The sequence below is a fragment of the Pseudomonas sp. LBUM1644 genome (assembly GCF_059716195.1).
Genome location: NZ_CP166812.1, coordinates 804,277 through 1,034,962, shown reverse-complemented (window position 1 = coordinate 1,034,962; position 230,686 = coordinate 804,277). Strand labels below are relative to the sequence as shown.

202 protein-coding genes, 3 tRNA genes and 2 pseudogenes (1 of these 207 cut by a window edge) are annotated in these 230,686 nt (G+C 59.2%); 89 read left to right on the top strand and 118 right to left on the bottom strand.

Annotated elements, in window-relative coordinates; translation table 11 throughout:
* The first annotated feature begins 90 nt into the window (after positions 1-90).
* The 16 genes from yaaA to ACA052_RS04605 all read left to right on the top strand — a co-directional run bounded on the left by yaaA (position 91) and on the right by ACA052_RS04605 (position 20,642).
* Positions 91-870, top strand: coding sequence for a peroxide stress protein YaaA (gene yaaA, locus ACA052_RS04680; RefSeq protein ID WP_497648610.1), 780 nt, complete (start codon positions 91-93; stop codon positions 868-870).
* 811 nt (positions 871-1,681) lie between these two features.
* Positions 1,682-2,998 (top strand): nucleotide sugar dehydrogenase, encoded by a 1,317-nt coding sequence (locus tag ACA052_RS04675; RefSeq protein WP_497648609.1) that lies wholly within the window; start codon positions 1,682-1,684, stop codon positions 2,996-2,998.
* 200 nt (positions 2,999-3,198) lie between these two features.
* Complete coding sequence (gene alg8, locus ACA052_RS04670) at positions 3,199-4,680, top strand: mannuronan synthase (RefSeq protein ID WP_497648608.1); 1,482 nt, start codon at positions 3,199-3,201, stop codon at positions 4,678-4,680.
* Positions 4,681-4,716: 36 nt separating this feature from the next.
* A complete protein-coding gene (locus ACA052_RS04665; protein ID WP_497648607.1) occupies positions 4,717-5,886 on the top strand; it encodes a PilZ domain-containing protein in 1,170 nt (389 codons plus the stop codon).
* A 15-nt stretch (positions 5,887-5,901) separates the two neighbouring features.
* Positions 5,902-7,407: an alginate biosynthesis TPR repeat lipoprotein AlgK gene (algK, locus tag ACA052_RS04660; RefSeq protein WP_497650267.1), complete on the top strand. Its 1,506-nt coding sequence runs from the start codon at positions 5,902-5,904 to the stop codon at positions 7,405-7,407.
* Positions 7,404-9,044 (top strand): alginate export family protein, encoded by a 1,641-nt coding sequence (locus ACA052_RS04655; protein WP_497648606.1) that lies wholly within the window; start codon positions 7,404-7,406, stop codon positions 9,042-9,044. Before algK ends, ACA052_RS04655 begins: the two co-directional genes overlap by 4 nt.
* A 26-nt stretch (positions 9,045-9,070) precedes the next feature.
* The gene (algG, locus tag ACA052_RS04650) at positions 9,071-10,645 is read left to right on the top strand and encodes a mannuronan 5-epimerase AlgG (RefSeq protein WP_497648605.1); all 1,575 of its coding nucleotides are present in this window, start codon (positions 9,071-9,073) and stop codon (positions 10,643-10,645) included.
* A gap of 10 nt (positions 10,646-10,655) precedes the next feature.
* A complete protein-coding gene (locus tag ACA052_RS04645) occupies positions 10,656-12,104 on the top strand; it encodes an alginate O-acetyltransferase (protein ID WP_497648604.1) in 1,449 nt (482 codons plus the stop codon).
* 7 nt (positions 12,105-12,111) lie between these two features.
* Positions 12,112-13,239 carry a mannuronate-specific alginate lyase gene (locus ACA052_RS04640; RefSeq protein ID WP_497648603.1) on the top strand — a complete coding sequence of 376 codons (1,128 nt, stop codon included), beginning with the start codon at positions 12,112-12,114 and terminating at the stop codon, positions 13,237-13,239.
* 209 nt (positions 13,240-13,448) lie between these two features.
* On the top strand, positions 13,449-15,014 hold the full coding sequence (locus tag ACA052_RS04635) for an MBOAT family O-acyltransferase (RefSeq protein ID WP_497648602.1): 1,566 nt from the start codon (positions 13,449-13,451) through the stop codon (positions 15,012-15,014).
* Positions 15,015-15,025: 11 nt separating this feature from the next.
* A complete protein-coding gene (locus ACA052_RS04630) occupies positions 15,026-16,201 on the top strand; it encodes an alginate O-acetyltransferase (protein ID WP_497648601.1) in 1,176 nt (391 codons plus the stop codon).
* Between the two features lie 17 nt (positions 16,202-16,218).
* Complete coding sequence (locus tag ACA052_RS04625; RefSeq protein ID WP_497648600.1) at positions 16,219-16,875, top strand: alginate O-acetyltransferase AlgF; 657 nt, start codon at positions 16,219-16,221, stop codon at positions 16,873-16,875.
* Between the two features lie 259 nt (positions 16,876-17,134).
* Positions 17,135-18,586 carry a mannose-1-phosphate guanylyltransferase/mannose-6-phosphate isomerase gene (locus tag ACA052_RS04620; protein WP_497648599.1) on the top strand — a complete coding sequence of 484 codons (1,452 nt, stop codon included), beginning with the start codon at positions 17,135-17,137 and terminating at the stop codon, positions 18,584-18,586.
* Positions 18,587-18,803: 217 nt separating this feature from the next.
* Complete coding sequence (locus ACA052_RS04615; RefSeq protein ID WP_497648598.1) at positions 18,804-19,268, top strand: multidrug transporter; 465 nt, start codon at positions 18,804-18,806, stop codon at positions 19,266-19,268.
* A 32-nt stretch (positions 19,269-19,300) separates the two neighbouring features.
* On the top strand, positions 19,301-20,125 hold the full coding sequence (locus tag ACA052_RS04610) for an SDR family oxidoreductase (RefSeq protein WP_497648597.1): 825 nt from the start codon (positions 19,301-19,303) through the stop codon (positions 20,123-20,125).
* A 121-nt stretch (positions 20,126-20,246) separates the two neighbouring features.
* On the top strand, positions 20,247-20,642 hold the full coding sequence (locus tag ACA052_RS04605) for a DUF4440 domain-containing protein (protein ID WP_497648596.1): 396 nt from the start codon (positions 20,247-20,249) through the stop codon (positions 20,640-20,642).
* A gap of 84 nt (positions 20,643-20,726) precedes the next feature.
* Here ACA052_RS04605 and ACA052_RS04600 read toward each other — a convergent pair whose 3' ends face one another.
* From ACA052_RS04600 to ACA052_RS04585, 4 genes are read right to left on the bottom strand one after another with little or no spacing between them, the layout of a single operon-like run.
* Complete coding sequence (locus ACA052_RS04600; protein WP_497648595.1) at positions 20,727-21,578, bottom strand: efflux RND transporter periplasmic adaptor subunit; 852 nt, start codon at positions 21,576-21,578, stop codon at positions 20,727-20,729.
* A 25-nt stretch (positions 21,579-21,603) separates the two neighbouring features.
* The gene (locus tag ACA052_RS04595; RefSeq protein ID WP_007896379.1) at positions 21,604-21,804 is read right to left on the bottom strand and encodes a DUF1656 domain-containing protein; all 201 of its coding nucleotides are present in this window, start codon (positions 21,802-21,804) and stop codon (positions 21,604-21,606) included.
* Positions 21,794-23,998 (bottom strand): FUSC family protein, encoded by a 2,205-nt coding sequence (locus ACA052_RS04590; protein WP_497648594.1) that lies wholly within the window; start codon positions 23,996-23,998, stop codon positions 21,794-21,796. Before ACA052_RS04590 ends, ACA052_RS04595 begins: the two co-directional genes overlap by 11 nt.
* 46 nt (positions 23,999-24,044) lie before the next feature.
* Positions 24,045-25,556: an efflux transporter outer membrane subunit gene (locus ACA052_RS04585; protein WP_497648593.1), complete on the bottom strand. Its 1,512-nt coding sequence runs from the start codon at positions 25,554-25,556 to the stop codon at positions 24,045-24,047.
* A 295-nt stretch (positions 25,557-25,851) separates the two neighbouring features.
* Here ACA052_RS04585 and ACA052_RS04580 point away from each other — a divergent pair, with 295 nt between their 5' ends.
* A complete protein-coding gene (locus ACA052_RS04580; RefSeq protein WP_497648592.1) occupies positions 25,852-26,820 on the top strand; it encodes a LysR family transcriptional regulator in 969 nt (322 codons plus the stop codon).
* A gap of 772 nt (positions 26,821-27,592) precedes the next feature.
* Here ACA052_RS04580 and ACA052_RS04575 read toward each other — a convergent pair.
* The 4 genes from ACA052_RS04575 to ACA052_RS04560 form a co-directional block, all read right to left on the bottom strand.
* Complete coding sequence (locus ACA052_RS04575) at positions 27,593-28,357, bottom strand: amino acid ABC transporter ATP-binding protein (protein ID WP_149628833.1); 765 nt, start codon at positions 28,355-28,357, stop codon at positions 27,593-27,595.
* Between the two features lie 10 nt (positions 28,358-28,367).
* Positions 28,368-29,465, bottom strand: coding sequence for an amino acid ABC transporter permease (locus ACA052_RS04570; RefSeq protein WP_497648591.1), 1,098 nt, complete (start codon positions 29,463-29,465; stop codon positions 28,368-28,370).
* A 10-nt stretch (positions 29,466-29,475) separates the two neighbouring features.
* Positions 29,476-30,657, bottom strand: a complete 1,182-nt coding sequence (locus tag ACA052_RS04565; protein ID WP_497648590.1) for an amino acid ABC transporter permease — start codon at positions 30,655-30,657, stop codon at positions 29,476-29,478.
* Positions 30,658-30,722: 65 nt separating this feature from the next.
* Positions 30,723-31,754, bottom strand: a complete 1,032-nt coding sequence (locus ACA052_RS04560; RefSeq protein ID WP_497648589.1) for an amino acid ABC transporter substrate-binding protein — start codon at positions 31,752-31,754, stop codon at positions 30,723-30,725.
* A gap of 469 nt (positions 31,755-32,223) precedes the next feature.
* Here ACA052_RS04560 and ACA052_RS04555 point away from each other — a divergent pair, with 469 nt between their 5' ends.
* The 5 genes from ACA052_RS04555 to ACA052_RS04535 all read left to right on the top strand — a co-directional run bounded on the left by ACA052_RS04555 (position 32,224) and on the right by ACA052_RS04535 (position 37,614).
* Positions 32,224-32,880 carry an alpha/beta hydrolase gene (locus tag ACA052_RS04555; RefSeq protein ID WP_497648588.1) on the top strand — a complete coding sequence of 219 codons (657 nt, stop codon included), beginning with the start codon at positions 32,224-32,226 and terminating at the stop codon, positions 32,878-32,880.
* Between the two features lie 90 nt (positions 32,881-32,970).
* The gene (gene rhlB, locus ACA052_RS04550) at positions 32,971-34,458 is read left to right on the top strand and encodes an ATP-dependent RNA helicase RhlB (protein WP_497648587.1); all 1,488 of its coding nucleotides are present in this window, start codon (positions 32,971-32,973) and stop codon (positions 34,456-34,458) included.
* A 126-nt stretch (positions 34,459-34,584) separates the two neighbouring features.
* A complete protein-coding gene (locus tag ACA052_RS04545; RefSeq protein ID WP_497648586.1) occupies positions 34,585-35,532 on the top strand; it encodes an ornithine cyclodeaminase family protein in 948 nt (315 codons plus the stop codon).
* Between the two features lie 222 nt (positions 35,533-35,754).
* Positions 35,755-36,882 carry an NAD(P)/FAD-dependent oxidoreductase gene (locus tag ACA052_RS04540; protein WP_497648585.1) on the top strand — a complete coding sequence of 376 codons (1,128 nt, stop codon included), beginning with the start codon at positions 35,755-35,757 and terminating at the stop codon, positions 36,880-36,882.
* 90 nt (positions 36,883-36,972) lie between these two features.
* Positions 36,973-37,614: a helix-turn-helix transcriptional regulator gene (locus ACA052_RS04535; RefSeq protein ID WP_497648584.1), complete on the top strand. Its 642-nt coding sequence runs from the start codon at positions 36,973-36,975 to the stop codon at positions 37,612-37,614.
* A gap of 264 nt (positions 37,615-37,878) precedes the next feature.
* Here ACA052_RS04535 and hmpA read toward each other — a convergent pair whose 3' ends face one another.
* Positions 37,879-39,060, bottom strand: coding sequence for an NO-inducible flavohemoprotein (gene hmpA / locus ACA052_RS04530; RefSeq protein WP_497648583.1), 1,182 nt, complete (start codon positions 39,058-39,060; stop codon positions 37,879-37,881).
* A 156-nt stretch (positions 39,061-39,216) separates the two neighbouring features.
* Between hmpA and norR the strand changes: the two genes are divergently transcribed.
* Positions 39,217-40,767, top strand: a complete 1,551-nt coding sequence (norR, locus tag ACA052_RS04525; RefSeq protein WP_497648582.1) for a nitric oxide reductase transcriptional regulator NorR — start codon at positions 39,217-39,219, stop codon at positions 40,765-40,767.
* 88 nt (positions 40,768-40,855) lie between these two features.
* Complete coding sequence (locus ACA052_RS04520; RefSeq protein ID WP_497648581.1) at positions 40,856-41,830, top strand: 2-hydroxyacid dehydrogenase; 975 nt, start codon at positions 40,856-40,858, stop codon at positions 41,828-41,830.
* Positions 41,831-41,924: 94 nt separating this feature from the next.
* Here ACA052_RS04520 and ACA052_RS04515 read toward each other — a convergent pair whose 3' ends face one another.
* Positions 41,925-42,827 (bottom strand): DMT family transporter, encoded by a 903-nt coding sequence (locus tag ACA052_RS04515; RefSeq protein ID WP_497648580.1) that lies wholly within the window; start codon positions 42,825-42,827, stop codon positions 41,925-41,927.
* A 138-nt stretch (positions 42,828-42,965) separates the two neighbouring features.
* Between ACA052_RS04515 and ACA052_RS04510 the strand changes: the two genes are divergently transcribed.
* Positions 42,966-43,841, top strand: a complete 876-nt coding sequence (locus ACA052_RS04510; protein ID WP_497648579.1) for a helix-turn-helix domain-containing protein — start codon at positions 42,966-42,968, stop codon at positions 43,839-43,841.
* Between the two features lie 84 nt (positions 43,842-43,925).
* Here the strand turns inward: ACA052_RS04510 and ACA052_RS04505 are convergent, their stop codons facing one another.
* The 8 genes from ACA052_RS04505 to ACA052_RS04470 all read right to left on the bottom strand — a co-directional run bounded on the left by ACA052_RS04505 (position 43,926) and on the right by ACA052_RS04470 (position 52,198).
* Positions 43,926-46,355, bottom strand: coding sequence for a TonB-dependent siderophore receptor (locus ACA052_RS04505; protein WP_497648578.1), 2,430 nt, complete (start codon positions 46,353-46,355; stop codon positions 43,926-43,928).
* 170 nt (positions 46,356-46,525) lie between these two features.
* Positions 46,526-47,515: a FecR family protein gene (locus tag ACA052_RS04500; RefSeq protein ID WP_497648577.1), complete on the bottom strand. Its 990-nt coding sequence runs from the start codon at positions 47,513-47,515 to the stop codon at positions 46,526-46,528.
* The gene (locus ACA052_RS04495) at positions 47,512-48,075 is read right to left on the bottom strand and encodes an RNA polymerase sigma factor (protein WP_497648576.1); all 564 of its coding nucleotides are present in this window, start codon (positions 48,073-48,075) and stop codon (positions 47,512-47,514) included. The genes ACA052_RS04500 and ACA052_RS04495 overlap by 4 nt, the downstream gene beginning before the upstream one ends.
* Positions 48,076-48,082: 7 nt before the next feature.
* Positions 48,083-48,406, bottom strand: coding sequence for a DUF3325 domain-containing protein (locus ACA052_RS04490; protein WP_497648575.1), 324 nt, complete (start codon positions 48,404-48,406; stop codon positions 48,083-48,085).
* Positions 48,407-49,987: a PepSY-associated TM helix domain-containing protein gene (locus ACA052_RS04485; protein ID WP_497648574.1), complete on the bottom strand. Its 1,581-nt coding sequence runs from the start codon at positions 49,985-49,987 to the stop codon at positions 48,407-48,409.
* A complete protein-coding gene (locus ACA052_RS04480) occupies positions 49,984-50,289 on the bottom strand; it encodes a DUF3649 domain-containing protein (RefSeq protein WP_497648573.1) in 306 nt (101 codons plus the stop codon). Before ACA052_RS04480 ends, ACA052_RS04485 begins: the two co-directional genes overlap by 4 nt.
* A gap of 340 nt (positions 50,290-50,629) precedes the next feature.
* Positions 50,630-51,037 carry an HPF/RaiA family ribosome-associated protein gene (locus ACA052_RS04475; protein WP_149657528.1) on the bottom strand — a complete coding sequence of 136 codons (408 nt, stop codon included), beginning with the start codon at positions 51,035-51,037 and terminating at the stop codon, positions 50,630-50,632.
* Positions 51,038-51,250: 213 nt separating this feature from the next.
* Entirely contained in the window at positions 51,251-52,198 is a 948-nt protein-coding gene (locus ACA052_RS04470) for a LysR substrate-binding domain-containing protein (RefSeq protein WP_497648572.1), read from the bottom strand.
* Between the two features lie 135 nt (positions 52,199-52,333).
* Here ACA052_RS04470 and ACA052_RS04465 point away from each other — a divergent pair, with 135 nt between their 5' ends.
* Positions 52,334-53,710: an L-serine ammonia-lyase gene (locus tag ACA052_RS04465; RefSeq protein ID WP_497648571.1), complete on the top strand. Its 1,377-nt coding sequence runs from the start codon at positions 52,334-52,336 to the stop codon at positions 53,708-53,710.
* An 89-nt stretch (positions 53,711-53,799) separates the two neighbouring features.
* On the opposite strand, the gene ACA052_RS04460 is transcribed toward ACA052_RS04465, so the two are convergent.
* A complete protein-coding gene (locus ACA052_RS04460; RefSeq protein ID WP_497648570.1) occupies positions 53,800-54,039 on the bottom strand; it encodes a hypothetical protein in 240 nt (79 codons plus the stop codon).
* Positions 54,040-54,062: 23 nt separating this feature from the next.
* Here ACA052_RS04460 and ACA052_RS04455 point away from each other — a divergent pair, with 23 nt between their 5' ends.
* Positions 54,063-54,380, top strand: coding sequence for a DUF3509 domain-containing protein (locus ACA052_RS04455; protein WP_497648569.1), 318 nt, complete (start codon positions 54,063-54,065; stop codon positions 54,378-54,380).
* Here the strand turns inward: ACA052_RS04455 and ACA052_RS04450 are convergent.
* Positions 54,377-54,877, bottom strand: coding sequence for a phosphate-starvation-inducible protein PsiE (locus ACA052_RS04450; protein WP_178129616.1), 501 nt, complete (start codon positions 54,875-54,877; stop codon positions 54,377-54,379). The two genes, ACA052_RS04455 and ACA052_RS04450, sit on opposite strands and share 4 nt — an antisense overlap.
* Positions 54,878-55,172: 295 nt before the next feature.
* On the opposite strand from ACA052_RS04450, the pseudogene ACA052_RS04445 reads away from it, so the two are divergent.
* Positions 55,173-55,412: pseudogene (locus ACA052_RS04445) on the top strand (YebG family protein); the annotation flags it as partial.
* Between the two features lie 253 nt (positions 55,413-55,665).
* Here ACA052_RS04445 and ACA052_RS04440 read toward each other — a convergent pair.
* Positions 55,666-56,685 (bottom strand): Glu/Leu/Phe/Val dehydrogenase family protein, encoded by a 1,020-nt coding sequence (locus tag ACA052_RS04440; RefSeq protein WP_497648568.1) that lies wholly within the window; start codon positions 56,683-56,685, stop codon positions 55,666-55,668.
* Positions 56,686-56,868: 183 nt separating this feature from the next.
* Between ACA052_RS04440 and ACA052_RS04435 the strand changes: the two genes are divergently transcribed.
* Positions 56,869-57,672 (top strand): SirB1 family protein, encoded by an 804-nt coding sequence (locus ACA052_RS04435; RefSeq protein ID WP_497648567.1) that lies wholly within the window; start codon positions 56,869-56,871, stop codon positions 57,670-57,672.
* A gap of 79 nt (positions 57,673-57,751) precedes the next feature.
* Here the strand turns inward: ACA052_RS04435 and maiA are convergent, their stop codons facing one another.
* The 3 genes from maiA to hmgA are packed head-to-tail and all read right to left on the bottom strand — an operon-like array spanning position 57,752 to position 61,012.
* Complete coding sequence (gene maiA / locus ACA052_RS04430; RefSeq protein ID WP_497648566.1) at positions 57,752-58,387, bottom strand: maleylacetoacetate isomerase; 636 nt, start codon at positions 58,385-58,387, stop codon at positions 57,752-57,754.
* A 12-nt stretch (positions 58,388-58,399) separates the two neighbouring features.
* Complete coding sequence (gene fahA / locus ACA052_RS04425) at positions 58,400-59,704, bottom strand: fumarylacetoacetase (protein WP_497648565.1); 1,305 nt, start codon at positions 59,702-59,704, stop codon at positions 58,400-58,402.
* Positions 59,705-59,707: 3 nt separating this feature from the next.
* Entirely contained in the window at positions 59,708-61,012 is a 1,305-nt protein-coding gene (gene hmgA, locus ACA052_RS04420) for a homogentisate 1,2-dioxygenase (protein ID WP_497648564.1), read from the bottom strand.
* Positions 61,013-61,177: 165 nt separating this feature from the next.
* Here hmgA and ACA052_RS04415 point away from each other — a divergent pair, with 165 nt between their 5' ends.
* On the top strand, positions 61,178-61,972 hold the full coding sequence (locus tag ACA052_RS04415; protein ID WP_497648563.1) for an IclR family transcriptional regulator: 795 nt from the start codon (positions 61,178-61,180) through the stop codon (positions 61,970-61,972).
* 7 nt (positions 61,973-61,979) lie between these two features.
* Here the strand turns inward: ACA052_RS04415 and ACA052_RS04410 are convergent, their stop codons facing one another.
* The 5 genes from ACA052_RS04410 to ACA052_RS04390 form a co-directional block, all read right to left on the bottom strand.
* Positions 61,980-64,343, bottom strand: a complete 2,364-nt coding sequence (locus ACA052_RS04410; RefSeq protein WP_497648562.1) for a dermonecrotic toxin domain-containing protein — start codon at positions 64,341-64,343, stop codon at positions 61,980-61,982.
* Between the two features lie 225 nt (positions 64,344-64,568).
* Positions 64,569-64,931 carry a hypothetical protein gene (locus ACA052_RS04405; RefSeq protein WP_497648561.1) on the bottom strand — a complete coding sequence of 121 codons (363 nt, stop codon included), beginning with the start codon at positions 64,929-64,931 and terminating at the stop codon, positions 64,569-64,571.
* A 163-nt stretch (positions 64,932-65,094) separates the two neighbouring features.
* Positions 65,095-67,650, bottom strand: a complete 2,556-nt coding sequence (locus tag ACA052_RS04400; protein WP_497648560.1) for a LuxR C-terminal-related transcriptional regulator — start codon at positions 67,648-67,650, stop codon at positions 65,095-65,097.
* Between the two features lie 140 nt (positions 67,651-67,790).
* Positions 67,791-69,158 (bottom strand): DUF1329 domain-containing protein, encoded by a 1,368-nt coding sequence (locus ACA052_RS04395; protein WP_497648559.1) that lies wholly within the window; start codon positions 69,156-69,158, stop codon positions 67,791-67,793.
* 23 nt (positions 69,159-69,181) lie between these two features.
* On the bottom strand, positions 69,182-70,975 hold the full coding sequence (locus tag ACA052_RS04390) for a DUF1302 domain-containing protein (RefSeq protein WP_497648558.1): 1,794 nt from the start codon (positions 70,973-70,975) through the stop codon (positions 69,182-69,184).
* Between the two features lie 837 nt (positions 70,976-71,812).
* Here ACA052_RS04390 and ACA052_RS04385 point away from each other — a divergent pair.
* Positions 71,813-73,870, top strand: coding sequence for an S-type pyocin domain-containing protein (locus ACA052_RS04385; protein ID WP_497648557.1), 2,058 nt, complete (start codon positions 71,813-71,815; stop codon positions 73,868-73,870).
* Positions 73,867-74,121 (top strand): immunity protein, encoded by a 255-nt coding sequence (locus ACA052_RS04380; protein WP_497648556.1) that lies wholly within the window; start codon positions 73,867-73,869, stop codon positions 74,119-74,121. The genes ACA052_RS04385 and ACA052_RS04380 overlap by 4 nt, the downstream gene beginning before the upstream one ends.
* Before the next feature lie 55 nt (positions 74,122-74,176).
* On the opposite strand, the gene ACA052_RS04375 is transcribed toward ACA052_RS04380, so the two are convergent.
* The 4 genes from ACA052_RS04375 to ACA052_RS04360 all read right to left on the bottom strand — a co-directional run bounded on the left by ACA052_RS04375 (position 74,177) and on the right by ACA052_RS04360 (position 77,547).
* Positions 74,177-75,088, bottom strand: a complete 912-nt coding sequence (locus ACA052_RS04375; RefSeq protein ID WP_497648555.1) for an SDR family oxidoreductase — start codon at positions 75,086-75,088, stop codon at positions 74,177-74,179.
* Between the two features lie 215 nt (positions 75,089-75,303).
* Complete coding sequence (locus ACA052_RS04370) at positions 75,304-76,206, bottom strand: alpha/beta fold hydrolase (RefSeq protein WP_497648554.1); 903 nt, start codon at positions 76,204-76,206, stop codon at positions 75,304-75,306.
* Positions 76,206-76,988, bottom strand: coding sequence for a class II aldolase/adducin family protein (locus tag ACA052_RS04365; protein WP_497648553.1), 783 nt, complete (start codon positions 76,986-76,988; stop codon positions 76,206-76,208). The genes ACA052_RS04370 and ACA052_RS04365 overlap by 1 nt, the downstream gene beginning before the upstream one ends.
* A 103-nt stretch (positions 76,989-77,091) precedes the next feature.
* A complete protein-coding gene (locus ACA052_RS04360) occupies positions 77,092-77,547 on the bottom strand; it encodes a flavodoxin (RefSeq protein WP_497648552.1) in 456 nt (151 codons plus the stop codon).
* A gap of 152 nt (positions 77,548-77,699) precedes the next feature.
* On the opposite strand from ACA052_RS04360, the gene ACA052_RS04355 reads away from it, so the two are divergent.
* A complete protein-coding gene (locus tag ACA052_RS04355; RefSeq protein WP_497648551.1) occupies positions 77,700-78,176 on the top strand; it encodes a PAS domain-containing protein in 477 nt (158 codons plus the stop codon).
* 54 nt (positions 78,177-78,230) lie between these two features.
* Positions 78,231-78,836 carry a hypothetical protein gene (locus tag ACA052_RS04350; protein WP_497648550.1) on the top strand — a complete coding sequence of 202 codons (606 nt, stop codon included), beginning with the start codon at positions 78,231-78,233 and terminating at the stop codon, positions 78,834-78,836.
* Between the two features lie 3 nt (positions 78,837-78,839).
* On the opposite strand, the gene ACA052_RS04345 is transcribed toward ACA052_RS04350, so the two are convergent.
* Positions 78,840-79,796: a MerR family transcriptional regulator gene (locus tag ACA052_RS04345; protein WP_497648549.1), complete on the bottom strand. Its 957-nt coding sequence runs from the start codon at positions 79,794-79,796 to the stop codon at positions 78,840-78,842.
* Positions 79,797-80,001: 205 nt separating this feature from the next.
* Between ACA052_RS04345 and ACA052_RS04340 the strand changes: the two genes are divergently transcribed.
* The 6 genes from ACA052_RS04340 to ACA052_RS04315 all read left to right on the top strand — a co-directional run bounded on the left by ACA052_RS04340 (position 80,002) and on the right by ACA052_RS04315 (position 84,285).
* Positions 80,002-80,571 carry an antibiotic biosynthesis monooxygenase gene (locus ACA052_RS04340; RefSeq protein WP_497648548.1) on the top strand — a complete coding sequence of 190 codons (570 nt, stop codon included), beginning with the start codon at positions 80,002-80,004 and terminating at the stop codon, positions 80,569-80,571.
* A 151-nt stretch (positions 80,572-80,722) separates the two neighbouring features.
* Complete coding sequence (gene folM / locus ACA052_RS04335; protein ID WP_497648547.1) at positions 80,723-81,421, top strand: dihydromonapterin reductase; 699 nt, start codon at positions 80,723-80,725, stop codon at positions 81,419-81,421.
* A complete protein-coding gene (locus ACA052_RS04330) occupies positions 81,414-82,160 on the top strand; it encodes a hypothetical protein (protein ID WP_497648546.1) in 747 nt (248 codons plus the stop codon). The genes folM and ACA052_RS04330 overlap by 8 nt, the downstream gene beginning before the upstream one ends.
* Before the next feature lie 25 nt (positions 82,161-82,185).
* Entirely contained in the window at positions 82,186-82,482 is a 297-nt protein-coding gene (locus ACA052_RS04325; protein ID WP_497648545.1) for a DUF1244 domain-containing protein, read from the top strand.
* Positions 82,475-82,813 (top strand): HopJ type III effector protein, encoded by a 339-nt coding sequence (locus tag ACA052_RS04320; protein WP_497648544.1) that lies wholly within the window; start codon positions 82,475-82,477, stop codon positions 82,811-82,813. Before ACA052_RS04325 ends, ACA052_RS04320 begins: the two co-directional genes overlap by 8 nt.
* Before the next feature lie 221 nt (positions 82,814-83,034).
* Complete coding sequence (locus ACA052_RS04315) at positions 83,035-84,285, top strand: 2-aminoadipate transaminase (RefSeq protein WP_497648543.1); 1,251 nt, start codon at positions 83,035-83,037, stop codon at positions 84,283-84,285.
* Between the two features lie 162 nt (positions 84,286-84,447).
* Here the strand turns inward: ACA052_RS04315 and trxB are convergent, their stop codons facing one another.
* Positions 84,448-85,410, bottom strand: coding sequence for a thioredoxin-disulfide reductase (trxB, locus tag ACA052_RS04310; protein ID WP_123405339.1), 963 nt, complete (start codon positions 85,408-85,410; stop codon positions 84,448-84,450).
* A gap of 314 nt (positions 85,411-85,724) precedes the next feature.
* On the opposite strand from trxB, the gene cysZ reads away from it, so the two are divergent.
* Both cysZ and ACA052_RS04300 read left to right on the top strand, forming a co-directional pair.
* Entirely contained in the window at positions 85,725-86,477 is a 753-nt protein-coding gene (gene cysZ / locus ACA052_RS04305) for a sulfate transporter CysZ (RefSeq protein ID WP_497648542.1), read from the top strand.
* 40 nt (positions 86,478-86,517) lie between these two features.
* Positions 86,518-87,717, top strand: a complete 1,200-nt coding sequence (locus ACA052_RS04300; RefSeq protein ID WP_497648541.1) for a glycosyltransferase family 4 protein — start codon at positions 86,518-86,520, stop codon at positions 87,715-87,717.
* A 112-nt stretch (positions 87,718-87,829) separates the two neighbouring features.
* Here ACA052_RS04300 and ACA052_RS04295 read toward each other — a convergent pair whose 3' ends face one another.
* The 3 genes from ACA052_RS04295 to ACA052_RS04285 form a co-directional block, all read right to left on the bottom strand.
* The gene (locus ACA052_RS04295) at positions 87,830-88,933 is read right to left on the bottom strand and encodes an NADH:flavin oxidoreductase (RefSeq protein WP_497648540.1); all 1,104 of its coding nucleotides are present in this window, start codon (positions 88,931-88,933) and stop codon (positions 87,830-87,832) included.
* Between the two features lie 187 nt (positions 88,934-89,120).
* Positions 89,121-89,603, bottom strand: a complete 483-nt coding sequence (locus ACA052_RS04290) for a glutathione peroxidase (protein ID WP_497648539.1) — start codon at positions 89,601-89,603, stop codon at positions 89,121-89,123.
* A gap of 123 nt (positions 89,604-89,726) precedes the next feature.
* Positions 89,727-90,212, bottom strand: a complete 486-nt coding sequence (locus ACA052_RS04285; protein WP_008150718.1) for an FKBP-type peptidyl-prolyl cis-trans isomerase — start codon at positions 90,210-90,212, stop codon at positions 89,727-89,729.
* On the opposite strand from ACA052_RS04285, the gene ACA052_RS04280 reads away from it, so the two are divergent.
* The 3 genes from ACA052_RS04280 to yihG are packed head-to-tail and all read left to right on the top strand — an operon-like array spanning position 90,181 to position 93,569.
* On the top strand, positions 90,181-90,507 hold the full coding sequence (locus tag ACA052_RS04280; protein ID WP_497648538.1) for a DUF3565 domain-containing protein: 327 nt from the start codon (positions 90,181-90,183) through the stop codon (positions 90,505-90,507). The genes ACA052_RS04285 and ACA052_RS04280 overlap by 32 nt on opposite strands.
* A gap of 59 nt (positions 90,508-90,566) precedes the next feature.
* On the top strand, positions 90,567-92,666 hold the full coding sequence (pta, locus tag ACA052_RS04275; protein ID WP_497648537.1) for a phosphate acetyltransferase: 2,100 nt from the start codon (positions 90,567-90,569) through the stop codon (positions 92,664-92,666).
* On the top strand, positions 92,667-93,569 hold the full coding sequence (gene yihG / locus ACA052_RS04270) for a 1-acylglycerol-3-phosphate O-acyltransferase, YihG family (protein WP_497648536.1): 903 nt from the start codon (positions 92,667-92,669) through the stop codon (positions 93,567-93,569).
* A 150-nt stretch (positions 93,570-93,719) separates the two neighbouring features.
* On the opposite strand, the gene cysN is transcribed toward yihG, so the two are convergent.
* The 4 genes from cysN to ACA052_RS04250 all read right to left on the bottom strand — a co-directional run bounded on the left by cysN (position 93,720) and on the right by ACA052_RS04250 (position 98,074).
* Complete coding sequence (cysN, locus tag ACA052_RS04265) at positions 93,720-95,618, bottom strand: sulfate adenylyltransferase subunit CysN (protein WP_497648535.1); 1,899 nt, start codon at positions 95,616-95,618, stop codon at positions 93,720-93,722.
* Positions 95,619-95,671: 53 nt separating this feature from the next.
* On the bottom strand, positions 95,672-96,013 hold the full coding sequence (locus ACA052_RS04260; RefSeq protein ID WP_497648534.1) for a four helix bundle protein: 342 nt from the start codon (positions 96,011-96,013) through the stop codon (positions 95,672-95,674).
* 104 nt (positions 96,014-96,117) lie between these two features.
* Positions 96,118-97,035: a sulfate adenylyltransferase subunit CysD gene (gene cysD, locus ACA052_RS04255; protein ID WP_010463281.1), complete on the bottom strand. Its 918-nt coding sequence runs from the start codon at positions 97,033-97,035 to the stop codon at positions 96,118-96,120.
* Positions 97,036-97,315: 280 nt separating this feature from the next.
* Positions 97,316-98,074: a Nif3-like dinuclear metal center hexameric protein gene (locus tag ACA052_RS04250; RefSeq protein ID WP_497648533.1), complete on the bottom strand. Its 759-nt coding sequence runs from the start codon at positions 98,072-98,074 to the stop codon at positions 97,316-97,318.
* A gap of 102 nt (positions 98,075-98,176) precedes the next feature.
* Between ACA052_RS04250 and algW the strand changes: the two genes are divergently transcribed.
* Positions 98,177-99,337: a Do family serine endopeptidase AlgW gene (gene algW, locus ACA052_RS04245; protein ID WP_497648532.1), complete on the top strand. Its 1,161-nt coding sequence runs from the start codon at positions 98,177-98,179 to the stop codon at positions 99,335-99,337.
* A 111-nt stretch (positions 99,338-99,448) separates the two neighbouring features.
* Here algW and hisC read toward each other — a convergent pair whose 3' ends face one another.
* The 10 genes from hisC to ACA052_RS04195 form a co-directional block, all read right to left on the bottom strand.
* A complete protein-coding gene (hisC, locus tag ACA052_RS04240; protein ID WP_497648531.1) occupies positions 99,449-100,501 on the bottom strand; it encodes a histidinol-phosphate transaminase in 1,053 nt (350 codons plus the stop codon).
* A gap of 2 nt (positions 100,502-100,503) precedes the next feature.
* Entirely contained in the window at positions 100,504-101,829 is a 1,326-nt protein-coding gene (hisD, locus tag ACA052_RS04235; protein ID WP_497648530.1) for a histidinol dehydrogenase, read from the bottom strand.
* 125 nt (positions 101,830-101,954) lie between these two features.
* Positions 101,955-102,590 (bottom strand): ATP phosphoribosyltransferase, encoded by a 636-nt coding sequence (gene hisG / locus ACA052_RS04230; protein ID WP_007901570.1) that lies wholly within the window; start codon positions 102,588-102,590, stop codon positions 101,955-101,957.
* Between the two features lie 142 nt (positions 102,591-102,732).
* Positions 102,733-103,998 carry a UDP-N-acetylglucosamine 1-carboxyvinyltransferase gene (gene murA, locus ACA052_RS04225; RefSeq protein WP_157710387.1) on the bottom strand — a complete coding sequence of 422 codons (1,266 nt, stop codon included), beginning with the start codon at positions 103,996-103,998 and terminating at the stop codon, positions 102,733-102,735.
* A 22-nt stretch (positions 103,999-104,020) separates the two neighbouring features.
* On the bottom strand, positions 104,021-104,260 hold the full coding sequence (locus ACA052_RS04220; protein WP_015093504.1) for a BolA family protein: 240 nt from the start codon (positions 104,258-104,260) through the stop codon (positions 104,021-104,023).
* 113 nt (positions 104,261-104,373) lie between these two features.
* Positions 104,374-104,679: an STAS domain-containing protein gene (locus ACA052_RS04215; RefSeq protein WP_497648529.1), complete on the bottom strand. Its 306-nt coding sequence runs from the start codon at positions 104,677-104,679 to the stop codon at positions 104,374-104,376.
* Positions 104,676-105,317, bottom strand: coding sequence for an MlaC/ttg2D family ABC transporter substrate-binding protein (locus tag ACA052_RS04210; protein WP_497648528.1), 642 nt, complete (start codon positions 105,315-105,317; stop codon positions 104,676-104,678). Before ACA052_RS04210 ends, ACA052_RS04215 begins: the two co-directional genes overlap by 4 nt.
* An 11-nt stretch (positions 105,318-105,328) precedes the next feature.
* Positions 105,329-105,796, bottom strand: a complete 468-nt coding sequence (gene mlaD / locus ACA052_RS04205) for an outer membrane lipid asymmetry maintenance protein MlaD (protein WP_109627992.1) — start codon at positions 105,794-105,796, stop codon at positions 105,329-105,331.
* On the bottom strand, positions 105,796-106,593 hold the full coding sequence (gene mlaE, locus ACA052_RS04200; RefSeq protein ID WP_157710391.1) for a lipid asymmetry maintenance ABC transporter permease subunit MlaE: 798 nt from the start codon (positions 106,591-106,593) through the stop codon (positions 105,796-105,798). The genes mlaD and mlaE overlap by 1 nt, the downstream gene beginning before the upstream one ends.
* A complete protein-coding gene (locus ACA052_RS04195; RefSeq protein WP_497648527.1) occupies positions 106,593-107,402 on the bottom strand; it encodes an ATP-binding cassette domain-containing protein in 810 nt (269 codons plus the stop codon). Before ACA052_RS04195 ends, mlaE begins: the two co-directional genes overlap by 1 nt.
* A gap of 277 nt (positions 107,403-107,679) precedes the next feature.
* Between ACA052_RS04195 and ACA052_RS04190 the strand changes: the two genes are divergently transcribed.
* The 10 genes from ACA052_RS04190 to ACA052_RS04145 all read left to right on the top strand — a co-directional run bounded on the left by ACA052_RS04190 (position 107,680) and on the right by ACA052_RS04145 (position 114,707).
* Positions 107,680-108,654: a KpsF/GutQ family sugar-phosphate isomerase gene (locus ACA052_RS04190; protein WP_497648526.1), complete on the top strand. Its 975-nt coding sequence runs from the start codon at positions 107,680-107,682 to the stop codon at positions 108,652-108,654.
* Positions 108,654-109,178 (top strand): KdsC family phosphatase, encoded by a 525-nt coding sequence (locus ACA052_RS04185; protein WP_497648525.1) that lies wholly within the window; start codon positions 108,654-108,656, stop codon positions 109,176-109,178. Before ACA052_RS04190 ends, ACA052_RS04185 begins: the two co-directional genes overlap by 1 nt.
* Positions 109,179-109,185: 7 nt before the next feature.
* Positions 109,186-109,758, top strand: coding sequence for an LPS export ABC transporter periplasmic protein LptC (gene lptC / locus ACA052_RS04180; protein ID WP_497648524.1), 573 nt, complete (start codon positions 109,186-109,188; stop codon positions 109,756-109,758).
* Positions 109,745-110,293 (top strand): lipopolysaccharide transport periplasmic protein LptA, encoded by a 549-nt coding sequence (lptA, locus tag ACA052_RS04175; protein ID WP_497648523.1) that lies wholly within the window; start codon positions 109,745-109,747, stop codon positions 110,291-110,293. The genes lptC and lptA overlap by 14 nt, the downstream gene beginning before the upstream one ends.
* A complete protein-coding gene (lptB, locus tag ACA052_RS04170) occupies positions 110,293-111,018 on the top strand; it encodes an LPS export ABC transporter ATP-binding protein (protein WP_027924532.1) in 726 nt (241 codons plus the stop codon). Before lptA ends, lptB begins: the two co-directional genes overlap by 1 nt.
* 184 nt (positions 111,019-111,202) lie before the next feature.
* On the top strand, positions 111,203-112,696 hold the full coding sequence (locus tag ACA052_RS04165; RefSeq protein ID WP_497648522.1) for an RNA polymerase factor sigma-54: 1,494 nt from the start codon (positions 111,203-111,205) through the stop codon (positions 112,694-112,696).
* Positions 112,697-112,770: 74 nt separating this feature from the next.
* Complete coding sequence (gene hpf, locus ACA052_RS04160) at positions 112,771-113,079, top strand: ribosome hibernation-promoting factor, HPF/YfiA family (protein ID WP_149657581.1); 309 nt, start codon at positions 112,771-112,773, stop codon at positions 113,077-113,079.
* Positions 113,080-113,091: 12 nt separating this feature from the next.
* On the top strand, positions 113,092-113,556 hold the full coding sequence (ptsN, locus tag ACA052_RS04155; RefSeq protein WP_497648521.1) for a PTS IIA-like nitrogen regulatory protein PtsN: 465 nt from the start codon (positions 113,092-113,094) through the stop codon (positions 113,554-113,556).
* A gap of 2 nt (positions 113,557-113,558) precedes the next feature.
* The gene (rapZ, locus tag ACA052_RS04150; RefSeq protein ID WP_497648520.1) at positions 113,559-114,416 is read left to right on the top strand and encodes an RNase adapter RapZ; all 858 of its coding nucleotides are present in this window, start codon (positions 113,559-113,561) and stop codon (positions 114,414-114,416) included.
* Positions 114,417-114,431: 15 nt separating this feature from the next.
* Positions 114,432-114,707, top strand: a complete 276-nt coding sequence (locus ACA052_RS04145; RefSeq protein WP_497648519.1) for an HPr family phosphocarrier protein — start codon at positions 114,432-114,434, stop codon at positions 114,705-114,707.
* A gap of 152 nt (positions 114,708-114,859) precedes the next feature.
* Here the strand turns inward: ACA052_RS04145 and ACA052_RS04140 are convergent, their stop codons facing one another.
* From ACA052_RS04140 to pmbA, 6 genes and pseudogenes are all read right to left on the bottom strand, one after another.
* Positions 114,860-115,753 carry a ZIP family metal transporter gene (locus ACA052_RS04140; RefSeq protein WP_497648518.1) on the bottom strand — a complete coding sequence of 298 codons (894 nt, stop codon included), beginning with the start codon at positions 115,751-115,753 and terminating at the stop codon, positions 114,860-114,862.
* 30 nt (positions 115,754-115,783) lie between these two features.
* Positions 115,784-116,395: a superoxide dismutase gene (locus ACA052_RS04135; RefSeq protein ID WP_497648517.1), complete on the bottom strand. Its 612-nt coding sequence runs from the start codon at positions 116,393-116,395 to the stop codon at positions 115,784-115,786.
* Position 116,396: 1 nt separating this feature from the next.
* Positions 116,397-116,837, bottom strand: a complete 441-nt coding sequence (locus ACA052_RS04130; protein WP_497648516.1) for a DUF2753 family protein — start codon at positions 116,835-116,837, stop codon at positions 116,397-116,399.
* A gap of 27 nt (positions 116,838-116,864) precedes the next feature.
* Positions 116,865-117,169: pseudogene (locus ACA052_RS04125) on the bottom strand (lyase family protein); the annotation flags it as partial.
* Positions 117,170-117,254: 85 nt separating this feature from the next.
* The gene (locus tag ACA052_RS04120; RefSeq protein ID WP_497648515.1) at positions 117,255-117,662 is read right to left on the bottom strand and encodes a FagA protein; all 408 of its coding nucleotides are present in this window, start codon (positions 117,660-117,662) and stop codon (positions 117,255-117,257) included.
* Between the two features lie 192 nt (positions 117,663-117,854).
* Entirely contained in the window at positions 117,855-119,201 is a 1,347-nt protein-coding gene (gene pmbA, locus ACA052_RS04115) for a metalloprotease PmbA (protein WP_497648514.1), read from the bottom strand.
* Between the two features lie 108 nt (positions 119,202-119,309).
* On the opposite strand from pmbA, the gene yjgA reads away from it, so the two are divergent.
* Complete coding sequence (gene yjgA / locus ACA052_RS04110; RefSeq protein ID WP_033058015.1) at positions 119,310-119,834, top strand: ribosome biogenesis factor YjgA; 525 nt, start codon at positions 119,310-119,312, stop codon at positions 119,832-119,834.
* A 108-nt stretch (positions 119,835-119,942) separates the two neighbouring features.
* On the opposite strand, the gene tldD is transcribed toward yjgA, so the two are convergent.
* The 8 genes from tldD to mreB all read right to left on the bottom strand — a co-directional run bounded on the left by tldD (position 119,943) and on the right by mreB (position 131,303).
* Positions 119,943-121,385, bottom strand: a complete 1,443-nt coding sequence (tldD, locus tag ACA052_RS04105) for a metalloprotease TldD (protein WP_008037402.1) — start codon at positions 121,383-121,385, stop codon at positions 119,943-119,945.
* Positions 121,386-121,403: 18 nt separating this feature from the next.
* The gene (locus ACA052_RS04100; protein ID WP_497648513.1) at positions 121,404-122,252 is read right to left on the bottom strand and encodes a carbon-nitrogen hydrolase family protein; all 849 of its coding nucleotides are present in this window, start codon (positions 122,250-122,252) and stop codon (positions 121,404-121,406) included.
* A 170-nt stretch (positions 122,253-122,422) separates the two neighbouring features.
* Entirely contained in the window at positions 122,423-126,226 is a 3,804-nt protein-coding gene (locus ACA052_RS04095; protein WP_497648512.1) for a YhdP family protein, read from the bottom strand.
* A gap of 75 nt (positions 126,227-126,301) precedes the next feature.
* The gene (rng, locus tag ACA052_RS04090) at positions 126,302-127,759 is read right to left on the bottom strand and encodes a ribonuclease G (protein WP_157715231.1); all 1,458 of its coding nucleotides are present in this window, start codon (positions 127,757-127,759) and stop codon (positions 126,302-126,304) included.
* 57 nt (positions 127,760-127,816) lie between these two features.
* On the bottom strand, positions 127,817-128,413 hold the full coding sequence (locus ACA052_RS04085; RefSeq protein ID WP_497648511.1) for a Maf family protein: 597 nt from the start codon (positions 128,411-128,413) through the stop codon (positions 127,817-127,819).
* A gap of 63 nt (positions 128,414-128,476) precedes the next feature.
* Positions 128,477-128,968, bottom strand: a complete 492-nt coding sequence (gene mreD / locus ACA052_RS04080; protein WP_497648510.1) for a rod shape-determining protein MreD — start codon at positions 128,966-128,968, stop codon at positions 128,477-128,479.
* The gene (gene mreC, locus ACA052_RS04075) at positions 128,968-130,125 is read right to left on the bottom strand and encodes a rod shape-determining protein MreC (protein ID WP_497650266.1); all 1,158 of its coding nucleotides are present in this window, start codon (positions 130,123-130,125) and stop codon (positions 128,968-128,970) included. Before mreC ends, mreD begins: the two co-directional genes overlap by 1 nt.
* Positions 130,126-130,265: 140 nt before the next feature.
* The gene (gene mreB, locus ACA052_RS04070; RefSeq protein ID WP_002555108.1) at positions 130,266-131,303 is read right to left on the bottom strand and encodes a rod shape-determining protein MreB; all 1,038 of its coding nucleotides are present in this window, start codon (positions 131,301-131,303) and stop codon (positions 130,266-130,268) included.
* A gap of 211 nt (positions 131,304-131,514) precedes the next feature.
* Between mreB and gatC the strand changes: the two genes are divergently transcribed.
* The 6 genes from gatC to ACA052_RS04040 all read left to right on the top strand — a co-directional run bounded on the left by gatC (position 131,515) and on the right by ACA052_RS04040 (position 136,812).
* Entirely contained in the window at positions 131,515-131,802 is a 288-nt protein-coding gene (gene gatC, locus ACA052_RS04065) for an Asp-tRNA(Asn)/Glu-tRNA(Gln) amidotransferase subunit GatC (protein WP_497648509.1), read from the top strand.
* A 16-nt stretch (positions 131,803-131,818) separates the two neighbouring features.
* On the top strand, positions 131,819-133,270 hold the full coding sequence (gene gatA / locus ACA052_RS04060; protein WP_497648508.1) for an Asp-tRNA(Asn)/Glu-tRNA(Gln) amidotransferase subunit GatA: 1,452 nt from the start codon (positions 131,819-131,821) through the stop codon (positions 133,268-133,270).
* A 10-nt stretch (positions 133,271-133,280) separates the two neighbouring features.
* Positions 133,281-134,726, top strand: a complete 1,446-nt coding sequence (gene gatB / locus ACA052_RS04055; protein ID WP_497648507.1) for an Asp-tRNA(Asn)/Glu-tRNA(Gln) amidotransferase subunit GatB — start codon at positions 133,281-133,283, stop codon at positions 134,724-134,726.
* 222 nt (positions 134,727-134,948) lie between these two features.
* Positions 134,949-135,323, top strand: a complete 375-nt coding sequence (locus ACA052_RS04050) for a septal ring lytic transglycosylase RlpA family protein (RefSeq protein ID WP_497648506.1) — start codon at positions 134,949-134,951, stop codon at positions 135,321-135,323.
* 50 nt (positions 135,324-135,373) lie between these two features.
* Positions 135,374-136,435: a calcium/sodium antiporter gene (locus ACA052_RS04045; RefSeq protein WP_497648505.1), complete on the top strand. Its 1,062-nt coding sequence runs from the start codon at positions 135,374-135,376 to the stop codon at positions 136,433-136,435.
* A complete protein-coding gene (locus ACA052_RS04040) occupies positions 136,432-136,812 on the top strand; it encodes a carboxymuconolactone decarboxylase family protein (RefSeq protein ID WP_497648504.1) in 381 nt (126 codons plus the stop codon). Before ACA052_RS04045 ends, ACA052_RS04040 begins: the two co-directional genes overlap by 4 nt.
* Before the next feature lie 122 nt (positions 136,813-136,934).
* Here ACA052_RS04040 and ACA052_RS04035 read toward each other — a convergent pair whose 3' ends face one another.
* From ACA052_RS04035 to ACA052_RS03995, 9 genes are all read right to left on the bottom strand, one after another.
* The gene (locus tag ACA052_RS04035; RefSeq protein WP_497648503.1) at positions 136,935-137,876 is read right to left on the bottom strand and encodes an AEC family transporter; all 942 of its coding nucleotides are present in this window, start codon (positions 137,874-137,876) and stop codon (positions 136,935-136,937) included.
* 183 nt (positions 137,877-138,059) lie between these two features.
* Positions 138,060-139,613 carry a galactarate dehydratase gene (gene garD, locus ACA052_RS04030; protein ID WP_497648502.1) on the bottom strand — a complete coding sequence of 518 codons (1,554 nt, stop codon included), beginning with the start codon at positions 139,611-139,613 and terminating at the stop codon, positions 138,060-138,062.
* 11 nt (positions 139,614-139,624) lie between these two features.
* Positions 139,625-140,998 (bottom strand): MFS transporter, encoded by a 1,374-nt coding sequence (locus ACA052_RS04025; protein WP_497648501.1) that lies wholly within the window; start codon positions 140,996-140,998, stop codon positions 139,625-139,627.
* 204 nt (positions 140,999-141,202) lie between these two features.
* Positions 141,203-142,648 carry an aldehyde dehydrogenase family protein gene (locus tag ACA052_RS04020; RefSeq protein WP_497648500.1) on the bottom strand — a complete coding sequence of 482 codons (1,446 nt, stop codon included), beginning with the start codon at positions 142,646-142,648 and terminating at the stop codon, positions 141,203-141,205.
* A gap of 60 nt (positions 142,649-142,708) precedes the next feature.
* Positions 142,709-143,620: a 5-dehydro-4-deoxyglucarate dehydratase gene (kdgD, locus tag ACA052_RS04015; RefSeq protein WP_427636279.1), complete on the bottom strand. Its 912-nt coding sequence runs from the start codon at positions 143,618-143,620 to the stop codon at positions 142,709-142,711.
* Positions 143,621-144,007: 387 nt separating this feature from the next.
* Positions 144,008-144,757: a FadR/GntR family transcriptional regulator gene (locus ACA052_RS04010; RefSeq protein WP_178129625.1), complete on the bottom strand. Its 750-nt coding sequence runs from the start codon at positions 144,755-144,757 to the stop codon at positions 144,008-144,010.
* Positions 144,758-144,945: 188 nt separating this feature from the next.
* On the bottom strand, positions 144,946-146,673 hold the full coding sequence (locus ACA052_RS04005; protein ID WP_497648499.1) for an ABC transporter ATP-binding protein/permease: 1,728 nt from the start codon (positions 146,671-146,673) through the stop codon (positions 144,946-144,948).
* A 97-nt stretch (positions 146,674-146,770) separates the two neighbouring features.
* The gene (locus ACA052_RS04000; RefSeq protein WP_497648498.1) at positions 146,771-147,337 is read right to left on the bottom strand and encodes a response regulator transcription factor; all 567 of its coding nucleotides are present in this window, start codon (positions 147,335-147,337) and stop codon (positions 146,771-146,773) included.
* The gene (locus ACA052_RS03995) at positions 147,330-148,592 is read right to left on the bottom strand and encodes an ATP-binding protein (RefSeq protein ID WP_497648497.1); all 1,263 of its coding nucleotides are present in this window, start codon (positions 148,590-148,592) and stop codon (positions 147,330-147,332) included. Before ACA052_RS03995 ends, ACA052_RS04000 begins: the two co-directional genes overlap by 8 nt.
* A gap of 359 nt (positions 148,593-148,951) precedes the next feature.
* Here ACA052_RS03995 and ACA052_RS03990 point away from each other — a divergent pair, with 359 nt between their 5' ends.
* The 10 genes from ACA052_RS03990 (at position 148,952) to ACA052_RS03945 (ending at position 162,897) form a co-directional block, all read left to right on the top strand.
* Positions 148,952-149,668, top strand: a complete 717-nt coding sequence (locus ACA052_RS03990) for an SIMPL domain-containing protein (protein WP_497648496.1) — start codon at positions 148,952-148,954, stop codon at positions 149,666-149,668.
* Positions 149,669-150,310: 642 nt separating this feature from the next.
* Complete coding sequence (locus tag ACA052_RS03985) at positions 150,311-151,912, top strand: ABC transporter substrate-binding protein (RefSeq protein WP_497648495.1); 1,602 nt, start codon at positions 150,311-150,313, stop codon at positions 151,910-151,912.
* A 258-nt stretch (positions 151,913-152,170) separates the two neighbouring features.
* Complete coding sequence (locus ACA052_RS03980) at positions 152,171-153,802, top strand: ABC transporter substrate-binding protein (RefSeq protein WP_497648494.1); 1,632 nt, start codon at positions 152,171-152,173, stop codon at positions 153,800-153,802.
* 307 nt (positions 153,803-154,109) lie between these two features.
* Positions 154,110-155,711 carry an ABC transporter substrate-binding protein gene (locus tag ACA052_RS03975; protein WP_497648493.1) on the top strand — a complete coding sequence of 534 codons (1,602 nt, stop codon included), beginning with the start codon at positions 154,110-154,112 and terminating at the stop codon, positions 155,709-155,711.
* A gap of 170 nt (positions 155,712-155,881) precedes the next feature.
* Positions 155,882-157,258 (top strand): OprD family porin, encoded by a 1,377-nt coding sequence (locus ACA052_RS03970; RefSeq protein WP_497648492.1) that lies wholly within the window; start codon positions 155,882-155,884, stop codon positions 157,256-157,258.
* Positions 157,259-157,334: 76 nt separating this feature from the next.
* Complete coding sequence (locus ACA052_RS03965) at positions 157,335-158,930, top strand: ABC transporter substrate-binding protein (RefSeq protein ID WP_497648491.1); 1,596 nt, start codon at positions 157,335-157,337, stop codon at positions 158,928-158,930.
* A gap of 74 nt (positions 158,931-159,004) precedes the next feature.
* The gene (locus tag ACA052_RS03960) at positions 159,005-160,015 is read left to right on the top strand and encodes an ABC transporter permease subunit (RefSeq protein ID WP_258697577.1); all 1,011 of its coding nucleotides are present in this window, start codon (positions 159,005-159,007) and stop codon (positions 160,013-160,015) included.
* An 11-nt stretch (positions 160,016-160,026) separates the two neighbouring features.
* Positions 160,027-160,938: an ABC transporter permease subunit gene (locus ACA052_RS03955; protein ID WP_497648490.1), complete on the top strand. Its 912-nt coding sequence runs from the start codon at positions 160,027-160,029 to the stop codon at positions 160,936-160,938.
* Between the two features lie 10 nt (positions 160,939-160,948).
* Positions 160,949-161,917 (top strand): ABC transporter ATP-binding protein, encoded by a 969-nt coding sequence (locus tag ACA052_RS03950; protein ID WP_497648489.1) that lies wholly within the window; start codon positions 160,949-160,951, stop codon positions 161,915-161,917.
* The gene (locus ACA052_RS03945; RefSeq protein ID WP_497648488.1) at positions 161,917-162,897 is read left to right on the top strand and encodes a peptide ABC transporter ATP-binding protein; all 981 of its coding nucleotides are present in this window, start codon (positions 161,917-161,919) and stop codon (positions 162,895-162,897) included. The genes ACA052_RS03950 and ACA052_RS03945 overlap by 1 nt, the downstream gene beginning before the upstream one ends.
* A gap of 156 nt (positions 162,898-163,053) precedes the next feature.
* On the opposite strand, the gene ACA052_RS03940 is transcribed toward ACA052_RS03945, so the two are convergent.
* Entirely contained in the window at positions 163,054-163,299 is a 246-nt protein-coding gene (locus tag ACA052_RS03940; protein ID WP_497648487.1) for a hypothetical protein, read from the bottom strand.
* Between the two features lie 245 nt (positions 163,300-163,544).
* Between ACA052_RS03940 and ACA052_RS03935 the strand changes: the two genes are divergently transcribed.
* The gene (locus ACA052_RS03935) at positions 163,545-163,910 is read left to right on the top strand and encodes a nuclear transport factor 2 family protein (RefSeq protein WP_497648486.1); all 366 of its coding nucleotides are present in this window, start codon (positions 163,545-163,547) and stop codon (positions 163,908-163,910) included.
* Between the two features lie 908 nt (positions 163,911-164,818).
* Here the strand turns inward: ACA052_RS03935 and ACA052_RS03930 are convergent.
* Positions 164,819-166,402, bottom strand: a complete 1,584-nt coding sequence (locus ACA052_RS03930) for a peptide chain release factor 3 (RefSeq protein ID WP_497648485.1) — start codon at positions 166,400-166,402, stop codon at positions 164,819-164,821.
* A gap of 431 nt (positions 166,403-166,833) precedes the next feature.
* On the opposite strand from ACA052_RS03930, the gene ACA052_RS03925 reads away from it, so the two are divergent.
* From ACA052_RS03925 to ACA052_RS03905, 5 genes are all read left to right on the top strand, one after another.
* The gene (locus ACA052_RS03925) at positions 166,834-167,550 is read left to right on the top strand and encodes an ABC transporter permease (RefSeq protein WP_497648484.1); all 717 of its coding nucleotides are present in this window, start codon (positions 166,834-166,836) and stop codon (positions 167,548-167,550) included.
* Between the two features lie 20 nt (positions 167,551-167,570).
* Positions 167,571-168,464, top strand: coding sequence for a glycine betaine ABC transporter substrate-binding protein (locus ACA052_RS03920; protein WP_497648483.1), 894 nt, complete (start codon positions 167,571-167,573; stop codon positions 168,462-168,464).
* Between the two features lie 12 nt (positions 168,465-168,476).
* A complete protein-coding gene (locus ACA052_RS03915) occupies positions 168,477-169,130 on the top strand; it encodes an ABC transporter permease (RefSeq protein WP_007942812.1) in 654 nt (217 codons plus the stop codon).
* Positions 169,127-170,284, top strand: a complete 1,158-nt coding sequence (locus ACA052_RS03910; protein ID WP_497648482.1) for an osmoprotectant ABC transporter ATP-binding protein OsmV — start codon at positions 169,127-169,129, stop codon at positions 170,282-170,284. The genes ACA052_RS03915 and ACA052_RS03910 overlap by 4 nt, the downstream gene beginning before the upstream one ends.
* A gap of 493 nt (positions 170,285-170,777) precedes the next feature.
* Complete coding sequence (locus tag ACA052_RS03905; protein ID WP_027924486.1) at positions 170,778-171,941, top strand: type III PLP-dependent enzyme; 1,164 nt, start codon at positions 170,778-170,780, stop codon at positions 171,939-171,941.
* 236 nt (positions 171,942-172,177) lie between these two features.
* On the opposite strand, the gene ACA052_RS03900 is transcribed toward ACA052_RS03905, so the two are convergent.
* Together ACA052_RS03900 and ACA052_RS03895 are read right to left on the bottom strand one after the other, a co-directional pair.
* Positions 172,178-172,945 carry a tetratricopeptide repeat protein gene (locus tag ACA052_RS03900; protein ID WP_497648481.1) on the bottom strand — a complete coding sequence of 256 codons (768 nt, stop codon included), beginning with the start codon at positions 172,943-172,945 and terminating at the stop codon, positions 172,178-172,180.
* Positions 172,942-173,622: a Fe2+-dependent dioxygenase gene (locus ACA052_RS03895; protein WP_497648480.1), complete on the bottom strand. Its 681-nt coding sequence runs from the start codon at positions 173,620-173,622 to the stop codon at positions 172,942-172,944. Before ACA052_RS03895 ends, ACA052_RS03900 begins: the two co-directional genes overlap by 4 nt.
* Before the next feature lie 208 nt (positions 173,623-173,830).
* On the opposite strand from ACA052_RS03895, the gene ACA052_RS03890 reads away from it, so the two are divergent.
* Both ACA052_RS03890 and ACA052_RS03885 read left to right on the top strand, forming a co-directional pair.
* Positions 173,831-176,161, top strand: a complete 2,331-nt coding sequence (locus ACA052_RS03890; RefSeq protein WP_497648479.1) for a TonB-dependent receptor — start codon at positions 173,831-173,833, stop codon at positions 176,159-176,161.
* A 266-nt stretch (positions 176,162-176,427) separates the two neighbouring features.
* Complete coding sequence (locus ACA052_RS03885; RefSeq protein WP_497648478.1) at positions 176,428-178,956, top strand: PepSY domain-containing protein; 2,529 nt, start codon at positions 176,428-176,430, stop codon at positions 178,954-178,956.
* Positions 178,957-179,076: 120 nt separating this feature from the next.
* Here the strand turns inward: ACA052_RS03885 and ACA052_RS03880 are convergent, their stop codons facing one another.
* Complete coding sequence (locus ACA052_RS03880; RefSeq protein WP_497648477.1) at positions 179,077-180,618, bottom strand: alkaline phosphatase D family protein; 1,542 nt, start codon at positions 180,616-180,618, stop codon at positions 179,077-179,079.
* Positions 180,619-180,790: 172 nt separating this feature from the next.
* Between ACA052_RS03880 and ACA052_RS03875 the strand changes: the two genes are divergently transcribed.
* Positions 180,791-181,033, top strand: coding sequence for a pyocin S6 family toxin immunity protein (locus tag ACA052_RS03875; protein ID WP_497648476.1), 243 nt, complete (start codon positions 180,791-180,793; stop codon positions 181,031-181,033).
* A 218-nt stretch (positions 181,034-181,251) separates the two neighbouring features.
* Here the strand turns inward: ACA052_RS03875 and ACA052_RS03870 are convergent, their stop codons facing one another.
* From ACA052_RS03870 to ptsP, 3 genes are read right to left on the bottom strand one after another with little or no spacing between them, the layout of a single operon-like run.
* Entirely contained in the window at positions 181,252-182,979 is a 1,728-nt protein-coding gene (locus ACA052_RS03870) for a PTS fructose-like transporter subunit IIB (protein WP_497648475.1), read from the bottom strand.
* An 11-nt stretch (positions 182,980-182,990) separates the two neighbouring features.
* Positions 182,991-183,932 (bottom strand): 1-phosphofructokinase, encoded by a 942-nt coding sequence (gene pfkB / locus ACA052_RS03865; protein ID WP_497648474.1) that lies wholly within the window; start codon positions 183,930-183,932, stop codon positions 182,991-182,993.
* Positions 183,932-186,793 carry a phosphoenolpyruvate--protein phosphotransferase gene (gene ptsP, locus ACA052_RS03860; protein WP_497648473.1) on the bottom strand — a complete coding sequence of 954 codons (2,862 nt, stop codon included), beginning with the start codon at positions 186,791-186,793 and terminating at the stop codon, positions 183,932-183,934. The genes pfkB and ptsP overlap by 1 nt, the downstream gene beginning before the upstream one ends.
* A 282-nt stretch (positions 186,794-187,075) precedes the next feature.
* On the opposite strand from ptsP, the gene cra reads away from it, so the two are divergent.
* Together cra and ACA052_RS03850 are read left to right on the top strand one after the other, a co-directional pair.
* Positions 187,076-188,071: a catabolite repressor/activator gene (gene cra / locus ACA052_RS03855; RefSeq protein ID WP_497650265.1), complete on the top strand. Its 996-nt coding sequence runs from the start codon at positions 187,076-187,078 to the stop codon at positions 188,069-188,071.
* Positions 188,072-188,074: 3 nt separating this feature from the next.
* Complete coding sequence (locus ACA052_RS03850) at positions 188,075-188,851, top strand: TatD family hydrolase (RefSeq protein WP_497648472.1); 777 nt, start codon at positions 188,075-188,077, stop codon at positions 188,849-188,851.
* Here the strand turns inward: ACA052_RS03850 and ACA052_RS03845 are convergent, their stop codons facing one another.
* The 6 genes from ACA052_RS03845 to ACA052_RS03820 all read right to left on the bottom strand — a co-directional run bounded on the left by ACA052_RS03845 (position 188,852) and on the right by ACA052_RS03820 (position 196,874).
* Complete coding sequence (locus ACA052_RS03845; RefSeq protein ID WP_497648471.1) at positions 188,852-189,241, bottom strand: hypothetical protein; 390 nt, start codon at positions 189,239-189,241, stop codon at positions 188,852-188,854.
* Positions 189,242-189,463: 222 nt separating this feature from the next.
* Positions 189,464-190,168 carry a methyl-accepting chemotaxis protein gene (locus ACA052_RS03840; protein WP_497650264.1) on the bottom strand — a complete coding sequence of 235 codons (705 nt, stop codon included), beginning with the start codon at positions 190,166-190,168 and terminating at the stop codon, positions 189,464-189,466.
* A 1,849-nt stretch (positions 190,169-192,017) separates the two neighbouring features.
* Positions 192,018-193,076 (bottom strand): IS110 family RNA-guided transposase, encoded by a 1,059-nt coding sequence (locus tag ACA052_RS03835; RefSeq protein ID WP_497650263.1) that lies wholly within the window; start codon positions 193,074-193,076, stop codon positions 192,018-192,020.
* A gap of 141 nt (positions 193,077-193,217) precedes the next feature.
* The gene (gene ampE / locus ACA052_RS03830) at positions 193,218-194,054 is read right to left on the bottom strand and encodes a regulatory signaling modulator protein AmpE (RefSeq protein ID WP_497648470.1); all 837 of its coding nucleotides are present in this window, start codon (positions 194,052-194,054) and stop codon (positions 193,218-193,220) included.
* Positions 194,051-194,611, bottom strand: coding sequence for a 1,6-anhydro-N-acetylmuramyl-L-alanine amidase AmpD (ampD, locus tag ACA052_RS03825; protein WP_497648469.1), 561 nt, complete (start codon positions 194,609-194,611; stop codon positions 194,051-194,053). The genes ampE and ampD overlap by 4 nt, the downstream gene beginning before the upstream one ends.
* A gap of 64 nt (positions 194,612-194,675) precedes the next feature.
* Entirely contained in the window at positions 194,676-196,874 is a 2,199-nt protein-coding gene (locus ACA052_RS03820; RefSeq protein ID WP_497648468.1) for a DUF1631 domain-containing protein, read from the bottom strand.
* 279 nt (positions 196,875-197,153) lie between these two features.
* Between ACA052_RS03820 and nadC the strand changes: the two genes are divergently transcribed.
* On the top strand, positions 197,154-198,002 hold the full coding sequence (gene nadC, locus ACA052_RS03815; RefSeq protein WP_497648467.1) for a carboxylating nicotinate-nucleotide diphosphorylase: 849 nt from the start codon (positions 197,154-197,156) through the stop codon (positions 198,000-198,002).
* A gap of 127 nt (positions 198,003-198,129) precedes the next feature.
* Here the strand turns inward: nadC and ACA052_RS03810 are convergent, their stop codons facing one another.
* The 17 genes from ACA052_RS03810 to rlmE all read right to left on the bottom strand — a co-directional run bounded on the left by ACA052_RS03810 (position 198,130) and on the right by rlmE (position 214,151).
* Positions 198,130-198,435 carry a DUF6388 family protein gene (locus ACA052_RS03810; RefSeq protein WP_059403417.1) on the bottom strand — a complete coding sequence of 102 codons (306 nt, stop codon included), beginning with the start codon at positions 198,433-198,435 and terminating at the stop codon, positions 198,130-198,132.
* Positions 198,436-198,569: 134 nt separating this feature from the next.
* Positions 198,570-198,645, bottom strand: a tRNA-Thr gene (locus tag ACA052_RS03805).
* A gap of 203 nt (positions 198,646-198,848) precedes the next feature.
* The gene (gene pnp / locus ACA052_RS03800) at positions 198,849-200,954 is read right to left on the bottom strand and encodes a polyribonucleotide nucleotidyltransferase (protein WP_461957186.1); all 2,106 of its coding nucleotides are present in this window, start codon (positions 200,952-200,954) and stop codon (positions 198,849-198,851) included.
* A 195-nt stretch (positions 200,955-201,149) separates the two neighbouring features.
* Positions 201,150-201,419 carry a 30S ribosomal protein S15 gene (rpsO, locus tag ACA052_RS03795; protein WP_003176135.1) on the bottom strand — a complete coding sequence of 90 codons (270 nt, stop codon included), beginning with the start codon at positions 201,417-201,419 and terminating at the stop codon, positions 201,150-201,152.
* Between the two features lie 117 nt (positions 201,420-201,536).
* Complete coding sequence (gene truB, locus ACA052_RS03790; protein ID WP_123405159.1) at positions 201,537-202,454, bottom strand: tRNA pseudouridine(55) synthase TruB; 918 nt, start codon at positions 202,452-202,454, stop codon at positions 201,537-201,539.
* Positions 202,455-202,457: 3 nt separating this feature from the next.
* Positions 202,458-202,859: a 30S ribosome-binding factor RbfA gene (rbfA, locus tag ACA052_RS03785; protein WP_034148332.1), complete on the bottom strand. Its 402-nt coding sequence runs from the start codon at positions 202,857-202,859 to the stop codon at positions 202,458-202,460.
* A 159-nt stretch (positions 202,860-203,018) separates the two neighbouring features.
* A complete protein-coding gene (infB, locus tag ACA052_RS03780) occupies positions 203,019-205,550 on the bottom strand; it encodes a translation initiation factor IF-2 (protein ID WP_497648466.1) in 2,532 nt (843 codons plus the stop codon).
* Positions 205,551-205,577: 27 nt separating this feature from the next.
* On the bottom strand, positions 205,578-207,059 hold the full coding sequence (nusA, locus tag ACA052_RS03775; protein WP_008024459.1) for a transcription termination factor NusA: 1,482 nt from the start codon (positions 207,057-207,059) through the stop codon (positions 205,578-205,580).
* Between the two features lie 47 nt (positions 207,060-207,106).
* On the bottom strand, positions 207,107-207,565 hold the full coding sequence (gene rimP / locus ACA052_RS03770; RefSeq protein WP_010463487.1) for a ribosome maturation factor RimP: 459 nt from the start codon (positions 207,563-207,565) through the stop codon (positions 207,107-207,109).
* Positions 207,566-207,703: 138 nt separating this feature from the next.
* Positions 207,704-207,780, bottom strand: a tRNA-Met gene (locus tag ACA052_RS03765).
* A 96-nt stretch (positions 207,781-207,876) separates the two neighbouring features.
* A tRNA-Leu gene (locus tag ACA052_RS03760) sits at positions 207,877-207,962 on the bottom strand.
* Positions 207,963-207,984: 22 nt separating this feature from the next.
* Positions 207,985-208,368: a preprotein translocase subunit SecG gene (gene secG, locus ACA052_RS03755; RefSeq protein WP_017336473.1), complete on the bottom strand. Its 384-nt coding sequence runs from the start codon at positions 208,366-208,368 to the stop codon at positions 207,985-207,987.
* A gap of 4 nt (positions 208,369-208,372) precedes the next feature.
* Positions 208,373-209,128 carry a triose-phosphate isomerase gene (tpiA, locus tag ACA052_RS03750; RefSeq protein WP_497648465.1) on the bottom strand — a complete coding sequence of 252 codons (756 nt, stop codon included), beginning with the start codon at positions 209,126-209,128 and terminating at the stop codon, positions 208,373-208,375.
* A gap of 66 nt (positions 209,129-209,194) precedes the next feature.
* The gene (glmM, locus tag ACA052_RS03745; protein ID WP_497648464.1) at positions 209,195-210,532 is read right to left on the bottom strand and encodes a phosphoglucosamine mutase; all 1,338 of its coding nucleotides are present in this window, start codon (positions 210,530-210,532) and stop codon (positions 209,195-209,197) included.
* Between the two features lie 16 nt (positions 210,533-210,548).
* On the bottom strand, positions 210,549-211,400 hold the full coding sequence (gene folP, locus ACA052_RS03740) for a dihydropteroate synthase (protein WP_497648463.1): 852 nt from the start codon (positions 211,398-211,400) through the stop codon (positions 210,549-210,551).
* Positions 211,401-211,408: 8 nt separating this feature from the next.
* The gene (gene ftsH / locus ACA052_RS03735; protein ID WP_497650262.1) at positions 211,409-213,319 is read right to left on the bottom strand and encodes an ATP-dependent zinc metalloprotease FtsH; all 1,911 of its coding nucleotides are present in this window, start codon (positions 213,317-213,319) and stop codon (positions 211,409-211,411) included.
* A 202-nt stretch (positions 213,320-213,521) separates the two neighbouring features.
* Complete coding sequence (gene rlmE, locus ACA052_RS03730; protein WP_007900501.1) at positions 213,522-214,151, bottom strand: 23S rRNA (uridine(2552)-2'-O)-methyltransferase RlmE; 630 nt, start codon at positions 214,149-214,151, stop codon at positions 213,522-213,524.
* A gap of 101 nt (positions 214,152-214,252) precedes the next feature.
* On the opposite strand from rlmE, the gene ACA052_RS03725 reads away from it, so the two are divergent.
* Entirely contained in the window at positions 214,253-214,561 is a 309-nt protein-coding gene (locus ACA052_RS03725; protein ID WP_045060047.1) for a YhbY family RNA-binding protein, read from the top strand.
* Between the two features lie 9 nt (positions 214,562-214,570).
* Here the strand turns inward: ACA052_RS03725 and ACA052_RS03720 are convergent, their stop codons facing one another.
* The 8 genes from ACA052_RS03720 to grpE all read right to left on the bottom strand — a co-directional run bounded on the left by ACA052_RS03720 (position 214,571) and on the right by grpE (position 225,036).
* Positions 214,571-214,975 carry an MFS transporter gene (locus ACA052_RS03720; RefSeq protein ID WP_497648462.1) on the bottom strand — a complete coding sequence of 135 codons (405 nt, stop codon included), beginning with the start codon at positions 214,973-214,975 and terminating at the stop codon, positions 214,571-214,573.
* A gap of 28 nt (positions 214,976-215,003) precedes the next feature.
* The gene (greA, locus tag ACA052_RS03715) at positions 215,004-215,480 is read right to left on the bottom strand and encodes a transcription elongation factor GreA (protein ID WP_027924456.1); all 477 of its coding nucleotides are present in this window, start codon (positions 215,478-215,480) and stop codon (positions 215,004-215,006) included.
* Complete coding sequence (gene carB, locus ACA052_RS03710; RefSeq protein ID WP_497648461.1) at positions 215,477-218,698, bottom strand: carbamoyl-phosphate synthase large subunit; 3,222 nt, start codon at positions 218,696-218,698, stop codon at positions 215,477-215,479. Before carB ends, greA begins: the two co-directional genes overlap by 4 nt.
* A gap of 118 nt (positions 218,699-218,816) precedes the next feature.
* The gene (gene carA / locus ACA052_RS03705; protein WP_497648460.1) at positions 218,817-219,953 is read right to left on the bottom strand and encodes a glutamine-hydrolyzing carbamoyl-phosphate synthase small subunit; all 1,137 of its coding nucleotides are present in this window, start codon (positions 219,951-219,953) and stop codon (positions 218,817-218,819) included.
* A gap of 259 nt (positions 219,954-220,212) precedes the next feature.
* Positions 220,213-221,019, bottom strand: coding sequence for a 4-hydroxy-tetrahydrodipicolinate reductase (dapB, locus tag ACA052_RS03700; RefSeq protein WP_497648459.1), 807 nt, complete (start codon positions 221,017-221,019; stop codon positions 220,213-220,215).
* A 9-nt stretch (positions 221,020-221,028) separates the two neighbouring features.
* The gene (gene dnaJ / locus ACA052_RS03695; protein ID WP_201114945.1) at positions 221,029-222,153 is read right to left on the bottom strand and encodes a molecular chaperone DnaJ; all 1,125 of its coding nucleotides are present in this window, start codon (positions 222,151-222,153) and stop codon (positions 221,029-221,031) included.
* A 297-nt stretch (positions 222,154-222,450) separates the two neighbouring features.
* Positions 222,451-224,367, bottom strand: a complete 1,917-nt coding sequence (gene dnaK, locus ACA052_RS03690; RefSeq protein ID WP_497648458.1) for a molecular chaperone DnaK — start codon at positions 224,365-224,367, stop codon at positions 222,451-222,453.
* Positions 224,368-224,469: 102 nt separating this feature from the next.
* A complete protein-coding gene (gene grpE / locus ACA052_RS03685) occupies positions 224,470-225,036 on the bottom strand; it encodes a nucleotide exchange factor GrpE (protein WP_497648457.1) in 567 nt (188 codons plus the stop codon).
* Positions 225,037-225,276: 240 nt separating this feature from the next.
* Between grpE and recN the strand changes: the two genes are divergently transcribed.
* The gene (gene recN / locus ACA052_RS03680; RefSeq protein ID WP_497648456.1) at positions 225,277-226,950 is read left to right on the top strand and encodes a DNA repair protein RecN; all 1,674 of its coding nucleotides are present in this window, start codon (positions 225,277-225,279) and stop codon (positions 226,948-226,950) included.
* A gap of 86 nt (positions 226,951-227,036) precedes the next feature.
* Here the strand turns inward: recN and fur are convergent, their stop codons facing one another.
* Complete coding sequence (fur, locus tag ACA052_RS03675; RefSeq protein WP_003197684.1) at positions 227,037-227,441, bottom strand: ferric iron uptake transcriptional regulator; 405 nt, start codon at positions 227,439-227,441, stop codon at positions 227,037-227,039.
* 97 nt (positions 227,442-227,538) lie between these two features.
* On the opposite strand from fur, the gene ACA052_RS03670 reads away from it, so the two are divergent.
* Positions 227,539-228,066, top strand: coding sequence for an outer membrane protein assembly factor BamE (locus tag ACA052_RS03670; protein WP_497648455.1), 528 nt, complete (start codon positions 227,539-227,541; stop codon positions 228,064-228,066).
* Between the two features lie 61 nt (positions 228,067-228,127).
* On the opposite strand, the gene ACA052_RS03665 is transcribed toward ACA052_RS03670, so the two are convergent.
* The 3 genes from ACA052_RS03665 to ACA052_RS03655 are packed head-to-tail and all read right to left on the bottom strand — an operon-like array spanning position 228,128 to position 230,280.
* Entirely contained in the window at positions 228,128-228,442 is a 315-nt protein-coding gene (locus ACA052_RS03665) for an RnfH family protein (RefSeq protein ID WP_497648454.1), read from the bottom strand.
* Positions 228,435-228,869, bottom strand: coding sequence for a type II toxin-antitoxin system RatA family toxin (locus tag ACA052_RS03660; RefSeq protein WP_497648453.1), 435 nt, complete (start codon positions 228,867-228,869; stop codon positions 228,435-228,437). Before ACA052_RS03660 ends, ACA052_RS03665 begins: the two co-directional genes overlap by 8 nt.
* Positions 228,870-228,876: 7 nt before the next feature.
* Positions 228,877-230,280 (bottom strand): sodium-dependent transporter, encoded by a 1,404-nt coding sequence (locus ACA052_RS03655; RefSeq protein ID WP_497648452.1) that lies wholly within the window; start codon positions 230,278-230,280, stop codon positions 228,877-228,879.
* 118 nt (positions 230,281-230,398) lie between these two features.
* On the opposite strand from ACA052_RS03655, the gene smpB reads away from it, so the two are divergent.
* Positions 230,399-230,686, top strand: the 5' portion of a protein-coding gene (gene smpB / locus ACA052_RS03650; RefSeq protein ID WP_497648451.1) for an SsrA-binding protein SmpB. It continues 195 nt past the right edge of the window; 288 of the gene's 483 nt are visible here — the first part of the coding sequence; it begins with the start codon at positions 230,399-230,401; the stop codon falls past the right edge of the window.

Genomic DNA, 230,686 nt, shown 5'->3' with positions numbered 1-230,686 from the left:
ATGACGCCGCCGATCACCTATGACACCCATAGCTGGAGTCAACCAGAACAACCCCCTAGAATCGCCCCCACGATTAAAGGAGACGACTTCATGCTGATGGTGATTTCCCCCGCCAAGACCCTCGATTACGAAACACCGCCGGCGACCCAACGCTTCACCCAACCGCAGTACCTCGATCATTCCCAGGAATTGATCATGCAGTTGCGTGACCTGACCCCTGCACAAATCAGTGAACTGATGCATGTTTCCGACAAGATCGGCGGGCTCAACGCCGCGCGTTTCGGCAGTTGGACGCCAGCGTTCACCCCGGAAAACGCCAAGCAGGCATTGCTCGCGTTCAAGGGCGACGTTTATACCGGTCTCAACGCACAAACCTTCAGCGAAGCCGATTTCGATTACGCCCAGCAGCACCTGCGCATGCTGTCCGGCCTCTACGGCCTGCTGCGACCACTTGACCTGATGCAGCCCTATCGGCTGGAAATGGGCACCAAACTGGCGAATGCCCGGGGCAAGGACCTTTATGCCTTCTGGGGGACGCGGATCAGTGAGTGGTTGAATGAAGCGCTGGCCGATCAAGGCGATGACGTGCTGCTGAACCTGGCGTCCAACGAGTATTTTTCGGCCGTCAAACGCAGCGCGTTGAACGCCCGCATCATCAATACCGACTTCAAGGACCTGAAGAACGGCCAGTACAAAATCATCAGTTTCTACGCGAAGAAAGCGCGCGGCATGATGAGTCGCTTCGTTATCGAAGAGCGCATCAACGACCCGCAAGCCCTCAAGCAATTCGACGTTCAGGGTTACCAATACAGTGCCGAGCAGTCTAAACCGGACAATCTGGTGTTCCTGCGCGATCACGCTCCCGAATAACGCACCTCAGCGGCGCACGACATTAATCCCCTCGTCGTGCGCCAGCCTCTGATCGTCCAACAATTCCCCGCCTGATTCGACATTTTGTTGGCGTCAAAAATATAACAGTCAGTTTTCTAACTTTAGTTTCACTCGACTTCCATGATTTTTTTCAGTAGTGGCACTGAAAATTTTTATCGATAGTGGCATATGACTATCTAATCAAACGACAACCCTATGTATCAAGGGTGAAACAGCTGTTGCCATCAAAATGAAAGTAGTGCCATCTTTTTCAATATTTCAAGAAATTTCAGAATTCGCGATGGGCGGACCGGAACTATGTCCAAATGAGTCGCTCATACCACCGGTAACGATTCTCACAGTGCTTGTACGAGATAACTTACGCAGAGAAGAGATTCACGTAGCAAAGTTGTCACATGAACTTCTGCTTAATAATCCCTGATTTGCGCACTACATGAAGGACAGGAGATAAGCATCATATGTATCCCCTACAAGGCCAAGGCTGCGCCCCTATAAACGTGCTCATCTGAGCACCCAACCGCTTGATTTACGGGCCTTAGGCCCGGCATTGAGCGCGCAAGACCTTTGCACGAATGTCCTCTGGCTAGAGGATCAGCTGCATAACGGGGCAACTCACAATAATAAAGCCTAGTTGCGCACATCTTGAGTGCACTTATTTAGACACTCGGAACTTTTTATGCCTGCACGCGGCATTGTGGCGCCTGTATGCCGCACTTCCGAGTGCACTATGACCGCTGAACACTATTAACTCCGGCCATGTAATGGCTTGATAATCACAGAGGTAAATGCGATGCGCATCAGCATATTTGGTTTGGGTTACGTCGGTGCAGTATGTGCCGGTTGCCTGTCTGCACGGGGCCACGACGTCGTTGGCGTCGATATCTCCAAAGACAAGATCGATATGATCAACGCAGGCCGTTCGCCGATTGTTGAACCGGGTCTGGGCGAGCTTCTGGCCAAGGGTATCGAGACGGGCAAATTGCGCGGCACGACCAACTTCGCCGAGGCGATTCGCGACACCGACGTGTCGATGATCTGCGTCGGTACGCCGAGCAAGAAGAACGGCGACCTGGAACTGAACTACATCGAAGCCGTGTGCCGCGAGATCGGTTTTGTCCTGCGTGACAAGACCTCCCGACACACCATCGTGGTTCGCAGCACCGTGCTGCCGGGCACCGTCGCCAACGTGGTGATCCCGATCCTCGAAGACTGCTCCGGCAAGAAAGCCGGTGTTGATTTCGGTGTTGCGGTGAACCCTGAGTTCCTGCGTGAAAGCACCGCGATCGCCGACTACGATCTGCCGCCAATGACCGTCATCGGCGAATTCGACAAGGCCAGCGGCGACGTTCTGCAAGCGCTGTACGAAGAGCTCGACGCACCGATCATCCGCAAGGACATCGCTGTCGCCGAGATGATCAAGTACACCTGCAACGTGTGGCACGCCACCAAGGTGACCTTCGCCAACGAGATCGGCAACATCGCCAAGGCGGTCGGCGTCGATGGTCGTGAAGTGATGGAAGTGGTCTGCCAGGACAAGACACTGAACCTGTCCCAGTACTACATGCGTCCAGGCTTCGCGTTTGGCGGCTCCTGCCTGCCGAAAGACGTGCGCGCCCTAACCTTCCGCGCCGGTTCGCTGGACGTCGAAGCGCCACTGCTGAACTCGCTGATGCGCAGTAACGAATCGCAGGTGCAAAACGCCTTCGACATCGTCTCCAGCCATGACAAACGCAAAGTCGCCCTGCTGGGCCTGAGCTTCAAGGCCGGTACCGATGACCTGCGCGAAAGTCCGCTGGTTGATCTGGCGGAAATGCTGATCGGCAAGGGTTATGACCTGAGCATCTACGACAGCAACGTCGAATACGCCCGTGTCCACGGCGCCAACCGGGATTACATCGAGTCGAAGATTCCTCACGTCTCGTCCTTGCTCAATTCCGACTTCGACGACGTGATCAGCAACTCCGACGTGATCATCCTCGGCAACCGTGACGAGAAATTCCGCGCCCTGGCGGAAAAAGCTCCACACGGCAAGCAAGTGATCGACCTGGTCGGCTTCATGTCCCAAGCCACCAGCGTCAGCGGTCGCACCGAAGGCATCTGCTGGTAACGCGATATCTGTAGGAGCTGCCGCAGGCTGCGATCTTTTGGCGCCGGTGAGATCGCCGAAGATCAAAAGATCGCAGGCTCCGCCAGCTCCTACAGGATTTCTGGCGTCATCCGAATCGGGTGTCGTCAGTTTTCACAAGCCTGCCTTAACCCCATCGGGCCACCCCACAGGCTCGCCCGAGATCGAGACGGATGCAGATTATGCACAGGCTAAAGCACGGCCTACTTCAGGCCGCCGGTTGGCTGTTTTACCTAAGTTTATTGATGGGCATCGCCATGGCGTTGCCTGCGTCCACGTTCGACTCCGAGTCGAAGGACTTCATCTTCCTGATTGGCTTCATCGGGATCTGGCGTTACTCGATGGGTGCCACGCACTTTCTGCGCGGCATGCTGTTTTTGTACGTGGTCTACCCGCATCTGCGGCGCAAAGTGCGCAAGCTGGGCAAGTCGGCAGACCCGTCCCACGTCTATCTGATGGTCACGAGTTTTCGTATCGACGCGCTGACCACCGCGCAGGTGTACAGCTCGGTGATCCGCGAAGCGATCGACTGCGGTTTGCCGGCCACCATGGTCTGCTCGATCGTGGAAATGTCCGATGAGCTCCTGGTGAAAAGCCTTTGGGCCCGGATGAATCCACCAGATCGCGTCAAGCTCGACTTCGTGCGCATTCCCGGCACCGGCAAGCGCGATGGCCTGGCCTACGGTTTCCGCGCCATCTCCCGCCACTTGCCGGACGACCGCGCCGTGGTTGCAGTGATTGATGGCGACACCGTGCTCGCCCCAGGTGTCGTGCTCAAGACGGTGCCGTGGTTTCAGCTGTTCGGCAATGTCGGCGGCCTGACCACCAACGAGTTCTGCGAAGTGCGCGGCGGCTACATCATGAGCGAATGGCACAAACTGCGATTCGCCCAGCGCCACATCAACATGTGCTCGATGGCCCTGTCCAAACGCGTGCTGACCATGACCGGCCGGATGTCGGTGTTTCGCGCCACCGTGGTCACCGACCCGGACTTCATCGCCGACGTGGAAAGCGACTCGCTGCAACACTGGCGCCTGGGCCGCTTCAAGTTCCTCACCGGTGATGACAAGTCGAGCTGGTTCAGCCTGATGCGCCTTGGCTACGACACGTTCTACGTGCCGGACGCGGCGATCCACACCGTGGAGCACCCGCCGGAAAAAAGCTTCATCAAGGCCAGTCGCAAATTGATGTTCCGCTGGTACGGCAACAACCTGCGCCAGAACTCCCGCGCCCTGGGCCTGGGGATGAAACGCCTCGGTCTGTTCACGTCGGTGGTGCTGTTCGACCAGCGTGTGTCGATGTGGACCTCGTTGCTCGGCTTGACCGTGGCGATCATCGCCAGCTTCAAGTACGGCACCGCGTTCATCCTGGTTTACCTGCTGTGGATCGGCATCACCCGCCTGATCCTGACCCTGCTGCTGTCCTGCTCCGGTCACCGGATCGGCCCGGCTTACCCGGCGATCCTCTATTACAACCAGATCGTCGGCGCGCTGGTGAAAATCTACGTGTTCTTCCGCCTCGACCAACAATCCTGGACTCGCCAGGACACCAAATTGACCCGTGATCTCGCCAGCTTTCAACGTTGGTTCAACACCTGGTCGTCTCGGACCATGACCTTCTCTGCCGGCAGCATTTTTGTCGCCGTGCTGCTGATGATGGTCTGACCGCCCCCTTATTGAATTAGCCAGGAAATAGCCCCTATGAATACCGCCGTCAACGCCAACGTAGTGCATGAATCAGAAGCCCAGCGCCAACACGCCCGAGTGAAAATCCCGGCCAAGCTGCGTTTCTTCGGTCCCGACCGGACCCCGATGGAAGCGCGAGTGATCGATCTCTCCGCTGGCGGCCTGGCGTTCAACGCCGGTCAGCTACCGCTGAAAACCGGTGATGTGTACAAGGCTCGCCTGCAATTCGTCATCGATAACCTCGGCCTGGCCATGGACGTGGAGTTGCAAGTGCGCTCCTTCGATCGCCCGACCGGACGCGTCGGTTGCCAGTTCCAGAACCTCGAACCACAAGACATCTCGACCTTGCGTCACCTGATCACCTCTCACCTGGCCGGCGACATCGTCAGCATGGGTGAAGTGCTGGCGACGCTGCAGCGCGATAACTTCACCAAGGCGCGCAAGGTCAAGGACGGCGGCCATGGCATGACCCCGTTCGGGCGTCTGCGTGCCGTGACGTTCAGCCTGGCAATTTTCCTCGTCGGCCTGGCGGCGTTCGGTTTCATTTTCAAATCGGTGTACGGCATGTACTTCGTCAGCCATGCGCAGGCCGGCCTGGTCAGTGTGCCGGGCATGAACATCACCATGCCGCGTGACGGCACCGTGCAGAGCCTGATCAAAGCCGACGGCGTTGCCGCCAAAGGCGCCCCGCTGGCGACCTTCAGCACCAGCATGCTCGATGTGCTCAAAGGGCATCTGGACGAAGACCAGTTGCAACCGGCCAAGGTTGAAGAACTGTTCGGCAAGCAAATGACCGGCACCCTGACCTCGCCATGCGATTGCACCGTGGCCCAGCAAATGGTCGCCGACGGTCAGTACGCCAGCAAGGGCGACGTGATCTTCCAACTGGTGCCGCGTAACAGCGAAGCCAACGTCGAAGCGCGCTTCTCCTATCGCCAGTTCGGCGACGTGCTGCCAGGCAGTCCGGTGCGCTTCCAGATTGCCGGCGAAGACAAATCCCGCACCGGCAAGATCGTCAGCAGCACCAGCCTGAAAAGCGCCGACCTGTCCTCCGACATCCGCGTGCTGATCCAGCCGGACGAGCCACTGGACAGCAAGTTCGCCGGTCGCCCGGTTGAAGTGAACAGCGACCGTGGTCCGAACCTGAACTGGCTGATCGACAAAGCCATGGCTTCCGGTCTTTAAGCAGAGGGCATGCCTGTGACCATTATCAGTCTCTTGAAAACACCGCAAACCCTGTGGGAGCGGGCTTGCTCGCGAAGGGAACAACGCGGTCTGCCTGATGCACCGCAGCGCCTGCTTCGCGAGCAAGCCCGCTCCCACATGGGTTACGCGTTCTGCTCGTTGGCCTTGGCAGTGAGCCTGGCCGGTTGCGCCGGCCTGCCCGACCAGCGCCTGGCCAACGAAGCCCTCAAGCGCGGCGACACCGCGCTGGCTCAGCAGAACTACAAGCAACTGGCCGACCTGGGTTACAGCGAAGCCCAAGTGGGCCTGGCCGATATCCAGGTCGACAGCCGTGACCCAGCGCAGATCAAGCAGGCCGAGGCGACTTACCGCGCCGCGGCCGATGTCTCGCCGCGGGCTCAGGCTCGCCTGGGCCGTCTGCTGGTCGCCAAGCCCGGCTCCACCGAAGCCGAACAGCACGAAGCCGAAGGCCTGTTGAAAAAAGCCTCGGCCAATGGCGAAGGCAACACCCTGATTCCGCTCGCGATGCTGTACCTGCAATACCCTCACAGTTTCCCGAACGTCAACGCACAGCAGCAGATCAGCCAATGGCGCGCCGAAGGCAAACCGGAAGCGGGCTTGGCCCAAGTGTTGCTCTATCGCACCCAGGGCACTTATGACCAGCACCTGGATGAAGTCGAAACCATCTGCAAAGCCGCGTTGAACACCACCGACATCTGCTATGTCGAGCTGGCCACGGTCTATCAGAAAAAAGCCCAGCCAGAGAAACAGGCCGAGCTGATCAAGCAGATGCAGGCCGCTCACGCCCGCGGCACCGTTTCCGCTCAACGCGTGGACAGCGTCGCTCGCGTACTCGGGGATGCAACCCTGGGCAAGACCGACGAAAAAACCGCTCAGTCGTTGCTCGAAGACATCGCCCCCGCCTACCCCGCGTCGTGGGTCAGCCTGGCGCAATTGCTCTACGACTTCCCGGAACTCGGTGACGTCGACACGATGATGAAGTACCTGGACAACGGCCGCGCCGCGGACCAGCCACGGGCCGAACTGTTGCTCGGCAAGCTCTACTACGAAGGCAAATGGGTGCCGGCCGACGCGAAAGTCGCCGAAGAGCACTTCCAGAAAGCCGTCGACAAGGAAGTGGCCGCCGATTACTACCTCGGGCAGATCTATCGTCGCGGTTACCTGGGCAAGGTCTACTCGCAGAAAGCCCTGGATCACCTGCTCAAGGCAGCGCGTAACGGCCAGAACAGCGCCGACTTCGCCATCGCCCAACTGTTTTCCCAAGGCAAGGGCACCAAGCCCGACCCGCTCAACGCTTACGTCTTCAGCCAGTTGGCCAAGGCTCAGGACACCCCGCAAGCCACCGAGCTTGCGCAAACACTCGAAGCCCAACTGCCGCCTGCCCAGCTCGCCGAGGCCCAACGCCTGTTGAAACAAGAACAGGCCGTTCGTGGCGCCTTGAGCCAGAACACGCTGGAACTGCACGCCCTGCAAGAAGAAGACGGCGAGGAACCCCTATGAAGTTGATACCCATGAACCCTGTAGCAGCTGCCGAAGGCTGCGTTCGACCGCGCAGCGGTCGCCACACGGTCGCCCCGAATCTGCCTGAAAGTACGTTGACGCTGATTTTACGATTGCTTCGCAACCGGACGCAGGCTTCGCCAGCTGCTACAAAACTCTTCACGCTTTCAAAACTGGGTATCGGCTTGAGTTTCGCGCTGGTCTGGTCTTCTCCGACCTATGCAGCACTGACCGAAACCAAGAACTATGGCCTGGACGTAAAAGTGACGGCCCAGTCCGAAGACGACACTGACCTGGGTACGCAAAGTGGCGGCGACGTCAACGGTGTCGGCCTCGACCTGCGTCCATGGATCTACGGCGAAAGCGGCGCGTGGAGCGCCTACGCCATGGGCCAGGCCGTGACGGCCACTGACATCATCGAAACCGACACGCTGCAAGGGACCAACGGCGACGGCACCCAGACCACCGACAACGGCGATCGCCAGACCAAGAAAAACTACTTGGCCATGCGTGAGTTTTGGGTCGGCTACAGCGGTCTCACGCCGTACCCCGGCGAGATGCTCAAGCTCGGTCGCCAACGCCTGCGCAATGACGACGGCCAATGGCGCGACACCAACATCGAAGCCCTGAACTGGACCTTCGACACCACCCTGTTGCGCGCCAACGCCGGTGTTGCCGAACGCTTCAGCGAATACCGCACCGACCTGACCGAACTGTCCCCCAAGGATAAAGATCGCCTGCACGCCTACGCCGATGCTGCGTATCAGTGGACGCCGGGCAACTGGGTCGGCATTCGCGGTCATCACACCCACGATGACGGCAAGCTGGACTACGCGGAACCGGGCGTGGCACCCGATACCCTGGACAAGACACAGAATGGTGACATCAGCTGGATCGGCCTCACCGCCGACAGCGATGCCTACAACTGGCGCAACACCAACACCGTCAACTACTGGGGCAGCGTCACCGGCATGAGCGGCGACCGCGACAAGGTCAACCCGTTGAACGCCGACGGCACCGCACCGGCCCAAGCCAAATCCAGCGGCAACATTGACGGCTGGGCCACCGACCTGGGCGTGCGCCTGCGCCTCGATCCGCAATGGCAAGTCGGTGCAGCGTATGCCCGCGCCAGCGCCGATTACGAACAGAACGGCCTGGAAAGTAACCGCTCGACCTACACCGGCACTCGCTCGCGGGCGCACCGTTTCGGCGAGGCCTTCCGAGGCGAAATGCAAAACATGCAGAGCGCCACCCTGTTCGGTTCGTGGATGCTCAACGACGAGTACGACGCCAGCCTGATCTACCACAAGTTCTGGCGCGTCGACGGCAACAAGCCGGTCGGCAGCAATGGCATCGACGCCGTCGAGAACAACACCGACGACGCAACGGGCGCGATTCTTTCCAGCACGTCCCTGCCGCTGGAAGACGGCAGCAAGGACCTCGGCCAGGAAATGGACGTGGTCGTGACCAAGTACTTCAAGCAAGGCCTGCTGCCCGCGTCGCTGAGTCAGTCGATCGATGAGCCTTCGGCCCTGGTGCGGTTGCGTGGCGGTGTGTTCAAGCCAGGCGATGCCTACGGCAAGGGCGTCGACTCGTACATGCACCGCGCGTTTATCGACGTGATCTGGCGCTTCTGATGCGAACCGCGAAGGGAGTGCCCGACATGAACAGCCCGAAGAGAGGCTCGTTGACCTTGCTGGCCGGCGCGATGCTGCTGGCAAGCTCGGCTGCCTTCGCCACAGTGGAGCCGGCCGCCAAGCCGGCAACCATGGCCAAGGAACTGCAACAGGCCAAGACCTACACCGTGAGCAGCGCGCCGACCGGGCCGCTGGAACTTGCAAAGCCAAAATTGCCCGACACTTCCGGCTACACCGCCGAAGCCATCGCCGCGAAAATCGTGCGCACCAAGGCTGGCAAAATCAGCGTGCGCCGGATGATGCAGGAAGACGCGCTGAAGGACTTCATCGGCGGCGACAACAAGATGGCTGAGTGGGTGGTGCGTCAGCACGGTATCCCGCAGGCGATCTTCGTCGACGACGGCTACATGAACCTCAAGGACTTGGCGAAGAAGCTGCCCAAGCAGTACTTCAGCGAAACGTCGCCGGGCGTGTTCCTGGCGAAGTTGCCGATCGTGGTCGGTCGTCACGGCATCCTCGAAATCGACAAGCAGACCCAGGAGTTGCGTCTGTCGCAAGAGGCCGGCTCGTTCATGGTCAACGACGGCCAGCTGTTCGTGCGTGATACCAAAATCACCGGCTGGAGCGAGAAAAACAATGGTCCGGCGGCCTTCCGCGAGCCCAAGGAATTCCGTCCGTTCCTGTTGTCCTGGGGCGGTACCGAAACCTATATCGCCAACAGCAAGATCGCCAGTTTCGGCTATGCCAACAGTAAGTCCTACGGCGTGAGTATTTCCCAGTACACGCCGAACATGGCCAAGGTGCTCAAGCGTCCCGAGCCGAGTGGCTGGATCGTCGGTTCCGAGTTCTCGGACATGTGGTACGGCTTCTACTGCTATGAGACCCGCGACTTCGTGGTCAAGGGCAACACCTACAAAGACAACATCGTCTACGGCATCGACCCGCATGACCGTTCCCACGGCCTGATCATTGCCGACAACACGGTGTACGGCACGAAGAAGAAGCACGGGATCATTATTTCCCGTGAGGTCAATGACAGCTTCATCTTCAACAACCGCAGCTACGACAACAAGCTCTCGGGCCTGGTGATCGACCGTAACAGCGTGAACAACCTGATCGCTTACAACGAGATCTACAAGAACCACACCGACGGCATCACCCTCTACGAGAGTGCCGACAACTTGTTGTACGCCAACAAGGTGATCAGCAACCGTCGCCACGGCATCCGGATTCGTAACAGCGTGAACATCCGCCTCTACGAAAACCTGTCCATGGCCAACGGCCTGACCGGCGTCTACGGGCACATCAAGGACCTGGCCGACACCGACCGCGACATCAAGCTCGATCCGTTCGACGCCCAAGTGTCGCTGATCGTGGTCGGCGGCGAACTGGCCGGCAACGGCAGCGGGCCGCTGTCCATCGACTCGCCGCTGAGCGTCGAGTTGTATCGCGTGTCCATGCTCGCCCCGACCAAATCCAGCGGCATCAGCTTCAACGGGATTCTTGGCGAGCGTCAGGATGAAATTCTCGACCTGCTGGTACGCCAGCAGAAAGCCGTGCTGATCGACCCTGTCGAACGCCAGACCGAAATGCGGGACTGAGGATAATTTTATGCACCCACACTTGATCAAATTACTCAGCCTGTCGGCCCTGACCGCCGGCATTCTCGCGGCCAGCAGCGGCGTTCGCGCCGAGGATGTCCAGGCGCCGAAATTCAGTGCCGAACCGTGCTGCAACTTGTGCCCCGAAGCGCACGACGCGAAGAATTACACCACGCGCTACCAGCAGAACTTCACCACGCTGGTGCAGGCTCAAGGCGACTGGTTGTTCCGTACGCAAGAAGACTTGCGCACCGAATTCGACACCACGCCGGCCGGCTACAAACGCATGAAAGAACTGCACGATGCGTTCAAGAGCAAAGGGGTGGAGCTCGTTGTTGTTTATCAACCCACCCGTGGCCTGGTGAATCGCAACAAGCTCAATCCGGAAGACAAGGCCAAGTTCGATTTCGACAAGGCGCTGAAAAACTACAAGACCATGCTCGGTCGTTTCGCCGCCATGGGTTACACCGTGCCGGACTTGTCGCCGCTGACCAATGAGTCGCTGCCCGACACCCTGCCCGCCCACGATTTCTACTTCCGCGGTGACCAACACTGGACGCCGTATGGCGCCCAGCGCACGGCGAAAATCGTCGGTGAGCAAATCAAGAAAATGCCGGCCTTTGCCGACGTACCGAAGCGCGAATTCGAGAGCCATAAGTCGGGTCGCATGGGCAAGACCGGAACATTACACAACATGGCCGGTCAACTCTGTGGCACCAGCTACGCGATCCAGTACATGGATCAATTCACCACCGAGCCAAAAGGCGAAGCAGCGGATGGCGATCTGTTCAGTGACTCCGGCAATCCGGAGATCACCCTGGTCGGCACCAGCCACAGTGGCAAGAACTACAACTTCGCCGGTTTCCTCGAAGAGGCCATCGGCGCCGACATCCTCAACGTGGCGTTCCCCGGCGGTGGCCTGGAAGGTTCGATGCTGCAGTACCTGGGCAGCGAAGAATTCCAGACCAAGCCGCCGAAGATTCTGATCTGGGAATTCTCGCCGCTCTACCGCCTCGACCAGGAAACCATCTACCGCCAGATGATGGCGCTGCTGGACAACGGTTGCGAAGGTAAGGATGCACAGATGACCGGCAGCACCACGTTGAAACCGGGCAAGAACGAATTGATGGTCAACAGCAAGAACCTGAACCTGCAAAACAGCAGCCACCAGGTTGACATCCGCTTCGCCGATCCGTCGGTGAAAACTCTGCAAGCCACCCTCTGGTACATGAACGGTCGCCACGAGGACATCAAGATCGATAAGCCGGAAACCTCCGACACCGACGGGCGTTTCGCCTTTGAGTTGCGCACGGACGAAGACTGGGCCTCGCAGAATCTGCTGGCCGTCGAAGTCCAGGGCCCTGAAGCAGGTGCCGCGCCACAGAAAGTCGAAGCGAAAATCTGCAAACGCAACGTGTTCCCAGGCGCTGAGCAACGTACCGCTCAGGCTGGACAATGAGGCCCATATGCAAACCACCCGAACTTTGAAAAAGTTACTCGCGCCTTCCCTGCTGACGCTGGCGATGTTCGCCGGTGCCACCCAGGCCGCCGCGCCCCTGCGTCCACCCCAGGGTTACTTCGCGCCGATTGAAAAAGTCAAAACCGGCGACAAGAGCGAAGGCTGTGACGCGATGCCGACGCCGTACACCGGCTCGCTGCAATTTCGCAGCAAGTACGAAGGCTCCGACAAGGCTCGTTCGACCCTCAACGAAGTATCGGAAAAAGCCTTCCGCGACACCACCGCCGACATCACCAAGATGGAGCGCGGCACCAGCAAGCGTGTGATGCAGTTCATGCGTGACGGTCGTCCGGAACAGCTGGAATGCACCCTGAATTGGTTGACCGCCTGGGCCAAGTCCGACGCGTTGATGTCCAAGGACTTCAACCATACCGGCAAGTCCATGCGCAAATGGGCGCTGGGCAGCATGGCGTCGTCCTATATCCGCCTGAAATTCTCGGACTCGCATCCGTTGGCGAACCATCAGCAAGAGTCGCAGTTGATCGAAGCCTGGTTCAGCAAAATGGCTGATCAAGTGGTCAGCGATTGGGACAACCTGCCGCTCGACAAGACCAACAACCACTCGTACTGGGCCGCCTGGTCGGTAATGGCCACTTCGGTTGCCACCAATCGCCGCGATCTGTTCGATTGGGCCGTGAAGGAATACAAGGTTGGCGCCAATCAGATTGACGCCCAGGGTTTCCTGCCGAACGAACTCAAGCGCCAGCAACGCGCCCTCTCCTATCACAACTATGCCCTGCCGCCGCTGGCGATGATCGCCAGTTTCGCGCAGGTCAACGGTGTGGATTTGCGCCAGGAAAACAACGGCGCGCTGAAACGCCTGGGTGATCGAGTGCTCGCCGGGGTTAAAGACCCGGACGAATTCGAGAAGAAGAACGGTAAGGAACAGGACATGACCGACCTCAAGGTCGACTCGAAATTCGCCTGGCTCGAACCGTTCTGCACGCTCTACACCTGCCCGGTCGATGTGCTGGAGCTGAAGCACAAGATGCAACCGTTCAAGACCTTCCGCCTCGGGGGTGACCTGACCAAGGTCTACGACCCGGCCAACGAAAAAGGCAACAAAGGTTCATAGGCCAGACGCAATCCTTTTGTAGGAGCTGCCGAAGGCTGCGATCTTTTGATCTTGCTTTCAAAGATCAAGATCAAGATCAAAAGATCGCAGCCTTCGGCAGCTCCTACAGGGTCAGATATGAATTGTGTGTTACGCCCCCCTGGTTTTTCGGTGGGGGGTTTGGGGGGGCCGTTGGCCCTTGACTGTTGGTTAAACATGGAGAGACCGGGATGGTATTTTCATCCAACGTGTTCCTGTTTTTGTTCTTGCCGATCTTTCTCGGCTTGTACTACTTAAGCGGAATACGCTATCGCAACCTGCTGCTGCTGATCGCCAGCTACGTGTTCTATGCCTGGTGGCGCGTGGACTTCCTTGCGCTGTTCGCAGCGGTCACGCTGTGGAACTACTGGATCGGCCTCAAAGTCGGCGCCGCCGGCGTGCGGACCAAACCGGCCCAGCGCTGGCTGCTGCTCGGCGTGGCCGTCGACCTGTGCATTCTCGGCTACTTCAAGTACGCCAACTTCGGCGTCGACAGCATCAACGCGATGATGACGTCGGTCGGTCTGTCGCCGTTCATCCTGACCCACGTGCTGTTGCCGATCGGGATCTCGTTCTACATCTTCGAGTCCATCAGCTACATCATCGACGTCTACCGTGGTGACACCCCGGCCACCCGCAACCTGATCGACTTCGCAGCGTTCGTGGCAATCTTCCCGCACCTGATCGCGGGGCCGGTGTTGCGTTTCCGCGACCTCGCCGATCAGTTCAACAACCGCACCCACACCCTCGACAAGTTCTCCGAAGGGTGCACGCGGTTCATGCAGGGTTTCATCAAGAAGGTCTTCATCGCCGACACCCTCGCGGTGGTGGCCGACCATTGCTTCGCCTTGCAGCACCCGACCACGGGCGATGCCTGGCTCGGCGCCCTCGCCTACACCGCGCAGTTGTATTTCGACTTCTCCGGTTACAGCGACATGGCCATCGGCCTGGGCTTGATGATGGGTTTCCGCTTCATGGAAAACTTCAAGCAGCCGTACATCAGCCAGTCGATCACCGAGTTCTGGCGTCGTTGGCACATCAGCCTGTCCACCTGGCTGCGTGACTACCTGTACATCACGCTCGGCGGTAACCGCAAAGGCACGCTGATGACCTATCGCAACCTGTTCCTGACCATGCTGCTCGGTGGTCTGTGGCACGGCGCGAACATCACCTACATCGTCTGGGGTGCGTGGCACGGCATGTGGCTGGCGATTGAAAAAGCGCTGGGCCTGAACACTTCGCCGCGCAGCATCAACCCGATCCGCTGGGCGCTGACGTTCCTGCTGGTGGTAATGGGCTGGGTGATCTTCCGCTCGGAAAACCTGCACGTCGCCGGCCGTATGTACGGTGCGATGTTCAGCTTCGGCGAATGGTCGCTGTCGGAACTCAATCAGGCCAGCCTCACCGGCCTGCAGATCGCCACCCTGGTGGTGGCTTACATGACCCTGGCGTTCTTCGGCATCCGTGATTTCTACACCAACCTGCCGCCTGAGAAAACCAAGCCTGTCGTGAACGTCGAGGCTGATGGCCCGGCTGCCGCTACGCCTGGAATGATCAAGGCCGTACCGGGAGACAACCCGGCCAGCATCCACGAACCGGGCTACACCGTTGGCGTTGAAGCCACCGTGCAACCGGCTTACTGGAGCGCTGACTGGTCGCGATATGTGATGCGTGCCTTGGTGCTGCTGCTGTTCATCGCTTCGATTTTCAAACTCTCGGCGCAAAGCTTCTCGCCGTTCCTTTACTTCCAGTTCTGAGGGATCTGAACATGACCCGCTCATTACGCATCTTCTACATCGCTCTGTTTCTGCTGACCCTGCTGGTGCTGGGCCTGTGGTCCTCGCGCAGTTTCTTCGGCTTCAATACGTCAGCCGAAACGACGGTGCTCAACGGCCGCTGGACCAAAGCCGTAGAGACACACTACGACGCCGAGTTCCCGATCAAGCGCCTGGGCACCAACCTTTGGGCTGCACTGGATTTCAAACTGTTCAACGAAGGTCGTCCGGGCGTTGTGCTCGGTCGCGACCAGTGGTTGTACAGCGATGAGGAATTCAATCCGATCGTCAACGAAGAGCTGAACCTGCAAGGCAACTACGCGCTGGTCGAAGGCGTACGCCAGACCCTGAAAGAGAAAGGCGTGAAACTGGTGATGGCGATCGTGCCGGCCAAGGCGCGCCTGTACCCGGAGCACTTGGGTGAAGTGAAACCGTCGAGTATCCACGGCAACCTTTACCAGGACTTCCACGCTCGGGTAGCGGCTGACAAGATCCTCGCCCCCGACCTGCTCGGCCCGTTCAACCAGGCCAAGCTCAAAGGTCAGCAAGTGTTCCTGCGCACCGACACCCACTGGACCCCGGAAGGCGCGCAAATCGCCGCCGAAACCCTGGCCAAGACCATTGCCGACAAGACCCCGCTCAGTGGCGAGCCGCAGCGCTTCGTCACCGAACCCGCGGAGAAAGTCAGCCACAAGGGCGACCTGCGTCTGTTTCTGCCACTGGACCCGCTGTTCGAAAACCTGATGCCGGCACAAGAGCCGCTGCAGAAGCGCAACACCGTGGCAGCTGAAGGCCAGCCTGCCGGTGATGATGCGCTGTTCGCCAACACCGAAGTGCCGGTGGCCCTGATCGGCACCAGCTACAGCGCCAACCCGAACTGGAACTTCGTCGGCGCGCTGAAACAGGCGCTGCAAAGCGACGTGGTCAATTACGCCGAAGACGGCCACGGTCCGATCCTGCCGATGCTCAGCTACCTCAAAAGCGATGCTTTCAAGAACAGCCCGCCACAAGTGCTGATCTGGGAGTTTCCTGAACGTTATCTGCCTGTGAACAACGAAATCGGTGACGCCGACCCGCAGTGGGTCGCAGAGCTTAAACAAGCCGGCGTTCGCCAACAAAACGTAGCCGCAAACACTAAATCCGAGACGCCCGACCGGGCGCAAAACTGAAAGAGAGAGGTACTACCATGACTTTCACTACTACTCCTCGCCGTCTCGCCAAGACCTTTGCTTTGGCCGCGACCTTCAGCGTGTTGTCCATGAACGCTTTCGCCGGTGGTGATTCCGCGCTCTACGGCCCGACTGCACCAAAAGGTTCGAGCTTCGTACGGATCTACAACGCTGGCAATGCTGAAGTCAGCGCCACCGTCGGCACCACCGCCCTGAGCGATGTCGCACCGCTGTCCAGCAGTGACTTCAGCTTTATGCCGGGCGGCGACTACAGCGCCAAGGTCGGCAGCCAGAGCCTGCCGGTGAAACTGGCCGGTGATCACTATTACACGCTGGTCAACAACGCCAGCGGCGCGCCACAATTGATCGAAGAGCCGCCGTTCAAGAACAAGCAGAAATCCCTGGTTCGCGTACAGAACCTCAGCGACAAGCCGCTGACCCTGAAAACCGCCGACGGCAAGACCGAAGTGGTCCCGACCGTAGCCGCCAAAGGCCGTGGCGAGCGTGAAATCAACCCGGTGAAAGTCAGCCTGGCACTGTACGACGGCGCCACCAAAGTCGGCGACGTGAAACCGGTTGCCCTGGAACGCGGTGAAGCAGCGGTGCTGTACGTCACCGGCACCGGCAGCAGCCTGTCGCCAGTCTGGGTAAAACGCCCGGTTTCGACGCGCTAATGAATTCGTCAGGACGGCGATCCCTGTAGCAGCTGGCGAAGCCTGCGTCCGGCGACGCAGCAGTCGCAATCCAGGCAACTCGGTCTTTCTGAACGACCGCATTGTCTGGAATGACGACGGCTCCGCCGCCGAACGCAGCCTCGCAGGCTCGGCAGCTGCTACAGAGACCGAATGATCCGGCCTGACTTCGGAATAAGAACAAGAGTGAAACGACAGAACGCAGTAGCTCTGACCCATTCGATTTTAAAGGAGTAACAACATGATTCCGGTGATCTTGTCAGGTGGTAGCGGCTCACGTCTTTGGCCGCTTTCGCGTAAGCAATTCCCGAAACAATTCCTCGCCCTGACCGGCGAACACACGCTGTTCCAGCAAACCCTGGAACGCCTGGTGTTCGAAGGCATGGACACCCCGATCGTGGTCTGCAACAAAGAACACCGCTTCATCGTCAACGAGCAGCTGAGCGCCCGCAACCTGGACACCCAGCGCATCCTGATGGAACCGTTCGGCCGCAACACCGCGCCAGCGGTAGCCCTGACCGCGATGATGCTGGTCAATGAAGGTCGCGACGAGTTGATGCTGGTGCTGCCGGCCGACCACGTACTGGAAGACCAGAAAGCCTTGCAACGCGCCCTGGCCCTGGCCACTGTTGCCGCAGAAAACGGCGAAATGGTGTTGTTCGGCGTGCCGGCCACCAAACCGGAAACCGGCTACGGCTACATCAAGTCGGCCAATGATTCGCTGCTGCCGGAAGGCGTCAGCCGTGTTTCGCACTTCGTTGAAAAACCCGACGTGAAACGCGCCACCGAGTACGTGCAGTCCGGTGGTTACTTCTGGAACAGCGGCATGTTCCTGTTCCGCGCCAGTCGCTTCCTCGAAGAACTGAAAAAACACGATCCGGACATCTACGACACCTGCGTATTGACCCTCGAGCGCAGTGTGCAGGATGCCGACACCGTCGACTTCGACGCGGCGACATTCGCCTGCTGCCCGGACAACTCCATCGACTACGCCGTGATGGAAAAAACCCAACGCGCCTGCGTCGTACCGCTGACGGCAGGCTGGAGCGATGTCGGTTGCTGGGCGTCGTTGTGGGAAGTGAATGAAAAAGACGCCAACGGCAACGTCACCAAAGGCGATGTGGTCATCCAGGACAGCAAAAACTGCATGATCCACGGCAACGGCAAACTGGTGTCGGTGATCGGCCTGGAAAACATCGTGGTCGTCGAAACCAAGGACGCCATGATGATCGCGCACAAGGACAAGGTCCAAGGCGTGAAACAGATGGTCAACACCCTCAATGAGCAGGGTCGCAGCGAAACCCAGAACCACTGTGAAGTCTATCGTCCGTGGGGTTCCTACGATTCGGTGGACATGGGCGGCCGCTTCCAGGTCAAACGCATCTCGGTCAAGCCGGGCGCGTGCCTGTCGCTGCAAATGCACCACCACCGCGCTGAACACTGGATCGTCGTCAGCGGCACCGCCGAAGTGACCTGCGACGAGAACGTGTTCTTGCTGACTGAAAATCAGTCGACCTACATCCCGATTGCCTCGGTCCACCGTTTGCGCAACCCGGGCAAGATCGCACTCGAGATCATCGAAGTGCAATCGGGCAGCTATTTGGGTGAAGACGATATCGAGCGGTTTGAAGATATCTATGGTCGGTCGACCCCGATCGAGCGTGGCGTGTCGGTGAAAACCATCGCGCAGTAAGCATCAAGTAAAACAAGAAGCCCCTGCCCAGCCCGCTGCGTTCCCTATCCGCAGCGGGTTGGGTGGGGGCTTTTTTTTGGATCAAAAGATCGCAGCCTGCGGCAGCTCCTACATGGGTGAACCTGTAGGAACTGCCGAAGGCTGCGATCTTTTGATCTATCGCCACCTCACCTACGCTTAGGTACGATGGACTTCTCCATCCCCGAGGTTTCGCGTCATGTTCATCGGCGTCCTGCTGGTCATCACCTGGCTCATCCTGTTGCTGCGCTATCCCGCCAAAGCCCTGCCGGTTTCAGTGGCGGCCGCCATCGGGTTGGGTCTGGTAGCCACCTGGGTGATCTGGCTGGACAACCGCGAGGTCAAGCAACTGGCACGTCTGGAGTTGCGCATCACCTACGCGCCGGAACACTGCCCGGCGGATCGGCCACTACAGCTGAAAATGAACAACGGCAACGACGTACCGCTGACCGAACTGCGCTGGCGCATCGCCGCTTATGCTCCCGGTGACACGGTCAATCTGGCCGACAATCAATATGCAGCCCCCCGTTACCGTGGCCCCGGCGAACTGCAGGCCGGGGCGAATTGGGAAGACTGTTTACCGCTACCGCCGCTGCGCCCAGGCTATCGCCCGCAAACCCTGGAGTTTCGCGCCGAGCGTTTGCAGGGTAGTTTCTCCGACTGATCCCCTTCTTACTTTTGCACAAGGACCGCGCCATGCCCGTTGCGTTGATTACTGGTTGTTCAAGCGGCATTGGCCGCGCCTTGGCCGATGTGTTCAAACAAGCCGGATATGAAGTCTGGGCCAGCGCCCGCAAAGCCGAAGACGTGGCGCTGTTGACCGCCGCCGGTTTCACCGCCGTGCAACTGGACGTCAACGACGGCGCGGCGCTTGAACAATTGAGCGAGCGAATCAACCAGCAGCGTGGCGGCCTCGACGTATTGATCAACAACGCGGGTTACGGCGCCATGGGCCCGCTGCTCGATGGCGGTGTGCCGGCGATGCAGCGTCAGTTCGAAACCAATGTGTTCGCGGTGGTGGGCGTTACTCGGGCACTGTTCCCGGTACTGCGCCGCGCCAAGGGACTGGTGGTGAACATCGGTAGCGTTTCCGGGATTCTGGTCACGCCGTTTGCCGGCGCCTATTGCGCCTCCAAGGCAGCGGTGCATGCCTTGAGCGATGCGTTGCGCATGGAACTGGCGCCGTTTGGTGTTCGCGTGATGGAGGTGCAGCCAGGTGCGATCGAATCCAGCTTCGCCAAGAATGCCGGCCATGAGGCGGAACAATTGATCACCGAACAGTCACCTTGGTTTCCGTTGCGTGAAGGCATTCGCGCTCGGGCCAAGGCGTCTCAAGACAAACCGACGCCGGCCAGGGAATTTGCCGAGGGGTTGCTCAAAGCTGTGCAGCAGAACAAACCACCGCGTCTGGTGCGGTTGGGCAATGGCAGCCGCGCGTTGCCGTTGTTGGCGCAGTTGTTGCCCAAGGGGTTGCTGGAGTCGACATTAATGAAGCGGTTTGGGTTGCGCGGGCAACTCTGAGACCACGTTATCGTTCTTCGCGGGCACGCCTCGCGCCTACAGAGAGCGCCGCGGGCCCTGTAGGAGCGAGGCTTGCCCGCGAAGGCGCCAGATCAGACTCCCCAGCATTTCAGGAAACACCATGACCGACTACACCGAGTATTTTGACGAAGTGATCACGGCCCACGTGGCCATCGAGCATTGGCTGGCCGAAGAACAAGACGAGTCCGAACTTGAACACTTGCTGACGCGCTTTTCCCCCCAGTTTTCCATGGTCTCGCCGTTAGGCCGGGTACTGGATTTCGAAGCGCTGAGCGAGTTGTTCCAGATGGCAGGCGGGAAGAAACTCGGGTTCCGGATCGAGCTTGGCGAGTTGCGCGGCATCGCCTTGTATGACGGCGGCGCCGTGGTGAGTTATCGCGAGCAGCAGACTGATGCGACGGGGCTGCACTCGGATCGGCGCTCGACGGTGGTGTTTGAGAAGCACGCCGATGGCCGGGTAATTTGGCGGCATTTGCATGAGACGTTTTGCAATTGAAAAGATCGCAGCCTTCGGCAGCTCCTACACGGGATCGCGGTCATTGTAGGAGCTGCCGCAGGCTGCGATCTTTTGATCTTTAAATCACTGTTTCACCACCACCGTACACGTAATCCCCGCCGCCAACAGCACCCCCTCCGGCACTTCATCAATGTGAATCCGCACCGGCACCCGCTGCGCCAACCGCACCCAGTTAAACGTCGGGTTCACATCGGCAATCAGCTCACGGCTCTCGGGGTTATCACGGTCATAGATACCGCGAGAAATACTCTCCACATGCCCCTTGAGCACTTCGCCGCTCATCAGTTGCATGTCGGCCTTATCACCCACTCGCACATGAGGCAATTTGGTTTCTTCGAAGAAGCCGTAGACCCAGAACGAGTTCATGTCGACCACGGCCATTTTCGCTTCGCCGATGCGCGCGTAGTCACCGCGATGGACGTTGAGGTTGGTCACGTAACCGTCCACCGCCGCGCGGACTTCAGTGCGTTTCAGGTTGAGCTCGGCGGCTTCGAGTTGCGCTTGGGCGTGCTGATAGTCGGCCAGGGCCGAGTCGGCGATGTTGCTGGCGTCGTCGCGGTTTTCCTTGGAGATCACCAACGCGTCCATGTCCGCGCGGCGATGGGCGTTGACCTTGCGCATTTCCCAGGTCGACTTGCGTGACGCCACCAGTGACTGCGCCTGTTTGACCGCGATGCGGTAGTGCTCAGGGTCGATTTGCATCAGCAGATCACCCTTCTTCACCAGCTGGTTGTCGCGCACTGGCACGTCCACCACTTCCCCGGTGACGTCGGCGGCAACGTTGATGATGTCGGCGCGCACCCGGCCGTCGCGGGTCCACGGCGTATTCATGTAATGCTCCCACAGGGTGCGGCCGATCCATAGTGCGAGGGCCAGTACCAACAGGGTGGCGAGCAGGCTGAAAAGCTTTTTCATCAAGGCCTTCTTCAGAGATAGAGAGTCAACGGTAAACAGTCAGCGCCAGGGCGCCGAACAGACAGGTAAACAAACTCAGGCGCAGCAGCGCCGGGTGCCAGAAGAAGCGGTACAGGTCGAACCCGGACAGGAATCGGTCAAGTGCCCAAGCCAGCGCCGCCGCAATGAAAAACATCAGGGTCATGGTCGGCATGTACACGCCGTGGAAGGCGATTTCACGAGGCATGTTCAAGTCCTTGGGGCTTGGTAATGGCGATGGCGTTTGTGAAGCGCGCGAGCGGTGATTGCGGGTCGAGCAACGAGGTACGGATGAAGTGCAGATAGCTCTTCACCCGACGCAACGCCGAGGTATCGAAATGCGGGGCGAACGGCTCGTCGGTGGCTTGCACGCGGCTGATCGCATGGTCGACGGCGATCAAACCACGCTCCAGATTGCTCTGGCTCGGTTGCAGGAACAGCCGCACCAGCGAGCGGCCCATCACGCGGATTGCCTGGCGCCATGGCTGGGATTCGGCGTAGGCCGGATGCACCGGCAGAATCGCCTGTTCCTTGCGCAACTCGATGATCGCGTGACCGACTTCCAGTACCACGAACATCCAGCGCAGCAAGTCCCGCTGCACCTGCGGTTGCCCTGCCGCGAGGCCGTAGGCCTGGTGCAGCAGGTCACGCGTGCGACTTTCAAAACTCGACGCCAGGCCCTTGAGTCTGCCACTGATGGCGTACACCACTTGCCCGCGCAAATCCTGCTCCAGGCGGCGCCACAACCAGCGGCTGTTGGGCGGCAGGATGATCGCGCCGGCCGCCGCGCACACCAGCATGCCGAGCACCATGGCAATGTAGTCATTGATAAAGGCGTAAGGGTTGTAGACGGTGAGGTTGTCCGGCACCGAACCGGTGCTGAAGAAAATCAGCAAACCGAGACCGACGCCGGCGTATTGCGGGCGAGACGTGAGGAAAGAACCGAGCACGATCACCGGCGCGAGCACCACGCACAGCAACGGAAAACCGTCGATCGACGGGAACACGAAAAACATTTCGAAGAAGCCGATCAACGCACCGAGAAAGGTGCCGCAGGCCATCTGGAAAGCCATGCGTTTGGGGTTCGGCGTGGCAGCGGAAAGGCCGACGGTGGCGGCGGCGATCAGGGTCATGGTCGCCCCGCTCGGCCAGGCCGTCGCGACCCAATAACTGCCCAGGACCACCAGGATGAATGCCGCGCGAATCCCCGAGGCGGCCGACGCCATCCAGTTGGTTTGCGGGGTGAACGGTTCGTCCCACTGCTCCCGCGCATGGCTGTGATCGGCCAGCGACGCGTGAGTCTGTGCATAACTGTGCAGGTCATCGACAAAGCGGTAGAGCAGTTCATAAGCGGTGTGAAAATCAAGCAGCTCGGCATCGTTCGGATGGCTCTGCTCAAACGTCGCCCGAAGGCTGCGCACGCGGGCGGGCAAGTTTTCCTTGTAGGTCGCCAGTGCCACCGCCAGGCGTGCGGCGTCGGGACTGGTCAGGGCGCGGCCACTGAAACCGTCGAGCACTTCAGCCAGGTCCTGCAGCCCCGGCTTGATCGCCGCGACTACGTGATCGGCGCCGCTGCAGCGCAAGCGTTCGAGCAACTGGTGCAAGGCGTTGAACCGGGTGGTGACGCCCATGAACTCGCTGTTCAAACGACTGAGTCGACCGTTGCGTCGACGCATGTGCGGATCTTCGAAAACGGTAACGCTGCGCAGGCCTTCCAGCCCGACCGCTTCGGCGATGAAACGCACGTTGCTGGCTTCAAAGGCATCCCGTTGGCTGCGACCGCGCAAGCCATCGGTGACGAACGACGCGAACACGCCGAAGCGCTGATACAAGGCGTTGCGCATGGCGGCACTGGCGGTTTGCGGCAGGATTGCGGCGCTGATCAGCGTCGAACAGAGAATCCCCAGCGAGATTTCCAGCACACGCCAGACCGCCGCCATGAACGCGCCATCCGGGTGCGCCAACGCGGGTAAACCGACCATCGCTGCGGTATAACCGGCCAGCACAAAACCGTAGGCGCGGAAGTTGCGATAACGCGCCGCGCCGGCCGAGCAAATGCCCACCCAGATCGCCAGCGAGCCAAGGAACAGTTCGGTGTTCTGCGCGAACAAGGCAATCAGCGCGACCATCACCGCCGACCCGGTCAACGTGCCAAGAAAGCGATAGAAGCTCTTGGCGAATACCTGACCGCTTTGCGGCTGCATCACGATGAACACGGTGATCATCGCCGTGCGCGGCTGCGGCAGTTCCAGGCGCATGGCCAGCCACAGGGTCAGGAATGCCGCGAACAACACCTTGAAAATATAGACCCAGGTCACGCCGTCGCTGCGTGCCCAGTCGAAGAAGCCCCGGCGCCATTCAAGGGAATACAACCAGCGCAGAGGTGCGGGCAAGGGAGTCATTAGATTCTGCTTAGTGATATTCAGTTAAGACACAGGGGGTTTGTGTTCAATTCAGGATGCTCGTCAACGTAGCCGGGGTTTTCGGTACGGCGGTCTGGCTGTCTTTCGGCACGTCGTTGCCCGCACCGAGACCACCGCCGAGCGCCGTCACCAGTTCGGCATGAGCACTGAGGCGTGCGGCCTGAACTTGCTGCTCGACCTGCTGCTGTTTGAACAACAAGGTCTGTGCGTTGAGCACGTTGAGGTAGTCGGTCAGCCCACGCTGGTAAGCGATCATCGCGATGTCGTAGGTTTTCTGCGCCGTGGCCACCGACTCGGCGGCAAAGGTCTGCTGCTTGTCCATGGACTCGCGACGAATCAATTGGTCGGAAATGTTTTTCAGCGCGTTGACCAGCGTCTGGTTGTACTTCGCCACGGCGATGTCGTAGCCGGCCGAGGCTTCACCCAACTCAGAACGCAATCGACCGCCGTCGAAGATCGGCAACGAGATTGCCGGGCCGACGCCGTAGTTGAGCTTCTTGCCAGTCAAAAACTCCAGCGCCCCACCGCCCGTGGCCATGTAGCCGAGGCTGCCCACCAGATCGACGTTAGGGTAGAAACCCGCATGCGCCACATCGATGCCCCGCGCCTGCGCCGCCACTTGCCAGCGGCTGGCGACCACGTCCGGACGTTGACCGAGTAATTGCGCCGGCAATGACGACGGCAATTTCAGCGCCGCGCCCAACGCCAGTGTCGGCCGTTGCAACTGCGCGCCGTCACCCGGGCCTTTGCCTGCGAGGGCCGCGAGTTGATTGCGGCTGAGGGCGATTTCTTCATCCAGCGCGTCGATCTGGCGATGGGTTTCCGGCAGCGGCGTTTCGGCCTGACTGACTTCGAAATGAGTGCCGATGCCGCCATTCAGGCGTTTTTGCGCGAGGTCGAGAATCTGCTGTTGCTGCTTCAGCGTCGCCTCGATGATGTCTCGTTGTGCGTAGTGCAACGACAGTTCGATGTAGGCACGCACGATATTGTTCTGCAATTCGAGTTGCGCCAGTCGCGCTTCGGCCGCGCTCATGTGCGCCATGTCCACGGCCCGCTCGGTAGCATTGCTTTCGCGGCCCCACAGGTCGAGGGCATAGCTGAAACCCAGCGCGGCGTTGTTGTCCCAGGTCGTGGTGTTGGCCAGCTCGCCCGGCCCGTAGAACTGATCGGTGGGCCAATTGTGGCGTTTGAGGGTGGATTCGCCGTTGATCTGCAGCGACTCCGCAGACTCGGCAATGCCGGCCATGGACCGGGCCTGACGCACTCGCGCCGCCGCCATCGCCATGGTCGGGCTGCCCTGCACGGCGAGATCGATCCAGCGGTCAAGTTGCGGGTCGCCATACGCCTGCCACCATTGTGCGGTGGGCCAGTGCGCGTCCTGAGCGGCGCTCTGGATAGCTTCGTCGGTGGCCAGTGAATTAGCCTCCAGTGCCTTGCCCTGCGGGGCAATACCTCCGGTGCCGATGCAGCCGCTGATTGCCAGGGTTAAAGCTAAAACACTGAGCGTCTGAAGCGCTCTGCTGATGCGACGCGGCACTGCTGCAAATTCCTGAAATATGGGAGGTCCCCTGTTTGGACCGCGTTTCAATACGGTCCTGTAGGAGCTGCCGCAGGCTGCGATCTTTTGATCTGGCTTGTAAAAAACAAAGATCAAAAGATCGCAGCCTGCGGCAGCTCCTACTGAGGTGGACGCAATTCTAGGGGGCGGGTCGGATGGCGATAAGCCGGGATTCTTGTGAATCTTTGTTACCGTTCACGCGATAATCCCTTGGTCGGGGTCTCAGACCCTGAAACCTTGTGTCACAATTTGCCATCGCATCCGAGAGCACCCCATGGACACTTTGCAAAACATGCGCGCCTTCAGTTACGTGGCCGAGGCCGGCAGCTTCACCGCCGCCGCCATGCAACTCGACACCACCACGGCCAACGTCTCGCGCGCGGTCTCCAACCTGGAAGCCCACCTGCAAACCCGCCTGCTCAACCGAACGACCCGACGCATAGCCCTGACCGAGGCCGGCAAACGCTATCTGCTGCGCTGCGAGCAGATTCTGGCTTACGTCGAAGAAGCCGAAGCCGAGGCCAGCGAAGCCCACGCGCGCCCGGCCGGGCAACTCAAGGTGCACACCATGACCGGCATCGGTCAGCACTTCGTGATCGACGCCATCGCCCGTTATCGCAAGACCCACCCCGATGTCACCTTCGACCTGACCATGGCCAACCGCGTGCCGGACTTGCTGGACGAGGGCTACGACGTGTCTATCGTGCTCGCGAGCGAACTGCCGGACTCAGGTTTCGTCTCCCAGCGCTTGGGCATCACCTACAGCATCGTTTGTGCATCCCCGGCCTATGTGAAAGCCAACGGCTGCGCGCAGAAACCCAGCGATTTGCTGAATCACGCCTGCCTGCGCCTGGTGAGCCCGGTGATCCCACTGGAGAAATGGACTTTCGACGGCCCGGAAGGCCAGGAAATGGTCACCATTAATAGCTCGCCATTTTTGGTGAACTCCGCCGACGCGATGAAAACCGCGATCACCAGCGGCATGGGCGTGGGTGTGCTGCCGGTGTATGCCGCGATTGAAGGTTTGCGCAATGGCTCGTTGGTACGGGTGATGCCTAACTATCGGTCGCAGGAATTGAATCTGTATGCGATCTATCCATCGCGGCAGTACCTGGATGCGAAGATCAAGACGTGGGTCGAGTACTTGCGTGGGTCGTTGCCGGAGATCCTTGCGGCGCATCAGGCGGAATTGGCGGCTTATGAGTTGAGCGGGAGCATGGCTGGGGCTCGGGTGGCGAATTGATTTGCGCCTGAGCAACAGCAGAGCCGGGACAATGTTCGTTTATGAAGTGGGGTACATATCTGTTGCTGCGGTAACGGCTTCTATTGGTTTCGCTCTTACAGCGAGTCACTTGGAAGAGCCCCAAGTAACCAAGGGCTCTTGCCCCTGGCGTACGGCCCTTCGCCTAGGCTCAGGGTTCCCTCGCTCCGGTCCTGCTCCGTGGGCCCGCCGCGATCGGCCATCCATGGCCGTGCGCGGCTAACCCGGCATCCTTGCCGGGTTGCCCACTGCGCAGAACCTGCGCTCGGCCTTCCGATGGGGCAAGAAGTGCAAAAGCAACAGCAAAAGCAAAAGCAAAAGCAAGATCAAAAGATCGCAGCCTTCGGCAGCTCCTACAGGGCGTACGCGCTTGATCGTTCCTACGCGTGGGAAGGATCATCGGCAAGGCTTTTGATCTTCACCACTCAAGGCCGAGCGTTAGCTCGCCTGCTCTTGATCTGGACGCACCGCCCCCTCGAGAGGCCGAGTGGAGGTTCTGCGCAGTGGGCAACCCGGCATGGATGCCGGGTTAGCCGCCCCCGGCCATGGATGGCCGATGGCGGCGGGCCCACGGAGCAGGACCGGAGCGAGGGCATGCCGAGCCTAGGCGAGGCACCGAACGAAAGGGGCAAAAGCGCTTTGGTTACTTTCGCGCTTTTCGAAAGTGACCCGCTGTAAGAGCGGAACCAATAGCAGCCGTTACCGAAAAAATGGATATACACCCAATCCCTCGGTCAGCCTCCGCCAAGCACCATCAATGCAGGATTTGACTCAAGAACAACTTCGTCCGCTCATTCTGCGGATTATCGAAGAAGTCATTCGGCGCCGCCTGCTCAACGATCTCACCCTTGTCCATGAAGATCACGCGGTTCGCCACCGTCCGCGCAAAGCCCATTTCGTGAGTCACGCAGAGCATGGTCATGCCGTCCTCGGCCAAGCCGATCATGGTATCCAACACCTCTTTCACCATCTCCGGATCGAGTGCCGAAGTCGGTTCGTCGAACAACATGATTTTCGGTTTCATGCACAACGCACGGGCAATCGCCACACGCTGTTGCTGACCACCCGACAACTGCCCCGGAAACTTGTGCGCCTGCTCGGGAATGCGTACGCGCTCCAGATAATGCATGGCGATTTCTTCGGCCTGACGCTTGGGCATCTTGCGCACCCACATCGGCGCCAGCGTGCAGTTCTGCAGAATGGTCAGGTGCGGGAACAGGTTGAAGTGCTGGAACACCATGCCGACCTCACGGCGGACCGATTCGATCTGCTTGAGGTCGTTGGTCAGCTCGACGCCATCGACCACGATGCGGCCCTGCTGGTGTTCCTCCAGACGGTTAAGGCAACGAATGGTGGTGGATTTGCCGGAACCCGACGGGCCGCACAGGACGATACGCTCGCCCTGCTTGACGTTCAGGTTGATGTCTTTCAACACGTGGAACTGGCCGTACCATTTGTTCACGCCCTGCATCTGAATAATGCCTTCAGGGCTCACAGGCTTTTTGATCGCTTCGCTCATTACAGAACTCCTAACGCTTGTGGCCAGTGTCGAGCTTGCGTTCCAGATGCATGGAATAGCGCGACATACCAAAACAGAAAATCCAGAACACCAGGGCTGCGAACACGTAGCCTTCGGTCGCCATGCCCAACCATTTCGGGTCGGCGGCAGCTTGTTTGACACTGTTGAGCAAGTCGAACAGGCCGATGATGATCACCAGGCTTGTGTCCTTGAACAGCGCAATGAAGGTGTTGACGATGCCAGGAATCACCAGCTTCAGGGCTTGCGGCAGAATCACCAGGCCCATGCTGCGCCAGTAACCGAGGCCCATCGCGGCCGCTGCTTCGTACTGACCTTTGGGAATCGCTTGCAGACCGCCACGCACCACTTCGGCGACGTAGGCCGACTGGAACAGGATCACGCCGATCAGTGCCCGCAGCAGTTTGTCGAAGTTCATGCCTTCAGGCAGGAACAACGGCAACATCACCGAGGACATGAACAGCACCGTGATCAATGGCACGCCGCGCCAGAATTCGATGAAGGTCACGCAGACCACACGAATCGCCGGCATGTTCGAACGTCGACCCAGTGCCAGAACGATACCCAGCGGCAACGCGCCGGCAATACCGACGGTGGCGATCACCAGGGTCAGCATCAAGCCGCCCCATTGGCTGGTCGCTACCTGGGTCAGGCCAAAAATTCCACCGTGCAGCAGGAAGTAGGCAATGATCGGGTACAGCACCAGGAAGCTCAGGCCATACACCGCTTTACGGTGGAAGCGCGAGATGAACAACGGTGCCACGCCGATCACCGCCAGCCACACGGTCAGGTCCACGCGCCAGCGCAGTTCCGGCGGATAGTAGCCGTACATGAACTGGCCGAAACGCTGCTGGATGAACACCCAGCAGGCGCCCTCCTTCGTGCAGTCGGCACGGGTGGTGCCGACCCAGTTGGCGTCCAGGATCGCCCAATGCAGGATCGGCGGCACCACCAGGTAAATCAGATAGAACGCGAACAGGGTCAGCACGGTGTTGAGCCAGCTGGAGAACATGTTCGCGCGCATCCATGCGATCACACCGATACTGCTACTCGGTGGAGGCATGTCAGGTTTGAAAGTATGAGTACTCATGCGCTTTTCCTTACCGCTCGATCAGCGCAATGCGCTTGTTGTACCAGTTCATCAGCAGGGAAATGCTGATACTGATCGCCAGGTACACGCTCATGGTGATCGCAATCACCTCGATGGCCTGCCCAGTCTGGTTCAGCACCGTGCCGGCGAACAACGAGACCATTTCCGGATAACCGATACCGGCCGCCAGCGAGGAGTTTTTCGCCAGGTTCAGGTATTGGCTGGTCAGTGGTGGAATGATCACCCGCAGGGCTTGCGGGATGATGACCTTGCGCAGGGTCGGACCGTTGCGCAAACCCAGCGAGTGCGCCGCTTCGGTCTGGCCATGACTGACCGACTTGATGCCCGAACGCACGATCTCGGCGATGAACGCCGCGGTGTACACGGTCAGGGCCAGGGTCAGTGCCAGCAGTTCCGGGATCAGCACCCAGCCACCGACGAAGTTGAAGCCTTGCAGCTTGGGCATTTCCCAGTGCAGCGGCGCGCCGAAGATCAGCGCGCACAGTGCCGGGATTACCAGCAACAGCGCCAGGCCAGTCCAGAACTTGTGGAAGGGAACACCGGTGGCTTCGAAACGCTTGTTGGCCCAGCGGCACATCAGCACGATGGCGACGATGGCCACCACGACACTGACCACAAACGCCCAGAAACCGTCTGCCATCAAAGCGGCCGGCATATTGAGGCCGCGACTGCTGACGAAGAAGGTGTCGCCGAAGTTATGGCTGTTGCGTGGCCCTGGCATGGTCAGGAAGACCGCGAAGTACCAGAACAGAATTTGCAGCAGCGGCGGAATGTTGCGGAAAACTTCCACATAGACAGTCGCCAGTTTGCTGATGATCCAGTTCTTAGACAGCCGTGACACGCCAACGATGAACCCGAGGATCGTCGCCAGGATCACGCCGATGACGGTCACCAGCAGCGTGTTGAGCAGGCCGATGACAAACACCCGGGCATACGTGTCCGATTCGGTGTAGTCGATCAGGTGTTGAGCGATGCCGAAACCGGCACTGCGCTCCAGAAAGCTGAAGCCGGAGGTGATGCCCCGGTGTTGAAGGTTGGTCTGCGTATTGTCGAACAGATACCAGCCCATCGAGACCACCGCCACAATGGTGATGATCTGAAATAGCCACGCACGCACTTTGGGATCGCTGAGGCTGAGCCTCTGCTTTGGTGCGCCGATTGAATTTTGCATGAAGTGCCCCGGAAATAATGGAACAGAACATCACCCGGCGGTTGGCCCACCGGGTGACAGAACCATCAGCGCACTGGTGGTGCGTATTGGATGCCGCCAGCGTTCCACAAGGCGTTCAGCCCGCGGTCGATTTCCAGCGGAGTGCCCTTGCCGAGGTTTTTCTCGAACACTTCGCCATAGTTGCCGACTTGCTTGACGATCTGCACGACCCAGTCTTTCTTCACTTTCAGGTCTTTGCCGTATTCGCCATCAGTGCCCAGCAGACGAGCAACGTCCGGGTTCTTGGTGCCTTTGGCTTCAGCTTCAACGTTCTTCGAAGTGACACCGGCTTCTTCAGCGTTGAGCATGGCGTAGCCAACCCAGCGCACAATGGCCAGCCACTCGTCGTCGCCGTTACGCACGACAGGGCCCAGTGGTTCCTTGGAAATGGTTTCCGGCAGAACCACGTAGTCCTTCGGCGACGCCAGCTTGCTGCGCTGGGCGAACAGTTGGGACTTGTCGGAGGTCAGTACGTCGCAACGACCGGATTCCAGCGACTTGGCGCTTTCATCGGAGGTGTCGAAGGTGATCGGGGTGTATTTCAGACCGTTGCCACGGAAGTAGTCGGAAACGTTCAGCTCGGTGGTGGTGCCGGCCTGGATGCAGATGGTTGCGCCATCCAGTTCCTTGGCACTTTTCACGCCCAGCTTGTTATTTACCAGGAAGCCGATGCCGTCGTAGTAAGTGATGAAGCCAGGGAATTTCAGACCCATGCCCGAGTCACGGGAGCTGGTCATCGTGGTGTTACGCGACAGGATGTCGATTTCGCCCGACTGCAACGCGGTGAAGCGTTCTTTGGCGTTCAACTGGCTGAACTTGACCTTGGTCGCGTCGCCGAATACGGCAGCAGCAACAGCGCGGCAGTAGTCAGCATCGATACCCACGATCTTGCCGGTGGAGTCCGGAACCGAGAAACCCGGCAGGCCATCGCTGACGCCGCACTGTACGAAACCTTTCTTCTGCACTCCATCCAGGGTTGCACCCGCCTGAGCGAACCCACTGACTCCCAGTACTGCGGCTGCAGTCACGATTGCCAGGGTGGATTTCAACATCTTCATTCAAACCTCCAGTTTTTGCTCTTGTTGTGTCGGAGCGTGAGTCCAGTCGCACCCTTATGAGGCGTTGTCGACCCGTGTTGGCTTTTTTTGGGGTCAACCGACGTAGGACCGTTGCTATGAGTCTAGTAGGAGAAAATCCACATCATGGACAGCTCACTTCTCACCAATCAGCCGAACGGGCTGTAGCCCTTTCACGTTCGCGAAGCCCGTAGCGGCCATTGGCGAACATCCATCACCGGATTTTTTTGCTATCCCGCTCTCAGCAGTACACTCATAGTGTTACCGCAAGGCGCGAGATGGGTTGCACCGCTTCCCCATAGCAAACCCCGTACCAGACCGCTCGCAGAAGCGATTCAGCGGTAGGTCAATAGCAAAACTTGTAGCCTTGCGACATCTTCTTAACGGATCAACCAGACACGCACTCAGACCTCGCACTTAATGAGAGCGCACGCACAAAATTGGAGCAGCCATGACCGAGCCCCTGATTCTTCAACCCGTCAAAGACGCAGACGCCTGCGTTATCTGGCTGCACGGCCTCGGCGCCGACCGCTACGACTTCCTGCCAGTGGCCGAAGCCTTGCAGGAAAGCCTGTTGACCACCCGCTTCATTCTTCCTCAGGCACCGACGTGCACCGTCACCATTAATGGTGGCTACGCGATGCCGAGCTGGTACGACATATTGGCCATGAGCCCGGCGCGCGCGATCAACCGCGAGCAACTGGAAGAGTCGGCGCAGCGGGTCATTAATTTGATCGAAACGCAGCGAGCCATCGGAATAGACGCCTCGCGGATCTTTCTGGCCGGTTTTTCCCAGGGCGGGGCCGTGGTGCTGCACACCGCGTTCCTGAAATGGCAGGGGACGCTGGGTGGCGTACTTGCCCTCTCGACTTATGCACCGACCTTCAGCGATGAACTTGAGCTTTCAGCGAGCCAACAGCGCATTCCGGTCCTGTCTTTGCACGGCCAGTACGATGACGTGGTGCAAAACTCGATGGGCCGGACTGCCTACGAGCATTTGAAGCAGCGTGGTGTCACCGTGACATGGCAGGAATACCCAATGGGTCACGAAGTGTTACCCGAGGAAATTCATGACATCGGCGTCTGGCTCGCCGAGCGTTTGCGTTGACGGTTGAGTGAAAAACAGCCCATTGATCCCTCCCACTACGCCGCGCCCGATTCTTGCATTACACTGGCCGGCACTTAACCTATTGATGAGATGACCGTGCTCAAAGCACTCAAGAAAATGTTCGGTAAAAGCGAGACTGAGCAGCTCGCGCCAGTCTCCAGCGCTCCGTCTCACACCCCCAGCCACCGCACCGACGGTAATCAGCCTGGCCGGACCGCACCCGCAGCGGCATCGAAACATGAGCCAGTGACCGCGCAGGTGATCCAGCCTGTTGAAGTGGCTGTCGCCGAACAACCGCGCAGCGAAGTTCCGAAACCCGCAAAACCGCGTCGCGAACCGAAGCCCAAGGCGCCGGTTATTCCCTGGAAACTCGAAGATTTCGCCGTCGAACCCCAGGAAGGCAAAACCCGTTTCCACGATTTCAAACTCGCCCCGGAACTGATGCACGCTATCCAGGACCTGGGCTTCCCGTATTGCACGCCGATCCAGGCGCAAGTGCTGGGCTTCACCCTGGCGGGCAAAGACGCCATCGGTCGCGCCCAGACCGGCACCGGCAAAACCGCCGCGTTCCTGATTTCGATCATCACCCAGCTGCTGGAAACCCCGCCGCCGAAAGAGCGCTACATGGGCGAGCCACGGGCGCTGATCATTGCCCCGACCCGTGAACTGGTGGTGCAGATCGCCAAGGACGCAGCGGACCTGACCAAGTACACCGGCCTCAACGTCATGACGTTTGTCGGCGGCATGGACTTCGATAAACAGCTCAAGCACCTCGAAGCGCGTCACTGCGACATCCTCGTCGCCACCCCGGGCCGTCTGCTGGATTTCAACCAGCGCGGCGACGTGCACCTGGACATGGTCGAAGTCATGGTCCTGGACGAAGCCGACCGGATGCTCGACATGGGTTTCATCCCGCAAGTACGTCAGATCATTCGCCAGACCCCGCCGAAAAACGAGCGTCAGACGCTGCTGTTTTCCGCGACCTTCACCGAAGACGTGATGAACCTCGCCAAGCAATGGACCACCGACCCGTCGATCGTCGAGATCGAGTCGCAGAACGTGGCCAGTGAAAACGTCGAGCAGCACATCTACGCGGTGGCCGGTGCCGACAAATACAAACTGCTCTACAACCTGGTCAACGACAACGGCTGGGAGCGGGTAATGGTATTTGCCAACCGCAAGGATGAAGTGCGGCGCATTGAAGAGCGCCTGGTGCGCGATGGCGTCAACGCCGCGCAACTGTCCGGCGACGTACCGCAACACAAACGCATCAAGACCCTGGAAGGCTTTCGCGAAGGCAAGATTCGCGTGTTGGTGGCCACCGATGTTGCGGGTCGCGGCATCCACATCGACGGGATCAGCCACGTCATCAACTTCACCCTGCCGGAAGTCCCGGACGACTATGTGCACCGCATCGGTCGTACCGGTCGCGCTGGCGCCGATGGCGTGTCCATCAGTTTTGCCGGCGAAGACGATTCCTACCAGCTACCGTCCATCGAGGCGCTGCTGGGTCGCAAGATCAGCTGTGAAACGCCACCGACGCATCTACTGCGGGCGGTTGAGCGCAAGCGCCCGTAACGCGAGTCGCACTGAAAGAGGCGCAGCCGGAAACGGACTGCGCTTTTTTTTCGCCCGGCTGTTGCGAGCGATAACTAAAAGTCCATAATGGACAAATTAGTTTACTTTCGATGCCCGGAGCCGACCATGTCCAGTACGCCCTACGTGATCAACCAACTGCAGGCCCGCGAGCTGCTGGCGAAGGTCGACGTGCCGCAGATCCTGCGCAAGCTGTTCCGCGACCTGGCTGCCGGGCAAGCGGTGCAACCGGCGCAGCAACTGGTGGAATTCCCTCAGGGCGCTGGCGACTTCATCAACTACCTCGGCGTGCTGGCCGAAGACGGTGTCTACGGGGTCAAGACCTCGCCTTACATCGTGCGTGAGCAAGGTCCGCTGGTGACCGCGTGGACGTTGCTGATGTCGATGCAGACCGGCCAGCCGCTGCTGCTCTGTGATGCCGGGGAACTGACCACCGCACGCACTGCCGCGACAACGGCCGTAGCGGTCGATGCCCTCGCCCCACTGAACGCAAGTCGCCTGGCGATCATCGGCAGCGGCAAAGTGGCTCAGGCGCACGCGCACTACGTGAAGAACCTGCGTGATTGGCAGAGCATCAGCCTGTATTCGCCAGGCCTGAACGAAGGCAATCCCGAAGACCAAGCACAAATCAGAAGCCTCGACCCGCGCCTGACCATCGCCGAAAGTCGCGAAGCCGCCATTCGCGACGCCGACGTGATCATGCTGTGCACCTCGTCCGCCGGGGCGGTGATCGACCCTTCGAGCTTGAGCAAACCGGCGCTGATCACCTCCATCAGCACCAACGCCCCGCGTGCCCACGAAGTGCCGCCGCAGAGCCTCAACGACATGCAGGTGTTCTGCGATTATCGTCTGACCACCCCGGGCTCGGCTGGCGAGATGCTGATCGCCGCTGAGCAGCATGGCTGGGACAAAACCGCCATCGTCGGCGACCTGCCTGACCTGGTCAGCGAAAAGGTGCAACGTCCCGACTACGACCGCCACGTGTTCTTCCGCTCGATCGGCCTGGGCCTGGAAGACATCGCGCTGGCGAATGCCCTTTACCAACTGCACCCCTAACCCATTTTCCTGTGGGGAAATGCTTTTGTGGCGAGGGGTTTTATCCCCGTTGGGTGGCGAAGCCGCCCCAAAATCCGGCTATCGCGGTCATTCAGTTAAACCGCATGCGCAGGATTTACGACGGCTTTGCCGTCGAACGGGGATAAATCCCCTCACCACAAAACCGGCGCCCCACCGCAATGATCATATTTTTTGGTATTTTCGCTTGATCAGGAGACGTTTATGAGCCAGGCAGATTTCATCATCATCGGCGGCGGGATTGCCGGCGCTTCCACCGGTTTCTGGCTGTCGCAGAGCGCTCGGGTGATTGTGCTTGAACGCGAATCCCATCCGGCCTACCACTCCACCGGACGCTCCGCAGCGCTGTTCACCGCCGCTTACGGAACACCGCAGGTGCGGGCATTGACCCAGGCCAGCCGCGATTTCTTCGACGCCCCGCCCGCCGGTTTCTGCGAGCACCCGCTGCTGACCCCACGTGGTGAAATGACCGTGGACTTCACCGGCGACCCGGCCGAACTGAACAATCAATACCTGAGCGCGAAGGCCACGGTGCCGGAGATGCAACTGCTCAGCGCGGACGAGGCCTGTGCACGCTTTCCGATCCTGCGTCGGGAAAAAGTCCATGGCGCGATCTACGACCCGACCGCCAGCGACATCGACACCGACGCCCTGCACCAAGGCTACCTGCGGGGTATCCGCCGTAACAAAGGCGAGGTCCACACCGACAGCGAAGTCTTGAGCCTGACCCGCGATGCCGAAGGTGTATGGCACGTCCACACCAACGGCCAGACGTTCAGCGCCCCGATCCTCATCAACGCCGCCGGCGCCTGGGCTGACAAGATCGGCGAACTGGCCGGTGCCAAGCCTCTGGGGCTGCAACCGAAACGCCGGGCGGCGTTCATCTTCGCCGGTCCCGAGGGCGTGGACATCCACCATTGGCCGATGCTGGTCAGCCTCGACGAGTCGTTCTATATGAAGCCCGACGCCGGCATGTTCCTCGGCTCGCCGGCCAACGCCGACCCGGTGGAACCGCACGACGTGCAACCCGAAGAACTGGACATCGCCATGGGCATCTACCAGATCGAAGAAGCCACCACCCTGACCATCCGCCGTCCGACCCGAACCTGGGCCGGCCTGCGCAGTTTCGTCAGCGACGGTGACTTGCTGTCCGGTTTCGATCCGCAGGTGCCGGGTTTGTTCTGGGTGGCGGCGCAAGGTGGCTACGGCATTCAAACGTCGCCGGCCATGGGTCAGGCCAGCGCCGCCCTGGTTCGTGGTGACGCCTTGCCCGAGCAACTCACGCGCTTTGGCCTGGACTCCGGGATGCTCTCTCCCGCTCGCCTGGGTTGAGGTTCGTCCTCAGGTGACGCGCCGACACGATTGCGGCAAACTTCCAGCGCCCTTTTTTGACGGGGCGCCGATGCTGCCTGGAGCTCCACTATGAACGCACCTGAAAAAAACCCGGCTCCGGATAACGGCTCACTGGACAACTACCGAGCGATCGCCGACGCCATCGCCACGTTGTTCTTTCCCCACGCCGAGGTGGTGCTGCACGATTTGCGCACGCAAAAGGTCGACTACATCGCCAACAACCTGTCCAAGCGGGAAGTGGGTGATGACTCGGCCCTGGAAGACATGCTCAGTGATGACATCAGCGAACGAAACATCGGGCCGTACGAAAAACTCAATTGGGATGGTCAGAAGATTCGCAGTCTGAGCAGCGTGCTGCGCGACAGCGAAGGTCATCCGCTGGCGGTGTTGTGCATCAACCTGAACATTTCGCTGTTCGAAAACGCGAAAGCGGCGCTGGACCTGTTTCTGTCACCGAGCAAATTGATTCCACAACCGGACTCCCTGTTTCGCGATGACTGGCAGGAACGGATCAACACTTTCCTCCACGCCTGGCTGCGCGAACGCCAGTTGAGCCTCAACCTGCTGACCCGTGATCACAAACGTGAACTGGTGCTGGCTCTGCACGCCGAAGGCGCCTTCAAGGGCAAAAGCGCCTCCAACTATGTGGCCAATGTGCTGAACATGGGGCGAGCGACGGTGTACAAGCACCTGAAGGAACTGAAGGGCTGAGCCCCCACCCCCCTCGTAGCAGCTGGCGAAGCCTGCGTCCGGCTGCGAAGCAGTCGTAAATCCTGAATTCGCGGTTGGACTGATATACCGCGGAGCCTGATTCACGGCTGCTGCGCAGCCGGACGCAGGCTTCGCCAGCTGCTACAGACTTTTGTAGGAGCGAGCTTGCTCGCGATGAACTCGAGGGCGCCGCAGGGTGTCAGGCTAGCAGCGTTATCGTTAACGACCCTCGCGAGCAAGCTCGCTCCTACAGGTTTTGCGTCGTTATTCCAATGCCGAAGCCGGGCCGAAGAATTCGTAACGGCTCTGCTTCTCCGGAACACCCAACGCTTTGAGGTGGCGTTTGATCGCCGCCATGAAGCCTTTGGGCCCCAGGAAATAAGCGTCCAGGTCGCGCTCCTGCGGCAACCATTCGCCCAGTTGTTCCTGACTCAATAACCCGACCTTGTGCGCCGCCGGGCTCACGCCGTCATCTTCGGCGTAGCAATAGAAGCGCTTGAGTTGCGGATGACGCTCGGCCAGGCCATCGATCCAGTCACGGAAGGCGTGGACGCCGCCGTTGCGTGCACAGTGGATAAAGTGCACCGGCCGTTGGGTTGCCAGCGCTGCCTCGAGCATGGCCAGGGTCGGGGTGATGCCGACGCCACCACTGATCAGCACCAGCGGTTTGTCGCTGTCCGTCAGGGTGAACTCGCCCGATGGCGGGAACAGCTGAATGCTCGAGCCGACATGCAGTTGATCGTGCAAGTGATTGGAGGCGCGACCACCGTTTTCACGCTTGACGCTGATACGGTACTGGCCCTTGTTCGGCAAGGCTGACAGCGAATAGTTACGACGAATCTCTTCGCCATCGAGGATCAGTTTCATGCCGATGTACTGGCCAGGTTCTGCTGCCAGAATCGGGCCTTTGTCGGCCGGTTCAAAGTAGAACGAAATGATTTCCGCGCTTTCTTCAACCTTGGCCGCGACGATGAATTCCCGGGCCCCGCGCCAGCCGCCCTCAGCCTGTTCCTTCTGGTCGTAAATGCTGGTTTCAGCGCCGATCAAGATGTCGGCCAACTGGCCATAGGCCGCGCCCCAGGCGGCTATCACTTCCGGTGTGGCGATCTCTTCGCCCAGCACTTCGGCAATCGCGCGCAGCAGGCAGGTGCCAACAATCGGATAGTGTTCCGGAAGGATTTGCAGGGCCACGTGTTTGTTGATGATCTTGGCCACCAGATCGCCCAACTGGTCGAGCTGGTCGATGTGCCGTGCGTACATCAATACACCGTTGGCCAGGGCACGCGGCTGATCACCGCTGGCCTGGTGCGCCTGGTTGAACAGCGGGCGAACTTCCGGATACTCGGAGAGCAGCATGCGATAGAAGTACGTGATCAACGCTTCGCCGCCACTTTCCAACAGCGGCACAGTGGATTTGACGATTGCACGGTCTTGAGCGCTAAGCATAAGGTGACTCCTGGGCTACTTGGGTTGCTAACTGATTGCTCTATCCTTATCAGTTTTCATGCCAAGAATTAAATTGTTGTAAATCAATATCTTATAAACATTATAGTCATATCGACAGCAGCTGATTTATAGTCATCCCGACTACATGGAGTCACTATGACTGCAAAATCCTTGCTTACCACGCTGCTGCCACTGGTCTCGGACCTGTCCCGCGAACTGCCCGAAGGCGAGCGCTATCGGCGTTTGCTCGAAGCCATGCGCGCCCTGCTCCCCTGCGACGCCGCCGCCCTGTTGCGCCTCGATGGCGACTGGCTGGTGCCGCTGGCCGTGGACGGGCTGAGCACCGACACCCTTGGCCGACGGTTCAAAGTCAGCGAGCACCCGCGCTTCGAAGCGCTGCTTAGCAGCCCCGGCCCGACTCGATTCGCCGCCGACAGCGACTTGCCCGATCCTTACGACGGATTGGTCGATGGCCTCGACGATCACCTGGAAGTCCACGACTGCATGGGCTGCCCGCTCTTCATCGACGAACGTCCGTGGGGCCTGCTGACCCTCGACGCCCTCGATCCGGAACGCTTCGAACCGATCGAACTCGACGCGCTGCAAGCCTTCGCCAGCCTCGCCGCCGCCACGGTCAACGCCGCCGAGCGCATCGAACGCCTGGCCAATCGCGTCGAAGACGAGCACCAGCGCGCCGAGGTTTATCGTCAAGCCAGTGGCCAGCAAAACCGCGAGATGATCGGCCAGAGCAAAGCCCACAAACGGCTGGTGGAAGAAATAAATCTGGTGGGCGGCAGCGACCTGACGGTGCTGATCACCGGGGAAACCGGGGTCGGTAAAGAACTGGTGGCCCAGGCGATTCACGCCGCATCCTCCCGCGCCGACAAACCGATCATCAGCCTCAACTGCGCCGCACTGCCGGACACGCTGGTGGAAAGCGAACTGTTCGGCCATGTGCGCGGTGCGTTTACCGGGGCGATGAATGACCGGCGCGGCAAATTCGAACTGGCCAATGGCGGCACGCTGTTTCTCGATGAAGTCGGCGAGTTGTCATTGACGGTCCAGGCCAAATTGCTGCGCGTCCTGCAAAGCGGTCAATTGCAGCGGCTCGGTTCGGACAAGGAACATCAGGTCGATGTGCGACTGATCGCCGCCACCAACCGCGACCTGGCCGAGGAAGTCCGCAGCGGTCGCTATCGCGCCGACTTCTATCATCGCCTCAGTGTCTACCCGTTGCTGGTGCCGGCCCTGCGTGAGCGCGGCCGCGATGTGCTGCTGCTCAGCGGCTACTTCCTGGAACAGAACCGCTCGCGCATGGGCCTCAACAGCCTGCGCCTGAACAGCGATGCGCAAGCGGCGCTGCTGGCCTATGCCTGGCCGGGCAACGTGCGCGAGCTGGAACACTTGATTGGCCGTAGCGCCTTGAAAGCGCTGGGTAACTGCAAGGAGCGGCCGAAGATTCTCAGCTTGAGTGCAGCCGACCTGGATTTGCCCACCGGCAGCGTTGAAATCGCTGTAGAACAACCGACCGCCACACCGGTGGCCCTGGTGTCGGGGGATTTGCGTGAAGCCACCGAGCACTATCAACGCCAACTGATCAGCGCCTGCCTGGAGCGGCACCACAACAATTGGGCCAGCGCGGCACGCGAGCTGGGCCTGGACCGGGCGAATCTCGGCAGGATGGCCAAGCGTTTAGGCATGAAATGATGCGATCGGGCGTGGCGTGAGACTCGCACAACGCCGGAAAAGAATGTTAGCGTGCTTGGCATTCGCCTTTGCCCGATGAGCCCTTCCCATGAAAAAGACCGTCCTCGCTTTCAGCCGTGTTACCCCTGAAATGATTGAACGCCTCCAGCGGGACTTCGACGTCATCGTGCCAAATCCGAAAAACGGTGACATCAACGCCCAGTTCAACGAAGCCCTGCCCAACGCCCACGGCCTGATTGGCGTCGGTCGCAAACTGGGTCGCGCCCAACTGGAAAACGCCGCCAAACTGGAAGTGGTCTCCAGCGTCTCGGTCGGCTACGACAACTACGATGTCGCGTACTTCAATGAACGCGGGATCATGCTCACCAACACCCCCGACGTGCTCACTGAAAGCACCGCCGACCTGGCCTTCGCCCTGTTGATGAGCAGCGCCCGGCGCGTCGCGGAACTGGACGCCTGGACCAAGGCCGGCCAGTGGCAAGCCACCGTCGGCGCGTCGCTGTTCGGTTGCGATGTGCATGGCAAGACGTTGGGCATCGTCGGCATGGGCAACATCGGCGCGGCGATTGCCCGTCGCGGCCGGCTCGGCTTCAACATGCCGATCCTCTACAGCGGCAACAGCCGCAAGACCGAGCTGGAACAGGAACTCGGCGCGCAGTTCCGCAGCCTTGATCAACTGCTGGCCGAAGCGGATTTCGTCTGCCTGGTGGTGCCGCTCAGCGACAAGACCCGACACCTGATCAGCCATCGCGAACTGGCGCTGATGAAGCCGAGCGCGATTCTGGTGAACATCTCCCGTGGCCCGGTGGTCGACGAACCCGCGCTGATCGAAGCGCTGCAAACCAACCGGATTCGCGGCGCAGGGCTGGACGTCTACGAGAAAGAACCGCTGGCCGAATCGCCGCTGTTCCAACTGAAAAACGCCGTGACCTTGCCGCACATCGGTTCGGCCACTAACGAAACCCGTGAAGCCATGGCCAATCGTGCGTTGGCCAACTTGCGCAGTGCTCTGCTGGGTGAGCGGCCGCAGGATCTGGTCAATCCACAGGTCTGGAAGGGCTAACAACACATCAAAAGATCGCAGCCTGCGGCAGCTCCTACAGGGATTTGTGTGTAGGAGCTGCCGCAGGCTGCGATCTTTTGATCTTACCGGTCCCTCACGCCAACTTGCCATTCCCTAAATTCAACGGCGCCTTGGGCTTACGAAACACCAACACATTCCCCAACATCACCAGCACCAACCCCACCAGCGCCGGCGCGGTCCATTGATAACCTTCGACAAACGCCGACACGTTCAGCGCCACCACCGGAAACAGAACGGTGCAATAGGCCGCGCGCTCCGGCCCCATGCGTCCGACCAGCGTCAGGTACGCCGTGAAACCGATCACCGAGCCCGGTATCACCAGGTACATCAACGAGCCGATGTAGCGCGCATTCCACTCGATATCGAACGGAATGCCTTTGACCAGGCACCACACCGAGAGCATCGCCGCGCCGTACGCCATACCCCAGGCATTGGTCGTCAACGGCTTGAGCCCGGCCTTCTGTTGCAGGCTCGAGAGCATGTTGCCCGCCGAGAAACACAGGGTGCCGCACAGGGCCAGGCCCAGACCGAGCAAGGTTTGCGGACTCGCGGTGTGGCCGGCCAGTTCAGGCCAGAACAACAGGCCAAGCCCGAGCAAGCCCAGCGCGCCGCCCATCAACACATTGCGCGCGATTTTCTGGCCGAAGAACACCCGCGCATTCAGGGCATTCCACAGCGTCGCCGTAGAGAACACCACGGCCACCAGACCGCTGGGAATCCACTGGCTGGCGGTGAGAAAGCACATGAAATTGACGCAGAACAGGCACAACCCCTGCGCCAGGCAAATCAGGTGTCCGCGACGGTTCATCACCTGAAGGCGTCGGCTGAGCAGCAACATCACGAACAGCACCAGCGCCGCAAGGCCGAAGCGATAAACGATCGACACCGGAATGGCCACCACGCCCAATTGCCATTTCAGGGCAATCCAGGTGGTGCCCCAGATCAGCACGGTCAACAGGTACAAAGACAGGTTCATGGCAAAGGCTCCTCAATAGGTGCCCAGTGTCCTGCGCCCACCGCTTTCGCACTTGCATAAACTTGCGCTTTTGTCAGGCGACGGGCTGGCAGGCGAACGTCTACGGAGTAGGATGCAAGGCGTTAGAGAGAACCGATAATGGCCGCACTGGAAACCCTGCAAGTCTTTCAAGCCCTCAACCGCTCGCCCAATGCTCGCCTCGAGCACAGCGCCGAGCTCGGTGACGGCATGGCTGCAGCTTTGTGGAGCAACCATCACGACGCGCAGGATTACGAGGCGCCCAGCCACCACACGCTCTCCTGCTACATCGCCGGCGGCACCGGCACCTTTCGCCGCGACCAGCCCGGCACCAAGGGCGGCCCCGACAAATTGTGCATCCTGCCCGCCGAGCATCAGTCAGGCTGGGTGATCAACGGCGACATTCGCCTGGCCCATGTGTATTTCAGCCCCGAACAGTTTGCCCTTGGCTGCGTCACGCTGCTGGACCGCGAACCGCGCGAGTTGCATTTACGCGAAGCCACCTTTCTTGACGACCCGGTGCAAGCCCGACGATTTCGACAGATGCTGACGCTCAATTGGGACGAGCCGGCCGAGCGCCTGCTCGCCAGCAGCCTGGCCCACGAAATGCTCAGCCACGTGTTGCTCGGCCAAGTGGGCATGCGCGAGGGGTTGCGGCTCAAGGGTGGGCTGGCGGCACACCAGCGGCGGCAGTTGGTGGAGTTCATCGACAGTCACTTGGCCGACGCCATCAGCCTCGGGCAACTGGCAGCGCTGTGTGCGTTGTCGGAGTACCACTTCGCGCGGATGTTTCGCGAAAGCTTCGGCTTGCCGCCCCATCAGTATGTGCTGGCACGACGATTGAGTCGGGCACGGGAGTTGCTGCGCTCGACCTCGCAGCCGGTGGGGGAGATTGCATTGGCGTGCGGGTTTGCCAGTGCCAGCCATTTCACCAATCGGTTTCGCCAGGTGTTGGGTGGGACGCCTGGGGAGTATCGGCAGGCGTTTTTGCGCTGAAGCAAGATCAAGAGATCGCAGCCTGCGGCAGCTCCTACAAGGAATGGGCGTTTCCCTGTAGGAGCTGCCGCAGGCTGCGATCTTTTAGAATTCCAAGGTGCTAGAGATCGACACCTGCCGCGAATCCCCCATCGACACAAAAAACCGGCTCGCCGCCGAGGTGTAGTAAGTGCGGTCGAACAGGTTCTTCACGTTGAGCTGAAACTTGACCCTCTGCCCTTCGACCCTGGTGTCATAAGTGGCGAACGCATCGGCCACGGTGTAGCTCGGCAGGTCGAAATCGTTCACCGCGTTGCCCGCACGTTCTCCCACATACCGGGCGCCGGCGCCGACTCGCAGCTGATCGCCACCGACAATGGTGCCAAAGTCATAAACCGCCGACAGCGAGCCGCTGTTCTTCGCGACGTTTTGCAGTTTCTTGCCTTTGTAAATCGGGTCCTCGGTCACTTCGGCATCGGTGTAGGCGTAGCTGCCGATCATGCTCCAGCGGTCGCTGAGCTGACCGGTCAGGTCCACTTCCAGGCCACGGGAACGCACTTCGCCGGCAGCGCTGTAGATCGTCACCGGGCCTTCGGAGTTGGCCACCAGAACGTTGCGCTTTTTGATATCGAACAATGCAATGTCGCCGGTGATGCGTCCAGGCATGTCGAGCTTGGCCCCGATCTCCCAGGACTTGGCTTCTTCCGGTGCAACGCTGCCGTCGAGCACGGTGCTGCTGCCGCTCAGCGGTGCGATGGTCGAGTTGGGTTTGAACGATTCAGTGTAGCTGCCATAGAACGACAACTCATCGGTGTATCGGTACACCAGGCCCGCGCGCGGCACCCATTTCTGGCCGTTGCTGTCGGTGTTGGCCTGGAACGGCACGCCCTTGCCGGCGTATTGGTCGTACTCCTGAAACCGCGCGCCACCCACCAGAATCCACTGGTCGGTGAGGTGGATCGAGTCCTGCAGGAAGATCGAATCGCTGCGCAGTTCATCGGTCTGCGCACTGTCGGCCGGGCTGACCGTGGTGCCGGCGACTTCACGACCGTAGACCGGGTTGAGGTAGCTGAAAGTCGTCAGGCTTTTCTGGCGGATCAGGTCTTCGCGGTAGATCTTGCGGTACTCGTCGTCGACGCCGAACACCAGGTCATGTTGCATACCCAGCACATTCACGTTGCCTTCGAGGCTGGCGGTGGTGAAGCGGTCGGTGCTGATCGCATTCTGCGTGCCGTCCATGCTGCGGGTCAGCGTGCCTTTTTTGGTGTCGATGGCGGTGACGCGCACTTGGCTGGCGTCGTAGGTTTCGCGGTTCCAGCTGTAGCCGAAGTGAGCGTTCCAGTTGTCGCTGAGTTCGTGGTCGGCCTCGAAGTGATAGAGGTCCGAGCGCCCTTCCATGTTGTTGAACGGCTCGTCGAGGCGACGCTCACGGGAGATGTCCAGCGGGTGGTTGGTGCGCGGGTCGATCACCGTGCCACGGTCAAACGGGGTGAGAAATTCGCGGTGTTCGTAGGCGAACAAGAGTTTGGTGCTCTCGCCGAACCAGGCCAGTGATGGCGCCACCAATGTCTCGCGATGAGTGCCGAAGTTGCGCCAGTAATCTTCGTCTTCGTGGTCCAGGACCATGCGATAAGCGAGGCCGGAAGTCCCGAGTGCGCCGGTGCTGTCAAGGCCGCCACCGCTGCCGTTTTTGCCGTCGCCGTAGGTCGAGCCGCGCAGCGTCAGCGCGTTGTACTGTTGCAGTTCAGGCTTCTTGCTGACCATGTTGACCACGCCGCCGGGGTCCTGGATACCGTACAGCAACGAGGCCGGGCCCTTGAGCACTTCGACACGGTCGACGCTCGCATTCAGGCCCCGCCCCTGCACGATCGGCATGCCGTCGCGCATGATCGAACCGTTACGGTTATCGCCAAAGCCGCGAGTCATCACCGAGTCCTGCGTGCTCGCCAGCGTGTTGCCCTGAGTGATGCCGCTGACGTTGGCCAACGCATCATCCAGGTTGCGCGGTGCCTGATCGCGAATGACCTGGGCCGGTATCACGTTGATGGTCTGGGGGATTTCCTGAAGCAAGGCCGAGGAGCGCATCACCGAGCTGGTGGGCGGTGGCTGGTAGCTCTGGGATTGATCCAACACGGAGGTGATGGTGGTCGCGCTGAGGTTCAAGGCGCCTTCAGTCGGCGCCGGTTCCAGGACCAGGGTGTGGCTGTCGGTGCGACGGAAGCTGAAGCCCGAACCGCTGAGCAAACGCTGCATGGCCTGCTCGGCACTCATCTGTCCGCTGACCGCCGGGGCGGTGAGGCCGTAGGGTGCTTCATCGGTGTAGATCACGCTGATGCCGGTAATCCGGCTGAAGTCGCTCAAGGCCTGGGGTAGCGGTTTGGCGGCCATGGCGAAGCTGAACTGTGTGCGCTGTTGTGCGCTGCCGGTCTCGGCGGCCAATGCCATGCTCAAAGGCAGCGATGCCAATGCCGAAATGCTCAGTGCCGATGCACCCAACCACTGTTTGACCGAACCCGATTTTGCCCTGGACTTCATTGCTCATGACCTGTGTAGAACCGTTACGGATGCGAATGACTCGCAGTTTCAGTCACTACACGGATGGCGCTCGGGTTTACCTCATCAAATGTTTGAAAATATTTTTTGAAGATCAAAAGATCGCGCTCCCCTGTAGGAGCTGCCGCAGGCTGCGATCTTTTGATCTCGCTTCACCGCAAAATAATCAAATGCCCAAAAAGCTTGGTCTGCTCAAACCCCAACACCCCCTGCAACGAACTCAACACCGCTTGCGGATCCTTGCTCGGAAAGCTACCACTGACCCGCCGCGCGGCCAGTTCATCGTTCAGCAGCACAATACGCCCCGGGTAATACCGCCCCAGGTCTTGCACCACCTCGGCAAGCGACGCCTTGTAGTAATTGAGCCAACCCTGACGCCACGCCAACTGCGCTTCGCTGTCGACGGCATGCAGTTTTTCCGCCGCGCCCGCGCCGTACGCCACTTGCTGGCCGGCGGTGAGGATTTGTTGTTCGCCATGTTTGTCTGCCGTCACGCCGACCCGTCCCGACAACACCGTGACTTGCGCGCCGTGCGGTTGCAGGCGCACTTCAAATTGGGTGCCCAGCACGCGTGCCTGACCCTTTTCGGCGTCGACCACAAACGGTTCGCCGGTGTGGGTCACACTGAAAAATCCGGCACCGCGACGCAACTGCACATGCCGCTCGCCATGATTGAAATCCACGGCAATCGCACTGTCTGCATCCAGGGTGACTTGCGACTGATCCGCCAGCGTGACGGTGCGAATTTCCCCCGGCGCCGACACATAATCCGCGCCCAGATCATCGACCCAGCGCGATGGCTGCCAGCCCGCACCGACACTGATCATCAGCACCAGGCACGCGGCCATCGCCAACGCAGCGGACCAACGCCGCACAGGGATCTGGCGTGAGCGATTCATGGCGTTGAGGTAACCCTGCAAGACGAAGGCGTCTTCATCGGCCAGCGTGCGCGCCGGCACTTCGCTCAATTCCCACACCACTTGGGCCTGGGCATAGGCCTCGGCATGGGCGGGGTCGGCCTGTAACCAACGGCTGAACGTCAGTTGATCGCCACTGGTGGGCTGGTCGTGCAACACGCGCAGCCAGGCAAAAGCCGCCTGTTCCTGAGCGGGCGTCGGCGTGACGCGATTGAGCTGATTCACGGTGCTTTCCCTGGCGTACGCGTTGCTGGTTCCCGCAGGCTGGCCTTGCAGGCCTCGAGGGCGCGCATCATATGTTTTTCCACGGCACTTTGGGACAGCCCCATCGCCTTGGCGATCTCGGCGTATTTGCGGCCATGGATACGATTGAGCAAAAAAATCTGCCGCGTACGCTCGGGCAACGCGCGCAATGCCGCTTCGACGTGACGCAAATCGTTACCCGCCTCCAGCGCCGCTTGCGGTTCGCTGCCCTGGCTGTCCGGCTGATCCGGCAACCAACCTTCGTTGACCCGTACCCGCGTGCCTTCGCTGCGCAAATGGTCGATGGCGATGTTGCCGGCGCAGCGCAGCAAGTAGGTGCTGAGTTCTTCGACCTGCACCAGCGGGCGACGCCAGAAGCGCAAGAACAGGTCCTGCACCAGGTCGGCGGCGGTCGCTCGGCAGCCGACACGCCGGTTCACCAGTGCTTCCATCTGCGAACGCTGGGAGAGGAACACTTGCAGGAAATGCGCACGATCGCCGCGAGGTTCATCGTCGCGCGATTCCGGAGGACTGATGATCATCGGGTCATCACTGTGCAAACGCCACGACAGGGCTGGCGAGCAGGCTCAACCCGGCCAGCGCCAACGCCAGGCGCGGGCGGTACGGCATCAACAACACCAGAAACAATGCACTGAGCATCAACACCCCGCACCACTCGACCACGCCAAGCCCCCAACCCGACTGCGACACCGCCGCCCACAATGAGACGACGAGCAATAACCAGCCCGCGAGCTTCAAGCTTTGACGACGCCGGGCCGAGGACTTGCGCCCGAGCAGTTCGGCATGATGTCGATCCAGGGATAAACACAGCGCAGTAAAACCGCCATAACAGAGCAACAGGGCCAGCAACATTCAGTTTGCCTCTTGCTCAAGGGTGAGCGGTTGCACACGTTGCCGAGTGCCGATTTCAGCCTGTCCCGCACGCTGCATTTTCCAGGCAGCCCACGCCAGAAACAGACCACTGCCGAGGCACGTCAGATCGAATCCGGCGAGGGTCCAGTCACCCTGAACCAGCGTCATACCCAAATGGTACGGCGTGGTCAACGCGTTGAGCAGCGGTACCCCACAGAACAGCAAACCCGCCAGGCCAAGCTGTTCGACCCACGCTGCGCGACCGCGGCGGACGACAGCATGGATCACACTCAGCCCCCAGGCGATGAAAAAGCTGTTCACTTCCCACTCCGACCTTGTCGTCATCTCGACCGGCAGCAACCGATTGGCCCAGAAAAACACCGCCACCGCGAGCACCAGCCCGGACATGCTGGCGATGTTCAGCACTTCCACCAGTCGCAGCTCGAAAGGCATCACCGCACTATTCGCATGCTTGAGCTGACGCTTGCCGAGCCAGATCACCAGCCCGGTGCCGATCATCGCCGTGCTCGCCAAACCACACATGAAGTACAGCCAACGCAACACCGGGCTCGCGAAATGCCCCATGTGCAGCCCATAGAAACTGCCGGCAATCGCCATCGGCAGCGGTTGCTGCGGCGTGGCGCTGAGCAGTAGCCCGGTCACGCCGTTGAATGTCACCGCGCTGCCAGCGTCATGAACCACCCGATCAGAGCCGTCACGCACCAGCACGACAGAGCTGTTCGCATCGCCCGGGTTGTTCACCGTCAATCGTTCCGCGCGCCCGCCCGACCACTGCTCGCGAGCGCGCTCCAACAATGGCGCCAACGGGGCCAGCGCAGCGGGCTTGCCGGCGATTTCGGGCGTGGTGGACGCCGGAAACACTTCATCGTAAAACGCCCGTGCGTCACCGTTGTATGCGACCAGAATGCTCGCCGGCATGACCATCGCCATGAAAATCACCAGGCTGCTGTAGGTGATCATCAGGTGAAATGGCAACACCAGAACGCCCACCGCATTGTGCCCGTCCAGCCACGAGCGCTGGCCCTTGCGCGGGCGGAACGTGAAGAAGTCCTTGAAGATTTTCTTGTGCGTGATGATCCCGGTGATCAGGCCGATGAACATCACCATGGCGGCGATGGTCGACAACCAGCGCCCCCACGGATACGGCATTTGCAGCTGGAAATGGAAGCGATAAAAGAACTCGCCGCCCATCGTATCCCGGCCCTGCACTTCGACGCCGGTTTGCGGGTCGAGCAGTTTTTCAGTGAACTGGCCGCGCTCACCGCGCTTGGCTGGCGACTGTTGCCAGCGTACTGACAGACCCTTCTCTCGGTCGCTCGGCAATTCGATGAGCCAGCGCGAGGCACCGGCGGCGTGCTGCTGAAGATAGTCCTGGGCCAGCGCCAGGCTGGTTTCGGAGGACACTGAACGCGCGGGAATTTCCGGTTGCATCCAATGACTGATCTCGTCCTTGAAATACGCGAGTGTCCCGGTCAGGAAAATGGCGAACAAAAGCCAGCCGAAGGTCAACCCCGCCCAGGTGTGCAACCAGGCCATGGCCTGCCGGAAACCCTCTTTCATGAGTGGCCCATCCAATACGCGAGGCCCGACACCGCCGCCAGCAACAGGCTCGTCCCGATCAACCCGAACCAGGCCTGCCACGCACTACGACAGGCAAAGCACCAGATCACGGCAAAAAGGTAGGCCAGGAACGAAGTCATCATCCCGGTCACCACCGCTTCGGCGCGGGCCATCGGTAGCCACGACGTCAAGCTGACACTGGCCAATGCCGCGACGATGTAGCCGCCCACCACCGCGCCCAGCACCCTGGACGTGACTGCCAGGCGATAGGAAACGGGGAGCGTGGTGGTTTTGCCTTTCATGTTTCGACCTTGAAACCGGGTGAGGCCTCGTGAACGTCACGGGACCAGCAAGGCCGCAATATTAATGATAAATATTCTCATACGCAAAAATGTCCGATGAAAACCGCTTGCCGACGCCTGCATCCGGCTCTGCGTCCGGCCCTGCATCCGGCTCTGCATCCGGCCCTGCATCGGCCCTGTAGGAGCTGCCGAAGGCTGCGATCTTTTGATCTTGATCTTTAAAAAACAAGATCAAAAGATCGCAGCCTTCGGCAGCTCCTACGGGGTTGGGTTGCGCAAACTAAAACGGGCCTGCATCAGCAGGCCCGTTGTCATTGGGAAGGTAAAAGTGAATCAGGCTTTAGCCGTTTTGGGCAGCCTGTTCGTTCTCGAGAAATTCGTCTTCGAGCAGCGCGTCGGCAGCGACTCTTTCGAACGGCACTATAGCGGCACGTGGTTTGCCCCGCAATTTGCCGAACAGATGCTCCAGCGCATGTTCGAGTTTTTCGGCCGCACCGTCGATCGCTTGCTCCAGGGTGTCGGCTTTATGGGTGACAGAAATCGGTTGGTGGCCTTTTGGCCGCGCTTCCAGCTGGCAGCGCATGTCATGGGGACCAGGCTTGTCGCCGTTTTCGTCCCGCAGATGAACCTCGACGCGTGTGAGGTCCTCTTCATAACGTTCGAGCGTGCTCTCAATGGTAGTACGTACCCACTCCTCCAGTCGGATGCTGCTTTGAATATGGTTATCGCTGTTGACTTGGATTTGCATAGTTCATCCCTTATTTCAGCTAGCTCGCTAGAGGCCTTTCGGCTGGCCCTTGGGCTTCATCACCGTGACCTCTTACTTACACAATCGGTCTGCGCGCAGAACATTTCAACCCCTAAAAAAAGATAAATTTCGATTCACAGAAAAAGCCGGACAAAGGGTAAAAGCGCTGTTAATGTCGGGAGTTGGGTCGCCTCGCTTCTTTGTCACATTCGCTCACATCTGCTGCTCCGCCAGCGGATGCAGGCTGCGAAAAACTCCCGCCTCTTCCACCAGCCAGTCATGTACCGCGCGCACGCCGGGATGGCTCAGCGCACCTGGCGCATAGAGCAGCATGTAGCGCTTGTGATTGGGCACCGCCAAGCCGAATGGCACGATCAACGCCCCCCGCTCCAGCTCATCGTTGAGCAACGTCCGTCGCGCAATCGCCACGCCCATGCCGGCAATCGCTGCCTCAATGGTCAGGTGATTGCGATTGAACGTGTGCCCACGCCGCACATCCGCGCCCTCGAAGCCGATGGCATTGAGGTAAAACTCCCACTCCGCGTACTCGTAACTGCCGCGCCAGGCGGTGATGTCGTGCAGCAATGGAAAGTGCACCAGGTCCGCCGGACCGTGCAGCGGTGGGCGGCCGCGTAGCAGGTTCGGGGCACAGACCGGGAAGATCTGCTCATCGAGCAAGGCTGTGGATAACAACCCCGGATAACTGCCGTCATTCAAATCGATCGCCAGGTCAAAATCGCCCTCGTGCAACGGCACGCTGCTGTCCTCCGCCACCAGCCGTAACTGGATGTCGGGGAAACGCTGCTGCAATCGCGGCAGTCGTGGGGTCAGCCACTTGCTCAGAAACGATGGAATCGAGCGCACTCGCAGAATTCCGCTGATCATTCCCGCGTCCAGTCGTCGCAATTCTGCATCGATGCTGCCGTAAGCCTCGTTGACCGTAACGGCCAATCGCTGGCCTTGCGCACTCAACTCCACGCCCCGTGCGCGACGGTGGAACAAGCGAAAACCGAGTCGATCTTCCAGTTGACGGATTTGCTGACTGACCGCACCGGGCGTGATGTGCAGTTCTTCGGCGCAGCGGGTGAATGACAAGTGCCGCGCGGCACAGGAAAACACGTGCAGCCACACGTAGGTCTGGGCATGCAATTGGCGACTCATTGTTTAGTCCGGCTAAAGGCTGTCTTAGGAAGTTTCGTTGGTCTCGCGAATCCGAGGCGCGCAGTATCGCCCACATTGCGCTTGTCCTACAGAAATGGCAGCGATTTCTCTTCCATTGCGGGTATAGGCTTTAGCATGGCTATCAGTGTTTTTGATCTTTTCAAAGTCGGCATCGGTCCGTCCAGTTCCCATACCGTCGGCCCGATGCGCGCCGCCGCGACCTTCAGCCAGGCATTGATCGAGCAGCATTTAGTGAGCGCCGTCCGTCGGGTGGAAATTCGCCTTTACGGTTCGCTGTCGGCCACCGGCGTCGGCCATGCCACCGACCGCGCTTGCGTCTTGGGCCTGATGGGTGAATGGCCGGACAGCATTGATCCGAGCAGCATCGACAGCCGGATCAAGACGTTGCTTGAGACCGGCGAGCTGAACCTGGCCGGCCAAACCCTCATCGCCTTCAACTGGCAACGCGACCTGCTGTTGCTCGACGAGAGTCTGCCCTACCACCCCAACGCCATGTCCCTGACAGCCTTTGGCGAAACGGGCGAATTGTGTGAGCAAACGTACTACTCGATTGGCGGCGGTTTCATCATCGAAGCCGCCGAAGCCGAGTCCGGCATGGCACCGGCCAGCGATGTGGTGTTGCCATACGATTTCTCCACCGCCGCCGAACTGCTCAAGCTCTGCAACCAGCATGGCCTGCGGGTTTCCGAATTGATGATGGCCAATGAACTGGCCTGGCGCAGCGAAACGGAAATTCGCCAGGGTCTGCTGCACATCTGGTCGGTGATGCGCGAGTGCGTCGAGCAAGGGCTTCGTCACGAAGGCATCCTGCCCGGCGGTCTGAATGTTCCGCGTCGCGCGGCGAAATTGCACCGCAGCCTGTTGGAAATTGGCAAGCCGAATGTCATCACCTCCACGCTGTCGGCGATGGAATGGGTGAACCTGTTCGCCCTCGCCGTGAACGAAGAAAACGCTGCCGGCGGACGCATGGTGACCGCGCCCACCAATGGCGCCGCGGGGATCATTCCGGCGGTCCTGCACTACTACATGAAATTCAACCCGGAGGCGTCGGACGATGACGTCGTGGCGTTCTTCTTGGGTGCCGCCGCTGTCGGCATTCTCTGTAAGAAAAACGCATCGATCTCGGGTGCTGAAGTCGGCTGTCAGGGCGAAGTCGGTTCCGCCTGCGCGATGGCCGCCGCCGGTCTGGCGGACATTCTGGGTGCAACCCCGGAGCAACTGGAAAACGCCGCCGAAATCGGCCTCGAGCACAATCTCGGCTTGACCTGCGATCCGGTCGGTGGCCTGGTCCAGGTGCCGTGCATCGAGCGCAATGCGATTGCGGCCGTGAAGGCCATCAACGCCACGCAAATGGCCTTGCGCGGCGACGGTAAACACTTCATCTCCCTGGACCGGGTGATCCGCACCATGCGCGATACCGGCGCCGACATGCATGACAAATACAAAGAGACCTCACGCGGTGGCCTGGCGGTCAGCTGGGTGGAGTGCTGATCGGTTAAGTGGCACGCCGCTGTTTATTGCCCCGAAACGGGCAGGCAACAAGAAGGCGAGCCACCGCGCTCGCCTTCTTATAGCCGCGTTCATTGTCTGACAATCTTTCCGGCATGCCCCTTGCTGTGTCCTGTGTAGGAGCTGCCGCAGGCTGCGATCTTTTGATCTTGATTCCCGGCGCCTCTGAAGGCGCTGAAGATCAAAAGATCGCAGCCTGCGGCAGCTCCTACAAAAAACAAACGCAAAAACGATGATGGCGATGTGGCCATGAAAGGGCCGATGGTCTGGTATTGCGAACCAACCCGATCACGGCCGGTCAACAACTGCACGTTCAATCAGGCGGTAACGCATCATGGACAACCCTTTTCAGCTCATTACCGATACCTTCGCACCGGATTATCAAATCAACCTCAGCATTCAGGGCCTGGATGGCAGCATCATGTTGACCCTCTCCAACAGTGGCCACGTCGTCGCCAAACGGATGATCAGCGCCGAACAGCGCAATGACCCTGCGCGGCTCAAGCGCCTGGTGCAAAGCATTCAGTTCGGTATCGCCATCGAACAGGGCCACAGCGCCATGGCGATTCTCGAAGCCATGACCGATGGCGACAGTCGCACCCTGCCGCCACCCCTCGTCAAAGGCCAGTCCCGACCCGCCATGAGACTTTAAAGCTCGCCTTTTTCAACCTCGGGATGCTCGCCGGAACCCGCACCGATCTTGCGTTGCGGGTGTTCGATCTTCACCGAGGGAAATTGTGACGAGGCGTAGCGCACCACCAGGATCGCAAACGCCAGCAGCAAAATTCCGCCACACAAATAGATGATCCCCAAGTCCGGCGGATTGTGATGCGAAACGTTGGAGATCAGCAGCCGCGTCAGCGCGGTAATCGCCACGTAGATCAGAAATCGCACCGGCATGTGATTGGTCTTGAAGTAAATCCCGACCATCGCCCCCAGTTCCAGATAGATGAACAGCAGCAGGATGTCATCGATCTTGATGTGCCCTGCCTCGATCATCTGCAAGAATTCCATCACCGCCGCCCACGCGGTCACCGCCCCGATGGCGAACAGCGCCAGGTAGTGAAAGGTCTCGACGAACAGGTTGCCCAGCGACTCGGCCAGCTGATGCACGTTCTGCCGCAGATTCTCGGCCCAGTTGATTTTCACGATGATTCTTCCTTAGCTCGGTTCGAGCGGATGATGCGGGTAGGACGTGACGGTTGTTCTGCATGCAGAAAAAAGGCCAGAGGCTGCTGGGTGAGATGACGATGATTGCCTATTCGGCACTTTTGTGGAATTTGACGGGCCCCTTCGCGAGCAACTCGGTGTACCTCATAAACCCTGATTTCGGTCTACATTAAAAAGCCACTACCCAAAACGCAGGGATTCGCTTATCCTTTTCGCTGTATATAAATACAGTAGTCGAAACAGACAACTAATGTGAAGGCATGTGAGGTGGTGAATGGCCGTCGAAGTGGTATACCGCAGCAGCCGAGATTTGGAGCGCTTGTTCATGGATAAAGCCGAAGCTGACCGTCATGACAAAATGCTCGAACTGGCCGAATTGCTGGCCGAAGTGTTGCAAAAAGCCGTTCCGTCCCTGAGCGAGCAGCAAGTGGAAGAAGTCGGGATCTACATGGCAAAGAACCGCGATGTGTTCGCCAAGGCGTTCAAGAGCCAGCCGGATGCTTTGTCCGAATTGCTGACTGCACCGGTTGAAGTCGCGGAAAAAGTCGAGCCCGTTGAAGAGGCTGAAGCGCCTGAGCCCATCAAGCCAGCCAAAGCTGCCAAGACACCAAAGTAAGCGACACCCTGAATTGAATAGGCCCTGAGTCAAATGGCTCAGGGCCTTTTTCATATTTGAAGATCAAAAGATCGCAGCCTTCGGCAGCTCCTACATGGGATGACCTGTAGGAGCTGCCGAAGGCTGCGATCTTTTGATCTTTTTTCCGACATCACCGGTACAACACCTTCTCCGCCAACTCGTCCGCCACCCGGGCCGGGGAGCGTTTTTCCGCCTGGGCATGGGCGAAGACTTCAGTCAGTCGCGAGCTTATTTTCGACAGGTGCGCCGTGATGGTCGAGAGCTCTTCACCGCGATGCTTGAGCGACACATAGATCAGCCCACCGGAATTGATCACGTAATCGGGGGCATAGAGAATGCCGCGTCGTTCCAGTTGATCAGCCACGTCCAGATGAGTCAGTTGATTGTTCGCCGAACCGGCCACTGCCGAACACCGCAGCTGCGTCACGCTGTTGCTGTTGAGGACGCCGCCGAGGCCGCAAGGCGCGAGAATGTCGCAAGGGGTGCTGAGCAATGCATCGTTGGCAATCGGGTGCGCGCCTAATTGTTCCATGGCCAGTTGCACCTTGCCGTGGTCGATGTCGCTGACCAGCAATTCGGCACCCGCGGCGTGCAGTTGTTCGGCCAGGGCGTAACCGACATTGCCCAACCCTTGAATGGCGACTCGCAAGCCTTCGAGATTATCGCTGCCCAACCGGGCCATCGCCGTGCTGCGGATGCCGGTAAACACACCCATCGCCGCATGAGGCGCAGGATCGCCCGCCGAGGTGGTGCTGGTGACGTGTTGCGTCTGTTGGGCGATGCAATCCATGTCCGCCACCGAGGTGCCGCTGTCGATGGCGGTGATGTAGCGACCGTCGAGCTGATTGATGCAACGCCCGAAGGCTTCGAACAACGCAGCGCGGTTTTCTACGTGGGCCGGGCGAATAATGACCGCGACGCCACCACCCTGGGCCAGGCCGGCCAGCGCCGCCTTGTAGCTCATGCCTTGGGCGAGGCGCACGGCATCCTCGACGGCAGACTCGTCGCTGGGATAGGCAAGGTAACGACATCCGCCCAGGGCAGGCCCCAAACGGCTGTTATGAATGGCAATGACCGCCTTCAATCCGGTGACCGGATCCACGCTCAGATGCAGCGATTCAAGGCGAGTGCTTTGCATGAGAGCGAACATCGTAAGGCTCCCGAAACACGTCTTGTAGTCGCCAGTATAGGCTTGCGCCCAAAATTTGCTGAAGCGCACCGGAATAAGCAGCATCGCGATGCTGGCTTTCGGAAATAACCTGCGCTGGCCCGTGCACGGCACTGGACGAATCCCGGAGACGGGGCTAAAACGAGGCATTCCCCGGAGATTTTGATGACGCCTCGCCAATGTTTCTTCGCCTGTTTGCAACGCTCACCGCCCGCGCTGTTTGAGGCGGCGCTGTGGATTGCAGCAGAACACGATAGCGAGGTGAATCCCGAGGCGGTGCTGAAAGCATTCAAGGAATTGCAGCAGCGAGTCAGTTATGGCCTGCCGATGCTTCCGGTCAGTGAATTGGCCCAGCCATTGCTGCGGCGCATGAATGACCTGGGGTTCGCCCAGGACGATTCCAGCCCGCTGCGCCCGCAAGTGGCCTTGCTCGACAAAGTGCTGGGGCGCCGACGCGGTCAGCCTCTGGCCTTGGGGTTGATTGCGCTGGAACTGGCAAAAGGTCTGGAGATCCCCATGGTCGGGGTCAACTTCCCCGGGCATTTCCTGTTACGCGTACCGGGCGCCGATCACCTGCTCGATCCTTGCGGCGGGCGTCGTTTGTACCCCAACGATTGCCGCGAGCTGTTGCACCGTCAATACGGCCCGAACATGAAGCTCAGCGCCGAACACCTGGTCACCGCCGAACCCGTGCAAATGCTCCAGCGTCTGTCACGCAACCTGCGCCAATTGCACCTTTCCAACGATGATTGCATCGGCGCCCTGATCGACGCCGAACGCGTACTGGAACTGGGCAACGGCAGCGCGTCCGACTACCTGGCCCGGGCCAGCCTCTATCAACGGCTCGATTGCCCGAACGCCGAGCGCTTTGATCTGGAACATGCGCTGTTGCTCAGTGATGACCCGATCCAGCGGATTCGACTGACTGAACGGTTGGGGCATTTGCCACCGAATTCCGTTGTCCATTGAAAGCAAAAGATCGCAGCCTGCGGCAACTCCTACTGGTTATCCAGTGTAGGAGCTGCCGCAGGCTGCGATCTTTTGATCTTTAAGGCGTGTCCGGCTGATTTGCCGGATGAGCCTTGATGAACGCTGGATGCATCGCCGCCAGCGCCGCCACTCGACGAATCCGTGGATACGCCTCAAGGGAAATATTGAAGCGTTCGGCTGCGTACAGCTGCGGGATCAGGTAGATATCGGCCAGCCCCGGCTGCGGACCGAAGCAATAACCCTGGTCGCCAATCAACTGCTCCACCGTCGCCAGTCCTTGGCTGATCCAGTGGCCAATCCACTCGACCACGTGGGGTTCATCGTGGCCCAACTGACGCAGCTTGTTGAGCACGCTGACATTGTGCAGCGGATGGACATCGCAGCCGATCACCGCCGCCACACCGCGCTCACGGGCGCGAGCGGCGAGGTCTTTGGACAGCAGCGGCACTTGTGGATAACGTTCCTCCAGGTACTCGATGATCGCCGGCGACTGGATCAACAACTCACCTTCGTCCGTGCGCAACGCCGGCACCCGGCCTTGCGGGTTGACCCCAAGGTAGGCCGGCTGCCGATGTTCGCCACCGGACGGTGCGATCAGGTTGATCGGCAGCGCCTGGTAGTCCAGCCCCTTCAGCGCCAGTGCGATACGCACTCGATACGACGAAGTCGAACGGTAGTAGGTATAGAGTTCCATGAACCGATCCTCTTAGCGCGCCGGCAGCACTTTGCCACGGCATTCGCCGAAACCGATGGAGGCGAAACCGTCGCGGTTGCAACGGGCGCGCAGGATGATTTCGTCGCCGTCTTCGAGGAATTTGCGCACTTCGCCGGACGCCAGTTCGATCGGCTTTTTGCCGCCCTCGGTGATTTCCAGCAGGCTGCCGAACTGACCGTTTTCCGGACCGGACAACGTGCCTGAGCCAAAGAGGTCACCGGCCTGCAACTGGCAGCCGTTGACGCTGTGGTGCGCGACCATTTGCGCCACGGTCCAGTACATGTGTCGGGTGTTGCTGAAGGTCAGGCGATGGGCCGGCAGGTTCTGCTCGCGCATAGCATCGGTGAGCAGCAGCACTTCGAGTTCGATGTCGAAGGCGCCAGCGGCCTGATCACGCGTGTCGAACAGGTACGGCAGCGGCTGCGGATCGCCTTCAGGGCGCGCCGGTTGAGCGCGACGGAACGGCTCCAGCGCTTCGGCGGTCACGACCCACGGCGAGATGCTGGTGATGAAACTTTTCGACAGGAACGGCCCCAGAGGCTGGTATTCCCAGGCCTGAATATCCCGCGCGGACCAGTCGTTGAGCAGGCAGAAACCGGCGATGTGATCGGCGGCGTCGCCAATGGCGATGGAGTCGCCCATCGCGTTGCCCTGACCGATCCAGATCCCCAGTTCCAGTTCGTAATCCAGGCGTGCGCACGGGCCAAATGTCGGCTCCGTCTGACCGGCCGGCAGGGTTTGGCCTTTCGGGCGCCGAACGTCGGTGCCGGACGGGCGAATGGTCGAGGCACGACCGTGGTAACCGATCGGCACGTACTTGTAGTTCGGCAGCAGCGGGTTGTCCGGGCGGAACAGCTTGCCGACGTTTTGCGCGTGCTCGATGCCGACGTAGAAGTCGGTGTAATCGTTGATTTTTGCCGGCAGGTGCATCTCGCAATTAGCCGCCAGTGGCAGCAGTTTTGCGCCTTGGGCTTCGATCTTGCCGTGCAGCGTGCTGCCTTCCAGGAACAATTCCATCAAGCGTTCACGCAGGGCAACGCGTGCTTGGCGACCGAGTTCGAAAAACGCATTCAGCTGACCGCCTCGGGTGGCTTCAACGGCGGTACGCGCCGCGCCATCGAACAGTCCGGCGTCGAGTGCGGCTTCCAGATCAAAGATGTGCTCGCCTAGGGCGACGCCGGCGCGTGGTGCCGAACCCTTCACGCTGAATACGCCCAGCGGCAGGTTTTGCAGCGGGAAATCCGCATGGCCGTTGGCGGAGGCAACCCAGCTACGAGTGAGGGTGGTCTGAGTCATGGGTTATCTCCGGGTCGGGTCGAAAGTGGCGGGCAGCGTGGCCCAGCAGGCGTCGTAATTGTGTTGCAGTTGCGGGCAATCGAGGGCGAAACGGCTGGGTCGCAGCACTTGGCTGGTCTCGAACATGAACGCCATGGTGTTGTCGATTTTCGCCGGTGCGAGTTGCGCGTTAATCGCTTTGGTGCACGTTTCGCCATCCGGGCCGTGAGCGCTCATGCAACTGTGCAACGACGCGCCACCGGGCAGGAAGCCTTCAGCCTTGGCGTCGTATTCGCCTTTGATCAGGCCCATGAATTCGTTCATCAGGTTGCGGTGAAACCACGGTGGACGGAAGGTTTTCTCGGCCACCATCCAGCGCGGCGGGAAGATCACGAAGTCGAGGTTGGCCAAGCCGTGCACGCTGGTCGGCGAGGTGAGAACGGTGAAAATCGACGGGTCCGGGTGATCGAAACTGACCGTGCCGATGGTGTTGAAACGGCGCAGGTCATATTTGTACGGCACGTTATTGCCGTGCCAGGCCACCACGTTCAGCGGCGAATGATCGAGCTCACTGCCCCACAACTGGCCAAGGAATTTCTGCACCAGCGTGGTGGGTTGCTTGAGGTTTTCGTAGTGCGCGACCGGCGTCAGGAAATCCCGCGCATTCGCCAGGCCGTTGCTGCCGATCGGTCCAAGGTCCGGCAGGCGCAGCGGCGCGCCATGGTTTTCGGCAATGTAGCCGCGAGCCTGCGGGTCAAGCAGCTCAACGCGGAATTTCAGGCCGCGCGGCAGTACGGCGATTTCCAGCGGCTCAAGCTCCAACACGCCCAGCTCGGTCGCGATGCGTAAACGGCCCTGCTCCGGCACCAGTAAAAGCTCGCCGTCAGCGTTGAAGAACACCCGTTCCATGGAACGGTTGGCGCGATAACTGTAGATGCTGATCCCGGCCGGTTTGTCCGCGCCAGAGTTTGCAGCCATGCTCACCAGGCCGTCGATGAAATCGGTCGGCTCGGAGGGGATGTCCAGCGGGTTCCAGCGCAGGCGATTGGGGGTGACTTCACCCAGCGGGCCGCCCGCCAATTGCCGATCCAGCTTGACGAACGCCGGGTGCTTGGCCGACGGCTGAATGCGGTACATCCAGGTGCGCCGCGCTTCACTGCGAGGCATGGTGAACGCAGTGCCAGAGAACAGTTCGGTGTAAAGACCGTAGGGGGCTTTCTGCGGCGAGTTCTGGCCGATGGGCAGTGCACCGGGCAACGCTTCGCTGCTGAATTCGTTGCCGAAGCCGGACTGATAAACCAGCGCGGGCGCCGTTGAATCGAGGTTCATGGAGCCTCCTGAGCAGGGAGTCGGCAATGGCCCGTCGCTCTGTCGCAGAGTTTTTGGCACGCCTGGGTTATTTTTGTCGTAATTCGATTACGCATAACGTAATTTGATTGGTATTGACCGTCAAGCTATAAAGACGCCCATTCGTCCCGGGATCAAACCACCTCCATGGAAACGCCGCGCAACAACGACAAACAGAAAGTCCGCTCGGCCGAGGTCGGCACCGACATCCTCAAGGCATTGGCCGAGTTGTCGCCATCGACGTCGTTGTCGCGGCTGGCCGAACACGTGCAGATGCCGGCGAGCAAGGTTCACCGCTATTTACAGGCGCTGATCGCCAGCGGTTTTGCCGAGCAGAATGCCGCGACCAACCATTACGGACTGGGCCGCGAAGCCTTGCGCGTAGGGCTGGCGGCACTCAACAGTATGGACGTGCTGAAAGTCGCCGCCCTGCCGTTGGCCGAGTTGCGCGATGACTTGAACGAAACCTGCTTTTTGGCGGTGTGGGGAAATCAGGGCGCAACCGTGGTGCACATTGAACCGGCGATACGTGCAGTGACGGTGGTGACGCAGTTGGGCTCGGTATTGCCGTTGCTCAGCTCATCCACCGGCCTGGTGTTTGGTGCCTTCTTGCCCAAGCGGGAAACCATTGACCTGCGCGATCAGGAACTGCAAACCACTGGCGTCCATGCGCTGGCGGACGATCAGGCCTACGCGCAATTGTGCGAACAGATCCGCGAGCGCGGCCTGCATCATGTGCATGGCTTGTTGATGCCAGGTGTCGATGCGTTGTCGGCACCTGTTTTCAACGCCGTCGGCAACGTGGCGGCGGTCATGACCATCGTCGGCCCGACGTCGTTGTTCCATGCCGACGAAAACGGCCCGGCGGCGCAGCGATTACTGGCGGCGACGCGGGCCGTGAGTTGGCGGATGGGGTATCAACCTCCGGCCGCCGTCAACTAACCTGTGTTTATTCCAGTAGCGTCTGCTCGCTGGAATCAGGTTCGTCTAACGCTTCCTTCATCAACTGGGTAATAACCGCCAGCTCCACCTTTGTCCCACTGCACGCCGAAACAACGCTCAAGCAGGTGTTCACGTCGCCCAATTGCCTGGCAATCGCTTTCTGCATCGGCGAGAACGTCAACGCGCCCAAGCGCAGGGTGGCCAGTTGCAGTATGCAATCCAGGTAACTGGAAAATACTTGTCGATTGTCCCCGTCCCGATAGGCCATGGCGCCCTCGAACAGCCCCTTGGCCATCACCAGGGCGCTCAGTCCAAGACCGATCGGCGGGAACACGCACCCGATGACGGAAACGGCGGCTACCGCTGCGTCGTAAGCCAACTTGGCAACAATCTCGATCAGACTTGTGGTTTGGGCATCAACGCCGTCACTCACCTGACTGATCATGTCACCGTAACAATGGGAGAAGTCGAACACACGGCTATTGACTTGCAGTGCCGGTGGTTCGACGCCGCCACCGCCCAGCATGACGCGTTCAACATAGTTTTTGAGCACCTGGCGGTCGGTGAATTTGGCGCGTTCGCAGTAGTAACGCCCTAAACCACCCACTTTCACCGAGTTACCGAAGTCGCTCAGCGCGCGGAATCCCCGGCCATCGGGCGCATGGGGGGTATACACCAGATCCTCGGCAACGCCTTGGTGGGTGATGCGAAAAACATACACGCCCTGGATCTTGCGCTTCTCCAGATAGAACTTGTAGACACCGTCGCGTCGGGGAGAATCAGGGTAATCAACGTCGATCGGATCGGTCGCTTCCGGAACGCGCAACCGGTCAATGGCCTGTTCGATACGATTATATTGCTCACGCTCAAGGACACCGCTGAACAGTTCCGCCAGCGCGGTACGCTGCATTTCATGAAGTTGCAGGTTCACATGAACATCGCATTTCAGGTCATAACCGGGTGCGTCCTTATCCAGATACGTTGACCGCAGCATGTCGATGTACTGCTCACCCGGACGCAACGCCCTCGACCAGTTGGCGAGGTATTGATTGAGCAGATCGGACATCGGTGGATGACCGGGCAGCAGACGGATGCGTGGGTAAATACCCGGGTTACTGACCGGCCCGCTCTCTTGGGTTATGTGGTGTTCCTTGATGATGAATTGAGACAAGGTCATCTCTTGCGAGCTGTCCAGCTCCACCATGATCAGGTCCGGATTGACGGACACCGGTTCACCGTTGTCCGCCATGAGATCGTCGGCCAGCTTTTTAACGAGGTTGAAAGCGAACTTCTCGTAACTGATCAGCGCGGCCTTATGAGCGGCCAGTCGGGTCAGTGCTTTAAGCTCAGTATTCAATCGCGCGAACAGTTGCCGATGGTAAGCCGTTGCCGATCGATAACCCGCCGGGATGACCGCCGTCATTTCCCCCCACAGCCAACCGGAGTTAAGCACCGCACCGGCATCCGTCGTTGTCCATGGTTTGCGGGTGATACCGCGCCATTGGCTTGGCAGCTCCGCGACAATCCTCATGTAGGCATCAAGGCTGTCCCGCTCGGTAGCGTGCGACTGCCGGCTCAAGTAACTGCGCCCTTCGGGCTGGCGAACCCATTCAGCGAAATGGAAGTTGAGTTGCCTGATACTCGTAAACTCGTACCAGTCCCTGCCGCCGGGAGCCCCTGGTGCATAGAGCACACAAGGCCCCGCCTCCCCGCCCGGCCCGCAATAGACGATTATCCCCTGAAAGGGAATTTTCCAGCTTTCGAATGAAAGATCACCGCGGGAATAGCCTTCGGCCTGTTGGCTGGCACGCTTGATGATGTCCAGGCTTTGCTCGCCGATATGCTGCTGCAACCTGGCCCTGATCACGCTCAGCCCCTCACGACTGTCCAGCAGGGTTTGCAGGGCTTGAAGCACCTCGTCATTGACGTACATCGCTTCAAACTGTTCGGCATACACCGAGCGCATGCTCGTTCCGTCCATCACCTCCAGCAAATCCTCTTCGGTCACCCCGGCCGGCAACGTCTCGCCTTCAAGGGTGATTTCCAATGGCACAGAGGCCGGATCGTACAAACCGTAGAGCATGAATTCGGGAAGGTTCAGACGATTGCTTTGAACAATCTTCTGCGTCCCGACATAGAACGTATGGCGAGCCCTGACGAAAATCTGCTCCGGGTCGACAACTTCACCCGTAAGGATTCGGATGAACTCCCGGGCATGAAAACCCGCAAAAGCCTTGAGGGATTTGACCTCCTTCAACTGCTCATCCAGCGCTTGCTCATTCCTTTCCAGCGCCTGTTCCTTGTCGACGTAGAGCTGGCGGTCCTCTTCACTCGCGCGCTGCAACCAGTCCGGCATTGCGTGAAGTTCCATCATTGCTTGCCGTGACGGTCGCCCCTGAACGTGTTCAATGGCCGTTCTTGTTAAAAAATCAATATTCAAGTGCCTATCCTTTTGCACACATCAAAAATCCCCCCTGTAGGAGCTGCCGAAGGCTGCGATCTTTTGATCGTGATCTTAAGGGGGTCAATAACCAAATCATTAATACAGCCCGAAACACGATACACCTCGCATTACCGGGCTGCACTATTACAACAGTTAAACCAACTCTGCCATTGCTGCCGGCAGCGAACGTTTTTTATCCCGATAGGATTCAACAACAACTCGACCATTGATATTAACTTGCATAATATCCAGACCCGCAACCCCATAAGCAGGATCGAAAGTCCACGGCCTGGAAAACACACCGGCAGAAATCTCACTAAACTTAGGCAGCTCATCGGCCTGCACCTTCTCCATGATGGCCCAGCTCAGGCTCTGGGAGTAGTCGATCACCTGCTCACCCTGATCGTTGACCACTACGGAGTTCAGGTAGGTTTTATCCACATCGATCGTGTAGCCCATATCGCTGAACACCTTGCCGAGTTTCTCGCTCACTTCTTTAAGCAATTCATTAGTCATACATAGCATCCTTTCTAAAATTTATGAGTCGGCCTACTTAGACTCAAAATAAAATTCAAACTGACCGGGCCGACGCACAACTTATAAACACTCCTTCCGGCGAAGTACAGCCCGCAACTTGTGTGTATTCGTAAACTTACCAATCACCGAACTCGACAACACTTCAAACAATTACCCCCCACTCTTTAGCCTTGGCCACGGCCTGGGTTCTGCGCTCGACACCTAACTTCCCATTGATTCGCCGCGCATGAGTTTTTACTGTGTGTAACGAGATGAATAACAGGTCGGCAATCTGTTGATTCGAGTTGCCTTGAGCCACCAACTCCAGCACTTCTACTTCACGTTGGCTCAAACGATTTTGCCCGTGAGGCACCACCTGCGGAGCATCAGCCGGCCCGCCCCCGCCCATCGCCTCCAGCAACCGTGGCTGGCGTAGCTGCGCGTCGCGTAATACCTGCTGAAGATTGCAGCGCTCGACCAGGGCCAGGCCCTCCTGGAACGACTGCCGCGCATACGACGAGTCACCCGACAACCAGGCGACCTCGGCCAGCACCAGATGCAATTGCGCTTGCAAGCCTGCCATGCCTCGCTGCAACGCCCACTGTAATTGGCCTTCAAGCCGGGCCAGCGGCGTTTGCGCACGCCCCAGATACACCTCGACCAGCACCCGTAAATAGTCCAGGCCGGGAATCAACTCGAATGTCGCGGGCGGGGCCTGGCGGGCGTGCGGTCCTTGATAGTGGCGGAGCACGCGGGTCAGGGCTTCGTGGGCCAACTGCGCACGCCCCTGCTGCAGCCAGAAGCGACAACTGAAGTGCAGCAATACCCCGCGATACACCGTGTCGGGAATCCTCCGTTGTTGCATCAATCGTTCGGCGTCACGCAACTGGACGAAGGCCTGGGCGTAATCCGCATGGTTGGCCGCCAGTTGCGCCAGGCCGAGGAAGCCATACAGCGCTCGTTTGTCCTGGCTGCGCAGGCACATCCGCAAGCCGGTTTCAAAGTGCGCACGGGCCTCGGCATCCCGCCCCTGAGACAGACTTAACCGACCGCGCTGCAAGGCAATCCGCCCCAATAATGGTTCGGTAACCGGTTGTTGCCGGGTGAGCAGTTCGTGCATACCTGCCAGCAGGCTTTCGGCCCTGCACGCGGCGCCGCGTTGCTCAAGCAACTGCGCGTGATCGAGTTCCATCAGCGCTTCAAATACCAACGAACCTTGCGCTCGGGCCAGGCACAACGCCTCACGGTTTGTCGCCTGGGCGACGTCGAGCTCGCCCCGGAGCAAGGCCTGTTGGGTCAACCCGGACAGGCACATCAACCGAGCCGTCCAGAACTCGGGGCCGAGCGCACTCAGCGCCTCGAGAAAATGCTGGCAAGCACTGTCCATACGGCCCTGCAAGTGCAGCAACCATCCCTGTTGAGCCTGCCAGCGCGCGATCAATTGCCGTTGAAGGGACGCCGATGACTGGGGGGCAAACCGCGACAAATGTTCGATGCACTCACCGGCGTGCTCGAAGCGTCCTGCAAACAACAGGGCGGCGGTCGTCAGCCCAACCAGTTGTGGCGAGCCGAACATCAGTGCCTCGCCTTGCTGCTCATGCAGACGCAACAAGAGCACCACCGTCTGCTCCTCGAACAGATGCGCGAAACTGAAATGCTGCAACAGACTGACCGCGACCTCGAACTCTTCGGCGAGCAAGGCCTGCTCAAAGGCCGCCTTCCAGTCCAGCTCCGCCGCAAACCACTGACATGCGCGGCGGTGCCACGAGCGGCCCGCCGGCCAAGGCTCTTCGCGCATCAACTGTGAGAGCGGGGCAAATACTTGCAGCCAATCCGTCGAGCCCTGCCAAGGCTCAATGAAACATCCGAGCGCCTGTAGGGCCGCCAGACATTCAGTGCCCTCGCCCGCGCCAAACAAGTGATCGCACAGGCGCGCATTGAAACGCGGCAGGTGCGCCAACACGCGCCAGGCCTCTGCGAGTTCCGGGGTCAGGCTGGCGAACAATTCGTGCTCCAGATAATCGTGCAGGGTGTCCGGTCGCCCGAGCAGAGTGTCGCTGCGGGCCCAGTCGCATTTCTCCAGCAGCGCCATGCGTATACCAGCGCACCAGCCCCCCCTTCGTTCGATAATTCTGCCGGCAACGTGGCGTGCCTGTTCCGGCGCCAGGTGCTGCAGCAGTTGTTCGATTTCTGCCTGATTGAACGCCAGCGTGGCGCGCTCGCAGTCGTACAATTCGTCACCCAGTAACAACCGTGGCCAATTGCAAAGAGGCCGACGGCGAGTACTGATCCACCAGGTCATCAACGGACCGGTGACGGCCAATAATCGATCGAGCAGCAGATCCAATTCCGGGTTGGGCACACGGCAGTAATCATCGAGAAACAGCCAGACCGGCGTCTGCTGGCGAGCCAGACACTCCAGCAACGCAGGCTCATCCGCAGACGCCAGACCAAGGGCCTGCGCCAGCCGCTGCCGGAAATCGGCAGCACTGGGCGACTCCCCCGCCAATGGCAGCCAACACACTCGGCAGTGCGCCGGCGCACGCAACAGGCACTCGATGAGCAGCGCACTCTTGCCGCTGCCGGCCGGGGCACAAAGCAACTTCACTCGCGCCGTTGAAGCCAGCAGCGGCTCGATTAAACGCTGGCGTGACAGATGATGAGAAGACAAACGAGGCAGGGGTCCAGGACGGTCCAGACACAGCGTCATGGCAGTCATAGTGGTGGGCCTTTTTATAATTGTGGCGCCACCCTAGCCCTGTCTACACGGCTTGTTGAAGAAGTATTCAACACACTGATCGACGCCTATAAAAAAGGTGACCGCAAAGTCACCTTTTTCGCTATAGCCTGTAGGAATAGTTACCTCACGCCCGTACTCCGCAAGGCTGCCGGCGTGTAGTCCCCGGCTTTGGCATCAATACCGAACTCGAAGCTGCGCTTCTCCTCGTTCTTCATCCCCAAGGCAATGTAGCGACCGGCAATCAAGTCATACAGTGCTTCAACGGTATAGGCCGGCACCTGGTGATCGTAGTAGAACTGCGCGTGCCCTTCGGCTACACGCCAGAGCTGGCCGCGACCGTCGTAGTGATCGGCCAGCGCCACCTGCCAACTGTCTTCGTCGATGTACATATGGCGCTTGGCGTACACGTGCCGCTCGTTGGGCTTGACCGTGGCGACGACCTCCCAAACCCGGTGCAGCTCGTAGCGAGTCAGATCCTGATTGATGTGCCCGGCCTTGATGACATCGGTGTACTTAAGGTCGGGCGAATCGAGTTTGTAGCTGTTGTACGGGATGTACATCTCTTTCTTGCCGATCAGTTTCCAGTCGTAGCGATCCGGGGCCCCGGAAAACATGTCGAAGTTGTCAGTGGTGCGCAGCCCATCGGACGATGTGCCGACACCGTCATAGGCCACTTGCGGCGCACGCCGCACTCGGCGCTGACCGGCGTTGTAGATCCAGGCCTTGCGCGGTTCCTTGACCTGATCGAGGGTCTCATGCACCAGCAACACGTTGCCCGCCAGCCGCGCCGGCGCAGTAACTTCCTGCTTGAAATAGCTGAGGACGTTTTCGTCGCTGCCCGGCTTCAAATCCCCCAACAGCGAGGGCACCGCCACTTCATCCTTGAAGCGGATCACGGTGAAATCGCCATTGGATTGCGGTGTTGCCTGAGTGATGGTGCGGCGCAGGTTGCCGCCGTGATAACGGGTGACGTGGTTCCAGATCACTTCGACGCCGTTCTTCGGAATCGGGAAGGCGTAGTAGCGATTACCGGTGAAATTGGCCAGGCCGTTACCATCGTTGATCGGCGTCACATTCAGCGCGCTGCGCTTGGCCGACTCGTTGATGTCCGACGGCACGGCCACGGTACGGTGGGTCGGATAGACCGGGATCTTGTAGGTCTCGGGATAGCGTTTGAACATCGCTATCTGGCCGTCGGACAGTTTGTCCTTGTACTTGTCGACCGTCGCCGCCGTGATGGTAAACAGCGGTTTTTCATTGGCGAACGGGTCAGCCAGGAAACCTTTGCTGTCCACCGCACCGGCGTTTTTCGGCAGCCCCCCGGTCCAGGCCGGGATCGAGCCATCGGCGTTTCCAGCCTTTTCACCGCCCAACGGCGTGAGGCTGGTGCCGAGCTTGTTCGCTTCTTCCGGCGACACCGCCGCCATCACATCGGCGGCCAACAGGCCCAGGGCCAGAACGCTGCATTGCAGAATCATCTTGCGCATTGAAATCATCCTTCTCAGCCAGATCAGAAGTTCACGCCAAAGCTCAGCGCCAGGAAGTCGCGGTCTTCCAGGGTGTTGTAGTCACCACCGAAGAAATCGGTGTAACTGAGGCTCGCGGTGTAGGTGTTGCGATAGTCCGCATCGACGCCAACGCTGATCGCCTTCGCGCCTTCGTTGAACAGCCCGTTGGGGCCATAACCGGACACGTCGTGCGACCACGACAGGTTGGGCTTGAAATTGATCCCGGCGACGACGTTGTTGTAGTCGAGGATGGCGCGGGCGCGGTAACCCCAAGAGGTCGACGTGACGAAACCGTCGGTATCACCACCGAAACCGTATTGGCCGTACACCGAGTCGCGGCCGTAGCGCAGGTCGCTGCGCGACTCCAGGCCACCGACGTGAACAACCGCCGCTTCGCCCACCAGTGTCAGGCGGTCGGCGCCCGCTACCTGATCGATGAAGTGCGTCAGGGTGCTCTGGATCTGCGTGATTTCCTTGCGCCGATAACCTTTGTTGTCAGCGCCGGGCGTCGTCGCGATAGGTGATGCGGCACCGCCCGCGATCGGGTTAAGCATCGCCAGGGTCAGGTCGGTGCTGTTGACCTGCACCGGAGCGTTGGGCCGGTAGCTGACCTCTCCCGTCCACGCGGTGCCTGTTGGCAAGGTGGCGGAGAAACTCGCGCCGTAGAGGCGAATGTCTTCCGGGTACTCAAGGTAGTACTGGCCACGACCGAGCATCACACTTTGGGCGAGGCCGGAGCCGCTGCCGGGCGCAATACGGTTGGCGGTGGCGACGAGCCCCGGAATGCTCGCCAGCGTACCCAACCCGGCGGTGGTGGTGCCGACATTCGGCGTGCGGCTGTGGTAGTTCATGAAGTACAGGCCGTACTCGGTGTCGTCACCGAGCCAGCGCAAAGCCGTGCCCCATTGCCCGGAATCGCGGGCGTCGCGGTCACCGCCACGGGGGACAATCACGCCTTCCTTGCTGACCTCGAAGCCTTGGCCAAACGCAGCGGCAATCGGTTGCAGCGGCGCGATGGCGGGGCTTGCAACGGTGTACCCCTTAGTGCAACCGTCCGCCGCCACGTCGCTGCCAAAGAACGTGCCGCAGTTGTCGAGAACGGTCTGGTCCCACTCCAGCTGATAGAAACCTTCCACCGTGAGTTTGTCGGTCAGCCCCTGAGAAGCGAACAGCATGTTGACCGGAATCAGACCTTCCTTGATCTCTGCACCAGGACGGCGGAATGCTGAAACGTCGACCGGGTTGATGCTGTTGATCGAGTTGCCGATGAAAGTACTTTCACCCCAACTGACCACCTGCTTGCCCGCGCGCACCGTGCCGGGCAGATCGGCGATGGAATAGTTGTGGTAGACGAAGGCATCGAGGATCTGCGCACCGGAAGACTTCGCGCCTTCCTTGCGGCCGTGATCGCTGATGGGTTTGAAAGGGCGGTCTTCGTCCTGCAACTCGAAGTCGTACCAGTACTTGCCCCGCACGAATACGCCGGTGTTGCCGTACTTCAATTCGAGATCGTGAATACCCTTGAAGATCTTAGAGAAGGTTTCACCCTTCCCGAAGTTCTGTCGCCCGTCGTCGCCGGTCGATGCCTGGCCGCTCCCGCCGTTGACGGTGCCCACCAGCGACTTGTCGGCATCGCGCATGCCCCAACTCGCCCCGACCGACAGCGAGGAATCAAACGTCCCCTCGATTTCCCCAATATTGAACGAAACAGCCTGCGCCTGGGCACAGCAACCCAAGGCCACCGCAGCGGCCAGCGCTTGCGGTTTGAAGATGGCGCGCATTGTTGTTTTTGTCATGCGTCTTCCCCGGTGAGTGACAGAAGGCCACACCCTACTGCCGCAGGTTGGGGGCGATAAGCGCACCAAGGAGGTATTTGCGGTGTAGCTCTAAAGGATGAATGGCCACACGTAATGGGGGATGCGGCGCGGAATGGATGGCTTGGATGAAGCGCTATTAGGGGAACGTATTAAGTGCAGTCAACGCAAACCTGTAGCAGCTGCCGAAGGCTGCGTCCGGCTGCGCAGCAGTCATCAAATCCACTTCGGTGATTCAGGAACAACGCGCATGCAGGGTTTACGACTGCTGCGCAGCCGAACGCCGCCTTCGGCAGCTGCTACAGAGAATTAATCGCCTGGGAGGGCGGGACTGTTGCCCAGATTGCAACAGTGCATGTCAGGAATCGCTATTTTTCCTTTGGGCTCAGGCGCTTATTCTTGTCGGGCTTTCACGGCAAATGGCCTGGAAGCACGATTTCAGATGAATCGAAGGTTTTCGGCTCATCGCACTGAGTACAGAGACGTTGATTTGTAGCTCCTTGATTTAACGTCTTACTTTGGCCGCTGCGTTTGCAGCGGCCTTTTTTATGGGTGATGGTTTGCGCCGCCGTTTAAAACAGCACTGCAAGACACTTCCGATAACCCCATAAGAAACTTCCTTTTACTCAAAGGAGAATATCCCCACTATTACTCCAATGCCGAAAACTCCCTCAAGTTTATATGTGAAATCTCACACACCTCTCAGACCCATCACTTTCTATTTCGCTGTAACTTGAAATGGCACCAAGCAATAGTTTGCGGTCAGATCCATCGCTAGCCGCTAACTTCGACACCAAGCAAATTCATAAGGACACGAATATGCAAAAACCACCAAAACCTCCGAAGGGTAATGACTGGACGCCTGGTTTTCATGAAATAACAACACCTGTCGAAATAGTAGGACAAGCGCCCGATCATTTTATACCCCCACCCCGTTCGGGAAACCGCTTGCACGCAGGCCCTTTGGGGCGCGGCGTATCAGCTTATGAGCAAAATCGAGGCACCGTAACAAAAACGACCCGGGCGTTAGAACAGGAATATCAAACCAGATCGAGCCAACTACCGATAACTATCGAAGCAGAGTTGGCAGCGACCCGACATGAGGGCCCAACGGATCCAGTTCCGCCATTGCAATCAATTGTCCGGGAATTGGGTGTCCTGAACAAATTAACAGAACGTAAAGCCGCCGAACTCCACAATAAAACAACCACTGCGAATGCGTTTTATGGAGGTGATCCATTTAACCGGCATGTCAATGAATTCATGTTAAAAGCCACGACGATGGAGAAGTGGCCGGGACCCAATGGCATTGCCATGCAGGCCTTGAATCAATCACTGCGAGCCTCTATCGAAGCTAGATTGTTGTCCCAGACTATCCAATCGCTCCACCAGCAGACCGCCAATCTTCAACTCACCTTCAGCATCATGCAGGCAACGGAACAAACGCGACTAGCAGCGGAACAGGAAGCACAGCGTATTGCTGCTGAAGAGGCACGTGTTAAGGCGGAAGCTGAGGCACTTGCTAATGATCAAGAGCAGGCACGAATAGCAGCGTTGGCAGAGACCGAACGGGTAGCCGCCGAGCAAGCGCGACTGACAGCAGAACGTAATGCGCAAGAGGCCAGGGAACGAGAAGAGGCCTGGGAAAAAAGGCTCGCAGAAAACGACGCTAAATTTAAAGCTTTTCGGGAAAAGATGGAGTCTCTGGAGGCGGCCAAGGCAAATCGTCCGTTTCCTGTTTCGGGCTCAGCAGCTGCAGCGGGCCCAGTGTTCACCGTAGCAGCGGGAAATCTCGCTACAAATTCAGCGACCACCTTGGCGATAAAGTCTGCTTTACGTGCTGCGGTGTCAGCAGTGATTGCAGCGTTAGCTTCGTCGGCCGGAGCAGTCATAGGTGGGTTTGCCGCACTGGCGTTTCCCTCACCACTGGAAGATAGCGATCTCTACGCCTTAAACGTGCCGCTCTCAGACCTTATGCCTGACAACCTCGACGGCTTGTACGCCATCGCCGAGGCTAACGGGGAAATAGAACTGCCGGTAGCTATCGGGTCCAGATCGGTGGGTAACACAACAGAGTTTTTTGTTGCCGCAACAAACGGCACTGCAGCAACTGGCAAAGTACCGGTGCGGCTTGCCACTTTTGACCCAGGTTTGAATGTTTACAGGACATATACCCCGGATGCGTTTTCCACTGGCATGACCTGGACGCCGATTGTCCGGCCGAACAATTCCTCGACGACCCTCCCAAGCAAGGAGCTGAACATTGTTGTCTACAACGGCACTACCGCAACCGCCCTCGAAGGAAGGATAGATACGTCCCCGAGGCTGGATCTCTATAGCTTTGGTGGTTTCATTTATGTATTCCCGATTGAATCGGGAATTCCGCCTCAGTATGTGGTGTTCAACAGCCCTTATGACGGGGCCACCGTCACGGGAAAATACAGTGGGCGAAAGTTCAATCCAGAACAGGCGGGAGGGCCGATACTAGAATTGGACTGGAGCACGGCAACAATCACTCAAGGAGGGATTGATTTAGTAAAATTACACACTGCCCGTTTCAATCAATCTGACGCGAACGACATAATGATCGAGCGCCTGAACAGAATATTCAACGGACAACTACAATCTACTGACGTCTATCGTCGTTATTACACTCACGAATTACGAGAACTGGAGCGTTACAGAACACTCGGTTACGCCGACAATGTTTCGCCTCCTGATGACTCACCAGTTTGGAACAACGCTCACACTGCTACACTGGAGGACTACAAACTTGGAAACAGCTTAACGCTCCTTTACACCGAGACAGCAATCAATGCAATGAACGTACAAGATCAAAGAGAATACGAGAAAGAACTCAAGGAGCCCGTACAATGAACACTGTTGAGCAAATAATAAAAAATGAATCAACAGAGGAGGTTGTTTCAGTTTTCGCGTTATTTAGATCTGCCATGCAGGTGGAAAGTATGTACGCTCGCTTCCGACCTGAGATGTCCCATGGCGAATTAGTAACAGTTTACAACTTGCTTTTCGAGGATGGCATATTAGTAAGCGACGAAAATGGGAAAACGATCAAGGGGCCGAACTGGAAAGCGCCCGATTTCTTTAAAGAGAAGCGATACGTTTAGAATATTTTCAACAACCACCAAGCCGCTTTATACAGCGGCTTGGTATCACCGCCCCTTAAAGCGAATACCGCTGCAAATTCCCCATCATTTCCTTCAACGCCTCAATATTATCCTTCGGATGCGCAGCCCCTTCGAAATCACAAATCTGCTGCCAATGCGCAGCCACGTCTTCCGGCGAAAACCCAACCCGCGGATCAAACCCGGCGCCGAGGCTGCGTTCCCAGCGCACTTTGCCCATCCAGCCACCACCGACTTCAAACAACCCTGACGTTTCCTGGCAGGTCTCGCTGCCGAGGTACACCACCAGCGGGCTGACCAGTTCCGGCTTGAGTTGTTCGAACACCTGCGGCGGGATCAGGCCTTCGGTCATGCGGGTGCCGCCGGTGGGGGCGATGGCGTTGACCAGGATGTTGTTTTTGCGGCCTTCGATGGCGAGGGTGCGGGTCAGGCCGTAGAGGCCAAGCTTGGCCATGCCGTAGTTGGACTGGCCGAAGTTGCCGTAGATGCCGGAGGTCGAGGCGGTGAAGATCACGCGGCCATAGTTTTGCTCACGCAGGTGCGGCCACGCGGCGCGGGTCACTTTGTAGGCGCCTTCGACGTGGACGCGGTAAACCAGGTCCCAGTCGCCGTCTTCCATTTTGTGGAAGGTCTTGTCCCGCAGGATCCCGGCGTTGTTGACCACGACGTCGACCCGGCCGAAGACATCGAGGGCGTGCTGCACGATTTTGTCGCCGTCGGTCACGGAGTCGTGGTTGGCTTCGGCGATGCCGCCCGCCTCACGAATTTCATTCACCACGCGGTCTGCGGCGGAAGCGTTCGCGCCTTCGCCCTGCGCCGAACCACCGAGATCATTGACCAGCACCTTGGCGCCCTGCTTGGCGAACAGCAGTGCATGGGCCCGGCCGAGGCCTCCACCTGCACCCGTGATAATCACGACTTTATCTTCGAAACGCACAGACTCGTTCATTGGGGGACTCCAGCAGGCCAAGGGGACAATGAGTCCGAGTGTCAGGCACGGCGCTGCGGGTCACAATGAACAGGGGGGAGGCTGAATGGTGTTCGATAAGGCTGGGGGATGATGCCGATTTGGATTGGGGTGAATTGGAAAAGATCGCAGCCTCGTTTCACTTTGTAGGAGCTGTCGAGTGAAACGAGGCTGCGATCTTTTCCGGTCACCTCCAGTCAGGAACAAGCCATCTTGCGCGACGGCGAAACCAGCTGGTCGCGAAACTCCAGGTAATGCTTGAGCACCAGCCCTGGCGCCTCGGTCTGCGGGTAATGGCCGATGCCGGGCAACAGGACGGTGTCGGGGTTCGGTATCAGCTCCCGATAGCGCTGGACCATGTGTGCGCCGGAGATCGGATCGACTTCGCCATCGATCACTCGAAGCGCCACCTCACCCCGCTGCATCGCGGCGACCCAACGATCACGCTGGGCGCGTCGCTCAGGGATGTAGGCGATCAACTTGTGCATGATCCGTGGCCCGTGGTTGCTGTCGACCAGGCTCCAGAAATCGTCCATTTCACTTTCCGTCGGTCGGCTGTTCGGGCCAAAAACCTGCCGAAAGCTCTTCACCAGGGCGTCACGGGAAAAGGCTCGGCCGATCATCCAGCCCAATGGGCTGAGCAGCAGTTTTTGCATCAGGATCGGGCGATGGGTTTCGGGAAACAGCCCGCCGTTGAGGAACACGCAACTGGCGAGGTGAAAACGTTCTTCGTAATGCCGCGCCAACAGTTCCTGAGCCACGCTGTCGCCATAGTCGTGGGCCAATACGTGCACCGCTTGCTCGACCTTCAAGTGCGCCAGTAACGCCTGTTGCAGATCCGCCTGCTCCAGCAGGCTGTATTCGTGATTGACCGGTTTGGCCGAATCACCAAAACCGAGCATGTCGCAGGCAATCACCCGATAACGCTGCGCCAGCGGTTGCCACAGGTAATGCCAATCCCAACTGGCCGTCGGGAAGCCATGGATGAGCAACAGCGGCTCACCCTGCCCCGCCGTCCAGTAACGAACGGTCTGACCACGGAATACGAACGCCTGGCTGCGTTTGCGCCACACACACAGGGGAATCTCGGCAAGTGCCATTAGAGTTTGTACCCCGGGTCTTGTTTATCGAGTTTGCGCAGCAGCGCTGGCCAGGCCAGTGCACCGCCCATCCCTTGAGCACTTTTGGTGACGCCGGCGATCATCGCCTTCGCACCAGCCAATATCTGCGGCTCGATGGCGATCAGCTCGGCGCCACCGGTTGAAGCCATCACCTGGATATCGCAGGCGCGCTGGAAGGTGAACATCATCAGGAACGTGTCGGCGATGGTGCCCCCACAGGTCAGCAGGCCGTGGTTGTGCAGCATCAGGAAATTGTTTTCACCGAGGTCGGCTTGCAAGCGCGCCTTCTCTTCATGGTTCAGCGCAACGCCTTCGTAGGCGTGATAAGCCAGGCTGGACAGGACGAACAATGATTGCTGGCTGATCGGTAAAATGCCCTGCTTCTGCGCCGACACCGCAACACCCGAGGCCGTATGAGTGTGCAGCACGCAGACAACATCGTGACGAACTTCGTGAACGGCGCTGTGGATGGTGTAGCCCGCTGGATTGATCTCATACGGACTGTCCATCAGTTTATTGCCGGCCTGATCGACCTTGACCAGGCTCGACGCGGTCATTTCGTGGAACATCAGCCCGAACGGGTTGATCAGAAAGTCTTCGGTGCCCGGCACCTTGGCCGAGATGTGCGTGAAGATCAGATCATCCCAGCCATGCAGGGCGACCAGACGGTAACAGGCCGCCAGGTCGACACGGGTCTGCCACTCCGCGGCACTGACCTGATCTTTGACACTGTGGGGGGATTGGACGGGGGCTACGTTCACGACAAGGAACTCCTGTTCTTATTGTTTTTGCACGTAACAGCAGTCTAGTCAGCCCCCAGGCTTCGTGTAGTTGCATTGGCAGCCAGCTTGATGGCCGTGCGAGTCAGGTGCGCAGCGCGTCGATCAATTGATTGAGCCATGGCTCGGCGTCGTCTTCCGGCGTCACACTTTCGCTCGCGTCCAGGCGCAGCATCGGCAGGACTTCACGAAGGCCCAGCTCGCCGAACAATTCACGCATCAACTCGCCGCCACCGCAGAAGGTGTCGCCGTAACTGGCGTCGCCCAGGCCAATCACTGCACCCGGCAAGCCGCGCCATGCCGCCGGCAATAGATCGCGAATCGTCGAATACAACGGTTGCAGGTTGTCCGGCAACTCGCCCATGCCGGTGGTCGACGTTACTGCCAGGAAAGCTTCGGGGCCGAAGGCCTGAATATCGGCGAGATTGGCACGAGGGTTGTGCCAGGTTTCAAAACCAGCGGCTTTCAAAATGTTCGCGGCATGGCGGGCGACTTCTTCAGCCGTACCGTATACCGAGCCGGAAAGGATGGCGACTTTCATCAATCTGTTCCTGAAGCTGAGTAAAAGACGGGGGATATTAACAGCAGCAGCCTAAAAGCTGCGATTCGATCTCATTTAGCGGTGATGGCCAGTGGACGCCGCCCAGTGTTCTTCTAGAATGCAGCCTTAATCAACCTGGAAAGGACTCTGCGATGATCAACGCGCAATTGCTGCAAATGGTGATCAATGCCTCCAACGACGGCATCGTGGTTGCCGAAAAGGAAGGCGAGCACGACAACATCCTGATTTACGTCAATCCGGCATTCGAACATATGACCGGTTACAGCAGTGAAGAAGTCCTCTACCAGGATTGCCGTTTCCTTCAGTCGGGAGACCGGGATCAGGAGGCGCTTGCCTTGATTCGCGCCGCATTGAGCAGCGGTGGCTCCTGCCGGGAAATTCTCAGGAATTACCGCAAGGACGGCACGCCATTCTGGAACGAGCTGTCCCTTTCTACAGTGAAAAACCCAAGCGACGGGCAGACTTATTTTGTCGGCGTGCAAAAAGACGTCACCGTTCAAGTCAAGGCACAGCAGCGCGTAGCGCAACTGGAAGCCCAACTGGCTGAACTCCAGGCTGAACTTGCCGCACTTAAAGCGACGAACGGCAAAAACAAAACCGCGAATTAATTGTCATTAACTACAATCACCGATGACTTTGTAACTATTCAATTCGAGTTAGCCATGCAACGCGACGCGCTCCTGACCCAGGATGAGCTGGATTTCATCCAGACCATGCAACACAACCCGCAACTCAATGTGCGGGATGCGACGTCGAGCCTGCTCGTCAACGGTGGTTCGCAAATCCGTGACTTGCTCACACGCCTCGCAGCGCATGAGCAGGTCACCATCCAGGCCAATTTCGAAAATCAGCAGATGACTTTCCCGCTGCATCTGGTGGAAGACGAGTTTCACGCGCTGCACTTGCGCCTAGGGGTTCCCAGCATCTATGAAGATGGCCCGATGGTCCGGCCATGGCGGCTGGTGCTCGAAGAACCGGTAGCACTGGAGAACGCCAACGGCCAACCCGGTACGATGTGGGTGCATGAAGTGTCGTTTAAAGGGGTTCTGCTGGAAGTTCGCAACAAGACCAAGCCGCCGAAACATTTCGCCTTGTGGTTCAGCCCCTCAGGCTACGAGCGGATCGCGTTGCGCGGTACTTTCGAGAAAGAAACCGAGAATGGTTTCTACGCCTACCAGTTGAGCCAGAGTGACAAGGACGAAACCGAGCGTCTGCGCCAATACATCCTGCAGCAGCATCGGCTGACGCATCCCACGCTGCATCTCTGAATCTCAGGTATCGAGGTTACCCGCCAGGAATTGTTTCAGGCGCTGGCGCATCACTATCCCGTCATTACCCAGGCAACCAATCGACGATCCGGCGAGGCTCTCCTGCGCCAGATCGGACGCATCGCCCGCCAGAAACAGCTGACAATCAAGGCTCAACGCCAAGCGATTCAGGCGCCGTGGCAGTTCGGGCGCCGGCGCGTGATTGGACATCAACACCAGCGCCTGTGGCTTGATCTTTTCGCAAACCAGCATCAGCTCATCGAATGGCTGGCCAATTGTCAGCAGTCGCACGCCCATTTCATTGCTGCTCAAGAATAGGGCTGCCACCAGCAATTCAAGTTCACGGCATTGACCCGCCAGAGCGCTGACGATCACCCGTCGAGGCTGGGAGCTGCGCATCAGCAGCAAGCGCTGCAAGACACGAGTGCGCAAGTAGCCGTCGAAAAACAACCACTCGCTGGTCTGACCGAAACGGTCCTGGCGCTGTAACAACTGTTTCCAGAGCGGAATCAGAATGTCCTGAAACACCACCGACGGTGAGTAGCTCGAAAAAATCTGCCCGTAGACCTGATCCAGTTGAACATCATTGAATGTACTCACCGCCGCATGAACCTGCTGTTGCCATTGCGCGTAGTCGGCGAGTACGAGTTCATCGGGAATGATTTGCGCCAGTGCCTTGAGCGGTTCGGTCTTGGCCAATATCTTGCCGACCTTGCTCACGGCCACACCACGCTCAATCCACCCCAGAATGGTCCGGACCTTCTCGACATCGGTCATTGAATACAGGCGATGCCCGCTTTCGGTGCGCGTAGGCTGGATCAGCCCATGACGACGTTCCCAAGCCCGCAGCGTGACCGGGTTGATTCCAGTCAGGCGTGCCACCTCACGAATCGGAAACAATTCTTCCCGTTCCAGGGCAAGAACGGGCAAAGCAGGAGCATTGTCAGTAATGACAGGCATTTGGGGGGTTAACGTCCATGTGTTAGCTGGATCCCATTTAACGCCAATGCCCCCTCACTATTCAAGGGATGGATCAACAAATGCTGGCGTTATCGGCGGAAACAGGAATAATCCTTGCTTGTTTGAAGACGCAGCCCATCACCCCGGCGCTGCGCCTGGCGAAACTCCTATCCGGAGCGACGCGTTTGTTATTCGGAGATACACAATGTCTACCTCACCCGTCACGCTGATGGTTGCGCGTCGCGTCGCCGATGGGCGCTATCAGGACCTGATGGCCTGGCTGCGCGAAGGCGAACAACTGGCCACCGATTTTCCCGGTTATCTCGGCTCTGGCGTGCTCGCTCCGCCGCCCGACGATGACGAATTCCAGATTATTTTCCGTTTCGTCGACGGGCAGACCCTGCATGCCTGGGAGCATTCCGCTTCGCGTACAGCCTGGCTGGCACGCGGCAGTGATCTGTTTGCCCACCCTACTGAACATCGGGTCAGTGGTATCGAAGGCTGGTTCGGCGCCGTCGGCCAACGCCCGCCACGGTGGAAGCAGGCGGTGGCGATCTGGCTGGCTTTCTTTCCGGTTTCGCTGTTGTTCAACTTTGCCCTCGGGCCATTGCTGAGCGAAATGGGCTTACTGAGCCGGGTGTTCATCAGCACCCTGTGCCTGACACCGCTGATGGTCTACTTCTTCATTCCTCTGTCGACCCACGTGCTGGCCGGCTGGCTGAACAAAAAAGCGCAACCCGCTTCATTGATCGTCAAATCGATCAGCGATCACTAGGGTATCTTTGGTGTATCGGTCCACAGGCCTTCCCGCCCAAATAACACCGGCATTGCTACGGGTGGGAGAAGCTGGCCGCTAGCGGGAAAACTTCAGTTATGCTGCACGCATTTAGCCCGTGCATAGACCTACTGAAGCTGATCGCACATCTATGAATAGTCCAATACTTGTCACCGGTACCAGCAAGCGCGTCGGCCTCCAACTTGCCACTAGACTGGCCGAGGCCGGCCATACCGTTATTTGCGTCAGCCGCTCGACGAACCTGGAGATGCCGCACCCGAACATGCTGCCGTTCCAGGCAAATCTTGAACTCCAGGGTGATCGCGAAGCGCTGATTGCCTATATCAAGAGCAACTTCGACAGTTTGCGCGCAGTGATCCACAACGCTTCCTTGTGGCTGGACGATGGCCTGGAGAATCTGAACACCATGTTCAAACTCCACGTCGAGGCGCCCTACCATCTGAACCTGGAACTGGGCGAGCATCTGCAGCGCCTGGAACGATCGGACATCATCCATATTTGCGACGAGACCTCATCACGGGGCAGCAAGAGCCACATCGGTTATGCCGCCACCAAATCGGCCTTGCAAAACATGGTGCTGTCGTTCGCAGAGAAATACGCCCCCACGATCAGGGTAAACGCGATCCTCCCCGGCTTGCTCATCCTCAAGGAAAACAGCACGCCGGATTACACCCAGCGAACCTTGAAGAAAGCCCTTCTCGAATTCGAACCTGGCGCGCAACCGCTGATCGACGCCGTCATGTTCTTGCTCAACACCGACTACAGCACTGGAAGCAGCGTCGTCATCAATGGCGGGCGCCACCTCAAGAAAGGAATCGTCAATGATTGACTCGAAGAAGCTGATCTACCTGCCGCGCAAGATAAAGTGGTCGATCGTCGGCGCACTGTCACTCTGTTTTGTGGCAGCGATTTATGTGTCGTTGGCCTTTGTCGGTGTTCCCGACCATAGCGACTGGATCCTGCTGTCCTTGTCTCTGGCGCATATGACTGGCACAGCGCTGGTCATCAGCCTGATACTGATCTTTGGTGAACGCGAAGCCAACCTGGACTACCTGACGGCAAAGACACAAAACCTGCTGTTGATAAACATGCCGACAACGCTGGGGCATATCGCAGATTCGCACGGGCTGAAGCTGAATGTAAAAGTCTCCGCCATCAACAATATTTTCGGCGCCAATTACACACTGGAAAACACCAACACCAAGACCAAAATGTGGGTCGGTTTCAATGTCGAACGGATTATCGTTGCCTACTTCCTGAAAACCACCGAGTCGGTGGAAACCATCAAGGACATTTTCAAGTACACCTTTGGCGGTGCCGAATCGGTTGGTTATAAAGTCAACTTTGAGCCCGCCACCATCAAGAGTACCGGAGAAGATATTCTGTCCATCTGGTGCATATGGCCCGGCCAGCAAGATGGGACGAATCTTTCCACCGACCTGCTCAACAGCCCGGACAAGAAGCTATTCATCATTCAGGACATCGCAATGATGACGCAGTCCTTCATCCGGACCGCCGAACGCAACTCGGTGAACATTTTCACCGATGCCGATCCCGCACCTTTATAGCCTTTATCGCGTGTAGAGAACTCACATGAACGATCAACAACGCCTGGAACTCGAAGCCGCCGCCTTTCGCCGTCTGGTCGCCCACCTGGACAGCCGCAAGGATGTACAGAACATCGACCTGATGAACCTCTCGGGCTTCTGCCGTAACTGCCTGTCCAAATGGTATAAGGCCGCGGCCGACGAACGTCAGATCGAGGTCAGCCTCGACGACGCCCGCGAAGTCGTCTACGGCATGCCGTACGCCGAGTGGAAAGCCCAATACCAGCAAGAAGCCAGCTCCGAACAGCAAGCGGCGTTCGCCAAAGGAAAACCCAATGAATGATTTGAACACCCTGCGCGCCAGCCTCAACAGCGGCGAACACGTTTTTGCCGACACCCTGGCGTTCATCGCAGAGGGTTACGACTACCAGCCTCAAGCCTTCAACAACGGTGGCGTGGAAAACGCCGCCGGGCAGAATGAAGGTTCGTGCAAGACGCTGGGCCTGGCGCTGCTGGAAGACCTGGGCGATGAAGAAGCGCTGTTGGCGTTTGGCGAGCATTACCGCTCTGTGTTGGCCACCCCTGAGGGCAGCGACCACGGCAATATTCGTGCATTGATTGCGCACGGTCTGGCCGGGGTGAAGTTCTCGCAGCAACCGCTGACACGTCGCTGAATTGTAGGAGCGAGCTTGCTCGCGAAAAAATTAAGGACGCCTCAGGGCATCTGGTTTTACGCGGTATCGTTTACGACCATCGCGAGCAAGCTCGCTCCTACAGGTGTATGACCACACATCCCGACTTTTAAGATTGACCCGGCAACTTTATTTCGTTTGCCGGACACTGCTGCTCACGGCTTAGATAAAAAGGAGCCTCCCTTCTTCTGAGTCGGTCATCCATGAGCAGCGAAAACATCAGCCGGTCGATCAACATCGTGCATCCCGTCACGCTCAGCCACGGCAAAAATGCCGAAGTCTGGGACACCGATGGCAAACGCTACATCGACTTTGTCGGCGGTATCGGGGTGTTAAACCTCGGCCATTGCCACCCGCGCATCGTCGAGGCCATTCGCGAACAAGCCACCCGGCTGACCCATTACGCATTCAACGCCGCCCCGCATGTGCCCTACATCGAACTGATGGATCGGCTCGCCGCGTTCATTCCGGTCGATTACCCGGTCAGCGGCATGCTCACCAACAGCGGCGCGGAGGCAGCGGAAAACGCCTTGAAGATCGTCCGTGGCGTGACTGGCCGCACAGCGGTCATCGCCTTCGACGGCGCCTTCCACGGCCGTACGCTCGCCACGCTCAACCTTAATGGCAAAGTGGCGCCTTACAAACAGAAGGTCGGCGTGCTGCCGGGGCCGGTGTTTCATTTGCCCTATCCGAGCAAAGACAACGGTGTGACCTGCGCCGAAGCGCTGAAGGCGATGGATCGACTGTTCAGCGTCGAAATCGATGTCGAAGACGTTGCGTGTTTTATCGTCGAACCGGTGCAGGGCGAAGCGGGCTTTCTGGCAATGGACGTCGAGTTCGCGCAGACGCTGCGCAGATTTTGCGATGAAAAAAACATTCTGCTGATCGCCGATGAAATCCAGTCTGGCTTTGGCCGCACCGGACAGCGCTTCGCGTTTTCGCGATTGGGCATCGAGCCGGACCTGATCCTGCTCGGCAAAAGCATCGCCGGCGGCGTGCCGCTCGGTGCGGTGGTCGGGCGCAAGGCGCTGCTCGATTATTTGCCCAAGGGCGGACTGGGCGGCACCTATTCGGGCAATCCCATTGCCTGCGCCGCGGCATTGGCGACGCTGGATGAAATGACCGACGCGAACCTGCAAGCCTGGGGCGTGCAACAGGAAGAAGCGATCGTCAGTCGCTACCAGTCCTGGCGCGCGCGCAACCTGTCGCCGTATCTGGGCCGTTTGACCGGCGTCGGTGCGATGCGCGGCATCGAGCTGGCCAATATCGACGGCACCCCGGCATCGGCGCAGTTGACCCAACTGCTGGCGTTAGCCCGCGACGCCGGTTTGCTGCTGATGCCCAGCGGCAAGTCGCGCCACATCATTCGATTGTTGGCGCCGCTGACCACTGAGGCCAATGTGCTGGAGGAAGGCCTGGACATCCTTGAGGCGTGCCTGGCAAAACTGACCTGAGCATAAAATCCCTGTAGGAGCTGCCGCAGGCTGCGATCTTTTGACCTTGACCTTTTAGAGCAAAGTCAAAAGATCGCAGCCTGCGGCAGCTCCTGCAGGGTTTAACGTATTTGTCTGGCTCACAAAAAAACCGGCCGAAGCCGGTTTTTTCATTCAACGATCTCAGAACTTGGCGTTCTGCAGGTCGTCGAGGTAACGCTCGGCGTCCAGTGCCGCCATGCAGCCTGCACCGGCGGAGGTGATCGCTTGACGGTAAACGTGGTCAGCGACGTCACCGGCGGCGAAGATGCCTTCGAGGTTGGTCGCCGTGGCGTTGCCTTCACGACCGCCGTGCACCACCAGGTAGCCGTCTTTCAACGTCAGCTGACCTTCGAACAACGAGGTGTTCGGAGTGTGGCCGATGGCGATGAACACGCCGTCGACTTTCAGCTCGTCGAAGCTGCCGTCGTTGTTCTTCAGGCGAGCACCGGTGACGCCCATGTTGTCGCCCAGGACTTCGTCCAGGTTCGAGTTCAGCTTCAGGATGATCTTGCCTTCGGCAACGCGAGCATTGAGCTTGTCGATCAGGATCTTCTCGGCGCGGAACGTTTCGCGACGGTGAATCAGGGTCACCGTGCTGGCGATGTTGGCCAGGTACAGGGCTTCCTCGACAGCGGTGTTGCCGCCACCGACCACGGCCACTGGTTTGTTGCGATAGAAGAAACCGTCGCAGGTTGCGCAGGCCGAAACGCCTTTGCCCATGAACGCTTCTTCCGAAGGCAAACCGAGGTAACGCGCGCTGGCACCGGTGGCGATGATCAGCGCGTCACAGGTGTAGGTCGCGCTGTCGCCGGTCAGGGTGTAAGGCTTGGCAGCGAAGTCCACGGCATTGATGTGATCGAAAACGATCTCGGTTTCAAAGCGCTCGGCGTGCTCTTTCATGCGTTCCATCAGCGCCGGGCCGGTCAGGCCGTGGACGTCGCCCGGCCAGTTGTCGACTTCGGTGGTGGTGGTCAGTTGACCGCCGGCTTGCATGCCGGTGATCAGCAGTGGCTTGAGGTTGGCACGGGCGGCATACACCGCAGCGCTGTAACCGGCAGGGCCGGAACCGAGAATAATCACTCGCGAATGACGGACTTCAGACATGACCTGCTCCTGTTGACCGGCCCGGAATACCTGGCGCGGAACGCCGGGTTGCCGGCGGGAATAAAAAAGGACCGTTGACAGCACTTGGGGAAGGCTTGAACCCGACAGTCCTGTAAAAGAATGGGTGCAGCGTATCGAGGGGGCGAAGATTAAGGAAATACGGTTTAACAATCCAGCTCATAGGTGGTCTCTATCCCGTCGCGGCGAATATAGAGACGCCTTTGTTACAGTTGATGTCGATGCTGCGACCGCGCTTTCGCCTGTCTGGCAAAGCCGGTAAGGTCGGCGCGTTTCCCTTTTGCTCGGAGCACGCTATGCCCGCCCCTGTTCTGTCCGGCCCGCAATACCTGCGCGAAGGGCTCAAGTTGGTCCTGAGCCCCAGCCTGCGTTTGTTCGTGTTGCTGCCGTTGGCAATCAATCTGGTGCTGTTCGTCGGATTGATCTATCTGGCCGGCCATCAATTCAGCGTGTGGGTCGATACGCTGATGCCGACGCTTCCCGACTGGCTGAGTTTTCTCAGTTACATCCTCTGGCCAATCTTTGTGGTGCTGGTGGTGTTGATGGTGTTCTTCACCTTCACGATGCTCGCCAACGTCATTGCCGCGCCGTTCAACGGCTTCCTCGCGGAGAAAGTCGAAGTGGTCGTGCGCGGCACCGACGACTTCCCGGCCTTCAGTTGGGGCGAACTGATCGCCATGATCCCGCGCACCCTCGCCCGGGAAATGCGCAAACTCGGTTACTTCCTGCCGCGCGCGATCGGGCTGTTCATCCTGTCGTTCATCCCGGTGGTGAACATCATCGCCGCGCCGCTGTGGCTGCTGTTCGGGGTGTGGATGATGGCGATCCAGTACATCGACTACCCGGCGGACAACCACAAACTGGGCTGGAACGAGATGCTCGCCTGGCTGCGCCAGAAGCGCTGGCAGAGCATGAGTTTCGGCGGAATCGTTTATCTGGTGCTGCTGATTCCGGTGGTCAACATTCTGATGATGCCGGCCGCCGTCGCTGGCGCGACCTTGTTCTGGGTTCGCGAGCGCGGTGTGGAGAATCTGGTGGTGCAACGCTGATTCGGTCACAAATCCATCATCCTATCGTCACAACGACGACATGGCCCCAGCCGACACTGGGGTCATGACGACAGCTCTGCATATCACCCTGATCACCGAAACGTTTCCTCCCGAAATCAACGGCGTGGCCAATACCCTTGGCCGCTTGTGCGACGGTCTGCGCGCGCGCGGTCACCAGGTGGAGCTGGTGCGGCCACGGCAGGGTTGCGACCAGCAGTTGGGCAGCGACGATGAGTTGCTGCTGTGCCGGGGCTGGCCGCTGCCGGGGTATCCCGGTTTGCAGTGGGGTCAGTCGTCGATGCACAAGCTGCTGCGGCGTTGGAAGCGCCACCGCCCGGACGTGCTCTACATTGCCACCGAAGGCCCGCTGGGGTTGTCCGCGTTGCGCGCGGCTCGGCGCTTGGGAATTTCCGTGGTGAGCGGTTTTCACACCAACTTTCAGCAGTACTCCAGCCAATATGGGCTTGGACTGCTGACGCGCTTGCTGACCCACTACCTGCGCTGGTTTCACAATCGCTCAACACTGACCCTGGTGCCGAGCGTGAGCCAACGAATGGAACTGGAGCGCCGGCACTTCGAGCGTTTGGCATTGCTGTCGCGCGGCGTCGACAGCCAGCTGTTTCACCCAACCAAACGTCTTATGCCCCTGCGTGAGAGCTGGGGCCTGGGTGATGACGACATTGCCGTTATCCACGTAGGACGTCTGGCACCGGAGAAAAACCTGGGTCTGCTCAAGCGCTGCTTCGACACCCTTGAAAGCACTTATCCACAGCGCAAGTTGAAACTGATTGTGGTGGGCGATGGCCCGCAACGCGCGGCGATGGAGCAAGATCTTCCCGAAGCGATTTTCTGTGGCTCACAACGTGGAGAAGCGCTGGCCAGTCACTATGCGTCGGGGGACGTATTTCTGTTTCCCAGCATGACCGAAACCTTCGGCAATGTGGTGCTTGAGGCATTGGCATCAGGATTGGGCGTGGTGGCGTACGATCAGGCAGCAGCGGCCCAGCATATTCGCCATGGCTACAACGGCGTGTTGGCGATGCCGGGGGATGCAGAGGCATTCTGCGACGCAGCGGCGTGGCTGCTGGAGGAACGTGAAACCTTGCGTTGTGTGAGGCTCAATGCGCGCCAGCATGCGAGCCGGCAAGGTTGGGCGGCAATTATCGAGCAGTTCGAGGGGCAGTTGCGTGGGGCTTGTGTGCAGGGGCAGGTTCTGCCTGATACGGCATTGTTGCCTTAAGAGCTTCGCGGGCAAGCCTCGCTCCTACAGATTTGTGTCGATAACCATACTGGGTACGGCACAAATCTGTAGGAGCGAGGCTTGCCCGCGAAGAGGCCCTTCCTGATGGCGCTTAAACCAGCGTCATCAACGCCTCACGGCTGAACGGCAGGATGTCTTCCTCACGACCCTCACGCACTTTCTGCGCCCAGTCCGGGTCCACCAGCAGCGCACGCCCCACCGCCACCAGATCGAATTCGTCGTTGTTCAAACGCTCCAGCAGGTTTTCCAGGCTGGCGGGTTGCGCGATCTTGTCGGTGTTGACCATGAACTGCAGGAACTCACCATCAAGACCCACACTGCCCACGGTGATGGTCGGCTTGCCGGTCAGTTTGCGTGTCCAGCCTGCCAGGTTCAGTTCGGAACCGTCGAACTCAGGCTCCCAGAAACGGCGTGTCGAGCAGTGGAAAATGTCCACGCCCGCCTCGGACAACGGCTTGAGGAATTCGCCCAGCGCTTCCGGGGTTTGAACCAGACGCGCAGTGTAGTCCTGTTGTTTCCACTGCGAGAAACGGAAGATGATCGGGAAACCTTCGCCGACTGCCGCACGCACGGCCTGAATCAGCTCGATGGCGAAACGCGAACGGTTGGCCAGGCTGCCGCCGTATTCGTCGGTGCGCTGGTTGGTGCCTTCCCAGAAGAACTGGTCCACGAGATAGCCGTGGGCGCCGTGGATTTCCACGCCGTCCATGCCGATGCTCTGCGCGTCTTTGGCCGCTTGGGCGAACGCAGCGATGACGTCCTGGATGTCCTGTTTAGTCATGCCGTGAACGACGACCTGACCGTCTTTCAATTTTTCCGATGGACCGTAACCTGGCACGCTGGCATCCGGCTCGGTGCCGATGCGGCGCACGCTGCCGACATGCCACAGTTGCGGAACGATCTTGCCGCCTTCAGCGTGCACCGCGTCGACCACTTTCTTCCAGCCGGCCAATGCCGCTTCACCATAGAAATGCGGCACGTTCGGGTAGCCGTTGGAGGCCTTGTGACCGACGGTGGTGCCTTCGGTGATGATCAGGCCAACGTCCGCGGCGGCGCGACGACGGTAGTACTCGATGACTTTGGAATTGGGCACGCCACCCGGCGAAAAGGAGCGGGTCATCGGCGCCATGACGACGCGGGTCGGCAGTTCGAGGGTGCCGAGGTGGAACGGTTTGAACAGGGCTTTGACGGGCATGGGGACGCTCCACGGGAGATGACTTTATGACGGCGATAATATGGGGAGTGCCGAGTCATGGGAAGCATTATTGATTTTGGTGATTTAGGGTCAAAAGACAGAATCAAAAGATCGCAGCCTTCGACAGCTCCTACAGGTGTACACATTCCCCTGTAGGAGCTGCCGAAGGCTGCGATCTTTTGATCTTTTAGCTCAACGCTTTTTCAATCGCGTGAATCACGGTCGGATCATCCGGCGCCGTGCGCGGCGAGAAACGCGCCAGCACACGCCCGTCCTTGCCTAGCAGGAATTTTTCGAAGTTCCAGGTAATGTCCCCCGGAAACTCCGCACCCTCGCCCGCCAGCAGACGGTACAACTGATGACGTTCGTGCCCGTTGACTTCCAGCTTGCTGGACAACGGGAAAGTCACGCCATAGTTGAGGCTGCAAAATTCCTGGATCTCTTGCTCGGTACCCGGTTCCTGCCCGGCAAACTGGTTGCACGGCAGGCCCAGCACGCTGAAACCCTTACCTTTGTATTGCTGGTAGAGGTTCTCCAGCGCCGCATATTGTGGGGTCAAGCCACATTTGGAGGCGACGTTGACCACCAGCACGACGTGCCCCTTGAAGGGCGCCAGAGGTAACTCCTGACCATCCAGGGCTGTCAATTTAAGGTCGTGAAAAGCACTCATGACGTACTCCAAATTCCCGTGTTCTTCTCGAAACAGCCACTTGGCGGTGCCATCAGGGACAGCCGCGGACTAAAAAGGCGCCCTCGGGCGCCTCTCCAGTACTCGAAAGCTTAGCGCAGAAAATCAGTGGTGATGGCCACCTTCGCCATGGACGTGGCCATGAGCGATTTCTTCCTGGCTGGCATCACGGATGTCGATGATCTTGACCTGGAAGTTCAGGCGCTGACCAGCCAACGGGTGGTTGCCGTCAACAGTGACGTCATCGCCGTCCAGGTCGCGAATGGTCACGATCTGCATCTGGCCATCTGGAGCGGATGCGTGGAACTGCATGCCCACTTCCAGTTCGTCGACGCCTTCGAACATGCTGCGGCTCAGGGTGCTGACCAGTTCGGCAGCGTATTCGCCGTACGCATCTTCAGGTTCAACGGCTACGGTCAGCTCGTCGCCGACTGTTTTGCCTTCCAGAGCCTTTTCCAGGCCCGGGATGATGTTACCTGCGCCTTGCAGGTAGACCAGCGGCGCGCCGCCGGCGGAGCTGTCGATGACCTCACCAGCGTCGTTGGTCAGGGTATAGTCGATGGAGACAGCCTTATTGGCGGCGATCAGCATGGGGCGAGACCTTTTGCAGAAGAATATAGAAAGGCCAAGTTTAGCGAAGCAATCGTCCGAAAGCGAACACAACCCGGACAGACGGGGTGCGACGATCACGGGCTTCCAACAAGACGAGGATGGCCACTGGGTGGCCGAGCTTTCCTGCGGCCACACGCAACACCTGCGTCACCAGCCACCCTGGCAATCCCGGGCCTGGGTCATGGAGCCTTTGCTGCGGAATGAAAAAATAGGCCAGCCCTTTGCTTGCGGTTGGTGCGCACAAGGCTCGGTTAGCGATAACCTTGGCGACTGAATTTCGGTAGATCGTCAGATATAAATGATCGCCATTGCCTGCTCCTCCAGAGAATCCGCATGCAAACTTTTTTTATCGCACCCACCGATTTTGGTGTGGGTCTGACTTCGATCAGCCTCGGGCTGGTGCGCACCCTTGAGCGCGCCGGTCTCAAAGTCGGTTTTTTCAAGCCGATTGCCCAGCCGCATCCGGGTGACACCGGGCCGGAGCGCTCCACCGAACTGGTGGCCCGCACCCACGGTTTGAAGCCGCCGCAGCCACTGGGCCTGGCGCACGTCGAGCGCATGCTCGGCGACGGTCAACTGGATGAGCTGCTCGAAGAAATCATCACTCTTTATCAGCAAGCCGCTATCGGCAAGGACGTGCTGGTCGTCGAAGGTATGGTCCCGACACGCAGCGCCAGTTACGCCGCGCGGGTCAACCTGCATTTGGCGAAAAGCCTCGATGCTGATGTGATTCTGGTCTCGGCACCGGAAAGCGAAGCCCTGACCGAACTCTCTGGCCGCGTGGAATTACAGGCGCAGCTGTTCGGCGGTCCGAAAGACCCGAAAGTCCTTGGCGTGATCCTCAACAAGGTCAAGACCGAGGAAAGCATGGACGCCTTCGCCTCGCGCCTGAAGGAACACTCGCCGTTGCTGCGCAGCGGTGATTTCCGGCTGCTCGGTTGTATCCCGTTCCAACCGGAACTGAACGCCCCGCGCACCCGCGACGTCGCCGACTTGATGGGCGCGCAAATCCTCAATGCCGGTGATTACGAAACCCGGCGCATGACCAAAATCATCATCTGCGCCCGCACCATGCGCAACACCGTTGAGCTGCTCAAGCCCGGCGTGCTGGTGGTGACGCCCGGTGATCGCGACGACATCATCCTCGCCGTCAGCCTCGCCGCCATGAACGGTGTGCCGTTGGCCGGCCTGTTACTGACCAGCGACACCCTGCCCGACCCACGGATCATGGACCTGTGCCGAGGTGCGTTGCAGGCGGGTTTGCCGGTGCTGTCGGTGAGCACCGGTTCCTACGACACCGCCAACCAGTTGAACGGTTTGAACAAGGAAATCCCGATCGACGACCGCGAACGCGCGGAGATCATCACCGATTTCGTCGCCAGCCACCTCGACGCGAACTGGCTGCACCAGCGCTGCGGCACGCCACGGGAAATGCGCCTGTCGCCCGCCGTGTTCCGCTATCAATTGATCCAGCGCGCCCAGGCAGCCAACAAACGCATCGTGTTGCCTGAAGGCAGCGAGCCGTTGACCGTGCAAGCGGCGGCGATCTGTCAGGCACGCGGCATCGCCCGTTGTGTGTTGCTGGCGAAACCCGAAGACGTCGAAGCCGTGGCCCGCGCACAAGGTATCGAACTGCCGCCGGGGCTGGAGATTCTTGACCCGGACTTGATCCGCGAGCGTTACGTCGAGCCGATGGTTGCGTTGCGCAAAAGCAAAAGCCTCAACGCGCCGATGGCCGAGCAACAACTGGAAGACACCGTGGTCATCGGCACCATGATGCTCGCGCTGGATGAAGTCGATGGGCTCGTGTCCGGCGTCATCCACTCCACCGCCAATACCATCCGCCCAGCCCTGCAGCTGATCAAGACGGCGCCGGGCTGCACGCTGGTGTCGTCGGTGTTTTTCATGCTGTTCCCGGAAGAAGTGCTGGTCTACGGCGATTGCGTGATGAACCCGCACCCCAGCGCCAGCGAACTGGCCGAGATCGCCCTGCAAAGCGCCGATTCGGCGGCGGCATTCGGCATCACCCCACGGGTGGCGATGATTAGCTACTCCAGCGGTGAGTCGGCCAGCGGCGAAGAAGTCGAGAAGGTCCGCGAAGCGACGTTGCTCGCGCATGAGCAACAGCATTCGTTGCTGATCGACGGCCCGTTGCAGTATGACGCCGCCGCCAACGAAACCGTGGCCCGGCAACTGGCGCCGAACAGTCAGGTCGCCGGTCGTGCCACGGTGTTTGTGTTCCCCGACCTGAACACCGGCAACACCACGCACAAAGCCGTGCAGCGCAGTGCCGATTGCGTGAGCCTCGGCCCGATGTTGCAAGGCCTGCGCAAACCGGTGAACGACCTGCCGCGCGGCGCGCAAGTCGACGACATCGTGTACACCATCGCGCTGACCGCGATTCAAGCTGCCAACCGACCTTTGGATCTTTAAATGCTGGCTTTTCTACCTGCCGCCGTACGCGGCGTGATTGCTTCGTTGTTGCTCGCGCTGAATACGATTTTGCTTTGCTCGTTTCTGTTCTGCGTGGCGATCTTCAAGGTGCTGCCGTTCGCCATTACTCAGCGTTTCACGCTGTGGCTGATGAGCCATACCCATGAAGCCTGGATCAGCAACAACAAGGCCTGGATGAACCTGGTCTGCCGCACCCGCTGGCACCTCAGCGGCCTTGAAGGGCTGGACTATCAGCACTCGTACCTGATCACCAGCAACCACCAGAGCTGGGTCGACATCATGGTGCTGCAATACGTGCTCAACCGCCGTATCCAGCCGCTGAAGTTCTTTCTCAAGCAAGAGCTGATCTGGGTGCCGGTGATTGGCCTGGCCTGGTGGACGTTGGGTTTTCCGTTCATGAAGCGCTACTCCAAGGCTTACCTGGAAAAGCACCCGGAGAAGAAAGGCAAGGACCTGGAAACCACCCGCAAGACCTGCGACAAGTTCCGCAATAACCCGGTGGGGATTTTCAACTTCGTCGAAGGCACGCGGTTTACCGAGGGTAAGCATGCGCAGCAGAAATCACCGTTCCGGTATCTGTTGAAACCCAAGGCTGGCGGCATTGCGTTTGTGCTGGATGCGATGGGTGAGCAGCTGGAGTCGATTGTCAACGTGACCATTCACTATCCGGGTGGGCGTCCGGGGTATTGGGATCTGCTGTGCGGGAACGTGAAGGATGTCGTGGTGCATTTTCAGGAGCTGAAGATTCCGCCGCAGTTCATTGGCAAGAATTACGACCAGAATGGGGAGTATCGGTTGCAGTTCCAGGGGTGGATCAATCAGTTGTGGGAAGACAAGGATGCGCTGCTTGAGCAGATGCATCGCGAGTATCCAGGCACCTAAGATCAAAAGATCGCAGCCTTCGGCAGCTCCTACAGGTGTACACAATCCCCTGTAGGAGCTGCCGAAGGCTGCGATCTTGACGATTCAAAGGACACAAAAAAACCCGCCGGATGATCACTCATCGGCGGGTTTTTTATTAACGGCTAACGCTTAGATCGCGCCACGCTTGCGCAGCAGATCCAGCACTTGCTTGACGCTTTCTTCCAGCGACAGCGACTGGGTATCGATCACCAGATCGGCATCCAGCGGCACATCGAACGGGAAGGATTCGCCCGGGATGTTATCGCCGGCCGCCGCGTACAGGCCTTGTGGGTCACGCTCGGCACAGACCGTCGGCGAGGCCTGGACGTAGACCGTCACCAGACGCTCTTTGCCGATCAGCTCCCTGGCCTGCTCACGACCTTCGGCACTTGGCGCAACGAAGGCTGCCAGCGTCAGCAAACCGGCTTCGTTGAACTGACGCGCAACGTGCGCCGCACGACGCCAGTTCTCGGTACGCCCGGCGCGATCCTGTGGCAGACCCTTGTTCAGGTCGTGACGCAAGTTCTGGCCATCGAGTACAAACACTGCACGGCCCATGTCGAACAGCTTGCGTTCAACCGCGTAGGCCAGGGTGCTTTTGCCGGCGCCCGACAAACCGCTGAACAACACGGTGGCAGGCTGCTGGCCGAAGCGTTGCGCGCGTTCTTCGGTAGCGACGTGTGCCAGTTTGCCGTGGTGCGTGCTGCTGCCATGCGCCAACGGCTGGGCGATGATCATGCCGGCGGCAACGGTGCCGTTGGTCAAGCGGTCGATGACGATGAACGAACCGGTGGTGCGGTTGCTCGCGTAACCGTCCAGTGCGATGGCCGCATCGAGGCTGACCTTGACGCGACCGATCTCGTTCAGGTTCAGCGAACTGGCCGGACCTTCTTCCAGGGTGTTCACGTCGACACGGTTGACGATGCTGGTGATCGAGCCCGGCACGTAACTCGTGGCGCGCTTGATGTCGTATTTCTTGCCCGGCAGCATGGGTTCTTCAGCCATCCACACCAGCATGGCGTCGAAGGCGTCAGTCACTTGCGGCAGGTTGTCGGCGTGCACCAGCAAGTCGCCGCGAGAGATGTCGATCTCGTCTTCCATGGTCAGCGTTACCGCCTGACCTGGGCCTGCGTGTTCCAGCTCACCGTCGAAGGTGACGATGGATTTCACGCGGCTGCTTTTGCCCGACGGCAACACAACGACTTCATCGCCCTTGTGCACGACGCCGCTGGCCAGCGTACCGGCGAAGCCACGGAAGTTCAGGTTCGGACGGTTGACGTACTGCACCGGGAAACGCAGGTCGGTGTAGTTGCGGTCGTTGGCGATTTCGACGGTCTCGAGAATCTCCATCAGCGACTGGCCGGTGTACCACGGCGAGCGCTCGGACTTGTTCACTACGTTGTCGCCTTTCAGCGCCGACATGGGCACGAAGGCCATGGTGGTCGGCTTGAACGCGATACCGTCGGCGAACTTCAGGTAGTCGGCCTTGATCGACTCGAAGACGGTTTCGTCGAAGCCGTTGAGGTCCATCTTGTTGATGGCGACCACGATGTGCTTGATGCCCAGCAACGAGGCGATGAAGCTGTGGCGACGGGTCTGGGTCTGCACGCCGTAACGGGCGTCGACCAGGATGATCGCCAGGTCACAGGTGGACGCACCGGTGGCCATGTTGCGGGTGTACTGCTCATGGCCCGGGGTGTCGGCGATGATGAATTTGCGCTTGGCGGTGGAGAAATAACGGTAGGCGACATCGATGGTGATGCCTTGCTCACGCTCGGCCTGCAGGCCGTCGACCAGCAATGCCAGGTCGATGTCTTCGCCAGTGGTGCCGACTTTTTTCGAGTCGCGGGTAATGGCTTCCAGGTGATCTTCATAGATCATCTTGGAGTCGTGCAGCAGGCGCCCGATCAGGGTGCTCTTGCCGTCGTCGACGTTGCCACAGGTCAGGAAGCGCAGCATTTCCTTGCGTTCGTGCTGGCCCAGGTAGGCGAGGATGTCCTCGCTGATCAAATCGGATTGGTGGCTCATTGGGGTTAAGCTCCGAGCTGTAAGCTTCAAGCGGCAAGCTTGTCGGCGTACAGCTAGTCAGAAATTTTGTTGATCAAGCCGCAGAGCATTTTTGGAAGCTCGCGAGTTTCTGTAATCCAAATTTCAGCCAGTGGATCGACGATGTAAGCAATTTCACGGGCAATGAGGAGTTGGGTGCGTAACTCCCCACAGGAAGCCTTGGCGATCCAAAGAAAACGTACTTTTTCCTTGGCACTGCGCCGCTCCATTCCTTCAGCAATATTAGAAGGCACCGAAAGTGCTGAGCGGGTGATTTGATCTTTGAAACCAAAATCCCTGCAACGCGCAAACTCTCTGTAAATACCCACCGCCAAACACTTGCTACGCTGCCAAACAACCAGTCTCTCGAAATCCATAACGAGCAACCCAATCACGGCTCGCAGCAACTGGCCACAAGCACCAAACCACAACGTTACGCATACCGCCCTTAACTTGCAGCTTGCCGCTTGTAACTCAAAGCTTAGAAATACCCCTGCCGTTTCTTTTCTTCCATCGAGCCTGCGCCATCGTGATCGATGACCCGGCCCTGGCGTTCGGAAGTTCGCGTCAGGAGCATTTCCTGAATGATGTCGGTCAGGCTGGTGGCCTCGGACTCGACCGCACCGGTCAGCGGGTAGTCGCCCAGCGTACGGAAACGGACCTTTTTCTTGACGATGCGCGCCTTGTCTTCGTCGCTCAGGTGATTGAGCAGGCGTTCGTCGTCGATCATGATCCAGGTGCCGTTCATCTCGATAACGTCGCGCTCGGCGGCGAAATACAGCGGCACGATCGGGATGCCTTCGAGGTAGATGTACTGCCAGATGTCCAGTTCGGTCCAGTTCGACAACGGGAACACACGAATGGATTCGCCCTTGTTGACGTTGCCGTTGTAGACGTTCCACAACTCTGGACGCTGGTTTTTCGGGTCCCAGCGGTGCTTGGTGTCGCGGAAGGAATACACGCGCTCTTTGGCACGGGATTTCTCTTCGTCGCGGCGAGCGCCACCGAACGCGGCGTCGAAGCCATACTTGTCGAGGGCTTGTTTCAGGCCTTCGGTTTTCATGATATCGGTGTGCTTGGCGCTACCGTGGGTCAGCGGGTTGATACCCTGCGCGACACCATCGGGGTTGACGTGCACCAGCAGGTCCAGGCCCAGTTCTTCGACCATGCGGTCGCGGAACGCGTACATTTCCTTGAACTTCCAGCGGGTGTCGACGTGCATCACCGGGAACGGCAGCTTGCCCGGGAAGAATGCCTTGCGTGCAAGGTGCAGCATCACGGCGGAATCTTTACCGACGGAGTACAGCATCACCGGGTTATCGAACTCGGCGGCGACCTCGCGGATGATGTGGATGCTTTCGGCCTCCAGCTGTTTCAGATGCGTCAGTTTGTCGACCATGGCTACTCACGAAAACGATCTTATGGACGGCCAGCGGGCCGTGTTCGAGCGGGGAATCCTAGCACAGCGACCTCTTCTAATCAGGACGCCAGCTAGATCGAAAGGGTATATGAATATACCCCCTCGTTTGGGCGCAACGACCTCTCACTGATTGGAACCCCCACCCTGTAGGAGCTGCCGAAGGCTGCGATCTTTTGACTTTGATTTTTTAAGATCAAAAGATCGCAGCCTTCGGCAGCTCCTACAGGGGTAGGAAATCAGATCAGACAAGGGTGTGGAATCAAATCGGGTTCGGGCAATCGATGAAGATGTGTTCGAGGGCGAAGCGCCGCGCCAGGTAATCACCCAATGCCTGGACGCCGTAGCGCTCGGTGGCGTGGTGGCCGGCGGCAATGAAGCTGATGTCGTTTTCCCGGGCGCTGTGGAAGGTCTGCTCGGAAGCTTCACCGCTGATATACAGATCGACCCCGGCCAGCACGGCCTGATCGATGTAGCCCTGGCCGCCACCCGTGCACCAGCCGACCCGGCGAATCATCGCGCTGCCCTCGATCAACAACGGCTCGCGGCCCATGACTTCCTGTACGCGGCGGGCGAAATCGCGAGGTGTCACCGGTTCGCTCAACGAGCCGACCAGGCCGACAACCTTGAGGTTATCCGGATCCAGCGGGCCTTCGACGGTGATGTCGAGTTGACGCGCCAGTTGCACGTTGTTGCCGACTTCCGGGTGCAGGTCCAGCGGCAAGTGATACGACAGCAGGCTGATGTCATGCTTGAGCAGGGTTTTCAACCGGCGCTGTTTCATGCCGGTGATGCACGGGTTCTCGCCCTTCCAGAAGTAGCCGTGATGCACCAGCACCAGGTCGGCCTGGGTTTCGACGGCGGCGTCCAGTAACGCCTGGCTGGCGGTGACGCCACTGACGATGCGCATCACCTGCGGCCGACCTTCGACCTGTAGCCCGTTGGGGCAATAATCGGCAATCTTGGCACTGTTTAGATAACGGTCGGCTTCTTCGATCAGGGTGCTCAGGGCGACGGCCATAAAAGACTCCTAAATATCCCGTTCAGAGGCGCGCGCGGCCTCGTATAATGCGCGACATTATGGGCGGTCTCATTCCGCCTGCAACCTCTCAGGACGTGCTTAATGCTTAAGGCGCTGCGTTTTTCCGGCTGGCCGCTGTTGGCCGGCGTGCTTATCGCTCTTTTGATAATTCAGCGTTACCCGCAGTGGGTCGGGCTCCCGAGCCTCGACGTCAATCTGCAGCAAGCCCCCCAAACCACCAGCGTGCAGCAGGGGCCGGTGTCTTACGCCGACGCCGTCACCACGGCCGCACCGGCGGTGGTCAACCTGTACACCACCAAAGTCATCAACAAACCGAACCATCCGCTGTTCGAGGACCCCCAGTTCCGTCGTTTCTTCGGTGATAACTCGCCCAAGCAGAAGCGTATGGAATCGAGCTTGGGTTCCGGCGTGATCATGAGCCCGGAAGGTTATTTGCTGACCAACAACCACGTAACCTCCGGCGCCGACCAGATTGTGGTCGCGCTCAAGGATGGCCGTGAAACCCTGGCCCGCGTGATTGGCAGCGACCCGGAAACCGACCTGGCTGTCCTGAAGATCGATCTGAAAAACCTGCCTTCGATCACGGTGGGCCGCTCCGACAACATCCGTATCGGTGACGTCGCGCTGGCCATCGGCAACCCGTTCGGCGTCGGCCAGACCGTGACCATGGGCATCATCAGTGCCACCGGGCGCAATCAACTGGGCCTGAACAACTACGAAGACTTTATCCAGACCGACGCCGCAATCAACCCCGGCAACTCCGGCGGTGCGCTGGTGGACGCCAACGGCAACCTGACCGGTATCAACACGGCGATTTTCTCCAAGTCCGGCGGTTCCCAGGGCATCGGCTTTGCGATCCCGATCAAACTGGCCATGGAAGTGATGAAGTCGATCATCGAACACGGCCAGGTTATCCGCGGCTGGCTCGGAATCGAAGTGCAGCCGCTGACTCAGGAACTGGCCGAATCCTTTGGTTTGTCGGGACGTCCGGGGATTGTGGTAGCCGGGATTTTCCGCGACGGTCCGGCGCAGAAGGCCGGCCTGCAATTGGGGGACGTGATCCTCAGCATCGACGGCGAACCGGCCGGCGATGGTCGCCGCTCGATGAACCAGGTTGCACGGATCAAGCCCACCGACAAAGTCACCGTTCAGGTGATGCGTAACGGCAAGGAGCTGAAGCTGACCGCGGAGATCGGTTTGCGTCCGCCGCCGGCGCCGGTCAAAGAGAAAGAAGAAAACTAAACAGATACCCCCTGTAGGAGCGAGCTTGCTCGCGATGGTGTGTCAGCTACATTGATGTCAACTGACACACCATCGCGAGCAAGCTCGCTCCTACAGGGGGGGTGTGACGCTTCAGAGGTCGTCGAGGCCGTCGATCAGCGCCTGGTTCTGCTCCGGCGTGCCGATGGAAATCCGCAGGAACTGGGCAATCCGCGCCTGCTTGAAGTGCCGAACGATCACGCCCTGCTCACGCAACTTCGCCGCCAGGCCCGCCGCATCGTGCTGTGGATGACGGGCAAAGATGAAGTTCGCCGCCGACGGCAGCACTTCAAACCCCTTCGCTGTCAGTTGCGCTACAACCCACTCACGGTGCTCGATGACCAAGCGGCAAGTCTTGTCAAAGTACTCACGGTCTTCGAACGCCGCCGCCGCGCCGACATTCGCCAGGCGATCCAGTGGATAAGAGTTGAAGCTGTTCTTGATCCGCTCAAGCGCCTCGATCAGGTCCGGATGCCCCACCGCAAGCCCCACCCGCAGGCCCGCCAGTGAACGGGACTTGGACAAGGTCTGGGTGACCAGCAGATTCGGATAACGGTCCACCAACGTGATCGCAGTCTCGCCGCCGAAGTCGATATAAGCCTCATCCACCACGACCACCGAATCCGGACTGGCCTTGAGGATTTGCTCGACAGCGTCCAATGCCAACAGGCAACCGGTCGGCGCGTTCGGGTTGGGGAAAATGATCCCGCCGTTCGGTTTGGCGTAGTCCGCCGGGTTGATCCGGAACTGCTCGTCCAGCGGCACCGCGTCGAACGTGACGCCATACAACCCACAGTAAACCGGGTAGAAGCTGTAGCTGATGTCCGGGAACAGCAGCGGTTTATCGTGCTGCAGCAAGCCGTGAAAGATGTGCGCCAGGACTTCGTCGGAACCGTTGCCGAGGAACACCTGATTGCCCTGTACGCTGTAGTACTTGGCAACCGCTTGCTTGAGCACATCGCTGTTCGGGTCCGGGTACAGACGCAAGTTGTCGTTCAGTTCGGTCTGCATCGCGGCCAGGGCTTTGGGCGATGGGCCATACGGGTTTTCGTTGGTGTTGAGCTTCACCAGTTTCGCCAGTTTCGGTTGTTCGCCCGGAACGTAAGGCACCAGATTCTTGACGAACGGGCTCCAGAATTTACTCATGCTCAGTTCCCCTGCTTGTCGTCAACGATGCGGTATTCAGCGCTACGCGCATGGGCCGTCAGCGACTCGCCACGGGCCAGCACGGAAGCAGTCTTGCCCAGTTCGGACGCACCCTGCTCGGAGCAGAAGATGATCGACGAGCGTTTCTGGAAATCGTACACACCCAACGGCGAAGAGAAGCGCGCGGTGCCAGACGTCGGCAGCACGTGATTCGGGCCGGCGCAGTAGTCGCCCAAGGCTTCGGACGTGTGACGGCCCATGAAGATCGCGCCCGCGTGGCGGATCTGCGGCAACCAGGCTTGCGGATCGGCGACCGACAACTCCAGGTGTTCCGGCGCGATGCGGTTGGCCACTTCGATGGCTTGTTCCATGTCGCGAACCTGGATCAAGGCCCCACGGCCATTGATCGAGGTTTCGATGATCGCGGCGCGCTCCATGGTCGGCAGCAGTTTGGCGATGCTGGCGGCGACCTTGTCGAGAAACTCGGCGTCCGGGCTGACCAGGATCGCCTGGGCATCTTCGTCGTGCTCGGCCTGGGAAAACAGGTCCATGGCGATCCAGTCCGGATCAGTCTTGCCGTCGCAGACCACGAGGATTTCCGACGGACCGGCAATCATGTCGATGCCGACCTGACCGAATACATGTCGCTTGGCGGTCGCGACATAGATGTTGCCCGGGCCGACGACTTTGTCGACCTTCGGCACGCTTTCAGTGCCGTAAGCCAGCGCCGCCACGGCTTGGGCGCCACCGATGGTAAACACTCGGTCCACGCCAGCGATGCAGGCGGCGGCCAACACCAGTTCGTTGATTTCACCACGCGGGGTCGGCACGACCATGACCACTTCGGTCACGCCTGCGACCTTGGCCGGTATGGCGTTCATCAGCACGGACGACGGGTAGGATGCCTTCCCGCCCGGTACGTACAGGCCGGCGCGATCCAGCGGCGTGACCTTCTGGCCCAGCACGGTGCCGTCGGCTTCGGTGTAGCTCCAGGAATCCTGTTTCTGTTTTTCGTGGTAGCTGCGCACACGGGCCGCGGCTTTTTCCAGCGCTTCGCGCTGAGGCACGGTGATCCGCGTCAGGGCCAGTTCCAGGCGTTCGCGCGGCAGGATCAAGTCCGCCATGGAAGCGACTTGCAAGCCGTCGAACTTCTGGGTGAATTCCACCAGCGCGGCATCGCCGCGCTCACGCACAGCCTTGATGATGTCCAGCACCCGCTGGTTGACCGAGTCGTCAGACACACTTTCCCAGCTCAGCAGATGATCCAGATGATGTGCGAAATCCGGGTCAGCAGCGTTGAGTCGGCGAATTGCAGTCGGTGCGGTCATAGCGAGAGCCTCATAGGAATGGCAAAAACTCAGGCGCCCAATGCTATCGTTCGATCCGCTTGGGCACCTGAGAATTCTGGCTATGAGGCGGATAGACGGGCGCGACTTAACGTCGCGCAGGTGAATCAGCCGCGGTGTCGAGACTCCACTGCCTTGCGCAGGGTGTCGATCAACGCCTGGATACGGGCGTGCTGCATTTTCATCGACGCTTTGTTCACGATCAGCCGGGAGCTGATGTCGGCAATGAAATCCTGGGGCTCCAGGCCATTGGCGCGCAGCGTATTGCCGGTGTCGACCACGTCGATGATCTTGTCCGCCAGGCCGATCAGCGGCGCCAGTTCCATCGAGCCGTACAGCTTGATGATGTCGACCTGACGGCCCTGTTCGGCGTAGTAGCGCTTGGCAACGTTGACGAACTTGGTCGCCACACGCAGGCGGCCCTTGGGCTCGACGTCGCCGACACGGCCAGCGGTCATCAGCTTGCAGAGGGCAATGCGCAGGTCCAGAGGCTCGTACAGGCCCTGGCCGCCGTATTCCATCAGCACATCTTTACCGGCGACGCCCAGGTCAGCGGCACCATGCTCGACGTAGGTCGGCACATCGGTGGCGCGCACGATCAGCAGGCGTACATCGGCCTGGGTCGTGGGGATGATCAGCTTGCGGCTCTTGTCCGGATTCTCGGTCGGCACGATGCCCGCTTCAGCCAGAAGCGGCAGGGTGTCGTCAAGAATGCGGCCCTTCGACAATGCGATGGTCAACATGGGAAACGTCAGTCCTTATCAGGCTACTGATGCCCGGTCGCAAATGGCGCCGGACACACATCGAGGCGTCCTCAATAATGAAAAGGCAGCCTCGATTCGAAACGAAATCAACGAGCGCGTCCTTGCGCCCATGCAGCAGAAACTAGCCCGGTACGCGGCGAATCTTGGCGCCGAGCATCTGCAGTTTCTCTTCGATGCACTCGTAACCACGGTCGATGTGGTAGATGCGGTCGATCAGGGTGTCGCCTTCGGCAATCAACGCCGAGATGACCAGGCTGGCCGAAGCACGCAGGTCGGTGGCCATGACTGGCGCGCCTTTCAGCTTCTCGGTACCGGTGACGATGGCGGTGTTGCCTTCGACCTGGATCTTGGCGCCCATGCGGTGCAATTCGTAAACGTGCATGAAGCGGTTTTCGAAGATCGTCTCGATTACCGCGCCGGTGCCTTCGGCAATGGCGTTGAGGGAGATGAACTGCGCTTGCATGTCGGTCGGGAACGCCGGGTACGGAGCCGTACGGATGTTGACGGCTTTTGGCCGCTTGCCGTGCATGTTCAACTCGATCCAGTCGTCGCCGCAGGTGATTTCGGCACCCGCTTCCTTGAGTTTCTCCAGGACGGCTTCGAGGATGGTCGGATCGGTGTCCTTGACCTTCACACGACCGCCCGTCACCGCCGCCGCCACCAGGTAGGTGCCGGTTTCGATACGGTCAGGCATCACTTTGTAAGTGGTCGTGTGCAGGCGCTCGACGCCATCAATGGTGATGGTGTCGGTACCGGCGCCAGTAATCTTGGCGCCCATGGCGATCAGGAAGTTCGCCAGGTCGATGACTTCCGGCTCGCGAGCGGCGTTTTGCAACACGCTACGGCCCTTGGCCAGAGCGGCCGCCATCATGATGTTTTCGGTACCGGTCACGCTGACGGTGTCGAAGAAGAAGTGCGCACCACGCAAGCCACCTTCAGGTGCCTTGGCCTTGATGTAGCCGCCTTCGACGTCGATGACCGCGCCCATGGCCTCGAGGCCACGGATGTGCAGGTCAACCGGACGCGAACCGATGGCGCAACCGCCAGGCAGCGCGACTTCGGCTTCACCGAAACGCGCAACCATCGGGCCCAGGACCAGAATCGACGCACGCATGGTTTTAACCAGTTCGTACGGAGCGATCAGGGTCTTGATGGTGCGCGGGTCGATTTCGACGCTGAGTTTCTCGTCGATCACCGGCTCGATGCCCATGCGACCGAACAGCTCGATCATGGTGGTGATGTCATGCAGGTGCGGCAAGTTGGCAACGGTAACCGGGCCATCGCACAGCAAGGTGGCAGCCAGGATCGGCAGGGCAGAGTTTTTTGCCCCGGAAATGCGGATCTCGCCATCAAGACGAGCGCCACCGGTAATAATCAATTTATCCATAAGAATCTCGACGCCCTTGGGCTCAGGTGCGCTCGGCCCAGGCCGCGCTGCTGAAAAATTTCATAGTGACCGCATGGATGCTGCCATCGGTGATCCATGGGTTCAAATGGGCATAGATCTGCTGTTGACGCTTCACCGGGCTCATCGCCGCCAGTTCATCGCTAATCACGTTCAGCTGGAAATTGCAGCCTTCGCCTTCAACTTCTACCAGCGTTCCGGGCAGCTTTCCTTCAAGGAAGCTCTTCACTTCTACGGCCTGCATGCTCAACCTCAATCGGCGCCCTGTGCGCGCGGGTCGGACATCATACAAAAAAGCCCCGCGCCTGCGAACCCCGCGAAGCAGGACTCTGACGGGGGGCTTCTTTATTGATGCGGTTAGGGGTGCGCCAACAGCTCGGTCAATTCACTGACCTGAGCGATTTCGCGCATGTCTTCAGGCATCCCGCGGATGCTCAGCGCCTTGCCGGCCGCCTCTGCATCTCGCATGAAACACAACAACAACGACAAACCGACGCTACTGGACTTCAGCACCGCCGAACAATCGACCACCAGCTCGGCGGCCTTACTCGATGAGATCAGCGCCTGCCCTTGCTTGCGCAGGCCTGGGCCGGTGCGGTAATCCAGCATACCGCTAAGCCGCAACTCGCCGGATTCGCTCATGCGAATGGCCGACACACTCATTGGGTTTGCTTCGCGGTGTTTTCCTTGGCCTTGGCGACTTCCCCGGCCCAACCATTGATGGTCTTGTCCAGGTCGTTGCCATTGCGCTGCATCGCATCAGCGAACTGATCGCGGAACAGCTTGCCAATGTTGATGCCGTTGATGATCACGTTACGCAGCTTCCACTCGCCATTGACCTTTTCAAGCGTGTAGGACACTGGATAGATCGCGCCGTTGGTGCCTTTGACCGTCATGCCAACGCTGGTACGGTCGCCGGACTCATCCTTGGCAGGATCGACAGTGATGCCCTGATTGTTGTACTCGAGCAAGGCATTGCCGTAGAACTGGAACAGACCCTTCTTGAAGTTTTCTTCAAAGGTCTTCATTTGCGCAGGTGTCGCCTTGCGCGAATATTTGACTGTCATGATGCTTTTGGAGATGCCCTCGGCATCCACCACAGGTCCGACGATGGTGTTCAGCGCCGTGTAGAAATCCTGCGGGTCCTGCTTGTACTTCTCTTTATTCGCCGACAGGTCGGCGAGCATCCGGGTCGTGGTGTCTTGCACGATATCGTGCGCCGAAGGCGCCGCCACGGCGTTAGCCATCAACGGCAGGGCCGCGAGTAATACGAACAGGCCACGTCGCAAGGTAGAGATCATACAAAAGCTCCTCATTTGGCGTCTTTGCTAACGGTATTGAGCAGAAATTTACCGATCAGGTCTTCAAGCACCAGTGACGACTGGGTGTCGTGGATGGTCCCACCATCCTTGAGCAAGGCTTCTTCCCCGCCCACGCTGATACCGATGTACTTTTCGCCCAACAGGCCAGCAGTCAGGATAGATGCAGTGGAGTCCGCCGGCAGGTTATCTACCCGTTTTTCCAACTGCATGGTCACTCGACCGGTGAAACTGTCGCGATCCAGATCAATCGCCGTGACCTTGCCGATGGTCACACCGGCCATGGTCACCTTGGCTCTGACCGTCAAACCGGCGATATTGTCGAAATAGGCATAAAGTTTATAGGTGTCGGTGGTAGCGCTCGGCGACAGGCCACTTACCCGCAACGCCAGCAACAGCAAAGCCAGGATGCCAGCCAGCAAGAAAAGGCCGACACCGATTTCCAGGGTGCGGTTTTGCATCAGAAATCTCCAAACATCAAGGCGGTCAGAATAAAGTCCAGGCCGAGTACTGCCAACGAGGCATACACAACGGTCTTGGTAGTGGCACGACTGATCCCCTCGGAAGTGGGCTCGCAGTCATAGCCTTGGAATACAGCAATCCAGGTCACGACAAAGGCGAAAACGATGCTTTTGATGATGCCGTTGAGCACATCGTCAGTGAACGTCACGCTGTTTTGCATGTTCGACCAGTACGACCCTTCATAGACACCCAGCCAGTCGACGGCCACCCAGGAGCCGCCCCAGATCCCCACCACGCTGAAAATCATCGCCAGCACCGGCAGGGAAATGAAACCGGCCCACAGGCGTGGGGCAATGATGTACTTGAGCGGATCGACGCCAATCATTTCCAGACTGGACAACTGCTCGGTGGACTTCATGTTGCCGATTTCTGCTGTCAGCGCAGAACCGGCGCGCCCGGCGAACAACAACGCCGTGACCACGGGGCCCAACTCTCGCAGCAAGGTCAGCGCAACCATCTGCCCGACCGCCTGCTCGGAGCCGTAGCTGGAAAGGATGTTGAACCCTTGCAGCGCCAGCACCATACCGATGAACACCCCGGAGACCACGATGATCACCAGGGACATCACGCCGACCGAATGCAGCTGCTTGACCAGCAAGCCAAACCCACCGCCGATGCCGCCACGGCCGAACAAGGCATGAAACAGGAAAATCGCCGAACGCCCGAACACCGCCAGCACATCGATGCCGGCATGGCCGAACCGGCGCACTCGTTCTATTAGTGAAATCTTGCGCATCAGCGCTTCCCCAGAAGATCTGCGCGGTAATCCGTCGCTGGAAAGTGATAGGCGACCGGACCGTCCGGATCGCCTGTCATGAATTGACGGATACGCGGCTCGTCCGAGTTCATCAGCTCGTCAGGCGTGCCCTGCCCCAACACTTGCCCGTCGCCCACGACATAGATGTAATCGGCGATGCTCGCCGTCTCGGCCAGGTCGTGGGAGACCACAATGCTGGTGATCCCCAGCGCGTCGTTAAGCAGGCGGATCAGGCGCACCAATACGCCCATGGCGATCGGGTCCTGGCCCACAAAGGGCTCGTCATACATGAGGATCTGCGGATCGAGGGCAATCGCCCGGGCCAGCGCGACTCGACGCTTCATGCCGCCGGACAGTTCGTCAGGCATCAGATCGATGGCGCCGCGCAAGCCCACGGCCTGCAATTTGAGCAGGACGATGTCCCGAATCATTTCTTCGGGTAGCTCGGTATGAACGCGCAGGGGAAAGGCGACGTTCTCGAATACATCGAGATCGGTAAACAGTGCGCCGCTCTGAAACAACACGCCCATGTGCTTGCGTGCATCGAACAGATCGCTGCGCGACAATTTCGGCAGGTTCTGACCGTTGACCCAGACTTCACCCTTGGTCGGCCGCAATTGTGCGCCCATCAAGCGCAACAGTGTGGTCTTGCCACACCCGGAAGGCCCCATGATGCCGGTGACCTTTCCGCGCGGAATACGGATATCCACGTTATTGAATATGCTGCGCGCACCGCGCTTGAAGGACAGTCCCTTCAGCTCGACCGCGTAGGCGTTATCGGCACTCATCTAAACTCCTTGCGATGCAAGCCTCTCACTCGGACGCCTGTCTTCCTCACGAAAGCACATACCCCCCGGGCGGGCCGAACTGGCGGCGAACTATATCACTGCACAGGCCAAGCGCCAAAGGCCCAAGCCGGGGCATATTCAGCAACATGACACGCAAAAAGCTTCATTTAGAGGGTTTCCCGTCACCGGGAATGATAATGCGCGACGAACTTGCGTGAGGGTTTCCATCATTACCGCTATAATCGCCGCCTTTTCATCAGGCTATACGATTTCTGACATGAGCCAATCCAGCGACCTGATTCAATCCGCCCAACGCACCATCCGCCTCGAATTGGAAGCCGTACAAGGCTTGCTACCGCATATCGACGCAGATTTCGTACGCGCTTGCGAGATGATTCTGGCCAGCAAAGGCCGCGTGGTCGTGGTCGGCATGGGCAAATCAGGGCACATCGGCAACAAGATCGCCGCCACCCTGGCCAGCACCGGCACCACGGCGTTCTTCGTACATCCGGCCGAAGCCAGCCACGGCGACATGGGCATGATCACCCGCGACGACGTCATCCTCGCGTTGTCGAACTCCGGCTCCACCAATGAAATCATCACGCTTCTGCCGCTGATCAAGCGCCTGGGCATCCAGTTGATCAGCATGACCGGCAATCCCGAGTCTGCGCTGGCCAAGGCTGCCGAGGTCAATTTGAACGTTCACGTCGAGCACGAAGCGTGCCCACTGAACCTCGCGCCGACGTCGTCGACCACCGCAGCCCTGGTCATGGGCGACGCCCTGGCCGTCGCGTTGCTGGAAGCCCGCGGCTTTACCGCTGAAGATTTCGCGTTTTCCCACCCGGGTGGTGCACTCGGTCGACGTTTACTGCTGAAAGTGGAAAACGTCATGCACGCCGGCGAAGAACTGCCGAAAGTCCAGCGCGGTACGCTGCTCAAGGATGCCTTGATGGAAATGACCCGCAAGGGCCTGGGCATGACGGTCATTCTGGAAGCGGACGGCAAGCTGGCCGGGATCTTCACGGACGGTGACTTGCGTCGCTCGCTGGATCGCACCATTAACATTCACCAGGCGACCATCGACGAAGTGATGACCGCCCACGGCAAGACCGCCCGCGCCGAGATGCTCGCCGCTGAAGCCTTGAAGATCATGGAAGACAACAAAATCAGCGCACTGGTGGTGGTCGACAGCGACGACCGTCCGGTCGGCGCCTTGAACATGCACGACTTGCTGCGTGCGGGAGTAATGTAATGAGCACGGACCTTCTGGAACGCGGAAAACAGATCAAGCTGGCGGTGTTCGACGTTGACGGTGTCCTGACCGATGGACGCCTGTACTTCCTCGAAGACGGCAGTGAATTCAAGACGTTCAACACCCTCGACGGCCAAGGCATCAAGATGTTGATGGCAGCGGGCGTGCAGACGGCTATCATCAGCGGCCGCAAGACTCCGGTGGTCGAGCGACGGGCGAAGAACCTCGGCATTCCACACCTGTACCAGGGTCGAGAAGACAAACTGGTGGTGCTCGACGAGCTTCTCGCCCAACTCAACCTAAGCTATGAACAGGTCGCCTACCTCGGCGACGACCTGCCGGACCTGCCGGTCATTCGCCGCGTAGGCTTGGGCATGGCGGTGGCCAATGCTGCCAGTTTCGTACGCGAACACGCCCATGGCATCACCCAGGCCCGTGGTGGCGAAGGTGCCGCTCGCGAGTTCTGCGAATTGATCCTGCGCGCCCAGGGCCGTCTCGATGCGGCCAACGCCGCGTACCTGTGAGCCAACTATGCTGAGCAAAAAGTTTCGCAACATCCTGGTGTTCGGTTGCATCGCGGCGATTTTTGCGGCGGTCGGCTACTGGAACATCAGCCCGGAACGCTTCCTCGACAAGACCGTGGTCAAGGTCGATGAAAGCGCTATCGACTATTACGCCACCAACGCCCACAGCGTGCAGTTCCTGCCGGACGGCAAGTTGCAGTACGAAATGACATCCGACAAGGTCGAGCACCTGAAAGCCACCGACGTGACGCTGCTGACCAATCCCGACCTGAACATGTTTCGCGGCACCGAATTCCCGTGGCATGTGCAGAGCGAACGCGGCGAGGTCAATTCGGGGGGCACCGAGGTAGAACTGATCGACTCGGTACGCATCACTCGTTTCGACGAGAAAAACCGCAAGACCCTGATTACCTCCACCCGTATGACAGTGTTCCCGCAGCAGCAATATGCGCAGACCGAGCAACCCGTTAGAATCGACGGCGCTGGTGGTGTGTCGACTGGCAAGGGAATGAAAGCGTATTTGAAAGAAAGCAGGATACACCTGCTATCGAACGTAAGAGGACAGTATGAGGCTCGTTAAAACTCTCCCTATTTTGCTCAGTCTGGGCGCAGCACTGGGAAGCGTGAGCGCCTGGGCTCTGCCGAACGATCAAGAGCAGCCTATCCGCATTCAAGCCGACGATGCCCAACTGGACGACAAAAACGGCATTGCCACCTACAAAGGCGATGTGATCATTACCCAGGGCTCAATGAAGGTCACCGGCAATACCGTGACCATCACCCGCACCCCGGCCGGCGACATCGACGTGGTGACTTCGGTGGGCAACCTCGCCTACTTCGAGCAATTGCAGACCGCTGGCGACACCAAGCCTGTTCAAGGCTGGGGCGTAACCATCCAGTACCACGCAGCGCAAAACCGCATCGTGCTGATCGATCGCGCCAAAGTGATCGACAAGGACAACAACACCACCCAAGGCGAGAAAATCGTCTACGACACGGTGAAGAAGCTTGCCAGCGCCGGTCGCGCCACGGGCAGCAAGGTCACCGAGTCGCGTCCGCGCATCGACATGGTGATCCAGCCCAAGCCGAAAACCGACGAGAAAAAGGCCCAGTAATGGCAACTCTGAAAGCTCAGCATCTGGCCAAGAGCTACAAGAGCCGCCAGGTCGTGCGTGACGTCAGCCTGTCCATCGACAGCGGTCAGATCGTCGGCCTGCTTGGCCCCAACGGTGCCGGCAAGACCACGTGCTTCTACATGATCGTCGGCTTGGTTCAGGCCGATCAGGGCCGCGTCCTGATCGACGACCTGGACGTCAGCCACCAGCCCATGCACGGCCGCGCAAAGGCCGGTATCGGCTATCTTCCGCAAGAAGCGTCGATCTTCCGCAAACTCTCGGTGGCCGACAACATCATGGCCATCCTCGAGACCCGCAAGGAACTCGACAAGGCTGGTCGTCGCAAGGAACTGGAAAGCCTGCTGCAGGAGTTCCACATCAGCCACATCCGCGACAACCTGGGCATGAGCCTGTCCGGTGGTGAACGCCGCCGTGTGGAAATCGCCCGGGCACTGGCCACCAACCCGAAATTCATCCTCCTCGACGAACCGTTCGCCGGCGTGGACCCGATTTCGGTGGGCGATATCAAGCAGATCATTTATCACCTCAAGGCCAAGGGCATTGGCGTGCTCATCACTGACCACAATGTCCGTGAAACCCTGGACATCTGCGAAACCGCCTACATCGTCAACGATGGCCAGCTGATCGCCGAAGGTGACTCCGCCACCATTCTGGCCAACGACCTGGTCAAGGAAGTGTACCTGGGCCATGAGTTCCGTCTGTAAGCGCTGAGGTGTCTGGCTGATTGTCCGGGCGCTTGTCTCGATAAAAAATCAATAGTTTTTTATTGTTACAACGCTCTAGGCAAACGCTGCAGTTTCGGGCATATAATTTGCTTATGTTTGGCGCTCCGGCGCCCTGTAGTGGATGGCGCATGTGCGCCGGCGAATAAGGTGTTAAGCCCCTGCCATGAAACCATCGCTAGTCTTGAGAATGGGCCAGCAGCTGACGATGACACCGCAGCTGCAACAGGCCATCCGCCTGCTCCAATTGTCGACCCTGGACCTGCAACAGGAAATCCAGGAGGCCCTGGAGTCCAATCCGATGCTCGAACGCCAGGAAGAAGGCGACGACTTCGATAACGCCGACCCCTTGGCTGACAAAGCCGAACAGCCACCCAATGCCGATGTTTCGGAACCCTCTTACCAGGAAACCGCCCCGACGGTGGACAACCTCGAGGAAGGCGACTGGAACGAGCGCATTCCCAACGAACTGCCCGTCGACACCGCGTGGGAAGACGTCTACCAGACCAGCGCCAGCAGCCTGCCGAGCAACGATGACGACGAGTGGGATTTCACCACCCGCACATCCGCCGGTGAAAGCCTGCAAAGCCATCTGTTGTGGCAACTGAACCTGGCGCCGATGTCCGACACCGATCGCCTGATCGCCGTGACCCTGATCGATTGCATCAACAATCAGGGCTACCTGGACGAAACACTCGAGGAAATCCTCGAAGCCTTCGACCCGGAACTGGACATCGAACTGGACGAAATCGAAGCCGTCCTGCACCGCATCCAGCAATTCGAACCCGCCGGCATCGGCGCGCGCAACCTGGGTGAATGCCTGCTGCTGCAATTGCGCCAGTTGCCCGCCAAGACGCCTTGGCTGGCCGAAGCCAAGCGCCTGGTCAGCGATTACATCGACCTGCTCGGCAGCCGCGACTACAGCCAGCTCATGCGCCGCATGAAGCTCAAAGAAGATGAACTGCGCCAGGTGATCGAACTGGTTCAGAGCCTCAACCCGCGCCCAGGCTCCCAGATCGAGTCCAGTGAAGCCGAATACGTCGTTCCCGACGTGATCGTGCGCAAGGACAACGAGCGCTGGCTGGTAGAACTGAACCAGGAATCGGTGCCACGGCTGCGGGTCAACGCCCAATACGCCGGCTTCGTGCGCCGCGCGGACACCAGCGCCGACAACACCTTCATGCGCAATCAGCTGCAAGAGGCCCGCTGGTTCATCAAGAGCCTGCAGAGCCGCAACGAAACCCTGATGAAAGTGGCCACCCAGATCGTCGAGCATCAGCGAGGCTTCCTGGAGTACGGCGACGAAGCCATGAAACCGCTGGTCCTGCACGACATCGCTGAAGCGGTGGGCATGCACGAATCGACGATTTCCCGGGTGACCACGCAAAAGTTCATGCACACCCCCCGGGGTATTTATGAACTGAAATACTTTTTCTCCAGCCATGTGAGCACCTCCGAAGGCGGTGAATGCTCGTCCACGGCGATCCGCGCGATCATCAAAAAACTGGTTGCCGCGGAAAATCAGAAAAAGCCGTTGAGTGACAGCAAGATCGCTGGTTTACTGGAGGCACAAGGCATTCAGGTGGCTCGCCGCACCGTCGCCAAGTACCGCGAATCCCTCGGGATCGCGCCTTCGAGCGAACGTAAGCGGTTGATGTAGGGCCACGCCACAGCGTTCCAGTGGTAGATCATCTGATCTGCCGCTTTATGCACTGGCAACGAAGGAGAAGCTGTATGCAAGTCAACATCAGTGGACACCAACTGGAAGTGACCGAACCCCTGCGCGCCTACATCGGCGAAAAACTTGAACGACTGGAGCGGCATTTCGACAAGATCACCAATGTGCAAGTCACGATGACGGTCGAAAAACTGAAGCAGAAAATCGAAGCCACCCTGCATATTCCCGGCAATGAAGTGGTCGCTAACGCGGAACATACCGATATGTACGCGGCGATCGACGCATTGACCGACAAGCTGGATAAACAACTCAAAAAGCATAAGGAAAAGACCCAGAGCCTCCTCCAGGGCGCGACCGGTCGTTAACACTCCCAACCCATGATCCGACTTGAAAGCATCCTGACCCCCGGCCGTTCCCTCGTGAACGTGCCGGGCGGCAGTAAAAAGAAAGCCCTTGAGCAAATTGCCAACCTTATCCACCGCGAAGTGCCGGATCTGGCGATGCAGGATGTCTTCGAGAGTCTGGTCGCCCGCGAAAAACTCGGTTCCACCGGTTTTGGCAATGGCATCGCCATCCCCCACTGCCGCCTCAAAGGTTGCACGGCACCCATCAGTGCCTTGATGCACCTCGATGCCCCTATTGATTTCGACGCCATTGATGGCGCCCCGGTTGACCTGCTATTCGTGCTGCTGGTCCCGGAAGCCGCTACCGATGCGCACCTGGAGCTACTGCGCCAGATCGCCAGCATGCTCGACCGCATGGATGTGCGCAAAAAGTTGCGCAGTGCCCCGAGCAATGAAGCCTTGTATCAGGTTGTCCTGGACGAGCAGAACGGTCACTAATCATGCGCTTGATCATTGTCAGTGGCCGTTCCGGCTCAGGTAAAAGCACCGCACTCGATGTTCTCGAGGACAGCGGCTATTACTGCATCGACAATCTGCCGGCCGGCCTGCTGCCAGAGTTGGCCGAGCGCTCGCTGATTCACACCGAACTGGCACAACCCCTGGTTGCCGTGTCCATCGATGCGCGCAACCTGCCAAGCCACCTGTCACGGTTTCCCGAGCTGCTGGAAGAAGTCCGCAGCCGGCATATCCAGTGCGATGTCCTGTACCTGGATGCCGACGAAGAAACCTTGCTCAAACGATTTTCGGAAACCCGGCGTCGTCACCCGCTGAGCAGCCCCAATCGCTCGCTGGCCGAAGCGATCAATGACGAAACCAGCCTGCTCGGTCCGATTGCCGACCTTGCCGATCTGAAAGTAAACACCACCAACCTGAACCTGTATCAGCTGCGCGATACCATCAAGCTGCGGCTGCTGAACCAGCCGGAACCCGGCACTGCGTTCCTGGTGGAGTCTTTCGGTTTCAAGCGTGGCATGCCGGTGGACGCCGACCTGGTGTTTGACGTGCGCTGCCTGCCGAACCCTTACTGGAAGCCGGAATTGCGCGAACAGTCCGGGCTTGATCAACCGGTTGCCGAGTACCTGGCAGCACAGCCGGACGTCGAAGAGATGTTCCAGGACATTTCCACATACCTGCTCAAGTGGCTGCCACGCTTTGCCGCCAGCAACCGCGCGTATGTCACCATTGCCATTGGCTGTACCGGCGGACATCACCGCTCCGTCTACCTGACCGAACGCCTGGGTCAGACCCTGCAAAAAACCCTGAAGAACGTCCAGGTCCGCCACCGCGACCTCAGCTAAAGGATTTACATCGCGATGCCTGCTCTGGAAATTGAAATCATCAACAAGCTGGGTCTGCATGCCCGTGCTTCCGCAAAATTTGTCGGAGTCGCCGGCCAGTTCAAGGACTGCACGATCAGGGTAGGACGCACGCCAGAATCCACGGTAGACGGTAAAAGCATCATGGCGATGATGATGTTGGCCGCCGGCAAGGGCACCAGGATTCATCTAAGCACGGAAGGCGAGCAGGAACAGGAAGCGCTGGATGCGCTGGTGGCGCTGATCAACAACTTCTTCGACGAAGGCGAATAACACCGCAGCCCTGTAGCAGCTGGCGAAGCCTGCGTTCGGCTGCGCAGCAGTCGTAAAATCAGTCAGCGCGGTCTTTCGGCAAACCGGGTATACCGGATTTACGACTGCTGCGCAGCCGAACGCAGGCTTCGCCAGCTGCTACATAGTTCGTGTTAAGCAAGCGCAGTATCCATCACCATCATCAGGCAAAACCCGATCAGCAACCCAAGGCTGGCCAGTTTGTCGTGACCCTTGCGGCGCGACTCGGGAATGACCTCGTGGGTCACCACCAACAGCATTGCCCCGGCCGCCAGTGCCAAGCCCAATGGCAACAACAACTCAGCCAGGCTCACCAGCCACGCACACAGCAGCGCAAAAACCGGCTCGACCAAACCTGACGCGGCGCCGATCAGGAACGCTTTGACCCGCGACATCCCTGCCCCGGCCAATACCAGCGCAATCACCAGACCTTCAGGCACGTCCTGCAACGCGATGCCCATCGCCAGGCTATCGGCGTCGGGCATGCCTCCCCCGGCCGAGACACCCACCGCCATACCTTCAGGGATGTTGTGGGCGATGATGGCGAATACAAACAACCAGATCCGCGGTGGAATTACCGGCCGCTCCGGCGTGCCAACGAGCATTTCCGGCGAAGCGCCAGACACCTTTCGGTCCACAAGAAACAACCCGAACGCACCCAGCATGATGCCGAAGCTGATCAGACCGCTGGCCGCCCACGGCGTCAGCCCCAAGCTTTCAGCAGCGGAAATTCCCGGAACGACCAGCGAAAACGCCGTCGCCGCGAGCATCACTCCGGCCCCGAAGCCGAGCAGCGTGTCGCTGACCGTCTGGGGCATCCGGCGGATCACCAACACCGGCACCGCGCCCAAGGCAGTGCCCAAGGCGCAGATCGCCCCGCCCTGCAGTGCGCGCAGCAGTTTCGGCTCAAGGTCCAGCCAGGCGAGTCCGTGTGCGACCAGTAAGCTCATCCCTGCCAGCAATAACAGCGAACCAAACGCGTAACGAAACATTCGCCCGCTTCCAATCGCCAGTGTTTCAGTGCCCATATTCAGCCTTGGATTATTTTTATAAACGACTTAAACCCGTGCAGCCTGATAGCGCGCAGCGACTTCGGGCCAATGGATGACGTTGTAGAAAGCGTTGATGTATTCAGGGCGACGATTCTGATACTGCAGGTAATACGCGTGCTCCCAGACATCCAGGCCGAGGATGGGCGTATTGCCGTTCATCAACGGGCTGTCCTGATTGCCACTGCTTTCAACGACCAATGTCTTTTGCGGCGTCACGCTCAACCAGGCCCAGCCGCTGCCGAAGCGGGTCAACGCGGCCTTAGTGAAAGCCTGCTTGAAGCTGTCGAGCCCTCCCAGTTGCTCATCGATTGCCTTGGCCAGTTCACCTTCAGGCTTGCCTCCGCCGTGGGGCGCCATCACCTCCCAGAACAGCGAATGGTTGGCATGACCGCCGCCCTGATTGATCACCGCAGCGCGTAGCTGCTCTGGCAGTTGTTGCACGCCAGCCACCAGTTTTTCCACCGGCCACTCGGCGAACTCGGTCCCTTCGACGGCCGCGTTGAGGTTATTGATGTAGGTCTGGTGATGCTTGGTGTAGTGAATTTCCATGGTCTGTGCATCGATGTGCGGTTCCAGGGCGTCGTAGGCGTACGGCAAGGCAGGCAAGGTAAAAGCCATTTCAATGGACTCCATGATGGTGGGGCGCAGTCTTTTGCGACGGCGAGGCAGCATCGATGTGCAGCAACCGATGAGTACGCGGGTATTCGCCGTGTTCGCTGATGAAATTCAGTAACTCGACGTAGGTTTTGCTGCTCTGGCGCAGCGCTGCTTCGCGCAGTGCCGGCGCCAGTCGTGGGTCTTGCAGGGTCTGCAGCAACCGTTGATGGATCGCGCACAAGTATTCCGCGCTCTCTTCCGGCTGGTTCAGACGCAAATGCAGGTCCGCCAGGTTGTGGTGGGAAATCACGCAGGCCGCCACCGCTTCGTCGGCATCCGCCCAGCGCTCGAACAGCACCTGGGCCAGGGCCAACGCCTGCAAGTAAGCCTCGCGGGCGTCGATCAGTTCGCCCAGCATGAAACAACGGTTTGCCCTTTCGATCGTGCGTTTCCAATGCTCCATGGTGAGCCTCCAAAGCGGTGGTGGTGGTTACACGCCGCCTGCTGTCAGCTTTTCTGGATTGAGCAACTCCTCCAGTTGGCTACGTGTCAGGTCGGTGTGCTCCAGGGCCACATCAATCACCGGCCGGCCCTGTTGATAGGCCTTCTTGGCAATCTCCGCGGCTTTTTGGTAACCAATGATCGGGTTGAGTGCGGTCACCAGGATTGGATTACGCGACAGCGCTTCCACTGAGTCATTACCGATCACTTGGGCGGCGACCATGGAGGTGGCTTCCGGGATCACCGGGTGACCTTGCCCGGCATGATCGAAGAACCCGGCTGCAACGCTTCGAGTATCGGGAAATTGTCCACCGCGCGCTGGGTCTGTGCGCCATAGAGCGCGTCCACGGGGACTTGCAGCTCGCCCATGCTGTCGCGCTCAATACGTGTCTTGGTCATCGGAAAATCCTTGCACCAGTTCTATGAGAGAAATCGAGGGCCGCAACTCGCAGGTTGACAATTGCCACGTATAGCTTTGCCAGCGCTTGAGGCGGCACTTACACAGAGAGAGGCGTTCCAGATCGCGTAACAGCCGCCAGGACTGGTCGAGACAGAAGGTCCGCCAGTGCCACGGCAGCCCGACGTCGGCGGCGGTATCGAGCAGTAAACGAAAGGAATTTTCGGCGATGGTCCAGGGCGAGGTGGCCGTGCAACACGCCAGATACCGGCCTTCAGCCAGGTAATGTTCGATCAGGCGAGGCTCGTCGGGGTCCATCGCGCAACGAATCTGGCGACTCATCCAGCGCCAGCTTTCGAGGTAAGGCTGCTCGTGCAAGGCAGAACTCATGATCCGGGCTCATTCGGTAATGAGATTTATTATTAAATGATAATGAGAAACAACACAAGATCAAAAGATCGCAGCCTTCGGCAGCTCCTACAGTGGAATGTGTGTAGGAGCTGCCGCAGGCTGCGATCTTTTGATTTAAAAAAAAGGCGCGCCACCCAGTGGGTGGCGCGCCTTTTTGTGTAACGGTGAGGTTTAGCTACCCGCCACGGTCATCCGCTCGATCAGCACCGAACCCGTGCGAATGTTGCTGCGCAGCTCCAGGTCATTACCAACGGCAACGATCTGCTTGAACATGTCGCGCATGTTGCCGGCGATGGTCACTTCCTGCACCGCGAACTGGATTTCGCCGTTCTCGACCCAGTAACCCGCCGCGCCACGGGAGTAATCCCCGGTGACCATGTTCAAGCCTTGGCCCATCAATTCGGTCACCAGCAACCCGCGCCCCATGCGTCGTAGCAAGGCAGCCTGGTCTTCATCGCCATGGGTGACGAACAGGTTGTGCACACCGCCGGCGTTGGCAGTGCTCGGCATGCCCAGCTTGCGGCCGGAGTACGTGCCGAGGATGTAGGACACCAATTCGCCTTTTTCGACGAATGGCTTGGCGTAGGTGGCCAGGCCATCGCCATCGAACGCCGAACTGCCCATGGCACGCATCAGGTGCGGACGCTCATCAATGGTCAGCCATTCCGGGAACAGCTTCTGACCCAGCGTGCCTTCAAGGAACGACGATTTGCGATACAGACTGCCACCGGAAATCGCCGAGAGGAAACTACCGAACAAACCACCGGCCAATTCCGCCGAAAACAGCACAGGCACTTCACAGGTCGGCACCGGACGCGCGCCCAGACGGCTCGCCGCCCGTTGCGCGGCACGCTGGCCGATGCTCACCGGGTCGGCCAACAAGGTGCCCTGACGGTTCACGTCATACCAGTAATCACGCTGCATCTGGCCGTCTGCTTCGGCAATCATCACGCAGCTGAGGCTGTGACGAGTCGACGCGTAACCGCCAATAAAGCCGTGGCTGTTGCCGTAGACGCGGCAACCCTGGTGTGTACTGAGGGTCGTGCCGTCGGCGTTTTTGATCCGATTGTCGGTAGCAAACGCCGCCGCTTCACAGGTCAGCGCCATCTCGATGGCTTGTTCCGGGGTGATGTCCCATTGGTGGAACAGGTCGAAATCCTTCAGGTCCCTGGCCATCAGCGCGGCATCCGCCAGGCCTGAGGCTTCGTCTTCAGACGTATGCTTGGCGATGGCCAGCGCGGCGGCGACGGTCTCGCGAATCGCTTCCGGGCCACTGGCCGAGGTGCTGGCCGAACCTTTGCGCTGACCGACGTACAAGGTGATGCCGAAGCCCTGATCGCGGTTGAATTCGACGGTTTCAACTTCACGCTGACGCACCGAGGTCGACAGGCCCTGCTCCAGGGACACCGCCACTTCACAGGCACTGGCCCCTTGGCGCTTGGCTTCAGCGATGATCTGCTCGACTTGTTCTTGCAGTGCCGGCAACGCTTGTGGGCCGACGCTTTCAACTGCACTCATGCTGTTCTCCACTCAAATTCTGCTTTCGGTAAAGGTCATCGAGCGACCGGGCCGGACAAGCGGCCCCCGACTGGTTATCATGGCGGCGTTTCTTTGCGGACGGCCACCATGGTTGATTCTTACGACGACTCCCTCGATACGGGAGAAAAAAGCAAATCCCAGGTTAAACGCGAGCTGCATGCTCTGGTTGACCTCGGCGAGCGCCTTACAACGCTCAAGCCTGACTTGCTGGCAAAACTGCCGTTGACCGACGCCATGCGCCGGGCCCTGGCCGATGCGCCCAAGCACACCGCGAATATCGCGCGTAAACGGCACCTCATGTTCATCGGCAAACTGATGCGCGATCAGGACACTGACGCCATCCTGACGTTGCTCGATCAACTCGATGCCTCCACTCGGCAGTACAACGAACGTTTCCACGGCCTGGAACGCTGGCGCGATCGCTTGATCGCAGGCGACGATGCCGTCCTGGAGAAGTTCGTTGTCGACTACCCGGAGGCCGATCGTCAGCAATTGCGCTCCCTGATCCGTCAGGCCCAACACGAACTGGCGACCAACAAGCCGCCGGCATCGAGCCGTAAAATCTTCAAGTACATCCGTGAGCTGGACGAGACTCAACGCGGTCTGCGCTGAGTAACGCCCAACCCCTGTAGGAGCTGCCGCAGGCTGCGATCTTTTGATCTTTTTTTAAGATCAAAGTCAACAGATCGCAGCCTGCGGCAGCTCCTACAGGGGATAGCTTCACGATCCTGTGCCACCCACAGTGATCGCATCAATTTTCAGCGTTGGCTGGCCGACGCCCACCGGCACCGACTGCCCATCCTTGCCGCACGTGCCCACGCCGCTGTCCAGCGCCAGATCGTTACCGACCATCGACACCTTGCTCATCGCTTCCGGGCCGTTGCCGATCAACGTCGCGCCTTTGACCGGGGCGGTAATCTTGCCGTCTTCGATCAGGTAGGCCTCGCTGGTGGAGAACACGAACTTGCCGCTGGTGATGTCCACCTGACCGCCGCCGAGGTTGGCACAGTAGATGCCGCGTTTCACCGAGGCGATGATTTCTGCCGGATCGCTTTCGCCGGCGAGCATGTAAGTGTTGGTCATGCGCGGCATCGGCAGGTGCGCGTAGGATTCGCGGCGACCGTTACCGGTACGGGCCACGCCCATCAGGCGCGCGTTGAGCTTGTCCTGCATGTAGCCTTTGAGTACGCCGTTTTCGATCAGCGTGGTGCACTCGGTCGGCGTGCCTTCGTCGTCGACACTCAACGATCCGCGACGACCGGCCAAGGTGCCATCATCGACGATGGTGCAGAGCTTGGACGCAACCATTTCACCCATGCGCCCGCTGTAAGCTGAACTGCCTTTGCGGTTGAAATCGCCTTCCAGACCATGGCCAACCGCTTCGTGCAACAGCACACCGGACCAGCCCGAACCCAACACCACCGGCAACGTACCGGCCGGCGCAGGAATGGCTTCAAGGTTGACCAGCGCCTGACGCAGCGCTTCACGGGCATAGCCCATGGCGCGGTCGTCGCTGAGGAAATACCGGTAATCGGTACGACCGCCACCACCATGACCACCGCGTTCGCGGCGACCGTTCTGTTCAACGATCACACTGACGTTGAAGCGCACCAGCGGCCGCACATCCGCTGCCAGGCTGCCGTCGGTAGACGCAACGAGGATTCGTTCCCAGACGCCGGCCATGCTCACGGTCACTTGCTGGATGCGCGGATCGAGGGCGCGAGTCGCGACGTCGATGCGTTTCAGCAGCTCGACTTTCTCGGCACGGGTCATGACCTCCAGCGGGTTATCCGGCCCGTACAACTGGGCGACGTCCTGGGTGGTGAACGCCTGCACGGTACCGTTCTGCCCGGCGCGGGAGATGGAACGCGCTGCGCGAGCCGCCGCACCCAAGGCTTCGAGGGTGATCGCATTGCTGTAGGCGAAGCCGGTTTTCTCACCCGATTGCGCCCGCACGCCAACGCCCTGGTCGAGGTTAAAGCTGCCTTCCTTGACGATGCCATCTTCCAACGCCCAGGACTCGGAAATCTGCCCCTGGAAATACAAGTCGGCGGCATCGATGCCCGGGCCGGCCAGATCGCCGAGCACACCTTGCAGGCTTTCGATCGTTACGCCGCCGGGCGCCAGGAGGTGTTCACTGACTGAGGACAACAACTCGCTCATATGCTTTACGCCTTAAATTCATCGTTCTGAGGCAGGTCGCTGGGCGCCCTGCGAGAAAAAGCGCCGGTGACTCGACACCGGCATCCGCGCCCTGATGGACGCCTGTTCGCTGCTATCGCGTTCGGCCAGCAGCACGGCTTCGCCTTGATCCTGTTGCGCCAACACCCGGCCCCATGGGTCGACAATTGCAGCGTGGCCATAGGTTTCTCGCGGCCCCGGATGCGTGCCACCCTGGGCGGCCGCAAGCACATAACATTGAGTCTCGATGGCCCGCGCGCGGATCAGCACATCCCAATGCGCCGCGCCGGTCACCGCCGTGAAAGCCGACGGCGCGGTAATCAATTCGGCCCCCGCGGCGCGTAATTCGCTATACAGCTCCGGGAAACGAAGGTCATAACACACCGTCAGGCCAACTCGACCGACAGGCGTATCGGCCACCACAACGCCACTTCCATAAGCATAGTCATCCGACTCGCGATAACGTCCGCGATTGTCCGCCACGTCAACGTCGAACAAATGCAGCTTGTCGTAGCGCGCCACTGTTTCGCCCTGATCGTTGACCAGCAACGAGCAGGCATGCACTTTGGCCGTCGGTTGGCCCACCGGCGGCAACGGCAACGTGCCGGCCACTATCCATAACTTGAGGTCGCGGGCGGTCTGTTTCAACCATGGCAGGATCGGACCTTCGCCCAACGCCTCCGCGCGGCCGATGTCAGCGATGTCGCGACGGCCCATGGCGGCGAAGTTTTCCGGCAGCACGGCAAGCTTCGCACCAGCGGCGGCCGCTTGCTCGAGCAGACGCCGGGCCTGGGCCAGATTGGCCAGCACATCGCTCTGGCTGACCATTTGAATCACCGCAAAAGACATGGCCTTTTCCTGAGCTGCTATGAACACGTACCTGTAGGAGCTGCCGCAGGCTGCGATCTTTTGATCTTTGTTTTACGACATCAAAACCAACATCAAAAGATCGCAGCCTGCGGCAGCTCCTACAGGGGACTTTGTACGGCCATGCTACTCCATAGGTTTGGAGGGTGGCGTCAAAAAGGCTTGTCGAAGGTGATTTTCGGCTCTTTCCACGGGCCTTTTACGGTGTATTTCACGCTGGCGAATCGTGCCACGCGGTCACCAATCAGCTTGTCGATCAGGAACAGTGCACCGCCAATGGCCGGCGCACCGACGATCAGCGCGGCAATCGGCAGGTTATTGGTCACCGGCAACGTCACCAGCAACTTGGCGTCGACCTTGTCGTCCACCAGATCCAGCGTACCGTTTAGCTCAATATTGCTCGACGGGCCGGTCATCAGGATCGGCTCACGGGTCACATACACGCCGTTGGTCGCAACCAGCAGGCCTTTGACCCGGTCGTAACTCAGGCCTTTGCCGAACAGGTCGGAGAAGTCCAGGCGCAGACGACGACCGATGGAGTTGAAGTTGAGCAGGCCAAACACCCGCAGCGCCTGGGCGCTGCCTTCGACTTCGACAAACTGGCCTTTATTCAGTGAAGCATCGAGCGTCCCGGAGAAACGCTTGGTGGCCAACCAGGCCGGCGAGCCGGGCCAACGACCGTCCACATCCATATGAAAATCTTCGCTGGTCACGCTCGGCGCAAAACCCCAGCCCTTGAGCACATCCGCGAGGTTCTTGCCGCTGATCCGGCCTTTATACCAACTGCTGGAACTGCCAGGCGAACCTTCCCAGCCGCCGCTGCCCTGCAACAGAATGCCTTTGAGCCCCATGTCCAGCGTATTGAGGGCAATACCCTTGGCGGTAGGACGGATTTTCAGCGACCACGCGCCGACGAGATCCTGCCCCTGGAACAACTGGTTGATGGTGATATCCACCGCCGGGATTTTCGTCGGGTCCACGCTGGCCAGCGGATCCGGCGAGTTTTCATCGGCCAGGACCGTCGGGTCCGGCGCGGGCAAACGGATGTATTGCATATTGATCGTAATCGGCACGCCCTTGGCGTCGGGCAGACCTGCACTGCCCTTGGCCTGCTGACTGTCGAGCTGCACATTCCACGCGGTTGGCTTGCGGGCCAACTGCACCGATGCCTGATCGAGCGTAGTGCCCATAGCGGTGAGCTTGCCGATCTTGAGGTCCGCGCCACTGAGCAACTGCTTGGCGCTGCCGCCCGGGTCCTGGCCTGCGTATTTGTTCACCAGGTCTTGCCAGGGACCGACATCCAGTTCCGACAGCACGCCGCGTACTCGCAGCCCTTTGGTGCCTGGCAATACGGCTTCGCCACCGCCGAGGAACAGTTCGCCGCGACCGTCGGTGAAATTGCCGGGCGGTGCGGCGAACGTGAAGTTCGCCAGATTCCCGTAGTTGACCCAGTAGCGCCGCTCCGGCCCTTGCAGGGTCATGCGAAACGTCGTGTCGCGACCTGCATCGGCGGTCATGCCGAACGGCGCCGGCAAATCGACTGCAACGCCTTTGAGGTTGGAATTGACCATCAACTGGCTGTCCGCGCCATCCAGGTTCAGCTGCAGCTGATACGGGATCACGCCGGAAACGGGCAGCGGCTGCGTAACGCTCAGCCAGTCAGTGAGCTTCTTGACCTCGACCTGACCGGATGCAGTGACGCGAGTCTTGAGATTGCCCGCGCTGCCATCGGCGAAAATCTGCGCTTTTACAGGTTTATCGAATGCACGTGCGGTGATGTCTTGCCCGCTCAAACCCTTGGCGCTATCGAAACGGAAATCGCCCTTGAGCTGAGTCAGTTCCAGCGGCGGCTCGGCCAGTTTCAAACGGGCCTTGGCGGTTTTGAAGTCGACGAGGATCTTCGGCTGCTCACCCTTGACCAGCGGAATATCCAGTTTCAATTTGCCCTGCAGTTCGCCCTCGCCTTCCCACCGGGCGAATGTGTCGGCGGTGCCTATCGGCGCTTCCTGAAGAATCTTCAAACCATCGCCCAAGCCACCCGCGAACGCGCCGTCCAGGAACAGATGGCTGCTTTGCCCAGCCGGCACGTGGGGAATATTGACGTAGATGTCGCGAACCTGTGTATCGAGCAACTGGCCCTTGCTGGCCAGGATCCGCACACCGCTGTCTTCCACAAACACGTCGCCCGTGACCTTGCTGACATGCGGCCAACCCGGCTGGAACGCCAGTTCGGCATCGTGCACCTTGAAGAACAGGCTGATGCTGCGGTCAGTGTCGGCCGCGCCATGGTTCAGCGAACCCTGATACTGGAAAAAGCCCTCATCCACCGCACCTTTGAGAATGGCGGTGCGCAACCATTCGTCGAGCGCCGGGCTGAGAACGGCCGGCAGGTACTTGGCGGTGTATCGGCCGTCGCCATCGACCATGCCGACCCGAAGGTCCATGTAGTCTTCCTGCGTGTGGTCGAAGTGCAGGCGGATCAAGAAGTCGCCGGCAATCTTGCCCTCCTCGCCCAGCACCTTCAGGTACGGCGCGATCAGGGTGAAACCTTCCTTGTCGAGCTTCCAGGTCAGCCGTGCGTTGGCCTGAATGTATTGCCATGGCTTGGCGAAAATCGGGTCCAGGTGCAGGACAAAATCCTTGCTGTCCATGCGCAGCTCGCCGCCGCCCAGGTTACCGCTGATGCTGCCACTGACATTTCGTGCCGCCGGCGCGCCGTGATAGGCGTCGAAGCCGACACGGTCGAGGTTCGCCGCGAAGCTGAATTTAGTGTCATCGGTCGCATTGGGACGCAAGTCGATCAATACATTGCGCAGCCCACCGGTCACTTTCAGCCGCTCGACGACCGTGGCAAACCCTTCGGGCAGTGGCCCCAAGGCGTTCAATACCGGGGTAATCGGCGTCAGATCGAGGCGGTCGGCTTGCAGGTGCCAGAGCTCTTCGGCCTTGTCGGTGGCCACACTTTGCTTGAGTTGCAGATGCGATTCCCAACGGGTGTCACCGATGTTCATGGCCAGCGAGTCCAACGTCACGAGAACGCCTTCGGAGCTGCGCTGAAAATAACCATTAAGCGCCAGATTGTTGAGCTGGATCGGCTTGCGCTCGGCATAGGCGCCCTTGAGTTGCGGCGCATTCAAGCGGATCGCGGCGCTTTGCAGCGCACCTTTGTTCCAGTTCACCCACAGTTCGCCACCGGCTTTGATCTCGGTGAAATTCCATTGTCGGGTCAGGCGTTCGGGCAGCCACTTGGACCAGTCGCTCTGCGGCAGGCTCAGGTACGCATCCGCCTCACCGTCCTTCCACTCACTGGCGCGAAGGCGGGTACGCACGCTCATGGCGACCGGCTGGCCGTCGGGCAGGGTCAACCGCGCATCGAGGCGCTGACGGCTGGCACCGGTTTTCAGGTTGAGACCGACGTAGGTCAGGGTTAATGGCGGCTGGTCCAAAGGCTGCAAGGTGACCTGGCTGTCGAGTACCGACAGCTGCTGGACCATCTGCATGCGATTGAGCAACTGCTCCGGGTCCAGCGGCTGATCCTGCTGCACCGGCAAACCTTCCAGCGCCCACTGACCGTCTTCGCCTTCCTTAAGGCTGACTTTCAGGCCGTTCAGTTCCAGGTGCGCAATGCGCACTTCGCGCGCCAGGAGGCTGGCCCAGAGATCCGGCACCGCGCGCACCTGATCAAGGCGCAAGGCATTGACGCCGTGGCCGACGGTCACGTCGTGAGCCAGCAGAATCGGTGCGAAGCCACTCCAGTTACCTTCCAGTTCGCCAATCTGTAGCGGCATGCCCAAGGCTGCGCTGGCCCTGGTTTCGACTTCGCCACGGTACTCGGCCACCAGCGGCGCCAGCTCTCGACCGAGGCTGACGTACAACGCCATCAACACCAATGCCAACGCGCACAGGCCCAGACCCCAGCGGGTCAGTGCGGCCAAAATGCGTGTCAGACGATCCATGTCAGGTGGCTCCCATGGCAAAAATGTTGCAAAAAGCTGAAGCCAGCCGTTCTAGTCGGGTTGAAACACAGCGATTCAGAGCAGCACCACGTCGTATTGTTCCTGGGAATACATGGTTTCCACCTGAAATCGAATGGTGCGGCCGATAAAACCCTCGAGCTCAGCGACGTTGCCCGACTCTTCATCGAGCAAACGGTCGACAACTTTCTGGTTCGCCAATACACGATAGCCTTCCGCTTGATAGGCGCGAGCCTCGCGGAGGATTTCGCGGAAAATCTCGTAGCAAACCGTTTCCGGTGTTTTGAGTTTGCCGCGCCCCTGACAGCTGCTGCAGGGTTCGCACAACACTTGTTCCAGGCTTTCGCGGGTGCGCTTGCGGGTCATTTGCACCAGGCCCAGCTCGGTAATGCCAATGATGTTGGTCTTGGCGTGATCGCGTTCGAGTTGTTTCTCGAGCGTGCGCAGCACCTGGCGCTGGTGCTCTTCGTCTTCCATGTCGATGAAGTCGATGATGATGATCCCGCCGAGGTTGCGCAGGCGCAGTTGGCGAGCGATGGCGGTCGCGGCTTCGAGGTTGGTCTTGAAGATGGTCTCTTCGAGATTGCGATGACCGACGAACGCGCCGGTGTTGACGTCGATGGTGCTCATCGCTTCCGCCGGATCGACCACCAGATACCCGCCAGACTTCAGCGGCACTTTGCGTTCGAGGGCTTTCTGGATTTCGTCTTCGACACCGTACAGGTCGAAAATCGGCCGTTCACCCGGATAATGCTCAAGCCGATCGGCAATTTCCGGCATCAGTTCGGCGACAAACTGCGTGGTTTTCTGAAAGGTTTCCCGGGAGTCGATGCGGATTTTCTCGATCTTCGGGCTCACCAGATCCCGCAAGGTACGCAGCGCCAGGCCGAGGTCTTCGTAGATGACGCTCGGCGCGCTGATCGTCAGGATCTGGGCATTGATCTGGTCCCACAGACGACGCAGGTAGCGGATGTCCATGAGGATTTCATCCGCCCCGGCACCTTCGGCGGCGGTACGCAGGATAAAACCGCCGGCTTCCTTGATGCCTTCTTTGGCCACACAGTCCGTGACCACTTGCTTGAGGCGCTCACGCTCGGCCTCGTCTTCGATCTTCAGCGAAATGCCGACATGGGCGGTACGCGGCATGTACACCAGGTAACGCGACGGGATCGACAGCTGCGTCGTCAGGCGTGCGCCTTTGGAGCCGATAGGGTCCTTGGTGACTTGCACCACCAGGCTTTGGCCTTCATGAACCAGCGCGCTGATGCTCTCGACCGCCGGGCCCTCGCGCAGGGAAATTTCCGAGGCATGAATGAAGGCGGCACGGTCCAGGCCGATGTCGACGAATGCCGCCTGCATGCCCGGCAAAACCCGCACGACCTTGCCTTTATAGATGTTGCCGACGATCCCGCGCTTTTGCGTGCGCTCGACATGGACCTCTTGCAGCACACCGTTTTCGACCACCGCCACGCGCGATTCCATCGGCGTGATGTTGATCAGGATCTCTTCACTCATGGCAGGGTCTCGTTCAGGCATATTCACGGAAATGGCCGCATCTGGTCAGTACGACGCTTAGCGCGTGTTAAGGGTTTGCCAACAGGGTATGCCGAAATGGCCGAGCAGCTCAGCGGTTTCGCAAAGAGGCAGTCCGACGACCGCCGAATAACTGCCATTGAGCCCGGCGACAAACACCGCGCCCAGTCCTTGAATGCCATAGCCACCCGCCTTGTCCTGCGGTTCGCCGCTGGCCCAGTAGGCCGCCGCCTCATCACGAGCGATGGGGCGAAAACGTACCAGGCTGCGTACCACCCGCGACTCGCATCGCTCACCGTCAAGCACCGCGATGGCCGTCAGCACTTCATGCTCCTGACCGGCCAACATCATAAGCATGGCGCACGCATCGACTTCGTCCACCGGCTTGCCGAGAATTTTCCCGTTCAGCACCACGGCGGTATCAGCACCCAGTACGCAAAACGTTTCGTCGGACACGACCGCACCGCGTCCGGCTTCAGCCTTGCCGCGCGCAAGACGCTCGACATAGGCCGACGGGGATTCATTGCTTAAAGGGGTTTCATCGATCTCCGCACTGATGGCGGAAAATGGCACGCCAATCTGCGTGAGCAGCTCACGTCGACGCGGTGAGCCTGAGGCGAGAAATAACCTTTTCATCAAGACATCTCCTTGTCTAGTGCCCTGTCTCAGGGCACCGGTGCGGGCAAATGCCTGACCGAGTTAATTGATTTTGTAGCGTCGACGCAAACCACGCAAACCGTAGCTGATCCAAGGCCAGAGCAACGCGCTGACCAGTGCTGGCAATACCAGCGCCAGCGTCGGCTGACGATTGCCCGTCAGGGCGCTCAACCAGAGTTGAACGAGCTGTGCGAGGCCGAAAATCACCAGGATCACCAGGCTCTGTTGCCACATCGGGAACATGCGCAGGCGCTGTTGCAACGACAGCACCAGGAACGTGATGAGTGTCAGGATCAACGCATTCTGGCCCAGTAGCGTGCCGTAGAGCACGTCTTCAGCCAGGCCCAGGCACCATGCGGTCACCATACCGACTTTCTGCGGCATGGTCAGTGCCCAGAATGCCAGCAGCAAGGCCAGCCACAGCGGACGGAGAATTTCCATGAATTGCGGTAGCGGCGAAACGCTGAGCAGCAGGCCGATGGCGAACGTCAGCCAGACCATCCAGCCGTTCCGGGATGAAGTAGCCCCAGGCATTATTCTCGTCCCCCAGTGGTAGCCGGCGCGGAGACAGGCGGTTTGGCAGCAGGCTTGGCGGCAGCAGGTTGAGCTGCCGGCGGCTTGGCCGGTGCCGCTGGCTTGGTGGCCGCAGGTTTCGCAGCGCCAGGATGTGTGGCCGCAGGCTTGACCGGGGTGGCGGCCGCGGGCGCAACAGGTGCCGCCGCCGGGGCAGCCGAAGCCGGAGCTGGAGCCAGAGTGGCAGCCGGGACGAGGGCCGGTTTCGGCACGGTCGCCGGAATGATCGGCCCGCCGCCGTGCTGGTCCAGGGCTTCCTGCGCCTGGGCGGCTTCGTTGGCGCGCTCTTCAGCGGTACGGCCATCGCTGAACACCAGCAGCAGGTAACGGCTGCGGTTCAGCGCGGCCGTTGGCACGGCACGAACAATGGCAAACGGCTGGCCGGAATCGTGGATCACTTCCTTGACCGTCGCCACCGGATAACCCGCTGGGAAACGCTGACCCAGGCCGGAGCTGACCAGCAGATCGCCTTCCTTGATGTCGGCGGTGTCGGCGACATGACGCAGTTCAAGGCGTTCCGGATTGCCGGTGCCGCTGGCAATCGCCCGCAAACCGTTACGGTTCACCTGCACCGGAATGCTGTGGGTGGTGTCGGTCAGCAGCAGCACACGGGAGGTGTACGGCATCAATTCGACCACTTGGCCCATCAGGCCGCGAGCATCGAGCACCGGTTGGCCGAGGATCACACCGTCGCGCTCACCTTTATTGATGATGATGCGATGGGTGAAGGGGTTCGGGTCCATGCCGATCAACTCGGCGACTTCGACTTTCTCATTGACCAGCGCGGACGAGTTGAGCAACTCGCGCAGCCGAACGTTCTGCTCGGTGAGGGCGGCAAGCTTTTGCATGCGACCCTGCAACAGCAGGTTTTCAGTTTTGAGTTTTTCGTTTTCGGCGACGAGCTCGGTCCGGCTGCCAAATTGGCTGGCCACACCTTGCCATAGCCGCTGCGGAAGGTCGGTGATCCAGTAAGACTGCATCAGTACCAGCGACATTTGGCTACGCACCGGCTTAAGCAGTGTGAAGCGGGCATCGACCACCATCAGCGCGACCGAAAGCACGACCAACACTAATACGCGCACGCCGAGTGAGGGGCCTTTGGTGAAAAGCGGTTTAATAAGCCGCTCCTCCCAGGCAATTTTTTTGTTTATTCATACGGCAGACCGGCCTGGATGCAGACTGACAGAAGATAAACGCCAACAGGCAGCACTGCAAAGTGCTGCCTGCGCGCTCAACAGCATAGATGCAACCGGCGAGATCACTCGCTCGACAGCAGGTCCATGGTGTGTTTGTCCATCATTTCCAATGCACGGCCACCGCCGCGAGCAACGCAGGTCAGCGGGTCTTCGGCAACGATCACCGGCAGACCGGTTTCCTGGGCCAGCAACTTGTCGAGGTCGCGCAACAAGGCGCCACCACCGGTCAGTACCAGGCCACGTTCGGCGATATCGGAAGCCAGTTCCGGAGGCGATTGCTCCAGTGCACTTTTCACTGCCTGAACGATGGTGGCCAGGGACTCTTGCAGAGCTTCCAGCACTTCATTGGAGTTCAGGGTGAATGCGCGTGGAACGCCTTCGGCCAGGTTGCGGCCACGAACGTCGACTTCGCGAACTTCGCCGCCCGGGTAGGCAGTACCGATTTCCTGCTTGATGCGCTCGGCGGTGGATTCGCCGATCAGGCTGCCGTAGTTGCGACGCACGTAAGTGATGATCGCTTCGTCGAAGCGGTCGCCGCCAACCCGTACGGATTCGGCGTAAACCACACCGTTCAGGGAGATCAGTGCGATTTCGGTGGTACCACCACCGATATCGACCACCATCGAGCCGCGCGCTTCTTCAACCGGCAGGCCGGCACCGATCGCAGCGGCCATTGGCTCTTCGATCAGGAACACTTCACGGGCACCGGCACCGAGGGCCGATTCACGGATGGCACGACGCTCAACCTGGGTGGATTTGCATGGAACGCAGATCAACACCCGAGGGCTAGGCTGCAGGAAGCTGTTTTCGTGAACCTTGTTGATAAAGTACTGCAGCATCTTTTCGCAGACGCTGAAGTCGGCGATCACGCCGTCCTTCATCGGACGAATGGCAGCGATGTTGCCCGGCGTTCGGCCAAGCATGCGCTTCGCCTCCGTGCCGACAGCAACGACACTTTTCTGGTTACCGTGTGTCCGAATAGCCACAACAGAGGGCTCATTCAGGACGATACCGCGCTCGCGCACGTAAATAAGGGTGTTGGCAGTGCCCAGGTCAATGGAAAGATCGCTGGAAAACATGCCACGCAGTTTCTTGAACATGGGAAAGGGACCCTAGGCAACGCGTGGGTAAAAAAGTGCGGCAAACTCTAACAACGACAGGGATTTTGGGCAAGGCGCCAATATGTTAAATTGGCCGCTTTTCTGTGCACCAACCCCCACAATCGCGGCCTTATGACCGTAGAAATGCGGTAGTGTTCCGACAATCTAACACACGGACGCCGTCCGTTCTGTTTTCCACTGGAGAATCGCAATGGCGCTTGAACGCTCCGACGTGGAAAAAATCGCTCATCTGGCCTGCCTTGGCCTCAATGATAGCGATCTTCCACACATCACCTCGGCCCTGAACAGCATTCTCGGGCTGGTCGACGAAATGCAGGCAGTCAATACCGACGGTATCGAGCCGCTGGCCCATCCACTGGAAGCCAGCCAGCGCCTGCGTGCAGACGTCGTGACCGAGACCAATCATCGCGAGGCCTATCAGTCCATCGCACCAGCGGTCGAAAACGGCCTGTACCTGGTTCCGAAAGTCATCGACTAAAGGGAAAGAGCCTGCAATGCATCAATTGACTCTGGCCGAGATCGCCCGCGGACTCGCCGATAAAAAGTTTTCTTCCGAAGAGCTGACCAAAGTCCTGCTGGCGCGCATCGCCCAGCTCGATCCACAGCTCAACAGTTTCATCAGCCTCACCGAAGACCTGGCGCTCCAGCAGGCTAAAGCCGCTGACGCACGCCGGGCCAATGGTGAGAGCGGCGCCCTGCTCGGCGCACCGATCGCCCATAAAGACCTGTTCTGCACCCAAGGTATCCGCACCAGCTGCGGCTCGAAGATGCTCGACAACTTTAAAGCCCCGTACGACGCCACCGTGGTTGCCAAGCTGGCCGCCGCTGGTGCGGTAACGCTCGGCAAGACCAACATGGACGAATTCGCCATGGGTTCGGCCAATGAGTCCAGCTACTACGGCGCCGTGAAAAACCCGTGGAACCTGGAACACGTGCCGGGCGGTTCGTCCGGTGGTTCGGCCGCAGCCGTTGCCGCTCGTCTGCTGCCGGCCGCCACCGCGACCGACACCGGGGGCTCGATTCGACAGCCGGCTGCGTTCACCAACCTGACCGGCCTGAAACCGACGTACGGTCGTGTTTCGCGCTGGGGCATGATCGCTTACGCTTCGAGCCTTGATCAGGGCGGCCCGCTCGCCCGCACCGCCGAAGACTGCGCGATCTTGCTGCAAGGCATGGCCGGTTTCGACACCAAGGACTCCACCAGCATCGACGAGCCAGTGCCTGATTACAGCGCCAGCCTCAACGATTCGCTGAAAGGCCTGCGCATTGGCGTGCCGAAGGAATATTTCAGCGCCGGTCTCGACCCGCGCATCGCCGAACTGATCCACAACAGTGTCAAGGAGCTGGAAAAGCTCGGCGCCGTGATCAAGGAAATCAGCCTGCCGAACATGCAGCACGCGATACCTGCGTACTACGTGATCGCCCCGGCAGAGGCCTCGTCCAACCTGTCGCGTTTCGACGGAGTGCGTTTCGGCCACCGCTGCGCAGATCCAAAGAATCTGGAAGATCTGTACAAGCGTTCCCGGGGTGAAGGTTTCGGCCCGGAAGTGCAGCGCCGGATCATGGTCGGCGCCTACGCGCTGTCTGCCGGCTACTACGACGCCTACTACCTGAAGGCGCAGAAGATCCGCCGTCTGGTGAAAAACGACTTCATGGCCGCCTTCAATGAGGTCGACATCATCCTCGGCCCAACCACGCCGAACCCGGCCTGGAAGCTCGGCGCCAAGAACAGCGACCCGGTCGCTGCGTACCTGGAAGACGTCTACACCATCACCGCCAACCTCGCGGGCCTGCCGGGCTTGTCCATGCCTGCCGGTTTCGTCGATGGTCTGCCGGTCGGCGTTCAATTGCTTGCCCCGTATTTCCAGGAAGGCCGCTTGCTCAACGTTGCCCATCAGTATCAGTTGAACACTGACTGGCACACCCGCACCCCAACCGGCTTCTGAGGAGAAACACATGCAATGGGAAGTCGTGATCGGGCTGGAGATTCACACCCAGCTCACCACCCGGTCGAAAATTTTTTCCGGTAGCTCCACCACCTTCGGTTCCGAACCGAACACCCAGGCCAGCCTGGTAGACCTGGGCATGCCCGGCGTCTTGCCGGTGCTGAACCAGGAAGCGGTGCGCATGGCGGTGATGTTCGGTCTGGCTATCGATGCCGAGATCGGCCAGCACAACGTGTTCGCCCGTAAAAACTACTTCTACCCGGACCTGCCGAAGGGCTACCAGATCAGCCAGATGGAATTGCCGATCGTCGGCAAGGGCCACCTGGACATCGCCCTGGAAGACGGCACGATCAAACGTGTCGGCGTGACCCGTGCGCACCTGGAAGAAGACGCCGGTAAAAGCCTGCACGAGGAATTCAACGGCGCCACTGGCATCGATCTGAACCGTGCCGGCACGCCGCTGCTGGAAATCGTTTCCGAGCCGGACATGCGCAGCGCCAAGGAAGCCGTGGCCTACGTCAAGACTGTCCACGCGCTGGTGCGTTACCTGGGCATCTGCGACGGCAACATGGCCGAAGGTTCGCTGCGCTGCGACTGCAACGTGTCGATCCGCCCGAAAGGCCAGGTTGAATTCGGTACGCGCTGCGAGATCAAGAACGTCAACTCGTTCCGTTTCATCGAGAAGGCGATCAACACCGAAGTGCAGCGCCAGATCGAGCTGATCGAAGACGGCGGCAAGGTGATCCAGCAGACTCGTCTGTACGATCCGAACAAGGACGAAACCCGTCCGATGCGCAGCAAAGAGGAAGCCAACGACTACCGTTACTTCCCCGATCCGGACCTGCTGCCCGTGGTCATCGAGAACTCGTTCCTCGACGACGTGCGCGCCACCCTGCCGGAATTGCCACCCCAGAAGCGCGAGCGCTTCCAGGCGCAGTTCGGCTTGTCGGTCTATGACGCCAGCGTCCTGGCCACCAGCCGCGAGCAAGCCGATTACTTCGAGCAAGTCGTGAGCATCAGCGGCGACGCCAAGCTGGCGGCCAACTGGGTGATGGTTGAACTGGGCAGCCTGTTGAACAAACAGGGCCTGGACATCGACCAGTCGCCAGTCTCGGCCGAGCAACTGGGCGGCATGCTGCTGCGCATCAAGGACAACACCATCTCCGGCAAAATCGCCAAAGTGGTGTTTGAAGCCATGGCCAACGGCGAAGGCAGCGCGGACGAAATCATCGACAAGCGCGGCCTGAAGCAAGTGACCGACACTGGCGCGATCTCGGCGGTGCTGGACGAGATGCTCGCGGCCAACGCCGAGCAAGTCGAACAATACCGCGCGGCAGACGAAGCCAAACGCGGCAAAATGTTCGGCTTCTTCGTCGGCCAGGCCATGAAAGCCTCCAAAGGCAAGGCCAACCCGCAACAGGTCAACGAACTGCTGAAAAGCAAGCTCGAAGGCTGATGAGCATGGAGCCAGCTTCAAAGCCTGGCTCCCCCCTGTAGGAGCGAGCTTTTGTGGCGAGGGGACTTGTCCCCGTTGGGTCGCGAAGCGGCCCCAGTCTCTGAATTCGAGTTGTAACTGACACACCGAGAATTCAGATTTTGGGACTGCTGCGCAGTCCAACGGGGACAAGTCCCCTCACCACAAAAGTTCGCCCCCACATTTGTATGTGGAAACCCCTGAATGAAGCGTCTGCTCAGTGCCTGTGCCCTGCTCTCCCTGCTGGCCGGTTGTGCCAGTAACGACATCGTCGATCCGCACGGTTATGACCAGACGGGCGTGGCGTCCTATTACGGCGCCAAACACCAAGGCAAACGCACCGCCAGCGGTGAGCGTTTCGACAAGAATTCCCTGACCGCTGCCCATCGCCAGCTACCCTTCGGTACACGGGTGAAGGTAACCAACCTGAAAAACGACAAATCCTGTGTAGTGCGCATCAACGATCGCGGGCCGCATACCCGTGGACGCCTGATCGACCTGTCACATGAAGCGGCCGAGCAGTTGGGCATGCTCAGCAGCGGCACCGCACGGGTTCGCGTACAAGCCCTCGACAACTGACCGCCGGAGCCCCGACCATTTTCGGACTTGCCGACATCCCTCTGCTCAGCGTGATCGAATTGCTCTGCGGCCTGCTTTTGCTGATCGCCGGCGCCGAGCTGATGGTCCGGGCCGCCGTGCGCCTCGCCGCGCGGTTACACGTCAGGCCGCTGATCATCGGCCTGACCATCGTCGCCCTCGGCAGCAGCGCGCCGCAGATGGCGGTGAGCCTGCAAGCGACCCTGGCGGAAAACGCCGACATCGCCGTCGGCAGCGTGATCGGCAGCAGCATCTTCAACATCCTCGTCACCCTGGGACTTTCGGCGCTGATCATCCCGCTGCGGGTCTCGCGGCAATTGGTGCGCCTGGATATTCCGCTGATGATCAGCGCCAGCCTGCTGGTGTTCCTGCTTGCGTGGAATGAAGAATTGACGCGCGCGGACGGCATGATTCTGCTGGCCGCGCTGGTGTTGTATCTGGGCTTGCTGCTGCGCCAGTCACAGCACTCGACTCGCCCGCAATCGAGTCTGCACGAAGGCCCCGAGGTGCCGTGGTTCAGCAGCCTGCTGATGATCGTCGCCGGCCTCGCGATGCTGGTGTACGCCGGGCACTTGCTGTTGGGCGCGGCTGTGTCGGTCGCCACCGACCTGGGGCTGTCGGAGCGGATCATCGGCCTGACCATCGTTGCGGTCGGCACCTCGCTTCCGGAACTGGCTACCTCGTTGATTGCGGCGTTGCGCGGTCAGCGCGAAATCGCCGTCGGCAACGTGATTGGCAGCAACCTGTTCAACCTTTTGGGCGTGCTCGGTGTGACCGCGTTGATTGCACCGTCGCCGCTGTCGGTTTCACCCAACGCGCTGGATTTCGATTTGCCGGTGATGCTCGGCGTCGCGACGCTGTGCCTGCCGGTGTTCTATTCCGGGTACCGGGTGACCCGCGCTGAAGGCCTGCTGTTTTTGGGTTTGTACCTGGCGTACGGTCTGCACGTGGTGTCGTTCACTACGGGGATGCCGTTGGCCGGCAAGCTTGAACACCTGATGCTGTTTTTCGTCTTGCCGGCGCTGGTGGCGTTTTTGCTGTTCACGTCGCTGCGCGCCTGGCGTCGCCAACACCACAAGAAGGAATTGCCATGACCGACAATAAGAAGCCCGGCGTTGAAGTCCGCCGCCAAGTGATGGGCGACGCCTTCGTCGACCGCGCACTGGGCAATGCCACCGAGTTCACCCAGCCGCTGCAGGACTTCGTCAATGAACATGCCTGGGGCAGCGTGTGGAATCGCGAGGGCCTGCCGCTGAAAACCCGCAGCCTGATCACCCTCGCCGCGCTGACCGCACTGAAATGCCCGCAAGAATTGAAAGGTCACGTGCGCGGTGCGCTGAACAACGGCTGCACCGTGGAAGAGATTCGCGAAACGCTGCTGCATTGCGCGGTGTATGCCGGCGCGCCGGCGGCAATCGATGCGTTTCGAGCGGCGCAGGAAGTAATTGATACCTACCAGAAGCCGGAATGATTTTGTCCCGTTGAAAAGATCGCAGCCTCTGTAGGAGCTGCCGAAGGCTGCGATCTTTTGATCTTCAACACCTACGAACGCCCCGAAAAACAAGATCAAAAGATCGCAGCCTTCGGCAGCTCCTACATCCATCCACCCAATTGCAATACGAAGATCCCGACGTTGGTGGTGACCGCCGCCATCAACGTGGTAATCACGATAATCGCCGCTGCCAGTTCATGATTGCCATTAGCCTGACGGGCCATGACGAAACTGGCGGCGGCGGTCGGGCTGCCGAAGTACAGAAACAGAATCCCCAGCTCCGCCCCGCGAAAGCCCCACAGCCACGCGCCCAGCGTCGCCAGCACCGGCAGGCCGATCATCTTCACCAGGCTCGAGCTCAGCGCCATGCTCCCGCTTTTGCGCATCGCCGCCAGCGACAACGTGCCGCCGATGCAGATCAACGCCAAGGGCAAGGTGGTTTGCGCCAGATATTGGCCGGATTTTTCCAGCCAACCTGGCAAGCCGATTTGATAATAGGCAAACGGCGCCGCCGCAAACACGCTGATGATCAGCGGGTTGATCATCACGCTTTTGAAAATGCTCCACGGGTCGGACTTGATCACCGGGCTGTACACCGCCAGCACAATGGTCGAGAGCGTGTTGTAAAACAGGATCACCAGCGCCGCGAGAATCGCCCCGAGGGAAATCCCGTAATCGCCGTACATGCTCGCGGCCAGCGCCAGGCCGATCACCCCGTTGTTGCCGCGAAAGGCGCCCTGGGTGTAAATCCCGCGGTCTTCGCGCGGACATTTCCAGATCGCCCAGCCCCAGGCGATGGCGAAGCACACCAGCGTCGCAATCGAGAAGTAGATCAGCAGCGCCGGTTGCAGCGCGGCGTGCAGATCGGCATGCAGGATGCCCAGAAACAACAACGCCGGCATGGTGACATTGAACACCAGGGCCGACGCGGTGTGGATGAAATTGTCGTTGATCCAGTCGATGCGCTTGAGCAGCACACCCAGAAACAGCATGGCAAACACCGGCGCGGTGATGTTCAGGGTTTCGAGGAAGATAGCCAGCATGCCGGGGGTAACCTTGGGTGGGCGTCTTTAGGGGGCTAATGATAAGCCACTGGGGACATCGGCGTCTGGGAGAACGCCTTCGCGGGCAAGCCTCGCTCCTACAGTTTTATGTCGTTCGCGGACAATACGTACGACTCTTTCCTGTAGGAGCGAGGCTTGCCCGCGAAGAACGATAACGCGGTCTTACGTGATCGGCGCCGGGTTGAACAGGGTAATGTCGTTATGCAGCTTGTGCTGCTCGGCCCACGTCTGCTTCTTGCCGCTGGCCACGTCCAGGTAGTAGTGGAACAACTCCCAACCCAGATCCTCGATCGACGCCCGCCCGGTCGCGATCCGCCCGGCATCGATGTCGATCAGATCCGGCCAGCGTTGCGCCAGTTCAGTCCGGGTCGACACCTTCACCACCGGCGCCATCGCCAAGCCGTAAGGCGTGCCGCGCCCGGTGGTGAACACGTGCAGGTTCATCCCCGCCGCCAACTGCAACGTCCCGCAGACAAAGTCACTGGCTGGGGTCGCGCAGAAAATCAGGCCTTTGCGCTTGAAGCGTTCACCAGGGCCAAGCACCCCGTTGATCGCGCTGCTGCCGGATTTGACGATCGATCCCAGGGACTTCTCGACAATGTTCGACAGCCCGCCCTTCTTGTTGCCCGGCGTGGTGTTGGCGCTGCGATCCGCTTCGCCCTTGGCCAGGTAACGGTCGTACCAGTCCATTTCGCGCACCAGTTCCTGAGCCACTTCCTCAGTCTCGGCACGGGAAGTCAGCAGGTAAATCGCATCGCGCACTTCGGTGACTTCGGAAAACATCACCGTCGCACCCGCCCGCAGCAACAGGTCAGAAGCAAAACCCAGGGCCGGGTTGGCGGTGATACCGGAGAACGCATCGCTGCCGCCACACTGCATGCCGAGGATCAGCTCGGACGCCGGCACGGTTTCCCGGCGACGCTGATCGAGCTTCTTCAAACGGGTCTCGGCCAGCGCCATGATCTGCTCGATCATCTCGGTGAAACCGTGACTCGAGTCCTGCAAGCGGTACAACCATGGGTCGCTCAGATCGACGGAGCTGTCGTTCTCATGCATCACCTGCCCGGCCTGCAATTTCTCGCAACCCAGGCTGATCACCAGCGCTTCGCCACCCAGGTTCGGGTTGCGCGCCAGGTTGCGCACGGTACGGATCGGGATGTACGCGTCGGCGGCAGTAATCGCCACGCCACACCCATAACTGTGGGTCAGCGCGACCACGTCATCGACGTGCGGATACTTGGGTAGCAACTCGTCCTTGATGCGCTTGACCGCGTGATCGAGCACGCCGGTGACGCACTGAACCGTCGTGGTAATCCCGAGAATGTTGCGCGTACCGACGGTGCCGTCGGCGTTGCGATACCCCTCGAACGTAAAACCTTCCAGCGGTGCCTGCGCCGCCGGCACTTCGGTGGACAGCGGCAAACTGTCCAGCGGTGGCGCGGTGGGCATGCGCAGTTGATCTTCCTTGACCCAGCTGCCGCGCGGAATCGGCTGCAAGGCATAGCCAATGGTCTGGCCGTAACGAATCACCTGGCCACCCTCGGGAATGTCTTCCAGGGTGACCTTGTGGCTCTGTGGCACGAAGTCCACGGTGACCAGCCCATCGGGAAACTCGGTGCCGGCAGGCACGCCCTGGTCATTGACCACGATCACTACGTTGTCCCGCTCGTGCAGGCGGATGTAGCGCGGCGAGTCGGAATGTTCAATCAACTGCATGACGCCGCTCCTCAGGAATGCGCTTGTGACAATTTGTTGTTTGTTTCAGGACCGCTGACGGGCGGCTCTTTAAGGACCACACGTTTGATCGGACCGACGATTACCAAGTAGCTGAACACTGCGACCAGTGCGTTGCAACCGACAAACACCAGTGCCCATTTGAACGAGCCGGTGGAGCTGATGATGTAACCGATGACGATCGGGGTGGTGATCGACGCAATGTTGCCGAACATGTTGAACAGGCCGCCACTCAAACCGGCAATCTGCTTCGGCGAAGTGTCCGAGACAACCGCCCAGCCCAGTGCGCCCACGCCTTTACCGAAGAACGCCAGGGCCATGAAGCCAACGACCATCCATTCGATATCCACGTAGTTACACGCCACGATGCTGCTCGAAACCAGCAAACCGGCAATGATCGGCGCCTTGCGGGCGAAGGTCAGGGAATGGCCCTTGCGCAGCAGATAGTCGGAAATCACGCCGCCGAGTACACCACCGATAAAGCCGCAGATGGCCGGCAACGAGGCAATGAAACCGGCCTTGAGGATGGTCATGCCGCGTTCCTGCACCAGGTACACCGGGAACCAGGTGAGGAAGAAGTAGGTGATGGCGTTGATGCAATACTGGCTCAGGTAGACGCCGAGCATCATGCGGTTGGTCAGCAGTTGACGCACGTAGTCCCATTTCGGGCCTTCGGCAGGTTTGGCCGGGTCCTTGCCTTTGTCCTGGTCCATGTCAACCATACCGCCGTTGTCAGCGATGTGCTTGAACTCGGCCTCGTTGATCATCGGGTGCTGGCGCGGGCTGTGGATAACTTTCAGCCAGATCAGCGAGAACACAACGCCGATAGCGCCCATGACGACGAACACATGCTGCCAGCCGAAGGTGTAGACGATCCAGCCCATCAGCGGTGCGAACAGCACGGTGGCGAAGTATTGCGCCGAGTTGAAGATCGCAGACGCTGTACCGCGTTCAGCCGTGGGGAACCAGGCCGCCACGATGCGGGCATTGCCGGGGAAGGATGGCGCTTCGGCCAGGCCCACCAGGAAGCGCAGCATGAACAGCGCAACGATGGCGGTGGACATGCCGAATTCACCGACATAGCCCTGGAGCACGGTGAACAGTGACCAGGTGAAAATGCTCAGCGCATACACTTTTTTCGAGCCAAAACGGTCCAGCAGCCAGCCACCGGGAATTTGCCCGGCCACGTAGGCCCAACCGAATGCAGAGAAGATATAGCCGAGAGTGACCGCGTCGATGCCGAGGTCTTTTTGCAGGCTGGAGCCCGCGATGGCGATGGTGGCACGGTCGGCGTAGTTGATCGTGGTCACCAGGAACAGCATGAGCAGAATCAAATAGCGGACGTGAGTCGGCTTGGTCGCTTGCATGTAGATGTACTCCCACTGATTATTTTTATGCGGGGTGAATCCTTGGCGTCCCTGTAGGAGCTGCCGAGTGAAACGAGGCTGCGATCTTTTGATCTTTGGCGCCTTTGAATGCGCCGAAAATCAAGATCAAAAGATCGCAGCCTGCGGCAGCTCCTACAGGGTTTTGCGATATCCGGTAAAACCGGATATCGCGGGTGCAGCGGGTTACGAACCGATGTAGCTGGTTTTCACCACGGTGTAGAACTCTTGCGCATAGCGACCTTGCTCGCGGGAGCCATAGGACGAACCTTTACGCCCACCGAACGGAACGTGGTAATCCACGCCTGCCGTCGGCAGGTTCACCATCACCATCCCGGCCTGGGAGTGACGCTTGAAGTGGTTGGCGTACTTCAGCGACGTGGTGGCAATGCCCGCCGACAAACCGAATTCGGTGTCGTTGGCCATGGCCAGCGCGGCCTCGTAGTCGGCGACGCGAACGACGTTGGCCACCGGGCCAAAGATCTCTTCGCGGCTGATGCGCATCGCGGCTTCACTGTCGGCAAACAGGGTTGGCGCGAGGTAGTAGCCTTCGGTATCGCACGTCACCAGACCGCCGCCGCTGACCAGACGCGCACCTTCGGACTGGCCGATGTCGATGTACTTCATGTCTTGTTCAAGCTGAGCCTGGGAAACCACCGGACCGATGTCGGTGCCGGATTTCAGCGCGTGGCCGACCTTGATCGACTTCATGCGTTCAGCCACGGCGGCGACGAACTGGTCGTGGATGCCGGCGGTGACGATGAAACGGCTGGAAGCGGTGCAACGCTGGCCAGTGGAGTAGAACGCGCTCTGTACCGACAGCTCGACCGCTTGTTTCAGGTCGGCGTCATCGAGAATGATCTGCGGGTTCTTGCCGCCCATTTCCAACTGGACTTTCGCCTGGCGCGACACACAGCTGACGGCGATCTGACGACCCACGCCGACCGAGCCGGTGAAGCTGATGCCGTCGACTTTCGGGCTGTGCACCAGCGCATCGCCAACCACACGACCGCTGCCCATCACCAGGTTGAACACGCCGGCCGGGAAGCCTGCGCGGGAGATGATTTCGGCCAGGGCCCAGGCGCAACCCGGAACCAGATCGGCCGGTTTCAGCACGACGCAGTTGCCGTAGGCCAGGGCCGGGGCGATTTTCCACGCTGGAATGGCGATCGGGAAGTTCCACGGGGTGATCAGGCCAACGACGCCCAATGCTTCGCGAGTCACTTCAACGTTTACACCCGGACGCACGGACGGCAGGTAGTCGCCGGACAGACGCAGGGTTTCACCGGCGAAGAACTTGAAGATGTTACCGGCGCGAGTCACTTCGCCGATGGCTTCAGGCAAGGTCTTGCCTTCTTCGCGGGCCAGCAAGGTGCCGAGTTCTTCGCGGCGAGCGAGGATTTCAGTACCGACTTTATCCAGTGAATCGTGACGAGCCTGAATACCCGAAGTCGACCAGGCCGGGAACGCTGCGCGCGCGGCGTCGATGGCGGCATGGACCTGAGCCAGATCGGCTTTGGCGTATTCACCGATGGTATCGGTCAGCTCGGACGGGTTGATGTTGGCGCAGTATTCACTGCCTGCAACCCATTCGCCGTTGATGTAGTTATCAAAACGCTTTGCATCTGCCACTGAAAGTCTCCTCACGCAAAAAGCCGCTGATTGCTCAGCGGCCTTGTTTAATCGGGTGTGTTACTGAGCACCTTGCTTGTCGATCAGCGCGGCGAGCATTTCGTACTCTTCGCCAGTCAGATCGGTCAGCGGTGCACGCACAGGACCTGCGTCGTAGCCGGCAATTTTTGCCCCGGCCTTGACGATGCTCACCGCGTAACCGGATTTGCGGTTACGGATGTCCAGGTATGGCAGGAAGAAGTCGTCGATGATCTTGCCGACGGTAGCGTGATCTTCGCGAGCGATGGCGTGGTAGAAATCCATCGCGGTTTTCGGGATGAAGTTGAACACCGCCGACGAGTAAACCGGTACGCCCAGGGCCTTGTAGGCTGCTGCGTAGACTTCGGCGGTCGGCAAACCACCCAGGTAGCTGAAGCGATCGCCGAGGCGGCGACGGATCGACACCATCAACTCGATATCACCCAGGCCATCCTTGTAGCCGATCAGGTTCGGGCAGCGCTCGGCCAGACGTTCCAGCAACGGAGCGGTGAGGCGGCAAACGTTACGGTTGTAGACCACCACGCCGATTTTTACCGATTTGCACACGGCTTCAACGTGGGCGGCAACGCCGTCCTGGCTGGCTTCGGTCAGGTAGTGCGGCAGCAGCAACAGGCCTTTGGCGCCCAGACGCTCGGCTTCCTGTGCGTATTCGATCGCTTGACGGGTCGAACCGCCAACGCCGGCCAGGATCGGCACGCTGGTTTCGCAGGTGTCCACGGCAGTCTTGATGATTTCCGAATATTCGCTGGCCGCCAGAGAGAAGAACTCACCGGTGCCGCCCGCGGCGAACAACGCCGTGGCGCCGTATGGGGCCAGCCATTCGAGACGCTTGATGTAGCCAGCGCGATGGAAATCGCCCTGGGCATTGAAATCGGTAACCGGGAAAGACAGCAGGCCGGAAGAGAGGATGGACTTCAGTTCTTGTGGATTCATTATTCGAACACCCTGGAGTAGCAACGTTTGTGTGAGAAATGCATTCAGCCTGTGGCCGAGTTGTAGGTCATCGTACAACTTAAATAATAACCGTCAACTGCATTTCATCGCCGGGGTGTAAATTTCATTTGGGGATAGGGGTAGAAAAGAAAGCGATCAGGCAGGTCAGTACCGTCGCAGAGCTAGTGAGGCCAAGGTGATTGTTATCGGAAGAGCGAGACAGAATTGAAGATTTTGCGAGTGGCTAACAGCCCCTTCGCGAGCAAGCCCGCTCCCACACTGGCTCTACGCCGCACACAGAATGTGTACTTTGCGCAGATCCAATGTGGGAGCGGGCTTGCTCGCGAAGGCTATCTGTCAGGCAACAAACGACTCGGTTCAATCCACCTAGCCGCGTTGCGCCTCAGCTTCTTCATGCGCATGACGCAAACGCTCACGGCTGTTGGTCAGGTGCAAGCGCATCGCCGCCCGCGCCGCATCGGAATCCTGGCGGGCAATCGCGTCGTAGATCTCTTCGTGCTCACGGCTCAGGCGACCCATGTAGTGCTGCTGATCGTCATGGGCCAGGCGCGCCGAGTTGAGGCGCGTGCGCGGAATGATACTGGTGCCCAGGTGGGTCATGATGTCGGTGAAGTAGCGGTTGCCGGTCGACAGCGCGATTTGCAGGTGGAACTGGAAGTCGGAGGCTACCGCATCGCTGGCGTGGGCCGCGCTTTCGTTCAACGCGTCCAATGCGGCACGCATCAGTGCCAACTGCTCGGGGCTGCGGCGTTGTGCGGCAAGGCCGGCGGATTCCACTTCAAGGCTGATCCGCAGTTCCAGAATCGCCAACACATCACGCAGGGTCACCACGGTCGCCGGGTCGATTCGGAAACCGCTCGGGCTCGGCGTGTCCAGCACGAAAGTGCCGATGCCGTGGCGGGTTTCCACCTGCCCAGCCGCCTGCAAACGGGAAATCGCTTCGCGCACCACGGTGCGGCTGACGCCATGGGCATCCATGATCGCCGACTCGGTGGGCAATTTGTCGCCGCGCTTGAGGTGGCCGTCGCGGATCTGCTCGGACAGCACCGTCACCAGTTCCTGTGCGAGGCTGCGGCGCTTGCGAGGGAGGCGAGGTGCGTCGATCGGGTTTTCCATGGTGAACGTCTTTCTCGAAAAATTCGGCTGAAATCGCATCATATCTCATGCGGGTTGTACGATCACCGATGTCATCGCCTGATCGCTCAAACCCTTGTAGGAGCTGCCGCAGGCTGCGATCTTTTGATCTTGAAAAATCAACGTCAAAAGATCGCAGCCTGCGGCAGCTCCTACAAGGGCGGCGGTGTTCAGGCGGTCACGGCTTGGTCCACCAGGTGGCCATTGTCGATACGAATATGCCGCGGATGGAAACGCTTCAGGCTGCTGCGATGCCCGACGCTGACGATGCTCAGCCCCGGCAATTCATCGATCAACGCCTGGTACAGCGACGCTTCGTCCTCTTCGTCCATCGCCGAGGTCGCTTCGTCCATGTACAGCCATTGCGGTGCGTACAGCAGCGCACGAGCGAAAGCCAAACGTTGCTGCTCGCCCGGCGACAACATCCGCTGCCAGTGATTGGCTTCATCGAGACGGGCAACAAGGTGCGGCAATCGGCAGGTTTCCAGCACATGAACGTAACGCTCATGCGGATACGTTCCGCCAGCCTGTGGATAACTCAGTGCTTCCCGCAAGGTGCCAATCGGCAGATACGGCTTTTGCGGCAGGAACAGGTAACGCGCCGCCGGCAGGCGAATGCTGCCGTGCCCCGCCGGCCACAAATGCCCCATCGCCCGCAGCAAGGTCGACTTGCCGCTGCCGGAACGGCCGCTGAGCATGACGCGCTCGCCTTCCTCCACGGTCATGTCGGCGTTGGTCAGCAGATGGCGACCATCGGCCAGGTCGAGGCCCAGGTTGTGAATTTTCAGTTCCGAGCCTTGATTCTGCACGTCGATGGCAGGCGGGCGTTCTTCGTTATCCGTCATCGCCTGACGGAAGCTGAGCAGACGATCGCAGGTGGCGCGCCATGAGGCGAGGTTCTGGTACGCGGTGATGAACCAGCTGAAACTGTCCTGGACATTGCCGAATGCCGAGCTGATTTGCATCAGCTCGCCCAGTTCGATCTTGCCGGCCAGGTATCGCGGCGCAGCCACAATGAAGGGGAAGATGACCGCAGCCTGTTCGTAACCGGAGGTAAAGAAGGTCAGGCGCTTGGACACCTTCATGATGTCCCAAAAGTTATGCCAGACCATTGAGAAACGATTGCTCAAGCGGCGATTCTCATTGCTCTCGCCGTTGTACAACGCAATGCTTTCGGCATTTTCGCGAACCCGCATCATGGAAAAACGCAGGTCGGCTTCGAAGCGTTGTTGCCGGTTGTTCAGGCCGATCAGGCGACGACCGATCATATGCGTCAGCCAGCTCCCCACCACCGCATAAACCAGTACGCACCAGAACATGTAGCCGGGAATGGTCACACCGAACACTTCGACGCTGCCCGACACCCCCCACAGAATGATCGAGAACGACACAAGGCTGACGACATTGCGCAGCAAGCCGATGCCCAGACTCAAGGTGTCGGAGGTGAAGTTGTTGAGGTCTTCGGAAATCCGCTGGTCCGGGTTATCGGTGTAACCGCCCTGCTCCAGCTGGTAGTAATTCTTGTCGCCGAGCCAGCGGGCGAAATGCTTTTCGGTGAGCCAGGCCCGCCAGCGGATGGTCAGCATCTGGGTCAGGTAGAGCCGGTACACCGCGCCGACAATCGCCACCGCCGCAATCGCGCAGAAATACAGAATCAGTTGCCAGAACGCCGCTTCGTCCTTCTTTTGCAGGGCGTTGTAGAAATCCTTGTACCAGGTGTTGAACCACACCGAGATCCCTACGCTGATCAGCGACAACGCAATCACCGCGATCAGCAGCGTCCAGGCCTTGACCCGCTCTTCACTGCGCCAGTAAGGCGTGATCATCGCCCAGACTTTGCGAAAAAACTGCCCGCGCACCGCATCGTTGACCGCGGAATATTCAGCGTTCTGGTTCATGGATAAGGCTCGATAAAGAAAAGAAAACGCACGAACCGATCATAGATGATCGGTTCGGTTTGTCGCGAGGAGCGGCCGGCATTCGTTCAGCGCAGGTTCAGCGACGAACCGGGCGCTTCTGCAGTTTGCGCTGCAGCGTGCGGCGGTGCATGCCCAAGGCGCGGGCCGTGGCAGAGATGTTGCCTTCGTGTTCGGTCAACACCCGCTGGATATGCTCCCATTGCAAGCGGTCGACCGACATCGGGTTTTCCGGCACCAGCGTGTCGAGGTCGGCGTGTTCGGAAAGCAACGCGGCCAGCACGTCATCGGCGTCCGCCGGTTTGCACAGGTAATTGCAGGCGCCGCGCTTGATCGCCTCGACGGCGGTCGCAATGCTCGAATAGCCGGTGAGGATCACCACGCGCATTTCCGGGTCCAGCTCCAGTAGCTTGGGCAACAGCACCAGGCCGGAGTCGCCGTCCATCTTCAGGTCCAGCGCGGCGTAATCCGGCAGGTCGGATTGAGCGATGGTCAGGCCTTCTTCGGCGGAGCCGGCGGTGCTGACACGGAAACCACGGCGGGCCATGGCGCGCGCCATGACGCGGGTGAAGGTTGCGTCGTCGTCTACCAGCAGCAAATGCGGAAGTTCTTCGCCTTCGCCTTCGACTTGGATCTCGTCACTCATGTTCGTCTCCTCGGGCGACACGGGGCAGGCGCAGCTCGGTGAGCGTACCGCCTTCCTCATGACTGTAGAGTTTCACTGAGCCGCCGGCGCGTGTCACGCTGGCCTTGCTCAAAAACAGGCCCAGGCCGAAACCTTTGCCCTTGGTGGTAAAAAACGGTTTGCCGATTTGTTCGGCGATGGCCAGCGGCACACCGGCGCCGTGGTCGCGAATGCTGATGGTCAGATCTTCGGTATTCCAGTCCAGCGTCACTTGCAGCCCTTCGGGGCACGCGTCGGCGGCGTTGTTGAGCAAATTCAGCAGCGCCTGGGTCAAGTCCGGCGGCGGTGCCATGCGCGGCACCGTGCCCTGGCCCAATCGCTGGAAGCGATAGCTGGCCTCCGGGCGCATCAGGTGCCAACGGTTCAGCGCTTCGTCGAGCCAGTCGGTGACGTCCTGCATTTCCACCGCCAGACGACGGTTGGCCTCCGCCGCCCGAACAAGCTGTTGCAGGGTCTCTTTGCAGAGTTTGACTTGATCCTGCAACACGCTCAGGTCGTCCTGCAACAGCGGGTCGGGATGGTCCTGACGCATTTCCTTGAGCAACACGCTCATGGTCGCCAGCGGCGTACCCAGTTCATGCGCAGCGCCCGCGGCCTGAGTGGCAACCGCCAGCAACTGCTGATCGCGCAGGCCTTCTTCGCGACGGATGGCGCGCAACTCTTCCTGACGCCGCAGTTCTTCGGCCATGCGCGCAGCAAAAAAAGTGATCACCGCTGCGGCCAGGGCGAAACTCAGCCACATGCCGTAGACCTGCAGGTTTTCCCGAGCGATCGGGAAGGTTTGCAACGGATAGAAGCGCGCCAGCAGCAAGGTGTACATCGTCAACGCGATGCCAGACAGAATCACCGAATAACGCCATGGCAGCGTCACGGCGGCGATGGTCAGCGGCACCAGGTAATAAGAGACGAACGGGTTGGTCGAACCACCGGAGAAGTACAGCAAGGCACTGTGGATAAACAGGTCGCAGGCCAGTTGCACGGCGTATTCAAGCTCGGTGACCGGCCATGTTGTGCGCAGGCGTATCGCAGTGAACGCGCACAGCAACATCGAGCAACCGAGGGTCGCGGCCAGTTGAAACCACGGCAGCGGCAGCAAATCGAGCCAGTAGGCCAGGCCCACGGACCCGGCCTGGGCCGCCAGCACCAAGGTGCGGATGAACGTCAGCCGCCAGAGGTTCTGGCGAGTCGCGGAAGTGATTTGAACGGCGGCGAGCATGAGCTCTCCTGATGAGCGCTCCAGGCGGATCGCACGGAGTATAACCAAGCCACGGCGTCAGAAGCGAAAGTGCGGCAAACGACCACAGCCTATTGACCATCACACATCCCCTGTAGCAGCTGGCGAAGGCTGCGTTCGAGCGCGAAGCGGTCGTAAAACCTGAGCCCACATTGTTTCAGGTAAAACAAGTCAACCCAATTGCGACCGCTTCGCGCTCGAACGCAGCCTTCGGCAGCTGCTACATAGGACGATCGATCTGTATAGAAGTTGTAACTGTGCGAACCGGATCATTAAAGCTAGAGTCTGATGGTTTCACGCAGGCTCGGACCTAACCCCTGCGCATCGTCCAAGGAGTTTTCATGCACACTTTCCGCCGCAGCGCCGCCCTCCTCGCCCTCAGCGCTGGCACCGTCGCCAGCCTTCCGGCCCTGGCCGCCGACGAGCTTCACTACAACCAGATATCCCTGCGTGCCGAAGTCAGTCAGGAAGTCGCCCGCGACCTGATGATCGTGACCCTCTACACCGAAGAACAAAACACCGACCCGGCCAAGCTCGCCGCCGATGTCAGCACCACCATGAACAAAGCGCTGGCCCAGGCCAAGCAAGTCAAGGACATCACCCTGCGCCAGGGCAGCCGCAACAGCTACCCGATCTACGACACCAAGGGCCAGAAAATCACCGGCTGGCGTGAACGCGCCGAATTGCGCCTGGAAAGCTCCGACTTCGCCGCGCTGTCGAAACTGACCGGCGAACTGCTCACCGACCTGAAAATGGGCGGCATGGACTTCGCCATCGCCACGCCAACCCGCAAGGCCAGCGAAGACGCCTTGCTCAAAGACGCCGTCACCGCCTTCAAGGCCCGCGCACAACTGGCGGCCGACGCTTTGGGCGGCAAGGGTTACAAAATCGTCAACCTGAACCTCAACAGCAACGGTTATCCACAACCGTACATGCGCGGGCCGATGATGATGAAAGCGGCCAGCATGGATGCAGCACCAGTGACCCCGGAAGTTGAAGCAGGCACCAGCCAGGTCAGCATGACCGCAGATGGCGCGATTGAAGTGTTGATGCCTTGATTCGATAATCCCGTACACAAAAACGGCGACCACCAACGTGATCGCCGTTTTTCATTGCCCCCACGAAATCGCCACACTGTAGGAGCTGCCGCAGGCTGCGATCTTTTGGCGTCTGTAAGATCGCTGAAGATCAAGGTCAAAAGATCGCAGCCTTCGGCAGCTCCTACAGGGGATTGCGTCGACCCCATCAAAGATTGGTCGGCTGTCAGGCCGCCTTCGCGAGCAGGCTAGCTCCACAAACAGCAGATCGGCATACAGCTTTTGATCTTCAACACTCAAGGCCGAGCGTTAGCTCGCCTGTAGCTTTTGATCTTGACGCACCGCCCCCACGGAGCAGGACCGGAGCGAGGCACCGAACGAAAGGGGTAAGAGCCCTTGGTTACTTGGGGCTCTTCCAAGTGACCCGCCGTCAGGGCGGAACCTTGAGTAGCCGTTACCGCAGCAATGGATATGTACACCTGACAAGAGAATGGTCGGCTTTAAGGCCGCCAAGATCGAAAGATCGCACCCTTCGGCAGCTCCTACAGGGGACAAGTCGTATATCTGAACAGAGGGGTACACCTCTAAAACAGGTATTTCCGCGAATCCTGCCAACAACGCTACTCTGAGGAAAATACCGCCGCACAAGCCCCCGGGGACTCCATGGAAAGAACCACCGTCAAACCGCTTCTGCTCGCCCTCGCCCTTACCACCTGCGCCCCAATCGCCCAAGCGGCCACAACCTTGGTCTACTGCTCCGAAGCCAGCCCCGCCGGATTCGACCCCAGCCAGTACACCAGCGGCACCGACTTCGACGCCTCGGCCGAAACCGTATTCAATCGCCTCACCCAATTCAAACGCGGCGGCACCGAAGTCGAGCCCGGCCTGGCAACGAGTTGGGACGTCAGCCAGGACGGTCTCAGCTACACCTTCCACCTGCGCGAAGGCGTGAAATTCCACACCACCGATTACTTCACCCCGACCCGCGATTTCGACACCGACGACGTACTGTTCACCTTCAATCGCCTGCTCGACCCGGAAAATGCCTTCCGCAAGGCCTACCCCGCCGAGTCGCCGTACTTCACCGACATGGACCTGAACAAAACGATCAAGAGCGTCGACAAAATCGACGACCATACCGTGCGCTTCAGCCTGAACAACATTGATGCCGCCTTCGTGCAGAATCTCGCCATGAGCTTCGCCTCGGTGCAGTCCGCCGAATACGGCGCGCAGTTGTTGAAAGAAGGCAAAGCCGCCGACATCAACCAGAAACCCGTGGGCACCGGGCCGTTCGTGTTCAAGCGCTATCAGAAGGACTCGCAAATCCGCTACGCCGGTAACAAGGCCTACTGGAAACCCGAGGACGTGAAACTCGACACCCTGATCTTCTCGATCACCCCGGACGCCGCCGTCCGCTTACAGAGACTCAAGGCCGGCGAATGCCAGGTCAGCGGCTACCCGCGCCCGGCAGACATCGAAATCATGGAAAAAGACCCGAACCTGCGCGTGCTCAAGCAAGCCGGTTTCAACCTCGGCTTCCTGGCCTACAACGTGACCCACCCGCCGCTGGATCAGCTCAAGGTCCGCCAGGCCCTGGACATGGCCATCGACAAACCGGCGATCATCAAGGCCGTCTACCAGAGCGCCGGGCAACTGGCGCAAAACGCCCTGCCGCCCGCGCAATGGTCGTTTGACCCGAACATCAAGGACGCGCCGCATGACCCGACCAAAGCCAAGGCGCTATTGAAAGAAGCAGGGGTTGCACCGGGTACCACTATTAATTTGTGGGCCATGACCGTGCAGCGTGCGTCGAACCCCAACGCACGAATGTCGGCGCAGATGATCCAGCAGGATTGGGAGAAAGTCGGGATCAAGGCCAACATCGTCAGCTATGAATGGGGCGAGTACATCAAGCGCGCCAAGAACGGTGAACACGACGCGATGATCTACGGCTGGACCGGGGACAACGGGGATCCGGACAATTGGCTCGGCGTGCTCTATAGCTGCGCCGCGGTGAAAGGCAGCAACTACGCCAAGTGGTGCGACCCGGCCTACGACAAACTGGTGCAGCAAGCCAAAGTGTCGACCGACCGTGAGGAGCGGGTCAAACTTTACCAGCAAGCGCAAAAAATCCTTAAACAACAGGTGCCTATCACCCCGATTGCGAACTCGACGGTGTTCCAGCCTTTGCGCAAGGAAGTCACCGACTTCAAGATCAGTCCCTTCGGCCTCACCCCTTTCTACGGTGTGAGTATAAATAAGTAACACCGCGCTCCAACCGGGTGCGCCAAACGCCCCGGTTGCCCCTTCCCAGTGCGGCGTCTGCACCGAAAAAAGCGCGCGCAAACGGTCAAATGCGCGACAATTTATACATATGCGACATTAAGGTACGTTCGTACTACTGTTTAAGACTTGTGGTCGCTCTGGATCTTGCAATGGGTATGGCCCCTGCATAAGTATCCGCAGGTCGACTCACGAGGTCGTCCTATAATTCCAAAAATGACAACAAATCATGAGGCCAACATGCTTAAACACGCGGTCATTCCGTTATTAGTCAGCGCAGGCTTGTTAGCTAGCGCACCCTTCGCCCAAGCCGCGACTAACCTGGTGTTCTGCTCCGAAGGGAGCCCGGCCGGTTTTGATCCAGGTCAGTACACCACCGGAACCGACTTCGACGCCTCTGCAGAAACCATGTTCAACCGCCTGACCCAGTTCGAGCGCGGCGGCACCGCCGTGATTCCTGGCCTGGCGACCAGCTGGGACATTTCCCCGGACGGCCTGACGTACACCTTCCACCTGCGCGACGGCGTCAAGTTCCACACGACCTCGTACTTCAAGCCGACGCGTGAGTTCAACGCCGACGACGTGCTGTTCACCTTTAATCGCATGATTAACAAGGATGATCCGTTCCGTAAGGCGTACCCGACCGAATTCCCGTACTTCACCGACATGGGGATGGACACCAACATCACCAAGATCGATAAAGTCGACGAGCACACCGTCAAGTTCACGCTTAAAGAAGTTGATGCCGCGTTCATCCAGAACATGGCCATGAGTTTCGCTTCGGTCCAGTCTGCCGAGTACGCTGCCCAGCTGCTCAAGGAAGGCAAAGCCGCCGACATCAACCAGAAGCCGGTCGGCACTGGCCCGTTCGTGTTCAAGAGCTACCAGAAAGACTCCAACATCCGCTACACCGGGAACAAGGACTACTGGAAGCCTGACGACGTCAAGATCGACAACCTGATCTTCGCCATCACCACCGACCCGTCGGTACGCATCCAGAAGCTGAAGAAGAACGAGTGCCAGATCACTCTGTTCCCGCGTCCGGCCGACCTGAAGGCGCTGAAAGAAGACAAGACCCTGAAAGTGCCTGACCAGGCTGGTTTCAACCTGGGTTACATCGCCTACAACGTGATGGACAAGGTCAAGGGCAGCACCGAGGCAAACCCGTTGGCCCAACTGAAAGTGCGTCAGGCACTGGACATGGCCGTCAACAAACAGCAAATCATCGACTCGGTTTACCAGGGTGCAGGTCAACTGGCCGTCAACGCCATGCCGCCAACCCAATGGTCTTATGACACCACCATCAAGGACGCCAAGTACGATCCTGAGAAAGCCAAGGAGCTGCTCAAGGAAGCCGGCGTCAAGGAAGGCACCGAAATCGTTCTGTGGGCGATGCCGGTACAGCGTCCGTACAACCCGAACGCCAAGTTGATGGCCGAAATGTTGCAGTCCGACTGGGCCAAGATCGGTCTCAAGGTCAAGATTGTCAGCTACGAATGGGGCGAGTACATCAAGCGCTCCAAAGGCGGCGAGAACCAGGCAATGCTGATTGGCTGGAGCGGCGACAATGGTGACCCGGACAACTGGCTGAACGTGCTGTTCGGCTGTGATTCGCTGCAAGGCAACAACTTCTCCAAGTGGTGCGACAAGAAGTTCGACGGCATCGTTAAAGAAGCCAAGCGCACGACCGACCAGGCCAAGCGCACCGAACTGTACAAGCAGGCGCAACACGTCCTCAAAGATGCTGTTCCAATGACACCTATCGCTCACTCGACGGTGTTCCAACCTATGCGCAACAACGTGCAGGACTTCAAGATCAGCCCGTTTGGCTTGAACTCCTTCTACGGTGTTAGCGTCAGCGACAGCAAGTAAGGTGCTGCAACGGCGACGTCCTTGACGTCGCCGTTGCTTTATCTACCGAGAAAGTAGGAATCCACCTACATCCAAATCCACTGCGTCTTACAGCAGAGGGTTAGGACGCGTTGCCATTTCCTACGAGTCTTTAGGACTCTACGTATTTACTGCCGGCCCCGTGGCTCATACCGTCGGGATCTGACCAGTTCATGCGTGGGTCCTCGGTTTTGCTGCACGCAATGGTTTGAGATCAATGCCCCCTCCTCGTCCCCGGACGAGATGGCGGCGCATTGAAAAACACTTGAGAACGAGAAAAGGGAGCGTCATGCGCCATACCTTGGTTTTATCCGCATTGTTGGGCACCGGCCTGCTGGCCGCCACTTCCATCAGCCAGGCCGCCAATAACAGCCTGGTGTTCTGCTCCGAAGGCAGCCCTGCTGGCTTCGACACCGCGCAGTACACGACCGCGACCGATAACGACGCCGCCGAGCCGCTGTACAACCGTTTGGCAGAGTTTGAAAAAGGCGCCACCAACGTCGTACCAGGCCTCGCAACAAGCTGGGATATTTCCGAGGACGGTCTCAAGTACACCTTTCACCTGCGCGAAGGGGTGAAATTCCACACCACCCAATACTTCACGCCGACCCGTGATTTCAACGCCGATGACGTGCTGTTCACGTTTAATCGCATGCTGGATCCACAGCAACCTTTCCGTAAGGCTTATCCGACCGAGTTCCCGTATTTCAACGGGATGAGCCTGAACAAGAACATCGCCAAGGTCGAAAAGACCGGGCCGCTGACCGTGGTGATCACGCTCAACAACGTAGACGCCGCGTTCATCCAGAACATCGCCATGAGCTTCGCCGCGATTCTGTCCGCCGAATACGCCGACAAACTGCTGGCCGAGGGCAAACCGAGCGACATCAACCAGAAGCCGATCGGCACTGGCCCGTTCGTGTTCAAGAGTTATCAGAAAGATTCCAACATCCGTTACACCGGCAACAAGCAGTACTGGGACCCCAGCCGGGTCAAGCTCGAGAACCTGATTTTCGCCATCAACACCGATGCGTCGGTGCGGGTGCAAAAGCTCAAGGCCGGCGAGTGCCAGATCACCCTGCATCCGCGCCCTGCCGACGTGACCGCGCTGAAGAACGACCCGGCACTCAAGCTCATCGAGAAGCCCGGTTTCAACCTCGGCTACATCGCCTACAACGTGCGCCACAAACCGTTCGACCAGCTCGAAGTACGCCAGGCGCTGGACATGGCGGTGAACAAACAAGGCATTCTCAACGCCGTTTACCAAGGCGCGGGGCAACTGGCGGTCAACGCAATGCCGCCGACCCAATGGTCCTACGACGAGACCATTAAAGACCCCGCCTACAACCCGGAAAAAGCCAAGGAACTGCTCAAGGCTGCCGGCGTGAAAGAAGGCACCGAAATCACCCTCTGGGCCATGCCGGTCCAGCGTCCGTACAACCCCAACGCCAAGTTGATGGCCGAGATGCTCCAGGCTGACTGGGCGAAGATCGGCCTCAAGGTCAAGATCGTCAGCTACGAATGGGGCGAGTACATCAAGCGCACCAAGAATGGCGAGCACGACATCAGCCTGATCGGCTGGACCGGTGATAATGGGGACCCGGACAACTGGCTCGGCACGCTTTACAGCTGTGACGCCATTGGCGGCAACAACTACTCCATGTGGTGTGATCCGGCTTACGACAAGCTGATCAAGCAGGCCAAAGTCGTCACCGACCGAGACCAGCGCACCGTGCTTTACAAACAGGCGCAACAGTACCTCAAGCAGCAGGTGCCGATTACGCCCGTCGCCCACTCGACGGTTAACCAGCCGTTGAGCGCCAAAATCGAGGGGTTCAAGGTGAGCCCTTTCGGTCGCAACGTGTTCTCGGGCGTCAGCATAGAAAAATAACCGATTAGCCAAGAACCCTGGGGGCGGATTCCGCCCTCACGCAAGCGTATTGCCGTAATTCGCCCATTCGGCTTATAGCAAACGTTTGCGATGCCTGAATGAGTTCTAAACCAATAGCCGGATCACAAAAAAAGACCGGCATAAAAAAAAGAAAGAAAGGAGCTTCACCCATGAAACTGAGCAGCACTGCGTTATTGGCTTTGGCCATCAGCAGCATCACCGCCACGGCTTACGCAGAAACCCAGAGCCAGGCTTTCGTTCCGACCCAGTTGGCAAGCACCAACTCCCAATCGGAAGCCACAGGCTTCGTCGAAGGCCAGAGTCTGTCGGGCACTACCCGTAACTGGTACGCCAACGAAGACAAACAGCGCGGCGGTACGTACACGTACGAACGCCACGGCCAAGAGCTGACGGGCTCCCGTCGTATAAACTGGGTTCAGGGCACCATCCTGAACTACACCTCGGGCTTCACCCAAGGCACCGTGGGTTTCAGCACCGAAGTCGCTGCTTACAACGCCGTTGCACTGGACCGTAGCCGTGAAGACATCAAGGGCGGCTCCAACCGCACCCTGGCTCACTCCGACGGTAATGCCGTGGATCAGTGGAGCAAACTGGGTCTGGCCAACGTCAAGGCACGTGTTTCCAACACCACCCTGACCGCCGGCCGCATGAACTTCAGCAGCCCTATCGTCGACGTCATCGGCAACCGTCCTTTGCCTTCGAGCTTTGAAGGTGTGGCCATCCACAGCGAAGAGTTCGACAACCTGTCGTTCGACCTCGGCACCTTCGACCGCGTATCGCCGCGTACCGAGCAAAGCCTGTCGAAGTTCCGCTCCGAATACACCAACAACAGCGCCGAAACCGACCACGTAAATACCGCAGGCCTGAACTATCAGCCGCTGAAAAGCCTGAAAACCAGCTTGTACGCCACCAACGTGGAAGACTTTTGGAACCAGTACTACTTCGGCGCCACTCACGAACTGGGCGACAGCTCGGTCCTGAGCCTGACGACCGGCCTGAACTACTACAAAACCGTCGACGAAGGCAAAAAGTTGATGGGTGATATCGACAACGACACCTACTCCCTGTCGTTCGGCCTGACTCACCAGGCTCACAGCCTGACCTTCTCCTATCAGGAAGTGAACGGTAACGAGTACTTCGACTACCTGCACGAAACCAACGGCATCTACCTGGCCAACTCCCTGCTGTCCGACTTCAACGGCCCGAACGAGAAGTCCTTCCAGATCGCCTACGGTCTGAACATGGCCGAATACGGCGTGCCTGGCCTGAAGTTCAACATCTACCAGGCTCGCGGCTGGGGCATCGACGGTACTCACTACACCGGCACTGCCTACGACGTGAACAAAATGGACGGCGAACACCATTACGAGTACGGCATCGGTACTTCGTACGCCGTGCAGACTGGCCCGCTCAAGGCCACCACTGTTCGCGCGACCTACACCACGCACCGCGCCAGCGAATTCCAGGCTGATGGCAACATCAACGAGTTCCGTCTCGTGACCACAATCCCGTTTAAAATCTTGTAAAAACGCCAACCGACGGCTGACTCATGACGAGTCGGCCGTTCGTCTTTTTCGCTCAACTGATTGCAGAGGGTTCTTGATGAAAATGCTTCCCCTACGTGCGGCCATCGCGGCTGCGTTGCTGAGTGTCGCTGTTGGCGTCGCTGCCAAACCGCTGGTGGTGTGTACCGAAAACAGTCCGGAAGGCTTCGACACAGCCCTGTACACGACTGCAGTCACAGCCGATGCCGCGGCGGAAACCATCTTCAACCGCCTGGCGGACTTCAAGCCCGGCACCACTGAAGTGATTCCGGCGCTGGCCGAGTCCTGGGACATCAGCGAAGACGGCCTGAGCTACACGTTCCACCTGCGTAAAGGCGTCAAGTTCCACACCACCGAATACTTCAAGCCGACCCGCGACATGAATGCCGACGACGTACTCTGGAGCTTCCAGCGTCAGCTGGACCCGAATCACCCGTGGCACAAACAATCGAGCGTGGGCTTCCCGTACTTTGAAAGCATGGGCTTCAAGGAACTGCTGAAAAACGTCGAGAAAGTTGACGACAACACCGTCAAGTTCACGCTGACCCGCCGCGAAGCGCCGTTCCTGGCCGACATTGCGATGGCGTTCGCCTCGATCTACTCCGCCGAGTACGCCGACCAGTTGCTCAAGGCCAACAAGACCGGCGAACTGAACAATCAGCCAATCGGCACCGGCCCGTTCGTGTTCCAGCGCTACAGCAAGGACGCACAAGTGCGTTTCAAGGCCAACCCGGATTACTTCCGTGGCAAGCCGCCGGCTGACGCGCTGATCCTGGCCATCGCTACCGACAACAACGTGCGCCTGCAAAAGCTGAAGGCCAACGAGTGCCAGGTCGCGCTCTATCCTAAGCCGGATGACATCCCGAGCATCAAGAAAGACACCAACCTGAAGGTTGATGAGTTGAACGCGATGACCGTTTCGTACATCGCCATGAACACCTCGCACAAGTACATGAGCGATGTGCGGGTGCGCAAAGCCATCGACATCGCCTTCGACAAAGAAGCGGCGGTCAACGCGCTGTTTGGCAAAGGTAACGCCACCGTCGCCGTAAACCCGTACCCTGACACCTTGCTGGGCTACAACCATAAACTGACCAACCCGCCCCACGACCTGGACAAGGCTCGCGCCCTGCTCAAGGAAGCCGGCGTGCCGGAAGGCACCGTGTTAACCCTGTTCACCCGCAACGGTGGCGGTGCGACCAACCCGAACCCGATGCTCGCCGCGCAGATGATGCAGGCTGACCTGGCCAAGGTCGGCATCAAGCTCGACATCCGCGTCATGGAATGGGGCGAAATGCTCAAACGCGCGAAAAACGGCGAGCACGACATGGTCGCCGCCGGATGGGCGGGCGATAACGGCGACCCGGATAACTTCCTGACGCCTATGCTCAGTTGCGAGGCGGCCAAAAACGGCGAAAACTATGCGCGCTGGTGCAATGACAAGTTCCAGGCGCTGATCGATCAAGCTCGGGCTAAAGTTAACCCGGCGGAACGCGCAGCGTTGTATGAGCAAGCCCAGGAGATCTTCAATCAAGACCAGCCATGGATCAGCTTGGCACACACCCGTATGTTCACCGCAATGCGCAAAAACGTAGAGGGCTATAACATTAGCCCGCTCACCACAAATAACTTCGCCACCACCCAGGTGAAGTAGATAAGAAAACTCCCGGTGTCCCTGACTCCAGGGACACCAGGCACGCCTAACCGGCTGATGAGGTACACCACAAGATGTTTAGTTTTATTGCCCGCCGATTGGGGTTATTGATCCCCACGTTCTTCGGCATCACCTTGCTGACTTTCGCGTTGATTCGCATGATTCCTGGCGACCCCGTGGAAGTAATGATGGGCGAACGTCGAGTCGACCCCGAAATGCATGCTCAGGCAATGGAACGCCTTGGTCTTAACAAACCGCTGTATGCCCAATACCTGGACTACATCGGCAAACTGGCCCACGGCGATCTCGGAGAATCGCTGCGGACCCGTGAAAGCGTATGGAGCGAATTCAAGGTGCTGTTCCCCGCCACCTTCGAGCTGTCGATGGCGGCCCTGTTATTCGCTGGAGTTCTCGGATTGCTCGCCGGCGTCATCGCCGCCTTGAAGCGAGGGTCCCTGTTCGACCATGGGGTCATGGGCATCTCCCTCACGGGATACTCGATGCCGATCTTCTGGTGGGGCCTGATTCTGATTATGTTTTTCTCGGTCAGCCTGGGCTGGACGCCGGTTTCCGGGCAGAACGACCTGCTGATCGACGTGGAGCGCAAGACCCACTTCATGCTGATCGACACCTGGCTCAGCGATGAACCGGGCGCGCTGCTCGACTACCTGCATCACTTGATCCTGCCGGCCATCGTGCTGGGCACCATCCCGCTGGCAGTGATTGCGCGGATGACCCGCTCCTCCATGCTCGAAGTGCTGCGTGAAGACTACATCCGTACCGCCCGTGCCAAAGGCCTGTCGCCGGCACGCGTGGTATTCGTCCACGGCCTGCGCAACGCGCTGATTCCGGTTCTGACAGTGGTCGGCTTGCAAGTCGGCACGTTGCTGGCCGGTGCGGTCCTGACCGAAACCATCTTCTCCTGGCCAGGCATTGGCAAATGGCTGATCGAAGCCATTGGCGCCCGGGATTATCCCGTGGTGCAAAACGGCATCCTGCTAATTGCCTGCATCGTGATTCTGGTTAACTTCGTCGTGGATATCCTCTACGGCTTTGCCAACCCACGCATTCGTCACCAGCGCTGAGATCAACACTAATGAGCACTCCAACCTCCTCAGTAGCAGTCGATCAAAGCCTGCTGTATCCGTCACCGTACAAAGAGTTCTGGCACGCGTTTGCCAAGAACAAAGGTGCGGTCGCCGGCCTGATGTTCTTCAGCCTGATCGTGTTTTGTGCACTGTTCGCCCCTTGGGTGGCACCGCATAACCCGAGCGAGCAGTACCGCGATTTCCTGCTGACACCTCCGGTCTGGCTCGATGGCGGCCAATGGCGCTTTTTCCTGGGGACCGATGAACTGGGTCGCGACTTGCTGTCACGCCTGATCCAGGGTTCGCGGCTGTCGCTGCTGATCGGCCTGTCCTCGGTGGTCATGTCGTTGATTCCCGGGATCATCATGGGCCTGCTGGCCGGCTTCTTCCCGCGCATCCTCGGCCCGACCATCATGCGTCTGATGGACATCATGCTGGCCCTGCCGTCCCTGCTGCTGGCCGTGGCGATTGTCGCCATCCTCGGCCCTGGCCTGATCAACACCGTGATCGCTATCGCCGTGGTGTCCCTGCCGTCCTATGTTCGTCTGACCCGCGCCGCGGTGATGGGCGAACTGAACCGCGACTACGTGACCGCTGCGCGCCTGGCCGGCGCCACGCTGCCGCGCCTGATGTTCATCACCGTGCTGCCTAACTGCATGGCACCGCTGATCGTTCAAGCGACTTTGAGCTTCTCCTCGGCGATTCTCGATGCTGCGGCCCTGGGCTTCCTCGGCCTCGGCGTACAACCGCCAACCCCTGAGTGGGGCACGATGCTGGCTTCGGCTCGCGACTACATCGAACGCGCCTGGTGGGTCGTCAGTCTGCCTGGTTTGACCATTTTGCTCAGCGTGCTGGCAATCAACTTGATGGGCGACGGTCTGCGCGATGCGCTGGACCCGAAACTCAAGAACGCCGCCTGAGGAGATTCAAATGTCACTGTTAGAAATCAAGAATCTCAACGTTCGCTTCGGCGACAAGAACGCCGTTCCGGTGGTCGACGGGCTCGACATTGCCGTGGACAAGGGCGAAGTCCTGGCGATTGTTGGCGAGTCGGGTTCCGGCAAGTCCGTGACCATGATGGCGCTGATGGGCCTGATCGAACACCCGGGGATCGTCACCGCCGACGCGCTGAACTTCGACGGCAAGAACATGCTCAAGCTCAGCAACCGTCAGCGTCGACAAATCGTCGGCAAAGACCTGGCCATGGTCTTCCAGGACCCGATGACGGCGCTGAACCCGAGCTACACCGTGGGTTTCCAGATCGAAGAAGTGCTGCGCCTGCACCTGAAAATGTCCGGCAAGCAAGCACGCAAGCGCGCCATCGAGCTGCTGGAAAAAGTTGAAATCCCGGGCGCCGCCAGTCGTATGGACGCCTACCCGCACCAACTGTCTGGCGGTATGAGCCAGCGCGTTGCGATTGCCATGGCGATTGCCGGCGAGCCGAAACTGCTGATCGCCGACGAACCGACCACCGCACTGGACGTGACGATTCAGGCGCAGATCATGGACCTGCTCCTGGCGTTGCAGAAAGAGCAGAACATGGGCCTGGTGCTGATCACTCACGACCTCGCGGTCGTGGCCGAAACCGCCCAGCGCGTGTGCGTGATGTACGCAGGTCAAGCGGTCGAAGTCGGTCAAGTGCCACAGCTGTTCGACATTCCGGCGCACCCGTACAGCGAAGCGCTGCTCAAGGCGATTCCGGAACACAGCCTGGGCGCCACTCGCCTGTCGACACTGCCGGGCATCGTTCCCGGTCGTTATGACCGCCCGCAAGGCTGCCTGCTGTCGCCGCGCTGCCCATATGTGCAGGACAGCTGCCGTGCGCAGCGTCCAACCCTTGACCCGAAAAGCAACAGCCTCGCCCGCTGCTTCTACCCGCTGAATCAGGAGGTGGCGTAATGGCCGTCGTACTTACCGCCCGCGACCTGACCCGTCACTACGAAGTGTCCCGTGGTCTGTTCAAGGGCCATGCGACCGTGCGCGCCCTTAACGGTGTGTCGTTCGAACTGGAAGCAGGCAAGACGCTCGCCGTGGTCGGCGAATCGGGCTGCGGCAAATCCACCCTGGCCCGTGCCCTGACGCTGATTGAAGAGCCGTCTTCCGGCTCCTTGAAAATCGCCGGACAGGAAGTCGCCGGTGCCAACAAATCCGAGCGCAAGCAACTGCGCAAAGACGTGCAAATGGTGTTTCAAAGCCCATACGCCTCGCTGAATCCACGGCAGAAAGTCGGTGATCAGTTGGCAGAACCGCTGCTGATCAACACCAACCTGAGCGCCTCGGAACGTCGCGAGAAAGTGCAGGCGATGATGAAACAGGTCGGTTTGCGCCCTGAGCATTATCAGCGTTATCCGCACATGTTCTCCGGCGGTCAACGCCAGCGGATCGCCCTCGCCAGGGCGATGATGCTGCAACCCAAAGTGCTGGTCGCGGACGAACCGACCTCGGCGCTGGACGTGTCGATCCAGGCGCAGGTGCTGAACCTGTTCATGGATTTGCAGCAGGAGTTCAACACCGCCTACGTGTTCATCTCGCACAACCTGGCGGTGGTGCAACACGTTGCCGACGACGTGATGGTGATGTACCTCGGCCGCCCGGTGGAAATGGGCCCGAAGAACGACATCTACGAACGCCCGTTACACCCGTACACCCAGGCGTTGCTGTCGGCCACGCCGACCATTCACCCGGACCCGAACAAGCCGAAAATCAAGATCGTCGGCGAGTTGCCCAACCCGTTGAACCCGCCGTCGGGTTGCGCTTTCCACAAGCGCTGCCCGTACGCGACAGAGCGCTGCAGCACTGAAGAGCCGGCCCTGCGCCTGCTCGACAGCCGCCAAGTGGCTTGCCACTACGCCGAGCAGTTCCTCGACGGCGCGGCATAACAATGAGCTGAAAAAAACTGTGGGAGCGAGCCTGCTCGCGATAGCGTTGTATCAGTCACCGCCATCGCGAGCAGGCTCGCTCCCACAGGAGTTCAATGACCCCTCTTTCCGGACTGCGCATCAGTCCGGCAGCAGGGGTTTTGTTTTGCCTATCGTTTAAGCCCCTTCATCATCGTCGCTGTCAGGCTCGTCGGTGGTCGAATCGTCATCATCCTCGCTACCGCCCTGCCCTTTGTCCCCGGCTTCGGATTCAGATTTTGCAATCATCAAGGCCGTGTGAGTCACTTGCCCGCTAGACGCGTGCTCACCCTGTTCCGGGCAATCCGCCCACGCCGCCGACATGCCGACGGACAACATCACCAAAACCTTCAGCAACAACACAATGCGTTGAAAAATGCTCATAGCCAATTCCATCCTTTGTCAGGTCAAGCAAGGGGGCCTGCGTGGCGCTGAGTTAAATCTAGTTCCCATCAGCGCGGTTCTCCAGATAGGACGCTATCGAATGGACGGAATGCCCTTAATGGGGAGATTGGTTTGCAATAACCGTTATGCCGAAAAGTTCGCAGTGTAGGAGCTGCCGCAGGCTGCGATCTTTTGATCCTGCTTTGCTAATGTGTCCGCCGAACATATCGACTAAGGCTACTGACATGGATCTGTCTAAAACACTGCTGCATTTGGAACAACGCCTCTTGTCCCAAGATACTCGGCGCGATGCCGAAGAAATCTCGCGCCTGCTCGCCGACGACTTCATCGAGTTTGGCGCTAGCGGCGGCACCTGGACCAAAACCGACCTTATCGAGCAGTTACCTTGTCAGCCTTTCACTGAACGCATCGTCAGCGAATTCACAATCAGACAGTTGTCAGAACACAACGCGCTAGTGACTTATCATTGTCACACCGTCGCCATTAACCAGCATTCCCATGCCGACAGTCTGCGTAGCTCAATCTGGCGTAAGCAGGGCGAGCAGTGGCAGCTGGTTTTCCACCAGGGAACATTCATCCCTTCGCGGTGATTGCAAGACGCTTTCGCGGGCAAGCTGTGTGCCACACTTGGGCTGACGAACACTCGGTTGGTTAGGGTGTATATCCATTTCTTCGGTAGCGGCCGCTGGCGGTTTCGCTCTTACAGCGAGTCCCTTTTTCAAACGCCAAAAAGGAACCAAACGGCTTTGCCCCTCCATTCGGTGCCTCGCCTAGGCTCGGCATGCCCTCACTCCGGCATTGCTCCGGGGTCCGCCGCCCTCCTTGCCGCGGTGCCCCCTGCGCAACGCCTGCGTTTGGCCTCTGGGAAAGGGGGCAGGCAGATCTGAAGCCGAAGCAAAACAACGGCAAGATCAAAAGATCGCAGCCTTCGGCAGCTCCTACAGAGGAATGCGATCCCTGTAGGAGCTGCCGAAGGCTGCGATCTTTTGATGTGATCGTTCCCATGAAACACCCTATCGGTTGTGTCCAACTTTTGAGGTGCAGGCCAGAGCGTGGTAACGATCATCGGCGTACCGCTTTTGATCTTCACCATTCAAGGCCGAGCGTTAGCCCGCCTGTAGCTTTTGATCTTGACGCACCGCCCCCTCGTGAGGCCGAGTGCAGGTTCTGCGCAGTGGGCAACCCGGCATGGATGCCGGGTTAGCCGCCCCCGGCCATGGATGGCCGATGGCCGATGGCGGCGGGCCCATGGAGCAGGACCGGAGCGAGGGCATGCCGAGCCACAGCGAGGCACCGAACGAAAGGGGCAAGAGCGTTTGGTTACTTGGCGCTCTTCCAAGTGACTCGCTGTAAGAGCGAAACCGCCAGAAGCCACAGCAAAAAAAAACGGATAACCCCCCCATTCAAACGTGCACCAGAGAAAGCAGCATGCAAAACATCAGCGTGAAAAAAACCCCGCAGCTTTCGCAACGGGGTTTTGGGTGAAGCCAATCAGCGCTTAATGATGCTCACGCGTCGCGCGGAATTTCACGTCCGGCCAGCGCTCTTCCATCAGCGCCAGGTTGACCCGCGTCGGGGCCAGGTAGGTCAGGTGACCGCCGCCGTCCACTGCGAGGTTTTCCACGGCCTTGACGCTGAACTCTTCAAGCTTTTTCTTATCGCTGCAATCGATCCAGCGCGCGGAATACACGGTGATCGGCTCGTAGGAGCACTCGACCTTGTATTCCTCTTTCAAGCGGCTGGCGACCACATCGAACTGAAGTACACCGACGGCACCGAGGATGATGTCGTTGCTGCGCTCGGGGAAGAACACCTGGGTCGCGCCCTCTTCCGCCAGTTGCTGCAAGCCTTGGCGCAGTTGCTTGGATTTCAGCGGATCACGCAGACGCACGCGACGGAACAGTTCCGGGGCGAAGTGCGGGATGCCGGTGAAGCCCAGGACTTCGCCTTCGGTGAAGGTGTCGCCGATCTGGATGGTGCCGTGGTTGTGCAGGCCGATGATGTCGCCGGCAAACGCTTCTTCCAGTTGCTCACGCTCGGAGGAGAAGAACGTCAGCGCGTCGCCGATCCGCACGTCCTTGCCGGTACGCACATGGCGCATTTTCATGCCTTTCTCGTATTTGCCGGAGCAGATACGCATGAAGGCGATGCGGTCGCGGTGTTTGGGGTCCATGTTCGCCTGGATCTTGAACACAAAGCCGGCGAATTTCTCTTCAATGGGTTCCACGGTGCGCTCGTTGGCGACACGGGCCAGCGGTTTCGGTGCCCAGTTGACCACGGCGTCAAGCACGTGATCGACACCGAAGTTGCCCAATGCAGTACCGAAGAACACCGGCGTCAGTTGGCCGTCGAGGAATTCCTGCTGGTTGAACTCGTGGCAGGCGCCCTGCACCAGTTCCAGCTGATCGACGAAGCGATCGTATTCATCACCGAGGTGCGCGCGGGCTTCATCGGAGTCAAGCTTCTCGATGATTTTCACATCGGTACGCTCGTGGCCGTGACCGGCGGTGTAGACGATGATGTAGTCGTCGGCGAGGTGATAAACGCCCTTGAAATCGCGGTAGCAACCGATCGGCCAGGTGATCGGCGCCGCCTTGATTTTCAGGACCGCTTCGATTTCGTCGAGCAGCTCGATCGGGTCGCGGATGTCACGGTCGAGTTTGTTGATGAAGCTGACAATCGGCGTGTCCCGCAGACGGCAGACGTCCATCAGCGCGATGGTCCGAGGCTCAACACCCTTACCGCCGTCGAGGACCATCAATGCCGAGTCCACTGCCGTCAAGGTGCGGTAGGTATCTTCGGAGAAGTCTTCGTGGCCCGGGGTGTCGAGCAGGTTGATCATGTGATCGCGATACGGAAACTGCATGACCGACGTGGTAATAGAGATACCACGCTGCTTTTCCATTTCCATCCAGTCGGAGGTGGCATGGCGGTCGGACTTACGCGACTTCACCGTGCCAGCAATCGCAATCGCCTTGCCCATCAGCAAGAGCTTCTCGGTGATGGTGGTTTTACCGGCATCGGGGTGGGAAATAATGGCGAAAGTGCGGCGTTTCGCGACTTCGGCGGCCTGTTTGGTCATGGGAAATCGCCTGGCAGGTGATTCAAAAAAGGGCGGCGAGTATAGCCCAAAACGACCTCCATGGACCACCGTCCGTAGGGCCTCTTGAACATCGTACCCCCTGTAGGAGCTGCCGCAGGCTGCGATCTTTTGATCTTGATCTTCAGCGGTCTTGAAAAAATCAAGATCAAAAGATCGCAGCCTTCGGCAGCTCCTACAGTGTTAATTATGGAACCTTTTGAAAGGTAGGGGCGTCCACTCCCCTGTTACGGCTATTCGTCAGGGGCTGATAAATCAGCAAATTCGCCTGGCGAGGCTGCGCTTATGGCTCGATTTCATGCGGTTTTACCGGCATCGATAGAGCTGCTTCTCGCGAACGATGATCCCGGCAGCCAGGAATGGCATTGCCACACGGGACTGCGTTCGCCGACAAAGAAAAAAGGAGTCTGCCTGTGGCTATTCGCTATGGCAAAGGGCTGATAGGAGGTGCGGTTGTCGTCGCTCTCCTGGCCCTGCTGGTCCACTGGATTGGCATTAACACGATCGAACATTACCGCGACGATTTGTTGTTTTACCTGCAAGCTCATCTGATTCTCGTCCTCGTTTCCATGCTGGCCGCCCTCATTGTGGGCATTCCCGCCGGCATCTTCCTCAGCCGTCCGACCATGGTGGGCCGCGCTGAACGCTTCATGCAGATCTTTAACATCGGCAACACCGTGCCGCCCCTTGCCGTACTGGCCATCGCCCTGGGCATCCTCGGCATCGGCAGCGGCCCCGCGATCTTCGCCCTGTTCCTCGCCTCGCTGTTGCCGATCGTGCGCAACACTTATGAAGGCCTGAAAAACGTTCAGGGTTCGCTCAAGGAAGCGGCCGTCGGCATCGGCATGACGCCGACGCAAGTGCTGTGGCGGGTCGAACTGCCGAACGCGGTGCCGATCATCATCGGTGGCGTGCGCGTGGCCCTGGCGATCAACGTCGGGACCGCTCCGCTGGCGTTCCTGATCGGCGCCAACAGCCTGGGCAGCCTGATTTTCCCTGGCATCGCCCTGAACAATCAGCCGCAACTGCTACTTGGCGCGGCCTGCACCGCCCTGCTGGCCATGCTGCTCGACGGTCTGGTGACACTCGCCAGCCGCCTCTGGCTCGAACGCGGCTTGCGCCCGTCTTAAGCCTCGGCAAAGGAATTTTTATGAAAAGACTGACCTTTATAATGGGCTGCGTCCTGCTGTTCGCAGGATTGGCCCAAGCCGCTGAAAAACCGGTGATCCGCATCGGCGCCCGGGTGTTCACCGAACAGACCCTGCTGGCGGAAATCACCTCCCAATACCTGCGCACCAAGGGTTACGACACTCAGGTGACCGGCGGTCTGGGCAGTAACCTGGCCCGCAGCGCCCACGAAAGTGGCCAGCTCGACCTGATGTGGGAATACACCGGCGTGTCACTGGTGGCTTACAACCACATCACCGAAAAACTCGACAGTGCGAAGTCCTACGCCAAGGTCAAGGAACTTGACGCGAAAAAAGGCCTGATCTGGCTCACACCGTCGAAATTCAGCAACACCTATGCGCTGGCACTGCCGGAAAACACCGCAAAGGCTTACCCGCAGATCAACACCATCAGCGAGCTGAACACGGTGATGCAGGCTGAGCAGAAGCAGAATCACCTCGTCGCGCTGGACACCGAGTTCGCCAATCGTTCCGACGGTCTGGACGGCATGGTCGACCTCTACGGCATGAACCTGACCCGCAAAAACATCCGCCAGATGGACGCCGGACTGGTCTATACCGCCCTGCGCAATGGCCAGGTGTTTGCCGGTCTGGTCTACACCACCGACGGCCGATTGAATGCTTTCAAACTCAAACTGCTCGAAGACGACAAGCATTACTTCCCGGACTACACCGCCGCGCCGGTGGTGCGTCAGGTCTACCTCGACGCCCATCCGAAACTCGCCGAAGAACTCAAGCCACTGGCCGAACTGTTCGACGACGCCACCATGCGCCAGCTCAACGCGCGGGTCGATGTCGATCACGAAAGCCCATCATCCGTTGCCGCCGATTTCCTGCGCCAGCACCCCATCAACTGAGGAGGAGAAGATATGGAATTCCTGAACGCCTTTTCCCATCTCGACTGGCCGCTGGTACTGCACCTGACCTGGCAGCACATCACGTTGGTTGGCATCGCTGTGACCCTGGCGATTCTGGTTGGCGTGCCGCTGGGCATCCTGATGACGCGTTTCCCGACGCTCGCAGGTCCCTTGCAGGCCAGCGCCACGGTGCTGCTGACCGTGCCGTCGATTGCGCTGTTCGGCCTGCTGCTGCCGTTCTATTCAAAATTCGGCCAGGGCCTCGGTCCGATGCCGGCGATCACCGCGGTGTTTCTGTACTCGCTGCTACCGATCATGCGTAACACCTACCTCGCCCTGACCGGCGTTGAACCTGGCATTCGCGAAGCCGCCCGCGGCATCGGCATGACCTTCGGCCAGCGTTTGCGCATGGTCGAACTGCCGATCGCGGTGCCGGTGATCCTCGCCGGCGTGCGCACCGCCGTGGTCATGAACATTGGTGTCATGACCATCGCCGCGACCATCGGTGCCGGTGGCCTCGGTGTACTCATTCTCGCTTCCATCAGCCGCAGCGACATGTCGATGCTGATCGTCGGCGCCGTGCTGGTCAGTCTCCTGGCCATCTTCGCCGACCTGCTTCTGCAATGGCTGCAACGCACGCTGACTCCCAAAGGACTCCTGAAATGATCGAACTTCAAAACCTCAGCAAGACCTTCCAAAGCAACGGCAAAGATGTGAAAGCCGTGGACTCGGTAAGCCTGACCGTCAATGAAGGCGAGATCTGTGTGTTCCTCGGGCCATCGGGCTGCGGCAAAAGCACCACGTTGAAGATGATCAACCGCCTGATCAAACCGACCTCGGGCAAGATCCTGATCAACGGCGAAGACACCACTGACCTCGACGCCGTGACCCTGCGTCGTAACATCGGTTATGTGATCCAGCAGATCGGTCTGTTCCCGAACATGACCATCGAAGAAAACATCACCATCGTTCCGCGCCTGCTGGGCTGGGACAAACAGAAATGCCACGACCGCGCCCGCGAGTTGATGAGCATGATCAAGCTCGAACCCAAGCAGTACCTGAATCGCTACCCGCGTGAATTGTCCGGTGGACAGCAGCAACGGATCGGCGTGATTCGCGCACTGGCGGCGGATGCGCCGTTGCTGTTGATGGACGAACCGTTCGGCGCGGTCGACCCGATCAACCGCGAGATGATCCAGAACGAGTTCTTCGAGATGCAACGGGCGCTGAACAAGACCGTGATCATGGTCAGCCACGATATCGACGAAGCGATCAAACTGGGCGACAAGATTGCGATCTTCCGTGCCGGCAAGCTGTTGCAGATCGATCACCCGGACACGTTGCTGGCGCACCCGGCGGATGACTTTGTCAGCAACTTCGTCGGCCAGGACAGCACGCTCAAGCGTCTGTTGCTGGTGAAAGCCGAGGATGCGGCAGACAACGCGCCGTCGGTGAGCCCGGATACCCCGGTGGCCGAAGCCCTGGAATTGATGGATGAACTGGACCGTCGTTATGTGGTGGTCACAGACAGTGAGAACAAGGCGCTGGGTTATGTACGCCGTCGCGACCTGCACCGTCAGACCGGGACGTGCGCGCAATACCTGCGCGAGTTCAACGCCACGGCGGCGTACGACGAGCATTTGCGCATCCTGCTGTCGCGGATGTACGAGTTCAATCGCTCGTGGTTGCCGGTAATGGATGCCGAACGGGTGTTCCTCGGGGAAGTGACGCAGGAATCGATTGCTGAATACCTGAGCTCCGGTAAGTCCCGGGGTGGCAAGACCAGCATCGTCTCCCCTGCCGAAGTTGCGTTGGCCTGAAGCTTGACTGAAACCTGTGGCGAGGGGATTTATCCCCGTTGGGCTGCGCAGCAGCCCCAAAAACTGCGACTACGATGTACCTGATACGCCGCATTCGGTAGTTTTTGGGCTGCTCCGCAGCCCAACGGGGATAAATCCCCTCGCCACAATGGACACGGTGCATACCCCATTCGGGGAACATCACACTGTCATGCAGGTCGGTTACATCAGTAGCTGTCCGGGACCGCACGACGGAAGCGTGCAAAAACGCGACATTTTTTGTTGATCTCAAGCCCCTCACGCCCTAAAGTTCGCGCCGAACGTCCATGCTGGAAACGATCCATCCGGCTCAAGTACTGACGACGAGACAGCAAGGCCAAGGGAAAGCACCGCTTCCCATGGCCTTTTTGCTTTCGGCGACATGCCTTGGGAAGTAGGCGAACCAAAGTGGGGATACGGAGGACGTTCATTTGCACCCATTGTTAATTTCAGTTTGCCAGTAGGAGTTCCCAGCATGTCGATCAACGTCGAAGACTATTTCGCGCGCGATACCTTCAACAAAATGAAGGCGTTCGCCGACAAACAAGAAACCCCGTTCGTGGTGATCGACACCGCGATGATCAGCCAGGCCTATGACGACCTGCGCGCCGGTTTCGAATTCGCCAAGGTCTACTACGCGGTCAAGGCCAACCCGGCCGTCGAAATCATCGACCTGCTCAAAGAGAAAGGCTCGAACTTCGACATCGCCTCGATCTACGAGCTCGACAAAGTGATGAACCAGGGTGTCGGCCCGGATCGCATCAGCTACGGCAACACCATCAAGAAATCCAAGGACATTCGCTACTTCTACGAGAAGGGCGTGCGTCTGTATGCCACCGACTCCGAAGCCGACCTGCGCAACATCGCCAAGGCGGCACCGGGTTCGAAAGTCTATGTGCGCATCCTCACCGAAGGCTCGACCACCGCTGACTGGCCGTTGTCGCGCAAATTCGGCTGCCAGACCGACATGGCCATGGACCTGCTGATCCTCGCCCGTGACCTGGGCCTGGTGCCTTACGGCATCTCGTTCCACGTCGGTTCGCAACAGCGCGACATCAGCGTGTGGGACGCGGCGATCGCCAAGGTCAAAGTGATCTTCGAGCGCCTGAAAGAAGAAGACGGCATTCACCTCAAGCTGATCAACATGGGCGGCGGCTTCCCGGCCAACTACATCACCCGCACCAACAGTCTGGAAACCTACGCGGAAGAAATCATCCGCTTCCTCAAGGAAGACTTCGGCGACGATCTGCCGGAAATCATTCTGGAGCCGGGCCGTTCGTTGATCGCCAACGCCGGCATCCTGGTCAGCGAAGTGGTGCTGGTCGCGCGTAAATCCCGCACGGCGGTAGAGCGCTGGGTGTACACGGATGTGGGCAAGTTCTCCGGCCTGATCGAAACCATGGACGAAGCCATCAAGTTCCCGATCTGGACCGAGAAGAAAGGCGAGATGGAAGAAGTGGTCATCGCCGGCCCGACCTGCGACAGCGCCGACATCATGTACGAAAACTACAAGTACGGTTTGCCGCTGAACCTGGCGATCGGTGATCGTTTGTACTGGTTGTCGACCGGTGCCTACACCACCAGCTACAGCGCCGTTGAATTCAATGGCTTCCCGCCGCTGAAATCGTTCTACGTGTAAGCGCTATACGCGAAATACAAAAAGCCCATGACGTGTCGTGGGCTTTTTTACATCTGAAATCCACCCCGAAAACACCCCGCCCCGCTGTACTGATCGTTCCCATACTCTGGTGGGAACGATCTATCCGCCCCGACAACACCCCGCCCCCTGTAGGAGCTGTCGAGTGCAACGAGGCTGCGATCTTTTGATCCTGCCGTTAAAAAACCAGATCGAAAGATCGCAGCCTGCGGCAGCTCCTACAGGGGGGTGAGTTGCAGCTCAAGTTCGGTGGTGCGTTGGGCGTAAGCGGGTGCCAGGGCACGAATTTGTGGATCGGTCGCGTTCAGCAACGCCTTGCTCGCCACCCGCAAGAAGTTCAGGTTCCCGCCCGCCAGTGCCTTGCGCAACCAGTCCAGCGCTGCCCCGATATTGCCCTCATCCGCCAGCACCGCGGCATAGCTGAACTGCCCACGAAAATCCCCGCCGACCGCAGAGCGTCGATACCACTCGCGCGCAGCGTGCCGATCCGCCGGGCAAAACTGTCCTTCTTCCAGATATCGGCCCAGCAAATTCATTGATTTCGCATGGCCGAGCTCTGCAGCGCGGCGATAGCGGTCCAGTGCTTGCACCTGATCGCCGATCACCCCGCGCCCGGTCGCCAGCAGATTGGCGTAGTTGTACATCGCCCAATCCAGTCCGGCCTCCGCCGCCTGGCGGTAATGGCTGGCGGCAACCGCGGCATCGGCGCTGCAACCCCAACCATGTTCATGACAACGACCGAGCATGTTGCGCGCCATCAAATGCCCGCCATTGGCGGCGATCTCGAACCAGCGCACGGCCAGCGGCTGATCCTGCGCGATGCCCTGGCCGTCCAGCAGGATTTGTCCGAGCAAAGCCTGGGCATCGAGCACGCCTTCGCGGGCCGCGATCAGAATCGCCTGGGCTGCTCGGGCGGGACTTTCATCGAGCATGGCTTTGAGCCGATCACCGTCGAGGATTTCCTCCCGGCGTAGTTGAAAACTCATACCTCGACCCAACGGCGCAACAGGTTGTGGTAGGTGCCGGTGAGGCGGACCAGCGATGGATGATCGGGCATATCTTGCGTCAATTGCTGAATGGCCCCGTCCATCTCGAACAGCAATGCGCGCTGGCTGTCTTCACGCACCAGGCTTTGAGTCCAGAAGAACGAGGCGTATCGAGTGCCGCGCGTCACGGCATTAACCTTGTGCAGACTGGTGCCGGGGTACAGGACCATGTCGCCGGCGGGCAACTTCACCCGTTGGGTGCCGAAGGTGTCCTGGATTTCCAGTTCGCCGCCGTCGTAGTCCTCCGGTTCGCTGAAGAACAACGTGGCCGACAGATCAGTTCGCACCCGCTCGATGCTGCGCTTGGGCTGACGCACGGCGTTGTCGATATGAAAATCGAAACTGCCGCCCGCCGTGTAGCAGTTGAGCAGCGGCGGAAAGACCTTGTGCGGCAGCGCCGCTGACATGAAAAGCGGATTTTTCCACAGCCGCTCAAGCATCGCCGCGCCGACCTCCTTGGCCAGCGGATGACCTTCCGGCAGCTGCAAATTGTGCTTGGCTTTGGCCGACTGATAGCCGGCGGTGATCTTGCCGTCAGCCCAATCGGCCTGTTCCAGAGCCTCGCGAATGCGCTGCACTTCTTCTTTCGCGAACACGCCGGGAATGTGCAGCAACATGGGGGCAGACACCTGAAAGCAATGGGGCGCCAATGGTATTGATTCTTATTGCCCGTGTAAAACCCTCGCGACGTACGAATCACCAAAAACCGTAAGGGCAAATTGTAAAGAATGTAAATTCAGTGCAAATAGTAACGTTTCGCAATTGATACAAATACCTGTTTACCCTATATTCCGCGGCCTCAAATCCTTGGGGAGGGGAATTCAAATGTCACTTCAACTACCACAATTACCTGTCAGTTCACCGCGTTTGCTCGCCTCTGCGATTGGCATGGCGATCACTGCTGGCTCCGCGGGCCAAATGGCTTTCGCGGCTGAGCAGACCGACGAAAAAGCGCCGAGTAATGTGATTACGCTGGGCGCTACCGCGGTTACCGGCGAAGCTCAGGACGAGACCTCCTACAACGTCGAAAAAGCCTCCTCGCCCAAGTACACCGCGCCGCTGGTAGACACGCCGCGCTCGATCACCGTCATCCCACAACAAGTCCTCAAGGACACCGGCGCCCTGAACATGCAGGACGCTTTGCGCACCGTTCCAGGCATCACCTTCGGTGCCGGTGAAGGCGGCAACCCACAGGGCGACCGCCCGTTCATTCGTGGCTTCGATGCCCAGGGTGATACCTATCTGGACGGCGTGCGCGATACCGGTTCGCAGAGCCGCGAGATCTTCGCCGTTGAATCGATCGAAGTCAGCAAAGGCCCGAACTCGGCGATTGGTGGCCGTGGCGCTGCGGGTGGCAGCATCAACCTGGTGAGCAAAAAAGCCCACTTGGGTAACTCCTTGGATGGTGGTTTCACCTGGGGTTCGGACCAGACCCAGCGTTACACCCTGGACGGCAACTACCAGTTCTCCGACTCGGCTGCCGGGCGTCTGAACCTGATGAGCCACGAAAGCAACGTCGCCGGCCGTGACAGTGTCGATTACGACCGTTGGGGCGTTGCCCCCTCCCTGGTCTTCGGCCTGGGCACCGATACTCGCGTCAACCTCGATTACTACCACCTCGAAAGCAACGACACGCCGGACTCGGGCATTCCGTACAGCATTCCGGCCACGGGTTCGGCTGCTCGTACCAAGGCCAATCCAGACAAGCCAAACGACGGCGGCGACAGCAACAACTTCTACGGTTTGAATGACCGTGACTTCCGCAAGGGCCGCACCGACACCGCGACGTTCGCCATCGAGCACGACCTGAGCGACGCGCTGACCATCAAGAACACCCTGCGTCACGGCACCAGCATGCAGGACTACATCCTGACCCAGCCGGACGACAGCAAGGGCAACGTCAACAATGGCAGCGTCTGGCGTCGGGCCAACACCCGCGTCAGCAACACCGAAACCACGACTAACCAGACCGATCTGTTCGGTGATGTCTACATCGCAGGGTTCAAGAACAGCTTCGCCACTGGCATTGAGTTGAGCCGCGAAGAGAGTCAAAAATCCTCTTACAACGTCAACACCGACACGACGCCGCTGACGACCGTTCCTGCTTCAAGCACCAACTGCACACCGGCGTTGATCGGTGCCCGTAGCGCTTACAACTGTACTTCGTTGTCCAACCCGAACCCAAACGACCCATGGAACGGTGCAATCTCGCGTAACTACGCCGGTACCGACACCACCGCAAAAACCTATGCGTTGTATGTGTTTGACACCCTGGAGTTGAATGACCAGTGGCTGGCGAACATGGGGCTGCGTTACGACCACTTCGACACCGACTACAAAACCTTCAACGGCGCCGGCACCACCACCTCCAAAGGCGACGACATCAGCGAGTTTGTCACCGGTCAGTTCGGCATCGTCTACAAACCGGCGGAGAACGGCAGCATTTATGCGTCCTACGCGACGTCCGCCACTCCACCCGGCTCCACGCTCGGCGAGGGCATGGATGGCAACCCGCTGGGTGGCACTCCTGATCGTAACGGCAACCTGCTGAGCAGCGACATGGAACCGGAGACCACCAAGAACTATGAAATCGGTACCAAGTGGGACCTGCTGAACGATCGCCTGTCGTTGACCGCCGACATCTTCCGCACCGAAAAAGAGAACGCTCGCGTTCAAGTCGACACCACCTCGTATGAAAACGCCGGTAAAACGCGCGTTCAAGGTTTCGAGCTGTCGGCCAGCGGCAAGATCACCGAAAAATGGCAAGTCTTCGCCGGCTACGCCTACATGGACAGCGAACAAGTCGATGGTGGTGACTTGCCGGCCAACAAACTCAACAACGGCAACGAATTGCCTAACACCCCGAAAAACAGCGCCAGCGTATGGACGACTTATCAAGTCACGCCGAAGCTGACCATCGGTGGCGGTGCGTTCTACGTCGACGACGTATTCGGAAGCGTTGCCAACACCACCATGGTTGATTCCTACGTTCGTTACGACGCAATGGCCGCCTACAAGTTGAGCAAAAACGTCGATCTGCAACTGAACGTGCAAAACCTGACCGACGAAACCTACTACGACAAGGCCTTCTCGACCCACTTCGCCAATCAGGCGGCAGGCCGTACCGCTTTGCTGAGCACCAACTTCCACTTCTAAACCGCAACCCTGTAGGAGCTGCCGCAGGCTGCGATCTTTTGATCTTGATTTTTGGCAAGTCCGAATTGGCTAAAGATCAAAAGATCGCAGCCTTCGGCAGCTCCTACACAGGGGCGTAGGGCAAGGCCCCGTGCAGTCACAGAGGGTTGGGCAAGGCCCCGTTCATTCTTGAACGGGGCTTTTGTGCGTAAAAAAGAATGCTTCTCGACAACCCACGGCATAATGCGCGCCGTGATGACAATTTTTGAACGAACAAGGCGAGCGACGTGTTGAAGAAAACCCTGTTCCAGTTGCACTGGTTTTTCGGCATCAGCGCCGGGCTGGTCCTGGCCCTGATGGGCATCACCGGGGCGACGGTGTCGTTTCAGGATGAAATCCTGAGCGTGCTGAACCCTTCCGTGCTGCAGGTCGAGAAGCAGGTCGCCGGTGTCCTGCCGCCCGCCGAACTGGTCGAGCGTATCGAAGCGGCTTCCGGCAAGAAAGTCTCGATGCTGACCGTCGATACCGACAGTGGAAATGCGGCCAAGGTGTTCTTCACCCCGCCGCCGGGCGAGCGCCGTGGACAGATGCGCTACTTCGACCCGTACACCGCCGAGTTCATGGGCGACGCCACCGGCCAGGACTTCTTCGGCTTCGTGCTGCAACTGCACCGTTTCCTCGCCATGGGCGATACCGGTCGGCAGATCACCGGTGCCTGTACCCTGATTCTGCTGTTCTTCTGCCTCTCCGGCCTGTACCTGCGCTGGCCGCGCCAGTGGAACAGTTGGCGCGCGTGGCTGACCCTCGACTGGAAGAAAAAAGGCCGCAGCTTCAACTGGGATTTGCATTCGGTGGCCGGCACCTGGTGCCTGGTGTTCTACCTGTTGGCGGCGCTGACCGGGCTGTCCTGGTCCTACGAGTGGTACAACAAAGGCCTGACCCGCCTACTTTCCGATGCCCCGCAAAACGAGCGCGTTCGCGGCGGTCGCGGTCCTGCGCCAAGCGGTCCGGCGCCGACCGCCGATTACGCGGCGATGTGGAGCAGCATCTACAGCGCTGCCGGTCCGGCACTGAGCGCCTACAACATCCGCATGCCGCCCGTGGCGGGTCAGCCAGCCACCGTGTACTACCTGTTGAACACGTCACCGCACGACCGGGCGCTGAACCAGATCACCCTCGACCCGGTGACCGGCATCGTCAAACAGCATGATCGATACAGCGACAAAAGCTTCAAGGCGCAGTTGCTGACCAGCATCTATGCGCTGCATGTGGGCAGTTATTTCGGGGTTGTCGGGCGGATCATCCTGACCCTCTCCGCACTGACGATGCCGCTGTTTTTCGTCACCGGCTGGTTGTTGTACCTGGATCGTCGACGCAAGAAAAAGCAGATCAGGGAGGCACGCAAAGGTCTCTCGCAGCCGGGCAGCGATGCCCCGGCGTGGCTCATCGGTTTTGCCAGCCAGAGCGGCTTTGCCGAGCAACTGGCGTGGCAGACCGCCGGGCAATTGCAAGCCGCCGGTTTGCCGGTCAAGGTCCAGCCGCTGGCAAACGTCAGCGAGCAGGATCTGCGGGATTCCAGCCATGCGCTGTTCGTCGTCAGCACCTTCGGCGACGGCGAAGCGCCGGACAGCGCCCGTGGCTTCGAACGCAAAGTGCTGGGCCGGGCCTTGAGCTTCGACAGCCTGAACTATGCGGTGCTCGGTCTCGGTGACCGGCAATATCAACACTTCTGCGGGTTTGCCCGTCGCTTGCACCGCTGGCTGGGCGAGCATGGCGGCAAGACCTTGTTCGCGCCCGTAGAGGTTGACAGCGGCGACCCCTACGCCTTGCGTCACTGGCAACAGCAACTCGGCCTGCTGACCGGACAGGCCCCCGTGGACACCTGGCAAGCGCCCAGTTACGACAACTGGACGCTGACTCGCCGCCAATTGCTCAACCCGGACAGCAGCGGTTCGCCGGTGTATTTGTTGGGCCTCACCGCGCCGACCACCAGCAGTTGGCTGGCGGGCGATCTGGTGGAAGTGTTGCCGCGCAATTGCCCGTGGGCCATCGAGCATTTCCTCGATGGCCTGGGAATCGACGGTCGGGCCACGGTGATTATCGAGGACCTGTCGCAGCCACTGGAGCAAGCCCTCGCCATCCGCCAATTGCCCGAGAATCGGGCTCACCTGGTCGGCCTGCACGCCCAGGCGCTGGTGGATGCGTTGGTGCCCTTGGCCATGCGCGAATACTCCATTGCCTCGATTGCCGCCGACGGTATTCTCGAACTGATCGTACGCCAGGAATTGCACGCCGATGGCAGCCTGGGTGTCGGCTCGGGCTGGCTGACCGAACATGCGCCGGTCGCAAGCGCCATCAGCCTGCGTGTACGGCGCAACAGCGGTTTCCATCTGCCAACCGACCCCGTGCCGATGATTCTGCTGGGGAACGGCACCGGCCTGGCCGGACTGCGCAGCCTGCTCAAGGCACGGATCGCCGATGGGCAGCAGCGGCAGTGGCTGCTGTTTGGCGAGCGCAATCGCGAGCACGATTACCTGTGTCGCGATGAGCTTGAGGAGTGGCTGACGTCGGGCGACCTGGAGCGACTGGACCTGGCGTTCTCGCGGGATCAGGACGAGAAGGTTTACGTACAGGATCGCTTGCGTGAGTCGGCGGATGAGTTGAAGAAATGGCTGGCGGACGGCGCGGTTATCTACATCTGCGGCAGCTTGCAGGGGATGGCTTCAGGGGTGGATCACGCGCTCAACGAAATACTCGGCATCGCAGAGGTCGACCGCCTGATCGAGCACGGTCGCTACCGCCGCGACGTCTACTGACCTTGACCCTGTAGGAGCTGCCGCAGGCTCGGGCCGCGTTCGGACGATCTTTTGATCTTGATCTTAAAAACAAGATCAAAAGATCGCAGCCTGCGGCAGCTCCTACAGGGATCGGTGGTTTCACACCGGCTGCAGCTTCTGCTCAAACACACTCACCCCATCCAGATCCCGCAACACCACGCTCATCTCCCCTGTCTGCCCGTCAATATTCACCTCGCCAAAAAACTGAAACCCAGCAAACGGCGAGGTGTTCTGCGCAGGCGGTGCCTTCTCGAACACCACCTCAGGCCCAAACGTCTTATCCAATGGATTAGGCCCAAAGCTCCCCGCATTCAACGGCCCGGCGACAAATTCCCAGAACGGTTCGAAGTCCTGGAATGCCGCACGGTCCGGCTGGTAATGATGCGCCGCGCAGTAATGCACATCGGCCGTCAGGAACACGAAATTGCGCACCTGCTGCGCTCGCAGGTAACCCAACAGTTCCGCGATTTCCAATTCACGTCCCTGGGCCGGTCCGGGGTCGCCGTTGGCCACCGCCTCCCAACGCATGACGCCAGGGCTGACCTCGCCGTCCGGCACGCCGAGGCCGATGGGCATGTCGGCAGCAATGACCTTCCACTGGGCGTTCGAGGCTTTCAACGAGGCCTTCAACCAGTCCAGTTGCTCACGTCCGAGAAAGGGTTTTGCCGCGCCGAGGTTGTCATCATTCGCCCCGCGATAACTGCGCATGTCGAGAACGAAGACATCGAGCAGCGGGCCATACCCGAGCTTTCGATAAATCCGTCCGCCGCCATCGGCACTCTGCAAACGCATCGGCGCATATTCGAGCCAGGCCTGCCGAGCGCGACCGACCAGGCTGTGGATATCTTTACTCTTGTAGCGCTCATCCAGTTGCTTGCCGGGTGACCAGTTGTTCACCACTTCGTGGTCGTCCCACTGCCAGATCTGCGGCACTTCGGCGTTGAAGCGGCGGATGTTGTCGTCCATCAGGTTGTAGCGGTAATTGCCGCGAAACTCGTCGAGGGTTTCGGCGACTTTGCTCTTGGCTTGGGTGGTGATGTTGCGCCATACCCGACCGCTCTCGGTGGTCAGTTGCGCCGGCACCGGGCCGTCGGCGTAAATGGTGTCGCCGCTGTGGATAAAGAAGTCCGGCAGACGCAGACGCATGGCTTCGTAGATACGCATGCCGCCGATGTCCGGGTTGATCCCGAAGCCCTGGCCGACGGTGTCGCCGCTCCAGACGAAGCGGATGTCGCGACGCGCTTGCGGCACGCTGCGCAAGTGCCCGAACCACGGCTCGCTGGCGACTCCGGTCTGGGCGTCTTCGAATTGCACACGGTAGAAAATCGCCTGGTCGGCGGGCAGGCCAGTGAGTTCGACCCGAGCGGTAAAATCAGTATTGGAAACGGTCAATGGCGAGACAAACCGACGAGGGTTGCTGAACAGGCTGCGGGTGTCCCACTCCACCACCATCCGCGCCGGGCGGTCGCAACGGCTCCAGATCATCGCCCGGTCGCCCAGCAAGTCGCCGGACTGCACGCCATCGGTGAGTTGCGGCCGATCCTTGACCGAAGCAATCACCGCCGGAGCCAACCCGGGCAACAACAGCCCGGCGCCGACGGCTTGCATGACACGACGGCGCCCGAGGTCGAATTTGCTCATGGGGTTCTCCCTGAAAAGGAAAACTAAAACATCCCCGTGTGAACCGGGCGTGACACCTGACCCTATCAAGGAATAGGAAATTTCAGCGCTGCATTTGGGAAACGTCCTAACGCTAGCGTCTGAACGACCCAAGTAGTTTGTGGTTCCCCAACAAAACCAGGAAGGTTAAACCATGAAATATGATTTGAGGTTTCAGGTTTACGGAAGAGAGGAAGCCACCGACTTGGCTGTATTCGAGATCGATTTACCCCCGACCGTTACCACGGATGTCCTGATGCCGATAATGGCTTGGCATAAGGAAGAAGATGCCATGGCGAGCCAGCTTCTAACTGCCAGGCAGATTACGGCAATTGAACGTCTCGCAATGATTAAATTACCCAGGAAGCTAATGCTGTATCTCAGCAGCTACATGTGAGCCTTCGGCATCCCCATCGTGTTGCCACTGACGTCTTCGCGGGCAAGCCCGCTCCCACAATGATCACTGTCGTACACAAGATTTGTGTCCAACGCCAAACCCTGTGGGAGCGGGCTTGCTCGCGAAGGCGGAGTAACATTCAACAAATATGTTGGCTGAACGACCGCTTTCGTCGGAACGCCGCCCGGAGCAAGCCCGCTCCCACAGGGTGTTAAGTGTCAGGCGTTGACGGGCTCTATTGCCAACTCGACTTCCTCAGGCCTTTTGACCACCGCATACACCACCGCCGTCAACAAACTCCCGGCCACAATCGCCAGCAAATAAAGCAGCGCATGGTTGATCGCGTTCGGGATTGCCAACACAAACAACCCTCCGTGGGGCGCCATCAATTTGCAGCCGAAATACATCGACAGCGCACCGGTCAGCGCGCCACCGGCAATGCTCGCCGGAATTACCCGCAACGGGTCCTTCGCCGCAAACGGTATCGCGCCTTCGGAGATGAAACACAACCCCAGCACCAACGCTGCTTTACCGGCTTCGCGTTCGGTCTGGGCGAACTTGCGCCGCGCGATAAACGTGGCGATACCCAAGCCGATCGGCGGCACCATGCCGGCAGCCATGGTCGCTGCCATCGGTGCATAACTCTGCGACGCCAGTAGCCCCACCGAAAACGCATACGCCGCTTTGTTGATCGGCCCGCCCAGGTCGACACACATCATCCCGCCCAGCAACACACCGAGCAGGATCGCGTTGGTGGTGCCCATGCTGTCGAGGAAGTGCGTGAGCCCTTCGAGCATCCCGGCCACCGGTTTGCCGACCACGTAGATCATCACCAGACCGGTGAACAGGCTCGCCAGCAACGGGATAATCAGGATCGGTTTCAGCGCCTCAAGGCTCTGCGGCAACCGCGCATAACGATTGATCGCCTGTGCCGCGTACCCGGCGATGAAACCGGCAATGATCCCGCCGATAAAACCGGCGCCCAGGGTACTCGCCAGCAGGCCGCCGATCATCCCCGGCGCCAAGCCCGGACGGTCGGCAATCGAATAAGCAATGTAGCCCGCCAGCAACGGCACCATCAGCTTGAACGCGGTCTCGCCACCGATCTGCATCAGCGCTGCCGCCAACGTGCCCGGTTCCTTGAACGCCGTGATGCCAAACACGAACGACAAGGCGATCATCAAACCGCCCGCCACCACCATCGGCAGCATGAACGACACGCCAGTCAGCAGGTGTTTATAGACCCCGGTCTTCTCTTGCTTGACCGGGCCTTTGGCGCCCGGCGAAGCACTTTCCTGCCGACCTTCGGCGAGCGCTTTGTTCAGCGTCGCTTCGGCTTGTTTGAGGGCAATCCCGGTGCCGCAACGATAAATTTTCTTGCCGGCGAAACGCTCGGTGGCGACTTCAATATCGCAGGCCAACAAGACCACGTCCGCATCGGCAATCGCCGCTGCACTCAACGGATTACGCGCACCCACCGAGCCCTGGGTTTCGACTTGCAGATCGTAGCCCAGGCGTTTGGCCGCTTGCTGCAAGGCCTCGGCAGCCATGAAGGTGTGAGCAACGCCGGTCGGGCACGCAGTGATCGCGACCAGGCGCGGAGCATTTTTAACCACGGCTTGCGCTACGGGGGCGACGTAAACCTCCGCTTCTTGGGCCCCACGCCGCAACACCGCCTCGACATCTTGCAGAGCCTGCGCAGGCGTACTCCGAAACACCCGTTTACCGACGAATCGCGACATATCCACCGGTGCGCTGGCCACCAGCAACACCCATTCGGCGGCTTCGATCGTGGCGGCCGACAATTGACGTTCCGGGTGCGCGGCATCGGTGACTTCGACGCCGGTGCTCCAGCCCTGACGCTGGGCTGCCGCATCGAGCAACCGCGCGCACAGCACACTGGTGACCATGCCGTTCGGGCAAGCCGTAACAATGGCTAACTTCATGACAATCCCTCTTATTGTTCTGTCAGGACGCGCACACGCACACCCTGTTCGAGCCGCGCCAGTTGCGTGGCATCGCCCATGCCAAAGCCAATCTGGGTGACCGCCATCGCGGCAATCGCCGTGGCGGTTCGCAAGGTCTGTTCAGGCGTGTCGGCACTGAGTAAACCGTGGAGCATCCCGGCCAGCAATGAATCCCCTGCACCGACCGTGCTGGCCACGCTGACCTTGGGTGGCGTGGCGTGCATGGCCGAGCCGACGCTGAACCAGTTCACGCCGTCAGCGCCATCGGAAATCACCACGTGTTCGATACCCTGCGCGTGCAATCGGCTGGCGGCTACCGCTTGGGCGGCCACCGAAATCACCTCGCAACGCAGCGCATCGGCGAGCTCTTCGGTGTTTGGTTTGATCAACCAGGGACCGGCCTTGAGCGCTACGCGCAGCGCTTCACCGCTGGTGTCGAGGGCGACCTTCAAGCCGAGGTTCTTCAACCGCAGGATCAGCGCCTGCAACCATTCAGGACTGACGCCCTGCGGCAGGCTGCCAGCGACGACGACCGCGTCATGCCCCGGCGCGATCAAGTCCAGTCGATCAAGCAGCGCTTGCTGCGCCGCCTCATTGACCAGTGGCCCCGGACCGTTGATATCGGTAATGCGTCCATCGCTTTCCGCCAGTTTGATGTTGCTGCGAGTCTCGCCGGGAACACGGATGAACGCGTCGGCAAAACCACGCTTGGCGAACAGGGTCTCGAACGCCTGAAGATTATCTTCACCGAGAAAACCGCTAACGGTCAGCTGATGCCCAAGGTCCGCGAGCACTTGCGCGACGTTCACGCCTTTGCCGGCAGCGTGGCTGTGCATCGCGTCGCTGCGGTTGACCTGACCGGGCTCAAGGCGCGGCAACTGCACCGTCAGGTCCAGCGCCGGGTTGAGGGTCAGGGTTAAGATCTTGGCCATTACAGCGCCTCCACTAATGCGCGTACTTCATTGGCGCTGCCCAAGGCCAGCGCCTGTCGGGCCAGTGCTTGAGTCTGGGTCAGGTTGAGCTCGCGGATGCGTGCCTTGACCTCGGCGATGCTGCGGCCCGACACGCTGAGTTCATCCACACCGAGACCGACCAGTACCGGCACCGCCAGCGGATCTGCCGCCAGTTCACCGCACACACCGACCCATTTGCCGTTGGCATGCGCCGCGCGCACGGTGATGTCGATCAATTGCAGAACGGCTGGATGCAAGCCGTCAGCCTGCGCCGACAACGTCGGATGACCTCGGTCGATGGCCAAGGTGTATTGCGTCAGGTCGTTGGTGCCGACGCTGAAAAAGTCGACCTCCTTGGCCAGTACCGGCGCCAGCAAGGCCGCCGACGGCACTTCAATCATGATCCCCAGTTGCAAATCCGCAACCGGAATTTCCAGGCGCAGGCGTTCGGTCATGTCCCGCGCCTGGCGCCACTCCTCGACGCTGCCGACCATCGGGAACATGATCCGCAGCGGGCGGTTGTCGGCAGCACGCAGCAAGGCGCGCAACTGCGCTTCCATGACCTGCGGACGTTGCAGGGTCAGGCGAATGCCCCGCACGCCGAGGAACGGGTTTTCTTCTTTGGCGATTGGCCAATAGGGCAGCGGTTTGTCGCCGCCGACGTCCAGGGTGCGCACCACCAGCGGCCGACCGCCCAGGCCATCGAGCACGCGCCGGTATTCAACTTCCTGAGTGGCCTCGTCCGGCGCTTGCGAATGCGCCATGAAAATCAGCTCGGTGCGCAACAGGCCAATGCCTTCGGCGCCCTGCTCCACTGCACTGGTCACGCCAGCGCTTTCGCCGATATTGGCGAACACTTCCACCGCGTGACCGTCGGTGGTCAACGCCGGTTGATGACGTTGTTCAGCGGCCGCTTTCAGGCGTTGCTCGCGGGTGTCGCGCTCTTCGGTGGCGCGCTGCAACGTCGCCGCGTCCGCGTCCACATGCAAGCGACCGCGCTGGCCATCGAGCAACAACGGCGTGCCCGGCACCAGCAACAACACCGCCGCCCCGGCACCGACCAGCGCTGGAATACCGAGGGCCCGGGCAACGATGGCGCTGTGTGCCGTGGCGCCGCCACGGGCGGTGAGAATGCCGGCGACACGGGCCGGATCGAGACGCGCCACGTCGGACGGGCCGACCTCGTCCATCACCAGAATGTACGGTTGATCGGGTTCGCTCGGGGTTTCAACACCACAGAGCTGCGCCAGCACTCGACGGCCGATATCGCGCAAGTCGGCGGCACGCTCGGCGAGCAAGGCATCCTGCAGCGATTCCTGCTGTTTGGCTGCGGCTTCAATCACCGCCATCCACGCCGCTTCGGCGCTTTCGCCTTGTTTGAGGCGAGTCTCGACTTCATCGGTCAATTCCGGGTCGTCGAGCATTTCCTGGTGGGTAATGAAAATCTCGCGAATGGCTTTGGACTTGCTACGTTCGACCAGGCCTTCGATGTCGCGACGCACGTCGGCCAAGCCCTGTTTGAGACGCTCGCGTTCAATGGCGGCGGACTCACCGCGCATTGGGTATTCAAGGGTCTGCAGCACTTGAATGTGCGCCGGGCCGATGGCGATGCCCGGGGCCGCGGCGATGGCTTGGATCAGGCTGCCGGACGCCGGCGCGAGCAGCACTTCGGCTACATCCGCAACCACGTCGCGCTGTTGACTCACGGCCGGTAGCGGCTCGACTTCTTCACCCAGGCCTTCTTCGATGGCAGCCAACAAGGCCGGCAACGCATCGGCGGCGATGCTGGGCTCGGCGATGAATTCCAGCACCTGGCCACGACGGGCACCCAGGCTGAGCAGTTTGCTCAAGCTCTTCACCGACACGGCACTGTCCTGACCCTCGACGATGCGCACGCGAATTTCCCCCTCAAAACTTTTCGCCAGTTGCGCGAGGATTTTTGCCGGACGCGCATGCAAACCGTGAGCGTTGGCCAAGGCGATGCGAGCGCTTGGCCAGTCCGCCGGCAGCTCGCCACCGAGTACTTCGAGGACTTTACGGCTGCTGGTGGCTCGACCCAGTTCATGGCCGCGGCCCTCGATCAGCAACGCGCAAAGGCGTTCGAGCAGTGCCTGATGCGCCTCGCCGAGGCTGGCCAGGCAAAACAGGCCACTGAGTGGCTGACCGAGGTAACGCATCGGCTTGTCCGGGGTGACGAAGGCCAGGCCCGGACGCTTCACGGTTTGCTCGCTGTGCAGCCACCACAAGCCATCGCCCAGGGGCAGCGCTTCGACCTGTTGCAGCACGGCGGCGAAACCGTTGCTCACACAATCGGCCTGACGCAACAAACGCGCACCGCGCCAGACCAGTTCTTCGAAGTCGTCGGCAGACACACCGAGGCCAATCATCTGTGCATCCAGCGCCAGCTCTTGCGGCGCGCCTTGCAGCAGTTTCAGCAGGGCTTCGGCGGAGCTGGCACGACGTAGCGCCTGGCCCAGGTCGGTCTCGCCGAGGGCACGAGTCAACAGTTGCAACAGACGCAGGTGTTCATCGGACTTGGCCGCGATACCGATCGCCAGGTAGACGATCTGACCGTCGCCCCAGTCCACGCCTTCAGGGAACTGCATCAACCGCACACCGGTGGAAAACACCAGATCTCGGGTTTCCGGAGTACCGTGGGGGATGGCAATACCTTGACCGAGAAAGGTCGAGCCCTGGGCTTCGCGCGCCTGCAAACCGGCGAGGTAACCCTCGGCAACCAGGCCATCGGCGACCAGATGCCGGGCCAGCAAGTGCAAAGCTGCGGACTTATCCACAGCCGACTGGCCCATGGATATCTGCTCTAGGGTGAGCTCGAGCATGCTTTCTCCTTTTTGGCGTCTCTTGGCGCCAGGTATTGTTTTGAATGAATCAGCTTAGGCGCTTCGTCATCACTTTTGGCGGTTTCACGGCAGAACCGGCCAAAAGCGTCTACAACGTAGAAAATACGCTTGCTGAAACGTTTAATCTAGAATGTTTGGCACGTTACTCGATTATGTCCCATCCTTGAAGTCCAACTTGTCGGATACGTTGCGACAATAGTCGCCTGTCTTAATCGGGTAGGATTGACAAAAATGTCGGCGAAAAAACAAGGAAAGCCCGAGTTGAAACTCAGTGATATCGCCCAGTTAGCCGGTGTGTCCGTTACCACCGCCAGTTATGTCATCAATGGCAAGGCCGAACAGCAACGAATCAGCAGTGCCACCGTCGAGCGCGTGCGCGCGGTGGTCGAACAACATGGCTTCACGCCCAATCCTCAAGCGGCCGGCCTGCGCAGTCGGCACACCCGCACCTTGGGTTTCATTCTGCCGGACCTGGAAAACCCCAGTTACGCGCGGATCGCCAAATTGCTGGAACAAGGCGCCCGGGCTCGCGGTTATCAGCTGCTGATCGCCAGCTCCGACGATGCACCGGACATCGAACGGCAGTTACTGCAACTGTTCCGTGCCCGGCGCTGTGACGCGTTGATCGTTGCCAGCTGCTTGCCTTCCGGTGATGAAAGTTATCGCCAGTTGCAGGCCAAGGGCATTCCGATCATCGCCATCGACCGGGTCATGGAGCCTGAGCATTTCTGCTCGGTCATCAGCGACGACCGTGAAGCCAGCCTGCAACTGACCCGCAGTCTACTGGACCCGCTGCCCAAGCAGATCGCGCTGATCGGCGCACGCCCCGAACTGAGCATCAGCCAGGAGCGGGCTGCCGGTTTCAAGGAAGCGCTGGCCGGGTTCAAAGGCGAGGTGCTGATTGAGCACGGCGAGTCGTTCAGCCGTGAGTGCGGCAAACAGTTGATGGAGAAACTCCTGCAGCGCCTGGGTCATTTGCCGGACGCGCTGGTGACCACGTCCTACGTCCTGCTTCAGGGCGTGTTCGATGCCTTGCACGATTTCCCACTCAAAAGCCGCCCGCTTCGCCTGGGTACATTCGGCGACACGCAACTGCTGGATTTCCTGCCCTTGCCGGTCAATGCCATGGCCCAGCAGCATCAGCTGATCGCCGACAAAGCCCTCGCGCTGGCGCTGGCCGCCATCGAGCAATCCGATTACCAACCCGGCGTACAAGCCATCCCACGCACCTTCAAGCAGCGCATTCGCCAGGACTGAACCGTGGAGTTCATCGACAGCCACACGCATCTGGATTTTCCGGACTTTGACGAGGATCGTGCGGCGCTGCTGGTCGAAAGCCGCGCCCTCGGCGTTCGGCGGATGGTAGTGTTGGGGGTTTATCAGGCCAATTGGCAGCGAGTCTGGGATTTGGTGACAGGCGATCCGGACCTGCATGCCGCATTCGGTTTGCACCCGGTTTATCTGGATGACCATCGGCCTGAAGATTTACACGAACTCGGCGAATGGCTGACCCGGCTGGCTGGTCATCGGCAGCTGTGTGCGGTCGGCGAGATCGGCCTGGATTACTTCATCGAAACCCTGGACCGCGAGCGTCAGCAGACGCTGTTCGACGCCCAGCTGCAATTGGCGGCGGACTTCAATCTGCCGGCGCTGATTCATGTACGTCGCAGCCATGCGGCGGTGATTGCCACGCTCAAGCGGTTTCGGTTGAAACGCGCGGGGATCATCCATGCCTTCGCCGGCAGTAAGGAAGAAGCCCGCGAGTACATCAAGCTCGGTTTCAAACTTGGCCTGGGCGGCGCGGCGACCTGGCCTCAGGCCCTGCGCATGCACCGTGTACTCGCCGAGCTACCGCTGGATTCGGTGGTGCTGGAAACCGACTCACCGGACATGGCACCCGCCATGTTTCCAGGGCAACGCAACAGCCCGGCCCACTTGCCGGCGATCTGCTCGGCACTGGCCGACATCATGGCCATCAGCCCCGAGCAACTGGCCGCCGCCAGCACCGCCAATGCCTGTGAGATGTTCGACTGGTAATCAGTCGGTGTGAGCCTTGGCGGCCTCGAGAATCAAGGTCATGTGTTGGCGGTGTCGGGCAAACCGAACGACCAGAAAATAAATCAGCATCGCCAGCAGCGAGAAGTTCAGCTGTTCGACCACATTGAGCATTCCGACCCATTCCATCACCAACGCCACCAGCAATGCCGTGCACACCATCACCAACGTGCTCGCTCGCAGCAATGCCAGCGAGTCACTGGACTTGAAGCGCTTGATCTGTTTTGGATCGCTCAGCTGCAAGGCTTTATGGCAGTGGGAACAGGCAAATGCTTCATTGATCGAAATGGCGTTGAGTTGCCAGGATTCGAGTGCGAGCGTGTTTCCGCAGTGTGCGCAATGACCCCGAATTCCATTCGTTGCAGCAGACATTTCCGAGCCTCCTCAGGGCAAGTCAGGAACGTTGATCTTCCTTCATTGAAGACCAAAAGCCAGAGAGCGGAGGAAAACAGGTAATTTCCTACTCGGGAAGGGAATAAGCACTACAGATCATGCACAAACCCTGTGGGAGCGGGCTTGCTCGCGAAAGCGGCATAACAGTCGACATAGATGTTGAATGTCAGTCAGCCTTCGCGAGCAAGCCCGCTCCCACATTTACACGCGAAACGCGCTGATCAGCTGCTTGAGTTCCACCACCTGAGCCGTCAACGCGCGGCTGGCATCCTCGGTCTGGTGTGCGCCTTCAGCGGTGCGTTCACCCGCGCGGTTGATCTCGACGATATTTTGGTCGATATCGTGAGCCACGGCGGTCTGCTGCTCCACCGCGGCGGCGATCTGCTGGTTCTGGTCGACGATCATGCCGACGGCACCCAGAATGTTTTCCAGCGCTTTCTGAACCTTTTCCGACTGCCCGACGGTGCCACTGGCCACCTGATGGCTGATGCCCATCGCCTTGACCGCCGCCCCGACTCCGCCATGGAGCTTGGCGATCATCTGTTCGATTTCTTCGGTTGATTGCTGGGTGCGCTTGGCCAAGGTCCGGACCTCGTCCGCCACCACCGCAAAACCACGCCCTTGCTCGCCCGCTCGCGCCGCTTCGATCGCCGCGTTGAGCGCCAGCAGGTTGGTCTGTTCGGCGATGCTCTTGATCACCTCCAACACTCGGCTGATGGACTGGCTGTCGTTAGCCAGTTGATTGATCACCAGCACCGACTGATCGATTTCACTCGCCAATTGCGCGATGCTGCCCTGCTGCGACTCCACCAGCCCGCGACCGTTGATGGTTTCGTCGTTGACGCTATGAGCGCTGCTGACCGCTGCCGCGGCACTGCGCGCCACCTCCAGGGAGGTGGCCGACATCTGGTTCATGGCCGTCGCCACCTGCTCGATCTGCGAACGCTGCCCCGCCACGGCCTGGTTGCTCTGCGCAGAAACGTTCTCTACCTGCCCGGCCTGGCGCTCGACCTCTCCCACTGTCTGCCCCACACGCTCGATCAGGTCATGGATTTTCTTCACGGTGCCATTGAACACTTCGCCCAACTCACCCAGTTCATCGCGACTGTTCGCGTTGAAGGTCACCGTCATGTCGCCAGCAGCCACCTTGTCCATCATCGCGCCAAGACTTTTCAGGGTCGTGCGGGTCGAGGCGTAGAAGCCGCCGTAGAGGTAAAAAATCAACACAAACACCACCGACAACGCCACGGCCTGCAAAATCATGTGCGTGCGGTTCTGGTCCAGTCGCTGCTGCAACTGGGTGCCGAGAAACTTCAGGGTTGCTTCGTTAAGCTGATAGGTACGGTCCATCAGGCCCGTGACCTGATCGTAAAAACCCTGCCACGGCGCATCAAGCGTATCAGCCATTACCACCTGTTCTTCGAACAGCTCACTGGCCTTCTTCAAGGACGCCTTGCTGGTATCGGCCTGAGCGGCCAGGGTTTCCCGCGCCGCCTTGCTCGAACCCAAGGCATCCTGCAACTTCAGCCCGTATTCGCCCTGCAGCTTTTCGATCTGTGCCAACAATTCATCGAAACGGGTACTCGATGCCGAGTTGAGAAAACCCTGCCCCAGGGAAATAGCGCCCATTGCCCGACCTTCACCCAAAAGCTGGGTAATGGGCGGCGTGACATTAGTAATAAGTTCGCTCAGCTGGCGCATGTCGCTCTGAGTATCGCGGCTCAAGCCGGCCTGACTGGCGATGATCTGACTGAAAATCTGCGCATTGCCAAGCAATTTACCGATCATCCCGGTTTTGCTTTGCAGGGAGCTTTCCGTTTGCTGGGCCTTGAAGGCAGCGATCATTTCATCGCGCTTGGCATCGAAAACAGCGATCTGTTCCGGATCAGTGGTCATCGCCGTCAGCCCTTGCAAACGGCTCAGCACGCTTTGCCCCAAGGTATTGATCTGCGACTCGACATTGCCGGCCTTGCCAGACTGACCCAGGGTGACGTTGATCTGCACCAGGTTGTTCAGGGTTTCCAGGTCGCGCCGTAACGCCAGGCTGCTGCCCAGAAGGTCAAGGCTCTGCAATTCGACCCGAGTGCCCTGGAACTCGCGATAGGAATCGCTCACCAGATAGAAGTTGGTGACCAGCATCGGCACTAGGAACAGCACGCTGATCAGGCTGAACTTCATACCAAAGCTCAGGCGATTCATTAGCGCAACGGCGGGATAGAGCAAGCTCTTCACTGGAATTCTCCCTTCGATTTCTTATTTTTATTGGCAGGCGCGGGTCGAGAGCAGATAGCCACTATTCGGCGCTTACTCTGTATAACTTAAATCGGCGGGAGGTTTTGTAACTTAAGGTTAACGGCAGGAATTACGCGATCGTATAGCAGCTGGCGTAGCCTGCGTCCGGCTGCGTAGCAGTCGTAAAATCAAGCGATGCGGTGTTTCAGGAAAAACGTGCACTCAGGTTTTACGACTGCTACGCAGCCGAACGCAGGCTACGCCAGCTGCTATGTATGGACTCGCCCCCACTGTCTACCCGCTTTTGAAAAACCGTCGCCCCGTTGCATCTATGTATCAGGCCTATTCGTGGAAGCCGTCGTCGGCTTCTGGCCAAAATTGGAAAAGCTCGTGGTATGCCGATTACAGTCAGGCCTCGAAGGCCAGTAGCAGCTTAGGCATCAATCCACGCCGGTCTTACCTGGGGTCAATTTTTTTCAGCAAGGGTCGGACAGTTAGTACCTCGGTGGCAGAACTCTGTTGCTCAGTGGCTCATCGTCGCTTGCTGGCCATCACCAGCGTGGCGACGATAAGTCTGGTCATTCTGTAAAAGCACCCAGACGATTCGCAGGTTGCGGTTGGCTAGCCTGATCGCAGCCTCCTTACGGCCCAGCCGGCTCATCCAGCGCAACAAACGGAGGTCATCGGGTTGCTGGGAGTCAGGTCGTAGTTGTTGCAGCACCGCATGGGCTCCCTGGATCATCAGGCTGCGTAAATAAACATCACCTCGCTTGGTCATGTCCCCCAGCCGGACCGTATCCCCGCTGCTGTGCTGGTCAGGCACCATGCCAAAGTACGCGGCAAACTTGCGGGCATTGGGAAATCGCTCAGGCTTGGTTTCCTTGGCCACCAGTGCCGTGGCCGTGACTGGGCCGATGCCGCGCACAGTCATCAGTCGCTTCGCCGTCATGTCGGCGTTGGCAGCCACTTCCAGGCGTCCCGTCAGCACGCTGATGCGCTCGCCCAAATGGCGCCACTCGGCCAACAATTCGTCGATCAGTTCACGCAGCAGGCCCGGCACTGGCTGGGTAGCATCTTCCAGTATCCGCGGAGTTTTCTGGCTGATCGCAACATCGCCCTGCGACAAGGCCACGCCGTGCTCAAGCAGCAGGCCGCGCATCTGATTACTGACTGCCGTGCGCCGACGCACATAGCCCTGACGGGCGCGATGCAGCGCCTGCATTGCCAGCGCTGCAACGCTTTTGACCGGTACTGCGCAGATTTTTTCATCGCGACCAGCCCGCAGAATTGCCAGCGCATCGTTGCGATCATTTTTAGGTCCGCTGCGATGTGTGGCCACCAAACCGGCTGGAAGAATCCGCGCCAGATTGCCTTGGTTTTGCAGCTGCCGGGCCCAGGCTTGAGCACCCGGACCGGTCTCCATCAAAACCACGACATGAGGCGCCAACTGTTGGAGAAATTCATAAAACGCCTCGCGAGACTTGATCCGCTGCTCGTAGCGCACTTGGCCGAGGACATCTTCGCCGGCGACCTGAAAGACCTGCTTGGCCAGATCGACCGCTAAGGTTGTGCAGGCCGACAAATCGGAAGAAGACAGGGATTGATCAATCGAACTATCATTTTTCATGGACTCGCCCTCGCTGTCGTTGGCTGTTTAGACTGCCACCGTGGCGCATTGACGCCTCGGCTTGGGCGAGTCCATCCAATTACAGGGTCGGTGTCCTCAAGGAAGGACTGTCCACAACGCAAACCCGGCATACCAGAGTACCGCCGCTCGCAACTGCAACTCCCAGATCCGGTCCAGGTTATTGATACCGTCAGGCCCGACCACCGGCGCCGGAATTTCACCGGCCACCAGCCCGACCCTCTCGATCAATTGGGCGGCGCTGATGTTCCAGTTCAGCAGTTCGTGCAACATCACCCGGCCGACCGCAACAAAGTTGCCCACTAACGCAAAACTCGCCGCCAGCAGTCGCACCGGTACCCAATCGAACGCGTGCCGCAGCTGTGCGGCGCGCTCGACCACAGCGCGATTCTGCCCGTGCTCTTCGGCCAGGGCCAACAGGCGGTAGCTCAACGCCGCGACCGGCCCCAACAGGAAATACCAGAAAATCACCGCAAAAAAGCTTTGATAGGCTTCCCACAGCAAGTGCCCTTCAACCCGTTCCAGCAGTTGCTCACCGCTGTCGGCGCAGATACCCAAGTCGCGGTTCGCCACATGGGAGGCGGCTTGCAGGTCTTCCCGCCGCCAGGCATCGCGAAATGGCCCCAGGCCGGCCAACAGATCACCGCGACCCAGGCTGTAAATCACCACCAGCAAGTGCACCGGCAACGCAAGCAGGCCGTAGGCTACCGGCTCCAGCACCACCAGCAGCAACGCCAGCAGCGCCACTGGCAACAACACCAGGACGATCAAGACCAACCACGGATTTTTTGCCAGACGTGGATTGGACTCCAGCTTGTGCAATTCGCGTAACCAACCACCATCACGTTGAACCCGATGGCGCAGGGCCGAGAATTTCTCGATCCAGACTGCCAACAGCAACACCAGAAAACTCATTGTTGTTCCTCTTTTGCCAGGGCTGCGCGATAGCGTGCCCAGTCGAACGCCGGTCCCGGATCAGTCTTGCGCCCGGGAGCAATGTCGCTATGCCCGCAGATACGCTGGGCGGTGATGGCCGTGAACGTGCTTTGCAATTGTCGGGTCAGGGCCGTCAGCGCTTGATACTGCGCGTCGGTGAACGGCAGATCATCCGTGCCCTCGAGCTCGATGCCCACGGAAAAATCGTTACAGGTTTCCCGACCTTCGAAACTCGAGACACCGGCATGCCAGGCACGCTCCAGACAGGAGACAAACTGAGTGACGGCGCCGTCACGCTCGATCAGAAAGTGCGCAGAGACCCGAAGGTCCGCAATCCCTTCAAAGTAGGGATGCTCCGTGACATCCAGACGATTCTGGAAAAACTCCTGCACCTTGCCGGTGGCGAACTGCGCCGGCGGAAGGCTGATGTTGTGGATCACCAGCAGGGAAATTTCGCCGCAGGGGCGTTCATTGAAGTTGGGCGACGGGCACATACGTACGCCCTGACACCATCCACTCGCGGGGTCCAACTGCATACAGGTTCCTTCAACGACAACTGTGTTAGCGCCCAGTATGCCGCGATAGCCCCTCGCGGCGCGATCACTTGCCGCGATTGAGCCGTCGCAAGTTGTCGATGACCGACTCCAGCGCCCGGTCGAACAGCAGCGTATCGTCGAGCGTGCGCACCCCGCCACGGCAAAACTCCTGGGCCAGCCGGGTGCGGCTGCGTTCCAGTACTTTCATCCCGGTGCGATCGACGAAAATGTACTTGCCCGTGGCGTCGATAATCGCCGCCAACTTGTAGCGCAGGGTATTTTCCTCATCTTCTTGAAACTCGACCCAGCAGCCCAGGCGCAACTGATCGACCTGCCGCACACCCGCATCATCCTCCGGCAAACGCACCGAGGGTACCTCGACCCGGCCATCGTCGGCCGTGCGCGAGACGACTTGCTCCTGCACTTCGATCATCACCGGTGCATTGCCAGACTGTTCAAACGTCTGTCCCGGACGCTCGAACAACTGAACGTGCAAACATTCCAGCTCACTGAAAAACTCACCGGTGGCGAACGGATCGAACGCCGAACTGCTCAGCCCATCGCGCAATGACTTGAGCAGCCCCGGCACCAACGCCAAGAGACGCATACTCGAGTCGGGCTCAGCATGGCGCTGCACGCTCCAGATCAACTGCTCCATGGTGTGTACGTCGGCGTGCCACTCGGCGCAGTGATCGCCGTGTTTGAGGCAAGTCAGCAGCAACACCTTGCTCCAGGCCTCCTGGACAAACGTCACGACACTTTGCGGCAGGACTTTGCCCAGCAATGCCTGATTCAACACGTGTTCGACCCGTTGGCGGGCCAGTTCAGTCCTGGCACGCCCCTCTTCGGCATCACGGATTCGCTGTTCCAGCAGCTCGCTACGACGGCGTTCATCGCTGGTGAAGGCGAGAAAGTCCGCCAGCAGTTCGGAAAAGATTGCAGGGTCATCGACAAAGTCGTTCAACAAACGCTGCACCACCTGCTCAATGCGCAGGTACAGGCCGTCGCGTTCGTGGTCATCGCACTCGCCCCAGCCCATGGCAGCCGTGGCGATTTCATTGAGCAGACGCCGGGCCGGGTGGCTGCCGCGGCTGAAGAAGCTCTTGTCCAGCACCGCCACTTTCAGCATCGGAATCTGCAATCGGCCGATCAACGCCTTCAGGGAGTCCGGCAGGTTGCGGTCGTCGAGGATGGATTCGAAAAGCATGGCGATCAGGTTGATCACGTCTTCGTCAGCCACCCCGACAACCCGCGACTTGCCGCTTTTGACGCTGGCCCGAGTGAGCAACTGTTCCAGCTGGTTTCGCAGATCGAAATCGTCCTGAGCCGCCTGAGCTGGCACGTATTGCTGCAAGTGCGAGAGCAGGCGCAACAGGTCGCGGGTAGAAATCGGCTGGGTCTGGGCACTGGCTTCGAGCGTCGGCGCAACACTGCCGCGTACGTGAAACAGCAGTTCCTGCAATGCCGCAAAGACTTCCTGCACGCCGTCGTCGACCTGGGTTGCGCTAGCGCTGGTGCCGGTCTGCGCAGTATCGGCCAGGACGCTGGCGGCGGCTCGATCCGTGGCCCTGCGTGCCGGGACAGGCTTGAGGTCGGGCAGCACACCGGTGGCGATCAGCAGCTGATTGGCTTCGCCGTAAAGCTGATCGGCATGACTGAGCACATAACGTTCGAACAGCTTGAGGATGATCAGCTTGACCTTGATCTCCACCCCCAGGTTGCTCCCGGCCTGCAAGAAGTACTCGCAGAGCATCGCCGGTCCCAAGGGGTTGTATTGGTCGACCAACGGCATGCCCAACAGGGCGCTGAATCGCGCGGTCAGTTGGTCAAGAGCAAAGCCGTCGCGGTTGAATACTTTGCTGACCATGGCTTCCACCGCCACGTTGCGTTCCAGGTCACCGTCGGAGGACGACGACTGGGCGTCATGGGGTAAGGCTGTCTGCGTGATGTCGTTGGGAGTGAGGCTGACAAACGCCTCAAAGAACTGCTCGAGAAACACTCGTTCGATGCTTTTGCGTTTGAGCCGCAAGTCACGCATGGCTTCGAAGAACAGGTGCTGCTCAACACCATTGCGCGCCCGATCAGCCATTTCGAACAGGGTGTCGTCCGCATTATCGAACAGTTCCTGCAACCCCTGCCTGAGCTGCCGGGCAGCCTTGTCGCGAACCTGAAGCAGAATCACAGGCAGGCGGGCGAGCGGCGAGTGAATCGCTTTTTCGGTAGCCGCCTTGTGCAAAGGCACTACATTCCCGTCGTTGTGCATCCAGCCTCCTGAAACGGTGAGTCTTCGGTTCGTAAAGCAAGGAGCGTCAAAGCTATGGCGTCAAACGCAAGGCGAATTATCTTGCAAAAGGTGTCCCCTGTACCAGCAGACTCTGCACTTCCCGTTGAAATAGGCACTTTCGAATGATCAAGGCCGTGAGCCGACTGCTCGTAGGAATCGACCAAATGCAGGGATGCGAACGATCCGAACGGCTCTGATGCCTTGGGTTGGCCCACGCCATGGCCCTATAATCGGGCCACTTTGTTTGTGGAGTCCGTTATGCCGAATCTACGTCTCGCCGATCTGACCGCCGAAATCGAAGCCAACGTGCGCCGTGCGTTGCTCGAAGACATCGGCAGCGGCGACATCACCGCGCAACTGATCCCGGCTGAACGCCTGGCCAAAGCCACCATCATTACCCGCGACGCCGCCGTCATCTGCGGCACCGCCTGGGTGGACGCCGTCTTCCGGCAGCTGGACCCGCGGGTTGCGGTGCATTGGCAGGTTGCCGACGGCGAACAGGTGAAGCCCAATCAGGTGTTGTTCCACCTCGAAGGCCCGGCGCGCTCGCTACTGACCGGTGAACGCTCCGCGCTGAATTTCCTGCAAATGCTCTCTGGCGTCGCCACGCGCGCGCAATACCTGGCGGATTTCGTTGCCGAGACTCAGGTGAAATTGCTCGACACCCGCAAAACCCTCCCGGGTCTGCGCCTGGCCCAGAAATACGCCGTGACCTGTGGCGGTTGCCACAACCACCGCATCGGCCTGTATGACGCGTTTCTGATCAAGGAAAACCATATCGCCGCCTGTGGAGGCATCCCTGAAGCCATCACGGCCGCGCACAAGATTGCTCCGGGCAAACCGGTAGAGATCGAAGTGGAAAGCCTGGCTGAACTGAAAGAGGCGCTGGCGGCCGGTGCCGACATCATCATGCTCGACGAATTGAGCCTGGATGACATGCGTGAAGCCGTGCGCCTGAACGGCGGCAAGGCAAAACTGGAGGCCAGCGGCGGTATCAACGAAAGCACGCTGCTGCCGATTGCGGAAACCGGGGTGGATTACATTTCGATTGGTGCGATGACCAAGGACGTGAGGGCAGTCGACCTGTCGATGCGCCTGAGCCTGTGATCAACCGAAACTGTAGGAGCGAGCTTGCTCACGATGGTCGCTAACGAAAACGCGTGTTTACTGGTTAAACGCGGCGCTCTTGATGACATCGCGAGCAAGCTCGCTCCTACAGGAGGTTGGCGTTTTTTCAGACCACCAGATTATTCATCTCGCAGTATTCTTCCCACTCGACGCCCAACACCTCGGCCGCCTCTTTGTGCAGAACCAGGCGCGCGGCCTCGAACTCTTCCGGAGTCGAGGTGTACTTGAGCGTCAGTTCCCACGGCTGCAGGCCCTGGGATTCTGCCTCATCCTCGAATGCCCACTGGATCTGGTCTTTCTGATCATCGGCGGGCAGGTCCTTGATCTCTTCAGCGAGCTGGGGCGAATCCAGCAAGTACTTCTTCAGCGCTTCTTCGTGTCTGGCTTCTTGGGTCAATTCTTTAACGGTCATGGCGTTCTCGTTGATCTGGGGAATGGAAGATGGATCTGGATCATCAAGGATCTCTCTGACGCAAAAAAACCGCTTGAAACCTGGTTTGTCTGGCCTTCAGAACCATTCGGGATCATTTGAAAACAAGGTGTCGCTGGTGCCCGAGACAGGAATTGAACCTGCGACCTTCGCGTTACGAGTGCGCTGCTCTACCAACTGAGCTACACGGGCGGTGGGCTAAACCTAGCACTGACCATGGAGTCAGGCAACTTTGTAAACCGTTAAGATCAAAAGATCGCAGCCTGCGGCAGCTCCTACACGCGGACTTATGTAGGAGCTGCCGCAGGCTGCGATCTTTTGATCTTTCTGCACACAGCAAAACGCCCCGAACCAGTCGGGGCGTTTTGTTGTTCAGCGGTTAAGCGCGGGAGTGATTAAACGCCCGAAGCCTTGGCTGCTGCTACGTCTTTGATGGACAGCTTGATACGGCCGCGGTTGTCCACGTCCAGTACCAGAACTTCAACTTCCTGGCCTTCTTTCAGGATGTCGGTCACTTTTTCAACGCGAGCGTCGCTCAGCATCGAGATGTGAACCAGACCATCCTTGCCCGGCAGAATGTTGACGAATGCGCCGAAGTCGACGATGCGCTCAACCTTACCGACGTAGATCTTGCCGATTTCAGCTTCTGCGGTGATGCCCAGGACCCGCTGACGTGCTGCTTCAGCCGCTTCCTTGGTTTCGCCGAAGATCTTGATCGTGCCGTCGTCTTCGATATCGATCGAAGCCTTGGTCTCTTCACAGATCGCACGAATGGTCGCGCCGCCTTTACCGATGACGTCACGGATTTTGTCGGTGTCGATTTTCATCGCGATCATGGTCGGAGCGTTTTCCGACAGTTCGGTACGCGACTGGCCGATGATCTGGTTCATCTGACCGAGGATGTTCAGGCGCGCTTCCAGGGCTTGGCCCAGAGCGATTTCCATGATTTCTTCGGTGATGCCTTTGATCTTGATGTCCATCTGCAGCGCGGTAACACCTTTGGCGGTACCGGCTACTTTGAAGTCCATGTCGCCCAGGTGGTCTTCGTCACCCAGGATGTCGGTCAGGATGGCGAACTTCTCGCCTTCTTTAACCAGACCCATGGCGATACCGGCAACCGGCGCCTTCATCGGCACACCAGCGTCCATCAGGGCCAGGGAAGCGCCGCAAACGGAAGCCATCGAGCTCGAACCGTTGGATTCGGTAATTTCCGAAACCACACGGATGGTGTACGGGAACACGTCGGCAGCAGGCAGCATGGCTGCAATCGAACGACGGGCCAGACGGCCGTGACCGATTTCGCGACGACCAGCGCCACCCATGCGACCACACTCACCGACCGAGAACGGAGGGAAGTTGTAGTGCAGCATGAACGGGTCTTTTTTCTCGCCTTCCAGGGTGTCCAGCAGTTGAGCGTCACGGGCGGTGCCCAGTGTTGCAACGACCAGGGCCTGGGTTTCGCCACGGGTGAACAGAGCCGAACCGTGGGTCTTTGGCAGAACACCGACTTCGATGTTCAAAGGACGTACGGTCTTGGTGTCGCGGCCGTCGATACGTGGCTTGCCGTTTACGATGTTTTCGCGAACGGTGCGGTATTCGATTTCGCCGAAAGCGGCTTTGACTTCGCTGGAAGAAGGCTGGCCTTCTTCACCGGACAGCTTGGCAACGACCTGGTCTTTCAACTCACCCAGGCGAGCGTAACGGTCAGCCTTGATGGTGATGGTGTAAGCCTGGGAGATCGCGTCGCCGAACTCGGCACGGATAGCGCCCAGCAGAGCGGTTGCTTCTGGCTGTGGAGCCCAGGTCCAGGTCGGCTTGGCAGCTTCGGCAGCCAGTTCTTTAACGGCGTTGATCACAACCTGGAACTCGTCGTGAGCAAACAGTACCGCGCCCAGCATCTGGTCTTCGGTCAGCTCTTTGGCTTCCGATTCAACCATCAGAACGGCTTCCGAAGTACCGGCAACGACCATGTCCAGGCTCGAAGCTTTCTGTTGTTCGTAAGTCGGGTTCAGCAGGTAGCCGGTGCTTTCGTGGAACGCGACGCGGGCAGCGCCGATTGGGCCATCGAAAGGAATGCCGGAGATGGCCAGGGCTGCCGAGGTACCGATCATCGCAGCGATGTCCGGATCGGTCTTTTTGCTGGTGGAAACGACGGTGCAGACTACCTGCACTTCGTTCATGAAGCCTTCCGGGAACAGCGGACGGATCGGACGGTCGATCAGTCGGGAAGTCAGGGTTTCTTTCTCGGAAGGACGGCCTTCACGCTTGAAGAAACCGCCAGGGATCTTACCGGCAGCGTAAGTCTTTTCCTGGTAGTGAACGGACAGAGGGAAGAAGCCCTTGCCTGGATCGGCTTGCTTGGCACCGACTACGGTCACCAATACGCTGACGTCGTCGTCAACGGTGACCAATACTGCGCCGGAGGCCTGACGGGCGATACGGCCGGTCTCGAGGGTAACGGTCGACTGACCGAACTGGAATTTTTTGATTACCGGGTTCACGGTGTCCTACCTTCTTTTGTGGCTCTTGGGGAACTTGTCTTCTTGCGAAATTCTTGGGCAATGTCGGGAGTCGGCCCAACGCCTGTCCAGGGTAAAACGTGTATCCAGATAAAACTTGAGGCTGGGAGCCTGCCATGCGCCAGCGGGAAACCCACTGACGTACGACAGACAACCAACCTCTAGCGCAATCGCTTATTAGCGACGCAGACCCAGGCGACCGATCAGAGCCTGATAACGACCCAGATCCTTGCCTTTCAGGTAGTCCAGCAGCTTACGGCGCTGGTTTACCATGCGGATCAGACCACGACGGGAGTGGTGATCTTTACCGTTGGCCTTGAAGTGACCTTGCAGTTTGTTGATGTTGTGGGTCAGCAGTGCAACTTGCACTTCTGGCGAACCAGTGTCACCAACAGCTTGCTGGTAGTCAGCTACGATTTGAGCTTTTTCTTGAACGTCGAGAGCCATGAGGCAATCCTTTTATCAGGAAACTGTTTCAGAAAAACAGTTTCAACAGGCCAGGGACAAATCCCTGTATCTAAAAATGAGTAGTGACCGTGCCTGTTAACAGCCACCCTCGTTCGGTCATTCTGACCGAATCAGTCGACGCGGCGCGATGCGCCCGTCTTCGCTCACTTCACCGATACCGATGAAGCGACCGTTGTGATCCTGTACCCGTACCATGCCGAACTTCGGTGCGTCCGGAGCTCGTACCGGTTGGCCGTTGAGCCAGTAGAACGAACTGTGCTCCGAGAACTGCAACAGTGGCCAATCCAGCAAGCCGCTGTCCGATGGCATCAGGAAGCGGTCGACCGCTTCGTTGCCGCCTTCGGCATGTACTGCTTCCAACTCTTCCAAAGTGACCGTCTGGGCCAGCGTGAAAGGCCCGGCCTGGGTACGTCGCAGTTCTGCAACGTAAGCGCCACAACCGAGTTGCTCACCGATATCCTCCACCAGGGTGCGGATATAGGTGCCTTTGCTGCAATCCACCGCAAGCCGCGCAGTATCACCTTCAAAGGCCAGTAATTCCAAGCGCGCAATAGTAACAGAACGCGGTTCGCGCTCCACTACTTCGCCTGCACGAGCCAGCTTGTACAGCGGTTGGCCATCACGCTTGAGCGCCGAGTACATCGGCGGTATCTGACTGATTTGCCCACGAAAACCGGGCAAAACCGCCTCGACATCGGCGCGACCAACGGTCACCGGGCGCTCCTGCAAAACTTCACCCTCGGCATCGGCCGTGGTGGTGGTCTTGCCGAGTTGCGCCAGGGTTTCATAAGCCTTGTCGGAATCGAGCAGGTATTGCGAAAACTTGGTGGCCTCACCGAAGCATAACGGCAGCACGCCGGTGGCCAGCGGATCGAGACTGCCGGTGTGTCCGGCCTTCTCGGCGTTCAGCAACCATCGGACTTTCTGCAACGCCGCGTTGGAGGTAAACCCCAACGGCTTGTCGAGCAGAATGATGCCGCTGACATTACGACGGATACGTTTGACCTGAGCCACCGATTACTCCTTGGTGTCTTCGGCTTCAGCCGCAACCGGGTGCTGATTGTCTTCAGCCACCGCACGCTCGATCAGGGCCGACAGGTGCGCACCACGCACGACGCTTTCGTCGTAGTGGAAATGCAACTGAGGAACGCTGCGCAACTTCATTTCACGGGCCAGCTGCATGCGCAGGAAACCGGCGGCGGAGTTGAGCACCTTGATGCTTTGCGCGATGTCTTCGGCGCTGTCCTGCCCCATCACGGTGATGAAGATCTTGGCGTGACCAACGTCACGGCTGACTTCAACAGCGGTAATGGTGACCAGGCCTACGCGCGGGTCTTTGACTTCACGACGGATCAGCTGTGCCAGCTCACGCTGCATCTGATCGCCGATACGTTGGGTACGGCTGTATTCTTTTGCCATGTCTTGTTACCTGTTACTGCCTCACGGTGAAACCCGTGGGGTCTGAAAGCGGCAAACGCCCGGCCTGACAAAAGCCAGACCGGGCGTTGCGTTTAGAGTCCTGACGCGGTGCCGCGCATTTGCATGCGGCGGCTTGGCGTGGCCCTTGAAGTGCGCGAGTTAGAGGCTGCGAGCAACCTGAACCTTCTCGAAGACTTCGATCTTGTCACCGACTTTGACGTCGTTGTAGCTCTTCACGCCGATACCGCATTCCATGCCGGCACGTACCTCGGAAGCGTCATCCTTGAAGCGGCGCAGGGATTCCAGCTCGCCTTCGAAGATAACGATGTCTTCACGCAGTACACGGATTGGACGGTTACGGTGAACAACACCTTCGATAACCATGCAACCGGCGATCGCGCCAAACTTCGGCGAACGGAACACGTCACGCACTTCAGCGGTACCCAGGATGTTCTCGCGAACATCGCTGCCCAGCATACCGGTGAGGGCTTTCTTGACGTCTTCGATGATGTCGTAGATCACGTTGTAGTAACGCATATCCAGGCCTTCCTGCTCGACAATCTTGCGAGCGCCAGCATCGGCACGCACGTTGAAGCCAAACAGTACAGCGTTGGAGGCCAGTGCCAGGTTGGCGTCGGACTCGGTGATACCACCGACACCGCCACCCACAACACGCACTTGCACTTCGTCGTTACCCAGGCCGTTCAAGGCACCGTTCAACGCTTCCAGCGAACCACGGACGTCGGATTTGAGGACGATATTGAGCGTCTTCTTCTCCGCTTGGCCCATGTTTTCGAAGATGTTTTCCAGCTTGCCGGCGTGAGCACGGGCCAGCTTGACTTCGCGGAACTTGCCTTGACGGAACAGAGCCACTTCACGGGCTTTCTTCTCGTCCGACAACACGCTCATCTCGTCGCCAGCGTCCGGGGTACCGTCCAGGCCGAGGATCTCGACTGGGATGGAAGGACCGGCTTCCTTGATCGGCTTGCCGTTCTCGTCGAGCATGGCACGTACACGGCCATAGTTCGAACCGACCAGCACCATGTCGCCTTGGCGCAGGGTACCGTCTTGAACCAGAACGGTAGCAACCGGGCCACGACCTTTGTCGAGACGCGATTCAACCACGACGCCACGACCTGGAGCCGATGGAGTCGCCTTCAGTTCGAGAACTTCGGCTTGCAGCAGAACAGCTTCGAGCAACTCGTCCACGCCAGTACCGACTTTCGCCGAAACCGATACGAACGGGGTGTCGCCGCCCCACTCTTCCGAAGTCACGCCGTGAACCGACAATTCGCTACGGATGCGATCGAGATCAGCGCCCGGCTTGTCGATTTTGTTCACTGCAACAACCAGCGGAACACCAGCTGCCTTCGCATGCTGAACGGCTTCAATGGTCTGCGGCATTACGCCGTCGTCCGCTGCAACCACCAGGATCACGATGTCGGTCGCCTTGGCACCACGGGCACGCATTGCGGTAAACGCGGCGTGACCAGGGGTGTCGAGGAAAGTGACCATGCCGCGATCAGTTTCAACGTGGTATGCACCGATGTGCTGGGTGATACCGCCGGCTTCGCCAGCAGCTACCTTGGCACGACGGATGTAGTCGAGCAGCGAGGTTTTACCGTGGTCAACGTGACCCATTACGGTCACAACCGGTGCACGGGAGAACGTCTCACCTTCAAACTTCAGGGACTCGGCCAGGGAATCTTCCAGGGCGGTGTCGCTGACCAGGGTCACTTTGTGGCCCAGTTCTTCGGCTACCAGCTGAGCAGTTTCCTGATCAAGCACCTGGTTGATGGTCGCTGGAGTACCCAGTTTGAACATGAACTTGATGATTTCAGCAGCCTTGACCGACATCTGCTGGGCGAGATCGCCAACAGTGATGGTCTCGCCAATCTGCACATCACGCACGACAGGGCCGGTTGGGCTCTGGAAACCGTGAGCGTTGCGCTTCTTCAGCTTGGCCTTGCCGCGACCACCACGACGGAAGCCATCGCTTTCTTCGTCGGTAGTACGTGGAGCAACGCGTGGAGCAGGCGCTTTTTCTTTGACCGAAGCACGATGCGGAGCGTTTTTACGCTCGCCGTCGCCACCACCGCTGCGACGATTGTTATCGTCGGCACGTGGTTTGTCCGGACGGCGCTGTTCGTTCTGCTTGTTGCGAACGTCAGCAGACGGTGCTGGTGCAGCAGCCACAACCGGAGCGCTTTCACGCACTGGCTCGGCAACCGCAGCAGGAGCTGCGACAGCGTCGTTAGTAGCGTTTTGCGCAGCAGCTGGCTGGCGACGCGCTTCTTCTTCAGTGCGACGCTTGGCTTCTTCTTCAGCCTTCTGACGTGCAGCATTTTCTACTGCGCGACGTTCTTCCAGTTCGCGTTTGCGCTCGGCTTCGATTTCTTCCGGGCTGCGCTGTACGAAGACTTTCTTCTTGCGTACTTCAACGCTGATGCTTTTGCTGCCAGCAACACGCAGGGTGCTGGTGGTTTTGCGCTGCAATGTAATCTTGCGCGGTTCTTCCACTTTCGCCTTGTGGCTGCTCTTCAAGTGAGTCAGCAAAGACTGCTTCTCACTATCGCTCACACCTTCATCGGCGGCGGTGTGCGGCAGACCTGCCTCACGCATCTGCTGCAACAGGCGCTCTACCGGTGTTTTGACCTCATCGGCCAGTTGTTTCACCGTGACTTGCGTCATGCACTTCTCTCCTCAGGCCGCGCCTAATTACTCGAACCAGTGGGCTCGGGCGGCCATGATCAACTTGCCGGCACGATCATCGTCAATGCCGTCGATGTCGAGCAGATCGTCAATAGACTGCTCGGCCAGGTCTTCGCGGGTAATTACGCCGCGCACCGCCAGTTCCATCGCCAAATCCTTGTCCATACCCTCAAGCGAGAGCAGGTCTTCGGCCGGATGGGCGTCTGCCAGCTTTTCCTCAGTAGCGATGGCTTTGGTCAACAAACGATCCTTGGCACGAGCACGAAGCTCGTTGACGGTTTCTTCGTCAAAGCCGTCGATGTTGAGCATTTCTTCCAACGGTACGTAGGCAATCTCTTCCAGGCTGGTGAAGCCTTCATCTACCAGCACCTGTGCCAGGTCTTCGTCGACTTCCAGCTCGTCGATGAAGTTGCGCAGGATGTCGCCGGTTTCTGCTTGCTGCTTAGCCTGGATGTCCGATTCGGTCATCACGTTCAGGGTCCAGCCAGTCAACTGGCTAGCCAGACGCACGTTCTGACCACCGCGACCGATGGCCTGAGCCAGATTGTCTGCGCCAACGGCGATGTCCATTGCATGGGCATCTTCGTCAACGATAATTGCCGCCACTTCAGCCGGCGACATTGCATTGATCACGAACTGAGCCGGGTTGTCGTCCCACAGGACGATATCAACGCGTTCACCGCCCAACTCGCCCGACACTGCCTGGACGCGCGAACCGCGCATACCGATGCAAGCGCCCTGCGGGTCAATGCGTTTGTCCTTGGAGCGAACGGCGATCTTGGCGCGCGAACCCGGGTCACGGGAGGCAGCCATTACTTCGATCAGGCCTTCAGCGATTTCCGGCACTTCGATGCGGAACAACTCGATCAGCATTTCCGGCGCAGTACGCGACAGGATCAGCTGCGGGCCGCGGTTCTCGGTGCGGATTTCCTTGAGCAGCGCACGCAGACGCACGCCAACCCGGAAGGTTTCGCGAGAGATGATGTCTTCACGAGCCAGCAACGCCTCGGCGTTGTTGCCCAGATCGACGATCACGTTGTCGCGGGTCACTTTCTTCACGGTGCCGGAGATGATCTCCCCCAGGCGCTCGCGGTAGGCGTCAACGACTTGGGCACGCTCGGCTTCGCGAACTTTCTGCACGATGACTTGCTTGGCAGTCTGTGCAGCGATGCGGCCGAACTCGATGGATTCGATTTTTTCTTCGACTACATCACCGACCTGGGCGCCAGGATGCGTTTCGGCAACCTTGCTTGGCCAGGTTTCGATGGCCGGATCGTCCAGGTCTGCTTCTTCGACAACCGTCCAGCGACGGAATGTTTCGTAAGCACCGGTGTGGCGATTGATTTCCACACGCAGATCGACTTCGTCCTCGAAACGTTTTTTGGTAGCAGTGGCCAGAGCCAGCTCCAGCGCTTCAAAAATTACGTTTGCCGGTACGCCCTTTTCATTGGATACCGACTCAACAACCAGCAGTACTTCTTTGCTCATCGTACGCCTCGCCTTTCGCAAGCCATTGGATCCGCGGGATCCGCGTCTCAGTCAAAACTGGGAATAATGTTGGCCTTGTCGATCATATCGATCGGCAACAGGAACTCATGGTCTTCAACCTGCACCACGACGTCCTGCTCTTCTACACCGCGCAGAAGGCCCTGAAAGTTGCGTCGTCCTTCAAAAGGCGAGCGCAGCTTGATCTTCACTTGTTCACCGGCAAATTTTGCAAACTGCTCAATAGTGAACAGCGGGCGTTCCATGCCAGGCGAGGAAACTTCAAGGGTGTATTCAACAGCGATCGGATCTTCAACATCCAGGACACCGCTGATCTGGCGGCTGACAATGGCACAATCGTCCACCAGCACGCCGCCCTCTTTATCGATATAAACGCGCAACATTGAGTGGCGACCTTGAGCCGAAAACTCAATACCCCAGCATTCATAGCCTAGGGCCACGACCACCGGGGCCAGCAAGGCCTGCAACTCTTCTAGCTTGCTCGACACCTGAACCCCCTCGTGCATGTATGTGCATGCTGTGCAAAATAAAAAAATGGGCGAAACGCCCATCCTTGAAACGCCGTCGAATAGCGGCGTTGAAAGTGTCCAGCTAACAAAAAGCCCCTTAAAAGGGGCTCCTTAAACTGGTTGCGGGGGCCGGATTTGAACCGACGACCTTCGGGTTATGAGCCCGACGAGCTACCAGACTGCTCCACCCCGCGACAAAGCTGGGGCGGAAGTATACGACCGATCCCTGACAGGGTCAATGTAACCTTCCACCTACAAGAAAGCCCGCAACAGCGGGCTCTCCTGATAATTGGTACCGAGAAGGGGACTCGAACCCCTACACCCTATGGGCACAACCACCTCAAGGTTGCGTGTCTACCAATTCCACCACCTCGGCAATACTACGTTTGAAACCCTTCTTACTTTTGCTCTTGAGCTGGAGGCACGTCAGTCGCTGGAGTAGCCGACTTTTGCTCTTGAAGCACCGGTACATCATCAGAAGCCGGTTGTTGCTTTGGAACTTCCAACACTGCCGGGTTTGGCAAACCTACTTGAGTCAGCTGGTGAGCCTTCTCTTTAGCAAAGTAACCTAACCCTAAGCTGGTTATGAAGAAACCGGCGGCAAGTATAGCAGTAAACTTACTAAGAAAGGTAGAGGAACCTTGGCTTCCGAACACAGTATTTGAAGCACCTGCTCCGAAAGACGCGCCAGCATCCGCACCTTTACCCTGCTGCAGCAATACCAGAGCAACTACGCCCAATGCACCCAGCAGATGAAAAACGACTACGACTGTTTCCAGCATTTTTTCAGTTTCCCGCGGCGCGAATAATCGCACCGAACTCATCTGCATTCAGGGAAGCCCCACCAATGAGCCCCCCATCGATATCCGGCATGCCGAACAGTTCGACCGCATTGGCCGCCTTCACGCTGCCGCCGTATAGAAGCCGCACACCTTGTGCGACCTCAGAATTCTTTGCCGCCAACTGAGCGCGAATGGCTGCGTGCACATCCTGCGCCTGTTGCGGCGAAGCAGTCAGCCCGGTGCCAATGGCCCAGACCGGCTCGTAAGCGATTACTGCCTTTGCAAATACATCAACACCCAGCGCCTCTATGATACTGCCCAGCTGACGCGAGACAACCTCAAGAGTTTTACCGGCTTCGCGCTGCTCAAGGGTTTCCCCTATGCACAACACCGGAATCAAGCCACATGCCTGCGCCGCTGCGAACTTGCGAACCAGCATTGCGTCCTGCTCGCCCATTACCTGGCGGCGTTCGGAGTGCCCGACAAGCACCAGGGAACAACCTGCATCCACCAGCTGACTCGGCGCAACCTCACCGGTCAATGCGCCTTGCGCGGATTCCACTGCAGAGTTCTGCGCGCCGACCAGGATCGACTTGCCTTTCAAGCCATCAATCACTTCATTGATATGCAAGCAAGGCGGGAATACCGCAACATCAACACCGCTTGGCAAGGCCAAATGACTAAGGCCTTTGATCAGCTCAGCGACGCTGGCGCGGGTACCGTGCATCTTCCAGTTACCAGCTACCATAGGGCGACGCATGCTGTACCTCGTCGGTCAAAGTGGGCGCAGATGTTACCCAACACAATCATGGCTGGCAAGCCGAATTCAGGCAGAAACTTCACTAACCAGTTTTGCCAGCTCTTCGGCGTAACCACGAACCTGCGTTTCGTCCTCGCCTTCAACCATGACGCGCACCAACGGCTCAGTCCCCGACTTACGCAGCAACACACGCCCTCGACCTGCCATAGCCTTGGTGACACGCTCACTGGCCTCTTTGACCGAAGGATGATCGAGCGGGCTCGCACCACCACCGAATCGCACGTTGATCAATACCTGGGGGCACTTACGCAGCGCCTGACGGGCTTGCGCCAGCCCTTCGGAACGAATCTTCAGCGCCATCATCACCTGCAGCGCAGCGATGATCGCATCTCCGGTAGTGGTGTAATGGAAGCAGACGATATGCCCCGAATTTTCGCCACCCACTACCCAGTTGCGCTCCAACAGGTCGGCGATGACATAACGGTCGCCGACATTGGCACGCACAAATGGAATCGACAGATCCGCCAGGGCCAATTCAAGCCCCAGGTTACTCATGAGCGTTCCCACCACGCCGCCCTGCAACTTGTTACGCTCATGCAGATCGCGAGCAATGATGAACAACAACTCATCACCATCGACGACAGCGCCCGTGTGATCGACCATCAGAACCCGATCACCATCGCCATCAAAGGCGATTCCCAGGTCAGCGTGCTCAGCCAACACCGCAGCCTGCAATTGCCCCATATGGGTCGAACCGCAGTTTTCGTTGATGTTCAGACCATTTGGCTGCGCAGACAGAACGACAACATCAGCGCCCAGTTCACGGAAAACGCTCGGGGCCACCTTGTAGACCGCGCCATGAGCGCAGTCGATCACGATCTTGAGGCCAGCAAAGCTTGTGCCTGTTGGCACGCTGCTCTTGCAGAATTCAATGTATCGGCCCGAGGCGTCGTTGATTCGCGAAACCTTGCCGATCTTGCTCGACTCAACCACGGTCATTGGCGTATCGAGTAACTCTTCGATCATCAGCTCGACTTCATCCGGAAGCTTTGTGCCCTTTCCGGAGAAAAACTTGATGCCGTTATCGTCGTGCGGATTATGGGAAGCGCTGATCACGATTCCGGCTTCAGCATGGAACGTACGCGTCAGATAGGCGATGGCCGGCGTCGGCATCGGGCCCAGGAGCATTACGTCAGCACCCGCCGACGTCAATCCGGCCTCAAGCGCCGATTCGAACATGTAACCGGAAATCCGCGTGTCTTTGCCCACCAGCACCTTGCAAGCGCCCATTTTGCGGAACGCCATACCGGCGGCCCAGCCTAGCTTGAGCATGAAGTCAGGAGTAATCGGGTATTCGCCAACCCGACCACGAATGCCGTCAGTACCAAAGTATTTCCTAGTCATAAGCGCTCCATCATTCTTATTCGGCTGATTCCACTGCGGCAATCATCCGCACTACATCGACTGTTTCGGCAACATCATGGACGCGCAATATACGCGCGCCCTTGAACGATGCCAGCGCCGCGAGCGCAAGACCGCCATATAGGCGCTCTCCGACCGGACGACTCAAAGCCTGACCAATCATGCTCTTGCGCGACACCCCAACCAACAGGGGCCGCCCCAAGGCATGCAGAGCTTCCATGTGCTTGAACAAGCTTAGATTGTGCTGCAACGTTTTGGCGAAGCCAAAACCCGGATCAAGGATGATCCGTTCAGCCGGAATCCCCACCGATGCGCACTGAACCATACGCTCGGCGAGAAACTCGCCCACCTCTTGCGAAACGTTCTGATACTGCGGATTGTCCTGCATGTCGCCCGGTTCACCGAGCATATGCATCAGGCAGACTGGCAAGCCTGTGGCGGCGGCCGCATCCAGTGCGCCGTCGCGCCGCAAGGACCGAACATCATTGATCAACCCCGCCCCGAGTCGCGCGGTTTCGCGCATGACGGCAGGGGTGGAAGTATCCACCGAGATGATCACATCCAGCTCACGATGAATGCGCTCAACAATGGGAGCGACTCGCTCCAACTCCTCCAATGGCGAGACCGCCCTGGCGCCGGGCCGGGTCGATTCACCACCGACATCGATCAACGTCGCACCGGCAGCCACCATGGCTTCGGCGTGGCGCAAGGCAGCATCAAGCTGGTTGAACTGGCCACCATCTGAGAAGGAATCGGGAGTGGCATTGAGAATGCCCATGACATGCGTCCGGGCCAAATCAAGAACCCGGTTGCCGCAAGGCAACCGGGTCGAGGGCAGTACAGAAGTCATTTCAAACCTTAAACGTCAGCAGCCGGACCGCCGATCGGTGTTTCCGGACGCTCATCCTGTACGACCGGAGGTGTTCCGGAAGTACCGGTACCGCCCGACCAATCGCGAGGTTCGCGAGGCGTACGGCCCGCCATGATGTCGTCGATCTGATCAGCATCGATCGTTTCGTACTTCATCAATGCATCAGCCATGGCGTCGAGCTTGTCACGATTATCCGTGAGGATCTGTTTGGCCGTGCCATAGCATTGGTCAATGATGCTGCGCACTTCGGAGTCGATCAGTTTGGCGGTTTCACCGGAGAAGCTTGCGCCCTGACCACCACCGCCGCGACCGAGGAACACCTCGCCCTCTTCTTCGGCGTACATCAGCGGACCGAGCTTCTCCGACAAGCCCCACTTGGTCACCATGTTCCGTGCAATCTGGCTGGCACGCATGATGTCGTTGGACGCACCGGTGGTAACACCGTCGAAGCCCAGGGTCATTTCTTCAGCGATACGGCCGCCATACAGCGAGCAGATCTGACTGATCAACGCACGCTTGGACAGGCTATAGCGATCTTCTTCCGGCAGGAACATGGTCACACCCAGCGCACGACCGCGCGGGATGATCGATACCTTGTACACCGGATCATGCTCGGGCACGACTCGACCAACGATGGCGTGGCCTGCTTCGTGATAAGCGGTGTTCTGCTTTTCTTTCTCGGACATGACCATGGATTTGCGCTCGGCGCCCATCATGATCTTGTCTTTCGCCAGCTCGAACTCTTTCATCTCGACGATGCGCTTGCCAGCACGAGCAGCAAACAGCGACGCCTCGTTGACCAGGTTGGCCAGGTCGGCACCGGAGAAGCCAGGCGTACCACGAGCGATCACGGCCGGAGCAACGTCGTCACCCATTGGCACTTTGCGCATGTGAACCTTGAGAATCTGCTCGCGACCACGAATGTCCGGCAGACCGACCACGACCTGACGGTCGAAACGGCCCGGACGCAGCAACGCAGGGTCCAGTACATCCGGACGGTTTGTTGCAGCGATGACGATGATGCCGTCATTCATTTCGAAGCCATCCATCTCTACCAGCAACTGGTTGAGAGTCTGCTCGCGCTCGTCGTGACCACCGCCCATACCGGCACCACGGTGGCGACCAACGGCGTCGATTTCATCGATGAAGATGATGCACGGAGCGTGTTTCTTGGCCTGTTCAAACATATCGCGAACACGGCTGGCGCCGACGCCGACGAACATTTCGACGAAATCGGAACCGGAAATGGTGAAGAACGGTACTTTCGCTTCACCGGCAATCGCCTTGGCCAGCAAGGTTTTACCGGTACCCGGAGGACCGACCATCAGTACGCCGCGTGGAATGCGACCGCCCAGGCGCTGGAACTTGCCTGGATCTCGGAGGAATTCAACCAGCTCGCCAACTTCTTCCTTGGCTTCGTCGCAACCGGCAACGTCACCCAAGGTGGTTTTCACCTGATCTTCGGAGAGCAGGCGCGCCTTGCTCTTGCCGAAGCTCATCGGCCCGCCCTTGCCACCGGCACCGCCCTGCATCTGCCGCATGAAGAACATGAAGACGGCAATGATCACGAGAATCGGGAAGCTTGCGACCAGGAGTTGAGTCCAGATGCTTTGCTGCTCAGGCTGCTTGCCTTCGACTACCACGTGGTTGTCCACGAGATCGCCGATCAGACCGTTGTCCTGAATGGCCGGACGGATGGTCTTGAAGCTGTCGCCATCGTTGCGCTTACCAGTAATCACATAGCCATCAACGGCGACGCGCTCGACCTTGCCATCCTTGACCTGCTGGATGAAGTCGGAATAGTTGAGGGTCTGCGGCTCGTTAGGGCTGGAGAAGTTGTTCATCACTGTCACCAGGACAGCCGCGATGATCAACCACAGGATCAGATTCTTTGCCATATCGTTCAATTAACTACCCTCTGAAGCAAGCTCCGCTAATGGCGCGCGCTTCGCATGATATTCACCGGCCTAACTTACTACATTACCTACGGCTCTGGCAGGCGCCGTCTGTAACCCTTTGTGAAACACTTTCTACACAATATTCGCTAAAGCACACGGGGCGAAATACGAAAATCCTATCGACCCGCACAAAAACCTCGATTTACTCACTACGGCCGCGGTAGCCCCAAGCCAGCATGTATTGCTCGCGGGAACTGCCACGGGAAGAGTCCGGCTTGATCATCTGGACCTTGTCGAATTTCTGACGAGCGTCCTTCACGTAAGCATCAAACCCTTCGCCCTGAAACACCTTGATCACGAAATTACCACCCGGCTTGAGTATCCGAGCCGCCAGATCAAGAGCCAGCTCACATAGAAACATGGCTTTTGGCATGTCCACCTCAGGCGTACCACTCATATTGGGGGCCATATCGGAAATCACAAGGTCCACCTGCGAATTACCCACGGCTTCAAGGATCTGAGCGAGCACTTCGTCCTGGGTGAAGTCACCCTGGATGAAAGTCACGTCCGGAATGCTGTCCATTTCCAGGATGTCCGAGGCGATCAGACGCCCCTGACCACCGATCAGCCGACTAGTGACCTGCGACCAGCCGCCGGGGGCCGCACCCAGGTCGACAACGCTCATACCCGGACGGATCAGCTTGTATTTCTCCTGGACCTCCAGAAGCTTGTAACTCGCACGCGAGCGGTAGCCATCCTTCTGCGCCTGCTTCACATAGGGATCGTTGACATGTCTTTTCAGCCAACCAAGGCTTGTCTTGGAACGCGCCATTGGGCACCTCGATGATAAGGGTCGTGATTAATTGGGCGGATCCACGAGCCCTCGGGTAAAATGGCCGCCATTTTACAGAATCCAGACGAAAGGGTCAGATTATGCCGCTCACTCAAGAGCAGAAGAAACAGTACAAATCCATTGGCCACCATCTGAAACCAGTTTTGATTGTGGCTGACAACGGTTTGACTGAAGGTGTGTTAGCCGAACTTGAACGCGCTTTGGCGGATCACGAGCTGATCAAAATCAAGCTCAACATCCTCGATCGCGAATCACGCCTGGCGTCCATTGCAGAACTCTGCAAGGTCGGCAAAGCGGACCTGGTTCAGGTCATCGGCAAGATGGCACTGATTCACCGCAAGAACTTCAGCGTCAACAAGCAGCTGTCGAACGTCCATCGATTCAAGTGATGGCAAGGGTCAAGGGTGTGCTTCGCGCACCCCGCCACTCCATCCCGGTACCGGCTGCAACACCAGCACCAGCCCGGAAAAGCCCAGCACAAGATAACTGAATACCTGCCAACGCACTGCATCCGGCCAGAATATGCGCACGAGGAAAAACATCGCGCACGCACAAAACGCCATCAGCAGCAGTTGCCCACGAATATCGCACCATAGACTGCCACGGCCATCGGCCTGAACCAGCACCAAAACCTGGAAAATCACACACGCCGTGGCGAAACCCACCACCAGCGTGTTCAGCATGCCTGCAATTTCGTCGATCAGCAGCGGCGCCAGGCCTATCTGGCCCAACGCCGGCAACAGACCGATATGTAACAACCACAGACCGCCAACCCACAACATCTGAGTCAGCTGCCAAAGCATGGCGCCCGCACGGAGCGGGCGCCTTCTTTCAGATGTGACGGACTTCGACAATCTCGTACTCGATCACGCCGCTTGGCGTTTTCACGGCGACCACGTCGCCCTCTTCCTTGGCGATCAAGGCGCGGGCCAGTGGCGACCCAACGGAAATCTTGCCGAGTTTGAAGTCAGCCTCATCCTCACCCACGATGTGGTAAGTGACGCTTTCATCAGTCTCGACGTTGGCGATTTCAACCGTGGTGCCGAAAATCACTTTGCCGGTGTGAGGAATGGTTGTGACATCGATAATGACCTGATTCTGAATCCGGCCTTCGATGTCACGAATCCGCGCCTCAACCATACCCTGCTGCTCGCGAGCAGCGTGGTATTCGGCGTTTTCCTTCAAGTCACCCAATTCGCGGGCCGTACCGATGTCCTGGCTGAGCTTCGGACGCACGACCTTGGTCAGATGAGCGTGTTCTTCTTCCAGGGCTTTCGCGCCCTGGACGGTCATTGGGTACTTGATCATGCCTTCAATCCTGCGTGTAGATCCTGCAAGCGGCGCACGGTCTTCTCGGGACCGAACTTCAGCGCTTCGCAGATGGCTTCGCCAGCAGCAATGGTGGTGGTGCAGTAGATCTTGTGCTGCAAGGCATTACGACGAATGGAGTACGAATCAGCGATCGATTGACGGCCTTCGGTGGTGTTGATGATCAACGTGACTTCGTCATTCTTGATCATGTCGACCACGTGCGGACGACCTTCGGTCACCTTGTTCACACGACGCACTTTCAGGCCTGCGGCTTCGATCAGCTTGGCAGTGCCGGCAGTGGCGACCACTTCGAAGCCCAAGTTGATCAGATCACGCGCCACGCCTGCAACCAGTGGCTTGTCGTCGTCACGCACGCTGATGAATGCGGTACCGCCAGTCGGCAGCACTTCGCTGGCGCCCATCTGGGCCTTGGCGAACGCTTCGCCGAAGGTGTCGCCCACGCCCATCACTTCGCCGGTGGACTTCATTTCTGGGCCCAGGATCGGGTCCACACCAGGGAATTTGGCGAATGGGAACACCGCCTCTTTCACGCTGTAGAAGTTCGGGATGATTTCTTTGGTGAAGCCGATTTCCTTCAGGGTTTTACCGGCCATCACGCGCGCCGCGATCATGGCCAGGGAAACACCGATGCACTTCGACACGAACGGTACGGTACGGGAAGCACGCGGGTTGACTTCGATGACGTAGATGTCCTCGCCTTGCAGCGCCAACTGAACGTTCATCAGGCCAACCACGCCCAGCTCCAGGGCCATTTTCTTGACCTGTTCGCGCATCTCGTCCTGGATGTGTGCAGGCAGCGAGTACGGCGGCAGGGAGCACGCGGAGTCACCGGAGTGAACGCCAGCCTGTTCAATGTGCTGCATGATCGCGCCGATCACCACGTCGGTGCCGTCGCAGACCGCATCCACATCCATTTCGATGGCGCAGTTGAGGAAGTGGTCGAGCAGCACCGGGCTGTCGTTGGACACTTTCACTGCGTCACGCAGGTAGCGCTTGAGTTCTTCTTCTTCGTAGACGATTTCCATCGCGCGGCCGCCCAGTACGTAGGACGGACGGACTACCAGCGGATAACCGATCTTGGCAGCGGCGCGAATCGCTTCGTCTTCGCTACGCACGGTAGCGTTTGGCGGCTGACGCAGGTTCAGGCGCTCAACCATCTGCTGGAAGCGCTCACGGTCTTCGGCACGGTCGATGGCGTCAGGGCTGGTGCCGATGATCGGCACGCCGGCTTCTTCCAGGGCACGCGCCAGTTTCAGCGGGGTTTGGCCGCCGTACTGGACGATCACGCCTTTTGGCTTCTCGACGCGGACGATTTCCAGCACGTCTTCCAGGGTTACTGGTTCGAAGTACAGGCGATCGGAGGTGTCGTAGTCGGTGGAAACGGTTTCCGGGTTGCAGTTGACCATGATGGTCTCGTAACCGTCGGCGCGCAGGGCCAGCGCCGCGTGCACGCAGCAGTAGTCGAACTCGATGCCTTGGCCGATACGGTTTGGACCGCCGCCGAGGATCATGATCTTGTCGCGGCCCGTCGGCGCGGCTTCGCACTCTTCCTCGTACGTTGAGTACATGTAGGCGGTGTCGGTGGCGAACTCGGCAGCGCAGGTGTCAACGCGCTTGTAGACCGGGAAGATCTCCAGCTTGTGACGGTGGCGACGCAAAGCTTTTTCGGTCACGCCCAGCAGCTTGGCCAGACGCATGTCGGAGAAGCCTTTGCGCTTGAGCTTGAACATCAAGTCGCGGTCGATACTGGCCAGACCCAGGGTCTTGACCTTCTCTTCTTCCTTGATCAGATCTTCGATCTGTACCAGGAACCACGGGTCGATCATGTTCATGCCGAAAATGTCTTCGACCGACAGGCCGGCGCGGAAGGCGTCAGCCACGTACCAGATACGCTCGGCGCCCGGCACGGTCAGCTCGCGCTTGAGCACGCTCATGCTTTCCGGGTTGCTCAGGTCGAGCTTCTCGTCCAGACCGCATACGCCCACTTCCAGGCCGCGCAGGGCTTTCTGCAGGGATTCCTGGAAAGTCCGGCCGATGGCCATGACTTCACCGACCGACTTCATTTGAGTGGTCAGACGTGCATCGGCTTTCGGGAATTTCTCGAAGGCAAAGCGTGGCAGCTTGGTGACGACGTAGTCGATGGACGGCTCGAAGGACGCAGGAGTAGCGCCGCCGGTGATTTCGTTCTGCAGTTCGTCCAAGGTGTAGCCGATCGCCAGCTTGGCAGCGATACGCGCAATCGGGAAACCGGTGGCTTTCGACGCCAGGGCCGAAGAACGGGATACCCGCGGGTTCATCTCGATGACCACCATACGGCCAGTGTCCGGGCAGATGCCGAACTGGACGTTGGAGCCGCCGGTTTCCACGCCGATCTCACGCAGTACCGCCAGGGAGGCGTTACGCATGATCTGGTATTCCTTGTCCGTCAGGGTCTGTGCTGGCGCAACAGTGATCGAGTCACCGGTGTGCACACCCATCGGGTCAAAGTTTTCGATGGAGCAGACGATGATGCAGTTGTCCTTCTTATCGCGGACAACCTCCATCTCGTATTCTTTCCAGCCGATCAGGGATTCGTCGATCAGCAGCTCTTTGGTCGGCGACAGGTCCAGACCACGGGCGCAGATTTCTTCGAACTCTTCACGGTTGTACGCAATACCACCGCCGGTGCCGCCCATGGTGAAGGACGGACGGATGATGCACGGGAAGCCAAGCTTCTCGAGCACTGCGTTGGCCTCTTCCATACTATGGGCGATACCCGAACGCGGGCAGTCGAGGCCGATGGACTTCATCGCCTTGTCGAAGCGCGAACGGTCTTCAGCCTTGTCGATGGTGTCAGCATTGGCGCCGATCATCTCTACGCCGAACTTCTCCAGGACGCCTTCGCGCTCCAGGTCCAGTGCGCAGTTCAGCGCGGTCTGGCCACCCATGGTCGGCAGCAGTGCGTCCGGACGCTCTTTCTCGATGATCTTGGCAACGGTCTGCCACTTGATCGGCTCGATGTAGGTGGCGTCGGCCATGTCCGGGTCGGTCATGATGGTCGCTGGGTTGGAGTTCACCAGGATGACGCGGTAACCCTCTTCGCGCAGGGCTTTGCAGGCCTGGGCGCCGGAGTAGTCGAATTCGCAGGCCTGGCCGATAACGATCGGGCCAGCGCCGAGAATCAGGATGCTTTTAATGTCTGTACGTTTTGGCATGGGTTTGTCACTCAAATCCGCAGGTCAGTCGGCAAGCCGTCTTGTTCAATCTGTGAAGCCTTGAGGGGGCCGCCGGTGTCGGGACCGCCCTCAAGCTTTGCTGCATCAAGGCGAGCGATCAGCGTCGCTTGGCCATTTCGTTGATGAAGCGATCAAACAGAGGCGCTACGTCGTTCGGGCCAGGGCTGGCTTCAGGGTGACCCTGGAAGCTGAAGGCGCTCTTGTCGGTACGCTCGATGCCTTGCAGGGTGCCGTCGAACAGCGATTTGTGAATCGCGCGAACGTTGGCTGGCAAGGTTGCTTCGTCTACCGCAAAACCGTGGTTCTGGCTGGTGATCATCACCACACCGCTGTCCAGATCCTGGACCGGGTGGTTGGCACCGTGGTGGCCGTGGCCCATTTTCAGGGTCTTGGCGCCGGAAGCCAGGGCCAGAAGTTGGTGACCGAGGCAGATGCCGAACACCGGAATCTCGGTTTCCAGCACGTCCTTGATCGCCTGGATCGCGTAGTCGCAAGGCTCCGGATCACCAGGGCCGTTGGACAGGAACACACCGTCCGGCTTCATCGCCAGGACGTCAGCGGCTGGGGTTTGAGCCGGCACCACGGTCACGCGGCAACCGCGCGCGACCAGCATGCGCAGGATGTTCAGCTTGACGCCGTAGTCGTAGGCAACCACGTGATACGGCAGCTCGGAGGCTTCGATGGTCGCGTGGCTGTCGGTTTTCAGGTCCCAGACAGTCGAGCGCCACTCGTACTGCTCTTTGGTGCTGACGACTTTTGCCAGGTCCATGCCTTTGAGGCCAGGGAAACCCTGGGCGGCGGCGATGGCGGCTTCTTCGGAGATGTTGTCACCGGCCATGATGCAGCCGTTCTGCGCGCCTTTCTCACGCAGGATGCGCGTCAGGCGGCGGGTGTCGATACCTGCGATTGCCACAACGTTGTTGGCTTTCAGGTAGTCGGACAGGGACATCGTGTTACGCCAGTTGCTCGCAACCAGTGGCAGGTCACGGATGACCAGGCCAGCGGACCAGACGCGATCGGATTCGGCGTCTTCCGGCGTGGTGCCGGTGTTGCCGATGTGCGGGTACGTCAGGGTAACGATCTGTTGGGCGTAGGAAGGATCGGTAAGGATTTCCTGATAGCCGGTCATTGCGGTGTTGAACACCACCTCACCAACGGTTTGACCGTCGGCTCCAATGGCTTCGCCGCGAAAAATGCTGCCATCAGCAAGGGCGAGTATGGCTGGCTTAGTCAAGAAGACCTCCCGTAAATAAAGCCTGAAAGGGCGATCGCAGGTTGCAAAAAAGCGGAGTGACGTATGGACACGTCACCCCGCTTCTTCACTGAATTATTCTGCGCGCTTTTAGTGGACACACTAAAGCTGTAGCTTACAGAAAAAGGCATTTTTGGTCTACCGCCAATGAGCCTGAAAGGCCGGGGAATGCGACAGGACGTCGCTTGGCGTAATAAAACCGGGCCCAAAAGCAATGCTGGAGCCCGGTTTCAGGTGCATCTTACCGCAGGTCGAGCACGTCTTGCATGTCGTAAAGGCCTGGCTCACGACCATCCAGCCACAACGCCGCGCGCACCGCGCCCTTGGCGAAGGTCATACGGCTGGACGCCTTGTGCGTGATTTCGAGGCGCTCACCTTCACAGGCAAACAGCACCGTGTGATCACCGACCACGTCACCGCCGCGGACAGTGGCAAAACCGATCGTTTCACGCTCACGCGCACCGGTGTGACCCTCACGCCCGTAGACCGCGACCTTTTGCAGATCACGATCCAGCGCACTGGCAATGACCTCGCCCATGCGCAGGGCTGTACCCGAAGGCGCATCGATCTTGTGCCGATGATGCGCCTCGATGATTTCGATATCGGCTTCATCACCGAGCACACGCGCCGCCATGTCGAGCAGCTTCAACGACAGGTTTACACCCACGCTGAAATTGGCCGCGAACACGATCGGAATGTCTTTGCCCGCCTCGACCAGCAACTGCTTCTGCGCAGCGTCCAGCCCCGTCGTGCCGATGACCATGGCTTTACCCGCCTTACGACAGAATGCCAGGTTTTTCAGCATCACTTCCGGGAGCGTGAAATCGATCAACACATCGAATTCTTCAGCCACCGCTTCGACATGCCCGGACAGCGGCACACCGATACGCCCGAGCGAGGCCAGCTCGCCGGCATCCACGCCAATCAGCGTGCTGCCGGGGCGCACGATGGCCGCTGTCAGGCCGGTCAGCGGCGCGCGCTGCTGCACCGCCTCAACCAGAATTTTGCCCATGCGGCCAGCAGCGCCCATCACAGCTATACGTCGCATGCTCACTCCTTACAGATCGCCGAAGAAACGCTTCACGCCTTCGAACCAACCGGTGGTTTTCGGGGAATGGCTGTTGTCGTCCGCCAGCGAGCTGCGGAACTCTTCCAGCAATTCGCGCTGACGACGCCCCAGGTTGACCGGGGTTTCGACCGCCACGCGACACATCAGGTCGCCAGCACCGCCGCCACGCACTGGCGCAACGCCCTTGCCGCGAACACGGAACTGCTTGCCGGTTTGAGTGCCTTCAGGAATCTTCAATTTGACTCGACCATCAAGGGTCGGAATCTCCAGCTCGCCGCCCAACGCCGCATCGACGAAGCTGATAGGCACTTCGCAGAACAGGTGCTTGCCGTCACGCTGGAAGATCGCGTGCTCGCGCACGTTGATGACCACGTAAAGGTCGCCCGTCGGACCGCCCTGCGCGCCCGCCTCGCCTTCACCCGACAGGCGAATGCGGTCACCGGTATCGACACCGGCCGGCACTTTTACGGAAAGGGTCTTGTACTCTTCGACCCGGCCTTCGCCGTTGCAGGAGTTGCATGGATCGGAAATGATTTTGCCCTGGCCATGGCAACGCGGGCAGGTCTGCTGCACCGAGAAGAAGCCCTGCTGCATGCGGACCTGACCGATACCACCGCACGTCGGGCAGGTGATTGGCGACGAGCCTTTTTTGGCGCCCGAGCCATCGCACGGCTTGCAGTTGACCAGTGTCGGAACGCGGATATTCACGGTCGTACCGCGCACCGCTTCTTCCAGATTCAGTTCCAGGGTGTAACGCAGGTCGCTGCCGCGCTGGGCGCCGCCACGAGAACCGCCACGACCACCACCGAAGAAATCACTGAAGACATCACCAAAGATGTCGGAGAAGTTCTGACCGCCAAAACCGGCACCGCCGCCACCCATGCTTGGGTCGACACCGGCATGACCGTATTGGTCGTATGCCGCGCGCTTGCTGGAATCGGACAGTACTTCATAGGCCTCGTTGGCCTCTTTGAACATGTCTTCCGACGCCTTGTCATCGGGATTACGGTCCGGGTGGTGCTTCATCGCCAGGCGACGGTAGGCCTTTTTCAGGTCTGCTTCGCTTGAGCCACGCTCAACACCCAATACTTCGTAATAGTCACGCTTTGCCATAATTCTTTGCACTCTTAAGGACGTTCGGCAAAACCCTCCTGAGCCTCGCCAAACTCGTTGAGCCCCAATACAGGCCCGGACCCAACTCACGTCAATTCAACGATCCTGGTCTTTGATTCGATACGGTACTTTCGGCTCGAAAAGCAGGAGCATTTCCGGCCATACCGCCAGCATTCGAGCGTTGTCGCATGCTGTAAAAATTCACGTGCTCCAGACACGCCAACGCGGGAGCAAGCTCCCGCGCGGCGACATCCTACCAGTCACCGCCTCAAGGCAGTCAACCGGGCGACCAACAACTTACTTGTGGTCTTTGACTTCTTCGAACTCGGCATCGACAACGTCGTCAGCCTTTTCAGCTTTTTCGTCGTGCGGTGCCGCGCCTTCAGCAGGCTGGGCCTGTTCGGCGTACATCTTCTGCGCCACTGGAGCGGAGACTTTCGACAGCTCTTCAACCTTGGCTTCGATGGCAGCCTTGTCGTCGCCTTTGACAGCGGCTTCCAGGGCAACCACGGCAGCTTCGATTGCAGTCTTCTCTTCAGCGGTCACTTTATCGCCAGCGTCAGCGACCATTTTGCGCGTCGAGTGAACCAGTGCATCACCCTGGTTGCGGGCAGCGGCCAGTTCTTCGAACTTGCGGTCTTCGTCGGCGTTGGTTTCAGCATCGCGAATCATCTGCTGAATCTCTTCCTCGGACAGACCGGAGTTGGCCTTGATCACGATCGACTGAGTCTTGCCGGTGGCCTTGTCTTTGGCGCCTACGTGCAGGATGCCGTTGGCGTCGATGTCGAAGGTCACTTCGATTTGTGGCACGCCACGTGGTGCTGGTGGAATCTCGGCCAGGTCGAACTTGCCCAGGGACTTGTTCTGGGCAGCTTGCTTACGCTCGCCTTGCAGCACGTGAATGGTCACGGCGCCCTGGTTGTCGTCGGCTGTCGAGAACACTTGCGATTTCTTGGTAGGAATCGTGGTGTTTTTCTCGATCAGCGCAGTCATCACGCCGCCCATGGTTTCGATACCCAGGGTCAGCGGGCTGACGTCGAGCAGCAGAACGTCTTTCACGTCGCCAGCCAATACCGCGCCCTGGATGGCAGCACCCATGGCAACGGCTTCGTCCGGGTTCACGTCTTTACGTGCTTCTTTACCGAAGAACTCGGTCACCAGCTTTTGAACCAGTGGCATACGGGTCTGACCGCCTACCAGGATCACGTCGTTGATCGCGCCAACGTCGATGCCGGAGTCTTTCAGAGCGATGCGGCAAGGTTCGATGGTGCGTTGAACCAGGTCTTCTACCAGCGCTTCGAGCTTGGCGCGGGAGATTTTCACGTTCAAGTGCTTAGGACCGGTGGCGTCTGCAGTGATGTACGGCAGGTTCACGTCGGTCGACAGAGCAGACGACAGTTCGATCTTGGCTTTTTCAGCGGCTTCTTTCAGGCGCTGCATGGCCAGCGGGTCACCTTTAAGGTTCATGCCGCTTTCTTTCTTGAATTCGTCGACGAGGTAGTCGATCAGACGAATGTCAAAGTCTTCACCGCCCAGGAACGTGTCACCGTTGGTGGCCAGTACTTCGAACTGGTGCTCGCCATCGACTTCAGCGATTTCGATCACGGAAACGTCGAAAGTACCGCCGCCCAGATCGTAAACGATCACGGTGTGATCGCCTTTCGCCTTGTCCATACCGTAAGCCAGCGCAGCTGCGGTTGGTTCGTTGATGATACGTTTAACGTCCAGGCCCGCGATGCGGCCGGCGTCTTTGGTCGCCTGGCGCTGGCTGTCGTTGAAGTAGGCCGGAACGGTAATCACCGCTTCGGTCACTGGCTCGCCGAGGTAGTCTTCGGCGGTCTTCTTCATTTTCTTCAGGATTTCAGCCGAGATCTGTGGCGGCGACATTTTCTGGCCGTTCACTTCAACCCATGCGTCGCCGTTGTCAGCCTTGGCGATTTTGTAAGGGACCATCTTGATGTCTTTCTGTACGACTTCTTCGTCGAACTTACGACCGATCAGACGCTTCACCGCATACAGGGTGTTGTGCGGATTGGTCACAGCCTGACGTTTGGCCGACTGACCAACGAGGATTTCGCCATCGTTGGCGTACGCGATGATCGACGGCGTGGTGCGCGCGCCTTCAGCGTTTTCAATAACTTTGGCTACGCCGTTTTCAAGCACGGAGACGCAGGAGTTGGTAGTCCCCAGGTCGATACCGATAATTTTGCCCATGTTCACTCTCCCGAAACTTTGGATTTGGTTGCCGCAGCAGTGGTGGCTAACTGCGGTAGCACTTAAACGCTTGACTTCTAAATGGGGGCCTTGCGGCTAATTTCAAGCCTGCTCGTCAATCGAAGGCGAAACTGGCGCAGGGGCCTTGCTGACCACGACCATGGCCGGGCGCAGCAGGCGACCATTGAGCTGGTAGCCCTTCTGGAACACCTTGAGCACGCTGTTCGGCTCAACGTCGGCGCTTTCCTGCATGGCCATTGCCTGATGCTGAACGGCATTGAACGGTTCGCCATGCGGATCGATCACTTCCAGCTGATAGCGTTTCAGGGTGTCCTGGAACATTTTCAGGGTCAGCTCGATGCCTTCGCGCATTGGACGGATGCTTTCGTCGTCCGGGTTGGACAACTCCAGGCCACGCTCCAGGCTGTCGATGATCGGCAGCAAATCGCTTGCGAATTTTTCCAGGGCGAATTTGTGAGCCTTTTCTACATCCTGCTCAGCGCGACGGCGGACGTTCTGCAGATCGGCGGCAACACGCAAAGCCTGATCCTGCGCGCCTGCCAGTTGCTCTTCTAGCACTTGTACACGAGCCGCCAGGTCTTCACCCGAAGCCGCGGAGCCCTGGTTGGCGTCTTGATTTTGCGTATCCACTGTCTGTTCGTCAGCCATAGATTTCTCCTTTCAATATCGTCCGCGAGCTCAACTCGCGCTTCTGCCCAGCTATATGGGGCCGCAAAATCCAGCTTCAAGGGGTTTGTGTTGATTAACCCTACAAAAAGAGCAGCATTGTCATTCCCCGCCGCACCAAGTGTTTCGTCGGATCGAGCAAATGGAGCTAACGGAGGGCATTGTCAGCCAGAAACAAAACACTGTATAAATAACCAGACCTAAAGCCTGGGAGCGGCCTTTATGCTGGTGCACCTGTCCGTACATAACTACGCCATCGTTGAACATCTCGATCTCGAACTCGATCGCGGAATGAGCGTGATCACTGGGGAAACCGGCGCCGGCAAGTCAATCATGCTCGACGCCCTCGGCCTGACCCTGGGTGATCGCGCCGACAGCGGCGTGGTCCGTCCCGGCGCTGACAAGGCCGACATTCTGGCGACCTTCGACCTGGTCGACATTCCGGAGGCCAGCGCCTGGCTGGCTGAGCGCGACCTGGAGAGTGACGGCCCGTGCATCCTGCGCCGGGTCATTACCGCCGAAGGGCGCTCGCGCGGCTATATCAACGGCACGCCCTGCCCGCTCGGCGATCTCAAGGCCTTGGGCGAATTGCTGATCGATATCCACAGCCAGCATGAGCACCAGTCGCTACTCAAGACCGACACCCACCGCCGCCTGCTCGACGAATATGCCGGCGCCACCGACCTCGCACGCCAGGTCCAACTGGCCGCCCAACGCTGGCGGCAGACCCGCCAGGAACTGGATCGCCTGTCCAATTCCGGCGATGAGCAACGCGCCCGCCACCAACTGCTCAGCTATCAACTTGAAGAACTGGAAAACCTCGGTCTCGGCGAAAACGAGCTGGAGCAGCTGGAACAGGAACACAAGAACCTGACCAACGCCGAAACCCTGCTGGGCATCTGCCGGCAAGTGGTCGAGCAATGCAGCGAAAGTGATTCCGGCAATGTCCTGAACGCACTGACCGCCAGCCTGAATCGCTTGTCGAGCGTGAATAACTCGATCGGCGCCTTGGGCGAAGCGAGCAGTCTCCTGACCAGTGCCCAGATTCAGGTTGAAGAAGCCGTCGGGGAACTGAACCGCTTCCTTGATAATTTTGACGCTGACCCGGCACGTCTTCAGTACCTGGAAGAACGCCTCGACGCGATCTACACCATGGCGCGCAAGCACCGCATCCAGCCGACCGACGTCGCGGAGATGCAGCAGCGCTTGCTGGATGAAATCGAAACCCTGAATGCCAACGATGAATCCATCGAGCGCCTGAGCGATGAGTTGTCTTCATACGCCCGTCATTATCAGGAGAAGGCTCGAGAGCTGAGCGATCTGCGCCATCAGGCCTCAAACAGCCTGGCCAGCGCCGTGGAGCAGGAAATCCAGCGGCTAGGGATGCCTGGCGGCCGCTTCACCATCGAACTACGGCCCAACGGCAGCGATGATCTTCTGCCCAACGGGCTTGAACAGGTAGAACTGCTGGTCAGCGCTAACCCGGGCCAGCCCTTGAAAGCGTTGGCCAAAGTGGCCTCGGGCGGTGAACTCTCGCGAATCAGCCTCGCGATTCAGGTGATCACCGCACAGACTTCGCGCGTACCGACCCTGGTATTCGACGAGGTGGACGTAGGCATTGGCGGTCCGACGGCCGAGATTGTCGGGCAATTGCTGCGACGACTCGGGGAACGCGGGCAGGTGTTGACGGTGACTCACTTGCCGCAAGTGGCCGCGCAAGGGCACCAACATCTATTTGTGCACAAGGTGCGCGGCGAGGATGCGACCCGAACGGCTGTCTCCAAGCTGAGCAAGAATGATCGCGTCGAAGAAGTGGCGCGGATGCTCGGAGGCATTGACCTGACCAAGGAGTCTCTGGCTCACGCCAGGAAAATGGTCGTCACCGCAAAGATTTAGGAACAATTTAGAAACAGCAGAAAGCACGAAGGCGACCCTGGGGTCGCCTTCGCTCGTTTCGCGAACCTTAAGTTCGCGCGACATGCTTACTTTTTCTTGCGTACGTACAGCACGAGGTTGTGATCAACCATCTCGAAGCCATACTTATCGACGATGGCTTTCTGCAGGCGCTCGATTTCTTCGTCGAAGAATTCGATCACTTCGCTGGTTTCGACGTTGACCATATGGTCGTGATGCTTACCGTCGTCCAGCTCGAAGACCGCATGGCCTCCATCGAAGTTGTGCCGCACCACAAGGCCAGCTGCCTCGAACTGGGTCAGGACACGGTAAACCGTGGCCAGACCTACGTCCTCACCAGCCTCCATCAGTGCCTTGTAAACATCCTCGGCACTCATGTGGCGTTGCTCGGCGGAATCGAGCATTTGCAGAATTTTGACCCGTGGAAGGGTCACTTTGAGGCCGGCTTTGCGTAGTTCGCTATTTTCAACCATGGTCAGCTTTCTCGCGATGCTGCTTCGCAGCTTCTCTTAATGCGGGTATGATCGGCGTTTACGTTGTCCCAGCCAAGATAGTGGAAGTCGCCCACCGATGCAAAACACCAAGCTCTTGCTAACCAGTTTCACCTTTGTGGGACTGCTCGCACTCGCCGGTTGTTCATTCCCCGGGGTTTACAAAATCGACATCCAGCAGGGCAATGTCGTCACGCAGGACATGATAGACCAGTTACGCCCGGGAATGACCCGTAAGCAAGTACGGTTTATCATGGGCAATCCCCTGCTGACCGACACGTTCCATGCCGATCGCTGGGATTATCTGTACAGCCTGCAACCCGGTGGCGGTGAACGCCAACAGGAACGCATTAGCGTTATCTTCAACCCAAATGACCAGCTTGTCAGCCTCTCTGGTGATTTCATGCCAGGCGTGAGCCGCGACGAAGCCATTCTCGGCAAGGACAGTGGCACGAAAGTCACTGCACCGGCAGAAAACGTCGAGAAGCCAAAACCGGAAAAACCGGTCAAGCCAGGTTCGTTGCTCGACCAGATCCAGAAGGATGTCGACGGTGTAGAAACCGTTCCAGTCCCGACTCCGGAACCGCTGGAAACCTCGCCGCAATAATTTGCGACGCAATAAAAAACCCGGTATGTCCGGGTTTTTTATTGCCTGGTGTTTAATCGTCTCACTGATTTCGCGCTTTCGCTTCGGCAGCCTTCGCGGCGCGTAGCCGGCGAACCTCTTTCGGATCAACCAGCAACGGCCGATAGATCTCGAGACGGTCCCCCGCCTGAACCTGGCGAGTGTCCGGATCGACAACCACCTTGCCGAATATCCCCACAGGACAGTTAGCCAGATCCAGCTCCGGAAACTCTTGGCCCACTCCTGACGCCAGCAACGCCGCCCGTACCGTTGCTCCTGCTGGCACCATCACGCAGAGAAGCACTTGACGATCCACGGCGGCATACACCAACTCGACCTCGATCACTGCCTCAACCATATATTTGCTTGGCGCGCTGGCAGAAAGCATCGACCAGTGTGTTGGCCGCCTGATTGAACAACGGCCCCAATGTCGCGCGTACAATCGGCCCGGCGTAATCGAACGACAGGTCCAGGCTGATTTTGCAGGCTTTGTCGGTCAATGCCTTGAACACCCAGATGCCATGCAACTGCGAAAACGGGCCTTCCTCGAGATTCATCTCGATCGATTGCCCAGGAATCAGCGTATTGCGCGTCACGAAACGCTGGCTGAGCCCCCCCTTGGCCACGCCGACGCTCGCGCGCATGTGCACGGGGGAGCTTTCCAGGACTTCAGCCGAGGAGCACCACGGAAGAAACTCCGGGTATCGCGCCACGTCGTTGACCAGGTCATACAGCGCTTGTGCCGGATACGGCAGCAAAGCCGAACGTTGAATGTGTGTCGTCATGTCAGCGTCACTTCCACAGCTGGGCGGCAAATACTACGAGAATGCCGATGGGCGCCACATAGCGCATCAAAAACAGGGACAAGGAGAATAACCGCGGGCTACGTATCGACAACTCGTCGCGTACCGTTTCACGGCCCATCACCCAGCCTGCAAACACCACGAAACACAAACCACCGAGTGGCAACATGATTCGCGACGTGAAGAAATCGATTACGCCAAAGAAGTCCATACCGCCGGCCGCGCCCCATTGGTAGAGATGGAACATCCCGCCTTCGTTCACGAAAAATTTGGCCTCCCTCCAGATATTGAAGGAAAACACAGTGCCCAGACCGACAAACCAGCAAATGAATGCAAGCCAGAACGTCACCCAGGCGCGACTGACTTTCGTCCGCTCAACCAGGTAAGCCACCATCGGCTCAAGCAAGGAAATCGCCGAACTCCAGGCTGCAATCGCTACCAACACGAAGAACACTACGCCCATCAGCTGACCAAACGCTACGTTACCAAAGGCAAATGGCAGGGTGACAAACATTAGGCCGGGGCCTTCGCTCGGATCCAGGCCAGCAGCGAACACAATCGGAAACAATGCCAGTCCGGCCACCAGCGAAACAAAGGTATCGAGCAGCGCCACACCGACAACCGTGCTGGAAATTGACGAGTGCTTCGGCATGTAAGCGCCGTAGATCATGATTGAACCGACACCTACGCTCAGGGAAAAAAACGCATGCCCCATGGCAGGTAGCAATCCGTCGAGGACTTTTTCCGGGCGGAAGTCGAACATGAAATGAACGCCTTCCATGAAATGGCCGGTGGTCATGCTGTAACCGAGCAACACCAGAATCATCACAAACAGCAACGGCATCATGATCCGCAGGCTGCGCTCCAGGCCGGCGACGACACCTTTGGCAATGACGATGGCGGACAGCACCATGAAAATCGTGTGCCAAAGTGTCAGGCGCCATGGATCGGCGATCACATTGCCAAAATACACACCGACCTGATCAGGCCTTGCGCCCTGAAAGTCGCCGCGCCCCATGTCGATGATGTAATCCAGCGACCAGCCGCCGACCACGCTATAAAAAGACAGGATCAGCAGCGCCGTGATCATCCCGGCAAATGCTCCCCAGGACCACTTCGCCGAATGCCCTGCCTCCAACGCCAGCACCTTCAAAGCATTGGCAGGGCTCTGGCGAGCACGTCGGCCGATCAGTGTTTCAGCCAGCATGACCGGCACACCAATCAGCGCGATACAGACCAGGAACATCAGCACAAACGCGCCGCCGCCATAGATACCGACCATGTACGGGAACTTCCAGATGCTACCCAACCCCACGGCCGAACCGGTCGCGGCGAGTATGAAGACCCAACGGCTAGCCCAACTGCCGTGGACAGAAACCTTGTCTGTCGACATTGTCATCACGTCCAAGCATTCAAAAAAGAGGGCGCATTGTCCGGGATTCAATCAACCTGCTCAAGCACGTCGCGATACCGTAGCCGACTCGCGTGCAACTCCCTATAATGCCGCCCCTATGGCTAAACAGAAGAAACACCCAACAGGGACCATCGCGCAAAACAAAAAGGCGCGACACGATTACTTCATCGAGCACAAGTTCGAGGCTGGTCTGGTCCTGGCCGGCTGGGAAGTAAAAAGTCTGCGGGCAAGCAAGCTGCAACTGGTTGACAGTTATGTGCTGCTCAAGGATGGCGAAGCCTGGCTGCTCGGCAGCCACATTTCGCCCCTGATGACCGCCAGCACCCACGTCATCGCTGACCCGACCCGCACGCGAAAATTGCTGCTGAACCGGCGCGAGCTGGAA

Bases quoted from the DNA above. Each gene is read 5' to 3' on its own strand.
- lptB (WP_027924532.1), top strand. From the start codon at position 110,293: ATGGCAACTCTGAAAGCTCAGCATCTGGCCAAGAGCTACAAGAGCCGC.
- ACA052_RS04580 (WP_497648592.1), top strand. From the start codon at position 25,852: ATGGACACTTTGCAAAACATGCGCGCCTTCAGTTACGTGGCCGAGGCC.
- ACA052_RS04085 (WP_497648511.1), bottom strand. From the start codon at position 128,413: ATGAAAAGGTTATTTCTCGCCTCAGGCTCACCGCGTCGACGTGAGCTG.
- nadC (WP_497648467.1), top strand. From the start codon at position 197,154: ATGCCGAATCTACGTCTCGCCGATCTGACCGCCGAAATCGAAGCCAAC.
- ptsP (WP_497648473.1), bottom strand. From the start codon at position 186,793: ATGCTCGAGCTCACCCTAGAGCAGATATCCATGGGCCAGTCGGCTGTG.
- ACA052_RS04470 (WP_497648572.1), bottom strand. From the start codon at position 52,198: ATGAGTCGCCAATTGCATGCCCAGACCTACGTGTGGCTGCACGTGTTT.
- ACA052_RS04545 (WP_497648586.1), top strand. From the start codon at position 34,585: ATGTCCAGTACGCCCTACGTGATCAACCAACTGCAGGCCCGCGAGCTG.
- ACA052_RS03840 (WP_497650264.1), bottom strand. From the start codon at position 190,168: ATGTCGGCCACCTCCCTGGAGGTGGCGCGCAGTGCCGCGGCAGCGGTC.
- ACA052_RS04190 (WP_497648526.1), top strand. From the start codon at position 107,680: ATGAGCCAATCCAGCGACCTGATTCAATCCGCCCAACGCACCATCCGC.
- lptA (WP_497648523.1), top strand. From the start codon at position 109,745: ATGAGGCTCGTTAAAACTCTCCCTATTTTGCTCAGTCTGGGCGCAGCA.
- tldD (WP_008037402.1), bottom strand. From the start codon at position 121,385: ATGAGCGAGTTGTTGTCCTCAGTCAGTGAACACCTCCTGGCGCCCGGC.
- ACA052_RS04630 (WP_497648601.1), top strand. From the start codon at position 15,026: ATGACCCGCTCATTACGCATCTTCTACATCGCTCTGTTTCTGCTGACC.
- ACA052_RS04210 (WP_497648528.1), bottom strand. From the start codon at position 105,317: ATGATCTCTACCTTGCGACGTGGCCTGTTCGTATTACTCGCGGCCCTG.
- maiA (WP_497648566.1), bottom strand. From the start codon at position 58,387: ATGGAACTCTATACCTACTACCGTTCGACTTCGTCGTATCGAGTGCGT.
- ACA052_RS03890 (WP_497648479.1), top strand. From the start codon at position 173,831: ATGTCACTTCAACTACCACAATTACCTGTCAGTTCACCGCGTTTGCTC.
- ACA052_RS04195 (WP_497648527.1), bottom strand. From the start codon at position 107,402: ATGAGTGCCGATAACGCCTACGCGGTCGAGCTGAAGGGACTGTCCTTC.
- hisG (WP_007901570.1), bottom strand. From the start codon at position 102,590: ATGTTGACCATCGCATTGTCGAAGGGCCGCATTCTTGACGACACCCTG.
- ACA052_RS04435 (WP_497648567.1), top strand. From the start codon at position 56,869: ATGACGCCTCGCCAATGTTTCTTCGCCTGTTTGCAACGCTCACCGCCC.
- ACA052_RS03655 (WP_497648452.1), bottom strand. From the start codon at position 230,280: ATGTCGACAGACAAGGTTTCTGTCCACGGCAGTTGGGCTAGCCGTTGG.
- kdgD (WP_427636279.1), bottom strand. From the start codon at position 143,620: ATGAATCCACAAGAACTGAAGTCCATCCTCTCTTCCGGCCTGCTGTCT.
- norR (WP_497648582.1), top strand. From the start codon at position 39,217: ATGACTGCAAAATCCTTGCTTACCACGCTGCTGCCACTGGTCTCGGAC.
- mreB (WP_002555108.1), bottom strand. From the start codon at position 131,303: ATGTTCAAGAAACTGCGTGGCATGTTTTCCAGCGATCTTTCCATTGAC.
- ACA052_RS03975 (WP_497648493.1), top strand. From the start codon at position 154,110: ATGCGCCATACCTTGGTTTTATCCGCATTGTTGGGCACCGGCCTGCTG.
- rpsO (WP_003176135.1), bottom strand. From the start codon at position 201,419: ATGGCTCTCGACGTTCAAGAAAAAGCTCAAATCGTAGCTGACTACCAG.
- ACA052_RS04005 (WP_497648499.1), bottom strand. From the start codon at position 146,673: ATGAACCAGAACGCTGAATATTCCGCGGTCAACGATGCGGTGCGCGGG.
- rapZ (WP_497648520.1), top strand. From the start codon at position 113,559: ATGCGCTTGATCATTGTCAGTGGCCGTTCCGGCTCAGGTAAAAGCACC.
- fur (WP_003197684.1), bottom strand. From the start codon at position 227,441: ATGGTTGAAAATAGCGAACTACGCAAAGCCGGCCTCAAAGTGACCCTT.
- ACA052_RS04340 (WP_497648548.1), top strand. From the start codon at position 80,002: ATGTCTACCTCACCCGTCACGCTGATGGTTGCGCGTCGCGTCGCCGAT.
- rlmE (WP_007900501.1), bottom strand. From the start codon at position 214,151: ATGGCGCGTTCCAAGACAAGCCTTGGTTGGCTGAAAAGACATGTCAAC.
- ACA052_RS04010 (WP_178129625.1), bottom strand. From the start codon at position 144,757: ATGGAAAACCCGATCGACGCACCTCGCCTCCCTCGCAAGCGCCGCAGC.
- trxB (WP_123405339.1), bottom strand. From the start codon at position 85,410: ATGTCTGAAGTCCGTCATTCGCGAGTGATTATTCTCGGTTCCGGCCCT.
- ACA052_RS04285 (WP_008150718.1), bottom strand. From the start codon at position 90,212: ATGCTGATCGCCGCCAATAAGGCTGTCTCCATCGACTATACCCTGACC.
- mlaD (WP_109627992.1), bottom strand. From the start codon at position 105,796: ATGCAAAACCGCACCCTGGAAATCGGTGTCGGCCTTTTCTTGCTGGCT.
- yjgA (WP_033058015.1), top strand. From the start codon at position 119,310: ATGGTTGATTCTTACGACGACTCCCTCGATACGGGAGAAAAAAGCAAA.
- ACA052_RS04395 (WP_497648559.1), bottom strand. From the start codon at position 69,158: ATGCGCAAGATGATTCTGCAATGCAGCGTTCTGGCCCTGGGCCTGTTG.
- gatC (WP_497648509.1), top strand. From the start codon at position 131,515: ATGGCGCTTGAACGCTCCGACGTGGAAAAAATCGCTCATCTGGCCTGC.
- ACA052_RS04505 (WP_497648578.1), bottom strand. From the start codon at position 46,355: ATGAAGTCCAGGGCAAAATCGGGTTCGGTCAAACAGTGGTTGGGTGCA.
- ACA052_RS03845 (WP_497648471.1), bottom strand. From the start codon at position 189,241: ATGTCTGCTGCAACGAATGGAATTCGGGGTCATTGCGCACACTGCGGA.
- ACA052_RS03810 (WP_059403417.1), bottom strand. From the start codon at position 198,435: ATGACCGTTAAAGAATTGACCCAAGAAGCCAGACACGAAGAAGCGCTG.
- ACA052_RS04360 (WP_497648552.1), bottom strand. From the start codon at position 77,547: ATGAAAGTCGCCATCCTTTCCGGCTCGGTATACGGTACGGCTGAAGAA.
- secG (WP_017336473.1), bottom strand. From the start codon at position 208,368: ATGCTGGAAACAGTCGTAGTCGTTTTTCATCTGCTGGGTGCATTGGGC.
- cysZ (WP_497648542.1), top strand. From the start codon at position 85,725: ATGCCCGCCCCTGTTCTGTCCGGCCCGCAATACCTGCGCGAAGGGCTC.
- ACA052_RS04330 (WP_497648546.1), top strand. From the start codon at position 81,414: ATGATTGACTCGAAGAAGCTGATCTACCTGCCGCGCAAGATAAAGTGG.
- ACA052_RS03660 (WP_497648453.1), bottom strand. From the start codon at position 228,869: ATGACGACACACATTCAACGTTCGGCTTTGCTGCCGTATCCGGCACAA.
- ACA052_RS04405 (WP_497648561.1), bottom strand. From the start codon at position 64,931: ATGACTAATGAATTGCTTAAAGAAGTGAGCGAGAAACTCGGCAAGGTG.
- pmbA (WP_497648514.1), bottom strand. From the start codon at position 119,201: ATGAGTGCAGTTGAAAGCGTCGGCCCACAAGCGTTGCCGGCACTGCAA.
- ftsH (WP_497650262.1), bottom strand. From the start codon at position 213,319: ATGGCAAAGAATCTGATCCTGTGGTTGATCATCGCGGCTGTCCTGGTG.
- glmM (WP_497648464.1), bottom strand. From the start codon at position 210,532: ATGACTAGGAAATACTTTGGTACTGACGGCATTCGTGGTCGGGTTGGC.
- ACA052_RS04605 (WP_497648596.1), top strand. From the start codon at position 20,247: ATGACCGACTACACCGAGTATTTTGACGAAGTGATCACGGCCCACGTG.
- ACA052_RS03875 (WP_497648476.1), top strand. From the start codon at position 180,791: ATGAAATATGATTTGAGGTTTCAGGTTTACGGAAGAGAGGAAGCCACC.
- ACA052_RS04475 (WP_149657528.1), bottom strand. From the start codon at position 51,037: ATGCAAATCCAAGTCAACAGCGATAACCATATTCAAAGCAGCATCCGA.
- ACA052_RS03930 (WP_497648485.1), bottom strand. From the start codon at position 166,402: ATGACCAAACAGGCCGCCGAAGTCGCGAAACGCCGCACTTTCGCCATT.
- hmgA (WP_497648564.1), bottom strand. From the start codon at position 61,012: ATGAACCTCGATTCAACGGCGCCCGCGCTGGTTTATCAGTCCGGCTTC.
- ACA052_RS04000 (WP_497648498.1), bottom strand. From the start codon at position 147,337: ATGAGTGACGAGATCCAAGTCGAAGGCGAAGGCGAAGAACTTCCGCAT.
- ACA052_RS04290 (WP_497648539.1), bottom strand. From the start codon at position 89,603: ATGAGTGCTTTTCACGACCTTAAATTGACAGCCCTGGATGGTCAGGAG.
- ACA052_RS04260 (WP_497648534.1), bottom strand. From the start codon at position 96,013: ATGGATTTCGAGAGACTGGTTGTTTGGCAGCGTAGCAAGTGTTTGGCG.
- ACA052_RS03895 (WP_497648480.1), bottom strand. From the start codon at position 173,622: ATGTTGCTGCACATTCCCGGCGTGTTCGCGAAAGAAGAAGTGCAGCGC.
- ACA052_RS03900 (WP_497648481.1), bottom strand. From the start codon at position 172,945: ATGAGTTTTCAACTACGCCGGGAGGAAATCCTCGACGGTGATCGGCTC.
- hmpA (WP_497648583.1), bottom strand. From the start codon at position 39,060: ATGCTTAGCGCTCAAGACCGTGCAATCGTCAAATCCACTGTGCCGCTG.
- ACA052_RS03720 (WP_497648462.1), bottom strand. From the start codon at position 214,975: ATGCTTTGGCAGCTGACTCAGATGTTGTGGGTTGGCGGTCTGTGGTTG.
- ACA052_RS04625 (WP_497648600.1), top strand. From the start codon at position 16,219: ATGACTTTCACTACTACTCCTCGCCGTCTCGCCAAGACCTTTGCTTTG.
- ACA052_RS04535 (WP_497648584.1), top strand. From the start codon at position 36,973: ATGAACGCACCTGAAAAAAACCCGGCTCCGGATAACGGCTCACTGGAC.
- hpf (WP_149657581.1), top strand. From the start codon at position 112,771: ATGCAAGTCAACATCAGTGGACACCAACTGGAAGTGACCGAACCCCTG.
- ACA052_RS04135 (WP_497648517.1), bottom strand. From the start codon at position 116,395: ATGGCTTTTACCTTGCCTGCCTTGCCGTACGCCTACGACGCCCTGGAA.
- ACA052_RS04320 (WP_497648544.1), top strand. From the start codon at position 82,475: ATGAATGATTTGAACACCCTGCGCGCCAGCCTCAACAGCGGCGAACAC.
- ACA052_RS04220 (WP_015093504.1), bottom strand. From the start codon at position 104,260: ATGCAGGCCGTAGAAGTGAAGAGCTTCCTTGAAGGAAAGCTGCCCGGA.
- ACA052_RS04370 (WP_497648554.1), bottom strand. From the start codon at position 76,206: ATGGCACTTGCCGAGATTCCCCTGTGTGTGTGGCGCAAACGCAGCCAG.
- ACA052_RS04325 (WP_497648545.1), top strand. From the start codon at position 82,186: ATGAACGATCAACAACGCCTGGAACTCGAAGCCGCCGCCTTTCGCCGT.
- ACA052_RS04515 (WP_497648580.1), bottom strand. From the start codon at position 42,827: ATGAACCTGTCTTTGTACCTGTTGACCGTGCTGATCTGGGGCACCACC.
- ACA052_RS04385 (WP_497648557.1), top strand. From the start codon at position 71,813: ATGCAAAAACCACCAAAACCTCCGAAGGGTAATGACTGGACGCCTGGT.
- ACA052_RS04635 (WP_497648602.1), top strand. From the start codon at position 13,449: ATGGTATTTTCATCCAACGTGTTCCTGTTTTTGTTCTTGCCGATCTTT.
- ACA052_RS04565 (WP_497648590.1), bottom strand. From the start codon at position 30,657: ATGCAAAATTCAATCGGCGCACCAAAGCAGAGGCTCAGCCTCAGCGAT.
- ACA052_RS04250 (WP_497648533.1), bottom strand. From the start codon at position 98,074: ATGGCCGTCGCCCTGAGCACCCTGATCGAAGAAGCCGACCGTTATCTA.
- ACA052_RS04415 (WP_497648563.1), top strand. From the start codon at position 61,178: ATGGAAACGCCGCGCAACAACGACAAACAGAAAGTCCGCTCGGCCGAG.
- garD (WP_497648502.1), bottom strand. From the start codon at position 139,613: ATGCAGTTGATTGAACATTCCGACTCGCCGCGCTACATCCGCCTGCAC.
- ACA052_RS04440 (WP_497648568.1), bottom strand. From the start codon at position 56,685: ATGTTCGCTCTCATGCAAAGCACTCGCCTTGAATCGCTGCATCTGAGC.
- ACA052_RS03880 (WP_497648477.1), bottom strand. From the start codon at position 180,618: ATGAGCAAATTCGACCTCGGGCGCCGTCGTGTCATGCAAGCCGTCGGC.
- folM (WP_497648547.1), top strand. From the start codon at position 80,723: ATGAATAGTCCAATACTTGTCACCGGTACCAGCAAGCGCGTCGGCCTC.
- ACA052_RS04350 (WP_497648550.1), top strand. From the start codon at position 78,231: ATGCAACGCGACGCGCTCCTGACCCAGGATGAGCTGGATTTCATCCAG.
- ACA052_RS04540 (WP_497648585.1), top strand. From the start codon at position 35,755: ATGAGCCAGGCAGATTTCATCATCATCGGCGGCGGGATTGCCGGCGCT.
- folP (WP_497648463.1), bottom strand. From the start codon at position 211,400: ATGACTTCTGTACTGCCCTCGACCCGGTTGCCTTGCGGCAACCGGGTT.
- cysN (WP_497648535.1), bottom strand. From the start codon at position 95,618: ATGAGCCACCAATCCGATTTGATCAGCGAGGACATCCTCGCCTACCTG.
- ACA052_RS03665 (WP_497648454.1), bottom strand. From the start codon at position 228,442: ATGGTTGAGGCAGTGATCGAGGTCGAGTTGGTGTATGCCGCCGTGGAT.
- rhlB (WP_497648587.1), top strand. From the start codon at position 32,971: ATGACCGTGCTCAAAGCACTCAAGAAAATGTTCGGTAAAAGCGAGACT.
- ACA052_RS04380 (WP_497648556.1), top strand. From the start codon at position 73,867: ATGAACACTGTTGAGCAAATAATAAAAAATGAATCAACAGAGGAGGTT.
- ACA052_RS03990 (WP_497648496.1), top strand. From the start codon at position 148,952: ATGCACACTTTCCGCCGCAGCGCCGCCCTCCTCGCCCTCAGCGCTGGC.
- ampE (WP_497648470.1), bottom strand. From the start codon at position 194,054: ATGAGTTTTCTGGTGTTGCTGTTGGCAGTCTGGATCGAGAAATTCTCG.
- ACA052_RS04145 (WP_497648519.1), top strand. From the start codon at position 114,432: ATGCCTGCTCTGGAAATTGAAATCATCAACAAGCTGGGTCTGCATGCC.
- ACA052_RS04600 (WP_497648595.1), bottom strand. From the start codon at position 21,578: ATGAAAAAGCTTTTCAGCCTGCTCGCCACCCTGTTGGTACTGGCCCTC.
- ACA052_RS03970 (WP_497648492.1), top strand. From the start codon at position 155,882: ATGAAACTGAGCAGCACTGCGTTATTGGCTTTGGCCATCAGCAGCATC.
- ACA052_RS03945 (WP_497648488.1), top strand. From the start codon at position 161,917: ATGGCCGTCGTACTTACCGCCCGCGACCTGACCCGTCACTACGAAGTG.
- murA (WP_157710387.1), bottom strand. From the start codon at position 103,998: ATGGATAAATTGATTATTACCGGTGGCGCTCGTCTTGATGGCGAGATC.
- ACA052_RS03905 (WP_027924486.1), top strand. From the start codon at position 170,778: ATGTCGATCAACGTCGAAGACTATTTCGCGCGCGATACCTTCAACAAA.
- ACA052_RS04665 (WP_497648607.1), top strand. From the start codon at position 4,717: ATGAATACCGCCGTCAACGCCAACGTAGTGCATGAATCAGAAGCCCAG.
- ampD (WP_497648469.1), bottom strand. From the start codon at position 194,611: ATGCAGTTGGACCCCGCGAGTGGATGGTGTCAGGGCGTACGTATGTGC.
- ACA052_RS04050 (WP_497648506.1), top strand. From the start codon at position 134,949: ATGAAGCGTCTGCTCAGTGCCTGTGCCCTGCTCTCCCTGCTGGCCGGT.
- ACA052_RS04355 (WP_497648551.1), top strand. From the start codon at position 77,700: ATGATCAACGCGCAATTGCTGCAAATGGTGATCAATGCCTCCAACGAC.
- cysD (WP_010463281.1), bottom strand. From the start codon at position 97,035: ATGGTCGACAAACTGACGCATCTGAAACAGCTGGAGGCCGAAAGCATC.
- ACA052_RS04480 (WP_497648573.1), bottom strand. From the start codon at position 50,289: ATGAAAGGCAAAACCACCACGCTCCCCGTTTCCTATCGCCTGGCAGTC.
- rbfA (WP_034148332.1), bottom strand. From the start codon at position 202,859: ATGGCAAAAGAATACAGCCGTACCCAACGTATCGGCGATCAGATGCAG.
- ACA052_RS03820 (WP_497648468.1), bottom strand. From the start codon at position 196,874: ATGCACAACGACGGGAATGTAGTGCCTTTGCACAAGGCGGCTACCGAA.
- yihG (WP_497648536.1), top strand. From the start codon at position 92,667: ATGCTGGCTTTTCTACCTGCCGCCGTACGCGGCGTGATTGCTTCGTTG.
- ACA052_RS04410 (WP_497648562.1), bottom strand. From the start codon at position 64,343: ATGGAACTTCACGCAATGCCGGACTGGTTGCAGCGCGCGAGTGAAGAG.
- tpiA (WP_497648465.1), bottom strand. From the start codon at position 209,128: ATGCGTCGCCCTATGGTAGCTGGTAACTGGAAGATGCACGGTACCCGC.
- infB (WP_497648466.1), bottom strand. From the start codon at position 205,550: ATGACGCAAGTCACGGTGAAACAACTGGCCGATGAGGTCAAAACACCG.
- ACA052_RS04570 (WP_497648591.1), bottom strand. From the start codon at position 29,465: ATGAGTACTCATACTTTCAAACCTGACATGCCTCCACCGAGTAGCAGT.
- ACA052_RS04100 (WP_497648513.1), bottom strand. From the start codon at position 122,252: ATGTCTTTTGCGGTGATTCAAATGGTCAGCCAGAGCGATGTGCTGGCC.
- ACA052_RS03960 (WP_258697577.1), top strand. From the start codon at position 159,005: ATGTTTAGTTTTATTGCCCGCCGATTGGGGTTATTGATCCCCACGTTC.
- ACA052_RS04490 (WP_497648575.1), bottom strand. From the start codon at position 48,406: ATGTTGCTGGCCCTGTTGCTCTGTTATGGCGGTTTTACTGCGCTGTGT.
- alg8 (WP_497648608.1), top strand. From the start codon at position 3,199: ATGCACAGGCTAAAGCACGGCCTACTTCAGGCCGCCGGTTGGCTGTTT.
- ACA052_RS04390 (WP_497648558.1), bottom strand. From the start codon at position 70,975: ATGACAAAAACAACAATGCGCGCCATCTTCAAACCGCAAGCGCTGGCC.
- ACA052_RS04025 (WP_497648501.1), bottom strand. From the start codon at position 140,998: ATGCAAGCGACCAAGCCGACTCACGTCCGCTATTTGATTCTGCTCATG.
- ACA052_RS04165 (WP_497648522.1), top strand. From the start codon at position 111,203: ATGAAACCATCGCTAGTCTTGAGAATGGGCCAGCAGCTGACGATGACA.
- ACA052_RS03915 (WP_007942812.1), top strand. From the start codon at position 168,477: ATGGAATTCCTGAACGCCTTTTCCCATCTCGACTGGCCGCTGGTACTG.
- ACA052_RS04455 (WP_497648569.1), top strand. From the start codon at position 54,063: ATGGACAACCCTTTTCAGCTCATTACCGATACCTTCGCACCGGATTAT.
- ACA052_RS04485 (WP_497648574.1), bottom strand. From the start codon at position 49,987: ATGAAAGAGGGTTTCCGGCAGGCCATGGCCTGGTTGCACACCTGGGCG.
- gatB (WP_497648507.1), top strand. From the start codon at position 133,281: ATGCAATGGGAAGTCGTGATCGGGCTGGAGATTCACACCCAGCTCACC.
- ACA052_RS04295 (WP_497648540.1), bottom strand. From the start codon at position 88,933: ATGCCCGTCAAAGCCCTGTTCAAACCGTTCCACCTCGGCACCCTCGAA.
- rng (WP_157715231.1), bottom strand. From the start codon at position 127,759: ATGAGTGAAGAGATCCTGATCAACATCACGCCGATGGAATCGCGCGTG.
- ACA052_RS04375 (WP_497648555.1), bottom strand. From the start codon at position 75,088: ATGAACGAGTCTGTGCGTTTCGAAGATAAAGTCGTGATTATCACGGGT.
- hisC (WP_497648531.1), bottom strand. From the start codon at position 100,501: ATGAGTAAATTCTGGAGCCCGTTCGTCAAGAATCTGGTGCCTTACGTT.
- ACA052_RS04510 (WP_497648579.1), top strand. From the start codon at position 42,966: ATGGCCGCACTGGAAACCCTGCAAGTCTTTCAAGCCCTCAACCGCTCG.
- dnaJ (WP_201114945.1), bottom strand. From the start codon at position 222,153: ATGGCAAAGCGTGACTATTACGAAGTATTGGGTGTTGAGCGTGGCTCA.
- ACA052_RS03985 (WP_497648495.1), top strand. From the start codon at position 150,311: ATGGAAAGAACCACCGTCAAACCGCTTCTGCTCGCCCTCGCCCTTACC.
- ACA052_RS04140 (WP_497648518.1), bottom strand. From the start codon at position 115,753: ATGGGCACTGAAACACTGGCGATTGGAAGCGGGCGAATGTTTCGTTAC.
- ACA052_RS04040 (WP_497648504.1), top strand. From the start codon at position 136,432: ATGACCGACAATAAGAAGCCCGGCGTTGAAGTCCGCCGCCAAGTGATG.
- ACA052_RS03965 (WP_497648491.1), top strand. From the start codon at position 157,335: ATGAAAATGCTTCCCCTACGTGCGGCCATCGCGGCTGCGTTGCTGAGT.
- ACA052_RS04555 (WP_497648588.1), top strand. From the start codon at position 32,224: ATGACCGAGCCCCTGATTCTTCAACCCGTCAAAGACGCAGACGCCTGC.
- ACA052_RS04575 (WP_149628833.1), bottom strand. From the start codon at position 28,357: ATGAGCGAAGCGATCAAAAAGCCTGTGAGCCCTGAAGGCATTATTCAG.
- fahA (WP_497648565.1), bottom strand. From the start codon at position 59,704: ATGACTCAGACCACCCTCACTCGTAGCTGGGTTGCCTCCGCCAACGGC.
- carB (WP_497648461.1), bottom strand. From the start codon at position 218,698: ATGCCAAAACGTACAGACATTAAAAGCATCCTGATTCTCGGCGCTGGC.
- ACA052_RS04300 (WP_497648541.1), top strand. From the start codon at position 86,518: ATGGCCCCAGCCGACACTGGGGTCATGACGACAGCTCTGCATATCACC.
- ptsN (WP_497648521.1), top strand. From the start codon at position 113,092: ATGATCCGACTTGAAAGCATCCTGACCCCCGGCCGTTCCCTCGTGAAC.
- ACA052_RS04185 (WP_497648525.1), top strand. From the start codon at position 108,654: ATGAGCACGGACCTTCTGGAACGCGGAAAACAGATCAAGCTGGCGGTG.
- ACA052_RS04095 (WP_497648512.1), bottom strand. From the start codon at position 126,226: ATGGATCGTCTGACACGCATTTTGGCCGCACTGACCCGCTGGGGTCTG.
- lptC (WP_497648524.1), top strand. From the start codon at position 109,186: ATGCTGAGCAAAAAGTTTCGCAACATCCTGGTGTTCGGTTGCATCGCG.
- ACA052_RS04675 (WP_497648609.1), top strand. From the start codon at position 1,682: ATGCGCATCAGCATATTTGGTTTGGGTTACGTCGGTGCAGTATGTGCC.
- ACA052_RS04465 (WP_497648571.1), top strand. From the start codon at position 52,334: ATGGCTATCAGTGTTTTTGATCTTTTCAAAGTCGGCATCGGTCCGTCC.
- ACA052_RS04315 (WP_497648543.1), top strand. From the start codon at position 83,035: ATGAGCAGCGAAAACATCAGCCGGTCGATCAACATCGTGCATCCCGTC.
- ACA052_RS04560 (WP_497648589.1), bottom strand. From the start codon at position 31,754: ATGAAGATGTTGAAATCCACCCTGGCAATCGTGACTGCAGCCGCAGTA.
- algW (WP_497648532.1), top strand. From the start codon at position 98,177: ATGCTTAAGGCGCTGCGTTTTTCCGGCTGGCCGCTGTTGGCCGGCGTG.
- ACA052_RS04495 (WP_497648576.1), bottom strand. From the start codon at position 48,075: ATGATCATCAGTCCTCCGGAATCGCGCGACGATGAACCTCGCGGCGAT.
- ACA052_RS03940 (WP_497648487.1), bottom strand. From the start codon at position 163,299: ATGAGCATTTTTCAACGCATTGTGTTGTTGCTGAAGGTTTTGGTGATG.
- ACA052_RS04615 (WP_497648598.1), top strand. From the start codon at position 18,804: ATGTTCATCGGCGTCCTGCTGGTCATCACCTGGCTCATCCTGTTGCTG.
- recN (WP_497648456.1), top strand. From the start codon at position 225,277: ATGCTGGTGCACCTGTCCGTACATAACTACGCCATCGTTGAACATCTC.
- algG (WP_497648605.1), top strand. From the start codon at position 9,071: ATGAACAGCCCGAAGAGAGGCTCGTTGACCTTGCTGGCCGGCGCGATG.
- ACA052_RS03955 (WP_497648490.1), top strand. From the start codon at position 160,027: ATGAGCACTCCAACCTCCTCAGTAGCAGTCGATCAAAGCCTGCTGTAT.
- pfkB (WP_497648474.1), bottom strand. From the start codon at position 183,932: ATGGCCAAGATCTTAACCCTGACCCTCAACCCGGCGCTGGACCTGACG.
- ACA052_RS03920 (WP_497648483.1), top strand. From the start codon at position 167,571: ATGAAAAGACTGACCTTTATAATGGGCTGCGTCCTGCTGTTCGCAGGA.
- ACA052_RS04035 (WP_497648503.1), bottom strand. From the start codon at position 137,876: ATGCTGGCTATCTTCCTCGAAACCCTGAACATCACCGCGCCGGTGTTT.
- ACA052_RS04120 (WP_497648515.1), bottom strand. From the start codon at position 117,662: ATGAGTTCTGCCTTGCACGAGCAGCCTTACCTCGAAAGCTGGCGCTGG.
- ACA052_RS04590 (WP_497648594.1), bottom strand. From the start codon at position 23,998: ATGACTCCCTTGCCCGCACCTCTGCGCTGGTTGTATTCCCTTGAATGG.
- nusA (WP_008024459.1), bottom strand. From the start codon at position 207,059: ATGAGCAAAGAAGTACTGCTGGTTGTTGAGTCGGTATCCAATGAAAAG.
- ACA052_RS04130 (WP_497648516.1), bottom strand. From the start codon at position 116,837: ATGGAGCATTGGAAACGCACGATCGAAAGGGCAAACCGTTGTTTCATG.
- ACA052_RS03980 (WP_497648494.1), top strand. From the start codon at position 152,171: ATGCTTAAACACGCGGTCATTCCGTTATTAGTCAGCGCAGGCTTGTTA.
- ACA052_RS04520 (WP_497648581.1), top strand. From the start codon at position 40,856: ATGAAAAAGACCGTCCTCGCTTTCAGCCGTGTTACCCCTGAAATGATT.
- ACA052_RS03910 (WP_497648482.1), top strand. From the start codon at position 169,127: ATGATCGAACTTCAAAACCTCAGCAAGACCTTCCAAAGCAACGGCAAA.
- ACA052_RS03870 (WP_497648475.1), bottom strand. From the start codon at position 182,979: ATGAAGTTAGCCATTGTTACGGCTTGCCCGAACGGCATGGTCACCAGT.
- ACA052_RS03725 (WP_045060047.1), top strand. From the start codon at position 214,253: ATGCCGCTCACTCAAGAGCAGAAGAAACAGTACAAATCCATTGGCCAC.
- mreD (WP_497648510.1), bottom strand. From the start codon at position 128,968: ATGCCTGGGGCTACTTCATCCCGGAACGGCTGGATGGTCTGGCTGACG.
- ACA052_RS04645 (WP_497648604.1), top strand. From the start codon at position 10,656: ATGCACCCACACTTGATCAAATTACTCAGCCTGTCGGCCCTGACCGCC.
- ACA052_RS03950 (WP_497648489.1), top strand. From the start codon at position 160,949: ATGTCACTGTTAGAAATCAAGAATCTCAACGTTCGCTTCGGCGACAAG.
- ACA052_RS04280 (WP_497648538.1), top strand. From the start codon at position 90,181: ATGGAGACAGCCTTATTGGCGGCGATCAGCATGGGGCGAGACCTTTTG.
- ACA052_RS04610 (WP_497648597.1), top strand. From the start codon at position 19,301: ATGCCCGTTGCGTTGATTACTGGTTGTTCAAGCGGCATTGGCCGCGCC.
- ACA052_RS04400 (WP_497648560.1), bottom strand. From the start codon at position 67,650: ATGACTGCCATGACGCTGTGTCTGGACCGTCCTGGACCCCTGCCTCGT.
- yaaA (WP_497648610.1), top strand. From the start codon at position 91: ATGCTGATGGTGATTTCCCCCGCCAAGACCCTCGATTACGAAACACCG.
- ACA052_RS04345 (WP_497648549.1), bottom strand. From the start codon at position 79,796: ATGCCTGTCATTACTGACAATGCTCCTGCTTTGCCCGTTCTTGCCCTG.
- dnaK (WP_497648458.1), bottom strand. From the start codon at position 224,367: ATGGGCAAAATTATCGGTATCGACCTGGGGACTACCAACTCCTGCGTC.
- ACA052_RS04215 (WP_497648529.1), bottom strand. From the start codon at position 104,679: ATGAGTGTGTCGGCCATTCGCATGAGCGAATCCGGCGAGTTGCGGCTT.
- gatA (WP_497648508.1), top strand. From the start codon at position 131,819: ATGCATCAATTGACTCTGGCCGAGATCGCCCGCGGACTCGCCGATAAA.
- pta (WP_497648537.1), top strand. From the start codon at position 90,567: ATGCAAACTTTTTTTATCGCACCCACCGATTTTGGTGTGGGTCTGACT.
- grpE (WP_497648457.1), bottom strand. From the start codon at position 225,036: ATGGCTGACGAACAGACAGTGGATACGCAAAATCAAGACGCCAACCAG.
- ACA052_RS03935 (WP_497648486.1), top strand. From the start codon at position 163,545: ATGGATCTGTCTAAAACACTGCTGCATTTGGAACAACGCCTCTTGTCC.
- ACA052_RS04640 (WP_497648603.1), top strand. From the start codon at position 12,112: ATGCAAACCACCCGAACTTTGAAAAAGTTACTCGCGCCTTCCCTGCTG.
- ACA052_RS03670 (WP_497648455.1), top strand. From the start codon at position 227,539: ATGCAAAACACCAAGCTCTTGCTAACCAGTTTCACCTTTGTGGGACTG.
- dapB (WP_497648459.1), bottom strand. From the start codon at position 221,019: ATGCGACGTATAGCTGTGATGGGCGCTGCTGGCCGCATGGGCAAAATT.
- hisD (WP_497648530.1), bottom strand. From the start codon at position 101,829: ATGACCGCACCGACTGCAATTCGCCGACTCAACGCTGCTGACCCGGAT.
- mlaE (WP_157710391.1), bottom strand. From the start codon at position 106,593: ATGCGCAAGATTTCACTAATAGAACGAGTGCGCCGGTTCGGCCATGCC.
- ACA052_RS04655 (WP_497648606.1), top strand. From the start codon at position 7,404: ATGAAGTTGATACCCATGAACCCTGTAGCAGCTGCCGAAGGCTGCGTT.
- ACA052_RS03995 (WP_497648497.1), bottom strand. From the start codon at position 148,592: ATGCTCGCCGCCGTTCAAATCACTTCCGCGACTCGCCAGAACCTCTGG.
- greA (WP_027924456.1), bottom strand. From the start codon at position 215,480: ATGATCAAGTACCCAATGACCGTCCAGGGCGCGAAAGCCCTGGAAGAA.
- ACA052_RS04620 (WP_497648599.1), top strand. From the start codon at position 17,135: ATGATTCCGGTGATCTTGTCAGGTGGTAGCGGCTCACGTCTTTGGCCG.
- ACA052_RS04595 (WP_007896379.1), bottom strand. From the start codon at position 21,804: ATGCCTCGTGAAATCGCCTTCCACGGCGTGTACATGCCGACCATGACC.